The organism is Paraburkholderia sp. UCT70 (genome assembly GCF_050434085.1).
In the GTDB taxonomy this organism is placed as follows: Bacteria; Pseudomonadota; Gammaproteobacteria; order Burkholderiales; family Burkholderiaceae; genus Paraburkholderia; species Paraburkholderia tuberum.
Genome location: NZ_JBNPVZ010000004.1, coordinates 2,010,238 through 2,238,098, shown reverse-complemented (window position 1 = coordinate 2,238,098; position 227,861 = coordinate 2,010,238). Strand labels below are relative to the sequence as shown.

The 227,861-nt window shown below is 64.6% G+C and carries 206 protein-coding genes, 8 tRNA genes, 1 other RNA gene and 4 pseudogenes (2 of these 219 only partly in view); 128 read left to right on the top strand and 91 right to left on the bottom strand.

Translation table 11 applies throughout. From position 1 onward, the window contains the following. From OKW41_RS35910 to ompA, 9 genes and pseudogenes are all read right to left on the bottom strand, one after another. A protein-coding gene (locus tag OKW41_RS35910) for a COG4315 family predicted lipoprotein (RefSeq protein WP_429451173.1) crosses the window boundary here: on the bottom strand, positions 1–275 show its 5' portion. It extends 94 nt beyond the left edge of the window; 275 of the gene's 369 nt are visible here — the first part of the coding sequence; it begins with the start codon at positions 273–275; the stop codon falls past the left edge of the window. A gap of 674 nt (positions 276–949) precedes the next feature. Next, positions 950–2,731: a hypothetical protein gene (locus tag OKW41_RS35905; RefSeq protein ID WP_429576533.1), complete on the bottom strand. Its 1,782-nt coding sequence runs from the start codon at positions 2,729–2,731 to the stop codon at positions 950–952. Positions 2,732–2,820: 89 nt separating this feature from the next. Further along, positions 2,821–3,180 (bottom strand): GtrA family protein, encoded by a 360-nt coding sequence (locus OKW41_RS35900; protein ID WP_429454508.1) that lies wholly within the window; start codon positions 3,178–3,180, stop codon positions 2,821–2,823. A 37-nt stretch (positions 3,181–3,217) separates the two neighbouring features. Next, on the bottom strand, positions 3,218–4,225 hold the full coding sequence (locus tag OKW41_RS35895; protein ID WP_429575513.1) for a glycosyltransferase: 1,008 nt from the start codon (positions 4,223–4,225) through the stop codon (positions 3,218–3,220). A gap of 224 nt (positions 4,226–4,449) precedes the next feature. Next, positions 4,450–4,596, bottom strand: a pseudogene (locus OKW41_RS35890) (Arm DNA-binding domain-containing protein); the annotation flags it as partial. Positions 4,597–4,763: 167 nt separating this feature from the next. Continuing rightward, positions 4,764–5,133: a transfer-messenger RNA gene (gene ssrA, locus OKW41_RS35885) on the bottom strand. A 144-nt stretch (positions 5,134–5,277) separates the two neighbouring features. Then, positions 5,278–5,991: an HAD family hydrolase gene (locus OKW41_RS35880; RefSeq protein ID WP_429451171.1), complete on the bottom strand. Its 714-nt coding sequence runs from the start codon at positions 5,989–5,991 to the stop codon at positions 5,278–5,280. Positions 5,992–6,032: 41 nt separating this feature from the next. Then, positions 6,033–6,731 carry a bifunctional 2-polyprenyl-6-hydroxyphenol methylase/3-demethylubiquinol 3-O-methyltransferase UbiG gene (gene ubiG, locus OKW41_RS35875; RefSeq protein WP_429575512.1) on the bottom strand — a complete coding sequence of 233 codons (699 nt, stop codon included), beginning with the start codon at positions 6,729–6,731 and terminating at the stop codon, positions 6,033–6,035. Positions 6,732–6,963: 232 nt separating this feature from the next. Further along, positions 6,964–7,611 (bottom strand): outer membrane protein OmpA, encoded by a 648-nt coding sequence (gene ompA, locus OKW41_RS35870; protein WP_026225971.1) that lies wholly within the window; start codon positions 7,609–7,611, stop codon positions 6,964–6,966. A gap of 475 nt (positions 7,612–8,086) precedes the next feature. Here ompA and gyrA point away from each other — a divergent pair, with 475 nt between their 5' ends. The 17 genes from gyrA to cysM all read left to right on the top strand — a co-directional run bounded on the left by gyrA (position 8,087) and on the right by cysM (position 27,397). Next, positions 8,087–10,717 (top strand): DNA gyrase subunit A, encoded by a 2,631-nt coding sequence (gene gyrA / locus OKW41_RS35865; protein ID WP_429451167.1) that lies wholly within the window; start codon positions 8,087–8,089, stop codon positions 10,715–10,717. 124 nt (positions 10,718–10,841) lie between these two features. Continuing rightward, the gene (locus OKW41_RS35860) at positions 10,842–11,447 is read left to right on the top strand and encodes a DUF2059 domain-containing protein (protein ID WP_184027684.1); all 606 of its coding nucleotides are present in this window, start codon (positions 10,842–10,844) and stop codon (positions 11,445–11,447) included. Between the two features lie 206 nt (positions 11,448–11,653). Further along, on the top strand, positions 11,654–12,736 hold the full coding sequence (serC, locus tag OKW41_RS35855) for a 3-phosphoserine/phosphohydroxythreonine transaminase (protein WP_429451165.1): 1,083 nt from the start codon (positions 11,654–11,656) through the stop codon (positions 12,734–12,736). A gap of 63 nt (positions 12,737–12,799) precedes the next feature. Next, positions 12,800–13,879 carry a prephenate dehydratase gene (gene pheA / locus OKW41_RS35850; RefSeq protein WP_018421374.1) on the top strand — a complete coding sequence of 360 codons (1,080 nt, stop codon included), beginning with the start codon at positions 12,800–12,802 and terminating at the stop codon, positions 13,877–13,879. Between the two features lie 81 nt (positions 13,880–13,960). Beyond that, on the top strand, positions 13,961–15,082 hold the full coding sequence (gene hisC / locus OKW41_RS35845; RefSeq protein WP_429575511.1) for a histidinol-phosphate transaminase: 1,122 nt from the start codon (positions 13,961–13,963) through the stop codon (positions 15,080–15,082). A 61-nt stretch (positions 15,083–15,143) separates the two neighbouring features. After that, a complete protein-coding gene (locus OKW41_RS35840; RefSeq protein WP_429454506.1) occupies positions 15,144–16,085 on the top strand; it encodes a prephenate dehydrogenase in 942 nt (313 codons plus the stop codon). A gap of 18 nt (positions 16,086–16,103) precedes the next feature. Continuing rightward, complete coding sequence (gene aroA / locus OKW41_RS35835) at positions 16,104–17,408, top strand: 3-phosphoshikimate 1-carboxyvinyltransferase (protein ID WP_429575510.1); 1,305 nt, start codon at positions 16,104–16,106, stop codon at positions 17,406–17,408. A 47-nt stretch (positions 17,409–17,455) separates the two neighbouring features. Then, positions 17,456–18,142 carry a (d)CMP kinase gene (cmk, locus tag OKW41_RS35830; RefSeq protein WP_429451157.1) on the top strand — a complete coding sequence of 229 codons (687 nt, stop codon included), beginning with the start codon at positions 17,456–17,458 and terminating at the stop codon, positions 18,140–18,142. A gap of 164 nt (positions 18,143–18,306) precedes the next feature. After that, a complete protein-coding gene (gene rpsA, locus OKW41_RS35825; RefSeq protein WP_008921410.1) occupies positions 18,307–20,040 on the top strand; it encodes a 30S ribosomal protein S1 in 1,734 nt (577 codons plus the stop codon). Between the two features lie 21 nt (positions 20,041–20,061). Then, the gene (locus OKW41_RS35820; RefSeq protein ID WP_073427169.1) at positions 20,062–20,385 is read left to right on the top strand and encodes an integration host factor subunit beta; all 324 of its coding nucleotides are present in this window, start codon (positions 20,062–20,064) and stop codon (positions 20,383–20,385) included. A gap of 298 nt (positions 20,386–20,683) precedes the next feature. Further along, positions 20,684–20,977 carry a LapA family protein gene (locus tag OKW41_RS35815; RefSeq protein WP_013090140.1) on the top strand — a complete coding sequence of 98 codons (294 nt, stop codon included), beginning with the start codon at positions 20,684–20,686 and terminating at the stop codon, positions 20,975–20,977. Positions 20,978–21,046: 69 nt separating this feature from the next. Further along, positions 21,047–22,222, top strand: a complete 1,176-nt coding sequence (lapB, locus tag OKW41_RS35810; protein WP_429575509.1) for a lipopolysaccharide assembly protein LapB — start codon at positions 21,047–21,049, stop codon at positions 22,220–22,222. A gap of 126 nt (positions 22,223–22,348) precedes the next feature. Beyond that, positions 22,349–23,752 (top strand): UDP-glucose dehydrogenase family protein, encoded by a 1,404-nt coding sequence (locus OKW41_RS35805; protein ID WP_429575508.1) that lies wholly within the window; start codon positions 22,349–22,351, stop codon positions 23,750–23,752. Continuing rightward, positions 23,718–24,725 carry a D-glycero-beta-D-manno-heptose-7-phosphate kinase gene (gene rfaE1 / locus OKW41_RS35800; protein ID WP_429451152.1) on the top strand — a complete coding sequence of 336 codons (1,008 nt, stop codon included), beginning with the start codon at positions 23,718–23,720 and terminating at the stop codon, positions 24,723–24,725. Before OKW41_RS35805 ends, rfaE1 begins: the two co-directional genes overlap by 35 nt. A gap of 85 nt (positions 24,726–24,810) precedes the next feature. Next, complete coding sequence (rfaD, locus tag OKW41_RS35795) at positions 24,811–25,803, top strand: ADP-glyceromanno-heptose 6-epimerase (protein WP_184011054.1); 993 nt, start codon at positions 24,811–24,813, stop codon at positions 25,801–25,803. Between the two features lie 78 nt (positions 25,804–25,881). Further along, complete coding sequence (locus tag OKW41_RS35790; RefSeq protein WP_026225969.1) at positions 25,882–26,256, top strand: ComEA family DNA-binding protein; 375 nt, start codon at positions 25,882–25,884, stop codon at positions 26,254–26,256. A gap of 238 nt (positions 26,257–26,494) precedes the next feature. Continuing rightward, positions 26,495–27,397, top strand: coding sequence for a cysteine synthase CysM (cysM, locus tag OKW41_RS35785; protein WP_368586771.1), 903 nt, complete (start codon positions 26,495–26,497; stop codon positions 27,395–27,397). Positions 27,398–27,508: 111 nt separating this feature from the next. Here the strand turns inward: cysM and mltB are convergent, their stop codons facing one another. Then, on the bottom strand, positions 27,509–28,687 hold the full coding sequence (gene mltB, locus OKW41_RS35780; RefSeq protein ID WP_429575507.1) for a lytic murein transglycosylase B: 1,179 nt from the start codon (positions 28,685–28,687) through the stop codon (positions 27,509–27,511). Positions 28,688–29,021: 334 nt separating this feature from the next. Between mltB and OKW41_RS35775 the strand changes: the two genes are divergently transcribed. Both OKW41_RS35775 and OKW41_RS35770 read left to right on the top strand, forming a co-directional pair. Next, a complete protein-coding gene (locus tag OKW41_RS35775) occupies positions 29,022–29,945 on the top strand; it encodes a histone deacetylase family protein (protein ID WP_090801305.1) in 924 nt (307 codons plus the stop codon). A gap of 79 nt (positions 29,946–30,024) precedes the next feature. Then, on the top strand, positions 30,025–30,834 hold the full coding sequence (locus OKW41_RS35770) for an enoyl-CoA hydratase (protein ID WP_429575506.1): 810 nt from the start codon (positions 30,025–30,027) through the stop codon (positions 30,832–30,834). A 27-nt stretch (positions 30,835–30,861) separates the two neighbouring features. Here OKW41_RS35770 and OKW41_RS35765 read toward each other — a convergent pair whose 3' ends face one another. Next, positions 30,862–31,767 carry a lysophospholipase gene (locus OKW41_RS35765; RefSeq protein WP_429575505.1) on the bottom strand — a complete coding sequence of 302 codons (906 nt, stop codon included), beginning with the start codon at positions 31,765–31,767 and terminating at the stop codon, positions 30,862–30,864. A 239-nt stretch (positions 31,768–32,006) separates the two neighbouring features. Here OKW41_RS35765 and OKW41_RS35760 point away from each other — a divergent pair, with 239 nt between their 5' ends. The 6 genes from OKW41_RS35760 to OKW41_RS35735 all read left to right on the top strand — a co-directional run bounded on the left by OKW41_RS35760 (position 32,007) and on the right by OKW41_RS35735 (position 38,365). Then, positions 32,007–33,041, top strand: a complete 1,035-nt coding sequence (locus OKW41_RS35760; protein WP_429575504.1) for a methionine ABC transporter ATP-binding protein — start codon at positions 32,007–32,009, stop codon at positions 33,039–33,041. Then, positions 33,031–33,684, top strand: coding sequence for a methionine ABC transporter permease (locus tag OKW41_RS35755; RefSeq protein ID WP_429575503.1), 654 nt, complete (start codon positions 33,031–33,033; stop codon positions 33,682–33,684). Before OKW41_RS35760 ends, OKW41_RS35755 begins: the two co-directional genes overlap by 11 nt. Positions 33,685–33,732: 48 nt before the next feature. Then, entirely contained in the window at positions 33,733–34,530 is a 798-nt protein-coding gene (locus OKW41_RS35750) for a MetQ/NlpA family ABC transporter substrate-binding protein (protein WP_429451140.1), read from the top strand. A gap of 235 nt (positions 34,531–34,765) precedes the next feature. Beyond that, positions 34,766–35,515: an electron transfer flavoprotein subunit beta/FixA family protein gene (locus OKW41_RS35745; protein WP_429575502.1), complete on the top strand. Its 750-nt coding sequence runs from the start codon at positions 34,766–34,768 to the stop codon at positions 35,513–35,515. A 13-nt stretch (positions 35,516–35,528) separates the two neighbouring features. Then, positions 35,529–36,476: an electron transfer flavoprotein subunit alpha/FixB family protein gene (locus OKW41_RS35740; protein ID WP_429573935.1), complete on the top strand. Its 948-nt coding sequence runs from the start codon at positions 35,529–35,531 to the stop codon at positions 36,474–36,476. 98 nt (positions 36,477–36,574) lie between these two features. Then, the gene (locus tag OKW41_RS35735) at positions 36,575–38,365 is read left to right on the top strand and encodes an acyl-CoA dehydrogenase (RefSeq protein ID WP_429575501.1); all 1,791 of its coding nucleotides are present in this window, start codon (positions 36,575–36,577) and stop codon (positions 38,363–38,365) included. A 139-nt stretch (positions 38,366–38,504) separates the two neighbouring features. Here OKW41_RS35735 and OKW41_RS35730 read toward each other — a convergent pair whose 3' ends face one another. Continuing rightward, positions 38,505–39,791: a D-amino acid dehydrogenase gene (locus OKW41_RS35730; protein WP_429575500.1), complete on the bottom strand. Its 1,287-nt coding sequence runs from the start codon at positions 39,789–39,791 to the stop codon at positions 38,505–38,507. 179 nt (positions 39,792–39,970) lie between these two features. Here OKW41_RS35730 and OKW41_RS35725 point away from each other — a divergent pair, with 179 nt between their 5' ends. Both OKW41_RS35725 and OKW41_RS35720 read left to right on the top strand, forming a co-directional pair. Next, positions 39,971–40,459, top strand: a complete 489-nt coding sequence (locus OKW41_RS35725; protein WP_429451132.1) for an Lrp/AsnC ligand binding domain-containing protein — start codon at positions 39,971–39,973, stop codon at positions 40,457–40,459. Positions 40,460–40,603: 144 nt separating this feature from the next. Next, positions 40,604–41,755 (top strand): PA0069 family radical SAM protein, encoded by a 1,152-nt coding sequence (locus tag OKW41_RS35720; RefSeq protein WP_429575499.1) that lies wholly within the window; start codon positions 40,604–40,606, stop codon positions 41,753–41,755. Between the two features lie 36 nt (positions 41,756–41,791). On the opposite strand, the gene OKW41_RS35715 is transcribed toward OKW41_RS35720, so the two are convergent. Continuing rightward, positions 41,792–42,259 (bottom strand): NINE protein, encoded by a 468-nt coding sequence (locus OKW41_RS35715; protein ID WP_090801282.1) that lies wholly within the window; start codon positions 42,257–42,259, stop codon positions 41,792–41,794. 198 nt (positions 42,260–42,457) lie between these two features. Then, a complete protein-coding gene (locus tag OKW41_RS35710) occupies positions 42,458–43,552 on the bottom strand; it encodes a PQQ-dependent sugar dehydrogenase (protein WP_429454505.1) in 1,095 nt (364 codons plus the stop codon). Positions 43,553–43,813: 261 nt separating this feature from the next. Here OKW41_RS35710 and rpsP point away from each other — a divergent pair, with 261 nt between their 5' ends. From rpsP to OKW41_RS35680, 6 genes are all read left to right on the top strand, one after another. Next, the gene (rpsP, locus tag OKW41_RS35705; RefSeq protein ID WP_013090118.1) at positions 43,814–44,068 is read left to right on the top strand and encodes a 30S ribosomal protein S16; all 255 of its coding nucleotides are present in this window, start codon (positions 43,814–43,816) and stop codon (positions 44,066–44,068) included. 134 nt (positions 44,069–44,202) lie between these two features. Continuing rightward, positions 44,203–44,937: a ribosome maturation factor RimM gene (gene rimM, locus OKW41_RS35700; RefSeq protein ID WP_429451126.1), complete on the top strand. Its 735-nt coding sequence runs from the start codon at positions 44,203–44,205 to the stop codon at positions 44,935–44,937. Positions 44,938–44,962: 25 nt separating this feature from the next. Further along, a complete protein-coding gene (gene trmD, locus OKW41_RS35695; protein ID WP_429575498.1) occupies positions 44,963–45,730 on the top strand; it encodes a tRNA (guanosine(37)-N1)-methyltransferase TrmD in 768 nt (255 codons plus the stop codon). A gap of 149 nt (positions 45,731–45,879) precedes the next feature. Beyond that, positions 45,880–46,266 carry a 50S ribosomal protein L19 gene (rplS, locus tag OKW41_RS35690; RefSeq protein WP_429451122.1) on the top strand — a complete coding sequence of 129 codons (387 nt, stop codon included), beginning with the start codon at positions 45,880–45,882 and terminating at the stop codon, positions 46,264–46,266. Between the two features lie 86 nt (positions 46,267–46,352). Further along, complete coding sequence (locus tag OKW41_RS35685; RefSeq protein WP_429575497.1) at positions 46,353–47,111, top strand: NUDIX hydrolase; 759 nt, start codon at positions 46,353–46,355, stop codon at positions 47,109–47,111. Positions 47,112–47,261: 150 nt separating this feature from the next. Next, the gene (locus tag OKW41_RS35680; protein ID WP_090801273.1) at positions 47,262–48,200 is read left to right on the top strand and encodes a CobD/CbiB family protein; all 939 of its coding nucleotides are present in this window, start codon (positions 47,262–47,264) and stop codon (positions 48,198–48,200) included. 72 nt (positions 48,201–48,272) lie between these two features. Here the strand turns inward: OKW41_RS35680 and OKW41_RS35675 are convergent, their stop codons facing one another. Genes OKW41_RS35675 through OKW41_RS35665 form a run of 3 tightly spaced genes read right to left on the bottom strand, consistent with a single transcriptional unit; the run spans position 48,273 to position 50,849 of the window. After that, positions 48,273–48,593 (bottom strand): DUF2007 domain-containing protein, encoded by a 321-nt coding sequence (locus tag OKW41_RS35675; RefSeq protein ID WP_184006321.1) that lies wholly within the window; start codon positions 48,591–48,593, stop codon positions 48,273–48,275. Position 48,594: 1 nt separating this feature from the next. Next, positions 48,595–49,593 (bottom strand): ribosome small subunit-dependent GTPase A, encoded by a 999-nt coding sequence (rsgA, locus tag OKW41_RS35670; protein WP_429575496.1) that lies wholly within the window; start codon positions 49,591–49,593, stop codon positions 48,595–48,597. Then, on the bottom strand, positions 49,590–50,849 hold the full coding sequence (locus OKW41_RS35665) for a M48 family metallopeptidase (protein WP_429451116.1): 1,260 nt from the start codon (positions 50,847–50,849) through the stop codon (positions 49,590–49,592). Before OKW41_RS35665 ends, rsgA begins: the two co-directional genes overlap by 4 nt. 228 nt (positions 50,850–51,077) lie before the next feature. Between OKW41_RS35665 and orn the strand changes: the two genes are divergently transcribed. After that, positions 51,078–51,689 (top strand): oligoribonuclease, encoded by a 612-nt coding sequence (orn, locus tag OKW41_RS35660; RefSeq protein WP_184073818.1) that lies wholly within the window; start codon positions 51,078–51,080, stop codon positions 51,687–51,689. 38 nt (positions 51,690–51,727) lie between these two features. On the opposite strand, the gene mog is transcribed toward orn, so the two are convergent. Both mog and yjgA read right to left on the bottom strand, forming a co-directional pair. Next, positions 51,728–52,369: a molybdopterin adenylyltransferase gene (gene mog / locus OKW41_RS35655; protein WP_090801264.1), complete on the bottom strand. Its 642-nt coding sequence runs from the start codon at positions 52,367–52,369 to the stop codon at positions 51,728–51,730. After that, entirely contained in the window at positions 52,350–52,967 is a 618-nt protein-coding gene (gene yjgA / locus OKW41_RS35650) for a ribosome biogenesis factor YjgA (RefSeq protein WP_429451111.1), read from the bottom strand. The genes mog and yjgA overlap by 20 nt, the downstream gene beginning before the upstream one ends. Before the next feature lie 150 nt (positions 52,968–53,117). Here yjgA and pmbA point away from each other — a divergent pair, with 150 nt between their 5' ends. After that, positions 53,118–54,488, top strand: a complete 1,371-nt coding sequence (pmbA, locus tag OKW41_RS35645) for a metalloprotease PmbA (protein ID WP_429451109.1) — start codon at positions 53,118–53,120, stop codon at positions 54,486–54,488. 100 nt (positions 54,489–54,588) lie between these two features. On the opposite strand, the gene OKW41_RS35640 is transcribed toward pmbA, so the two are convergent. The 9 genes from OKW41_RS35640 to OKW41_RS35600 all read right to left on the bottom strand — a co-directional run bounded on the left by OKW41_RS35640 (position 54,589) and on the right by OKW41_RS35600 (position 63,155). Further along, the gene (locus OKW41_RS35640) at positions 54,589–55,089 is read right to left on the bottom strand and encodes a dihydrofolate reductase (RefSeq protein WP_429575495.1); all 501 of its coding nucleotides are present in this window, start codon (positions 55,087–55,089) and stop codon (positions 54,589–54,591) included. A gap of 71 nt (positions 55,090–55,160) precedes the next feature. Next, a complete protein-coding gene (locus OKW41_RS35635) occupies positions 55,161–56,720 on the bottom strand; it encodes a sigma 54-interacting transcriptional regulator (protein ID WP_429575494.1) in 1,560 nt (519 codons plus the stop codon). Positions 56,721–56,744: 24 nt separating this feature from the next. Next, complete coding sequence (locus OKW41_RS35630; RefSeq protein ID WP_429575493.1) at positions 56,745–58,196, bottom strand: hypothetical protein; 1,452 nt, start codon at positions 58,194–58,196, stop codon at positions 56,745–56,747. Positions 58,197–58,289: 93 nt separating this feature from the next. Then, positions 58,290–59,099 carry a peptidase C39 gene (locus tag OKW41_RS35625; RefSeq protein WP_429575492.1) on the bottom strand — a complete coding sequence of 270 codons (810 nt, stop codon included), beginning with the start codon at positions 59,097–59,099 and terminating at the stop codon, positions 58,290–58,292. Between the two features lie 7 nt (positions 59,100–59,106). Continuing rightward, entirely contained in the window at positions 59,107–59,820 is a 714-nt protein-coding gene (locus OKW41_RS35620; protein ID WP_429575491.1) for a C39 family peptidase, read from the bottom strand. Positions 59,821–59,925: 105 nt separating this feature from the next. Further along, a complete protein-coding gene (locus tag OKW41_RS35615) occupies positions 59,926–61,317 on the bottom strand; it encodes a hypothetical protein (protein ID WP_429575490.1) in 1,392 nt (463 codons plus the stop codon). A 25-nt stretch (positions 61,318–61,342) separates the two neighbouring features. Beyond that, entirely contained in the window at positions 61,343–62,011 is a 669-nt protein-coding gene (locus OKW41_RS35610; RefSeq protein ID WP_429575489.1) for a hypothetical protein, read from the bottom strand. Further along, a complete protein-coding gene (locus tag OKW41_RS35605; RefSeq protein ID WP_429575488.1) occupies positions 62,008–62,559 on the bottom strand; it encodes a hypothetical protein in 552 nt (183 codons plus the stop codon). The genes OKW41_RS35610 and OKW41_RS35605 overlap by 4 nt, the downstream gene beginning before the upstream one ends. Positions 62,560–62,678: 119 nt before the next feature. Next, a complete protein-coding gene (locus tag OKW41_RS35600; protein ID WP_429575487.1) occupies positions 62,679–63,155 on the bottom strand; it encodes a hypothetical protein in 477 nt (158 codons plus the stop codon). A 532-nt stretch (positions 63,156–63,687) separates the two neighbouring features. Between OKW41_RS35600 and OKW41_RS35595 the strand changes: the two genes are divergently transcribed. From OKW41_RS35595 to ltrA, 3 genes are all read left to right on the top strand, one after another. Then, positions 63,688–65,082, top strand: a complete 1,395-nt coding sequence (locus tag OKW41_RS35595; protein WP_429451095.1) for a sigma 54-interacting transcriptional regulator — start codon at positions 63,688–63,690, stop codon at positions 65,080–65,082. Between the two features lie 333 nt (positions 65,083–65,415). Next, positions 65,416–66,387, top strand: a complete 972-nt coding sequence (locus OKW41_RS35590) for a thymidylate synthase (RefSeq protein WP_429575486.1) — start codon at positions 65,416–65,418, stop codon at positions 66,385–66,387. A 488-nt stretch (positions 66,388–66,875) separates the two neighbouring features. Continuing rightward, positions 66,876–68,243: a group II intron reverse transcriptase/maturase gene (gene ltrA / locus OKW41_RS35585; protein WP_187620135.1), complete on the top strand. Its 1,368-nt coding sequence runs from the start codon at positions 66,876–66,878 to the stop codon at positions 68,241–68,243. Positions 68,244–68,351: 108 nt separating this feature from the next. On the opposite strand, the gene OKW41_RS35580 is transcribed toward ltrA, so the two are convergent. Continuing rightward, positions 68,352–70,958: a DUF6600 domain-containing protein gene (locus OKW41_RS35580; protein WP_429575485.1), complete on the bottom strand. Its 2,607-nt coding sequence runs from the start codon at positions 70,956–70,958 to the stop codon at positions 68,352–68,354. Between the two features lie 148 nt (positions 70,959–71,106). Continuing rightward, positions 71,107–71,820, bottom strand: coding sequence for an ArsR/SmtB family transcription factor (locus OKW41_RS35575; protein ID WP_429575484.1), 714 nt, complete (start codon positions 71,818–71,820; stop codon positions 71,107–71,109). Between the two features lie 209 nt (positions 71,821–72,029). Here OKW41_RS35575 and OKW41_RS35570 point away from each other — a divergent pair, with 209 nt between their 5' ends. Then, complete coding sequence (locus OKW41_RS35570) at positions 72,030–72,170, top strand: hypothetical protein (protein ID WP_167368602.1); 141 nt, start codon at positions 72,030–72,032, stop codon at positions 72,168–72,170. A gap of 118 nt (positions 72,171–72,288) precedes the next feature. After that, positions 72,289–72,795 carry an acyl-CoA thioesterase gene (locus OKW41_RS35565; protein ID WP_429451087.1) on the top strand — a complete coding sequence of 169 codons (507 nt, stop codon included), beginning with the start codon at positions 72,289–72,291 and terminating at the stop codon, positions 72,793–72,795. Between the two features lie 13 nt (positions 72,796–72,808). Here the strand turns inward: OKW41_RS35565 and fumC are convergent, their stop codons facing one another. The 5 genes from fumC to OKW41_RS35540 all read right to left on the bottom strand — a co-directional run bounded on the left by fumC (position 72,809) and on the right by OKW41_RS35540 (position 79,306). Further along, complete coding sequence (gene fumC / locus OKW41_RS35560; protein ID WP_429575483.1) at positions 72,809–74,206, bottom strand: class II fumarate hydratase; 1,398 nt, start codon at positions 74,204–74,206, stop codon at positions 72,809–72,811. Between the two features lie 15 nt (positions 74,207–74,221). Further along, positions 74,222–75,823: a phospholipase D family protein gene (locus tag OKW41_RS35555; RefSeq protein ID WP_429576532.1), complete on the bottom strand. Its 1,602-nt coding sequence runs from the start codon at positions 75,821–75,823 to the stop codon at positions 74,222–74,224. Between the two features lie 250 nt (positions 75,824–76,073). After that, a complete protein-coding gene (gene panS, locus OKW41_RS35550) occupies positions 76,074–77,033 on the bottom strand; it encodes a ketopantoate/pantoate/pantothenate transporter PanS (protein WP_429575482.1) in 960 nt (319 codons plus the stop codon). Between the two features lie 341 nt (positions 77,034–77,374). Continuing rightward, positions 77,375–78,790, bottom strand: coding sequence for an MATE family efflux transporter (locus OKW41_RS35545; protein WP_429575481.1), 1,416 nt, complete (start codon positions 78,788–78,790; stop codon positions 77,375–77,377). 297 nt (positions 78,791–79,087) lie between these two features. Continuing rightward, entirely contained in the window at positions 79,088–79,306 is a 219-nt protein-coding gene (locus OKW41_RS35540) for an RNA-binding S4 domain-containing protein (protein WP_013090085.1), read from the bottom strand. Positions 79,307–79,639: 333 nt separating this feature from the next. Between OKW41_RS35540 and OKW41_RS35535 the strand changes: the two genes are divergently transcribed. From OKW41_RS35535 to OKW41_RS35525, 3 genes are all read left to right on the top strand, one after another. Then, entirely contained in the window at positions 79,640–80,158 is a 519-nt protein-coding gene (locus OKW41_RS35535; RefSeq protein ID WP_429575480.1) for a hypothetical protein, read from the top strand. 91 nt (positions 80,159–80,249) lie between these two features. Continuing rightward, a complete protein-coding gene (locus tag OKW41_RS35530) occupies positions 80,250–80,513 on the top strand; it encodes a hypothetical protein (RefSeq protein WP_429575479.1) in 264 nt (87 codons plus the stop codon). A gap of 61 nt (positions 80,514–80,574) precedes the next feature. Beyond that, on the top strand, positions 80,575–82,770 hold the full coding sequence (locus OKW41_RS35525) for an ATP-dependent helicase (RefSeq protein WP_429575478.1): 2,196 nt from the start codon (positions 80,575–80,577) through the stop codon (positions 82,768–82,770). Positions 82,771–82,859: 89 nt separating this feature from the next. On the opposite strand, the gene OKW41_RS35520 is transcribed toward OKW41_RS35525, so the two are convergent. The 8 genes from OKW41_RS35520 to fdxA form a co-directional block, all read right to left on the bottom strand. After that, positions 82,860–83,627: a DUF4088 family protein gene (locus OKW41_RS35520; RefSeq protein WP_429451078.1), complete on the bottom strand. Its 768-nt coding sequence runs from the start codon at positions 83,625–83,627 to the stop codon at positions 82,860–82,862. 335 nt (positions 83,628–83,962) lie between these two features. After that, positions 83,963–84,286 carry an AzlD domain-containing protein gene (locus OKW41_RS35515; RefSeq protein ID WP_429575477.1) on the bottom strand — a complete coding sequence of 108 codons (324 nt, stop codon included), beginning with the start codon at positions 84,284–84,286 and terminating at the stop codon, positions 83,963–83,965. Further along, entirely contained in the window at positions 84,283–85,044 is a 762-nt protein-coding gene (locus tag OKW41_RS35510; protein WP_187612388.1) for an AzlC family ABC transporter permease, read from the bottom strand. Before OKW41_RS35510 ends, OKW41_RS35515 begins: the two co-directional genes overlap by 4 nt. A 177-nt stretch (positions 85,045–85,221) precedes the next feature. Then, on the bottom strand, positions 85,222–86,064 hold the full coding sequence (locus tag OKW41_RS35505; RefSeq protein ID WP_429575476.1) for an AraC family transcriptional regulator: 843 nt from the start codon (positions 86,062–86,064) through the stop codon (positions 85,222–85,224). A 121-nt stretch (positions 86,065–86,185) separates the two neighbouring features. Beyond that, positions 86,186–86,662 (bottom strand): CreA family protein, encoded by a 477-nt coding sequence (locus OKW41_RS35500; RefSeq protein WP_429575475.1) that lies wholly within the window; start codon positions 86,660–86,662, stop codon positions 86,186–86,188. 159 nt (positions 86,663–86,821) lie between these two features. Continuing rightward, positions 86,822–86,897 (bottom strand) — tRNA-Asn (locus OKW41_RS35495). Between the two features lie 62 nt (positions 86,898–86,959). Then, positions 86,960–87,035, bottom strand: a tRNA-Asn gene (locus tag OKW41_RS35490). Between the two features lie 118 nt (positions 87,036–87,153). Then, positions 87,154–87,477 carry a ferredoxin FdxA gene (gene fdxA / locus OKW41_RS35485; protein WP_429575474.1) on the bottom strand — a complete coding sequence of 108 codons (324 nt, stop codon included), beginning with the start codon at positions 87,475–87,477 and terminating at the stop codon, positions 87,154–87,156. Between the two features lie 293 nt (positions 87,478–87,770). Here fdxA and pncB point away from each other — a divergent pair, with 293 nt between their 5' ends. From pncB to OKW41_RS35460, 5 genes are all read left to right on the top strand, one after another. Further along, positions 87,771–88,967: a nicotinate phosphoribosyltransferase gene (pncB, locus tag OKW41_RS35480; protein ID WP_429451070.1), complete on the top strand. Its 1,197-nt coding sequence runs from the start codon at positions 87,771–87,773 to the stop codon at positions 88,965–88,967. A gap of 188 nt (positions 88,968–89,155) precedes the next feature. Then, the gene (locus OKW41_RS35475; protein ID WP_184073768.1) at positions 89,156–89,818 is read left to right on the top strand and encodes a LutC/YkgG family protein; all 663 of its coding nucleotides are present in this window, start codon (positions 89,156–89,158) and stop codon (positions 89,816–89,818) included. Between the two features lie 139 nt (positions 89,819–89,957). Beyond that, on the top strand, positions 89,958–91,346 hold the full coding sequence (locus tag OKW41_RS35470; RefSeq protein ID WP_429454501.1) for a sodium:proton antiporter: 1,389 nt from the start codon (positions 89,958–89,960) through the stop codon (positions 91,344–91,346). A 48-nt stretch (positions 91,347–91,394) separates the two neighbouring features. Then, positions 91,395–92,384, top strand: a complete 990-nt coding sequence (locus tag OKW41_RS35465) for a 2-hydroxyacid dehydrogenase (protein ID WP_429451068.1) — start codon at positions 91,395–91,397, stop codon at positions 92,382–92,384. Further along, entirely contained in the window at positions 92,381–93,829 is a 1,449-nt protein-coding gene (locus OKW41_RS35460; protein WP_429451066.1) for a DNA recombination protein RmuC, read from the top strand. Before OKW41_RS35465 ends, OKW41_RS35460 begins: the two co-directional genes overlap by 4 nt. Before the next feature lie 18 nt (positions 93,830–93,847). Here the strand turns inward: OKW41_RS35460 and OKW41_RS35455 are convergent, their stop codons facing one another. From OKW41_RS35455 to OKW41_RS35430, 6 genes and pseudogenes are all read right to left on the bottom strand, one after another. After that, positions 93,848–94,330: an N-acetyltransferase family protein gene (locus OKW41_RS35455; RefSeq protein ID WP_429451065.1), complete on the bottom strand. Its 483-nt coding sequence runs from the start codon at positions 94,328–94,330 to the stop codon at positions 93,848–93,850. Beyond that, entirely contained in the window at positions 94,330–94,605 is a 276-nt protein-coding gene (locus OKW41_RS35450) for a hypothetical protein (RefSeq protein ID WP_008923126.1), read from the bottom strand. Before OKW41_RS35450 ends, OKW41_RS35455 begins: the two co-directional genes overlap by 1 nt. 100 nt (positions 94,606–94,705) lie before the next feature. Further along, positions 94,706–96,022: a molybdopterin molybdotransferase MoeA gene (moeA, locus tag OKW41_RS35445; protein ID WP_429575473.1), complete on the bottom strand. Its 1,317-nt coding sequence runs from the start codon at positions 96,020–96,022 to the stop codon at positions 94,706–94,708. Positions 96,023–96,083: 61 nt separating this feature from the next. Continuing rightward, a pseudogene (gene mobA / locus OKW41_RS35440) lies at positions 96,084–96,711 on the bottom strand (molybdenum cofactor guanylyltransferase MobA). Between the two features lie 11 nt (positions 96,712–96,722). After that, entirely contained in the window at positions 96,723–97,832 is a 1,110-nt protein-coding gene (moaA, locus tag OKW41_RS35435; protein ID WP_429451060.1) for a GTP 3',8-cyclase MoaA, read from the bottom strand. Positions 97,833–98,022: 190 nt separating this feature from the next. Then, positions 98,023–101,259 carry an Rne/Rng family ribonuclease gene (locus OKW41_RS35430; protein WP_429575472.1) on the bottom strand — a complete coding sequence of 1,079 codons (3,237 nt, stop codon included), beginning with the start codon at positions 101,257–101,259 and terminating at the stop codon, positions 98,023–98,025. 725 nt (positions 101,260–101,984) lie between these two features. On the opposite strand from OKW41_RS35430, the gene OKW41_RS35425 reads away from it, so the two are divergent. The 4 genes from OKW41_RS35425 to OKW41_RS35410 are packed head-to-tail and all read left to right on the top strand — an operon-like array spanning position 101,985 to position 105,129. Then, a complete protein-coding gene (locus OKW41_RS35425; RefSeq protein ID WP_429575471.1) occupies positions 101,985–103,034 on the top strand; it encodes an RluA family pseudouridine synthase in 1,050 nt (349 codons plus the stop codon). Then, a complete protein-coding gene (locus tag OKW41_RS35420; RefSeq protein ID WP_429451056.1) occupies positions 103,027–103,686 on the top strand; it encodes an HAD-IA family hydrolase in 660 nt (219 codons plus the stop codon). Before OKW41_RS35425 ends, OKW41_RS35420 begins: the two co-directional genes overlap by 8 nt. After that, a complete protein-coding gene (locus OKW41_RS35415) occupies positions 103,683–104,099 on the top strand; it encodes a Rieske (2Fe-2S) protein (protein ID WP_429451054.1) in 417 nt (138 codons plus the stop codon). Before OKW41_RS35420 ends, OKW41_RS35415 begins: the two co-directional genes overlap by 4 nt. 28 nt (positions 104,100–104,127) lie before the next feature. Next, positions 104,128–105,129 (top strand): S49 family peptidase, encoded by a 1,002-nt coding sequence (locus OKW41_RS35410; RefSeq protein ID WP_429451052.1) that lies wholly within the window; start codon positions 104,128–104,130, stop codon positions 105,127–105,129. A 112-nt stretch (positions 105,130–105,241) separates the two neighbouring features. Here OKW41_RS35410 and OKW41_RS35405 read toward each other — a convergent pair whose 3' ends face one another. Then, entirely contained in the window at positions 105,242–105,961 is a 720-nt protein-coding gene (locus tag OKW41_RS35405; RefSeq protein ID WP_429451050.1) for an SAM-dependent methyltransferase, read from the bottom strand. Further along, on the bottom strand, positions 105,958–106,575 hold the full coding sequence (locus OKW41_RS35400) for a Maf-like protein (protein ID WP_429575470.1): 618 nt from the start codon (positions 106,573–106,575) through the stop codon (positions 105,958–105,960). Before OKW41_RS35400 ends, OKW41_RS35405 begins: the two co-directional genes overlap by 4 nt. 309 nt (positions 106,576–106,884) lie before the next feature. Here OKW41_RS35400 and OKW41_RS35395 point away from each other — a divergent pair, with 309 nt between their 5' ends. From OKW41_RS35395 to nagZ, 22 genes are all read left to right on the top strand, one after another. Then, positions 106,885–107,547, top strand: a complete 663-nt coding sequence (locus OKW41_RS35395; protein WP_429575469.1) for a YceD family protein — start codon at positions 106,885–106,887, stop codon at positions 107,545–107,547. A 102-nt stretch (positions 107,548–107,649) separates the two neighbouring features. Beyond that, the gene (gene rpmF / locus OKW41_RS35390) at positions 107,650–107,829 is read left to right on the top strand and encodes a 50S ribosomal protein L32 (RefSeq protein WP_027198353.1); all 180 of its coding nucleotides are present in this window, start codon (positions 107,650–107,652) and stop codon (positions 107,827–107,829) included. A 123-nt stretch (positions 107,830–107,952) separates the two neighbouring features. Then, positions 107,953–109,059, top strand: coding sequence for a phosphate acyltransferase PlsX (plsX, locus tag OKW41_RS35385; protein ID WP_429451044.1), 1,107 nt, complete (start codon positions 107,953–107,955; stop codon positions 109,057–109,059). Then, positions 109,059–110,048, top strand: coding sequence for a beta-ketoacyl-ACP synthase III (locus tag OKW41_RS35380; protein WP_429575468.1), 990 nt, complete (start codon positions 109,059–109,061; stop codon positions 110,046–110,048). The genes plsX and OKW41_RS35380 overlap by 1 nt, the downstream gene beginning before the upstream one ends. Positions 110,049–110,166: 118 nt before the next feature. Further along, positions 110,167–111,102, top strand: a complete 936-nt coding sequence (fabD, locus tag OKW41_RS35375) for an ACP S-malonyltransferase (protein ID WP_429575467.1) — start codon at positions 110,167–110,169, stop codon at positions 111,100–111,102. Positions 111,103–111,216: 114 nt separating this feature from the next. After that, positions 111,217–111,966, top strand: a complete 750-nt coding sequence (gene fabG, locus OKW41_RS35370; RefSeq protein WP_090801174.1) for a 3-oxoacyl-ACP reductase FabG — start codon at positions 111,217–111,219, stop codon at positions 111,964–111,966. A 152-nt stretch (positions 111,967–112,118) separates the two neighbouring features. Next, positions 112,119–112,358 carry an acyl carrier protein gene (gene acpP / locus OKW41_RS35365; protein WP_004197638.1) on the top strand — a complete coding sequence of 80 codons (240 nt, stop codon included), beginning with the start codon at positions 112,119–112,121 and terminating at the stop codon, positions 112,356–112,358. 256 nt (positions 112,359–112,614) lie between these two features. Next, a complete protein-coding gene (gene fabF, locus OKW41_RS35360; protein ID WP_429575466.1) occupies positions 112,615–113,853 on the top strand; it encodes a beta-ketoacyl-ACP synthase II in 1,239 nt (412 codons plus the stop codon). A 116-nt stretch (positions 113,854–113,969) separates the two neighbouring features. Continuing rightward, the gene (locus OKW41_RS35355; RefSeq protein ID WP_429451036.1) at positions 113,970–114,386 is read left to right on the top strand and encodes a hypothetical protein; all 417 of its coding nucleotides are present in this window, start codon (positions 113,970–113,972) and stop codon (positions 114,384–114,386) included. 106 nt (positions 114,387–114,492) lie between these two features. Beyond that, positions 114,493–115,092 carry an RNA polymerase sigma factor RpoE gene (gene rpoE / locus OKW41_RS35350; RefSeq protein WP_006051939.1) on the top strand — a complete coding sequence of 200 codons (600 nt, stop codon included), beginning with the start codon at positions 114,493–114,495 and terminating at the stop codon, positions 115,090–115,092. A gap of 93 nt (positions 115,093–115,185) precedes the next feature. Beyond that, positions 115,186–115,800 (top strand): sigma-E factor negative regulatory protein, encoded by a 615-nt coding sequence (locus OKW41_RS35345; RefSeq protein WP_429451035.1) that lies wholly within the window; start codon positions 115,186–115,188, stop codon positions 115,798–115,800. 4 nt (positions 115,801–115,804) lie between these two features. After that, complete coding sequence (locus OKW41_RS35340) at positions 115,805–116,845, top strand: MucB/RseB C-terminal domain-containing protein (protein WP_429575465.1); 1,041 nt, start codon at positions 115,805–115,807, stop codon at positions 116,843–116,845. A 37-nt stretch (positions 116,846–116,882) separates the two neighbouring features. Next, complete coding sequence (locus tag OKW41_RS35335; RefSeq protein ID WP_429451033.1) at positions 116,883–118,391, top strand: DegQ family serine endoprotease; 1,509 nt, start codon at positions 116,883–116,885, stop codon at positions 118,389–118,391. Then, positions 118,388–118,660 (top strand): glutaredoxin family protein, encoded by a 273-nt coding sequence (locus tag OKW41_RS35330; protein ID WP_429575464.1) that lies wholly within the window; start codon positions 118,388–118,390, stop codon positions 118,658–118,660. Before OKW41_RS35335 ends, OKW41_RS35330 begins: the two co-directional genes overlap by 4 nt. Positions 118,661–118,888: 228 nt before the next feature. Continuing rightward, positions 118,889–120,682, top strand: a complete 1,794-nt coding sequence (gene lepA / locus OKW41_RS35325) for a translation elongation factor 4 (protein WP_429575463.1) — start codon at positions 118,889–118,891, stop codon at positions 120,680–120,682. 18 nt (positions 120,683–120,700) lie between these two features. Then, positions 120,701–121,594, top strand: a complete 894-nt coding sequence (gene lepB, locus OKW41_RS35320; RefSeq protein ID WP_429451027.1) for a signal peptidase I — start codon at positions 120,701–120,703, stop codon at positions 121,592–121,594. Positions 121,595–121,779: 185 nt separating this feature from the next. Next, the gene (gene rnc / locus OKW41_RS35315; RefSeq protein WP_429575462.1) at positions 121,780–123,060 is read left to right on the top strand and encodes a ribonuclease III; all 1,281 of its coding nucleotides are present in this window, start codon (positions 121,780–121,782) and stop codon (positions 123,058–123,060) included. 54 nt (positions 123,061–123,114) lie between these two features. Continuing rightward, entirely contained in the window at positions 123,115–124,014 is a 900-nt protein-coding gene (gene era, locus OKW41_RS35310) for a GTPase Era (RefSeq protein WP_026225953.1), read from the top strand. Beyond that, on the top strand, positions 124,001–124,915 hold the full coding sequence (recO, locus tag OKW41_RS35305) for a DNA repair protein RecO (RefSeq protein WP_184061416.1): 915 nt from the start codon (positions 124,001–124,003) through the stop codon (positions 124,913–124,915). Before era ends, recO begins: the two co-directional genes overlap by 14 nt. After that, the gene (gene pdxJ, locus OKW41_RS35300; protein ID WP_429451022.1) at positions 124,912–125,676 is read left to right on the top strand and encodes a pyridoxine 5'-phosphate synthase; all 765 of its coding nucleotides are present in this window, start codon (positions 124,912–124,914) and stop codon (positions 125,674–125,676) included. The genes recO and pdxJ overlap by 4 nt, the downstream gene beginning before the upstream one ends. A 24-nt stretch (positions 125,677–125,700) precedes the next feature. After that, complete coding sequence (gene acpS, locus OKW41_RS35295) at positions 125,701–126,174, top strand: holo-ACP synthase (protein WP_429575461.1); 474 nt, start codon at positions 125,701–125,703, stop codon at positions 126,172–126,174. Between the two features lie 66 nt (positions 126,175–126,240). Beyond that, on the top strand, positions 126,241–127,269 hold the full coding sequence (nagZ, locus tag OKW41_RS35290) for a beta-N-acetylhexosaminidase (RefSeq protein ID WP_429575460.1): 1,029 nt from the start codon (positions 126,241–126,243) through the stop codon (positions 127,267–127,269). A 110-nt stretch (positions 127,270–127,379) separates the two neighbouring features. On the opposite strand, the gene OKW41_RS35285 is transcribed toward nagZ, so the two are convergent. The 4 genes from OKW41_RS35285 to earP all read right to left on the bottom strand — a co-directional run bounded on the left by OKW41_RS35285 (position 127,380) and on the right by earP (position 131,577). Then, positions 127,380–128,762, bottom strand: coding sequence for a sigma-54-dependent transcriptional regulator (locus OKW41_RS35285; protein WP_429451016.1), 1,383 nt, complete (start codon positions 128,760–128,762; stop codon positions 127,380–127,382). Positions 128,763–128,949: 187 nt separating this feature from the next. Beyond that, on the bottom strand, positions 128,950–129,156 hold the full coding sequence (locus tag OKW41_RS35280; protein ID WP_090801149.1) for a CsbD family protein: 207 nt from the start codon (positions 129,154–129,156) through the stop codon (positions 128,950–128,952). A 274-nt stretch (positions 129,157–129,430) separates the two neighbouring features. Further along, positions 129,431–129,988 (bottom strand): elongation factor P, encoded by a 558-nt coding sequence (efp, locus tag OKW41_RS35275; RefSeq protein ID WP_008919334.1) that lies wholly within the window; start codon positions 129,986–129,988, stop codon positions 129,431–129,433. A 395-nt stretch (positions 129,989–130,383) separates the two neighbouring features. Further along, positions 130,384–131,577, bottom strand: coding sequence for an elongation factor P maturation arginine rhamnosyltransferase EarP (earP, locus tag OKW41_RS35270; protein ID WP_429451014.1), 1,194 nt, complete (start codon positions 131,575–131,577; stop codon positions 130,384–130,386). Between the two features lie 253 nt (positions 131,578–131,830). Between earP and uvrC the strand changes: the two genes are divergently transcribed. From uvrC to OKW41_RS35245, 5 genes are all read left to right on the top strand, one after another. Next, entirely contained in the window at positions 131,831–134,062 is a 2,232-nt protein-coding gene (gene uvrC / locus OKW41_RS35265) for an excinuclease ABC subunit UvrC (protein ID WP_429575459.1), read from the top strand. A 197-nt stretch (positions 134,063–134,259) separates the two neighbouring features. Then, complete coding sequence (pgsA, locus tag OKW41_RS35260) at positions 134,260–134,853, top strand: CDP-diacylglycerol--glycerol-3-phosphate 3-phosphatidyltransferase (protein ID WP_062127799.1); 594 nt, start codon at positions 134,260–134,262, stop codon at positions 134,851–134,853. Between the two features lie 198 nt (positions 134,854–135,051). Next, positions 135,052–135,127 (top strand) — tRNA-Gly (locus OKW41_RS35255). 62 nt (positions 135,128–135,189) lie between these two features. Then, positions 135,190–135,265, top strand: a tRNA-Gly gene (locus OKW41_RS35250). Between the two features lie 128 nt (positions 135,266–135,393). Next, positions 135,394–135,467: transfer RNA gene (locus OKW41_RS35245), tRNA-Cys, on the top strand. 143 nt (positions 135,468–135,610) lie between these two features. Here the strand turns inward: OKW41_RS35245 and OKW41_RS35240 are convergent. Then, a complete protein-coding gene (locus OKW41_RS35240) occupies positions 135,611–136,234 on the bottom strand; it encodes a hypothetical protein (RefSeq protein WP_429575458.1) in 624 nt (207 codons plus the stop codon). Positions 136,235–137,175: 941 nt separating this feature from the next. Between OKW41_RS35240 and OKW41_RS35235 the strand changes: the two genes are divergently transcribed. The 3 genes and pseudogenes from OKW41_RS35235 to OKW41_RS35225 all read left to right on the top strand — a co-directional run bounded on the left by OKW41_RS35235 (position 137,176) and on the right by OKW41_RS35225 (position 139,184). Further along, a complete protein-coding gene (locus OKW41_RS35235; protein WP_429575457.1) occupies positions 137,176–137,589 on the top strand; it encodes a hypothetical protein in 414 nt (137 codons plus the stop codon). A 205-nt stretch (positions 137,590–137,794) separates the two neighbouring features. Further along, positions 137,795–138,544, top strand: a pseudogene (locus tag OKW41_RS35230) (TraB/GumN family protein). A gap of 139 nt (positions 138,545–138,683) precedes the next feature. Beyond that, complete coding sequence (locus OKW41_RS35225; protein ID WP_429451004.1) at positions 138,684–139,184, top strand: GNAT family N-acetyltransferase; 501 nt, start codon at positions 138,684–138,686, stop codon at positions 139,182–139,184. A gap of 11 nt (positions 139,185–139,195) precedes the next feature. On the opposite strand, the gene OKW41_RS35220 is transcribed toward OKW41_RS35225, so the two are convergent. Genes OKW41_RS35220 through OKW41_RS35210 form a run of 3 tightly spaced genes read right to left on the bottom strand, consistent with a single transcriptional unit; the run spans position 139,196 to position 141,224 of the window. Continuing rightward, positions 139,196–140,080 carry a cytochrome c oxidase assembly protein gene (locus OKW41_RS35220; protein WP_429451002.1) on the bottom strand — a complete coding sequence of 295 codons (885 nt, stop codon included), beginning with the start codon at positions 140,078–140,080 and terminating at the stop codon, positions 139,196–139,198. A gap of 39 nt (positions 140,081–140,119) precedes the next feature. Beyond that, positions 140,120–140,581: a copper chaperone PCu(A)C gene (locus OKW41_RS35215; RefSeq protein ID WP_429575456.1), complete on the bottom strand. Its 462-nt coding sequence runs from the start codon at positions 140,579–140,581 to the stop codon at positions 140,120–140,122. Positions 140,582–140,609: 28 nt separating this feature from the next. Next, the gene (locus tag OKW41_RS35210) at positions 140,610–141,224 is read right to left on the bottom strand and encodes an SCO family protein (protein WP_429575455.1); all 615 of its coding nucleotides are present in this window, start codon (positions 141,222–141,224) and stop codon (positions 140,610–140,612) included. Between the two features lie 485 nt (positions 141,225–141,709). On the opposite strand from OKW41_RS35210, the gene otsB reads away from it, so the two are divergent. Together otsB and otsA are read left to right on the top strand one after the other, a co-directional pair. Then, entirely contained in the window at positions 141,710–142,459 is a 750-nt protein-coding gene (gene otsB, locus OKW41_RS35205) for a trehalose-phosphatase (protein ID WP_429450998.1), read from the top strand. A 53-nt stretch (positions 142,460–142,512) separates the two neighbouring features. Further along, positions 142,513–143,991, top strand: a complete 1,479-nt coding sequence (gene otsA, locus OKW41_RS35200) for an alpha,alpha-trehalose-phosphate synthase (UDP-forming) (protein ID WP_187627993.1) — start codon at positions 142,513–142,515, stop codon at positions 143,989–143,991. An 88-nt stretch (positions 143,992–144,079) separates the two neighbouring features. Here the strand turns inward: otsA and OKW41_RS35195 are convergent, their stop codons facing one another. Both OKW41_RS35195 and OKW41_RS35190 read right to left on the bottom strand, forming a co-directional pair. Further along, positions 144,080–145,915, bottom strand: a complete 1,836-nt coding sequence (locus OKW41_RS35195; protein ID WP_429450995.1) for an ABC transporter ATP-binding protein — start codon at positions 145,913–145,915, stop codon at positions 144,080–144,082. 459 nt (positions 145,916–146,374) lie between these two features. Beyond that, positions 146,375–146,608 (bottom strand): hypothetical protein, encoded by a 234-nt coding sequence (locus OKW41_RS35190; RefSeq protein ID WP_429450993.1) that lies wholly within the window; start codon positions 146,606–146,608, stop codon positions 146,375–146,377. 1 nt (position 146,609) lies between these two features. On the opposite strand from OKW41_RS35190, the gene OKW41_RS35185 reads away from it, so the two are divergent. From OKW41_RS35185 to OKW41_RS35175, 3 genes are all read left to right on the top strand, one after another. Then, positions 146,610–147,674, top strand: coding sequence for a glycosyltransferase family 4 protein (locus OKW41_RS35185; protein ID WP_090801132.1), 1,065 nt, complete (start codon positions 146,610–146,612; stop codon positions 147,672–147,674). Between the two features lie 288 nt (positions 147,675–147,962). After that, positions 147,963–148,811, top strand: a complete 849-nt coding sequence (locus OKW41_RS35180) for a hypothetical protein (protein WP_429450991.1) — start codon at positions 147,963–147,965, stop codon at positions 148,809–148,811. 150 nt (positions 148,812–148,961) lie between these two features. Further along, positions 148,962–149,426 (top strand): DUF2214 family protein, encoded by a 465-nt coding sequence (locus tag OKW41_RS35175; protein WP_429450990.1) that lies wholly within the window; start codon positions 148,962–148,964, stop codon positions 149,424–149,426. Between the two features lie 84 nt (positions 149,427–149,510). Here OKW41_RS35175 and OKW41_RS35170 read toward each other — a convergent pair whose 3' ends face one another. The 5 genes from OKW41_RS35170 to OKW41_RS35150 all read right to left on the bottom strand — a co-directional run bounded on the left by OKW41_RS35170 (position 149,511) and on the right by OKW41_RS35150 (position 154,176). Continuing rightward, a complete protein-coding gene (locus OKW41_RS35170; RefSeq protein WP_429575454.1) occupies positions 149,511–151,385 on the bottom strand; it encodes an ABC transporter ATP-binding protein in 1,875 nt (624 codons plus the stop codon). A 518-nt stretch (positions 151,386–151,903) separates the two neighbouring features. Then, a tRNA-Val gene (locus OKW41_RS35165) sits at positions 151,904–151,978 on the bottom strand. Between the two features lie 48 nt (positions 151,979–152,026). After that, positions 152,027–152,761, bottom strand: coding sequence for a DNA polymerase III subunit epsilon (dnaQ, locus tag OKW41_RS35160; RefSeq protein ID WP_429450988.1), 735 nt, complete (start codon positions 152,759–152,761; stop codon positions 152,027–152,029). Between the two features lie 81 nt (positions 152,762–152,842). Next, positions 152,843–153,289 carry a ribonuclease HI gene (gene rnhA / locus OKW41_RS35155; RefSeq protein ID WP_184028269.1) on the bottom strand — a complete coding sequence of 149 codons (447 nt, stop codon included), beginning with the start codon at positions 153,287–153,289 and terminating at the stop codon, positions 152,843–152,845. After that, positions 153,286–154,176 (bottom strand): class I SAM-dependent methyltransferase, encoded by an 891-nt coding sequence (locus OKW41_RS35150; protein WP_429575453.1) that lies wholly within the window; start codon positions 154,174–154,176, stop codon positions 153,286–153,288. Before OKW41_RS35150 ends, rnhA begins: the two co-directional genes overlap by 4 nt. 18 nt (positions 154,177–154,194) lie before the next feature. On the opposite strand from OKW41_RS35150, the gene gloB reads away from it, so the two are divergent. From gloB to OKW41_RS35115, 7 genes and pseudogenes are all read left to right on the top strand, one after another. After that, positions 154,195–154,986, top strand: coding sequence for a hydroxyacylglutathione hydrolase (gene gloB / locus OKW41_RS35145; protein WP_429450985.1), 792 nt, complete (start codon positions 154,195–154,197; stop codon positions 154,984–154,986). A 157-nt stretch (positions 154,987–155,143) separates the two neighbouring features. Further along, positions 155,144–156,832 carry a transglycosylase SLT domain-containing protein gene (locus tag OKW41_RS35140; protein WP_429450984.1) on the top strand — a complete coding sequence of 563 codons (1,689 nt, stop codon included), beginning with the start codon at positions 155,144–155,146 and terminating at the stop codon, positions 156,830–156,832. A 263-nt stretch (positions 156,833–157,095) separates the two neighbouring features. Beyond that, entirely contained in the window at positions 157,096–158,337 is a 1,242-nt protein-coding gene (locus tag OKW41_RS35135) for an MFS transporter (protein WP_429575452.1), read from the top strand. Positions 158,338–158,798: 461 nt separating this feature from the next. Continuing rightward, positions 158,799–159,953, top strand: coding sequence for a glutamine-hydrolyzing carbamoyl-phosphate synthase small subunit (gene carA / locus OKW41_RS35130; RefSeq protein ID WP_429450980.1), 1,155 nt, complete (start codon positions 158,799–158,801; stop codon positions 159,951–159,953). A gap of 158 nt (positions 159,954–160,111) precedes the next feature. Then, positions 160,112–163,367, top strand: a pseudogene (gene carB, locus OKW41_RS35125) (carbamoyl-phosphate synthase large subunit). 153 nt (positions 163,368–163,520) lie between these two features. Next, positions 163,521–163,997: a transcription elongation factor GreA gene (gene greA, locus OKW41_RS35120; RefSeq protein ID WP_026225947.1), complete on the top strand. Its 477-nt coding sequence runs from the start codon at positions 163,521–163,523 to the stop codon at positions 163,995–163,997. Positions 163,998–164,017: 20 nt separating this feature from the next. Then, the gene (locus tag OKW41_RS35115; protein ID WP_429450976.1) at positions 164,018–164,527 is read left to right on the top strand and encodes a DUF4149 domain-containing protein; all 510 of its coding nucleotides are present in this window, start codon (positions 164,018–164,020) and stop codon (positions 164,525–164,527) included. A gap of 204 nt (positions 164,528–164,731) precedes the next feature. Here OKW41_RS35115 and OKW41_RS35110 read toward each other — a convergent pair whose 3' ends face one another. Beyond that, positions 164,732–165,259, bottom strand: coding sequence for a YhbY family RNA-binding protein (locus tag OKW41_RS35110; RefSeq protein ID WP_429575451.1), 528 nt, complete (start codon positions 165,257–165,259; stop codon positions 164,732–164,734). Between the two features lie 197 nt (positions 165,260–165,456). Between OKW41_RS35110 and OKW41_RS35105 the strand changes: the two genes are divergently transcribed. The 11 genes from OKW41_RS35105 to phoR all read left to right on the top strand — a co-directional run bounded on the left by OKW41_RS35105 (position 165,457) and on the right by phoR (position 177,801). Continuing rightward, the gene (locus tag OKW41_RS35105; protein ID WP_429575450.1) at positions 165,457–166,119 is read left to right on the top strand and encodes an RlmE family RNA methyltransferase; all 663 of its coding nucleotides are present in this window, start codon (positions 165,457–165,459) and stop codon (positions 166,117–166,119) included. Positions 166,120–166,308: 189 nt separating this feature from the next. Further along, positions 166,309–168,198, top strand: coding sequence for an ATP-dependent zinc metalloprotease FtsH (gene ftsH, locus OKW41_RS35100; protein WP_018421239.1), 1,890 nt, complete (start codon positions 166,309–166,311; stop codon positions 168,196–168,198). Positions 168,199–168,281: 83 nt separating this feature from the next. Next, positions 168,282–169,181, top strand: coding sequence for a dihydropteroate synthase (folP, locus tag OKW41_RS35095; RefSeq protein ID WP_429575449.1), 900 nt, complete (start codon positions 168,282–168,284; stop codon positions 169,179–169,181). A gap of 29 nt (positions 169,182–169,210) precedes the next feature. Next, positions 169,211–170,569: a phosphoglucosamine mutase gene (glmM, locus tag OKW41_RS35090; protein WP_429450971.1), complete on the top strand. Its 1,359-nt coding sequence runs from the start codon at positions 169,211–169,213 to the stop codon at positions 170,567–170,569. A gap of 420 nt (positions 170,570–170,989) precedes the next feature. Then, a complete protein-coding gene (gene pstS, locus OKW41_RS35085; RefSeq protein WP_429575448.1) occupies positions 170,990–172,021 on the top strand; it encodes a phosphate ABC transporter substrate-binding protein PstS in 1,032 nt (343 codons plus the stop codon). A gap of 160 nt (positions 172,022–172,181) precedes the next feature. Further along, positions 172,182–173,183 carry a phosphate ABC transporter permease PstC gene (gene pstC, locus OKW41_RS35080; RefSeq protein ID WP_429575447.1) on the top strand — a complete coding sequence of 334 codons (1,002 nt, stop codon included), beginning with the start codon at positions 172,182–172,184 and terminating at the stop codon, positions 173,181–173,183. After that, positions 173,180–174,076, top strand: coding sequence for a phosphate ABC transporter permease PstA (gene pstA / locus OKW41_RS35075; protein WP_429575446.1), 897 nt, complete (start codon positions 173,180–173,182; stop codon positions 174,074–174,076). Before pstC ends, pstA begins: the two co-directional genes overlap by 4 nt. A 16-nt stretch (positions 174,077–174,092) precedes the next feature. Continuing rightward, on the top strand, positions 174,093–174,941 hold the full coding sequence (gene pstB, locus OKW41_RS35070) for a phosphate ABC transporter ATP-binding protein PstB (RefSeq protein WP_429450966.1): 849 nt from the start codon (positions 174,093–174,095) through the stop codon (positions 174,939–174,941). Positions 174,942–174,969: 28 nt separating this feature from the next. After that, positions 174,970–175,674, top strand: a complete 705-nt coding sequence (gene phoU, locus OKW41_RS35065) for a phosphate signaling complex protein PhoU (RefSeq protein ID WP_018421232.1) — start codon at positions 174,970–174,972, stop codon at positions 175,672–175,674. Positions 175,675–175,700: 26 nt separating this feature from the next. Beyond that, positions 175,701–176,402 (top strand): phosphate regulon transcriptional regulator PhoB, encoded by a 702-nt coding sequence (gene phoB / locus OKW41_RS35060; protein ID WP_008922879.1) that lies wholly within the window; start codon positions 175,701–175,703, stop codon positions 176,400–176,402. 85 nt (positions 176,403–176,487) lie between these two features. Beyond that, entirely contained in the window at positions 176,488–177,801 is a 1,314-nt protein-coding gene (phoR, locus tag OKW41_RS35055) for a phosphate regulon sensor histidine kinase PhoR (protein WP_429293601.1), read from the top strand. 70 nt (positions 177,802–177,871) lie between these two features. On the opposite strand, the gene ppk1 is transcribed toward phoR, so the two are convergent. Continuing rightward, positions 177,872–179,935, bottom strand: a complete 2,064-nt coding sequence (gene ppk1, locus OKW41_RS35050) for a polyphosphate kinase 1 (RefSeq protein ID WP_429454499.1) — start codon at positions 179,933–179,935, stop codon at positions 177,872–177,874. A 204-nt stretch (positions 179,936–180,139) separates the two neighbouring features. Here ppk1 and ppx point away from each other — a divergent pair, with 204 nt between their 5' ends. Continuing rightward, positions 180,140–181,792, top strand: coding sequence for an exopolyphosphatase (gene ppx / locus OKW41_RS35045; protein ID WP_429575445.1), 1,653 nt, complete (start codon positions 180,140–180,142; stop codon positions 181,790–181,792). A 93-nt stretch (positions 181,793–181,885) separates the two neighbouring features. On the opposite strand, the gene OKW41_RS35040 is transcribed toward ppx, so the two are convergent. The 5 genes from OKW41_RS35040 to OKW41_RS35020 form a co-directional block, all read right to left on the bottom strand. After that, a complete protein-coding gene (locus OKW41_RS35040) occupies positions 181,886–182,698 on the bottom strand; it encodes a GNAT family N-acetyltransferase (RefSeq protein WP_184047719.1) in 813 nt (270 codons plus the stop codon). Positions 182,699–182,853: 155 nt separating this feature from the next. After that, positions 182,854–183,312 (bottom strand): SixA phosphatase family protein, encoded by a 459-nt coding sequence (locus OKW41_RS35035; protein ID WP_018421227.1) that lies wholly within the window; start codon positions 183,310–183,312, stop codon positions 182,854–182,856. Between the two features lie 211 nt (positions 183,313–183,523). Next, positions 183,524–183,600 (bottom strand) — tRNA-Pro (locus OKW41_RS35030). A gap of 110 nt (positions 183,601–183,710) precedes the next feature. Next, a complete protein-coding gene (locus OKW41_RS35025; RefSeq protein ID WP_090801093.1) occupies positions 183,711–183,869 on the bottom strand; it encodes a DUF3309 family protein in 159 nt (52 codons plus the stop codon). Between the two features lie 380 nt (positions 183,870–184,249). Continuing rightward, a complete protein-coding gene (locus OKW41_RS35020; RefSeq protein ID WP_018421224.1) occupies positions 184,250–184,426 on the bottom strand; it encodes a hypothetical protein in 177 nt (58 codons plus the stop codon). A 178-nt stretch (positions 184,427–184,604) separates the two neighbouring features. On the opposite strand from OKW41_RS35020, the gene OKW41_RS35015 reads away from it, so the two are divergent. Next, positions 184,605–184,772, top strand: a complete 168-nt coding sequence (locus tag OKW41_RS35015; RefSeq protein ID WP_167368601.1) for a hypothetical protein — start codon at positions 184,605–184,607, stop codon at positions 184,770–184,772. 213 nt (positions 184,773–184,985) lie between these two features. Here the strand turns inward: OKW41_RS35015 and OKW41_RS35010 are convergent, their stop codons facing one another. The 5 genes from OKW41_RS35010 to OKW41_RS34990 form a co-directional block, all read right to left on the bottom strand. After that, entirely contained in the window at positions 184,986–186,368 is a 1,383-nt protein-coding gene (locus tag OKW41_RS35010; RefSeq protein WP_429576531.1) for an MATE family efflux transporter, read from the bottom strand. A 41-nt stretch (positions 186,369–186,409) separates the two neighbouring features. Further along, a complete protein-coding gene (locus tag OKW41_RS35005) occupies positions 186,410–186,718 on the bottom strand; it encodes a DUF2288 domain-containing protein (RefSeq protein ID WP_429575444.1) in 309 nt (102 codons plus the stop codon). 1,002 nt (positions 186,719–187,720) lie between these two features. Further along, complete coding sequence (locus OKW41_RS35000; RefSeq protein ID WP_429450956.1) at positions 187,721–188,047, bottom strand: hypothetical protein; 327 nt, start codon at positions 188,045–188,047, stop codon at positions 187,721–187,723. Positions 188,048–188,141: 94 nt separating this feature from the next. Continuing rightward, positions 188,142–188,864: a peptidoglycan DD-metalloendopeptidase family protein gene (locus tag OKW41_RS34995; RefSeq protein WP_429575443.1), complete on the bottom strand. Its 723-nt coding sequence runs from the start codon at positions 188,862–188,864 to the stop codon at positions 188,142–188,144. Positions 188,865–189,016: 152 nt separating this feature from the next. Continuing rightward, complete coding sequence (locus OKW41_RS34990; RefSeq protein WP_429575442.1) at positions 189,017–189,925, bottom strand: aldose epimerase; 909 nt, start codon at positions 189,923–189,925, stop codon at positions 189,017–189,019. A gap of 586 nt (positions 189,926–190,511) precedes the next feature. On the opposite strand from OKW41_RS34990, the gene OKW41_RS34985 reads away from it, so the two are divergent. The 5 genes from OKW41_RS34985 to OKW41_RS34965 all read left to right on the top strand — a co-directional run bounded on the left by OKW41_RS34985 (position 190,512) and on the right by OKW41_RS34965 (position 194,287). Next, positions 190,512–191,342, top strand: coding sequence for an undecaprenyl-diphosphate phosphatase (locus tag OKW41_RS34985; protein ID WP_429575441.1), 831 nt, complete (start codon positions 190,512–190,514; stop codon positions 191,340–191,342). A 119-nt stretch (positions 191,343–191,461) separates the two neighbouring features. After that, positions 191,462–191,538 (top strand) — tRNA-Arg (locus tag OKW41_RS34980). 189 nt (positions 191,539–191,727) lie between these two features. Continuing rightward, the gene (locus OKW41_RS34975; RefSeq protein WP_429575440.1) at positions 191,728–193,293 is read left to right on the top strand and encodes a methyl-accepting chemotaxis protein; all 1,566 of its coding nucleotides are present in this window, start codon (positions 191,728–191,730) and stop codon (positions 193,291–193,293) included. A 114-nt stretch (positions 193,294–193,407) separates the two neighbouring features. Further along, positions 193,408–193,791 carry a hypothetical protein gene (locus tag OKW41_RS34970; protein ID WP_429575439.1) on the top strand — a complete coding sequence of 128 codons (384 nt, stop codon included), beginning with the start codon at positions 193,408–193,410 and terminating at the stop codon, positions 193,789–193,791. A gap of 46 nt (positions 193,792–193,837) precedes the next feature. After that, a complete protein-coding gene (locus tag OKW41_RS34965) occupies positions 193,838–194,287 on the top strand; it encodes an NUDIX hydrolase (protein WP_429575438.1) in 450 nt (149 codons plus the stop codon). A gap of 16 nt (positions 194,288–194,303) precedes the next feature. Here OKW41_RS34965 and OKW41_RS34960 read toward each other — a convergent pair whose 3' ends face one another. Then, positions 194,304–195,293 (bottom strand): transporter substrate-binding domain-containing protein, encoded by a 990-nt coding sequence (locus tag OKW41_RS34960; RefSeq protein WP_429575437.1) that lies wholly within the window; start codon positions 195,291–195,293, stop codon positions 194,304–194,306. 105 nt (positions 195,294–195,398) lie between these two features. Further along, positions 195,399–197,108, bottom strand: coding sequence for a glutamine--tRNA ligase/YqeY domain fusion protein (locus tag OKW41_RS34955; RefSeq protein WP_429450920.1), 1,710 nt, complete (start codon positions 197,106–197,108; stop codon positions 195,399–195,401). 350 nt (positions 197,109–197,458) lie between these two features. Between OKW41_RS34955 and ggt the strand changes: the two genes are divergently transcribed. Together ggt and OKW41_RS34945 are read left to right on the top strand one after the other, a co-directional pair. Continuing rightward, the gene (ggt, locus tag OKW41_RS34950) at positions 197,459–199,255 is read left to right on the top strand and encodes a gamma-glutamyltransferase (RefSeq protein ID WP_429575436.1); all 1,797 of its coding nucleotides are present in this window, start codon (positions 197,459–197,461) and stop codon (positions 199,253–199,255) included. A gap of 55 nt (positions 199,256–199,310) precedes the next feature. Then, positions 199,311–199,871 carry an RBBP9/YdeN family alpha/beta hydrolase gene (locus OKW41_RS34945; protein ID WP_429575435.1) on the top strand — a complete coding sequence of 187 codons (561 nt, stop codon included), beginning with the start codon at positions 199,311–199,313 and terminating at the stop codon, positions 199,869–199,871. Positions 199,872–199,889: 18 nt separating this feature from the next. On the opposite strand, the gene OKW41_RS34940 is transcribed toward OKW41_RS34945, so the two are convergent. Beyond that, complete coding sequence (locus OKW41_RS34940; protein ID WP_429575434.1) at positions 199,890–201,110, bottom strand: CaiB/BaiF CoA transferase family protein; 1,221 nt, start codon at positions 201,108–201,110, stop codon at positions 199,890–199,892. 265 nt (positions 201,111–201,375) lie between these two features. On the opposite strand from OKW41_RS34940, the gene alaS reads away from it, so the two are divergent. Then, complete coding sequence (alaS, locus tag OKW41_RS34935; protein WP_429575433.1) at positions 201,376–204,000, top strand: alanine--tRNA ligase; 2,625 nt, start codon at positions 201,376–201,378, stop codon at positions 203,998–204,000. Between the two features lie 160 nt (positions 204,001–204,160). Here alaS and OKW41_RS34930 read toward each other — a convergent pair whose 3' ends face one another. Continuing rightward, entirely contained in the window at positions 204,161–205,081 is a 921-nt protein-coding gene (locus OKW41_RS34930) for a LysR family transcriptional regulator (protein WP_187610861.1), read from the bottom strand. Between the two features lie 101 nt (positions 205,082–205,182). On the opposite strand from OKW41_RS34930, the gene OKW41_RS34925 reads away from it, so the two are divergent. The 9 genes from OKW41_RS34925 (at position 205,183) to OKW41_RS34885 (ending at position 213,899) form a co-directional block, all read left to right on the top strand. Beyond that, positions 205,183–206,496 (top strand): YbfB/YjiJ family MFS transporter, encoded by a 1,314-nt coding sequence (locus OKW41_RS34925; RefSeq protein WP_429575432.1) that lies wholly within the window; start codon positions 205,183–205,185, stop codon positions 206,494–206,496. 87 nt (positions 206,497–206,583) lie between these two features. Further along, a complete protein-coding gene (locus tag OKW41_RS34920) occupies positions 206,584–207,615 on the top strand; it encodes a threonine aldolase family protein (protein ID WP_429450912.1) in 1,032 nt (343 codons plus the stop codon). Positions 207,616–207,741: 126 nt separating this feature from the next. After that, the gene (locus OKW41_RS34915) at positions 207,742–208,272 is read left to right on the top strand and encodes an NUDIX domain-containing protein (RefSeq protein ID WP_429450911.1); all 531 of its coding nucleotides are present in this window, start codon (positions 207,742–207,744) and stop codon (positions 208,270–208,272) included. 184 nt (positions 208,273–208,456) lie between these two features. Beyond that, a complete protein-coding gene (locus tag OKW41_RS34910; RefSeq protein ID WP_429575431.1) occupies positions 208,457–209,605 on the top strand; it encodes an iron-containing alcohol dehydrogenase in 1,149 nt (382 codons plus the stop codon). Between the two features lie 28 nt (positions 209,606–209,633). Next, the gene (locus tag OKW41_RS34905; RefSeq protein ID WP_184028416.1) at positions 209,634–210,083 is read left to right on the top strand and encodes an acyl-CoA thioesterase; all 450 of its coding nucleotides are present in this window, start codon (positions 209,634–209,636) and stop codon (positions 210,081–210,083) included. A 4-nt stretch (positions 210,084–210,087) separates the two neighbouring features. Next, positions 210,088–211,026, top strand: a complete 939-nt coding sequence (locus OKW41_RS34900; protein WP_429575430.1) for a branched-chain amino acid ABC transporter permease — start codon at positions 210,088–210,090, stop codon at positions 211,024–211,026. Then, the gene (locus OKW41_RS34895) at positions 211,019–212,380 is read left to right on the top strand and encodes a branched-chain amino acid ABC transporter permease (protein WP_429575429.1); all 1,362 of its coding nucleotides are present in this window, start codon (positions 211,019–211,021) and stop codon (positions 212,378–212,380) included. The genes OKW41_RS34900 and OKW41_RS34895 overlap by 8 nt, the downstream gene beginning before the upstream one ends. Then, the gene (locus tag OKW41_RS34890) at positions 212,377–213,177 is read left to right on the top strand and encodes an ABC transporter ATP-binding protein (RefSeq protein WP_429575428.1); all 801 of its coding nucleotides are present in this window, start codon (positions 212,377–212,379) and stop codon (positions 213,175–213,177) included. The genes OKW41_RS34895 and OKW41_RS34890 overlap by 4 nt, the downstream gene beginning before the upstream one ends. After that, positions 213,174–213,899 (top strand): ABC transporter ATP-binding protein, encoded by a 726-nt coding sequence (locus tag OKW41_RS34885; RefSeq protein WP_429575427.1) that lies wholly within the window; start codon positions 213,174–213,176, stop codon positions 213,897–213,899. Before OKW41_RS34890 ends, OKW41_RS34885 begins: the two co-directional genes overlap by 4 nt. A 22-nt stretch (positions 213,900–213,921) precedes the next feature. Here the strand turns inward: OKW41_RS34885 and iolB are convergent, their stop codons facing one another. From iolB to OKW41_RS34850, 7 genes are all read right to left on the bottom strand, one after another. Beyond that, the gene (gene iolB / locus OKW41_RS34880; protein ID WP_429575426.1) at positions 213,922–214,722 is read right to left on the bottom strand and encodes a 5-deoxy-glucuronate isomerase; all 801 of its coding nucleotides are present in this window, start codon (positions 214,720–214,722) and stop codon (positions 213,922–213,924) included. Continuing rightward, on the bottom strand, positions 214,719–215,627 hold the full coding sequence (iolE, locus tag OKW41_RS34875) for a myo-inosose-2 dehydratase (RefSeq protein WP_429575425.1): 909 nt from the start codon (positions 215,625–215,627) through the stop codon (positions 214,719–214,721). The genes iolB and iolE overlap by 4 nt, the downstream gene beginning before the upstream one ends. Before the next feature lie 19 nt (positions 215,628–215,646). Then, the gene (iolD, locus tag OKW41_RS34870; protein ID WP_429575424.1) at positions 215,647–217,626 is read right to left on the bottom strand and encodes a 3D-(3,5/4)-trihydroxycyclohexane-1,2-dione acylhydrolase (decyclizing); all 1,980 of its coding nucleotides are present in this window, start codon (positions 217,624–217,626) and stop codon (positions 215,647–215,649) included. Beyond that, on the bottom strand, positions 217,623–219,647 hold the full coding sequence (locus tag OKW41_RS34865) for a bifunctional 5-dehydro-2-deoxygluconokinase/5-dehydro-2-deoxyphosphogluconate aldolase (protein ID WP_429575423.1): 2,025 nt from the start codon (positions 219,645–219,647) through the stop codon (positions 217,623–217,625). Before OKW41_RS34865 ends, iolD begins: the two co-directional genes overlap by 4 nt. Before the next feature lie 86 nt (positions 219,648–219,733). Then, the gene (locus tag OKW41_RS34860) at positions 219,734–220,540 is read right to left on the bottom strand and encodes an ATP-binding cassette domain-containing protein (protein ID WP_429575422.1); all 807 of its coding nucleotides are present in this window, start codon (positions 220,538–220,540) and stop codon (positions 219,734–219,736) included. A gap of 13 nt (positions 220,541–220,553) precedes the next feature. Further along, positions 220,554–221,744 carry an ABC transporter permease gene (locus tag OKW41_RS34855; RefSeq protein ID WP_429575421.1) on the bottom strand — a complete coding sequence of 397 codons (1,191 nt, stop codon included), beginning with the start codon at positions 221,742–221,744 and terminating at the stop codon, positions 220,554–220,556. Positions 221,745–221,919: 175 nt separating this feature from the next. Next, a complete protein-coding gene (locus OKW41_RS34850) occupies positions 221,920–222,966 on the bottom strand; it encodes a sugar ABC transporter substrate-binding protein (protein ID WP_429450894.1) in 1,047 nt (348 codons plus the stop codon). 276 nt (positions 222,967–223,242) lie between these two features. Between OKW41_RS34850 and OKW41_RS34845 the strand changes: the two genes are divergently transcribed. The 4 genes from OKW41_RS34845 to OKW41_RS34830 all read left to right on the top strand — a co-directional run bounded on the left by OKW41_RS34845 (position 223,243) and on the right by OKW41_RS34830 (position 226,546). After that, positions 223,243–224,127: a MurR/RpiR family transcriptional regulator gene (locus OKW41_RS34845; protein ID WP_429293576.1), complete on the top strand. Its 885-nt coding sequence runs from the start codon at positions 223,243–223,245 to the stop codon at positions 224,125–224,127. Next, positions 224,120–225,136: an inositol 2-dehydrogenase gene (gene iolG, locus OKW41_RS34840; RefSeq protein WP_429575420.1), complete on the top strand. Its 1,017-nt coding sequence runs from the start codon at positions 224,120–224,122 to the stop codon at positions 225,134–225,136. The genes OKW41_RS34845 and iolG overlap by 8 nt, the downstream gene beginning before the upstream one ends. After that, on the top strand, positions 225,136–226,182 hold the full coding sequence (locus OKW41_RS34835) for a Gfo/Idh/MocA family oxidoreductase (RefSeq protein ID WP_429575419.1): 1,047 nt from the start codon (positions 225,136–225,138) through the stop codon (positions 226,180–226,182). Before iolG ends, OKW41_RS34835 begins: the two co-directional genes overlap by 1 nt. A 136-nt stretch (positions 226,183–226,318) precedes the next feature. After that, complete coding sequence (locus OKW41_RS34830; protein WP_026225937.1) at positions 226,319–226,546, top strand: sulfurtransferase TusA family protein; 228 nt, start codon at positions 226,319–226,321, stop codon at positions 226,544–226,546. A gap of 100 nt (positions 226,547–226,646) precedes the next feature. Here OKW41_RS34830 and galU read toward each other — a convergent pair whose 3' ends face one another. Both galU and OKW41_RS34820 read right to left on the bottom strand, forming a co-directional pair. Next, the gene (galU, locus tag OKW41_RS34825; protein WP_429450887.1) at positions 226,647–227,528 is read right to left on the bottom strand and encodes a UTP--glucose-1-phosphate uridylyltransferase GalU; all 882 of its coding nucleotides are present in this window, start codon (positions 227,526–227,528) and stop codon (positions 226,647–226,649) included. 61 nt (positions 227,529–227,589) lie between these two features. Next, a protein-coding gene (locus tag OKW41_RS34820) for a valine--tRNA ligase (RefSeq protein WP_429575418.1) crosses the window boundary here: on the bottom strand, positions 227,590–227,861 show its 3' portion. It continues 2,608 nt past the right edge of the window; the window shows 272 of its 2,880 coding nt (coding positions 2,609–2,880); its start codon lies beyond the right edge, outside the window; the stop codon is at positions 227,590–227,592.

The window sequence follows — 227,861 nt, the reverse complement described above, 5'->3', positions numbered from 1 at the left end:
TTGTACGTCCATTGTTGCTTACCGTCTGCGCTCGGGATCGGCGTCCGGTCGCCCGACGGCTTGTCGGTCGGCGCCGCCGTGGCCGCCGGCCAGTTGCTCATGCAGCCGCCGGTGCAGGCGCTGACGCCGGGCGTGGTGTCCTTGTCGAACGTGTAGAGCGTCATGCCGTCAGCGGTGACGAAGCGGCCGTCGGACAGTTTGGGCGGATCGGCGAAGGCGCCGGCGTGTAGCACGGCGAGTGCGAGCGGGGCCAGCAGAGCGATGGTCTTGCGCATGACGCAGGCTCCTGTTTTGGCGACGTGGTTGACGAGTGACGACTCGCTTCGAGCTACGGGTATAGGCAGCGGCCGCGGATTTACCGGGGCGTGTTGTGCGTCCCCGCTGAGTGAAGGGGAGACGTGTGGCCGGCCCGTAAAGCGTCGCGGACGGTGCCGAAAATAAAAAACCCCGGCAGCGTTACGCTACCGGGGTTTTTCGGGCCTGTTCATCGCGAACGTTCCAGGTATTTGGTGGCCGGTGGGTCTGCGGATTGACGACGTGCGCCAGGCAGCGGCCGATCGGCACGCCGCAGATGAGCAGCGCCCGGACCGCAGCGCGGCCCTCAGAGGTTGGCCCGAATCTCGGTCGTGCCATGATGCACTCCGCAAAAGGTGTTCCGGCGCGGGTCGTATTTCCAGTGAAACCCGACCCCCATGGAAGGTTGGAAAAACCTCGTCTGCGCTCACAGGGGCCGTCAAGATTGGGGGGTTTTTACGTACGTTAAGCTGCGGAGCGCGATTCGATCGGCGCTCCAGCCTGGCTCGGTAGTGTAGTTGCGAATGCCTGCTAGCGGCCCCGATCCGGCCACTGCATACAGCGCCACTTCAATGGCAGCTTCCAAGGGTGCAACGGTCACCCGAGCCTTCGTGTCAGCCGACGTGCTGCCATGCGGCGGGCGATATGCCGGCGTTCAATGTCCGTCACGAAGCGATACGCGGCACCACTGATAGACGAGCACCCCCTTGCCGATCCCTGCCGGATACGGAACACAAGAGGCGGGATCCAGCGCGAAACCGTTGCGCTCAAACATCGGAATCGCCGACTCACGATCCGCGCGGTTCTCCGCGGCAGTATCCCTCATGTCGTCGGCACGCAGGCCCAGTTTGCACTGTCTGGTACCGCTCGCAGCAGGCACCACCGAGGCGTGCAGATGTAGCCGCGTGATCGTCCAGCGCATGGCATCGCAACCCCGTTGAGTGCGCGTCAGCCCGGCGCCATCCACGAGTCCGTTCATGGCCGTGATGTTGTCGATCCGCCAGTTGTATTCGCCGTCGATAATCGCAAAGGCTGGTCCGCTACGTTCCCGGACGATTTCCCGCAGGCGGTCGTCGAACGCCGGCGTCCGGGGAAAACTGCTCTCCAGCTGCATGAATGCGACCTTTTCAGGAAACAGCGTCGCCAGCCATGGCCATGCCCGGTATCGGGTCGTTGCAATAATGACGCTCGTGCGTTCCGGCTGAGCAATGGCCGGAACCTCTGCATGATAGAGCGGGTCGGCCCACCCTTCGTGACCCCATGTGCGGGCGCCGCCGGTCACCACGACCGCAGTCGCGATCACAATCAGCGAGCCAGCGGCACGCCGCGCTGGACGGTACGGCAACAACTGATGCAGCAACATCCAGATGACAAACGGCGTAAGCACCTCGACCGCGACGATATAGCGGTAGATGCTGAACATCTTCATCCACATGACATAGCCGATTGCCACGAACAGCACGACGAAGCGCGCGCGCGGATCGAGCGCCCCGGTCTTGCGGCGCATCGTCATCCGGATAGCGCTGGTCGCGAGCCACAGCCAGAAGAGAACATAGGCGATCGGCCAGATGATCTGACGGATCGGCGTCTCGCCGACGCGCTGCGAATTCGCCGTAAAGATGAACGGCCAGAACGCGGTGTCGAACCAGCCGTGCGGCCGCCATCGTGCATCCCCAGCTGCGTCGGTCCGGGCAAGCGGATTCGGAAAGTACATGCCGAACTGTGGATACAACGGATTACCGAATGTCTTCCACATGTGGAACAGCCAGTAGCCACCTGTCGTGGCAAGGCCCAGCAGCACGCCGATGCCGAACAACACGCTCAGGCGCAACCTGACAACGGCGCGGTCGGGATAACTCAGCAGCGCTGCGCACAGCGCGACCGCGTAGACGGAATTGGTCAGCTTCAGACCGGCGCCGAGGCCCATGACAAAGCCACTGGCGATGGTAACGATCACTGCGCGGCCTGCCCAAAGGCCCAGCCGTTCCCAACCGGAAAGAAGCATGAGCAGACTCGCCAGAGTGAACAACGCGGTCGTGTCGTCACCCATCGAATTCCCAAGCCCGGACAGAAAGTTTCCGGTCAGGCAACCGGCCAGCGCGAGAAGCAGCGGAACGCGATAACGATCACCTTCAGGCAGCACCGGGAGCGCCTTTTGCACGATGGCCAGAATGAAAACGAAACTCAGACCATGCAGCGCGCCCATCGCGAAACCGACCACCCGCGACGGCAGATGCGTGTTAGCCAGGTAGAAGAGCAGATCGAGCAGCGGGTTGAAGTAGGACTGGATACCCGGCGGCGCGAGATCGGTCTGCAGCTTGCCGTGCAGCCACGCGAACGGGTTGTACATGTGGTAGTTGTACAGGTCGAAGTTCGAGTCGGCCCCGAGCCAGAGCGAGTACAGACCGAAGCATAGCGGCACGAGTATGCGAGCCATGGCCAGCGCGCGCGGCGTGTTCAGGTTGATCCCGCGCGCTCGCGAATGCGGCGACGTCGAAGGAGAAACAGGTTCAGTGCTCGACATGATTATCGTTGTGATCGGTGACGAAACACCCACCATCTCGCGGACGCGAAATTCACGACCAGGCCCGCTAGCGAACCCAGCGCGACGCCGCAAAAAGGCAGGAAAATACTGCGGGGCAGTGTCAGCACCGCCGCGCTGTAAACCGCGTAGTTGACGCCTCCGCCGGCGGACATGGCGGCGAGATACCGCCACCATTCATGCCACGCTGAGCCCGCGCGGCGGTCAGGAAACGTGAAACGCCGGTTGACCTGCCAGGTAACCCAGACGGCCATCAGGAACGACACCGCGCGCCCCGCGAAGTACCCTAGCCCCAGCCGCAGCGCGATCCACAATACGCCGGCGTCGACGACAAAGCCGGCCACGCCGGCGACAGCGAAACGCAAGACCTGGGCGCGCACGTCAGCGTTGCTCCGCTGAAGGGCGCGGCGCAGCCAGTGACAGGTAAGCGAAGCGTTTCATTTCGGCACGTCCACGCGTCACGGTGTCCAGCACGATCCCGCATGTGAGCAGGATTGCACCAAACAACATAATCGCAGCGCATAACAACGCCGTAGGCAGCCGCGGCACAAGCCCGGTGCGCAGGTAATCATCGAACACCGGGATGGCCAGCAACAGGGACAGGAGCGTGCAGGCAAAAAAACCGGCTGAAAAAAACAGCAATGGCCTCTCCGCCTTGAAGAGCCTCACGATCATCAGCAGGATCCGCAGGCCATCGGCCCACGTATTCAGCTTGCTTGCCGAGCCTTCCGGCCGGGCGCCGTATGCGGTGGCCAGCTCGGCCACGGGCATACGCAACTCCAGCGCATGCACGGTAAGCTCCGTTTCGGTTTCAAAGCCCGCCGCATGGGCAGGGAACGACTTCACGAAGCGGCGCGAAAACGCCCGGTAGCCGGACAGCATGTCAGTGAACGTCCGGCCAAACAGCGTTGCCACGCATCGCGTGAGCATCCGGTTGCCGAACCGGTGGCCGCGCCGGTATGCCTCACGCTCGTCTGAAACGCGCGTGCCGACAACCATGTCCAGCCCGCCGGCGAGGAGCGTCTGTACAAGTTGCGGCGCCGCCTTTGCGTCGTACGTGCCGTCGCCGTCGACCAGCACGTAGACGTCCGCCTCAATGTCGGCGAACATGCGGCGGATCACGTTGCCTTTGCCCTGGTCAGATACCGTGCGAACGAGCGCGCCAGCTTCGCGGGCAACAGCAGCGGTGCCGTCGGACGAGTTGTTGTCGAACACGTATATCGCTGATTCCGGCAACGCCCGCTGGAAATCGCGCACGACGGCAGTGATCGTCGCAGCCTCGTTATGGCAGGGCACCAGCACTGCAATGCGTTGATCGGCAGACGCCTGCCCGACTGAGCGCAAAACCCCTTCCGATTGTTTCGACGGTGCGCTGGATGACCGGCCCATGTTTTTCCCTGTTCATTGTTGGCGCGATTATAGGGCAGTCGCATGGGCCTGCAGCTCCTGCACAACGAAGGCAGCGCCAGTCCGGTTGTAAACGTACGGCGTGCCCGCAAACAGAGCGAGCGCTGTCGCCCATTTGCGCCCGCGTAGGTCGCCGGATTCGTGGGCGCGCGGCGACGGCGGGCCTCGGCCAGGGTTATCGTTGGATACTTGCCCAGCGCGAGCCGTTTCTTGCGGCCCTCAAACCGGTGCTTCATGCGCCAGAGGCGGCTACCGGTCGGCGACACCTCGATGTACAGGCCGCCGCCGTCGAACAGACGGTACGGTTTGACGCGGGGCGTCGTGTTGCGAATGACGATATCGGTCAGGGGCATGATGCGAGGGGCACGGGCGGCTGGCGCAGTGGCGGTGCTCCGTAAAATGCCCCTCGATGCTACTGGGTGTCAATGGGGGGCGTTGGAGGTTGCTGGCAAGAAAAAACCCGCCAAGCCTAGGCTCTAGCGGGTTTTTTGGCGGCGTTGGGCACCGCTGGAACAAATAATGGTGGAGGCGGCGGGAATCGAACCCGCGTCCAGAAGTCCTCTACGACCAGTTCTACATGTTTAGTTCTGTCTTTTGATTTAACCGCAGCGACGCGGACGAACACGCTGCGCTACGGCGATTCACTAAATTTTCGACCCGGACGTCGTGACGCCGCCAAGGCTTAACTGACGTATATGACCTCTGTCGGTATTGCTACCGGTCTTGCGACACTAGCCCGTCAGTGAACTAGGCAGAGGACGGCGGCCCTTAGGCTGCCAGTGCGAACGTATCGTCGTTTGCAGTTACGTTTTTCCCATTGATTAACGAGGTGACGGGTCCTCGACATGCCCTAGCCGCTTCGCAACCCCTGTCGAAACCAGGTCGCCCCCGCGGTTCGTTGCTCACATATGTGAGCCAAAGGAGATTTTACAATAGATCGAGAGCCGCGTCGTGCGTCTTTGGTGGCTGCTGAATGGTGCAACATGGTTAACAAGAGTGCGGGACGGGCCCTTCAGGCGATCTGCCTGACTTTGTCAGCCGATGTCGCGCAGCAGGGTTTGCAACTCGGCCGTCGATTCTACGACGTGTTGCGCGTGCCACCGTGTCGGCGGAATGTCGTTGCCGCAATAGCCGTACGCCGCGGCGACGGTCTTCATGCCGGCGGCAAAACCGGCCTGCACGTCGCGCAGATCGTCGCCGATATAGACAACGCGCTCCGGCGCGATGTCCAGCTCACGCGCCGCGTGCAGCAACGGCGCGGGGTGCGGCTTCGAATGCGGGGTCGTGTCGCCGCTCACCACGCAGCCGGCGCGCTCCTCTAGCCCGAGTTGCGCGACGAGCGGCTCGGTAAGCCGCGCGACCTTATTCGTGACAATGCCCCAGCGCACGTCGCGCGCGTCGAGTTCGTCGAGCACTTCCGCGATACCCGGAAAGAGCGTCGTCTCGATGCACAGATCTGCTTCGTAGTTCGCGAGAAACTCCTCGCGCATCGATGCGAATTCGTGATGATCGGGCCCGATGCCGAACGCCCCGCAGATCAGTCCGCGCGCTCCGGCTGAAGCCAGCGGGCGCAGCTTCTCGAGCGGCACCATCTCGAGCCCCCGGTCGTGGCGCATCTTGTTGACGGCGGCCGCGAGGTCGGGCGCCGTGTCGGCAAGCGTGCCGTCGAGGTCGAAAAGCACGGCGAGGCAAAAGCCGAGCGTGTCGTCGTTGTCTTCGCGTTGCGGCAGGGGAGTCGGGTCGCTCATTGTTCGTTTCGGATACGGCGGATCGGGGCGGTTCGGGTAATTCAGGCGTCGCGGCGACAGGCGAGCATATAGTTGACGCTCGTGTCGGACGACAGCGCGAAATGTTTGCTGAGCGGGTTGTACACGATGCCCTTGATGTCCGCCGTGCGCAACTGGGCGGCGCGCACGAAGCCGGCGAGCTCCGACGGGCGGATGAAGCGCGCGTAGTCGTGCGTGCCCATCGGCAGCATTCGCGCGATGTATTCGGCGCCGATCACCGCGAACAGATACGACTTGACATTGCGGTTCAGCGTGGAGAAAAACACCCAGCCGCCCGGCTTCACGAGATTCTTGCAGGCCTCGACGATCGCGTCCGGCCTGGGCACGTGCTCGAGCATTTCCATGCAGGTGACCACGTCATAGGTGCCCGGTTCGCGTGCGGCCAGCGCCTCAGCCGCGATTTCTTCGTAATCGACGGTTACACCGCTTTCGAGACCGTGAAGATCGGCGACACCGAGTGCCTGCGTCGACAGATCGATGCCCTTCACATGAGCGCCCAAACCTGCCATCGATTCCGACAGGATGCCGCCGCCGCAGCCGATATCGAGCACCATTTTGCCGGCGAGATGGGCGTGGGCGTCGATCCAGCTTAGACGAATCGGATTCAGTTCGTGCAGCGGCTTGAATTCCGCGTTCGGGTCCCACCAACGATGCGCGAGGTCGCTGAATTTCTGTAGTTCGTGGGGATCGGCGTTGGTCATGAAGGCTGCCTCGATGAAAGCGGTGAGCGGACGCTCGAGGATAAACCGTCAGTATATAGGGCGAGAGAAAGAGCGGCAAAAGCGCGTCGGGCAGCGGGCGCTGATGCAAGCTGCGAGCCGCTGGTGGCGGAACGGGACGCTCCTGCGTCGCGCATCACGTCAGGTCGCGGCACCCGCACATAAAAAAAGCCCCGCCGAAGCGGGGCTTTCGATACTGCGGTAATTTTCCAGCTTACTGCTTCGGCGTACCGACAACTTCGACTTCCACGCGGCGGTCCGGTGCGAGGCAGGCGATGAGTTGCTTGCGGTTCTTCTGGTTGCAACCGGTGGTAACCGGGTTGCGCGGACCCTTGCCTTCCGTGTAGATACGGTTGGCTTCGACGCCCTTGCTGACCAGGAAGGCCTTCACAGCTTGAGCACGACGCAGCGACAGACGGTCGTTGTAGGCGACGGAACCGATACGGTCGGTGTGGCCCGTAGCAACGACGACTTCGAGGTTGATGCCCTGGATCTTCGATGCCAGTTCGCTCAGACGTTCCTTGCCGGCCGGCTTCAGGATTGCCTTGTCGAAGTCGAACAGCGCATCAGCTTGATACGTAATCTTTTCGCTGGAGATAGCCGGAGCCGGAGCGACCGGTGCCGGCGGGGTCGGAGCCTGAGCAACCAGAGCGCCGTCGCACTTGGCGTTAGCCGTTGCGGGCGTCCAGAATGCATCGCGCCAGCAAAGCTCGTTCGTGCCGTTCATCCACACGTATTCGCCAGTACCATTCACCCAGTTGTCGTTGGTAGCTTGTCGCGATGCCGGCACCGACTGCGCCATGGCGGATGCAGCCATAACTGCGGTAGCTGCAATGAACGCGAGCTTTGAAAGTTTATTCATATTTCTCCTCTCGAAATTGAGATTACCGCAGGTTTACTGCGAGCCTGTTGACGAAGACCAGTCATACATTGCTCGAAGTATAACATTGGTGAGGAACAAAAACCGTCTGTGTAGACTTCGAGCAGCGTCTCGACTCTTTGTGCGTTGGCATTTTGCCATATCGTTCCCTTCCGACGAAAAAAAAATCCGTCCCCGATCAAATCCCCCTCCAATTGTGGTGCATGCGCAACAGGTGTTTTCGTCTGAGCGGTCCGCCGGCTCTGGCTGAGCGGCGAATCGGTCCCCTGCAGGAATCGAGCCTGAGGAGACCGAAATTGTGCGATCGGCGAAGTGTTGGCGGGTGCCCCTCTATATGTATACGTACCTTCGTCGGGCGTGGATTCGTGGCATGTTAGAATCGTGTGATGCGTTGCGCCTGCAATGCTTACGCGAAGAAGCGGCGAAACCCCGCCTTCGCACGTAAAAGATACGGATAATGGATCAATTCGCCAAAGAGACTCTGCCAATCTCCCTTGAGGAGGAAATGCGCCGTTCGTATCTCGATTACGCGATGAGCGTGATCGTAGGGCGAGCGCTTCCCGATGTCCGCGATGGCCTGAAGCCGGTGCACCGGCGCGTGCTGTACGCGATGCACGAGCTGAACAACGACTGGAACCGCGCCTACAAGAAGTCGGCGCGTATCGTCGGCGACGTCATCGGTAAATACCATCCGCACGGCGACACCGCTGTCTACGACACGATCGTACGGATGGCGCAGGACTTCTCGCTGCGCTACATGCTCGTCGACGGCCAGGGGAACTTCGGTTCCGTCGACGGCGACAACGCCGCGGCGATGCGTTACACCGAAATCCGCATGGCGAAGATCGGCCACGAACTGCTGGCCGACATCGACAAGGAAACGGTCGACTTCGTGCCGAACTACGACGGCAGCGAGAACGAGCCGGCCATCCTGCCCGCGCGCATCCCTAATCTGCTGATCAATGGCTCGTCCGGCATCGCGGTCGGCATGGCGACCAATATCCCGCCGCACAACCTCAATGAAGTCGTCGACGCGTGTCAGCATCTGCTGAAAAATCCGGAAGCGACGATCGACGAGCTGATCGAGATCATCCCCGCGCCCGACTTCCCGACCGCCGGCATCATCTACGGCGTGGCCGGCGTGCGCGACGGCTATCGCACCGGTCGCGGCCGCGTCGTGATGCGCGCGCTGACGCACTTCGAGGAAATCGACCGTGGCCAGCGCATGGCGATCATTGTCGACGAACTGCCATATCAGGTGAACAAGCGCTCGCTGCTCGAGCGCATCGCCGAGCTCGTCAACGAGAAGAAGCTCGAAGGCATTTCCGACATCCGCGACGAATCCGACAAGAGCGGCATGCGTGTCGTGATCGAGCTGAAGCGCGGCGAAGTGCCCGAGGTCGTGCTGAACAATCTGTACAAGGCGACCCAGCTTCAGGACACGTTCGGTATGAACATGGTCGCGCTCGTCGACGGCCAGCCGAAGCTCCTGAATCTGAAGGAAATGCTGAGGTGCTTCCTGTCGCATCGCCGGGAAGTGCTGACGCGGCGCACCGTCTATGAACTGCGCAAGGCGCGCGAACGTGGTCACGTGCTCGAAGGTCTCGCGGTTGCGCTCGCGAACATCGACGAATTCATCGCGCTCATCAAGGCCGCGCCGACACCGCCTATCGCCAAGCAGGAGCTGATGTCGCGCGCGTGGGATTCGTCGCTCGTGCGCGAAATGCTGTCGCGCGCCGAGTCGGAAAACGCGTCGGCGGGCGGTCGCGAAGCTTATCGTCCGGAGGGACTGAACCCGTCGTTCGGCATGCAGACCGACGGCCTCTACCGTCTGTCCGATACGCAGGCGCAGGAAATCCTGCAGATGCGCCTGCAGCGACTGACCGGTCTCGAGCAAGACAAGATCATCGGCGAGTACCGTGACGTGATGGCGCAGATCGCTGACCTGCTGGACATTCTGGCTCGCCCGGAACGCATTTCGGCGATCATCGTCGACGAACTCACGTCCATCAAGGCCGAATTCGGCGATGCGCGTCGCTCGAAGATCGAGTTGAACGCGACCGAGCTGAACACCGAAGACCTGATCACGCCGCAGGAAATGGTTGTGACGATGTCGCACGCGGGCTACGTGAAATCGCAACCGTTGTCCGAATATCGAGCCCAGAAGCGCGGTGGTCGTGGCAAGCAGGCCACTTCCATGAAGGAAGACGACTGGATCGACACGCTGTTCATTGCCAATACGCACGACCACATCCTGTGCTTCTCGAACCGCGGCCGTGTGTACTGGGTCAAGGTCTACGAAGTGCCGCAGGGTTCGCGCAATTCGCGCGGCCGGCCGATTGTCAATATGTTCCCGCTGCAAGAAGGCGAAAAGATCACGGTCGTGCTGCCGGTCAAGGAGTTCTCGGCCGACAAGTTCGTGTTCATGGCGACCGCGTTGGGAACGGTAAAAAAGACGCCGCTGGAAGCATTTAGCCGGCCGCTGCGCAAGGGTATTATTGCGGTCGGTCTCGATGAGGGCGATTACCTGATCGGCGCCGCGATCACCGACGGCCAGCACGACGTGATGCTGTTCTCGGATTCGGGCAAGGCAGTGCGCTTCGACGAAAACGACGTGCGTCCGATGGGCCGCGAGGCGCGCGGCGTGCGCGGCATGCAACTCGAGGACGGCCAGAACGTGATCGCGTTGCTGGTGGCCGGCGACGAGCAGCAGTCGGTGCTCACTGCAACCGAGAATGGCTACGGCAAGCGCACCCCAATCACCGAGTACACGCGTCACGGCCGCGGCACGAAGGGCATGATCGCAATCCAGACGTCGGAGCGTAACGGCAAGGTCGTTGCCGCGACGCTAGTGGACCCGGAAGCGCAGATCATGCTGATTACCACGACGGGCGTGCTGATTCGCACGCGCGTGTCGGAAATTCGCGAAATGGGACGCGCAACGCAAGGTGTTACACTCATCAGCCTTGACGAAGGGACCAAGCTGTCCGGTCTGCAACAGGTAGCTGAGGCCGAGGGCGAGTCGGAAAGCGATTCCGACGGCTCCGCTGAAGGTGATAACGGCGGTGAGGGCGGCGGCGCGTCTTGATCCGTGCCAGCGGCTTTCAGTCTCAGTTAATACGTTGAAGCTACGCTGCGGGTCACCGCGTATCGGGCCGGTACGCCTTCCCGTGTGGCGTGCAGTTCAAGTTAATTTCTCTTAGGGAGTAATGATGCAAAAACGATTCAAACAACTGATGTTGCTGGCTGCCATCGTGCCGACCTTCGCCATGGCTCAAGCGCTGCAGAACCAGGCGCCTGCGGCTCCGGCTGCCGCAGCAGCACCGGTTGATCCGGCCAAGCAAGCTGCCATCAAGGAGCTGCTCGACGCCATCGATGCGCAGAAGCTGGTTGGCGCAATCGGCAACAGCGCGCAGATGCAGGCCAAGCAGCTCGTTCCGGCAATCCTGTCGGACGCGCTGACCGAGAACAAGACGATGACGGACAAGCAGAAGCAGGCCGCCGTGCCGACGCTGCAAAAGAACGCGGTGCCGAAGCTGGTGGACAGCGCGGGCCAGGTGTTCGCGACCGACTCTTTCCGTCAGGACGCGATGCAATCTCAGTACGACGCGTACGCGAAGTACTACAGCACGTCGGAAATCAAGGATCTGACCACGTTCTACAAGAGCCCGACCGGTCGCAAGTTCATCCAGGTGCAAGACCAGGTTGGCCGCGACGTCGTGAACGGTCTGATGCAGAAGTACATGCCGGAATCGATCAAGGCAACGCGTGACCAGGCCGACAAGGAAGTCGCATCGGTCAAGCCGGCTGCCAAGTAAATTCCGCTCGCAGGCTGCGCTGATCAGCCGGCCTGTCGTCGCGCCCGCTGGGCCACCCGGCGTGGCGGGTTGGCGGCGACAATGCGATAATGGTCGTTTGCGCACTGGCGCAGACGGCCATTTTCTTTTTCGGCGAGCCATTTCGCAGTTCTTTTCGCCGATTCCCGCGCGACTTCGTTATTTCGCGCCCGCTTCCAGGACCTCACATGCGCGTCTTTAATTTCTCCGCCGGCCCGGCGGCCATGCCTGAAGAAGTGCTGCGCCAGGCAGCCGACGAGATGCTGAATTGGCAAGGCAGTGGTATGAGCGTGATGGAAATGAGCCATCGCGGCAAGGAATTCATGTTGATCCACGAGGAAGCGCTGACCGATCTGCGCGAGTTGCTGCAGGTGCCGGCAAGCCACCGCATCCTGTTTCTGCAGGGCGGCGGACTCGGCGAAAACGCGATCGTGCCGATGAACCTGCTCGGCTCGAAACCGCGCGCGGATTTCGTCATCACCGGCTCGTGGTCGGAGAAATCGTTCAAGGAAGCGCAGAAATACGGCAGCGTGCATCTCGCCGCGACCGGCAAGACAGCCGAGGGCTTCACCCGCGCGCCGGCGCGCTCGGAATGGCAGCTGTCGGACGATCCGGCTTACGTGCACCTGTGCACCAACGAGACCATTCACGGCGTCGAAACCTTCGAGATTCCCGACCTAGGCGATATTCCGCTCGTCGCGGACGCATCGTCGCATATCCTGTCGCGCCCGATGGACATCGCCAAATACGGCGTGCTATTCGGCGGTGCGCAGAAGAACATCGGCATGGCCGGCGTGACGGTCGTGATCGTGCGTGAGGACATGCTCGATCGCGCGATGCCGATCTGCCCGTCGGCGTTCGAATGGAAGACCGTCGCCGAGAACAATTCGATGTACAACACTCCGCCCACCTACGCGATCTATATCGCCGGGCTCGTGTTCAAGTGGTTGAAGAAGCAGGGCGGCCTCCTGGCGATGGAGGCACGCAACCTCGAAAAATCGAAGCTGCTGTACGACACGATCGACTCGAGCAGCTTCTATCTGAACAAGGTCGAGCGTGGCTCGCGCTCCCGGATGAACGTACCGTTCTTTCTCGTCGACGAGTCGCGCAACGAAGATTTCCTGTCCGGCGCGAAAACGCGGGGATTGGTGCAGCTAAAGGGCCACAAGTCCGTCGGCGGCATGCGGGCGTCGATTTATAACGCCGTCCCGCTCGAAGGCGTCAAAGCGCTTGTCGAATACATGAAGGAATTCGAACAGCGCAGTGCCTGAGTCACACTGACCGGCAGGCGTGCGCATCTTTTCCAGCAGTTACCCGGCAAAGCCGTTTTACGCATGGACGACGAACTCAATACACGACTCAAACCTCTGCGCGATCGCATCGACGCGCTCGACGCGCAGCTGATCGCGCTCCTGAACCAGCGCGCGTCGGTCGCGCTCGAAGTCGGGGAGGTCAAGAAGCATTTCAACGCACCGGTGTTCCGACCCGAGCGCGAGATGCAGGTGATCGCGCGCCTGCAGGAGATGAGCGCGGGGCCGCTTGCGGACGAACACATCAGCGCGATCTGGCGCGAGATCATGGCTGCAAGCCGCGCGCTCGAAAAGACCATCAAGGCCGCGTACCTCGGGCCCGTCGGCACCTATAGCGAACAGGCGATGCATGAGTACTTCGGTCAGTCGATCGAAGGGCTGCCGTGCCCGTCGATCGATGAAGTGTTCCGCTCGGTCGAGGCGGGCGCCGCCGACTACGGCGTCGTGCCGGTCGAGAATTCGACCGAAGGCGCGGTGTCGCGCACGCTGGATCTGCTGCTGCAAACGCAGCTGACCATCGGCGGCGAACTCGCATTGCCGATTCATCACAACCTGCTCACGCAAAACGGGCTCGCCGGCGTCACGCGCGTGTGCGCGCACGCCCAGGCGCTCGCGCAGTGCCAGCGCTGGCTGTCGACCAACGCGCCGCATCTCGAGCGCCAGGCGGTGTCGAGCAACGCGGAAGCTGCACGGATGGCAGCCGAAGATCCGACGGTTGCGGCCATCGCCGGCGACCGCGCCGCGATCCACTACGGCCTGCAGGTCACCAACGCGCTGATCCAGGACGATCCGCACAACCGCACACGCTTCGTGATGATCGGCAAGCAGCCGACCGGTCCGAGCGGCTACGACCAGACCTCGCTGATTGTGTCGGTCGTGAACGAACCGGGTGCGATGGTCAAGCTGCTCGAGCCGCTGGCGCGCCACGGCGTGTCGATGACGCGTTTCGAATCGCGCCCGGCGCGCGTCGGCACTTGGGAGTACTACTTCTATATCGACGTCGAAGGCCATCGCGACGACCCGGCCGTGGCCGCCGCGCTCGCCGGGCTCGGCGAGAAGGCCGCGTTCCTGAAGATACTCGGCTCGTATCCGCGCGCCCGGTAAGGGCTGGCAGCGCAGTCCGGGCGGCGCCAAGTGCGCTGCCCGAACGCATATTTCACTATCCATCGTCGTTCGGAGATTTTCATGACAGCGTCTTTCGGCCCTTCCTATGTGCGTGCGATCGCGCCGTACATCGCCGGCAAGCCGATTTCGGAAGTGGCCCGCGAGTTTGGTCTCGACGAGGCGAGCATCGTGAAGCTGGCATCGAACGAGAATCCGCTCGGCATGCCGGAATCCGCGCAGCGCGCGATGGCGCAGGCGATCGCCGACCTCGGCCGCTATCCGGACTCGAACGGTTTCGAACTGAAGGCGGCACTCGCCGCGCGCTACGGCGTGCCGGCCGAGTGGATCACGCTCGGCAACGGCAGCAATGACATCCTCGAACTCGCCGCGCACGCGTTCGTCGAGAAGGGCCAGGCGGTAGTGTTCTCGGAGTATTCGTTCGCGGTCTATGCGCTCGCAACGCAAGGCGTCGGCGCGCGCGCGATCGTCGTGCCGGCCGTGCACTATGGTCACGACCTCGACGCGATGCTTGCCGCGATCGACGACGACACGCGTCTCGTGTTCGTCGCCAATCCCAACAATCCGACCGGTACGTTCGTCGACGGTCCGACGCTCAAGGCGTTTCTCGGCAAAGTGCCGCGCCATGTGGTCGTCGTGCTCGACGAGGCATACACCGAGTATCTGTCGGCGGACAAGCGCTATGACTCGATCGACTGGGTGCGCCGCTATCCGAACCTGCTGGTGTCGCGCACTTTCTCGAAGGCGTTCGGCCTGGCGGGCCTGCGTATCGGCTTCGCGATCGCGCAGCCCGGATTGACCGATCTGCTGAATCGACTGCGTCAGCCGTTTAACGTCAATACGCTCGCGCAGGCCGCGGCGATTGCGGCACTGAACGATAGCGCGTTTCTGGAAAAGAGCGCGGCGCTGAACGCGCAGGGCTATAAGCTTCTGACCGAGGCGTTCGACAGGCTCGGTCTCGAATACGTGCCGTCCGAAGGTAACTTCGTGCTCGTGCGCGTCGGCGGTGACGACGAAGCCGGCGCCCGGGTGAATGTCGCGCTGCTGAAACAGGCTGTGATCGTGCGACCGGTCGGCAACTACGGTTTGCCGCAGTGGCTACGCATCACGATCGGCCTGCCGGAGGAAAACGGAGCGTTCCTCGCGGCGCTCGAAAAGACGCTTGCCGAGCCTGCCGCTGCGTAAGCATTGCTCCTTGATCCCGCGCGTCGGCCGGCAGGAGCGGCGCGCTTATTGTCCGTATTGTGTGAGCGAAGTGGCCGCGTTTTCTTTTAACAAGCTGGTGATTTTCGGTGTCGGCCTGATCGGCGGATCGCTCGCGCGCGCGTTGCGTGAACGCGGCGAGGCCGGCGGGGCACGCACGGTGGTTGGGGTGGGACGGACGTCCGCGTCGAGCGAGCGCGCGTTGGCGCTCGGGGTGATCGACGGCGCTGCGGCGCTCACCGACGACGCCGCGCTGCGCGACGCGCTAGCGGGCGCGGACTTCGTGCTGCTCGCGGCGCCGGTCGCGCAGACACAGCCGCTGCTCGAACGCATCGCGCTGCATCTCGACGCCAACACGATCGTCACCGATGCGGGCAGCACCAAGTCCGACGTGGTCGCCGCCGCGCGCGCGGCGCTCGGTGCACGGATCGGTCAGTTCGTGCCGGGCCATCCGATCGCCGGCCGCGAGTCGAGCGGCGTCGACGCCGCGTTGCCCGATCTGTACGTGAACCGCAACGTCGTGCTGTGCCCGCTGCCGGAGAACGCGCCGGAAGCGGTCGAGCGCGTCGCGGCGATGTGGCGCGCCACCGGCGCCTTGGTGCGGGACATGACGCCGCAGCAGCACGACCGCGTGTTCGCGTCGGTCAGTCATCTACCGCACGTGCTGTCGTTCGCGCTCGTCGAACAGATCCTCAGTTCGTCCGACGCCGCTTTGAAGTTCTCGTTCGCGGCGGGCGGATTCCGCGACTTCACGCGCATCGCCGCGTCGAGTCCGGAGATGTGGCGCGACGTCTGCGTTGCCAATCGCGCGGCGCTGCTCGACGAACTCGACGCGTATACCGCGGTGCTCGCGCGCCTGCGCACGGCGATCGAGGCCGGCGACGGCGCCGCGCTCGAAGCGGTGTTCGCGCGCTCGCGCGTCGCGCGCAGTCAGTGGCAGGAGCAGCGCGCGGCTGGCGTGGCCGCCAGCGACGCGTCCAAATAACCGGAAACTGGACACATCATGGAATTCCTCGATCTCGGACCTTTTTCCCGTGCGTCCGGCACGATTCGTCTGCCCGGCTCGAAGAGCATCTCGAACCGCGTGCTGCTGCTCGCCGCGCTCGCCGAAGGCGAGACGACGATCACGAACCTGCTCGATTCCGATGACACCCGCGTGATGCTCGCCGCGCTCGAAAAGCTTGGCGTACGTCTGAAGCGCGACGGTGACACCTGCGTCGTGACCGGCACGCGCGGCGCGTTCACCGCGCGAACGGCCGACCTGTTCCTCGGCAACGCGGGTACGGCGGTGCGTCCGCTGACCGCGGCCCTCTCCGTGAACGGCGGCGACTACCGGATCCACGGCGTGCCGCGCATGCACGAGCGGCCGATCGGCGATCTCGTCGACGGCCTGCGCCAGATCGGCGCGAAGATCGACTACGAACAGAACGAAGGCTATCCGCCGCTACGCATCCGTCCCGCCCAGATCACGGCCGACGCGCTGATCCGCGTGCGCGGCGACGTGTCGAGCCAGTTTCTGACCTCGCTGCTGATGACGCTGCCGCTCTTGCGCACCGCGAGCGCCGTCACCACCGTGCAGGTCGACGGCGAGCTGATCTCGAAGCCCTACATCGAGATCACGATCAAGCTGATGGCGCGCTTCGGCATCGACGTCGAGCGTCACGGCTGGCACCAGTTCGTGGTGCCGGCCGGGCAGCGTTATCAGTCGCCAGGCACGATCATGGTGGAAGGGGATGCGTCGTCGGCGTCGTATTTCCTCGCCGCGGGAGCGCTCGGCGGCGGCCCGCTGAGAGTGGAAGGGGTGGGCCGCGCGAGCATCCAGGGCGACGTCGGCTTTGCCGATGCGCTGATCAAGATGGGCGCGAACCTGCAGATGGGCGAGGACTGGATCGAAGTGCGCGGCGTCGGCAACGACCATGGCAAGCTCGATCCGATCGACATGGACTTCAACCTGATCCCCGACGCGGCGATGACGATCGCGGTCGCCGCGCTGTTCGCGGACGGCACGACCACGCTGCGCAACATCGCAAGCTGGCGCGTCAAGGAAACCGACCGCATCGCCGCGATGGCGACCGAGTTGCGCAAGGTCGGCGCGAAGGTGCAGGAGGGCGAGGATTTCCTCGTCGTCACGCCGCCCGAAAAGCTCATCCCGAATGCCGCGATCGACACCTACGACGACCACCGTATGGCGATGTGCTTCTCGCTCGTGAGCTTGGGCGGTGTGCCGATCCGCATCAACGACCCGAGGTGCGTCGGCAAGACGTTCCCCGATTATTTCGAGCGCTTCACGGCGCTCGCGCAACCCTGATGCAATCCAGATTCGCGTGCGAATCGCCCGATGTGCGACATTTTTAGATGAAACCGATCCGTCCCTTTCACCAGACGCCCGTCATTACGATCGACGGCCCCAGCGCCTCCGGCAAAGGCACCGTGGCCGCGATGGTGGCCGCCAATCTCGGCTTTCACCTGCTCGACAGCGGCGCGCTCTACCGGCTCGCGGCACTCGCGAGCCTGCGCTACGGCATCGCGGCGGACGACGTCGACGCACTTGTCAAACTGATCGACGACCTCCATATCACGTTTCGCGAGGGGCTCGCGCAGCTCGACGGCGTCGATGTATCGACCGAAATTCGTGCCGAGGAAGTGGGCAGCCGCGCCTCGGCGATTGCCGTTCACGCGCCGGTGCGAACCGCGCTGGTGGCGCGTCAGCGGGCGTTTCGCAAGGAGCCGGGGCTCGTCGCCGACGGGCGCGACATGGGCACCGTGATCTTTCAGGATGCCGTGCTGAAGGTGTTCATGACGGCGAGCGTCGAAGCCCGCGCGACGCGCCGGCATAAGCAATTGATCCAAAAAGGATTTTCTGCTAATATAGATGACTTGCTCCGGGATTTGCGTGAGCGCGACGAGCGTGACAGTCAGCGCGCGGCCGCGCCGCTCAAGCCCGCGGCGGATGCAAAGCTGCTTGATACCTCCGCATTGTCGGTCGACCAGGCGGTCGAGCAGGTGGTGCAATGGTATGAAGTGCTGGTCCGGCGTGCGTAACTGAAACGGTCATGCGGTCGTGGCCAGACAGCGGCAGTCCTGTTGTTGGTAGGTGCTTCGCGATGGTCGCGAAGCGTTGTTTTTTTAACCCTTTAACCCCGCGTGGCGTTCGCGTATTTGCCGCAGTTGCTGACCAGTCCGGTGAGCCAGGCGTTGCGAAGACCATGCAAACTCTGATTTTTATGTCCGACCTGCAAACCTCTACCCCGAATACCGAATCTTTTGCGGCTCTGTTCGAAGAGTCGCTGACCAAGCAGGACATGCGCGCTGGCGAAGTGATCTCCGCGGAAGTCGTGCGTGTCGACCACAACTTCGTGGTCGTGAACGCTGGTCTGAAGTCCGAAGCCTACATCCCGCTCGAAGAGTTCCTGAACGACGCGGGCGAGGTAGAAGTGCAGGCGGGCGACTTCGTTTCCGTCGCGATCGACGCGCTGGAAAACGGCTATGGCGACACCATCCTGTCGCGTGACAAGGCGAAGCGTCTGGCTTCGTGGCTGTCGCTGGAAAAGGCGCTGGACAACAACGAACTCGTAACCGGCACGATCACGGGCAAGGTCAAGGGCGGTATGACCGTGATGGTCAACGGCATCCGCGCGTTCCTGCCGGGTTCGCTGGTTGATACGCGTCCGGTCAAGGACACCACCCCGTACGAAGGCAAGACGCTCGAATTCCGCGTCATCAAGCTCGACCGCAAGCGTAACAACGTCGTGCTGTCGCGCCGCGCTGTCATCGAGGCAACGCAAGGCGAAGAGCGCGCGAAGCTGCTCGAAACGCTAAAGGAAGGCGCGATCGTCGAAGGCGTGGTCAAGAACATCACCGACTACGGCGCGTTCGTGGACCTCGGCGGTATCGACGGCCTGCTGCACATCACGGACATCGCATGGCGTCGTGTGCGTCACCCGAGCGAAGTTCTGTCGGTTGGCCAGGAAGTCACCGCGAAGATCCTCAAGTTCGACCAGGAAAAGAACCGCGTTTCGCTCGGTATCAAGCAACTGGGCGACGATCCGTGGGAAGGCATCTCGCGTCGTTACCCGTCGGGCACGCGTCTGTTCGGTAAGGTCACCAACATCACCGACTATGGCGCATTCGTCGAAGTGGAATCGGGCATCGAAGGCCTCGTCCACGTGTCGGAAATGGACTGGACCAACAAGAACGTTGCTCCGTCGAAGGTTGTCCAATTGGGCGACGAAGTCGAAGTCATGGTTCTCGAAATCGACGAAGACCGCCGTCGTATCAGCCTCGGCATGAAGCAGTGCAAGCCGAACCCGTGGGACGACTTCAGCCGCAACTTCAAGAAGGGCGACAAGATCAGCGGCGCCATCAAGTCGATCACCGACTTCGGCGTGTTCATCGGTCTGCCGGGCGGCATCGACGGTCTGGTTCACCTGTCGGATCTGTCGTGGAGCGAAACCGGCGAGGAAGCCGTTCGCAAGTACAAGAAGGGCGACGAAGTGGAAGCGATCGTTCTCGGCATCGACGTCGAGAAGGAACGTATTTCGCTGGGTATCAAGCAGCTCGAAGGCGACCCGTTCAGCAACTACGTTGCAATGAACGACAAGGGTTCGGTCGTCGACGGTACGGTCAAGTCGGTGGACGCGAAGGGTGCTGTGGTCCAGCTGTCGGGTGAAGTCGAAGGCTACCTGCGTGCTTCGGAAATCGCCCAGGACCGCGTGGAAGACGCTCGCAACGTGCTGAAGGAAGGCGACAAGGTCAACGCGATGATCATCAACATCGATCGCAAGTCGCGTGGCATCAACCTGTCGATCAAGGCGAAGGATTCGGCTGAGCAGCAGGAAGCCATCCGCGGTCTCGCTGCTTCGGATTCGAGCGCAGCCGCTACCGGCACGACGAACCTCGGCGCGCTGCTGAAGGCCAAGCTCGACGGCCAGAACCAGTAAGCCTGAGAGGTCTGCTGCAGTATGACCAAATCGGAATTGGTCGCCCAGCTGGCTACGCGGTTTCCGCAACTTGTTCTCAAGGATGCGGATTTCGCGGTGAAGACGATGCTCGATGCGATGTCGGAGGCGCTTGCCAAAGGTCATCGCATTGAAATTCGTGGCTTCGGCAGCTTCGGCCTCAACCGCCGTCCCTCCCGCGTCGGACGCAATCCGAAGTCGGGCGAGAAGGTGCTGGTACCTGAGAAGCACGTACCGCACTTCAAGCCGGGCAAGGAATTGCGCGAGCGGGTGGATCGACGCGCGGGCGAGCCGCTGAAGGCCGAAGAGCCGGATGACGACCTTTAATGACTCCGCTGTGCGTCTTGCAGCGTGGCATAGCTAGCGTCAGCGGCCAAAGCCAGTCGGCAAAAGACCAGGAAAAGCGCCTTCGGGCGCTTTTTTTTCGTCCATCGTTTGAGAAGAGGGCGCCTCCCGGTGCGGCCTTTGCATTTCGCGAATCACCCGTAAGTGCGTCATCCCGCCACTTGCTGCCCAGCCCCGAGGTCATCCATTACAATACGGGTCACTTCGGCGCGGGCAACACCGTGGCGCGACGCGTCATCGAGCCGGCGTCACCCCGCAACTGCCGTCAAGAGATCTATTCATGAAATTTATCGTCTGGCTGATCCGTGTGTTGGTGTTCGTGCTGCTGCTGGTGCTGGCGCTCTCCAACACGCAACCCGCTACGCTGAATTTCCTCGCCGGCTACGTCTGGTCGGCGCCTCTGATTCTGATCGGTCTCGCGTTTTTCGTGATCGGCTTGCTCGCGGGGCTCGTGTCGGCGATGCCGGCCGTCGTACGTCTGCGCATGGAGAATGGCCGGCTCAGGCGCGAGTTGCGCGTGGCGCGCGAAACTCCAGCCGTCGTTGAGCAGCCGCCGATGCCGCCGCTGATCTGAACTCCGTTGCGCCGCGCGCTCTGAGCGCGGCTTTTCGTTTTCGCTTTCCCACACATTTGCATTAATCGCATGGATCTCGACTTCTGGTGGCTGCTGGTCATACCCGTCGCATTCGCGTTTGGCTGGATGGCGGCGCGCTACGACCTCAAGACGCTGCTGTCCGAAAGCGCGAACCTGCCGCGGTCCTATTTTCGCGGCCTGAACTTCCTGCTCAACGAGCAGCCCGACCAGGCGATCGACGCATTCATCGAGGTCGTCAAGCTCGACCCTGAAACGGTCGAATTGCATTTCGCGCTCGGCAATCTGTTCCGCCGGCGCGGCGAAACGGATCGAGCGATCCGCGTGCATCAAAATCTGCTGAGCCGCGCGGACCTGCCTGTCAGTGAGCGCGATCACGCGCTGTACGAACTCGGCCAGGACTTCCTGAAAGCGGGTCTGCTCGACCGTGCCGAGGAAACCTTCCGCTCGCTGCAGGCGGGCGATTACGCACTGGGCGCTCAACGCGCGCTGTTGACGATCTACGAGATCGAGAAGGACTGGGTCAAGTCGATCGATACCGCGCGACATCTCGAAACGATGGGCGCACCGTCGCTCGACAAGGAAATCGCGCAGTTCCATTGCGAACTTGCTCAGGAAGCGCTGCAGCAGAAGAAACCGGACGAAGCGCGTCATCAGCTCGGTCTCGCTCTGAAGGCGAACCCGACCAACGTGCGCGCGACGATCCTGTTCGGCGACGTCGACGCGGCCGGCGGCGCGTCCGAAGCGGCGATCGGTCAATGGCGCGGCGTCGAGGAGCAGAACCCCGCGTATCTGCCGCTCGTCGCCGAGAAAATCATGAAGGCGTATGAAGCGCTCGGCCGCGCGCAGGAGGGCGCCGATCTGCTGACCACGTGGGTCGACCGTCATCCGAGCAACGATCTGCTCGACGTCGCGTATCAGCACGTCGCGTCGCTGCGCGGCGCCGATGCCGCGCATGCGCTCGCGCGCACGCAGATGCAGAAGTCGCCGAATCTGGCCGGCATGACGCGTCTGCTCGAAGCGCAGCAGGCCATCGCCGAAGAGCCGCGGCGCAGCGAGCTCGAACTGATGCACACACTGATCCGCCAGCGCACCAAGAATCTGCCACGCTATACGTGCCAGAATTGTGGTTTCCGGGCCCGGCTTTTCTACTGGCAGTGCCCGGGATGCAGCGGTTGGGAAACCTATGCACCGCGCCGCGTCGAGCCGATTGCCGCGTCGAGTTGACGCCGCACGGGCGGCTTTGGCCGCGTCGGCGTTCATTGCGACGCAACCGCTCCGCGAATTTCGCAACGAGTTTATCGCCGGCCTCATGAGCGGCATTCATTACCGGAACCTTCCACCGGAAAGCGTATGAAAATCACCATTATCGGCACCGGCTATGTGGGCCTTGTCACCGGCGCGTGTCTCGCCGAAATCGGCAATGACGTCTTCTGTCTCGACGTCGATCAGCGCAAGATCGACATCCTCAACAAAGGCGGCGTGCCGATTCACGAACCGGGCTTGCAGGAGATGATCGCCCGCACGCGCGCGGCTGGCCGCATCACGTTCTCGACCGATGTCGCCGCGAGCGTCGCGCACGGCGACGTGCAGTTCATCGCGGTCGGCACGCCGCCCGACGAAGACGGCTCCGCCGATCTGCAATATGTGCTTGAGGCCGCGCGCAACATCGGCCGCACGATGAATGGTTTCAAGGTGATCGTCGACAAATCGACGGTGCCGGTCGGCACCGCGCAGCGCGTGCGCGCGGTGATCAATGAAGAGCTCGCGAAACGCGGGCTCGCCGGCAGCGCGCAGCATCGCTTCTCGGTCGTGTCGAATCCCGAGTTCCTGAAGGAAGGTGCGGCCGTCGACGACTTCATGCGCCCCGACCGTATCGTGATCGGTATCGACGAAGACGAACCGGGCGTGCGGGCGCGCGAAATGATGAAGCGTCTGTACGCGCCGTTCAACCGCAATCACGAACGCACGCTGTACATGGACGTTCGCTCGGCCGAGTTCACCAAGTACGCGGCCAACGCGATGCTCGCGACGCGCATCTCGTTCATGAACGAGATGTCGAATCTCGCGGACAAGGTCGGCGCCGACATCGAAGCGGTGCGCCGCGGCATCGGTTCCGATCCGCGCATCGGCTATCACTTCCTGTATGCGGGCTGCGGCTATGGCGGCTCGTGCTTCCCGAAGGACGTGCAGGCGTTGATTCGCACCGCGAGCGAGAGCGGCCATAACCTGCGGATTCTCGAGGCGGTCGAGGAAGTGAACTACCAGCAGAAGGACGTGCTCGTGAACAAGATCACCGCGAAGCTCGGCGAGGACTTGAGCGGCCGCGCGTTCGCGGTGTGGGGTCTCGCGTTCAAGCCGAATACCGACGACATGCGCGAGGCGCCGAGCCGTCGCGTGATCGGCGAGTTGCTTGCGCGCGGCGGGAACGTGCGTGCGTACGATCCGGTCGCCGTGACCGAGGCGCGTCGCGTATTCGCGATGGATCTGCACGCTGCGCCGGAGCAGCTGGCGCGTCTCACGTTCACGAGCACTCAGGACGAAACGCTGATCGGCGCCGACGCGCTCGTGATCGTGACCGAATGGAAGGAATTCAAGAGTCCTGATTTCGTGCATCTGAAATCGGTGCTGAAGACACCGCTGATTTTCGACGGCCGCAATCTGTACGAACCGGACGCGATGACCGAGCTCGGTATCGACTACCACGCCATTGGACGCCCCTATGCCCAACCCTCTGAACTTCCGGTCGATGCCTGAGGCCATGCCCGCGGCGCCCGCGTCCACGACGGCGCAGAAGCTCACGGTCGTGCCGCGCGCGCAGCTCAACGCGGCGCGCGTGCTGGTGGTCGGCGACGTGATGCTCGACCGATACTGGTTCGGCGACGTCAACCGCATTTCTCCGGAGGCGCCCGTGCCGGTCGTGCACGTGCAGCGCCAGGAAGATCGGCTGGGCGGCGCGGCGAACGTCGCGCGCAACGCGGTCGCGCTCAGCGCGCAGGCGGGTCTTTTGTGCGTGGTCGGTCATGACGAGCCCGGCGAGCGCATCGTGCAGTTGCTCGGCGAAAGCGGCGTCACGCCGCATCTGGAACGCGATCCGGCCTTGCTGACGACGATCAAGCTGCGCGTGCTGTCGCGTCAGCAACAGTTGCTGCGCGTCGATTTCGAAAACTCGCCGGCACACGAGGTGCTGCTCGCGGGCCTCGCGCGTTTCGACGAGCTGCTGCCGTCGTACGACGTGATCCTGATGTCCGACTACGCGAAGGGCGGCCTCACGCACGTCACGCAAATGATCGCAAAGGCGCACGCGGCTGGCAAACCGGTGTTGGTCGATCCGAAGGGCGACGACTGGGAGCGCTATCGCGGCGCGACGCTGATCACGCCGAATCGCGCGGAATTGCGCGAGGTCGTCGGACAGTGGAAGTCCGAGGAAGATCTGATCGCGCGCGTCACGAAGCTGCGCGCCGAGCTCCAGTTCAAGGCGCTGCTGCTGACGCGCTCGGAGGCGGGCATGACGCTGTTCTCCGACGATGGCATCCTGCACGCGTCGGCCGTTGCGCGCGAAGTGTATGATGTGTCGGGCGCGGGCGACACCGTGATCGCGACACTTGCCGCGATGCTCGGCGCGGGTCTTTCGCTCGTCGACGCGGTCGGACTCGCGAATCGCGCGGCCGGCATCGTGGTCGGCAAACTGGGCACCGCCACCGTCGACTACGACGAACTCTTTTCCTGATGCAGCCCGCGGGGCGCCGTCGTCCGACGGACCAGCGGGCCCCGCGCGGCGTTGACTGAACGAAGCTCACTACCGCAGGATCACCATGACCGTCATCGTCACCGGCGCGGCCGGTTTTATCGGCAGCAATCTCGTGAAGGCGCTCAACGAGCGCGGCGAACAGCGCATCATCGCCGTCGATAACCTCACGCGCGCGGACAAGTTCAGGAATCTGGTCGACTGCGAAATCGACGACTATCTCGACAAAACCGAATTCGTCGAGCGCTTCAGGCGCGGCGACTTCGGCAAGGTGCGCGCGATATTCCACGAAGGCGCCTGCTCGGACACGATGGAAACCGACGGCCGCTACATGATGGACAACAACTACCGCTATAGCCGCGACGTGCTGGACATCTGCCTCGCGCAGAACGTCCAGTTCCTGTACGCGTCGTCGGCGGCGACGTATGGAGGCTCGAGCCGCTTCGTCGAGGAGCGCGAGGTCGAGCAGCCGCTGAACGTGTACGGCTATTCGAAGTTCCTGTTCGATCAGGTGATTCGCCGCGTGCTGCCCACGGCGAAGAGCCAGATCGTGGGCTTCCGTTATTTCAACGTCTACGGTCCGCGCGAAACGCACAAGGCGCGCATGGCGTCGGTCGCGTTTCACAACTTCAACCAGTTCCGCGCCGAGGGCAAGGTCAAGCTGTTCGGCGAGTACAACGGCTATGCGGCCGGCGAGCAGACGCGCGATTTCATCTCGGTCGAAGACGTCGTCAAGGTCAACCTGTTTTTCTTCGATCATCCGGAGAAGTCAGGCATTTTCAATCTCGGCACCGGCCGCGCGCAGCCGTTCAACGATATCGCGAGCACTGTGGTCAACACGCTGCGCGCGCTGAACAACGAGCCGGCGCTGTCGCTTGCGGATCAGGTGCAACGCGGGCTGATCGAATACATTCCGTTCCCCGACGCGCTGCGCGGCAAGTATCAGTGCTTCACGCAGGCCGATCAGTCGAAACTGCGCACGGCCGGCTACGATGCGCCGTTTCTGAGCGTGCAGGAAGGTGTCGATCGTTACGTGCGTTGGCTGTTCGGCCAGGTGTGATTCGTACGTCATCCTCTTTAAACTGGAATCTCCTGGCCGGTGATGGTCGCCGGCCAGTGGCAACAGGGAGATTCCAATATGTTTCGAAAAGTACTGGTTACCGCGGCGATGCTCGCCGCTTTCGGCCACGCGTATGCGGCGGTCGACGTCAACACGGCTAACGAAGACGCGCTGCGCGGCATCAAGGGCATCGGTCCGGCAAAAGCCAAAGCGATTGTCGAGGAACGTAATGCGCACGGCCCGTTCAAGGACGCGGCGGATCTCGGCAAGCGCGTCAAGGGCATGGGCGCGCACACCATCGAGCGCCTGCAGGCGGAGGGTCTCGCTGTCGGACCGGCTGGCGCGGCTGCTAGCACGCAGGTTGCGGCAGCTGCGGCGGGCAAGGAGCCGGCCGCTACGGCCGCGTCCGCCGCCACGCAGAAGGGCGCCGCCGCAGTGGCGGTGAAGAAGTAAACGGCCGCGAGCCTTGCGCGTGCCATGCTGACGAGCGGCTTGCGGCGCGCAGGGTTCGCGAACATTCCATTGCATCGATTGGTACACACGTATTCCCGCGGCTCGCAGCCGCGGGCTTTTTGCGTCGCAACCGCCATGCATCCATGCGGACAGAAGGGCTGCAGGGCAGCGCCGGAGATCGTGGTTTAGAATCGATGGATTGAAGACACTATTTCGCGCATCGATTGCTAGACCCCATATGGCATACAAAACGATTGAAGACACGGTCGGCAATACGCCGCTCGTACAACTCGTCCGGCTTCCCGACGACGAGATCCGTAGCCGCAACAATGTGATCCTCGCGAAGCTCGAGGGCAACAATCCTGCGGGGTCGGTGAAAGACCGGCCGGCGTTGTCGATGATCAAGAAGGCCGAAGCGCGCGGACGCATCAAGCCGGGCGACAAGCTGATCGAATCGACGAGCGGCAACACCGGCATCGCGCTCGCGATGGCCGCCGCGGTCCGCGGCTACAAGATGGTGCTGATCATGCCGGAAGATCTGTCGGTCGAGCGCCGTCAGAGCATGGCCGCCTACGGCGCGGAAATCATTCTGACGCCGGTCAAAGGCGGCATGGAATACGCCCGCGATCTCGCAGAGCAGATGCAGCGCGAGGGGAAGGGCATCATCCTCGATCAGTTCGCGAACCCGGACAATCCGGCCTCGCACATCGAAGGCACGGGCCCGGAAATCTGGCGCGACACGGAAGGGCGCATCACGCACTTCGTGTCGTCGATGGGCACGACCGGCACGATCATGGGCGTGTCGACGTATCTGAAAACGCAGAACCAGCAGATCGAAATCATCGGCGCGCAGCCGGAAGAGGGCTCGCGTATTCCGGGTATTCGCAAGTGGCCGGAAGCGTATCTGCCGAAAATCTTCGACCGCAGCCGCGTCGACCGCGTGGAGAACGTCAGTCAATCCGCGGCCGAGGCGATGGCGCGCCGCCTTGCGTCGGTCGAAGGCATCTTCGCGGGCATTTCGTCGGGTGGCGCGTGCGAAGTCGCGCTGCGCATCGCGCGTCAGGTCGAGAACGCGACGATCGTGTTCATCGTCTGCGATCGCGGCGACCGTTATCTGTCCACGGGGGTATTTCCCGCGTAAGCGGGTCGCCGGCGCCTTCGCGGGTGCACGAACCAATAAAAATGCGCCGGTCGAGCCGGCGCTTTTTTACGTGCTTCAACGCGAGGCGCGCACGGCGACTCGCGGCGCGACTCACTGCGAATCTGAGTTCGACTGATCCGCCTGGCCTTGCGACGCGCCGCCGTTGTTGGCCGCTTTCGCGGCATTCGCCGCATCGATCGCCTCCATCTGCGCCTTGACCTTCTGACCGAGCTGGTACACCGCGAGCGCATAGAAGAAGCTGCGGTTGTAGCGCGTGAGCACGTAGAAATTCTTCAGGCCGAGCACGAACTCGGTGCCGCGTCCCGGCGTCGGCAGATCGACCACCGTGACCGGCGTGCCCGCTTCGGAAGCAATGTCGACGTTCGGCTCGTTCAGCACGAGGCCGGCACGCAGCAACTGGTCGAGCGGCCAGTGCGGCTCCGGCTGCCCATTGGCCGCGGCCTGCGCGACACCGAGGCTGCCCGCGTCCGAGCCGATTCGCCATACCACCGGCCGCCCGCTTTCCCAGCCGTTCTGGCGCAGATAATTCGCGACGCTGCCGATCGCATCCGCATCGCTCGTGCGCAGATCGATGCGCTTGTTGCCTTCGTAGTCGACCGCGTATTGGACGATGCTGCTCGGCAGGAACTGCGGAATGCCGATCGCGCCGGTGTACGAGCCGAGCACCGTGTTCGGGTCGATCTGCGCGTCGCGCGTCCACACCAGGTAGTCTTCGAGATTCTTGCGGAAGGTCGCCTGGCGGTCCGCGCGATTCGCGGTGTTCGGATAATCGAAGCTCAGCGTGGTCAGCGCATCGAGCACGCGGAAATTACCCATGTAGCGACCGTAGATCGTCTCGACGCCGATGATGCCGACGATCATCTCCGGCGGCACGCCGAACTCCTGATACGCGCGCTGCAGCGTGGCCCGGTTCTCGCGCCAGAACTGCACGCCGGCATTGACGCGCACCGGGTCGAGGAAGCGCGCCTGATACGAGCGCCAGTTCTTGACCGACGGCGTCGGTGACGGGGTGACCAGCTTCACTGCGGTCGCCGAGTAGCTGACGCCGGTGAACAGCGCGTGCAGCGACGCTTCGTCGAAATCGTAGCGCGCGACCATCTCGTTGATGAACGCATCGACGTTCGCGTTGTTCGCATAGCGCTGCGGAATGATCTCTTCCTCGAACGTCTGTCCTTGCGGTACGGGCTGCTGCGGCTGGCTCTGCGCGAGTTGCACCGGTGCTTTCCTCGTGGCGCTTTGCGCGCTCGCGGGACTTGCTGCGATGAACATGCACGATGCGATGATCAGTGAGGCGGCGTGGGTGCCGAGGCGAAGCCGGTTGCGTGGGGATCCTGCGGACAGAGCAAGCTTGACGGTCATGGTGAGCAGTGAGCGCGATGCGTGAAAGGCTGGAAGCAGTCGGAAAGCGGCAGGAACGAAACGGCGAATAACGGGTCGGGGAAGTATACCCGACGGCTCCCGCAAAACCGTGCTGAATCGGCGACAGCGGCGTCGTGTGGTAATTTGACGAATGGAGGCGCGCGGGGGCGCGCGCCGCTCGACGGAGACACGCCGCGCGCGCAGCTCATGCGCCGCGCCGCAGAAGAGACGCACAACACGAACTATGGCAACAGGCTTCTATTCCCACCCCGACTGTCTGCTGCACGACATGGGGCAGTGGCACCCGGAGTGTCCCGCGCGCCTGCAGGCGATCGAGGATCAACTGATCGCAAGCCGCATCGACGCGCTGATCGAGCGCGAATCGCCGCCGCTCGTCGACGAGGCCGCGCTGCTGCGAGTGCACACGCAGGCGCACGTCGACTACATCCGCGGTCGCTCGCCCGTCGAGGGCGTGGCCGAGATCGATCCCGACACGACGATGAATCCGCACACGTGGCAGGCCGCGTTGCGCGCCGCGGGCGCGGCGGTCGCCGCCACCGACGCGGTGATCGAAGGCCGCTACGACAACGCGTTCTGCAGCGTGCGGCCGCCGGGCCATCACGCGGAGCCGGCGCGTGCGATGGGCTTCTGCTTTTTCAACAACATCGCGATCGCCGCGCGCCACGCGCTCGACGTGCATGGTCTCGCGCGCGTCGCCATCATCGACTTCGACGTGCATCACGGCAACGGCACCGAGGCCGCGTTCTCGGGCGACCCGCGCGTGCTGATGTGCAGCATCTTCCAGCACCCGTTCTATCCGTTCACGGGCGCCGACAACCAGGCGTCCAACATGTGCAACGTGCCGATGCCGGCGCGTTCGAACGGCATGGCCGTGCGCGAAGCGGTCGATATGCTGTGGTTGCCGCGCCTGCACGAATTCAGGCCGGAGATGCTGTTCATCTCGGCCGGCTTCGACGCGCATCGCGAGGACGACCTCGGCAACATGGGCCTCGTCGAAGACGATTACGCGTGGATCACCGACCAGATGCGCGAGATCGCGCGGCGTTATGCGCGTGGGCGCATCGTCAGTTGTCTCGAGGGCGGCTACAACCTGTCGGCGCTCGGACGCAGCGTGGTCGCGCACGTGCGGTCGCTGGCGGAGATCTGAGGTTGCCCGCCTGCACGCGGCGACAGCGGCTCGAAAGCCAGCGAGCGAAAATCGACATTCACGCACCGAGGAGCGAGCCATGAACGCCAGTCCCGCCAGCACCGGCGACGCGTCGCTGGTCACGATCGAACACGACGCATATCGCGTAGCGGGCGTCGTGCGCGTGACGATGAACCGGCCCGATGCGTTCAACGCGCTGTCCGAAGCGTTGCTCGACGGACTGCAGCAGACGCTGACCGGGATCGCGAAGACCGATGCCCGCGTGGTCGTGATCGCCGGCGCTGGCCGCGCGTTCTGCGCGGGGCACGACCTCAAGGAAATGCGCGCGGCGCCATCGCTTGCTTACTACCAGCAGCTGTTCGCGCGCTGCACGAAGCTGATGCTGACGATCCAGCGCATGCCGCAGCCGGTGATCGCGCGCGTGCATGGCATCGCGACCGCCGCCGGCTGCCAGCTGGTCGCAATGTGCGATCTCGCGGTCGCCGCCGATACCGCGCGCTTCGCCGTATCGGGCGTGAACCTCGGATTATTCTGCGCGACACCGTCGGTGCCGCTGTCGCGCAACCTGTCGCGCAAGGCCGCGCTCGAAATGCTGCTGACCGGCGATTTCATCGATGCCGCCGAAGCGCGCAAGCAGGGGCTCGTGAACCGCGTCGCCCCAGCCGATGCGCTCGACGACGAAGTCGCGCGGCTCGCCGCGAGCATCTGCGCGAAGCCGGTCGAAGCTGTCAGCGCGGGCAAGGGCCTGTTCTACCGGCAGCTCGAAATGGGTATCGAAACCGCGTACCAGCTCGCGGGGCAGACGATGGCCTGCAACATGATGGACGACTCGGCGCTCGAAGGCGTGCAGGCTTTCATCGACAAACGCGCGCCGGAGTGGAAGCGGTAGTCGACGGCCAGCAAGCGCCGCGTCTCGTCAACTCGGTCCCACCGCCCGCCTTTCGATCCACTCGACCAACGCCTCGATCACCCGATCGCGATCGAGGTCGTTCATCGTCTCGTGGTAGCTACCCTCGTGCAGCGTGAGCGTCTTGTCCGGCGAGCCCGCGTGCTCGCCGAACGCGCGGCTGCCGTCGGGCTCGGTCAGTTTGTCGTCGGTGCCATGAAACACGAGCAGCGGCATGCGCAGCCTCGCGCGTCCGCGTTCGATGCGCGCCATCGCGAGCAGCAGCTCGGCGCCCGTGCGCGTCGGAATCGCGTCGTGATGCACGAGCGGATCGTTGAGGTTGGCTTTGACCACCGGCTGAAGGCGCGAGAGCAGCGCAGGGTCGATCTTCATCGCCGGGAAGCTTGGGTAGACGCGGCTGATCACCTGGCTTAGCGCGAGCATCCACTTCGGCACGTCGCGGCCCGGCGCGAGCGCGGGGCTCGACAGGATCAGGCCGGCAAGGCGCCGCCCGCTCGCGTCGAGGCGCTCTATCGCATACAGCGCCGCCACCGCGCCACCCATGCTGTGACCCATCAGGAATAACGGCGCACAGCTTTGCGCGGCGGCGTCGAGCAGCGCCTGCGCATCGAGCAGGTAGTCGTCGAAGCGTCTCACATAGGCGCGCTTGCCGGGCGCGTGGCCGTGGCCGCGCAGATCGATCGCGACGAGTTCGATGCCCGCCGCGTTGAGCCGGCCCGCTACGGCGGCGTAACGGCCGGCGTGCTCCGCGAGGCCGTGCAGCAGCGCGACCGTCGCGCGTATGGGCCCGTTCGGCCGCCAGCGATACAGCGGCAACTCGATGCCATCGCCGGTCGTCACCGACCCGCGCTGCGGCGCATCTTTATTGAGACTGCCGGCGCTCGCGCGCACGGTGTGGCTCGGAGAAGTCTGCATGGCGGCGGCCTGTGCTGAAGGAGGGTGGCCCGATCATAGTCGTAGCGGCGCGAAGCGCGTGAGCTTCGTGCATAAGGCGCGGCTCTAATGCCCTCAGGTTATGAAAAGATCGAAATTGATTATTAAAGGGTATGTCGCCGCTGCGGTAGAATGACGACCTCAAATCCCAATAAAAGAAACGGCGGCCGCTTGTCGGGAGCACGATGCTCGCCGGCAGCCTCCGCCGTTTTCGTTTGTCCATGATCGAAATACGCAATGTTTCCCAGCGGTTTGCCGGGCCCCGGGGGTGGGTCGAGGCGCTGCACAACGTCAATCTGACGATTCCGGCGGGCGAGGTGTTCGGCATCATCGGCCGCAGCGGCGCGGGCAAGAGCACGCTCGTGCGCACGATCAACCTGCTGACGCACCCATCCGAGGGCAACATCCTCGTCAACGGCCGCGATCTGACGACGCTGCCCGCCGCGCAACTGCGCGACGCGCGTCGCGAGATCGGCATGATCTTCCAGCACTTCAATCTGTTGTCGTCGCGCACCGTGTACGAGAACGTCGCGCTGCCGCTCGAACTGGCCGGCATGAAGCGCGACGAGATCGAGGCGAACGTGCTGCCGCTGCTCGAGCTCGTCGGTCTGTCGGCGCAGAAGGATCGCTATCCGGCGCAGATCAGCGGCGGGCAGAAGCAGCGCGTGGGCATCGCGCGGGCGCTCGCGAGCAAGCCGAAGGTGCTGCTGTCGGACGAGGCGACCTCCGCGCTCGACCCCGAAACCACCCGCGCGATCCTCGATCTGCTCAAGCGCATCAACCGCGAACTGAACCTGACGATCGTGCTGATCACTCACCAGATGGACGTGATCAAGCAGGTCTGCGATCGCGTCGCGGTGCTCGACGCGGGCCGCGTCGTCGAAGAGGGCAAGGTGATCGAGGTGTTCCTGCAGCCGCACCACGAAGTCACGCGCGCGCTGATCGGCGACGTGATCGCGCAGGAGCTGCCGCCCGCCATGAAGGCGCGCGTCGCGCAGCGGTTGAAGACCGGCAGCGGCCATCTGCTGCGCCTCGCGTTCACCGGTTCGGGCGTCGATCAGCCGATCCTGTCGGAGACGATTCGCCGCTACGAGCTCGACTTCAACATCCTGCACGGCCAGATCGACGAGATCCAGGGGCAGGCGTTCGGCTCGCTTGCGGTGCTCGCGGGCGGCGAGCCGGCCAAGGTCGCGCAGGCGATCACGTTTCTGCGCGAGCAGGGTGTCGTCGTGGAGGAGCTCTCGCATGTTGAGTGAAATGTTCGATATGTTCGTCCAGTCGTTCTGGGAGACGCTCATCATGGTGGGCATCTCCGGAGTGATTGGCGCCGTGGTCGGCGTGCCGCTCGGCGTGCTGCTGTATCTGACCGACCGTCAGGGCGTGCTCGAAAACGTCGCGTTGAATCGCGTGATGGGCGTTATCGTCAACGCGGTGCGCTCGACGCCGTTCATCATCCTGCTGGTCGCCGTCATTCCGTTCACGCGACTTGTCGTCGGTTCGTCGATCGGCACCGCGGCCGCGATCGTGCCGCTGACGATCGCCGCGGCGCCGTTCATCGCGCGCCTGGTCGAAACGGCGCTGCGCGAGGTCGATCGCGGGCTCATCGAGGCGGCCCAGGCGATGGGCGCGACCACCAGCCAGATCGTCCTCAAGGTGCTGTTGCCGGAATCGCTGCCGGGGGTGGTCGCCGGGTTGACGATCACGTTCGTGTCGCTGGTCGGCTATTCGGCGATGGCCGGCGCGATCGGCGGCGGCGGTCTTGGCGACCTCGGCATCCGCTACGGCTATCAGCGCTTCCTGCCGGAAGTGATGCTTGCGGTCGTGCTGATACTGATCGTGTTCGTGCAACTGGTGCAGTCGTTTGGGGATTGGCTCGTGCGTCGTCTGAGCCACAAATAAACAAGGGCGTTCGGAAGCCCGCTAAGAAAGATTCGGAAAAGGTCCATCATGCAACGTCGCTTCATTCTCAAGCTGGCCGCCGCATTCGGCGCGGCTTCGCTGTTCGCCACCACTGCGGCGCATGCCGAAGACACGATCAAGGTTGGTGTCACCGGCGGCCCGCACGCGCAGATCATGGACGTCGTGAAGACGGTCGCCGCGAAGAACGGCCTGAACATCAAGATCGTCGAATTCTCCGACTACGTGCAGCCGAACGCGGCGCTCGCGGGCGGCGATCTGGACGCGAACAGCTACCAGCACGACCCGTACTTGCAGGCGCAGGTGAAGGATCGCGGCTACAAGCTGATCCGTATCGCCGATACGGTCACGTACCCGATGGGTATCTACTCGAAGAAGGTGAAGTCGCTCGCCGAACTGCAGCCGGGCGCGAAGATCGCCGTGCCGAACGACCCGACCAACGGCGGCCGCGCGCTGCTGTTGCTGCAGAAGCAGGGCTTGCTGAAGCTGCGCGCCGAGGCGGGTCTGAAGGCGACGCCGCTCGACATCGTCGACAATCCGAAGAAACTAAAGATCGTCGAGCTTGACGCGGCGCAGATTCCGCGTTCGCTGGGCGATGTCGATGCCGCCGCGATCAACACCAACTTCGCGATGGAAGCGGGCCTCAAGCCAACGCAGGACGCTATCGCGATCGAGGACCGGAAAGGTCCGTACGTGAACGTGATCGCGATTCGCGAAGCGGACAAGAACAAGCCGTGGGTCGCGAAGCTAGTCGCGGCGTACCACTCGCCGGAAGTGAAGCAGTTCGTCGACAGCAAATTCGGCGGCTCGGTGATCACCTCCTGGTGATGCAACGCCCGCGGACCTCGCAGAACACGACGGCAATGCGAAATTAGAGGTCTGAGTCGGAACCCGGGGTTGTCTCCCGGGTTTTTTGGAGATTAAAATAGAACGATCGTTCGATATTGCCGTCACTCCGCTGAGGAGCGATATCCTCCCGCAAAGCGCCCGCGACACGGCTGTCATGAGGGCAGTCGCTATAATGTTCATCGGGTTGACGTATTCGTAACTTTGGAGCGTGTGCATGAAAATTCTGGTGCCAGTGAAAAGAGTGGTCGACTACAACGTGAAGGTCCGCGTGAAATCGGACGGTACGGGCGTCGATATCGCGAACGTGAAAATGTCGATGAATCCGTTCGATGAAATCGCGGTTGAAGAAGCCGTGCGTCTGAAGGAAGCGGGCGTCGCGACCGAAGTGATCGCCGTGTCGGCCGGTGTTGCGCAGGCGCAGGAAACGCTGCGCACCGCGCTCGCCATCGGCGCGGATCGCGCGATCCTGATCGAATCGAACGAAGACCTGCAGCCGCTCGCAGTCGCGAAGCTGCTCAAGGCGCTCGTCGACAAGGAGCAGCCGCAACTGGTGATCCTCGGCAAACAGGCCATCGACGACGACTCCAATCAGACCGGCCAGATGCTCGCCGCGCTCGCGAATCTGCCGCAGGCGACGTTCGCGTCGAAGCTTGTCGTGGCGGACGGCAAGGCGACGGTGTCGCGTGAAGTGGACGGCGGCGCGGAAACGCTGTCGCTGACGCTGCCGGCCGTGGTCACGACCGATCTGCGCCTGAACGAGCCGCGTTACGTAACGCTGCCGAACATCATGAAGGCGAAGAAAAAGCCGCTGGAAACGGTCAAGCCCGAAGACCTCGGCGTCGATGTCACGCCGCGTCTGAAGACGCTGAAAGTCGCCGAACCGCCGAAGCGCTCGGCCGGTGTGAAGGTGCCGGACGTGAAGACGCTGGTCGAGAAGCTGAAGACCGAAGCGAAGGTGCTGTGAGGAGACCCAAGAAATGACGAACCTGGTAATTGCAGAACACGACAATGCGTCGATCAAGGCCGCGACGCTGAACACGATCGCAGCGGCACGGAAGATCGGCGGTGATATTCACGTGCTGGTCGCGGGGCATAACGCGCAGGGCGCGGCCGATGCCGCCGCGAAGATCGCTGGTGTCAGCACGGTGCTGCTCGCCGATGCGCCGCAACTGGCCGCAGGCCTCGCGGAAAACGTCGAAGCGACGGTCCTGACGCTTGTGCAAGATGCGGCGAAGCACTACACGCATATCCTCGCGCCGGCTACCGCCTACGGCAAGAACATCGCGCCGCGTATCGCCGCGAAGCTCGACGTCGCGCAGATCAGCGACATCACCGCAGTGGATAGCGCCGACACGTTCGAGCGTCCGATCTACGCGGGCAACGCAATCGCGATCGTGCAATCGGCTGACCCGATCAAGGTCATCACCGTGCGCTCGACCGGTTTTGATGCCGTCGCGGCCGAAGGCGGCAGCGCAGCGGTCGAGAAGATCGAAGCGGCAGCCGACGCCGGCATCTCGCAGTTCGTGAGCCGCGAAGTGACGAAGCTCGATCGTCCGGAACTGACGAGCGCGAAGATCATCGTGTCGGGTGGCCGTGGTCTGGGCAACGGCGAGAACTACACGAAGGTGCTCGAGCCGCTGGCCGACAAGCTCGGCGCGGCACTGGGCGCATCGCGTGCGGCGGTCGACGCGGGCTTCGTACCGAACGACTATCAGGTCGGCCAGACCGGCAAGATCGTCGCGCCGCAACTGTACGTCGCGGTCGGCATCTCGGGTGCGATCCAGCATCTGGCCGGCATGAAGGACTCGAAGGTCATCGTCGCGATCAACAAGGACGAAGAAGCGCCGATTTTCAGCGTGGCCGATTACGGCCTGGTTGGCGATCTGTTCACCCTCGTGCCGGAACTCGTGAGCGAACTCGGCTAAGCGCCGCGGCGCCTGAAAGAGGCCGCCGAAAGCAAGCGAAGGGCGCAGGACCGACCAAGTCCCGCGCCCTTTTTTCATATCAAGGGAGGAGAACCGAAATGAGCTATACGGCGCCCATCAAGGACATGCTGTTCGTGATGAAAGAACTGGCCGGACTCGAAGACATCGCGAAGCTGCCCGGCTTCGAGGACGCGAACCTCGACACCGCGCGGGCCGTGCTCGACGAGTCGGCGAAACTATGCGGCGAAGTGCTCGCGCCGCTGAACGTCGACGGCGATCGCAATCCGAGCAGTTGGAAGAATGGCGTGGTCACTGCGACGCCGGGTTTCAGGGAAGCCTTCCGCCAGTTTGCCGAAGGCGGTTGGCAGGGCGTGCAACATCCGCTCGCCTACGAAGGCCAGGGCCTGCCGAAGCTGATCGCGACGCCTTGCATCGAAATGCTCAACGCGTCGAACCTCTCTTTTGCGCTGTGTCCGTTGCTGACCGACGGCGCCATCGAAGCGCTGCTAACCGCTGGCAGCGAAGCGCAAAAACAGACGTATGTGCCCAAGCTGATTTCCGGCGAATGGACCGGTACGATGAACCTGACCGAGCCGCAGGCCGGCTCCGATCTCGCGCTCGTACGCACGCGCGCCGAGCCGCAGGCCGACGGTTCATTCAAGCTGTTCGGCACGAAGATTTTCATCACGTGGGGCGAGCACGACATGGCGAAGAACATCGTGCATCTGGTGCTCGCACGCACGCCGAACGCGCCCGATGGCGTGAAAGGCATTTCGCTGTTCCTTGTGCCGAAGTTTCTCGTCAACGAAGACGGCTCGCTCGGTGAGCGCAACGACGTGCATTGCGTGTCGATCGAGCACAAGCTCGGCATCAAGGCGAGCCCGACCGCGGTGCTGCAGTTCGGCGATCACGGCGGCGCGCTCGGTCAGCTGATCGGCGAAGAGAATCGTGGCCTCGAATACATGTTCATCATGATGAACGCCGCCCGTTTCGCGGTCGGCATGCAAGGTGTCGCGATCTCGGATCGCGCATATCAGAAGGCGGTCGCGTATGCGAAAGAGCGCGTGCAGAGCCGTCCCGTGGACGGCTCCGCGAAGCAGTCGGTCGCGATCATCCAGCACCCGGACGTGCGCCGCATGCTGTCGACGATGCGCAGCCTCACCGAGGCGTCGCGCGCGCTCGCCTACGTCGCGGCCTCACACTGCGATATCGCGCATCGTCATCCGGACGATGCGACGCGCGCGAAGCATCAGGCGATCTACGAATACCTCGTGCCGATCGTGAAGGGCTGGAGCACGGAGCTGTCGATCGACGTGACGAGCCTCGGCGTGCAGGTGCATGGCGGCATGGGCTTCATCGAGGAAACCGGCGCTGCCCAGTACTACCGCGACGCGCGCATTCTACCGATTTACGAAGGCACGACCGCGATCCAGGCCAACGACCTGATCGGTCGCAAGACGCTACGCGACGGCGGCAAGGTCGCGAAGGAACTGCTCGCTGGCCTCGCCGAAACGGTTGAAGCGCTTGGCGAGCAGCGGGGTGCGGCGTTCGCGTCGATGCGCACGCAGCTCGCGCAGGGCCAGCGCGCGCTTGGCGCGGTCGTCGATTTCGTCGTCGCCAATGCGAAGGGCGATCCGAATGCGGTGTTCGCGGGCAGCGTGCCGTATCTGAAGCTCGCGGGCATCGTGCTGGGCGGCTGGCAGATGGCGCGTGCGCAGCTTGCCGCGGCGACGAAGCGAGACGAGGACCCAGCGTTTCATGACGCGAAGATCGCGACCGCGCGGTTCTACGCCGAGCACGTGTTGCCACAGGCGGCGGCGCTCGAAGTGGCGATCGTCAGCGCGAAGGGGGGCGAGGGCGTGCTGGCTTTGTCGGAAGACCAGTTCTGAGCATGCCTCGATGCCGGCCGCGATCGCGGCAGCACATTGAAATGCAAACGGCGCCCCGCGAGGCGCCGTTTGTTGGTACGGCTGCAGTTTGTTGCGGCCTGCGCCGCAGCCAGGGCCGCGTCAGCGCACGCACTCAAACTCACGCATACGCCGGCCGATGCTCGCCCGCGGTCTCGCCGAGATAGCGATGCACCGAGAGATCGTCCGCGCGAATCGCGGGCTGCTTGCCCGACATCAAGTCGGCGAGCAGTTGGCCCGAGCCGCACGACATCGTCCAGCCAAGCGTGCCGTGGCCGGTGTTCAGGAACAGGTTCGGAACCGGCGTGCGGCCGACGATCGGCGTGCCGTCCGGCGTCATCGGCCGCAGACCGGTCCAGAACGTCGCCTTCGACGTGTCGCCGCCGCCCGGGAACAGGTCATTCACAGAAAGCTCGAGCGTCTCGCGGCGCGCCTGGCGCAGCGATTTGTCGAAGCCGACGATCTCGGCCATCCCGCCGACGCGAATTCGGTCATCGAAGCGCGTGATCGCGATCTTGTAGGTCTCATCGAGCACGGTCGACACCGGCGCGGCAGCCGCGTCGACGATCGGTGCGGTGATCGAATAGCCCTTCAGCGGATAGACCGGAATCTTCACTATGCCATCGAGGAAGCGCGTCGAATACGAGCCGAGCGCGACCACGAACGAATCCGCGCGCACGAGTTCGCCGGCGCACTGGACGCCGGCGATGCGGCCGCCCGCCATCGCGAGCGCGTCGATCGACGTGTTGTAGCGGAACTTGACGCCCAGTGCCTCGGCGAGCGCCGCGAGGCGCGTCGTGAACATCTGGCAGTCGCCGGTTTCGTCGCCGGGCAGGCGCAGGCCGCCGGTGAGCTTGTGCGACACCGCGGCGAGTGCTGGTTCGGCCTTGGCGAGTTCGTCGGCCGTCAGCAGTTCGTATGCCACGTTGGCTTCCTGCAGCACAGCGATGTCTTTCGCGGCGCCGTCGAACTGCTGTTGCGTGCGAAATACCTGCAGCGTGCCGCCGGTGCGGCCTTCGTACTGGATGCGGGTGTCGGCGCGCAACGCCTGCAGGCAGTCGCGGCTGTATTCGGCCAGCCGCACCATACGGCCCTTGTTCACCGCATAGCGCGGCGCCGTGCAGTTCTGCAGCATCTGCCTCATCCATTGCAGTTGGAACGCGGTGCCGTCGAGGCGAATCGCTAGCGGCGCGTGCTTCTGGAACATCCACTTGACGGCCTTCAGCGGGACGCCCGGGGCGGCCCACGGCGAAGCGTAGCCCGGCGAGATCTGGCCCGCGTTGGCGAAACTGGTTTCGAGCGCCGGGCCGGCCTCGCGATCGATGACGGTCACTTCATGACCGGCGCGCCCGAGGTAATACGCACTCGTCACGCCGACGACGCCACTGCCCAAAACGACGACTCGCATAGATGCTCCAGATATCCAAAAATTGAGTGAGGGCAAGGCGCTCGCCGGAGCTTCGATCTGATTCGATTCGGCGAGCTGCAACGTGAGGTGAAATACCGTTTGCCCAGTGTTAACCGCTATACTATTGGCAGTGAGACAGGTTTTGTTATCGTATTTTCATCATTTTTAGAAAAAACACCATGCGTACCCAGCGCCAGCCCGTGCGGGCTCTCGACAAGCTCGATCACAAGATCCTGCGGCTCCTGCAGCAGGACGGCCGTATGGCGATGAAGGACCTGGCGGAGCAGGTCGGTCTGTCGGTGACGCCGTGCATCGAGCGCGTCAAGCGGATGGAGCGCGACAGCGTGATCACCGGCTACTACGCGCGCGTGAACCCGGCCGAGCTGGGCGCGGCGCTGCTCGTGTTCGTCGAGATCACGCTCGATCACAAGAGTGGCAACATGTTCGACCTGTTCCGGCGCGAGGTGCAGAAGATCCCCGAGGTGCTCGAGTGCCACCTCGTGTCGGGCGATTTCGACTATCTGATCAAGGCGCGCATCGGCGAAATGGCCGATTACCGCAAGTTGCTCGGCGATATCCTGCTGCAGCTGCCGGGCGCGGTGCAGTCGAAGAGCTATGTGGTGATGGAGGAAATCAAGGAGACGCTGACGATCGCGGTGGGCGAGTAGGTGCCGGTTCACTGAGGGGTTCGACGCGCATCAAGCGACCAACGAAGTGCTCGACAAACGGCGTAAATACTGTATATTTATACAGGTGTTTTGCGCCGCTTTCCTTTGGCGCTTCCTGTTTGCGTTCGCTTTGCGTGGCCCGCCGTGGATGACCCCGACACCCCTGACATTCCCGAATTTCCGATCGCGCCGCCGGCGCCTCGCAAGGGGCGCGGCGCCGTCACGAACCTGCAAGGTCGCTACGAAGTCGACCAGCGCGAAACCGTCCACGACGGCTGGCAGACGGCCGACGAAGACGGGGAGCCGAAGGTCCTGCGCACGCAGGTGTTCGAGGAGCGCGCAAAAACAATCCTCACACGCAATGCGTCGCCGGACATTCCGTTCAATGTGTCGCTCAATCCTTACCGGGGCTGCGAACACGGCTGCATCTATTGCTTCGCGCGGCCCACGCACAGCTACCTGGGCTTGTCGCCCGGGCTCGATTTCGAAAGCCGCATCTACGCGAAGATCAACGCGCCCGAACTGCTCGAGCGGGAACTGTCGAAGAAATCCTATGTACCCGAGCCGATCGCGCTCGGCGTCGCCACCGATGCATGGCAGCCGGCCGAACGTGACTTGCGTCTTACGCGTCGTGTGATCGAGGTGCTCAGCGAGCGCAACCACCCGTTCGCGGCGATCACCAAATCATCGCTGATCGAGCGCGACATCGACCTGCTTGCGCCGATGGCCGGGCGCGGGCAATTCATGGCGGCGATCACCATCACCACGCTGGACGCCGACATCGCGCGCACGCTCGAACCGCGCGCTGCGACGCCGTCGCGCCGGCTGCGCACGATCCGTACGCTCAGCGAGGCGGGCATTCCAGTCGGCGTCAGCATCGCGCCGGTGATCCCGTTCGTCACCGAACCGGATATGGAGCGCGTGCTCGAAGCATGCGCCGAAGCGGGCGCCAGCAATGCGAGCTATATCGTGCTGCGGCTGCCGTGGGAGGTCGCGCCGCTGTTCAAGGATTGGCTGGGCGCACATTTCCCGGATCGGGCCGAGCGCGTGATGAGCCGTGTGCGCGACATGCGAGGCGGCAAGGATTACGATTCTTCGTTCTCGACCCGCATGAAGGGTGAGGGCTTATGGGCGGATCTGCTCAGGCAGCGCTTTCACAAGGCCGTGCGCCGGTTAGGGTTGAACGGGCGCGACCGCGGCATTCTCGACATGTCGCATTTCCGCCGGATCGAGCCGCCGCGCGCCGAGCAGGTGAGCGCACCGGCGTGCGACAATCCGCAACTGAGGCTTTTCTAACGCGCAGGAACGTCTGCGGGTCCCGCCACGGGGGCATTACTGCGAAATCGCTTTGGCCGCTTCGACCTGACTTTCGAAGTAGGTCTGGAACGCGAGCGCGAGACCGGTCATCAGCAGAAACGCACCGATCAGCAGCGAAAAGATCACGACGAAAATGACCGTCCAGCCGGAGCGGCTTTTGCGTTGCGTGTGGGTGTTGAATTGCGCATCCCATTTCTGATCAGGACGCAGCCCGTAGACGAGCGCCGCCAGAAACGCGGCAAAAAGCGAAACCGCGCCGATCGGCGCGAGCACCCAGCCCAGGATCGACGCGCGCTCGGTCGCGACCAGCAGCATCACGCCGGGAATGCCGATCAGCGTGCCGAGTAGATGCGCCCAGCCGTAGATGTCCCGGGTGCCGTACAGATAGAAGCGGTGGGCGCCGAGGCTGCCGAACAGGAACGCCAACGCGGCGGTGAGCGTCTTGGATCTGAAGCGCGGGGAAGTCGAGGCAGCGGTGGGCATGAACGCGTGGGCAGAGTGACGGGCGGCCGAAAGGAGCGGCGCGCCGTGGGGGCGCGGACCGACGCGCATTCTACGCCTGCAGCGCGTGGGTGGTCACGTGGAGGTCGATCGCCCAGGCTGAAAGCGGGGCGGCGAGATGCGCCGGACCTGGCTCAAGGTGAGTGCAGCCGTTCAGCCGGACATGCGTGGATCCGCGCGTTACGGCGCTGAATACGTGACGCGATAGATCGCGCCGGCGGTATCGTCGCTGATCAGTAGCGAACCGTCTGGCAGCGGCAACACGTCGGCGGGGCGGCCCCAGACCGATTCGCCGGGTTGCAGCCAGCCTTCGGCAAAGACCTGCTGGCGTGCGTGGCTGCCGTCAGGGTCGGTAATCACGCGCACGACGCGGTAGCCGACCTTCTTGCTGCGGTTCCACGAGCCGTGCTCGGCGATGAAAATATTGTTGCGGTAGTCGGCTGGAAACATCGGGCCGTCGTAGAAGCGCATGCCAAGCGCCGCCACGTGCGCGCCAAGCTTGACCACTGGCGGCGTGAATTCGCTGCACGGATGATCCTTGCCGAACTCGGGGTCGGGCGTGTCGCCGCCGTGACAGTACGGAAAGCCAAAGTTCATGCCGACTAGCGGCGCGCGGTTGAGCTTGTCGCTCGGAATATCGTCGCCGAGCAGGTCGCGACCGTTGTCGGTGAACCAAAGTTCGTGGGTGACCGGATGCCACGCGAAGCCGACCGAATTGCGGATGCCGCGCGCGACGACCTCGTAGTGGCTGCCGTCCGGGTTCATGCGGCCAATCATCGCAAAGCGGTCCGGATCTCTCTGGCAAATGTTGCACGGCGCGCCTTGCGGCACGTACAGCTTGCCATCCGGGCCGAACGCGATGAATTTCCAGCCGTGATGCGTGTCCGTTGGCAGCTTGTCGGTGACAACGACCGGTTTCGGCGGATCGTTCAGGTGCGAGTCGATCGCATCGAAGCGCACGATTTTCGACACGGCCGACACATAGAGTGCGCCGCCGCGCCACGCGACGCCGGCGGGCATCTGCAGCCCGGACGCGATCACGTGGTGACCCGTCACGCGGCCGTTCCGCAGCTCGAGCGCATACACATGGCCATCGTCGCTGCCCACGTAGAGAATGCCCTTGGGCGACAACGTCATCGCGCGCGCGCTCGGCACCTCGTCCGACAACACTTCGATGTGAAAGCCCGGCGGCAGCTTGATTTTCTCGATGGGCAGCGCGGCGATTGCCGTCAACGCCTGCGCGGCGATAACCGCGGCCGCTAACGCACGTAGAATCCGGCTGCACGAGGTGCGCGAAAGTCCAGCAAAGCGTACGAAAAAGGCAAAAAAGGCGACCGGAAACGGGAGTTTCGGCTGGCGTTGCACAGGCGCTCCTTCAGGTAATTCGGGCGTTTGAGCGGGTTCTCGCACCTCTTGTAGAAGGTGGGTGCAGCCCGGTTCCGCAGTTTATCCCGGTAAGTGTTTGTTATGGCGTCGGTTTCCCGCTATAATCGCGTGTTTCAGTCGTTCCGAACCCCGGTTTTCAAGGATTCTAGTATGGTCATCATCCGCTTGGCTCGTGGCGGCTCCAAGAAGCGCCCGTTCTACAATATCGTCGCCACCGACTCGCGCAGCCGTCGTGACGGCCGCTTCATCGAGCGCGTCGGTTTCTACAATCCGGTCGCTACGAAGGGCGAGTCCCTGCGTATCGCTCAGGATCGCCTGACGTACTGGCAAGGTGTTGGCGCGCAACTGTCGCCGACCGTCGAACGTCTCGTGAAGGAAGCGCAAAAGGCGCAGCCGGCTGCTTGATATGGCGGCCCGCAGGCGTATCGTCGTCGGTTCGGCCGGCGGCTCGCGCAACTCGCGTGAGCAGTCCGACGCGCAATTTGTTTTACTGAAGCAGACGCCAAAGCAGGCTGCGAAGTTGTTGTCGAGGTTATTCGATGTCTGAGCGTGATTCCGGCAGTTCTGGTAGCGTCAAGGCAGGTTCGCGCGCAAAGGCGTCTGGTCAGGCGTCGTTCGGTGCATTCGTCCGCAAGCCGGTCGAACGAACCGACGGCAAGGCGAAAGAGGCGCATGCCAATGCCGCGAACGCCAATTTCGAAGCTGCAGAAATGCGCATCGAAACGGCGGCGAGCTGGCCGGCCGATGCGGTCGAAGTCGGCGCAATCGTCGACGCCTATGGTCTCAAAGGCTGGGTCAAGGTAGCCGCGCATGCGGATGCCGGGCAAGGCGGCGACGTCTTGCTGAGCGCGAAGCACTGGTGGCTGCTGAAAGGCCAGGAGCGCAAATCGGCGCCGTCCTTGCAGGCCAAAACACATAGCGACAGCGTGGTCGCCCGTCTGGGTGGCGTCGCTGACCGCGATACGGCGTTGGCTTTGCGCGGTTCTCGCGTATACATCAGCCGTAGCGAATTTCCGGCGCTCGAAGCCGACGAATTCTACTGGGTCGATCTGATCGGCCTGGACGTGGTGAATCTCGCCGGGCTCAACCTCGGCAAAGTCGCCAGCATGATCGACAACGGCGCGCAGTCGGTGCTGCGCATCGAATATCCGGCTACCGACAAAAACGGCAAACCGGTCGCAGGCGAGCGTTTGATCCCGTTCGTCGGCGTCTTTGTCAAAACGGTGGACCAGGCGGCAAAGCATATCGTCGTCGACTGGGAAGCTGACTATTGAAATTTATCGTTGAGCGGGGAGAGCGATGCAGTTCGATGTCGTGACGCTCTTTCCAGAAATGTTCCGCGCGCTGACTGACTGGGGTATCACCAGCCGGGCCGCGAAGCAGCAGCGCTATGGGTTGCGTACATGGAATCCGCGCGATTTCACGACCGACAACTACCGCACGATCGACGATCGCCCATACGGCGGCGGCCCCGGCATGGTTATGCTGGCCCGGCCGCTCGAAGACGCGATCAGTGCCGCGAAAGCGGCGCAGTCGGAGCAGGGCATCGGTGCGTCGCGCGTCGTGATGATGTCGCCGCAAGGCGACGCGCTGAATCACGAGCGCGTGATGAAGTTCACGGCCGAACCCGGTCTGATCCTGTTGTGCGGGCGCTACGAAGCGATCGACCAGCGTCTGCTGGACCGTGTCGTCGACGAAGAAGTAAGCCTTGGCGACTTCGTGCTGTCGGGCGGCGAGTTGCCCGCGATGGCGTTGATGGATGCGGTCGTGCGTCAATTGCCTGGCGTGCTGAACGACTCACAGTCGGCGGTGCAGGATAGCTTCGTCGATGTGCTGCTCGATTGTCCGCACTACACGCGTCCCGAGGAATACCAGGGCGTGCGGGTGCCTGATGTGCTGCTCGGCGGCCATCATGCGGAAATCGAAGCGTGGCGGCGGCGCGAAGCATTGCGCAACACGTTGAACAAGCGGCCCGATCTGATCGTGAAGGCCAGAAAGAACAGGATGCTGAGCCGTGCCGACGAGGCGTGGCTCGCGAGTCTCGCGAAGGAAGAGCCGAAGGCCTGAGGCCCCGGTCTTTCGAGCGGACACAAGGCGGTGCCGCACATGCGTGTGCGGTGCCAGATGTGAACCCATCCTCTATCGGGGCCGTAGCCCAACGCAGTAAGCGCGTGAGGCAGGTACGAACGCCGACAAGATGGATCTAGGAGTCAGTGATGAATCTGATTGCAAAACTCGAGCAGGAAGAAATCGCGCGCGCTCTCGGCGAAAAGACCATTCCGGATTTTGGTCCGGGCGATACGGTCATCGTCAGCGTGAACGTGGTTGAAGGTACGCGCAAGCGTGTGCAGGCTTACGAAGGCGTCGTGATCGCCAAGCGTAACCGTGGTCTGAATTCGTCGTTCATCGTCCGTAAGATTTCGTCGGGCGAAGGCGTCGAGCGTACGTTCCAGACGTATTCGCCGCTGCTGGCTAGCATCGTCGTCAAGCGTCGCGGCGATGTGCGTCGTGCGAAGTTGTACTATCTGCGCGAGCGTTCGGGCAAATCGGCTCGAATCAAGGAAAAGCTGGTCTCGAAAGACCGCGCTGCTTCCCAAGCGTAAATGCTGTAAGAAAAAGCACCCCTCGCGGGTGCTTTTTTGTTGGCCAGGTCAAAATAGCGGCATGTCCCGCTCATCAGAGAGACCCGTTGATCCGCCCCGTCTTTGAGCCCGAAACTCTGCCTGTCATCGCGACAGGCGCCGATCTGCCACCGGTCGCGCGCGAGCGTCTGACGCCCGATGCACTGCGGGCGCGCTTTGATCGGCAGCTTGCCTGGACACCCGAGAAAATTGCCGATGCGCCGTGGCGCAATACCGACCTCGATCCGCGCGTGGCCGCGGTGCTGGTGCCGCTCGTCGTGCGCGCGCGTGGTCTTACCGTGTTGCTCACGCAGCGCGCGGACCATCTGAACGATCACGCCGGTCAGGTGAGTTTTCCCGGCGGTCGCCAGGAACCGTTCGACGCTGATGCGACCGCAACGGCTCTGCGCGAAGCGCACGAAGAGGTGGGCCTCGACGCGTCGCGCGTCGAAGTTCTCGGCGCGTTGCCCGACTATCTGACTGGCACCGGCTTTCGCGTGTCGCCGGTCATCGCTCTTGTGCACCCGCCGTTCTCGCTGGAGATCGATACGCTCGAAGTGGCCGAGGTCTTTGAAGTGCCGCTCGCGTTCCTGATGGACCCGTCCAACCACGAAGAACGCCTGTTCCGCTACGAGGGCGGAGAGCGCCGCTTCTTCGCGATGCCATATCCGCGCGGCGAATTGACGGTGGCTCCGGAGGCCGCCGAGCAGCGCGGCGCGCACCACGCGCAGACGGTCACGTCAGCAGCCGTGCAAGGCGGCCATCATTTCATCTGGGGCGCGACGGCGGCGATGCTGCGCAACCTGTATCGGTTCCTCGCTGCATAAATTACGTGACTCGCATCGCCGCGTCGACGATGCACAGTTGCGCGAACGACGCACTTGTCGGCGCTTTGTCAGCATCCGCGTTCAGACTCATCCGACCCTGTGCTATCGTTATAAAACAATCGTAAAAACTTAAAAAGCACGGCGCATCGCATGACTTTTTTCTCCGTATTGCTGGCTCTGATCATTGAACAGGTACGCGCGCTGTCGCCGAACAATCCGTTGTCCGCGTTGCTTCAATACCATGCGGAGTCGGCGGCGCACGGATTCGATGCTGGCAAGCAACGTCACGGTCTGCTCGCGTGGCTCGTCGTGGTGGTGCCCTGGACGCTCGCGGTCGCGCTCGTCTACTACGTGCTGTATCACATTCACTTCATGCTCGCGTTTCTGTGGAACGTCGTGGTGCTGTACTTCACGCTCGGCTTCCGGCAGTTCAGCCATTACTTCACCGACATCCATCTCGCGTTGAACAACGACGACGTGCCACGCGCGCGCGAAATTCTCAACGAATGGACCGGGCTCGAGACCGTCGACATGCCGGTCAGCGAGATCGTGCGTCACACGCTCATCCACGCGGTGGTCGCGTCGCATCGCCATGTGTTCGGCGTGTTCTTCTGGTTTCTGATTCCGGTCGGTCCCGCTGGCGCGGTGCTGTACCGTTGCGCGGAATATCTCGCGCGCGCATGGGCGCGGCCGGCCGACGACCGCACCGTCGCGTTTTCGAGCTTCGCGCAGCGCGCGTTCTTCGTGATCGACTGGGTGCCGGCGCGGCTGACGTCGCTGGGCTTTGCGATCGTCGGCAATTTCGAGGATGCGATTTACGCGTGGCGCAACCATGCGCGGCAGTGGCCCGATACGAACGACGGCGTGTTGCTCGCCGCGGGCAGCGGGGCGCTCGGCGCGCGCCTGGCCGGGCCACTCGCGGAGCCGTCGAGCCTCGACGCGCTCGCCACCGGCGACGGCGGTCCGATGCAGGTCGGCGACGACTGCACGCCGCGCACGCTGCAATCGGCAGTGGGGCTGGTGTGGCGTGCAGTCGTACTGTGGATGATCCTGCTGTTGATGCTGACCATCGCGGTGTGGCTCGCCTGAAGCGGCCAAGCCACGCGCGCCGCACAAGAAGAAGTCGGGCAATGCCCGGCTTCTTCAATTTCCGACTCCGCTTCACCCCTTCAACGGATCGCGCACAGTCCCGCATTGCCAGCACACGGTGAACTGCGCCTCGAGCACCTCGCCGCACTGCTGACATTGCCATGGAGGCGCGCCCGGAGCCGGTCCTCGCGAGGCCGCTTCGATCAGCCGCCGCGCGATCGCCTCATCGCGTTCATCGACGAGCCACAGCTCCGGCGCGCACTGGTCGGCCGGAATCTCGCCGAGCGCACCGTTCAGATAGCGGTTGTGCAGCTCGCAAGCGATGCCCGCGGTCTCCAGCACGTTGACCCAATGCTGTCCGATGATCAGGTTCGGCGCGCGCATCAGTTTCATGTCAGCGGACAATCTGGCTCGCCTCGTGCACGAGCTGCGCATAAAGCGCATGCCGTTCGCGGCGGATGCGCCCGTCGGCGACGGCTTCGAGGATCGCGCAGCCAGGCTCGTGCAAATGATGGCAGTTATAGAAACGGCAGTTTGGCAGCAGCGGCCGGAACTCGGGGAACGCGCGTTCGAGCCGGCCTTCGGTCAGGTGATGCAGGCCGAATTCCTGAAAGCCCGGCGAGTCGATCAGCGCGCCGGCCGCGCCGTTGACGCCATTCACGCCGGTCGTGCCCTCCGACCGCGGCAGCGGATAAAGACGCGTGAACGTCGTGGTATGGCGCCCGCTGTTCAACGCGGTCGAGATCTCGCGCGTCACGACTTCGGCATCGGGAATCAGCAGGTTCACGAGTGTCGATTTGCCCATGCCGGACTGGCCGAGCAGCAGCGTCGCGTGACCATGCAGATGTTCGGTCAGCGTTGCGCGTGCCGCCTCGGGCTGCATCCGGATCGACGCTTCGAGCACCGGATAGCCGAGCGCGCGATACGGCTCGAGCCGCTTGCGCGCGCCGTCCAGAGCATCGGTGACGTCGATCTTGTTCAGCACGATCAGCGGCTTCAATTCGTTCGCCTCGGCGGCGACGAGCGCGCGGCCGAGCAGATCCTCGCTGAAATGAGGCTCGGTGGCGAGCACGATCAGCAACTGGTCGAGGTTCGCGGCGAACAGCTTCGACTTGTACTGATCCGAGCGATACAGCAGATTGCGCCGCTCGCCGATCTCGACGATCACGCCTTGATCCGCCGAGGTCGGCTCATAGATCACGCGATCGCCGACCGCGACCTCGCTGCGCTTGCCGCGTGGGAAACATTGCAGCAACGCGCCGCCGTCCTCAGGAGCGACCAGATAGTGGCGGCCGTGCGCGGCCACCACGAGGCCGCCCGTGCGCGCGCCGTGCATGCCGGATGCGGTGGCCGACGCGCCGCGCGCCGCCTTCTTCGGAGCGCGGCCGCTCATGCGTGCTGCAGCAGTCGGTCGATCCGCTGCGAGGCCGGCGGATGCGAATAGTAGAACGCGGTGTAGATCGGATCGGGCGTCAGCGTCGACGCGTTGTCCTCATACAGCTTGACGAGCGCGTTGACGAGATCGTGCGCGTCGGTTTGCGTCGCCGCGAACGCGTCGGCTTCGAACTCGTGCTTGCGCGAACTGAGACTGCCGAGCGGCGTGACGAAGAACATGAACACCGGCAGCGCGAGGAAGAACAGCACGAGCGCGAGTCCGCTATTGCCGCCGACGAGCGACGGCCGCACGCCGAGCCCTTCGTAGAACCACACGCATTGCGTCAGCCAGCCGAGCAGCGCGAGCATCGCGAGGCTGATCGCGAACGTGACCAGCATGCGCTTCGTCACGTGACGACGCTTGAAGTGGCCGAGCTCGTGCGCGAGCACCGCTTCGATCTCGCGGCCCGACAGGCGCGCGAGCAGCGTGTCGAAAAACACGATGCGCTTGCTCGCGCCGAAGCCGGTGAAGTACGCGTTGCCGTGCGCCGAACGGCGGCTGCCGTCCATCACGAACAGGCCCTTCGCGGCGAAGCCGCAGCGCTTCATCAGCGCCTCGATGCGGGTCACGAGCGCTTCATCCTTCAGCGGCTCGAACTTGTTGAAGAGCGGCGCGATGAAGGTCGGGAAAATCAGCAGGCCGAACATCTGGAACGCGACCCACACGACCCATGCCCACAGCCACCACAGGTTGCCCGCGCGGTTCATCAGCCACAGCACGACGAACAACAACGGCAGGCCGAACGCGATGCCGAGCAGCGCGCCCTTCAGACGGTCGAAAAAGAACAGGCTTTTGCTCATGCGATTGAAGCCGAAGCGTTGCTCGACGACGAACTGCCGGTAGTAATCGAACGGCAGGTCGATCGCGCTCGTGATCGCGATCACAGCGGCAACCAGCGCGATCTGACCGACGTAGCCGCGGCCGAGCCAGTCGGAGATCGCGAGATCGAGCATCTGCACGCCGCCGAGCAGCGTGAGCCAGATCAGCACGGCCGCGCCGACGACGATCTCGACCATCGCGAGCCGCGTGCGCTCGACCGTGTAGTCGGCCGCGCGCTGATGCGCGGTGAGCGCGATGGTGTTCGCGAACTGGCTCGGCACCTGTTCGCGATGCGCGACGACGAAGCGGATCTGCCGCGACGCGAGCCAGAGTTTGGTGCCGACCATCGCGACGACGGCGATGACGAACAGGGCGGTGAAGTACAGGGTAGGCATCCGGGGATTCCGTGGTATCTATGCGAGAATTATATGTTTCTTCCCGCCTTGCGGCGGAGATACGGTTTAACGCGACGGTTCAACGCAATAGCTCCGGGTAGCAGTTCAGGGCGGCGCTTTGGCGCGGCCGGCCCGGCTCGAACCGCGCGAATCGATTTCAAACGAACACATGCCGCGCCGCGCGGGTTTCCAGCTAAGCCGCGCCGCGCGGCCCTCAGGGTTGCCTTCATGACTGACATCCTCGCATCCACCGAACAGCCGCCGCTCGTGCGCAGCGACATGAATCTCGTCTGGCTGGACATGGAAATGACCGGGCTCGAGCCCGACACCGACCGCATCATCGAGATCGCGGTGGTGGTGACGAATTCGACGCTCGACAGGATGGTCGAAGGTCCGGTGCTCGCGATTCATCAGAGCGATGAATCGCTCGCGAAGATGGACGAGTGGAACCAGAACACGCATGGCCGCTCGGGGCTGATCGATCGCGTGAAGGCGTCGACGGTCAGCGAGGCCGACGCGACCGCACAGATCCGCGAGTTCCTCGGCCAGTACGTGCCGCCCGGCAAGTCGCCGATGTGCGGCAACTCGATCTGCCAGGACCGCCGCTTCATGGCGCGCTGGATGCCGGATCTGGAGAGCTTCTTCCACTACCGCAACCTCGACGTGAGCACGCTGAAGGAGTTGTGCCGGCGCTGGCAGCCGGTCATCTACAAGGGCTTCCAGAAGCGCGCGATGCACACGGCGCTGGCCGATATCCACGAGTCGATCGACGAGCTGAAGTACTACCGCGAGCATTTCCTCGTGCCGTCGGCGCCGGACGCCGCCGCGAGCGCTCAGTAAAGCGCGGGCCTGCACGGGCAGGCCACGAACCTCGAACCTCAGTCTTGCCGCGGCGCGCGTTGCGCGCTTTTCGGCCGGAACGCCTTGACCACGTCGACGTTCGTTTCTACGTAAGGGCCGCCGATCAGGTCGATGCAGTACGGCACCGCCGCGAAAATCCCTGGCACCTTGACCATGCCGTCATCGCGCAGGCCTTCCAGCGTTTCCCGGATCGATTTCGGCTGGCCGGGCAGGTTGATGATCAGCGCGGCGTGTCGTTCGGTTTCGCGGATCACCGCGACCTGGCGCGACAGGATCGCGGTCGGCACGAAATTCAGGCTGATCTGCCGCATCTGCTCGCCGAAGCCGGGCATCTCCCTGGTCGCGACAGCGAGTGTCGCCTCGGGCGTCACGTCGCGGCGCGACGGTCCGGTGCCCCCGGTCGTCAGCACCAGATCGCAGCCCACTTCGTCGACCAGCTCGATCAGCGTCGCCGAGATGGTCGGCGCGTCGTCGGCGATCAGCCGCGTCACCACCTGCCATGGCGAGCTCAAGGCCGCGCCGAGCCACTCCTGCAGCGCCGGAATGCCCTTGTCCTCGTACACGCCCGTCGACGCGCGGTCGCTGATCGACACGAGGCCGATCACAATTTCGTCGGGGTGCTGACGTTGCTTACGTCGATCAGGCGTCGCGGTCGTCATCGTCGTCTTCCGCGGCGAGGTTGGGGGCGTGCGCGTCGTCCGCTTCGTCGTCTGTGCCTGCTGCGCTCTTGACCCACTGGAACAACTCGCGGAAGTAGCGCGGCGGCTTGCTCTGCTCCGCTTCCTTGCGCGCGTTGCGGATCAGCGTGCGGCCCTGCTGCGGATCGGCGCTCGGGTGCTGGCGGATGAATTCGGTCAGCGCGGCGTCGTCGGCAAGCAGCTTTTCGCGGGTGCGCTCGATCCAGTGGAGCTTCGCCGTCTCCGACTTGTTGATGCCCTTGTAGGTGTCGAGCGCGGTGCGCAGCGCGGCGGTTTCGGTGTCGAGCAGCGAGCGCATCACGCGGCCGACGTACTGGATCTGGCGGCGCTTGCCTTCGTGGTCGGTGATGCGGCGCGCTTCGCGCACGGCTTCGTCGAGCTTTTCGGGCATCGGCATGCGCTTGAGCGCGTCTTTCGGCAGCGCGACGAGTTCCAAGCCCAGATCCTGCAGCGCTTGCATTTCGCGCTTGACCTGAGACTTGCTCGGACGATCGTAGCCGTTTTCGTCGACTTCCGTGACGACGGATTCGATCGGTTGAATGCGGGTTTTGCGTGTCATGCCGGTATTGTAACTTGCCGCGCCGGCCCGACCCGCGGCGGCGCGTACCTTGCTATGATCGCGGGATGCATTTATCCCGCACCCGCGCGCCTGCCCCGAATACGGTGTGCATACCCAGGGCCGCGCGGCCCCAACAGGACGGCAACCACAATGGCAGCAGACATGGACGTCAAGCAGCGCTTTTTTCCGCATACCCAGGATGAGCTGAAGGAAATCGCCTCGGACATCCTCCGTCACGCGACGGCGCTCGGCGGTACCGACGCCGCGACCGAAATCTCCGAAGGCGACGGCCTGTCCGTCTCGGTACGGCGCGGCGAAGTCGAGACGATCGAGCACAACCGCGACAAGATGGTCGGCGTGACGGTGTTCATCGGCAACAAGCGCGGCAACGCGAGCACCTCGGACTTCTCGCCGCAGGCATTGAAGGACACGGTCGCGGCCGCCTACAACATCGCGCGCTTCACCGCCGAAGACGATTGCGCGGGCCTCGCCGAAGCCGAGCTGCTCGAAACCGCGCCGCGCGACCTCGATCTGTACCACCCGTGGAATCTGTCCGCCGACGAAGCGGTCGAAATCGCGCGCCGTGCCGAAGACGCCGCGTTCGCGACCGATCCGCAGATCAAGAACTCGGAAGGCGCGAGCGTGTCGGCACAGCACTCGCAGTTCGTGCTGGCGACCTCGCGCGGCTTCCTCGCCGGCTATCCGTATTCGCGCCACTACGTCGCGTGCGCGCCGATCGCCGGCAGCGGCCGCAACATGCAGCGCGACGACTGGTACACGTCGACGCGCAGCGCCGACGAACTCGCCGATCCCGAAGCGGTCGGTCGTTACGCGGCGCAGCGCGCGCTCGCGCGCATCGGCGCGCGGGGCCTCGACACGCGCAAGGTGCCGGTGCTGTTCGAGGCGCCGCTCGCGGCGGGCCTGCTCGGCGCGTTCGTGCAGGCGACGAGCGGCGGCGCGCTGTATCGCAAGACTTCGTTTCTGGTCGACAGCCTCGGCAAGCCGGTGTTCGCGCCGCACGTGCAGGTGGTCGAAGACCCGCACGTCGCGCGCGCGATGGGCAGCGCGCCGTTCGACGAGGAAGGCGTGCGCACGCGCCAGCGCTCGGTCGTGAAGGACGGCGTCGTCGAGGGCTACTTCCTGTCCACCTACTCGGCGCGCAAGCTCGGCATGAAGACCACCGGCAACGCGGGCGGCTCGCACAACCTGTCGCTGCTCAGTTCGAACACGCGCCCCGAGGACGACTTCGAGGCGATGCTGAAGAAGCTCGGCACGGGTTTGCTGCTGACCGAGCTGATGGGGCAGGGCGTCAATTACGTGACCGGCGACTACTCGCGCGGCGCGTCGGGTTTCTGGGTCGAGAACGGCAAGATCCAGTATCCGGTCGAGGAAATCACGGTCGCGAGCACGCTGCAGGAGATGTTCCGCCATATCGTCGCGATCGGCGCGGATACGATCACGCGCGGCACCAAGCAGACCGGCTCGGTGCTGATCGAGCGGATGACGATCGCGGGGCAGTAAGCCGCACGGCTCGTTCCGGCGCAGCCCCGTATCAAACGAAAACGCCACGCAACTGAAGGTTGCGTGGCGTTTTTTATCGCTTGCGTGGCGCCGCCTGCCGTCAGACGTCCTTGCGCTGATACGTGACGAATGCGTAATCGAAGTCGTTGGGCGCATTCGAGTGATGCGCTTCGCGCGCGATTTCTTCCCACACCTGCGAGTCGATCGCGGGGAAGGTCGCGTCGCCGTCGAAGTCGGCGGCGATTTCGGTGACGATCAGCTTGTCCGCATGGCGCAGCCCTTCGTCGTAGAGCTCTGCGCCGCCGATCAGAAACGCCTGCGGCGCCTGGTCCTGCGCGGCGAGCGCGAGCGCTTCGTCGAGATTGGTCGCGGTGTCGCAGCCCTGAAAGCGTCGCGAGGCATCGCGCGTGACGACGATGTTGCGGCGTCCCGGCAGTGGCCGGCCGATCGATTCATGCGTTTTGCGGCCCATGATGATGGGCGCGCCCATCGTCGTGCGCTTGAAGAATTTGAGGTCTTCGGGCAGTCGCCAGGGCAACTGGTTGTCGCGGCCGATCACGCCGTTGCTGGCGCGAGCGACGATCAGGGTGAGCGTCGTCATCGAATGGAAAGAGGAGGGTAACCGGGCGATTCTACCCGAGCCGTCGATGCACACCGACGCGTACCCGCCTCTCACTCCCGCGCCGGCCCGTCCGCGGGGAGCGCTCCCTTGTCGTCGGCGCTGCCCGGTTCGCGCAAGCCGTGCACGCCCATCAGCCGATACAGCGTCACGCGGGAAATGTTCAGATCCACCGCCGCCTCGTTCAACCGGTGCCGATGGCGCAGCAGCGCGGCCTCGATCGCGCGCTTCTCGGCAGCCTCGCGCGCCTGCGTGAGCGTCATGCTTTCCTGCTCGGTGTAGCCCGCGAGGTCGAGGTCGTCGGCCGAGATCAGCTTGTTCTCGGCCATCACGATCGCGCGGCGCACGCGGTTGATCAGCTCGCGCACGTTGCCGGGCCAGTTGTAGTTGTAGAGCGCCTCGATCGCCGACGGCGTGAAGCCGCGAATCTTGCGCGCGTTGTCGGTCTTGAACTTGTGCAGCATGTGGTACGCGAGAATCTCGATGTCCCGCCCCCGCGCGCGCAGCGGCAGCTCATCGACGCGTAGCACGCACAGGCGATGAAACAGATCCGCACGGAACTGGCCCTCGCGCATCGCGCCGTCGAGATCGACGTGGGTCGCCGAGATGATGCGCACGTCGACCGGAATCGATTCGCGTCCGCCGAGCCGCTCGATCTTGCCTTCCTGCAGAAAGCGCAGCAGGCTCGCCTGGCTTTCGAGCGGCAGATCGCCGATCTCGTCGAGAAACAGCGTGCCGCCGTCTGCCGCCTCGACGCGGCCGATCTTGCGCTGATTCGCGCCGGTAAAGGCGCCGCGCTCGTAGCCGAACAGTTCGGATTGAAGAAGATGATGCGGGATCGCGCCGCAGTTGATCGGCGTGAAAGGCGCCTTGCGGCGCGGCGAGCGCTCGTGGATCGCGAGCGCGGTCAGCTCCTTGCCAGTGCCCGATTCGCCCGCGATGAACACGCTCGCGTCGGTGTTCGCGACCTTGCGGATCGTGCGAAAAAGCTGTTGCATCGCCTCGCAGGTGCCGACCATTTCCTCGTCGCCCGCTTCGCTGACGGGCGGCGGAAGTTCCGGGTCGCACAGCGCGACCATGCCGAACGCGTGGCCGGCCAGATAGTCGATCGTCGCGTGCGCGACGGGCAGCTTCACGAAGTCGAAGCAGTAGTGGCGCACGAGGCGTCGCACGAGCGGATCGTCGAGCCGCTCGTTGGTCGCAAGCGCGATCCAGCCGATCTGCTGCTGACGCAGGCTCGCCTCGAGCCCGCCGATGTCGCGCGGCGCGAAGCTCGCCAGATCGACGATTCCCGCGCATGCGATGTCAGGTTTCACGAGCCGCCCGAGTTCGTGCGCCGAGCGCGCCGCCGCGACCTGCCAGCCGCGGCTTTTCAGATGCGCGATCAGCGTTTCGTCGGGCGTGCGCGCGACGTACAGCAGCTGTCGCGCGACGCCGCGCACCGCGGCGCTCGCCGGGGCGCCGGCCTGGTTGCTTGCCGGGGGGGCGACGCCCGGCGCCGCCGCGGACCCAGCGGACGACACGGCGGCGCGCTGCTTCGGCACCGCGAGCGACAGATGCGATCCCGCTGCCGCGACGGAAGCCACGCTGTTCAGATGAGGTGATTCACGCACGTTCGACCTCGTATCGTTGGCACGTCAGAAGGTGTACGGAAAGCGCATGCCGACCACAAAGTTCGGCGCGTCGGGTGTGAGTCCGATCGATACCGAGCCGTTGATGGTCAGATGCTTGTTCACGACGTGGTTCAGGCCAAAATTCATCGCCGCGGCCGTGGTTTCGCTGCCCGGCACCTGCTGATAGCTGCCGCCCGGCGACTTGGTCTGCGACTCGGGTTCGAGCGCCATCGTGAACGACACGCTGGCCGAATCCTTGTCGGAGAACGCGAGCGCGACGCCTCCGCCGAACTGCACGATGTCGCCGAGCTTGACCGTCGCCGGTTCGGTTTGTCCCTGCACCGACGAGATGTCCGCGAACGAACGCGCAAGGTTGTAGGTATAGGAAACGCTGCCGAACAGCACGACCGGGTCGTAGGTCTTCAGCACCGACAGACCCGCCGTGATGTTCCAGAAGCCGGTGCCGGTCGGCAGTCTGGTCGGCGCGACGAGGTTGGTGTTGTCCGCGTCGACCTGCACGACTTTTTCGCCGAACGGCGAGCTGCCGGTCGGCGCCTTCACGCGCAGACTGCCGACCACGTCCGGCAAGGCATTGGTTTCCCTGACGAACTGGTAGTAGATGCCGAAGTTCACGTCGCCGATGTCGTGACTCGACACCGTCGCGTCCGACAGCGTGCTCGCCGCGCCGCCCGCGCCGCCGACGATGAAGGTGCTGCGCCGATACACGTACGGCACGTCGACGTCGACATTGATGCGGTCGGACACGCCGTAGCGCGTGTCGAGGTCCGCCATTACCTGGTGCGACTTGGTCTGGCCGAGGTTGATGTTGCCGAGGAAAATCGCGTCGAGCGCGAGGAAGCCCGACAACTGCAACTGGCGACGGTCGTAATAGGTGTCGCTGATGCCGAAGTCCATCGTCAGCTTGTGGTCGAAGAGCGGCGCATGCTCGCGTTGCACGACCGCCTGCTCGGCCTGCGTGCGCACCGGTTCGTTCGCGCGCTGGGTCCGGCCGACCGCGCCGCTGCCGTCGGTGGCGGCGGGCAGGCCGCCGGCGCTGGCGTTGCCTGCATTGCTGCCGTCCGGCGTCGGCGGATTGACCGGCACGCCGGTCGCGGTGCCGGTGGTGCCCGCCGGCGCGGGCGCGCCGGGCGCGATCTGCGCGAGCGGCGGCAGCGGCACCGGCAGGCCGTCGGCGCCGGGCTGCTCGGCCACCGTGTCGCTGCCCGCGGGGGCGCCGGCGCCCGGCACGCCGCGTCCGCGCTGCGCCATCTCGAGTTCGGTGACCTGCCGTTCGAGCGAATGGATCTGCCGCTGCTGCTCGTCGATGACGCGCATCAGCGTGTTCAGACGGTCCTCCACGGATTGACCGGCGAGCGCCTGCGCGCTCGCCGACTGAGAAAGAGCCCACAGCATGACGGCGGCCGGAATGGCCGCGAGAGCCATGCGCGGCGCCCTGGTCGATGTCACTTTTTTCATTTTTTGCTCCCCCGGTGATCCGGCCGCGCGGTGCTGACTGCGCGGCCGTTTCTTTACTGCTTGTGCTGCAACTGGCGGTGGCGGCCCGCCTCGTTATCTCCTGTTTTGCAGTGCCTGTAGCACGCCCAACTGACGAAGCATCGAAGCCGACATCTGCTGGGTTTGCAGATGCAGTTGCAGGGCGTTGGCGACTTGCTGGTTATTGCCTGCAATCTGCAGCAACTGGGCGATCTGCCCGTTGCTCGGCGCGATGGTCTGGGTGGCGAGCCCAGCGGGTGTCTGCAGCGCCACGTTCACGCCGTTGCTGCCGAACGAAATGCCGGCTTTCACGGAGCCGGTCGAATTGCTGGCCGATGCCGACGGCGCGTTGGCGGAGCCCGTCAGCGTTAAGGCGCTGTTGTTGAAGTCGATTAGCGCGGAGTTCGTGCCGCTGTTGCGATCGCCCGCGACCTGGGTGACCTGCGACACGCCATTGACGCCGACGCTCTGGCCGCCGCGCGCCTGGGCATTCGGGTTGGCACCCGAATCGCCTGGATGGCCGTGCGCGCCGCCGCTCACGCTGGCGAACGTGCTGACGGAGCTCGTGAGCTGGCCGCCGCCGTTCTGCACCGCACTCAGCGATCCCTGGGCGAGCGCGCTCGCGCCGTTGGGCAACTGCCATTGCGAAATGACGTTCAGCACGAAGCCGGAGATCATCGTCGCGCCGGCGTATTTGCCGGTCTGGGTCGCGAGCACGTCGTCGCCGACGAGTTGCACCCGCAGGGGCGCGGCGCCTGGCTCCGGCGGTATCGAAAGTTCGGGAGCCGGTGGCGAGGCGGCGCCCTCCGAAGCGTGGGCAAGGCCGCCTGCGCCGCAGGCGATGGTGCAGAGCACGAACCCAAGCTGTGTGAAGTGTGACTTCATGGCGGGATCAGAACATGTCTGCCTTGTTCAAGCCGTACTCGAAAAAGGGAGTCGCGGCGGTGCCGGCTGCCAGCGCAGCGGCGCGCAGCTTCAGCGCGAGCGACTCGTTGTCCACCAACAATGGTGAATCCTCCCTGAAGGGTTTGCCGAGGACCGCGAACACGAGACCGTTCCAGGTCTTCGCGAAGTCCTCTTCGAGCACGATGCGATTGCCGAGCGCCGGGTCCGCGATGAACACGCGGCCGTCCTGCGCATGTTTGACGATCACGAAATGCTCATAGCCGTCGATGTTCATCAGGACCATCACGGGGATCTGAAGATGGTGGAGCGCTTCGACGTTGACGCGAAAGCCGCGGCCGCGCAGTCCGATGGTCTCGACGAAGTGCTTCATGTCGAGCATCGAGAAGCCGTTCTTGACGACAACTTCGGGCGTTGAAAAGACCATCATCCGGCGAATCAGTTCGGTTTCAGGAATGTCGATGCCGTAGCCGTACTTGAGGAGGGTGGCGAGCGCCGCCGCGCCGCAGCTGTAATCGAATTGCTGATTGACGATGTGGTTGTAGCGCAGGTCCTTCATCGAACGGACCGTCTTCGTCAACGGCACGCCGACGAACGTGGACGTGTCGATGCTCGACTGTGCGGCGGCGTAATCCGCGCACAGCACGCACCCTGCCAGCGCTACGGCGAACGGTAGCGCCGGGAACCCCTTGAACCCGGTCATGCTGGTCTCCTGCCCGATCCGCGCCGGCAGCTTCTATGGCTGCCGGCGCGCCCTTCCGACTGCTTTGTGCTTCTTCTGCCTGCCCGCGCTCGCCGCGTCGTCGGCTTACTTGCCGCTGTTCAGCGCCGCGATGGCGAGGCCGTTGTGCTGCAAGTTACCCGCGCCGCCGGCGATGTTCACGCCGATGTTTCCGGAGGCGCCTTTCAGCGTATCGGCACCCAGAGTCGCGGTGCCCTGGAATTGCCCGTGGACGGTCATCGTCGCGGATTGCGAGTTGTCGTCCGTCGCATCCATCGCGGTGGTCAGCGCCTTGCCCGGCGAGGTCGTCGTCACGGCGCCGGCAAGCGCGTTGTCCTGCGCGTTGCCGATACCGGAAGCGATGTTCACACCGACGTTGCCCGTCACACCCGACAGCGACCCGTTGCCGATCGACGCGTTCAGATTGAAGTTGTGGATCGTTGCGCTGCCGCCCGAGGACTGCACGTTGAAGTCCTGCGCGTTGCCGAACACGTTGCCGACGTCGACCGAGGCGAGCGACACGTCGTTGCTCTGCGCGTTGTCGATGCCTTCCGCGATGTTGATGCCAAGGTTGCCCGACACGTTGCTGGCTGCGTTGGCGCCGGTGGTTGCATTCAGCGTGGCAGCCGCTTCGTTGTTGATGTGCTGCGTGATCGAGCCGCGCGTCGTCACGTCGGTCGTCGACATGCCTGCGTCGATGCCCCATGCGGCGCGATACGAGTCGCTCGACGACGAGCGGCTGCGCGAGTGGCCCGACGATTGCTCGCCGACCATCGCATAGCCGGAGCCTTCGCTCGCCCTGAAGCCCCATGAACGGCTTTGCCCGGACGCTTCGCTCGCTTCGAAGCCGCCGGCGACGCCCGACGAGTTCGCGTAGCTCGATTCGCGATAACCGGCCTGCAGGCCGCCGCGGGCGCTGAACGAGCCGCTGCCGTGCGAGAACGTGTTGTGGTCCTGATAGCTGTAGCTGCCGCCGATCGAGCCGCCGGCAGACAGATGGCCGCCCGAGTTCTGACTTGTGTGCGAGAAGCTGCCCGCGATGCCGGCTGCCTGCTGGCTGGTTTCATAGCCGCCGCTAGTCACACTCGCGCTCTGGCTGCCGTACGCATAGGCGCCGGAGGCTTCGAAGCCCTGCGAGCCCGAGCTCGACGACGTATGGTTTTGCGTCGTGAACGCGAATGCCGAGCCGCCGCCTCTGACCGACGTTCTGCCGTTGTTCAGGGTCGTGATCACGTTGCCGCTGGTGTAGGTCTGAGCCTGCGGATCGAGCGTCGCATTCACGTTGACGGTCTGATTGTTGTTGATCACCGCGTTAGCCGTGCTGGAGACATGCACGCAGCCAAACAGTCCGACCAGACCTTCGACGCCGACCATCTCGCCGACGACCGTCGTATTGAACAGGTAGGCCTTCTGCGGCGCGGCAAGCACGCTGCCGGACGCGGCAACGAGAACGGCCGTGGCAATAAGAGTGCGCTTCATGATTCGCTCCGATACTTAAGTGTGGTCAGTTAAAAAAAGTGCCCGCCGGGGGACGGAGCACAAAACTGTTTGCCGTGGCATTACCGGCGCCGGCTGCCTGGTTGATCTGCACGATTCCGTTCGCGTTGCGCAAGGCATCGCTGGAAATGCTTGCCTCGCGCACGCCGTGAATCGCGTTCGACTGCCCCGGACTGCCGTTTTTCGGGGCCGTCGCGGATAGCTCCCCATCCGGGACGGTCTCGACTCCGAGCGCCGCAGTCCCGATCTGGGTGCTGTTGCGCTGCAGATTCCCTGCTCCGGCCGACTGGTTCACCAGCACCGCGCCGGATGTGTTCGAAAACGCATTGGCTTCGATCGAAGCCTGTGCGCGCGGCACGTTCGCGGCCACCGACGCGCTTTGCACGCTCGCGTTCGCATTGCCGAGCGCGGCGCCGTTCGTCACCGTGATCTGGTTGGCCTGCGCGTTGTCGAGGCCAGCCGTTTCGTTGACCGTGAGCGCGCCCGTCGCGTCCATGCCCGCGCCGGGGCCGATCGTCGCGATGGCGCCGACGATGGGCACCGCTTGCGCCTGCGCATGAGCCGCGCCGGCGACGAACGCAGCGACGCCCATGCACAGGCACGCGCAGACGCGCAGGGCCGGGCGTGCCGCAGCGATTTGCAGCGAGCGCGGCGAGGGTCGCTGGCGTGTGCTCATTTCAGACCTCCGAGCGCGCCGCCGAGCACGTTCGATAGCGGCGCGAGCGCGCCAGTCACCGACGAGCCGATCGTGCCACCGACACCCGTCGCCGGTCCGCCGATGCCGCCCGGGTTCAGCGGGATCGTGTTGCCGGTCGCCTTGCCGGAGAGGATCTGCGTGACGGCCTGCATGCCGGTGCCGCCGAGTACGCCGCCGGCGGCGACGCCGTTCGAGCCGTGCGCGTTCGTCAGATCGGTGTCGCCGACGAGCGTCGCGATCGTCGGATCGAACGAGTTGGCCGGGAACGTGGTGGCGCGCACGGCGACCGGGTCCTGGTCGCGCGGCACGGGGACGAACGCGTCACGCGACGTGACGCTGCGCTCGACGACGAGGTCGCCCGGATTGGCGACCTGCTCGGCATAGGCATGGCTTGCGAAGCAGGCGGTGACGAAGACGCTGGCGAGAAGGGCGGTGCCGGCCGAAGCGGCGCGCGGCAAGACGGGAGCGTTGCTGAACGACGCCGCCGGCACCCCGAGGGCGTGCGGCGTCTGTTGGTTCGTACTCATGTCCCGGTCCCTTCTCTCTTGTTGCCTGTGTCCCGCCGTCGTGGGGCGCGTCACCGCTCGCGCGGCCACCGGTCCTGCATTGCCTGGTTATTTGCCGTCTGTTCGTTGCTTCGTCCTGCTTACTTGCGCTGGTATGTCGCGACGTTGCCCTGGGCCGCGCGCGCGGCATCGACGGGCACCGGCAGCGGCGAGGGTGGCGCGATCTCGTCCCACAACGTCACCTGGTTGCCGCCGCTTTGCATCAACCGGGGCGTCGCGGCGACCATCAACATGCCGACCGCGCCGCCGCGTTGCCGTGACAGCATCTGGTCATCGAGCGAAATATCGTTCATGGATGCAGCATCGGCAGCCGGGGTCGACGGATTGGCGGCAACCTGGCTGTCGTCCTCCGCGGCAACCGGCGTGGTGGCTTGCAGGCTGGCGGAGGCGGGGTCGGCGGCATCGCTGGAATCCGTCGGCGTGGCGAATCGCGCCGGGCCGGCTTGCGCTGTCGGAGTGCCGGCACTCGCCGGCAGGGCGCTGAACGCGAGAGCTGCGCAGATCGCGAAGTATGGTGCGCGGCGCCTTATCAGATCGATGCGCAATGCGAGTCGCATGATGTGTCTCCCTGGTGCACGCCAATTAGCGAAACGTGTGCCATCGCTCGCAATCCATTGATACGTCTGGCGCCAACCAGCACAAACAGACTAATGCGTTCCAAATCGGGAAAAAAGTTGCAGCCCTGAAACGGATCAGCAGAAAATACCTATAATTCGTTAATCCGCGAGGTACGAAATACTGTCGCGAGAACGAAAAGCGCTTCCACTAATGTTTTATTTGTCGGCTGAATAAATCGCGATCGGCCGCCAAGCCTTGATGGGCAACGGGTCCATCGATTAAATTCGCATAATTGTTTTCGAAGCGGCGCGCGTATAGTAAGCTCTCGAAAACAGCTGCACATTTAAAAAAAGGCCCATATCGGGCCGTCTCGAACACACACGCCGCTTTCTTGGGGATCAGCTGTCCGCACGGAATGGAATGGCCGTTCGGGTTTTGCGATTCGCGAATCCTGGACGAGTCAGCGTGTCTGAACCGCAGTTTCAGGTGCATGCGTCGTCCTTAACGTTCGTTGACGAGAGGATCTGAATAATGGAACCCGCAACGCGGCAACTGATTTACGTTTCGCGTGACCCGAGCGCGGAACTGAATACGCGTTTTATGCAGCGTGGCTGGCATGTCGAAGTCGTGGGATCGGCGCGCGATGCGCGCCGGGCAGTGCGCACCGGCTCGGCTGCTGGCGGCCTGCTCGATCTGTCCAGTGATTTCCAGCCGCACGAAATCGCCGCTTTTGAATCCTGTTTGACCATGCCGAACGTCGGCTGGGTCGCTGCCACTACGCCTGGCCAACTCCAGGACGCCGCGTTGCGCCGGCTCGTGCGCGACTACTGTTTCGATTACGTGACGGTGCCGTCTTCGGGCGACCGTATCGTCGACTCGGTCGGTCATGCGTACGGCATGATCTCGCTGAGCGAAACGGCGTCGCACGACGGCTCGCAAGGCGCCGAGGGCGAGATGGTGGGCTCGTGCGACGCGATGCTCGCGCTGTTCCGCTCGATCCGCAAGGTCGCGATGACCGACGCGCCCGTGTTCATCTCCGGCGAATCGGGTACCGGCAAGGAGCTGACGGCAGTCGCCATTCATGAACGCTCGGCGCGGCGCAACGCGCCGTTCGTGCCGATCAATTGCGGTGCGATCCCGCCGCATCTTCTGCAATCGGAGCTGTTCGGCTATGAGCGCGGTGCGTTCACCGGCGCGAACCAGCGCAAGATCGGCCGGGTCGAGGCGGCCAACGGCGGCACGCTGTTTCTCGACGAAATCGGTGATCTGCCGCTCGAAAGCCAGGCGAGCCTGTTGCGCTTCCTGCAGGAGCGCAAGGTCGAGCGGCTCGGCGGCCATGGCGCGATCGACGTCGACGTGCGCATCATTTCGGCCACGCACGTGGACATGACCGCGGCGATGATCGAAGGGCGCTTCCGTTCCGACCTCTATCACCGCCTCTGCGTGCTGCAGATCGACGAGCCGCCGCTGCGCGCGCGCGGCAAGGACATCGAACTGCTCGCGCGGCACATGCTCGAACGTTTCAAGAAGGATGCGAGCCGCCGCCTGCGTGGCTTCGCGCCCGACGCGATCGCCGCGCTGCATAACTACGGCTGGCCCGGCAACGTTCGCGAACTGATCAATCGGGTGCGGCGCGCGATCGTGATGTCGGAGGGACGCGCGATCACCGCGCGCGACCTCGAACTTGCCGAATACGTCGAGATCGTGCCGGTGTCGCTCGCGCAGGCGCGCGAAGCGGCCGAGCGTCAGGCGATCGAGCTTGCGTTGCTGCGGCATCGCGGGCGGCTCGGAGACGCGGCGCAGGAACTTGGCATCTCGCGAGTAACGCTGTACCGGCTGCTGTGCTCGCACGGCATGCGTCATATGGAAGGTGAGCCGATGGCGCCGCCGCACGGCGATTTGCCGGCGTCGGTGCAGCATCTGTAGGCGGCGGGCGAGCGGCGAGACTGGCGACGTGGCATGTGAAGGTCTGGCGCGTCGCCGTGGGTCTCGGGCTGTGCCGGTTCGGACGGATTGACTGTGCCTTCCGGGCGCAGCGACGCCAGCCGGCAAGCGTCGCGTCGAAGCACTTTTGCATGCACGGTTTTGCCGCCCGTATATCGCGTACCGCGGTGTTTCCTTTCCGTCTGATATTTCCCTCGATATTCCCCATGCGGCGCGCCATGCCACGGCGGCGTGCGGTCGCGCTTGTTAGAATCGGGTTTTGCTCAATTCCGTGTGCGCGCCTGATCGGGTTCGCGCCGCGCCGAAGGAAACTGCATGAAACAATACCTGGACCTCGTCCGTACGATTCTCGACACCGGCACGTGGCAGGAAAACCGCACCGGCATCCGCACCATCAGCATGCCCGGCGCGATGCTGCGCTTCGATCTGCAACAAGGCTTTCCAGCGGTCACGACGAAGAAGCTCGCGTTCAAGTCGGCGATCGGCGAGTTGGTCGGGTTTCTGCGTGCTTCGCGCAGCGCCGCGGATTTCCGCGAGCTCGGCTGCAAGGTGTGGGACGGGAACGCGAATCAGAACGCGCAGTGGCTCGCCAATCCGTATCGCGAGGGCCCGGATGATCTCGGTGATGTCTACGGCGTGCAATGGCGCAAGTGGCCGGCCTACAAGGTGCTCGACGCCAGCGCGAGTGCGCAACTCGCTGACGCGCAGGCGCGCGGTTTTCGCGTGATCACTCAGTTCGACGAAGAAGGCCGCTCGAAAGTGCTGCTTTACAAGGCGATCGACCAGCTGCGCCAGTGTCTCGACACGATCATGCAGAACCCCGCCGATCGACGCATTCTGTTCCATGCTTGGAACCCAGCCGTGCTCGACCAGATCGCTCTACCGGCTTGCCATCTGCTGTACCAGTTTCTGCCGAACGTTACGCGCCGCGAAATTTCGCTGTGCCTGTATATCCGCAGCAACGACGTCGGGCTTGGCACGCCCTTCAATCTGACCGAGGGCGCGGCGCTGCTGCATCTGGTCGGACGGCTGACGGGCTATACGCCGCGCTGGTTCAGCTATTTCATCGGCGATGCGCATGTCTACGAGAATCAGCTCGATATGCTGCACCAGCAGCTCGAGCGCGAGCCGTACGAGAGTCCGCGGCTCGCGATTTCCGATCGCGTGCCCGACTACGCGAAGACCGGCGTGTACGAGCCGGAATGGCTCGAGACGATCGAGCCTGCGGATTTCTCTCTGGTCGGCTATCGGCATCACGAGCCGCTGACGGCGCCGATGGCGATCTGATGCCGGTGGGAGCGGGGCGGTAGCGCTCGCCCTCGTCGTCGTCGAATAACAAAAGCCCCGCGATGGTTTGCATCGCGGGGCTTTTTTGTGTGCGCCCAGCATGGGCGCACTCCTGGAGGTGCAAGTCCTCCCATAAGCTGACCACAGCGAATGAAGTGAAGCGCAACTGCGTAAGGGTGACCGAGCCTGGGGAGGAAGCGTGGAGCAAAGCCGTGAGCCGATGGACAAGAACCGGATATGAGGCGGCACCGATCAGGGCGAGCGGGCACGAATCTGCGAAGCTCTTGTGGTCAAGGATTGGTGCCGTAAATCCGGCGGTTGTGCGGTGAAGGAGTGCGTTCTTACCTGGGGAGATCTCGCCTCATGCCTGAAAGGGCAACGGTGTCGAACCGGAGCGAGAAGTCAGCCGAGGTCGTAGTAGTCACAGGACAGGTCGGCAAGGCTGAAGCTGGTGACGAAGGACCGAACGGGAAGGAGTGTTCAGGGATATGCCGATGCGGCAGGCAATGCGTCAGATGCCCGTGCAAACGGGGCGAGCGGGAGCAGCGCGTGGTGAAGCTGCGCATGTACCTGTGAGCGACGAAGCCGGCTGCCCGCGGCATGAACCCGGGAGCACAGGGTCAGCGTTGCTGGAAGCGGCGTTGACGAGAGAGAACCTGAAGCGGGCGTTCAAACGGGTGCGGGCCAACAAAGGAGCCGCTGGGGTGGATGGTCTGGGCGTTGACCAGACTGCGCGCCATCTGGTGACGGCGTGGCCAGCGATTCGTGAACAACTGCTGAAGGGGACGTACCGGCCCAGCCCGGTACGGCGGGTGACGATTCCGAAGCCGGACGGAGGCGAGCGCGAGCTTGGTATCCCGACGGTAACGGACCGGTTGATCCAGCAGGCTCTGCTGCAGGTGCTGCAGCCGGTTCTGGATCCCACCTTCAGCGAGCATAGCTACGGCTTCCGGCCCGGACGGCGTGCACACGATGCGGTGCTTGCCGCGCAGTCGTACGTGCAGTCAGGCCGGCGAATCGTGGTGGACGTTGACCTGGAGAAGTTCTTCGACCGGGTCAACCACGACATCCTGATCGACCGCCTACAGAAACGCATTGGAGACGCTGGTGTAATCCGGCTGATCAGGGCGTATCTGAACAGCGGCATCATGGATGATGGAGTGGTTCAGCAGCGAGCCCAGGGCACGCCGCAAGGCGGGCCGCTATCGCCGCTGCTGGCCAACGTGTTGCTGGATGAGGTGGACAAGGAACTGGAGCGGCGGGGCCACTGCTTTGCGCGCTACGCCGACGATGCGAACGTGTATGTTCGTAGCCGCCGCGCGGGCGAACGGGTAATGGTGCTGCTGCGACGTCTGTATGGGCGATTGCGCCTGAAGGTCAACGAGACCAAAAGTGCGGTCGCGAGTGTGTTCGGTCGCAAGTTCCTGGGTTACAGCTTATGGGTGGCTCCAGGCGGTGTGGTCAAGCGCAAGGTGGCGGCCAAACCGCTGCTGGCGTTCAGGCACCGCATTCGTGAACTGACCCGCCGATCTGGCGGGCGCAGCATGAAGGACGTGGTGGCACGGTTGCGGACTTATGTGCAGGGCTGGAGGGCATACTTCCGGTTGGCGCAAACCCCCAGAGTCTGGCGTGAGCTGGATGAGTGGCTGCGCCACCGACTACGCGCCATCCAGCTTAAGCATTGGCGCCGTGGCTCAACCATCTACCGGGAACTGCGCGCGCTGGGCGCGTCATGCTCTGTGGCACAACAGGTGGCGGCGAACAGTCGCCGCTGGTGGTGCAACAGCGGCAAGCTCCTCAACAGCGTGCTGACCATCACTTACTTCGATCAGCTGGGTGTGCCCCGACTCTCCTAACCTCAACTTCCCGAACCGCCCGGTGCGGACCCGCATGCCGGGTGGTGTGGCAGGGGCGCAGCCTCAGGCTGCCCCCTATGCCGATTGCTGGGACGGCAGGCGTCCTGCTCAGCTCTTGTGATGCTCGTCGCGATTGCCGCCGCCCTGGTGCTGCTCGGCATGTTGCGGTTGCGGCTGGGGTTGCGGACGTGGCTGCTGCACCTGCTGGGGCCGCGGTTCGGGGCGTGGCTGCTGCATCTGCGGACGCGGCTCGGGCCGGGCTTGCGGCATCGGCTGTGGACGCGGTTCGAAATGCGGCTGCTGCGCCTGCTGGAACTGCGGTTCGGGCCGAGGGGCTTGCGGCATCGGCTGCGGACGCGGTTCGACACGCGGCTGTTGCGCCTGCTGGAACTGCGGTTCGGGCCGAGGGGCTTGCGGCATCGGCTGCGGACGCGCTTCGACACGCGGCTGTTGCGCCTGCTGCATTTGTGGTTCGGGACGCGATTGCTGCGGCGGGACGGCGTGCGGCGCCTGTTGCGTCACAGGCGGATGCCAGTTTGGCACACGCGCCTGTTGCTGCGCGGCCGGGTTGTCCGGCGGATGGGGCGCACCGGCCTGTTGCGCGAAGCTCGGCTGTTGCGGGCCGCCCGGTTGCGCCATGCGCGTTGCCTGCTGCGCCATCGGGGTATGCGGCTGCGTCCATGCCGGCTGAGATCTGCCGACCGCGCCCCATTCCTGCGGCGCGCCGCGCTGCCGTGTGTACGCCGCCGTGTTGGCTGAATTCCCACCGGCTGCTTGCGGCGGCCGCGGCACACCATTCGACGGATGGCCCATATTGCCCGCGAGCCCGCTCTCGCCAGACTGCGGCGGACGCGGGTTGCCGACCATCTGCGGCGGCATGCCCGGACGCGCTTGCGGCGCTTCGCCATGCGGCCCCACGACGCCACGTTCGCCTGGCCGCTGGCCAGCCTGCTCGACGCCATGCGGCCCGTTACTGCCCATTGCGCTGGGGGCGCCAGGCGCGCCAGGCGCACCCGCCGCCATCCCCGGCGGACGTCCCGGCACATGCGATTGCACGACCCGCACGTTCGCCATCGGCAGCGCGCTCGGTGCGCCGGTCATATGCGCCGGCACCGCGGTGCGCACGACCGGCTGGCCGCCGCCGGGCACCCGACCGCCGCTTTGCGCGAAGCGCTGCGCGAGTTCGTCGTGATAAGCGGCCGGCATGACGGGATTGCGAGTCGCGACGACCGGCCGGCCGACGACGCTCGCCGGTGGCCGGTAGTTCGCGCGCCGGAGATCCGACCCGAAGCTTTCGCGCACCGGCGCGATCCCCGGTGCGCCCGGGTTGATCCGCGCGTTGCGCCACTGCGCCGGATCGACCTTCTGCGAAAAGCGTCGGACTGGCTGGCCGTGCACGAACGCTGTCGCCGGCACGGCTGTCACACCGCCCGGCACGCGATAGTTCACGTATGTGTTGTGGATGTTCACGTTGCGGCGGTAGTCGTTGACCATCGTCGTGCGGTTCACGCGGTTGTAGTACCCAGCGCTCCAGCGGTCGTGATCGCCCCAATGCGGATGCCACCGCTCGCCCGGCCCGAGCGGAAACCACGCGACGCCCGCCGCGACGACGCCGCCGACCGCCAGGTTCACACCCCAGTCGACGCCGCCGTCGTCGTCGCCGACGAATGCGACCAGCGCCGGCGCATAGACCGGCGCCGCGTCCGCTTCGAGCGGACCTGGCACCCAGGCCCACGTGCCGTCGACCTCGGCCCAGCGGCCGTAGTGGTACGGCGCGAAGCCCCAAGGTTGGTCGTCGACCCAGGTCCAGCCCCACGGCGCCTGCCAGACCCAGTGGCCGTCGTGATACGGCGCCCAGCCGGCCGGCGTCGCGTTCGGCACCCACACTTCGCCGTACTGCGGCGTCTCGCGCCATGTGCCGTTTGCATCGAGGTCCTCGTAGCCGGGGATGTCGCGCGACACATAGCGCGCCGACAGCGAGCGGTCTTCGCTGGCGTCGCGGCTGGCGGCCCACTGGTCGAGCTCGTCGACAGCGGGCGCGCGGTTGTCGGCGACTTGCTGCAGGCTGGTGCCGGCAAAGCGGATCTGCTGACCCGCCGCGACCGGCACCTGGCTGCCGTCGCCGTACGCGATCGCGCTGCCGCTGCGCACGGTGACGGTCGTACTGCTGCCGTCCGGCGCGACGTCGACGCGGTAGTCGCCGGGACCATTTACGCCGAGCGCAAGGTTCGGCGTGTCGATTTCATACGACGAGCCCGGCGCGAGCTCGCGCACGCGCGTCGATAGCGTGCCTTGCGCGACTTTCAGTTGCGCGGTCGTGTCGTCGAGATTGAGCACGTCGAGGCTCGTGTTCTGGCCGAGGCGCACCGCGGTCGAGCCGATGTGCAGCTCGGAGCGTGCGTTCTGGTCGTTCCATAGCTGGTCGCCGGTCGTCAGCGGCCGGTTGATCTGCGCGTACGACCAGTCGGTCGCGCCGGCGGGCTCGGTGGTCACGGCGCCGGCCGTGTAGTTCAGGCGCGCGATGCGCCCCGGCGGATCGACGCCCGACGGATCGCCGCCCGGCCCGACGGCCGTCGCGGCTTGTGGCGTGGGTGTTGCTTGCTGCGCCAGGGCGCTCTGCGCCGCGAGCGCGACGACGGCGGCCGCGATCAGCGTATAGCCGCTCATCCGGCGTTGGATCCCGGCATGCTGCACGGGCTGCTTGGCGTGTGTCATGACTGATCTCCGACGGACGTGGCAATGGGCCGGGTCCTTTCAGTCACTGTACCTGCCGCCTATGTTTCAAGACCGCTCATTTGTAAGGTGGATTCGCTGGCGTGTAACAAAAGGTCTCGCCACGTCGGGCCGCCGGCAGGTGAACGGTCTATCCGGCCAGAAACGCATCGAATTGTTGATGGCCGGCCGGCGTGACGCGCAGCACGCGCGGCCGCTCGGTCCGCTCGACCCAGCCATGCGCCGACCACGCATCGAGCAACGCCGCGCCGAGCGCGCCGCCCAGATGCGGTCGGCGCATGCTCCAGTCGAGGCAGGTGCAAGCGAAGCGCCGCCGTCGGGTCTTCTGCGCGGCCGTATCGATGCCCCAGTCGGCGAAGCGGGCGACGCCCTGCGCGGTCGCTTCGAGCGATGCGCCGTCTTGCGTCAGCAGTCCGCGCTCGAGCATGCGCTCGAACATGCGCACCGACAGCTCGCCTGCCATGTGGTCGTAACAGGTGCGCGCGTAGCGCATTTCTAGCGGCACGGTGCGTGCCGGACGCGGTACGGAGCGCAGTGGCGCGCTGACCTGCGCGACGTTGGCGAGTGCTTCGATCGATGCGGCGATGTCCGCCGACGCGATACGGAAATAGCGATGCCGGCCGCGCACTTCGAGCGCGAGCAGCCCGCCGTCGGTGAGCCGTCCGAGATGGGCGCTCGCCGCCGATGGCGACAGCCCCGCGATCATCGTCAGTTCGCCGGCTGGGCGGGCGCTGCCGTCCATTAACGCCCACAGCATCGCAGCGCGGCCGGGATCGGCGAGTAGCGCGCCGATGCGGCTCAGGCCGGGGAAGTGGTTCTGGTCGTCTAAGAGGGGGGCGGTCATGGCACGTCTCCTGAATGGGCGGCACAGGGCAACGCGGTCCAATCGCAAAGCCCGCCGCCACGATTCCTACTCTACGCGCATCGGGTATTCGATGTTTCAGCTTCGCGTGAACAATCAATGCGACGGACGTGTCCGGCTCGCCCGCGTTTGCGCGTCGTCGCGGGCCACCAGGCTAGAATCGAAGCCTGTCCTTGCAGGAAATCGATGTGATGAAAACTCTTCTCGCCGTCGCCGCGGCGGTTCTGCTGTCCAGCGCCTGCGCGGGGGGCGGAGCCGGCTCGGGGTCGGCCGGTAGCGGCAGCATCAACATGTACGGCACCGTCGACACAGGGATCAGCGTCCACAACTAGGCCCACAGTCGGCCCATCGGCGCGCTTCGCGCCGCGTCCCCAATCGACGCCGCGCCGCTCGCAATATTGCGCTCGTATAATCGCCTCCTTTCAATGCATCCGATTGACCGGAGTCAAGATGAGCACTGTTCCCACCGCACCGCTGGACCGTTCGGAAACCACCTTCCGCTTTCTCGCCGAGCCGACCTCGGTCAACTTCGGCGGCAAGGTGCATGGCGGCGCGCTGATGAAGTGGATCGACGAAACCGCCTACGCATGCGCGGCGGTATGGTCTGGGCGCTATTGCGTGACGGTCAGCGTCGGCAATATCCGTTTCCGTCGGCCGATCCTCGTCGGCAATCTGGTCGAGCTGCGCGCGCGCGTCGTCGCGACAGGCCGCACCAGCATGCACATCCACGTGTCGGTGCACGCGGGCGACCCGAAGGGCGGCGAACTGCTGCAGACCACCGACTGTCTCGTCGTAATGGTCGCCGTCAACGAGAACGGCCATCCGGTGCCGGTGGCCGCCTTCCTGCCAGAGACCGAGGAGCAGAAACGCCTCGCCAGGTACGCGATGGACGTGAAGGAAGCGCTCGACGCGATCGTCGAGCTGAAGCCGGAAGAAGTCGCGCAGGGAAAGATCTAAGCGCAGCGCATCATCATGCGGTGCGTCCGACCATATCCTTCGGTCGCACCCACTCGTCGAACTGCTGCTCGGTGACATAGCCGAGCGCCAGCGCCGACGCCTTCAGCGTCGTGCCTTCCTTGTGCGCCTTCTTCGCGATCTGCGCGGCCTTGTCGTAGCCGATGTGCGGATTGAGCGCCGTCACCAGCATCAGCGATTCGTTAAGCAAGGTATCGATGCGCTCATGATTCGGCTCGATGCCGGCCGCGCAGTTGTCGTTGAAGCTGTGCGCGCCGTCGGCGAGCAGGCGCACCGACTGCAGCACGTTGTGCGCGATCATCGGACGGAACACGTTGAGCTCGAAGTTGCCGCTCGCGCCGCCGATGTTCACGGCGACGTCGTTGCCGAACACCTGCGCACACAGCATCGTCAACGCTTCGGACTGGGTCGGATTGACCTTGCCCGGCATGATCGAGCTGCCCGGCTCGTTTTCGGGGATCGACAGCTCGCCGAGACCGCAGCGTGGGCCGCTCGCGAGCCAGCGGATGTCGTTGGCGATCTTGTTCAGGCTCGCGGCCACCGTTTTGAGCGCGCCGTGCGCGAATACCAGCGCGTCGGCGGCTGCCATCACCTCGAACTTGTTCGGCGCCGACACGAACGGCAGACCGGTCAGCTTGCCGATCGCGGCGGCGACGCCGTCGGCGAACTTTGGATGCGCGTTCAGTCCCGTGCCGACCGCGGTGCCGCCCTGCGCAAGCTCGTACAGATGCGGCAACGCCGACTCGACGTGCCGGATGCCGTGCTCGAGCTGCGCGACATAGCCCGAGAATTCCTGGCCGAGCGTGAGCGGCGTCGCGTCCTGCAGGTGCGTGCGGCCGATCTTGACGACGTCGGTGAACGCTTTCGCCTTGCCGTCGAGCGTGTCGCGCAACGTCTTCAGCGCGGGCAGCAGATGCTTGACGATGGCATCCGCGGCAGCCACGTGCATCGCGGTCGGAAACACGTCGTTTGACGACTGCCCGCGATTCACGTCATCGTTCGGATGCACCTTGCGCGCTTCGCCGCGCTCGCCGCCGAGCAGCTCGCTCGCGCGGTTGGCGATCACCTCGTTCAGGTTCATGTTGGTCTGCGTGCCCGAGCCGGTCTGCCAGACCGCCAGCGGAAATTCGTCCGGATGCTTGCCGTCGATGATCTCGTCGGCCGCCTGCATGATCGCGCGGGCCTTCTGCTCGTCGAGCACACCGAGGCCGAGGTTGACCTCGGCGGCCGCGCGCTTGATCACCGCGAGCGCGGTGATCAGCTCGGGCGACTGCTTTTCCGTCGAAATCTTGAAGTTCCGCAGCGAGCGCTGCGTCTGCGCGCCCCACAGGCGGGCGTTCGGCACCGCGATTTCGCCGAACGTGTCGCGCTCCATCCGTACGTCCTCAGTCATGGTTGACTCCGCTTCTCAAAGTTCCGAGTTGACAGGCAATAACGAGAATAGACCCGTTAGCGCATTCCGGTAAAAACCGGCCTGCGGATCGAAAATGTAGGTGCGTGTCTGGCCGTTCTCGACGTCGGTCCAGACGAGCGGCGACAGGGGCGCGCCGATCGAGCGCAGATAGGCGAGCTGGGCCGCGTCGGCGAGCGTCACGTGGTAGCTGTGATCGGACTGGATGGCACGCTCGAAGATGCTGGCGACCTGATTCGCGAGTTCGGGGCTGTGGATCACGAGTGCGAGCTCGGTGTTCAGATTGGCCGAGCGCGGGTCGAGGTTCATCGAGCCGATGACGAGAATCTGGTGGTCAATCACATAAGTCTTCGCATGCAAACTCGCGCGCGAACGCGAGCCGACCAGCCCCACGTTCGGCGCGTCCTGGTATGACCTGAATTCGTACAGTTCGACGCCTGCCTTTAGCAGCGGCACCCGGAACGGGCTGTAGCCGGCCTGCACGGCGACCGCGTCGGTAGCCGCGAGCGAGTTGGTCAGCACTGCGATGCGGATGCCGCGGCGCGTGAGCTCGCCGGCCGCCTGCACGCCCGACGCGTGCGGCACGAAGTAGGGCGACACGATCAGGAAGTCGTGCTGCGCGTCGCGCATCAGTTCGCGCAGCCGCGCGAGCGGCGGGCTCACGTAGTCCGGCGACGGATGCGCGATCTTCTCCGGCAGGTCCGCCCTGAATTCCGCACCCGCCCACGTGAGGCCGAGCTGCTCGCTCGTAATCTGCGCGGCGAGCGGCGTCGCGTTCAGCGGTTTCGCGTTGTACGGATCGGCATTGGTGCGCCAGTGGTGGCGCAGGTCGTCGCGCGTCTGGTCGAGTTCTTTCTGGTCGAATTTCTGCTTGTTCAGCGCGGGCAGCGGATGGGCGAGGTCGCTGTTCCAGTAGTCGTCGAAACTCGCTGAGACGTCGGCGACGATCGGGCCCGCCACGAGCACGTCCATGTCGCGGAACTGCAGCGTTTCGCTGGCGCTGAAGTACTCGTCGCCAAGATTGCGCCCGCCGACGATCGCGAGCTGGTTGTCCGCGATCATCGCCTTGTTGTGCATGCGGCGCGTGAAGTGGCCGATCTGCGTGAACACGTTCGTGGTGCGCTCGAACATGCCTTGCTGGGCGCTGCCGAACGGATTGAAGACGCGAATCTCGATGTTGTCGTGCGAGTTCAGCCCCGCCATGATGCGGTCGATGTCCTTGAAGTTCAGATCATCGACCAGCATGCGCACGCGCACGCCGTGATCGGCCGCATACAGCGCGGCGCCGAGCAGCAGCTTGCCGGTGGTGTCCTCGTTGGCAATGTAGTACTGCATGTCGAGGGTTTTGGTCGCCGCGCGCGCGAGCGCGATGCGCATCTGCAACGCGTCGGTGCCGTTCGCCAGCACGCGAAAGCCCGACTGCTCCGGATGCTTCGCCTCGAACGGCGCGAGCGCTTCGCGCAGCGGCGTATCCGCGGTGGCGGGGAGTGCGTGCGTGAGCTGGCGGTCGAACGCGGTGGCGGGCGGCTTCGTCGCGCAGGCGGCCACAAATGCCGCCGCGCAACAGAGCAGGAAAAATTGCCTCGTCGTGCTGACTATCGCGTGGCGGCGCGCGGCCCGCCGATATTGTTCGAATTGGCCCTGCACGCTGTTTTCCCCTTGTTTTGCAAGCTTTTCGCGCGGCGACAGCGAAGGCCTGCGCACGCTGTCGAGAAAACCATTCTAAGGGAATTGGGGCGCGTGTTCGTCGTTCGTCTGCAAACGCAGCAGAGTGCCGCGCGTCGGTCGGGAGGGCGCCGCGATTCGGTGATCCATCACCCGATGCGAACCGCGGCGCGCCGACGCTCTATCAGACGCGCCCGGCGTGCAGCGCGCGCTCGCCGTCGGGATGGGTCGAGCCTTTCGCCGGGCGACCCGCCCACACTCCCGCGAGCAGCGAGCCCGACAGGTTGTGCCAGACCGAGAACAGCGCACCCGGCAGCGCGGCCAGCGGCGTGAAGTAGAGCTTGCCGAGCGTCGCGGCGAGACCGGAGTTCTGCATGCCCACTTCGATCGCGAGCGTACGGCAGACGGCTTCGTCGAAACCGAGCAGACGGCCGCCCCAGTAGCCGCCGAGCAGGCCGATGCCGTTGTGCAGGATGACGCCGACCATCACGACGAGGCCCACCGACGCGATGCTCTTCTGCGTGCCGCCCACCACCGCGCCGATGATCAGCACGATCGCGACCATCGACACGAGCGGCAGGATCGGTTCGATCTTGCGCACGAGCTTGCCGAACAGATGATTGACGACGAGACCGACGACGATCGGCAGCGCGACTATCTGCAGGATGCTCATCAGCATGCCGTGCACGTCGACGACGATCGACGCGTCGACGTAAAGGCGCGTGAGCAGCGGGGTCGCGAACACGCCGACGAGCGTCGACAGCGCGCTGATCGTCACCGACAGCGCGACGTCGCCGCGCGCGAGATAAATCATCACGTTCGATGCGGTGCCGCTGGCGACGCTGCCGACAAGCACCATGCCGGCGGTCAGGTCGGGCGGCATGCGCAGCGCCTTGGCGATGACCCACGCGGCGAGTGGCATCACGAGGTAGTGCAGCACGATGCCGGCGATCACCGGCGCGGGCCGCGAAAACACGCGCAGGAAATCGCCGGCCGACAGCGTGACGCCCATCGCCAGCATGATGATCGTGAGGAGCGTGGTGACGTGCGGCGCAACGCCGGAAAACGAGGTCGGCGACAAGTACGCGGCGACCGAGACGAGCACGGCCCAGAGCGGGAACAGGCGGGTGACGCGGGCAAGCATGGCGGGTGGTCCTTGGTTATGTTGTATCGCGGGAAAGCGGGGCTGCGGCGCGGCCGGGTGTCGGCGGGCGTTGCGGCGTTTGCCGCGCCAAAGCGGGTGAAGCGGCTACGGCGAGCGCCGTGTCGAAAGCGCGGCAAAAACGGGCGGCCAATTGAAGCCGCACGCGAAGCGGGCAATGGTGAGTGCGCGAGCGGCGCCAATCCGGCGCCTGCCTTCGTAAGGCGCGCCGTCGTGCGGTTCGTGGCGCGTGAGCGCGGGTTAGCGCTCGCGTGCCGCGGCGGCCATTTTACCTTTTGCAGGGAGTGCTTCAGGAGTGGGGCTTGCCGCTACTTCGCTTTCGCTCAAACCGAGCGCGCGGGCGGCGTGGCCGATGCGGCCGTCGGCGCCTGCCGCCGGCTTAGCCTGTGAAAACGCAGCGTCATCAGCAGCGCGACGCTCGCGAGACCTGCGGCGAGCCCCCACCACAAGCCGCGCGCGCCGAGGCCGGCGTGAAACGCGAGCAGATAGCCGGTCGGAAAACCGATCACCCAGTAGCCGAACGCAGCCGCGATCATCGGCACGCGCGTGTCCTTCAGGCCGCGCAGACAACCGGAGCCCACCGCCTGCATCCCATCGACGATCTGGAAAATCGCCGCCACGCCGAGCAGCGAACTGGCGAGCGCGATGGTCGGCGCGTTGGCCGGGTCGTCCAGATGCAGATACAGACCGACGATCCAGTGCGGCGCGGTGATCAGCACGAGGCCCGACATCGACATGAAGCCGACGCCGAGTGCGAGCGCGACGAAGCCCGCGTGGCGCGCGGCGAGCGGCTGACCGGCGCCGGCCCAGTAGCCGACCCGCACGTTGGCCGCCTGGCCGATCGACAGCGGCACCATGAACGCGACCGACGCGACGTTCAGCGCGATCTGATGCGCGGCCAGTTGCGATTCGCCGAGCAGGCCGACCATCAGGCCAGTGGCGAGGAACAGCGTCGACTCGACGCCGTAGGTGATCGCGACCGGCCAGCCGATGCCGAACAATTCGCCCATCAACGGCAGCTTCGGCCGCGTCGCGACGACGAAATGGCGGAAGCGCGGCCGCAGATGCAGCAGCGCCATCAGCACGAGCGCGGTCAGCCACACGGTGATCGTGGTCGCGGCCGCCGAGCCGAGAAAACCCAGCCGCGGCAGCCCGTACGCGCCGTGGATGAGCCCGTAGTTCAGGAAGCCGTTCACACCGACGCTCGTGATCGACACCCACAACAGGCGCCGTGCCGCGCCGATCGCCGGCAGAAACGAGCGCATCAGGCCGACGCCGATCAGGCTCGCGGGTGCGCCCCAGCGCAACACCGCCGCGTATCGGCCGACGTTGTGCGCGAGCAGGCCCGGCTCGCCGACCGCGAGCAGGATCCTCGACGCGAACGACAGCAGGATGACCGCCGGCACCGACAGCAGCACCGACAGCACGAAACCGGTCCAGTAAATATGCGGCACCCGGCCGTCGTCCTGCGCGCCGCGCGCGTGCGCGACGCTGACGCTGACCGAGGTCAGCACGCCCTGCAGCAGCGTGACGACGACGAAAAAGAGGTTCGCGCCGAGGCCGCCGGCGGCGAGCGCATCCGGGCCGAGCGAGCCGAGCAGGATCGTGTCGGTGACGCTCATCGCCATTTGCGACAGTTGCGCGATCGCGAGCGGCGCGGCGAGCCGCGCGGTGTCGGCCGCGTGGCGGGATAGGGTCGGCGGCCGGCTGGCCGCGCGGGCGAAGCTGGGTTGAGTCATCGAATGCCTGACGGCGAAAAGTGGCAACAGCGGTGGCAACAGCGATGGCGTCAGCGAAAGGCGGGCGCAAGCGGCGCCGCATTGCATCTCGCCGCGCGCTCCGACGGGCGTTGGAGCGGCCGGGCAGCGGGCGGGAAAAAACGCGACGCGGCGGCGAGCCGGTCAGCCGACTCCACGCCCGTGGCGCGGTTCGTCGTTTACCTGTCGAAACCGACAGCTTATTGCCTTCCCCCGGCCGCTGTCGATGGACGACGCACAATTCTGGTGCGTGCCGTCCTGCGATTTTCCGGACTGCCGTCAGCCTTCGTGGACCGCGATCCGCGTATCGCCGAGCAGCACGACCTGGCCCGCGCGGATCTTGCAGGTCTTACGCGTCTCGACCCGGCCATCGACCATCACGGCGCCGTCGGCAACCATCATTTTCGCGGAGCCGCCACTATCCGCGAGGCCCGTGATCTTCAGCAGATTGTGGAGTTCGACGTATTCGCCGGTCAGCGTGAAATTGAGGTTGGGCATGGCGTTTGCACCTTGGGCACGGGGTCGCGTTGGGGTTCGCATCATAAAGCAAGCGCACGCGGAGCGGCGGCGCGGCCATCCAGCGAGCTCTTCGCGCAAGCAAATGAAAGTAGATGTTATTCAAATGTCGGAAAGTGAAACGTTCCGTAACGCTGGTCGCACCGGACGGATTTCACTCCTAGAGTGCAGTTCAGTAGCAAAGCCCGCTGGCTTGCGGGATCACTCCCCGGCCACCCGTCCAGCGACGCACAGACCGGACGAGGCGCGCGCGACGTTCCGTCATCACGACGCCAGAGAGTCCGCCCGTGTCACAACAACCCAGAGAGGATAGCCATGACCCAGATTCGTTCGCTCCTGATCGGTACCGCCCTCACTGCTTTTGCCGCGACGGCCGCCGTTGCGCAGACCGCGCAGCCGGCAGCAGGCATCGGCGCTCAGGCGCAGATCCAGAGCCAGGGCGCCGCCGACATGGCGCCGCCATCCGCGGCTGGCGCCCAGCGCATGCAGGTGCCGCCTTCGACGCAAGGCATGCAGCAAGTCCCTGGCGCACCCGCCGCGCAAGGCGTCGAGGCGCCGCCGCCCGCCCGTTTGACGGCTTCGGGCTCCACCGACCCGCTCGTGCAGAAGCGCGACGCCGACGCGAAGGCCAACGCCGAGTATCGCGCGGCCAGGAAGTCCTCGAAAGCGGAATTGAGGGTGGAGCAGAAGGCCGCGAAGGACCAGTACAAGGAGCAGGTGCGCGGCGCGAAGCTGAACCAGAAGGCGGACAAACAGACCGCCAATAACGAAATGAAGATGAACATGGAAGGGCAGGCTGCCGCGCAGGGCGATGGCGCGGACGTCAAGCACTAAGCCCTGCTGCATGCCGCGGCGCGTGGGTCTGCGAGGCTCGCGCGCCGCGGGCGTCTGTCGCTTGGCAAGATGTGCTTCAGGGAGATTTCAGATGAACATCAACCGTTCCACCCGAAACCGCATTTACGCCGCCCTGATGGCGGGTTGTCTGTCGTCGGCGGTGTTCGCGCAGACGACCGACCCTGCCGCGGCGCCCCCCACGCATGCGGACAAAAAGGCCGCGAAAGCACAGGCGAAGACCGACAGGAAAGCCGCGCTTGCCCAGGCGAAAGCGGACAAGACCACAGCCGACGCGCAGGCCGACGCCGACAAGGCCAGCGCTGCTGCCAATCTGAAGGACGTGAAGAAACAGTAGTGCGCGGCGTAGACCGGCGGATAGGCGCCCGAAAAAAGGGGCGCTTGTCGCATGAGGTTGTATGGATATACAGTATGCGTCGCATCCTGAAAATCCATCCAACCCGCGAAACCGATTAGTGTCCACCGTCGCCGAATCCGCTCCGTCGTTCGATACCGCCGCCTGGCTAGCGAAGCTCAACGACGCCCAACGCGAAGCCGTCGAATACGGGACCGACACGCCAGACGCGCTGCCCGGCGCACTGCTCGTGATCGCGGGCGCCGGCTCCGGCAAGACCAACACGCTCGCGCACCGCGTCGCCAATCTGGTGGTGAAGGGCGCCGATCCGCAGCGCATCCTGCTGTTGACCTTCTCGCGCCGCGCGGCGCTCGAAATGATCCGCCGCGTGACCCGCATCGCGGGCGCCGCGGCCACTACCGTCGGCCCACGCGCCGCGCTCGCGCAAGGGCTCACGTGGGCGGGTACCTTCCATAGTGTCGGCGCGCGGCTGTTGCGCGAATACGCGGATCTGATCGGCCTCGCGCCCGCGTTCACGATCAATGACCGCGAAGACTCCGCGGACTTGATGAACCTCGTGCGCCACGAGCTTGGACTGTCCGCGAAGGAGCGGCGCTTTCCGGCGAAGGGCACCTGCTTCGCGATCTACTCGCGTGTCGTCAACACCGGCTCATCGCTCGGCCAGGTATTGGACCGCGCGTTTCCGTGGTGTCGCGAGTGGGAGGACGATCTGCGCCGGCTGTTCGCCGCATACGTCGACGCCAAACAGAAGCAGAGCGTGCTCGACTACGACGATCTGCTGCTCTACTGGTCGCACATGGCCGCCGAGCCCAGCATCGCGGCCGATCTGTCGGCGCGTTTCGATCATGTTCTGGTCGACGAATACCAGGACACCAACCGCCTGCAGGCGTCGATCCTGCTCGCAATGAAGCCAGACGGCCGTGGCCTGACCGTGGTCGGCGACGACGCGCAGTCCATCTATTCGTTTCGCGGCGCGACGGTGCGCAATATCCTCGACTTTCCCACGCAGTTCGAGCCGCCCGCCAGGCAGGTCACGCTCGAGCGCAACTATCGCTCGACCGAGCCGATTCTCGCCGCGTCGAACGCGGTGATCGAACTCGCGAGCGAGCGCTACACCAAGAATCTGTGGACCGACAAGGCGTCGGCGCAGCGCCCGCGCCTCGTCACGGTCGCCGACGATGCCGCGCAAGCTCGCTACGTCGTCGAGCAGGTGCTCGAGGCGCGCGAGCAGGGCGTGACGCTGAAGTCGCAGGCGGTATTGTTTCGCGCTGCGCATCACAGCGCCGCGCTCGAGATCGAGCTCACGCGCCGCAACATTCCATTCGTCAAGTTCGGCGGGCTCAAATTTCTCGACTCGGTGCATGTGAAGGACGTGCTCGCGGTGCTGCGCTGGGCCGAGAATCCGCGCGATCGCGTCGCCGGCTTTCGCGTCGTGCAGCTGCTGCCGGGCGTCGGCCCGGCCACCGCGGCGAAGGTGCTCGACGACATCGTCGCTCGCGCGGACGGAGGGGATCCGGTCGCGACCGCGGGCGGTGTGCTGGCCGCGTTTGCGGCGCCCGCGCGCACACAGGAAGACTGGCATCCGTTCGTCAAGCTGATGTCGGGCGTGTACGGCCGGCAAACGCCGTGGCCCGCCGAGTTCGAGATGGTGCGGCGCTGGTACGAGCCGCATCTGGAGCGCAACCACGAGGACGCCGCGATCCGTCACGCGGACCTGCTGCAGATGGAAAGCATCGCGGGTACGTATCCGTCGCGAGAACGCTTCCTGACCGAGTTGACGCTCGATCCGCCCGACGCGACCAGCGACGAATCCGGCGTGCCGCTGATCGACGAGGACTACCTGATCCTGTCGACGATCCATTCGGCGAAGGGTCAGGAGTGGCGCCACGTGTTCGTGCTGAACGGCGTCGACGGCTGCATTCCTTCCGATCTCGGCACCGGCAGCGACGAGGAAATCGACGAGGAGCGGCGCCTGCTTTACGTGGCGATGACGCGCGCGAAGGAAGACCTGCACATCGTCGTGCCGCAGCGCTTTTACGTGCACAACCAGACGCATCTGGGCGACCGCCATGTGTGGGCGTCGCGCACGCGCTTCATCGCCACGCCGATGCTGCCGCTGTTCGACGCCTATGCATGGCCGCGCATTGCGGTGGCGAGCGCGCCGAGCGCGGCTGGGCTCGCCGCGGCCGCCCAGGCGAAGATCGAGATCGCGGCGAAGCTCAGGAAGATGTGGGATTGAGCGGTTAGCACCGCGCGTTGGGATCGACGCGCGGGCAGGGGGCGCGTTTATCCGACGAAGGGACGCGCGCCGCGCGGGTCAGTGGAAGCTCAGCGCGACTGCCGCTGCCGTTGCTGCGCGACCGGAGGCGGCGGCACGAAGAAATTGCGCAGCCATGCCGCCAGCCGCGAGAACACGTCGTACGGCTCCTCGACGAAAATCTCCGGCTTCAAGAGCCGCAGATACTCCATGATCTGCTGCGCTTCCTGCTTCTGGAACGTGCCGTGCGAAATGCCTAGCCGCAACAGCCCACGCAGTTCGCCGAGCTTCTCGCGCGCGGTGCTGCCCACGCTCGTCTCGCACGCGACCTTCGCCTCGTAGACGCGCTGGCGCAGCGATTCGACGAGCCGCCATGCCGGCGTCTGCATCACTTCCTCGAGTGCCTGAATGTCCTGCACGGTGCTCTTGATCTGCGAGGCGAGGGGGTCGACCAGCGTCGCGTCGCCTTCCGCTTCCTTGACGATTGCGGCGGCCCACTCGCGGCATTGCCTGGTGAGCTCCTCGGGCGTCCATTCCGAGCGCGCCGCGAAACCGAAGCCGAACTCGCCCGCCTGCCGCATCAGGATCGACACGACGTCCGGGAATTCCTTGTCGAGCGTGCGTTTGGCCCACGCGTACTGGCCGCCTTGCAGCATCCGCTGTACCGCGTGCTCGGTGAGCGGCACCATGTTGTCGAGCAGCTTGGCGCGTAAGAAATCCTCGAACGACGGCGTCGCGAACTGCGGATCGAGCTTCAGCGAGACCCGTAAAAAGGCCTCGAAGTCCTTGCGCAGCGACGCGACGGTCTCGTCCTTGAGCTTCAGGGTGATTTGACCCATGTGTTATCCCGTTTAATGCGGCCGCGCGCGGCGCGCCGTCGCAAGATCGCCCGGCCGCTCGCGGACCGAGGCGACGCGACGCCGGATGCCGACGCGCTTGATTCCAGCCTGTTGCCGCGTAACCAGCGGGACGACTCCCGATGAGCGGACCTCGACTGCATATCGGCGGGGTAGCGGGAAACTTGAGGGCGGCCCGGCGACGCGCGGGCGCTTTGGAGGGAAGCTTCGGGCAATGGCCCGCTTGGGAGTCGCTTGAACGGGAGTGCGCGGCCCGCGACGCGGCGAGGTGTCGACGGGACCGCTGATGAGTCGATGAGCGTAGAGACAGGGCGCGCTTACTTCAGCACCACGCCCTGCCAGACGAAGAACACGCCTAGACCGACTGCGATCGTCAGCAGCGGCCGGCGCGTCAGCGCGCTAACGACGATCGCGGCGAGCGCGCCGACCAGCTGCGGATTGCGCCAACTCAGCTCGGCGTTGTTGCCGTGCGGCGACACGGCCATCGGGACGATGATCGCGGTCAGCACGGTGACCGGAACGAAGCTAAGCGCGGCGCGCAGAAGCGGCGGGAACACGAGCCGGTCGCCGAGCACGAACACGGTCGCGCGGATCAACCACGTAATCGCGGCCATGCCGACGATCAGAACGACGTAGTTCATCGCGTGGCCTCCACGGGACGGCGCGCGCCACGCAGGTTCAGACGCGACATCGACAGCAGCACGCCGACCGCGACTCCCGCGAACACTGCGCCGAGCAGGCCGAGCTTGTACGGCCACGCCTGCCAGAAAAACGCCAGCGTGCCGGCGGTGACGGCCGCCGCGATATAGCGCAGCGCGACCAGTTGCGGCACGACGATCGCAATGAACGTCGCAACCATCGCAAAGTCGAGACCGAGCGACTGCAGGCCGGGGAAGGCCGCGCCGAACAGCAGGCCGGCGACGGTCCATAGCTGCCAGTTCAGATACATCGCGACGCCGGCGCCGAAGAAGTAGTACGGGCCGACCGTGCCGGGCTCGCGATGCCGGTAGTGCTCCCACGCGACCGCGAAGACTTCGTCGGTGAGCAGCGCGCCGAGCGCCCAACGCCAGCGCTTCGGCAGATGCGCGACGTGCGGCGCGAGCGTCGCGCTATACAGCACGTGACGCAGATTGACGACGAGCGTGGTCGCCCAGATCACGGCGAAGCTCGCATGCCCGGCGATCAGCCCGAGCGCGATGAACTGCGCGGAGCCCGCGAAAACGACGAGCGACATCAACTGGCCGTGCCACAGATGCAGCGGGCTGGAGGTCACGAGCGTGCCGAAAATGACGCCAAACGGCGCGGCGCCGACCATCATCGGGATGATGTCGCGCGCGCCGGCGGCGAATTCTTTGAGATGGCCGCCCCGGGTGGGCTGGCCTTGGGTGGAATCGGTCAATCTAAGCCTCCTTGATGTCGGAAGCATAGCGGCTGACCGGCGTTCGGACTTGTACGTTCTTGCGGCGGGTTGCTGATGGGGTGCTACGGTGTAGCGGGGAATGGCTGATGACGAACCGACGGATTGCGGCGGCACGCTCACGGCGCGCGGTACAGGCGCCGGCGGTGCCGCATCGCGTTACGAACCGCGCTGCGTTCCTTGCCATTGGCCCGGCGGCACGCCGAACATGCGCCGGAAATGCCGCGTGAAATGGCTCTGATCGGTGAAGCCGCTCGCGGCGGCGACGTCGGTCACCGGGACGCCGGCGCGCAACGGCGCGAGCGCGCGCTGCAGGCGCACCTGATTGCGCCACGCGTGGGGCGGCAGGCCGGTCGATTGGGTGAATAGCCGCGCCGCGTGGAACGGCGACAGACCCGCTGCCTTCGCGACCTCGGCGAGCGTCACCGGTTCGACGAGGTCGCCGGTCAGACGCTCCTGCATCAGTGCGACGCGATTGTCGTCGGTGGCGACGCAAGCGGTGGCGGGGCGCGTCCGCGCATAGCGGACCAGCAACGTGGACAGCGCGTCGAGCATCGCGGTTTCGGCGGCGAGCGCGTCGTTGCCGGCTTCGAGCAGACGGTGGGCGTGCGCGAGCCGCGTCGCGAGATCGGAATCGCGGATCACGCCGGGCGCGAACCACGGTAAGGCCTGCGGCTTGCCGGCGACTTCGTCGGCCAGCGCGCAGAGGAACTCGACCGGCGCATACATCACGCGATACCGCCAGCCCGCTTCGACCGCCTTCGACCCCGTATGCAACTCGCCCGGGTTGATGACCGGCACGCTGCCCGCTTCGGCGACATGGTGCTCGCCGCTATACCGATAGCATTCCGCACCCGCGACAATCACCGGGATCGTGTAGGCGTCGTGCCAATGCGGCGCGAACTCGTGATCGTGATATTCGGCGGTGAGCAGATCCGCGCCGGGCAGTAGCGGCGTGCGCCAGTAGCGGGCGGAATCGCGGAAACGAGGGGTGGCGGTCATGACGAAAGTCTAGCTGGACCGGTCAGTTTAACGCGTCGTTGTCGGGGACGGCGGCGGGTGTGCAGCGCCGCGCCGCGTGCCGCTGGTGCCGTCAATTGCCGGTACTTGTCCTGACTTGCCCTTACTTGACCGGAATCGTCGTGCCATTGGGCATGGGCACGGCGCTCACGCTGTTTTTCGCGCTGCCGCTGACGACGCGGTCGCTGTAGGTCAGATAGACCAGGGCGTTGCGCTTCGTGTCGACCACGCGCACCACGTGCAGCGACTTGAAGATCAGCGACATGCTGACCGAGAACACGTCGTCCTTCTGCTTGACGGGGCCGGTGAAATGCAACTCCCCGACCTGGCGGCACGCGATCGACGCCTCGGTCGGATCTTCGGCGATGCCGAGCGTGCCTTTGACGCCGCCCGTCCGCGCCCGCGACACGTAGCAGGTGACGCCTTGCACGATGGGATCGTCATAGGCCTCCACGACCACGCGGTCGGAGCCGGTAACGTGAAAATTCGTATTGACGCTGGCGATTTCTTCGCCGCGCGCCGAAGAAAGCAGCAGGGCGCCGACGGCCGCGAGCGCGATGCGTAGCGAGGTGGATTTCATGAGCGTGCCGGTTGAGTGTCTGGAGTGTGCCGGCGCCAGAGCGGGGCGAAACGTGCGCCGTGAAGTCGCCATCGTATAACGGCGCGCGGCGCGCGTGAGGCTGTCCATCGTGGCACAAAAACGAAAAGGCCCGCATGGATGCGGGCCTTTCAAAATTTTTGGCTCCTCGACCTGGGCTCGAACCAGGGACCTACGGATTAACAGTCCGGCGCTCTACCGACTGAGCTATCGAGGAACAGCAGTACAACTTGATCTACATAAAAAAACCCGTCTTGATTAACGGGCTTTTGCAATTCTTGGCTCCTCGACCTGGGCTCGAACCAGGGACCTACGGATTAACAGTCCGGCGCTCTACCGACTGAGCTATCGAGGAACAGAACAACAACAGCAGAGAAGCAAAATTGTAGAGGCAGCTAAAACGTCTGTCAATACCTCGGCGTTCATCCTGATACTGAATCTGAACGGCCAAGGCAGGTGACAGGCGGCCGCGCTCAGCGCGCGAGCAGCGCGAGCTTTTCCTTCACATCCTTGAATTCCTCGGCATCCGGTAGCGGCGCCTTGGTCTTCGTGATGCTCGGCCACGCTTTCGCCAAGTCGGCGTTCAGCGCGATGAAGTCCTGCTGGTCGCCCGGCACGTCTTCTTCGGCATAGATGGCGTTCACCGGGCACTCGGCCACGCACACGGCGCAGTCGATGCATTCATCGGGGTCGATCGCGAGGAAGTTGGGACCTTCGCGAAAGCAGTCCACCGGGCACACATCGACGCAGTCGGTATAGCGGCACTTGATGCAGCTTTCGGTCACAACGTGAGTCATTCAGGCAGCTCCTGCATGCGGAATCGGGGAAGGCGCGGACGCCAAAAGACATATTGTAACGTAACGTCAACAGGCGCATAAAGCATCGGGCCGTGCGTCTTATATATGTTTTTGTGATTAGTTTATGGGGTGCCGCGAGCGGTCGCGGAATGGCCGCGAAGGCCCGGTGGCACGCTGGATGCGGACGCATTCGGGTAACATGCATCAGGTTGGCGCGCCGCTCGGCTCAGCGCGTCCGTTGCAAGGGTGCAGTGAGCCCTTTTCGTTTTTTCAGCGGTCCAGTTCGTACCATCATGATTATTACTTCGCTGCTCGATACCGATCTGTACAAGTTCACGATGATGCAGGTGGTGTTGCATCACTTCCCCGCCGCCAACGTGGAGTACCGCTTCCGCTGCCGCACGCCGAACGTCGATCTGGTGCCGTACATCGACGAGATTCGCGACGAAGTGCGCAAGCTCTGCGAACTGCGTTTCACCGACGACGAACTCGACTACCTGCGCCGCATGCGCTTCATCAAGGGCGACTTCATCGAGTTCCTCGCGTTGTTCCATCTGAACGAGAAGTACATTTCGATCACGCCGTCGCCGAAGGGCAATGGCGAAATCGACATCGACATCAGGGGGCCGTGGCTGCATACGATCCTCTTCGAAATTCCGGTGCTCGCGATCGTCAATGAAGTCTATTTCCGCAACACCCAGCAAACGCCCGACTATCACGTAGGCCGTGGCCGTCTGCTCGACAAGATCCAACTGCTCGGCGCTCGTCCGGAGTTCGCCGACTGCAAGATCGCCGATTACGGCACGCGCCGCCGCTTCTCGAAGCAATGGCACGAGGAAGTGATCCTCACGCTGAAGGACGGTCTCGGCGAGCAGTTCGCCGGCACGAGCAACGTCTTCTACGCGATGAAGCACAGCCTGACACCGCTCGGCACGATGGCGCACGAGTACCTGCAGGCTTGCCAGGCGCTCGGTCCGCGGCTGCGCGACTCGCAGATCTTCGGCTTCGAGATGTGGGCGAAGGAATATCGCGGCGACCTCGGGATCGCGCTCTCCGACGTGTACGGCATGCAGGCGTTCCTGCGCGACTTCGACATGTACTTCTGCAAGCTGTTCGACGGCGCTCGCCACGATTCCGGCGACCCATTCGACTGGGGCGAGCGCCTGCTCAAACACTACGAGGCGAATCGTTGCGACCCGCGCACGAAGGTGCTCGTGTTCTCCGACGCGCTCGACATCCCGAAGGTGCTGCAGCTATACGAGCGCTTCCGCGGCCGCTGCAAGCTCGCGTTCGGCGTGGGCACCAATCTGACCAACGACCTCGGCTACAACCCGCTGCAGATCGTGATCAAGATGGTTCGTTGCAACGGTCAGCCGGTCGCGAAATTGTCGGACTCGCCGGGCAAGAACATGTGCGAGGACAAGGCGTATCTCGCGTATCTGCGCCAGGTGTTCGGCATCGCGCAGCCGGAAGAAGAGGCGGCCAGGTAGCGCGCTTTGCGGACTGCTTTTCGGGTCATCGCCTGACCATGATCTGCTCGCGCTCGGGGGGGCACGGCGAACAGTGTCGCCGCGCGATCGACTGGCGGCAATATGCCGTTCGGCCAGGGTGTTCGCGCGGAGCGCGGCCGGTATAATCCTCGCCATATCGCACGGCCGTCGACACGAGGATTTCTCCCATGGACACATCGATTGCCCGCCGCAACATCCTGGCGCGCATCCGCGCCGCGCAAGGGCGCGAGCCCGAACCGAGCGCCGCCGAGCGCGAAGCCGCGGCGGACTATCTCGCGCGTCATCCGGCCGGCCCGCGTCCGGACATGCCCACCGATCTGCGCGCGCGCTTCATCGAGGAAGCGCAGAAAATGGCGAGTACTGTCGACACCGTTCAGACCTTCGCCGATGTACCCGCCGCCGCGCATCGCTATCTGACGCAACACGGTTTGCCGTTGCAGGCCATCGCGTGGCAAACGCTGCGCGATCTGCCGTGGGCCGCAGCCGGCCTCGCCGTCGAATATCGCAAACCGCAAGACAATGACGTGGTCGGTCTCACCGGCTGTTTCTGCGCGACCGCGGAGACCGGCACGCTCGTGTTGCTGTCCGGTCCCGAGACGTATGCGTCGGCCGGGCTGCTGCCGGAGACGCACATCGCGATCGTGCCGGGCTCGCGCATCGTCGCGGGTCATGAAGAGGCGTTCGACCTGATCCGCAAGGAACGCGGCGAGCTGCCGCGCGCGGTCAATTTCGTGTCGGGACCATCGCGCACCGGCGACATCGAGCAGACCATCGTGCTGGGCGCGCACGGCCCCTACCGGGTGCATGCGATCGTCGTGCAGGATGCTTGAACGCGTCGCGCGGCGGCGTGCCAGCGCATACGCGACACACGCGATATCTGTCGTGCGTGCGGTTGCAAGCCGTCGCGCGGCCTGTCTCGGCATGAATTCGCAGGCCGGCCGCGCGGGCCGGTGGCTCGCCGTTGCGTCGATGCTTGCGCTGTGCTCGCCGTCCGTGCAGGCTGAGACGCTCGACGGCGCGCGCTTGTCGGCGTTGTGGGGCTTGCCCTTCGCGGGTGTGCTGCTGTCGATCGCGATCTTTCCGCTGATCGCGCCAGCCCTCTGGCATCACCACTTCGGCAAGATCGCCGCGGCGTGGGCGCTCGCGTTCATCGTGCCGTTTGCCGTGAGCTTCGGCGCGAGCGCGGCGCTCGGCGCGCTCGCGCATGCCATGCTCGACGAGTACATCCCGTTCATCATCCTGCTGACCGCGCTCTATACCGTCGCGGGCGGCATCTGCGTGGGCGGCAACCTGCATGGCACACCGCGTCTGAACACCGCGATTCTCGCGCTCGGCACCTTGCTCGCGAGCGTGATGGGTACGACCGGCGCGGCGATGCTGCTGATCCGCCCGTTGCTGCGCGCAAACGACAATCGCCGCCACGTGACCCACGTGGTCGTGTTCTTCATCTTCCTCGTCGCGAACGTCGGTGGCGCGCTGTCGCCGCTCGGCGACCCGCCGCTGTTCCTCGGTTTTCTCGAAGGCGTGAGCTTTTTCTGGACCACTACGCATCTCGCGCCCCCGATGCTGTTCGTGAGCGGCCTGCTGCTTGCCGTTTTCTATGCACTCGACTCGTACTACTTTCACCAGCGCGAGGAAGTGCGTTCGGCTTTCCTCGATCCGACGCCCGACGGCGCGCCGCTCGGCATCGACGGCAAGATCAATTTCGTGCTGCTCGCCGCGGTGATCGCGCTCGTGCTGATGAGCGGACTCTGGCGCCCGCAAATCACATTCGACGTGCTCGGCACGCACGTCGCGTTGCAAAACATCGTGCGCGACGCCGCGCTGATCGCCGTCACGCTGCTATCGCTCGCGTGGACACCGCGCGCGGCCCGCGCGGGCAACGACTTCAAGTGGGCGCCGATCGAGGAAGTCGCCAAACTGTTCGCCGGCATCTTCGTGACGATCGTGCCGGTCATCATGATCCTGCGCGCGGGAGAAGCCGGCGCGTTCGCGGGCATCGTCCATCTGGTCAATGATCCGTCAGGCGAGCCGCGCGACATCATGTACTTCTGGGCGACCGGCCTGCTATCTTCGTTTCTCGACAACGCGCCGACCTACCTCGTGTTCTTCAACCTGGCCGGCGGCGATGCGCAGACCTTGATGACCACCGGCGCGACCACGCTCGCGGCGATTTCGGCCGGCGCCGTGTTCATGGGCGCGAACACCTACATCGGCAACGCGCCGAACTTCATGGTGAAGGCGATCGCGCAATCGCGCGGCGTGCGCATGCCGAGCTTTTTTGCGTATCTGGGCTGGTCCGGCGCGGTGCTGCTGCCGTTGTTCGCGCTGACTGGCTGGCTCTTTTTTGAACGCTGACTCTGCAACGCCGAGACAATCCCTCGACGTGCGATACGGAGACTTGCATTGCAGAAAATCCTCGTTGCCCGTTCGATCTTTCCCGACGTGATCGACCAGCTCAAGCAGTACTTCGACGTCGACTGGAACGAGGGCGACGTGTTGCCCGCCGACGAACTGAAGCGCCGTCTCGCGGACAAGGACGGCGCGCTGACGGCCGGCGAGATGATCGACGCGGGCGTGCTCGCCGCGGCGCCGCGTCTGCGCGTCGTGTCGAACATGGCGGTCGGCTACAACAACTTCGACATGGCCGCGTTCAACGCGGCGAACGTACTCGGCACCAACACGCCGGACGTGCTGAACGAATCGACCGCCGATTTCGGCTGGGCGCTGATGATGGCCGCCGCGCGCCGCATCGCCGAATCGGAGCACTGGCTGCGCGCCGGACATTGGCAGAAGTGGAGCTACGATGGCTTCCTCGGCAACGACCTATACGGTTCGACGCTCGGCGTGATCGGCATGGGCCGCATCGGCCAGGCGCTCGCGCGGCGCGCGCAGGGCTTCAACATGCGGGTCCTCTATCACAATCGCTCGCGCGTCGCGCCGCAAATAGAGGCCGAGCTGAACGCGGAGTACGTGTCGAAAGAGGATCTGCTGCGGCGCGCCGACCACGTCGTGCTGGTGCTGCCGTACAACAAAGGCAACCACCACACGATCGGCGCGGCCGAACTGGCGCTGATGAAGCCGAGCGCGACGCTCACCAACATCGCGCGCGGCGGCATCGTCGACGATGCGGCGTTGGCCGACGCGCTGCGTGACAGGCGCATCGCGGCGGCCGGTCTGGACGTGTTCGAAGGCGAGCCGCAGCTGCACCCGGCGCTGCTGAACGTGCCGAACGTCGTGCTGACGCCGCACATCGCGAGCGCGACCGAAACCACGCGCCGCGCCATGGCGAATCTCGCCGCGGACAACCTGATCGCCGGCCTCGGCGCAGGACCGCGCGCCGGTCAGCCGCCGAATCCGATCAACCCCGACGTGATCGGCAAGGCGCGTTCATGACAATGATTCTGGTGGCGGCCGTCGCGGTGCTGGCGGTTGCCCTCGTGATCGCACTGGCCTTGCTGCTACGCGGTCACGACCGCACGGAGCAGCGCGAACAGTTCGAGATGCTGAACGAACGCGTCGATGCCGTTGTCGACGCGCAGGCGCATACCGCCGAGCGGCTCGAGCGGCAACTGCGCAACGACATCGCCGAGACCGCGCGCGTGTCGCGCACCGAGCAAAGCAGCGGCTTCGCGCATTTTCAGCAGACGCTCGCCGCGCAGTTCAGCAGCATGACGACGGTGCAGGGCGGCAAGATCGACGGCTTCGCGCAACAGCTCGACGCCGTGCGTCACAGCCTGCAGGCACAGGCGCAGCAGGCGCGCGACGAGCAGGGCCGCTCGCTGAAGCAGTTCGGCGACACGCTGAGCCTGCAACTCGGGCAACTAACCGAGGCGAACGACCGGCGCTTCGCCGAAGTGCGCGCGACGATCGAGCAGCGTCTGAAGGACATCGAGGCGAACAACGCGACGCGGCTCGAGGAAATGCGCCGTACCGTGGACGAAAAACTGCACGCAACGCTTGAGCAGCGTCTCGGCGAGTCGTTCAAGCTCGTGTCCGACCGGCTCGAACAGGTGCATCGCGGCCTCGGTGAAATGCAGACGCTGGCGGCCGGCGTCGGCGATCTGAAGCGCGTGCTGACCAACGTGAAGACGCGCGGCACGTGGGGCGAAGTGCAACTCGAAGCCTTGCTCGAACAACTGCTGACCGTCGATCAATACGCGAAGAACGTCGCGACGGTGCCGAAGAGCGCCGATCGCGTGGAGTTCGCGATTCGTCTGCCGGGGCGGCCGGAGCCCGGCGGCGCGAATACGCCGGTATGGCTGCCGATCGACGCCAAATTCCCGCGCGAGGACTACGAGCGGCTGATCGAAGCGCAGGAGCGCGCCGATCCGGTCGCGGTCGAGGAAGCATCGCGCGCGCTCGAAGTGCGAATTCGCGCGGAGGCGCGCACGATCGCGGAGAAGTACGTGGCGCCGCCGCATACGACCGACTTCGCGCTGCTGTTCCTGCCGACCGAAGGCCTGTACGCGGAAGTGCTGCGCCGACCGGGACTCACGGATCAGCTGCAGCGGGACTATCGCGTGACGATTGCGGGGCCGACCACGCTGACCGCGTTGCTCAATAGTCTGCAGATGGGTTTCCGCACGCTCGCGATCGAAAAGCGTTCGAGCGAGGTGTGGCAGGTACTCGGCGCGGTGAAGACGGAGTTCGGCAAATTCGGCGACGTGCTCGCGAAGACCAAGGCGCAGCTCGAAACCGTCACGCGTTCGATCGAGGCCGCGGAAACGCGCACGCGCATGATGAACCGCAAGCTGCGCGACGTCGAGGCGTTACCGGGCGACGAGGCGAGCGGGTTGATCGGCGATGCGCTGTCGAATGTGGAGCCTGATGAGCAATGAGGGGCGAGGCGCTGGAATTCACGCCCTTGCAGCCAGCCGCGCCAGCGCATCGCCCGTCACGCGCACGACGCGCCAGTCCGGCAACACCGTCGCCCCCATCTTCTGATAGAAGCTGATCGCCGGCTGATTCCAGTCGAGCACGGTCCACTCGAAGCGCGCGCATTGCCGCTCCACGGCCAGTGCCGCGACGTGTCGCAGAAGCGCGGTGCCGAGCCCGCTGCCCCGCTGCGCGGGCGGCACGTAGACGTCTTCGAGATAGAGCCCGCGGCGGCCCGCGAAGCTCGAAAAATTGTGGAAGAACAGTGCATAGCCCACGATGCTCCCCGCGTCTTCGGCAACCAGCGCTTCGATCGACGGCCGCGCGCCGAACAGCGCGTCGCGCAGGCTATCTTCCGTCGCGACGAAGATGTGCGTGAGGTTCTCGAACTGCGCGAGTTCGTAGGTGAGCGCGAAGATCGCGCCGGTATCCGTGGGCTTGGCGGCGCGGATCGTCGCGGGCATTACGCTTCTTCCGGTGCGTCAGCCAGATGGATTTCGATACCACCGAAGCGCGACGCGACCCAGTTGTAGGCGTGGCACGCGATCCACAACAGCACGAAGCCGAGGATCGCGTTCAGCAGCAGCGCGCTGAACACCGTGCTCAGCTCGACCGAGCCATAGCGCACGAACGCGACCACCACGCCGAGCAGCACGATCGGCACCGAGAACGTCAGATACACGAGGATCAGCGCTTTGGCCGTCTGTCCTGGTGCGATGAACGAGATCTGTTTTTTCATGTAAGTCAAACCCGTGTGTCGTAGTAGTGATAGTGGGTGGAGTGTCGATGAAGTGCTGCTGTGGTGCCGATGTCGTGCGATCGATGCGCCGCCTGGAACGTCAGATGAGCCCGTCGAACAGCATGATCGACACGCGATCGCCGACGTCGATGTCGCCCTCGTCGTGGCCGAGCACGATGAAGCAGTTCGCTTCGCTCATCGAGCTCAGCACGCCTGAGCTTTGCGACCCGGTCGGGCTCACGTGCCAGTGTCCGTGCGCGTCCTGCACGGCGATGCCGCGCTGGAATTCGGTGCGGCCCGCGCGCTTGCCCACCGCCACGCGGCTCGTCGCGTGAATCACCGGCAGCGGCCGCGGCGTCGCGCCGGCCATCAGCAGCAGCGCTTCGCGCACGATCTGATAGAACGTCACCATCACGGCGACCGGATTGCCGGGCAGGCCGAAGAATAGCGCAGGTTTGCCGAGCCCGGGCTGTGCGCCGGACCACAGGCGGCCGAACGCGAGCGGCCGGCCGGGGCGCATCGCGAGACTCCAGAAGGCGACGTCGCCGAAGGTCTGTAGCAGCTGCTTCGTGAAGTCCGCTTCGCCGACCGACACGCCGCCCGAAGTCAGCACCACGTCGGCGTTGGCCGCGGCACTGCGCAGCGCGGCTTCGAGCGCGGCCGGCTCGTCACGCACGACGCCGAGATCGAGCGCGTCGATGTTCAGGTGCCGCAGCATCGCAAACAGCGTGTAGCGGTTGCTGTCGTAGACCGAGCCCGCGTCGAGCGGCTCGCCGAGCGAGCGCAGTTCGTCGCCGGTCGAAAAGAACGCGACGCGCAAACGCCGCCGCACGCTGACTTCGCCAATGCCGAGCGACGCGAGCAGGCCGAGGTCCGACGCGCGCACGATGCGGCCGGCATGCAGCGCGACGTGGCCGCGCGCGAGATCTTCGCCGGCGCGGCGGCGGTTCGCGCCCGCCGCCACCGCGCTGGCGGCGAAGCGGATCGACGTGGAATCCGCACCGTCGCGCTCCACCTGTTCCTGCGGCACGACAGTGTCGCAACCGGCAGGCATGCAGGCGCCCGTCATCACGCGCACGCACTGGTTCGCCGCGACGCGGCCCGCGAACGGATGACCGGCGAGCGCCTTGCCGGCGACCGTCAGCTCGACGCTGTCCGCGCCGGCTCGCATACCGGCCGCGAGCGCCGCGTGATTGAACGCGTAGCCGTCCATCGCGGAGTTGTCGTGCGCGGGCACGTCGATCGGCGACACGATGTCGGCGGCTAGCACGCGGTCGAGTGCATCGCGCAACGCCAAGCGCTCGACGGCCGCGACCGGCGTCGCCCACTGCCGGACGATCGCCTGAGCGGCCGGGACGGGTAGCGCATGAGGATCGTACTGCGCGACGCAGCGGGAAAAGTCGTTGAGCGTGGTCATGAATGGCTGGGCGTCGCGACCGGTGACGGGCGCGGCTGTTGCCGTGCGGCCGGAGCGGATGTCAGCCGGGGCCCCGATTGCGTTCGAGGTCGGCGAGTTCTTGTAACGAGTTGGCATTGTAGAACGCGCGCTCGTCGGCATAAGACGACTTCGACCGTCTTGTGGCGCGCGTACCACGCGCGGACCTTGCGCTCGCCGGAGGCCAGAAACGCGGCCAGGTCGTCCGCGACGGCGGTGCGCATCAGCGCGAATACCGGGTGCAGGGAGATTTCTCCACCGGTGTCGACGGTGGTGGCCGTTGCGATGTCGGCGTGGTTCGCGTCGAGCGCATCCGCGAGGCGCGCGGCGAGGTCGGCCGGTAGCCACGGCGAATCGCAGGGCGCGCTCAGCAGGTACGCCGTGCCGGCGGCGCGCAGTCCGGCGAGCATGCCGGCGAGCGGGCCGGGAAAGTCGGGGAGGGTGTCGGCGACGAGCGTTGCGCGATATGGCGCGCCGAGCGCCGCATAGGTGTCGGGATGGCGGTTCGCGCTGATCATCAGCGGGCCGGTCTGCGGCGCGAGGCGCCGCAGCACGTGAGCGGCGAGCGGTTCGCCGTGCAGCGGCCGCAACCCCTTGTCGACGCCGCCCATGCGCGTGCCGCGCCCGCCCGCGAGCACGAGGCCAGTGATCTGTTCGCGGGGGATGGACATGCGTCGGCCGCTCAGCCGCCGATGTAGGACATTTCCACGCGACGCTTGGCCGGCTCGCCCTGATCGGCCGGCTGGCTGCCGCGCAGCTGCGAGTAGCGGTCGCCGCGGCCATGCCAGATTTCGGCGATGGCGGTGGCGATCCCGGCATCGCTCGCACCGCCGCGCAACAGCGCGCGCAGGTCATGTCCGGTCGATGCGAACAGGCACAGGTATAGCTTGCCCTCGGTCGACAAACGCGCGCGCGTGCAATTGCCGCAGAACGCGCGGGTGACGCTCGAAATGACGCCGATCTCGCCGCCGCCGTCGACATAACCCCAGCGTTGCGCAGTTTCGGCGGCGCTGTGCGCTTCGAGCGGCACCAGCGGGAGATGCTCGGCGATGCGCGTGACGACGTCGGCGGAAGGCAGCACTTCGGTCATGTTCCAGCCGTTCGAGGTGCCGACGTCCATGTACTCGATGAAGCGCAGCACCGCGCCCGTGCCTTTGAAATGACGCGCCATGGGGACGATTTCGCCGTCGTTGGTACCGCGTTTGACGACCATGTTTACTTTGACCGGCGCGAGCCCGACCGCGTGCGCGGCGGCGATGCCATCGAGCACGTCGGCGACCGCGAAGTCGGCGTCGTTCATGCGGCGGAACAGCGCATCGTCGAGCGCATCGAGGCTGACGGTCACGCGCGTGAGGCCGGCGTCCTTCAGGCTGCGCGCCTTGCGCGCGAGCAGCGAGCCGTTGGTGGTCAGCGTGAGATCGAGCGGACGGCCCGCAGGCGTGGTCAACCGGGCGAGCCGTTCGATCAGGAATTCGAGGTTCTTGCGCAGTAGCGGCTCGCCGCCGGTCAGGCGAATTTTCTCGACGCCATGCGCGACGAACAACTGCGCGAGCCGCTCGATTTCCTCGAAACTCAATAACGCGCTGTGCGGCAGGAAAGCATAGTCCTTGTCGAACACTGCGCGCGGCATGCAATACACGCAGCGGAAGTTGCAGCGGTCCGTCACCGAGATGCGCAGATCGTGCAGCGGACGCGCGAGCGCATCGTGCAGCACGCCGCTAGGTGTCTGCACTGGGCCGGTGATGACCGGCGCTGCGCTGAGATCGGCAACAGGAATGATGCGTCGTGACATGAAATGCTTCGTCAGGTGCTTTAACGGACCGGGATGATTGATTCTATCGGAAATGCCGGTGGCGGCAGGTGCGCGACGGACGTTGTCGGGGTATACGGGGAGCGGAGCGGCGCGGCTCGCGGCGACAAATGACCGCCTAAAGAAAAAGCCCGCCGGAAAGGGCGGGCTTTTTCACGAACAACGACGCGGCTTACTGCGGATGCTTGATCGTTTCGACCTGTTGCATCGGCGCGTGGTCGACTGGCGGCAGCGCCTTGCGCTCACGGATCACGCGCGGCGGCTTGACCGTCTGCGCCGCCGCTTCCTGCGCGGCACGCAGCTTGTCGGCGTCGGTGTTCACCCAGGTCAGGCCAGCCTGCTCGAGGATCGGCTGCAAGGCGTCGGCCGATGCGGCGGCGGGGGCTGCGCTGCGGACGGGGGCCGGCTGCGGGGCCGCGGCGACGGGCGCCGGTTCGACCACGGCCGGTTCCGTTGCGACGACCGGTTGCGGCTCGACGATTTCGGCCTGCGGTGCCGGCATGGCTGCCGGCGCTTCGACGATCGTGGCCGGAGCCGCGGTGTCGAGCGCAGCCGGGACGGCTCGCGGTTCGGTCGGGACGGTCGGCTGCACTTCCAGGGCCGGCTCGACTGCCGGGGATTCGGCATGCGCGGCGGGTTCGACCGAAGCGGCCGGCGTAAGCGGTTCGCTCGCGGCCGACGCGGCTTGCTCTGCCTGCGCTGGCGCTTCGATAGCCGGCTCCGCCGCCACGGGTTCGATCGACGCCGCCGGGGCCTCTTCCACCGGCACGACCTTTTCGGTCTTCGCGGCATTCTCCGCGGCGAGAGCCGGCGTTTCGGCTGCCGCATGCAGTTCGGCCACGACGGCGCTTTCCGTTGCGACAGCGGCGACCACCACTTCGACCGGGGTCACTTCCTTCGCTTCGCTGACTGCAGGCGTGTGCTCGACCGGCTGCTGGGTGCGCACCGGCGCTTCGTCGCTGGCGGCAACGTTGTCGCCTTCTGCTTCCGCGACATCCGCCGCGAGATTGCCATTCACGTCCTCTTCACGCTCGCGACGACCACCACGACGGCCGCGGCGGCGACGACGACGCTCTTCGCCGTCACGTGCGACTGTTTCCTGATCGACCGGCACGCCATTTTCACCCGCTGCGGCGCGGTTGTGCGCCAGTTCGTCGGCAGCTTGCGTGTCGGTTTGCGTCAGCGCCGAGACGGCTTCCGCCTGCGGCTTGCGACGCTCGCCACGCTCGACGCGTTCAGCGCGCTCGCCACGCTCGCGACGCTCACCGCGTGCCGTGCCTTCGACGGCTTCCGCGCGCTCGGCGCCGCGGGTGTCGCGTTCGCGAGCCTCGCGCGGTTCACGCGCTTCACGCGGCTCGCGAGCCTCACGCAGTTCACGGCCTTCACGCGCCTCACGCGGTTCGCGTTGCTCACGCGGCGCGCGCGGTTCGCGGCCCTCGCGTGCCTCGCGGCCTTCGCGTTCCTCGCGACGCGGCGACGGCTGCTGACCTTGCGCCTGACGGCCGCCGGTCACGCCTTCGCCACGCGCTGCCGCGTCGCGACCGCCTGCGCCGCCACGGCGATTGCGGTTGCGATCGCCGCCGCGCTCGCCCGTGCGCTCACCGCGCTCGGCGCGCTCGCCGCGTTGCGGACGGGCCTGCTTGTCGGTGGTGGCCGGCGCCGCGGGTGCCGGAGCAGCCGGCTGCATGCCGAACAGATTCTTCAGCCAGCCGATGAAGCCGCCGCTGGCCGGCGTCACCGCGACCGGAGCGGGGGTAGCCGCCGGGCGGACCGGCGCGCTCGGCGCGGGCTTCTCGGGCGTGATGCCCTTGACCGCCGCTTCCTGCTTCGGCTTCACTTCCTCAGCGCGCTTGCTGTAGCCGGTTTCCGATTCGAGTTCGCGGGCCGCTTCTTCGGCCATCTTCCACGATGCGCGCGGCTCGTCGAGGCGCGCGTCGTCGTGACGCAGACGCTCGAGCTTGTAGTGCGGCGTGTCGAGGTGCTTGTTCGGGATCAGCACGACGTTGACCTTGAAACGCGACTCGATCTTGTTGATTTCGGCGCGCTTCTCGTTCAACAGGAAGGCGGTCACTTCGACCGGCACCTGGCAGTGGATCGCCGCGGTGTTTTCCTTCATCGCTTCTTCCTGAATGATCCGCAGCACTTGCAGCGCGGACGATTCGGTATCGCGGATGTGGCCCGTGCCGTTACAGCGCGGACACGTCACATGGCTGCCTTCCGACAGCGCCGGACGCAGACGCTGACGCGACAGCTCCATGAGGCCGAAGCGCGAGATCTTGCCCATCTGGACGCGGGCGCGGTCGTGCTTGAGCGCGTCTTTCAGGCGCTGTTCGACTTCGCGCTGGCTCTTGGCCGATTCCATGTCGATGAAGTCGATCACGATCAGGCCGCCCAGGTCGCGCAGACGCAGCTGGCGGGCGACTTCGTCGGCGGCTTCGAGGTTCGTGCGCGCGGCCGTTTCCTCGATGTCCGCGCCCTTGGTGGCGCGCGCCGAGTTCACGTCGATCGCGACGAGCGCTTCGGTGTGGTCGATGACGATCGCGCCGCCCGACGGCAGCGGCACGGTGCGCGAGTACGCGGTTTCGATCTGGTGCTCGATCTGGAAGCGCGAGAAGAGCGGCACGTCGTCGTGATAGCGCTTTACCTTGCCGACGTTGTCCGGCATCACGATGTCCATGAAGGCGCGGGCCTGGTCATGGATTTCGGTCGTGTCGATCAGGATTTCGCCGATATCGGGCTGGAAGTAGTCGCGAATCGCGCGGATCACGAGGCTCGATTCGAGATAGATCAGCATCGGCTGGCCGGCCGTGCCACTTTGCGACGCGGCTTCGATTGCGCGCCACAGCTGCATCAGGTAGTTCAGATCCCACTGCAGCTCTTCGGCGCTGCGGCCGATGCCGGCCGTGCGCGCGATGATGCTCATGCCTTCCGGCAGTTGCAGCTGCGCCATGGTTTCGCGCAGTTCCTGACGGTCGTCGCCTTCGATCCGGCGCGACACGCCGCCGCCGCGCGGGTTGTTCGGCATCAGCACCAGATAGCGGCCGGCGAGCGAGATGAACGTGGTCAGGGCTGCGCCCTTGTTGCCGCGTTCTTCCTTTTCGACCTGGACGATCAGTTCCTGACCTTCCTTCAGTGCGTCCTGGATGCGTGCGGAACGCATGTCGACGCCATCGCGGAAGTACTGGCGGGCGACTTCCTTGAACGGCAGGAAGCCGTGACGGTCTTCGCCGTAGTTGACGAAGCAGGCCTCGAGCGACGGCTCGATGCGCGTGATGATGCCCTTGTAAATATTGCCTTTGCGCTGTTCGCGGCCGGCGGTTTCGATATCGATGTCGATGAGTTTTTGCCCATCGACGATGGCGACGCGCAGTTCTTCCTGCTGCGTCGCGTTGAACAACATTCGTTTCATTGAACGGCTCCAGAGCGGCCTCGCCGGCCCAGCTGCGCGGTTGTCAGTCGCGAGAGCGGGGAGAGTAGGCGTGCCGCGTCTTATTGTGTTTTCACAAACACGCTGGAGCGGGAAAGATGGCGGGAGAATTGCCTGAGAGGGCCCAGCCCGGTAAAAAAGGGCACGGTGCCGCAGGGCACATGCGAACACGGCTTCAAATCATGGCCTGACACGCCGCGTTTAGCCAGCAGACCTTCATAAGTCTTCGCCCTCTGAAGCCGGCGCGCCAAATGGGCGCGCGAGCGAAGGGCCGAAGTCCGCGGTCATGCCGCAACGGGAAGTTCGCGCAGGCGGCGCGTCTTTTCCTGCTGGGGGTGTCTCGCCTTCTTTTGACGTCGCCATGTCTTGTACTTTCTACAAGACGCCTTGGGCGCACGCCGTATTTTCGCGACTTGCAGGTTCGTCCAGCTGGGCGTCATACCACCCGGATCACGAAGCTGAAAGCTAAATTCTTTTTTACCAAAATTCCGTTACCGTCGAAGCCGACCTTGACCGAACGCGCCTGCGGGCGCCGTCCCTGCCGGGAGCTGACTTCGTGCGTGCAACTTGTTGCATCTCATTTTCAGGGCGAGCAACCAGACCCCGGCGCAAGTAAAATAACGGTTTATCGCTTGCGCTCGCGCAATCCGCCCGCATTCCGGACACTGCGCCGGCCGTCGCGGACTGCTGGGCAAATTATATTCAGAATGAAAGAGTTAGGCAAAACATCCCAGAGATCGGTTGCAGGCGCGGTCGAAGACTCGGTTTCAAGCGACCAGGTTTCGCTGATCGAAATCGACGACCGGTCGGCTGGTCAGCGCATCGACAATTTCCTGCTGCGCGTCTGCAAGGGCGTGCCGAAAAGTCATATTTATCGCATCCTGCGCAGCGGTGAAGTGCGTGTGAACAAGGGCCGGATCGACGCGCAGTACCGGCTCGAACTGGGCGATCTGGTGCGTGTGCCGCCGATCCGCGTCGCGCAGCCGAATCAGGCCGCAGCCCGCGTGCCCGTGCCCGCGCCGGGCTTTCACATCCTGTTCGAAGACGAGCATCTGCTCGTGATCGACAAGCCGGCCGGCGTTGCAGTCCACGGGGGCAGCGGTGTCGCGTTCGGTGTAATCGAGCAGATGCGCGAGGCGCGGCCGCAGGCGAAATTCCTGGAACTCGTGCATCGACTGGATCGAGAGACCTCGGGCATCCTGATGCTCGCGAAGAAGCGCGCGGCGCTCGTCAATCTGCACGAGCAGATTCGCGATAACCGGATGGACAAGCGCTACTACGCTTGCGTGCACGGCGAATGGGCGAGCGACTGGGGTCGCCGCCGCGTGGTAAAGGAGCCACTTCACAAGTACCTGACCGCCGACGGCGAGCGCCGCGTGCGCGTGCAGGCCGATGGCCTCGCTTCGCACACGATCTTCAATCTGGTCGAGCGCTGGCCGGAATATGCGCTGCTGGAGGCGGAACTGAAGACGGGGCGTACGCACCAGATTCGCGTGCATCTGCAGCATCTGGCACTACCGATCGTCGGTGACGCCAAATATGGTGATTTCGCGCTGAACAAGGCGCTTGCGCGCGCCAACGCGAAGCCCGGCATCAAGCGGATGTTTCTGCACGCTTACCGGCTCAAGCTCACGCATCCTGCGACGGGCGCGCCGCTGCAGCTGGAGGCACCGCTGCCTGCCGACTGCCGCGGCTTTATAGAACAACTCAACGAACTGCGCACTGGGTTCAACCCGGAGACGACCTTGCATGGCTAGAGAGCAATTCGATCTGATCGTGTTTGACTGGGATGGCACGCTGATGGATTCCACCGCGCATATCACGCGCAGCATCCAGGCGGCGTGCCGCGATCTCGGCCTGCCGGTTCCCGCGGACGAAGCCGCGAGCTACGTCATCGGCCTCGGCCTGCGCGACGCGCTGCAGATTGCCGCGCCGACGCTCGATCCGGCCGACTACCCGCGGCTTTCTGAGCGTTACCGCTTCCATTTTCTTGTAAAAGACCAGACTACCGAGCTGTTCCCCGGCGTGCGCGAGATGCTCCAGGAGTTGCGCGACGTCGGCTATCTGCTCGCGGTCGCGACCGGCAAGAGCCGCGTCGGGCTCAATCGCGCGCTTGACCAGGCGCGCCTGACGAGCCTGTTCGACGGCACGCGCTGCGCTGACGAAACCTTCTCGAAACCGCATCCGGCCATGCTGCACGAGCTCACTCGCGAATTGGGGCAGGATACGGCGCGCACGGTCATGATCGGCGATACGACACACGATCTGCAGATGGCGCTCAACGCCGGCGTGGCGGGCATTGGCGTGACTTATGGCGCGCATCCGGCGAATTCGCTGAATGCGATGTCACCGAAGTTCGTGGCGTCGAGCATCAGCGATCTGTCCGGTTGGTTGCGGGAGAACGCATGAGCGCCGACGGCGTGGGTACTGCTACTGCCGCGGCTGCGCAGGCAGTGCGCATTTGCGCGGCCGACGAGCTGGTCGACGGTGGCGACGGCATCCGGCGCGACGCGCGGCTCGGCGGGCAGGATGCCGTGGTGTTTTTTGTCCGCTATGATGGCTGCGCCTACGGCTATTTGAACCGTTGCGCTCATGTGCCGATGGAGCTCGACTGGCAGGAAGGGCAGTTCTTCGAATCGTCCGGCTTATACTTGATGTGCGCGACACATGGCGCGATTTACGCGCCGGATACTGGCAAATGCGTCGGTGGTCCGTGTCGCGGGGGCAGATTGCGTCCCGTGCAGGTCGAGGAACGCGATACGCTCGAGGGCCGTGCGGTATTCTGGCTGCCTGACGGCGATTTGCTGCCGGTTACGCGCTGATTTCCTCTTCCAATTTTCCACTGTCCGCATGTCCGACAATTTGACCCCCGAAAAGGATCCTGCCTCGGGAGGCGGCTCCCGTGCATCCGCCGACCAGCCCGGCTGGGAAAGGGCCGCGCTCGAGCGCATCGCGCTCGCCGCGATCAACGAGCAACGCGCCGCGCGACGTTGGCGGATTTTCTTCCGCTTCCTGTTCCTCGCAGTGCTCGCGCTGGCGGTATGGGGTGCGCTGAACTTCTCGGGCGAGCGGGTCGCCACGACTGGCCGTCATACGGCAATGGTTTCGCTTGATGGCGAGATCGCAACGGATGCGCGCGCGAACGCCGAAGATATCAACACTGCACTCGATTCCGCGTTTGAAGATTCCGATACAGCCGGCGTGATTCTTTATTGCAACAGCCCGGGCGGCAGTCCAGTGCAAGCGGGCATTATCAACAGCGAAGTTCGGCGATTGCGCGGCAAATATCCGTCTATTCCGCTATATGTCGTGGTCGGCGACATGTGCGCGTCCGGCGGCTACTACGCGGCCGCGGCGGCGGAGAAGATCTATGTCGACAAGGCGAGTATCGTCGGTTCGATCGGCGTGCTGATGGACAGCTTTGGTTTCACCGGCCTGATGGACAAGTTGGGGATTCAGCGCCGACTGCACACATCGGGTGAGAACAAAGGCTTTTTTGATCCGTTTTCGCCCGAAACGCCGAAGATGGACGAACATGCGCAGGTTATGCTCGATCAGATCCACGCGCAGTTCATCGACGCGGTGCGTCAAGGGCGCGGCAAGCGTCTGCGTGAGACACCGGACATGTTCTCGGGTCTATTCTGGACGGGGCAGAAGAGCGTCGAACTTGGACTCGCGGACGGTTTTGGCGATGCAGATTACGTCGCGCGGGAGATCTTCAAGGCGCCGGATATCATCGATTACACGGTGAAAGAGAGCATTACGGATCGCGTTGCCCGCAAATTCGGCGCGGCCGTCGGCGCCGGCGCGGTTCGGGCGATGGCGCTCGGCGCGAAAATGAATCTGCGTTGAATCCCCAGTTAAAAAAAGGACACCCGCGCGGTCGGTTTTGGCCGATCGCGCGGACTTTGCGTTGTGAGTTTCGGGCCCAGGTCGCCCTCAGCTGCCTGGCCGGTGCCTACGTTCAGGCCGCCAGAATCAGAAAAATCGCCGGCCGCTTATGCAGGTCGATCTCCGCCTTCTTGTTCCAGTCGGCGACGCTCCGGCTTGCGATCACTTCGCTCGGCAGCGTCAGATCGACCGCCACGCAGACCAGCGTCGACGGCGCGCAGGTCGCGAGCAAGGTATCGAGCAGCGCGCGATTCCGGTACGGCGTTTCGATGAAGATCTGCGTTTGCTTGCTCTTGCGCGACTGCTGCTCGAGTTCGCGCAGACGTTTAGCGCGCTCGGTGACGTCGACGGGCAGGTAGCCGTGAAACGCGAAGCTTTGGCCGTTCAGCCCCGATGCCATCAGCGCGAGCAGAATCGAACTCGGCCCGACCAGCGGCACAACCTTTACGCCGCGCTCGTGCGCGCGTCGCACCAGCAGCGCGCCCGGGTCCGCGACTGCAGGGCAGCCAGCCTCGGAGACGAGGCCCGCATCGGTGCCCGACAGCAGCGGCGCGAGCAGCTTGTCGATTTCGCCGGCCGGCGTATTGACGTTCAGTTCGCGAATCTCGATTTCTTGAATCGGCCGATCGGGGCCGACTTTCTTCAGGAACGCGCGCGTGGTTTTGGCGTTTTCGCCAATGTAATAGTGCAGCGACGCGGCGCGGGCGCGTACGGGCGCGGGCAGCACCAGATCGAGCGCGCTTGCGTCGCCTTCGCCGAGCGTGTTGGGAATGAGATAGAGCGTACCGGTCATCGGGCCCCCAAAAGCGGGTAGTTGGCCGCGAGCAGCATGTGCGACAGCGCGATAAGCGGCAGGCCGACGAGCGCGGTCGGGTCGTCGGAATGGATGGCCTCCAGCAGCGCGATGCCAAGCCCTTCGGATTTGGCGCTACCGGCCACGTCGTACGGTGTTTCAGCGTGCAGGTAGGCGTCGAGGGCCGCGTCCGGCAGATCGCGAAAGCGCACGCGGGTGATCACGTCGATCGTTTGCGCGCTGTCCGTCGCGCTGTCGAACAGACACAGCGCGCTGTGAAACAAAACGTCGCGGCCGCGCATCGCCTGCAATTGCGCGAGTGCCCTGTCGTGCGTGCCGGGTTTGCCGATCTGCAGGCCGTCGTAGGTGGCGACCTGGTCGGAGCCGATCACGAGCGCGTGTTGGTCGGCGGGGAGGCCTTGGGCGGCCGCACGCGCTTTGGCTTCGGCGAGGCGCAGCGCAGTGGCTTCGGGCGTTTCGGCGGCGAGCGGGGTTTCGTCGATCGCAGGCACGACGACGTCGAACGGCACGCGCAGGCGTTCGAGCAACTCGCGGCGATACCGCGAACTCGACGCCAGAATCAGGCGTGGCGGGCGTTTGGAGGATTCAGGCATAGTTTGCGGGCAACGGGAGCGGCGGGTCGTACGGGGTCGCGCGAGGCTCCCGTACGTACGGGCTTAAGTGTTTGACTCGAAAAGACAAAACGGATATCATTTCGGGCTTTTCACGGTATGCTTGCACTTGAAGGGTCTCGGCGCGTTCAGCGGCTTTCGGCAGTCGGAAGGTTGAAGAAAAGCCCGGCAGGGTGAACGCAACGGCCGCGGGCCCCACTGGCTGCCCCGCACACCGGATTATCTTCGCGGCGGATCTGATCATCCTTCGCGAATCACCCCGGCAACATGCTTGCCGACGCAGGAGCGCACATGACTCAACATCCTGGCAAACCTGCAGGTCCGTCCGACCCGCATGAACTCGATCTGTTCGAATTTGCGCGGAGCGGGCGTCAGGCCGCGGGTGTCGTGCGCGTCTCGCAACTGCCGCGCATGTTAAACGAAGTCCCGGCGGAAGCGCCAGATCGCGACACCGTGTTCACATGGCAGGCCGAAGGGACGACGCAGCCGGAATTGCAGGACGATGGCACCGAAGGTTCCCAGCCTTATCTGCGGCTGGCGATTCACGGTGCCGCGTGGCTCGAATGCCAGCGGTGCTTGACGCCGTATTCGCAGGCGTTCAACGTCGATGCAACTTACCGGATCGTCAATACGGAGGCGGAAGCCGAAGAGTTTCCGCTGGACGAGGATCAAGTCGAGGTGATCGTCGGCTCGCGCCAGTTCGATCTCATCGACTTGATCGAAGAAGAGTTGCTGCTTTCCTTGCCGCTCGTGCCCAAACACGAGGTCTGTCCCGAAGTGCACGAGAGCCTTGTCTCGGGCACGGACGGTAGCGAAGGCGAAGGCGAGGGCGACGAAGCCGCGCAGGAAGAAGCTGGCGATGCCAGCAAGCCGGACCAGTCCAGCGAGCGGCGCAATCCGTTCGCGGCGCTCGAAAGTCTGAAACGCGACGAACCGGGCGGCAAGAAGCGCTAAACAGTTGCAGGGGGCGCGATGCGGGCGCATTGGCCATTCGGCCAGTGGTTAAGTCCGCGTCGGGCTGTGTTAGAATTCGGAAAATTTTTTGGAGTTTTAGTCATGGCAGTTCAACAAAACAAGAAGTCGCCGTCGAAGCGCGGCATGCACCGTTCGCACGATTTCCTGACGGCAGCGCCGATGGCCGTCGAGCCGAGCACGGGCGAAGTGCATCTGCGTCACCACATTAGCCCGAACGGCTACTATCGCGGCAAGAAAGTCGTCAAGACGAAAAACGACTAATCGTTGACTGCGATGCGCCCTGTGGCGTTTCGCGTAGCGATCGGCTCGCTTGACATTTTCCCGGTTCGGCAAAAAGGCGGCATTCAACTGCCGCTTTTTTGTGTCTGAAATTCGTCGCACTCCATGACAGTAAAGCTCACGATAGATTGCATGGGAGGCGACCACGGCCCGTCCGTGACCGTTCCCGCTGCCGTCAACTTCGTTCGTTCGCATCCCGACGCGCAGTTGCTGCTCGTCGGCATTGAAAGTGCGATTCGTGCGCAGCTGAAGAAGCTCAAGGCTCAGGATCTGCCGGCGCTGACCGTCGTACCTGCTACCGAGGTCGTCGCGATGGACGACCCGGTCGAGGTCGCGTTGCGCAAGAAAAAAGATTCGTCGATGCGCGTGGCGCTGAACCGCGTCAAGGAAGACGAGGCGCAAGCCTGCATCTCCGCCGGCAATACCGGCGCGTTGATGGCGGTCTCGCGCTATGTGCTGAAAACGCTGTCGGGCATCGAACGCCCGGCCATCGCGTTTGCCCTGCCTAATCCCACCGGCTATACGATGATGCTCGACCTGGGCGCCAACGTCGACTGCGAGCCGCAGCATCTGCTGCAGTTCGCCGAGATGGGGCACGCGCTCGTGTCCGCGCTCGAAGGAAAAGAGCGGCCCACCATCGGCCTGCTCAACATCGGCGAAGAAGTCATCAAGGGCAACGACATCATCAAGCGCGCCGGCGAACTGCTGCGTGCGAGTACACTCAACTTTCATGGCAATGTCGAAGGCGACGACATCTACAAGGGCACCGTAGACGTGATCGTCTGCGATGGCTTTGTCGGCAATGTCGCGCTGAAGACCTCGGAAGGTCTCGCGCAGATGCTGTCCAACATCATCAAGGAAGAGTTCGGCCGTTCGTGGCTGACCAAGGTGATGGCGGTGCTCGCGCTGCCGGTATTGATGCGCTTCAAGAAACGCGTCGATCATCGGCAATATAACGGCGCCGCGCTGCTCGGCTTGCGCGGTCTCGTGATCAAAAGCCACGGTGCAGCCGATGCCTACGCGTTTGAGTGGGCTATCAAACGCGGGTATGATGCCGTCAAAAACGGCGTGCTGGAGCGCCTTGCGCGGGCGATGGAAGAGAACGCGGGTTCTCTCGAACAGGCGGCGCGCGACGCAAGCGGTGCGGGTCACGCAAGCCCGATCGCAGGCCAGCCGGCCGAGCCCTACGCTGCGCAATCCTCGAAGGCATAATGGCTCAATCCACAATCTACTCCCGCGTGCTGGGCACCGGCAGCTGTCTGCCGCCCAACCGCGTCACCAATCAGGATCTGGCTGAGCGTCTCGCCAGGCAAGGCGTTGAAACGAGCGACGAATGGATCGTCGCGCGCACGGGCATCCATGCGCGTCACTTCGCCGAGCCGGACGTCACGACCGGCGACCTCGCGTTGATCGCCTCGCAGCGAGCGATCGAAGCGGCGGACATCGATCCGCAGTCCATCGACCTGATCGTCGTCGCCACCTCCACGCCGGACTTCGTGTTCCCGAGCACCGCCTGCCTGCTGCAGAACAAGCTCAGGATCAAGAATCACGGTGCCGCGTTCGACGTACAGGCGGTCTGCTCCGGCTTCGCCTATGCGGTGGCGACGGTGGACGCCCTGATTCGCAGCGGCCAGCATCGCACGGCGCTCGTGGTCGGCGCGGAAACTTTCTCGCGCATTCTCGATTTCAACGACCGCACCACCTGCGTGCTGTTCGGCGACGGCGCCGGCGCAGTGATCCTGCAAGCGTCCGACGCACCGGGCGTGCTTTCGAGCGCGCTGCACGCGGACGGCAGCCATTCGAACATTCTGTGCACGCCGGGCAACGTGAATGGCGGCGTGGTCGCCGGCAGCGCCTTCCTGCACATGGACGGTCAGGCGGTGTTCAAGCTTGCCGTCAACGTGCTCGAGAAGGTCGCGATCGAAGCATTGGAAAAAGCCGATCTGAAGCCCGAGCAGATCGACTGGCTGATTCCGCATCAGGCCAACATCCGCATCATGCAAAGCACCTGCCGCAAGCTCGGCCTGCCGCAGGAGCGCATGGTCGTCACGGTGGGCGAGCATGGCAATACGTCGGCGGCGTCCATTCCGCTTGCACTCGACGTCGCGGTGCGCGACGGCCGCATCAAGCGCGGCCATAACGTGCTGATCGAAGGCGTCGGCGGCGGCTTCACGTGGGGCGCGTCGGTCATCCGCTACTGAGCGGGACGACGCATTCCGGGGCGTCGCTGGCGGCGCCCGTGCGGCCGGAATAACACCGCGCGCCATCTGGCAGCCGCGGCCGGCCGCCACATCCGATCAAACAGATTTTGGGGACGATATGAAATTCGCGTTCGTTTTTCCTGGGCAGGGTTCGCAGGCGGTCGGCATGCTCAACGCATTCGCCGATTACGCGATCGTGCGTGAGACGGTTCAGGAAGCCTCCGACGCACTCAACCAGGACCTCGGCAAGCTGATCGCCGAAGGCCCCGCCGAAGATCTCAATCTCACCACCAATACCCAGCCGGTCATGCTGACCGCGGCCTACGCTATCTATCGCGCGTGGCAGCAGGCGGGCGGCCCGGCGCCGGCGCTCGTCGCCGGCCATAGCCTTGGCGAATACACGGCGCTCGTCGCGGCCGGCGCGCTTGCGTTCCGCGACGCGGTGCCGCTCGTGCGTTTCCGTGCGCAGGCGATGCAAACCGCGGTACCGGTGGGCGAAGGCGGCATGGCCGCGATTCTCGGCCTCGACGACGACACGGTGCGCGCGGTCTGCGCGGAAGCGTCGGCGGCGGGCGTCGTCGAAGCGGTCAATTTCAATGCGCCGGCGCAAGTCGTGATCGCGGGCCACAAAGCCGCGGTCGAGAAAGCCTGCGAAGTCGCGAAGGCGAAGGGCGCGAAGCGCGCGCTACCGCTGTCGGTGTCGGCGCCGTTCCACTCGTCGCTGCTCAAGCCGGCGTCGGATCAATTGCGCGAATACCTCGCGAGCATCGACGTGCAGGTGCCGTCGATTCCCGTCATCAACAACGTCGACGTCGCCGTGGTCAACGAGCCGGCCAAAATCAAGGACGCGCTCGTGCGCCAGGCGGCTGGTGCGGTGCGCTGGGTCGAATGCGTACAGGCAATGGCAGCGCAGGGCGTCACGCACGTGATCGAATGCGGTCCGGGCAAGGTCCTTGCGGGTTTGACCAGGCGCATCGACGGCAATCTCGTCGGCGCGTCGGTGTTCGATCCGGCATCGCTCGAAGAAACGCTGAAGCTCGTGACGGCAGACTGAGCGCGCATTCGCGAACGGGTATCGACCGAGCAATGCCGCGCTGGCGCGGCATCCCTCGACAGACGAATCGACAAGAATCAATGAGCCCTATTTGAAGGGCATCCGGACTGACAGATGGAAAAGACTCTCGACAAGCAGATCGCAATCGTGACGGGCGCATCGCGCGGCATCGGCCGTGCGATCGCGATGGAACTCGCGCGTCAGGGCGCGACGGTGATCGGCACCGCGACGAGCGAAAGCGGCGCGACGGCGATCACCGAAGCGTTCAAGGCGGCGGGCGTGAACGGCCGCGGCGCGGTGCTCGACGTCAACGACGCGGCCGCGGCCGAAGCGCTGATCGACGGCACCGTCAAGGAATTCGGCGCGCTGAACGTGCTGGTGAACAACGCCGGCATCACGCAGGATCAACTGGCGATGCGCATGAAGGACGACGACTGGGACGCCGTGGTCGACACCAACCTGAAGTCGGTGTTCCGTCTGTCGCGTGCGGTTCTGCGCCCGATGATGAAAGCGAAGGGCGGTCGGATCATCAATATCACGTCGGTGGTCGGCTCGGCCGGCAACCCGGGGCAGATCAACTACGCGGCCGCGAAGGCCGGCGTCGCGGGCATGACGCGCGCACTCGCGCGCGAGATCGGCAGCCGCGGCATCACGGTCAATTGCGTGGCACCTGGTTTCATCGATACCGACATGACGAAGGCGCTGCCCGAAGAGCAGCAGACCGCGCTGAAAACGCAGATTCCGCTCGGCCGTCTCGGCAGCCCGGAAGACATCGCGCACGCGGTCGCGTTCCTCGCGTCGCCGCAAGCGGGCTACATCACCGGCACGACGCTGCACGTGAACGGCGGCATGTATATGCAGTAACCAATTTCGGTTACTATCCGCGCCTTGATGCGTTTGCGGAAAGCACGAGGCGCATGCGTTGACAGGAACCCGATGCGCCGCTTTTTTGCCGGGTCAAACCTGATAAAATGCGCGCACCTGTATTTTTGAACTTCTTTTCCCTTGGAGGGGTAATGGACAATATCGAACAGCGCGTCAAGAAGATCGTCGCGGAACAACTGGGCGTTGCGGAAGCGGAAATCAAGAACGAAGCGTCGTTCGTGAACGATCTTGGCGCCGACTCGCTCGACACCGTTGAACTCGTGATGGCCCTCGAAGACGAATTCGGCATGGAAATTCCAGATGAAGAAGCCGAGAAGATCACCACCGTTCAGCAAGCGATCGACTACGCTCGCGCAAACGTCAAGGCCTAAGGTCATTCGCGCCTGCGTTTCTGCACGGGCCGCGCATGACGCCCTGCCGTGCGGCTTGCCGGCGCCAGCAGGGTCGACGCTATCGGGCGTGTCCACTGGCACACCGTACGTCGCGCCGCTTGCCACGCGGGAGCCAGCGATGTTGACAGCGCAGCTTTCCGCGCGATTGCCGACTTAAACAGCCACAGGGCACACAGGGCGATTCCTGTGGCCGCTGTGGCTTTTGCTTTTTGTGATCTATGAAAAAGGGGTTACCGTGAGCCGCCGTCGTGTTGTTGTTACAGGCCTGGGGCTGATTTCGCCTGTTGGCAATAATGTTGCCGATGGCTGGGCCAATCTGGTCGCCGGCAAGTCTGGGATTGCCAATATCACGAAGTTCGATGCGTCGAACTTCTCGACTCGTTTCGCCGGCGAGGTGAAGGGCTTCAATATCGAGGACTACATCCCCGGTAAGGAAGCGCGCCACATGGATACGTTCATCCATTACGGCGTGGCTGCGGGCATCCAGGCGATGCGGGACAGCGGCCTCGAAGTCACCGACGAGAATTCGGAGCGCATTGGCGTGGTGGTCGGTTCGGGCATCGGCGGTCTGCCGATGATCGAAATCACCCAAACCGAATTGCTCAATCGCGGCCCGCGTCGCATTTCGCCATTCTTCGTGCCGGCTTCGATCATCAACATGATCTCCGGCCACCTGTCGATCAAGTTCGGCATCAAGGGTCCGAATCTGTCGATCGTTACCGCGTGTACGACCGGTCTGCACTGCATCGGCGAGGCTTCGCGCCTGATCGAATATGGCGACGCCGACGTGATGATCGCGGGCGGCGCGGAATCGACCGTGTCGCCGCTCGGTATCGGCGGCTTTGCGGCGGCGCGCGCGCTGTCGCAACGCAATGACGATCCGGCTACCGCGAGCCGTCCGTGGGACAAGGACCGCGACGGCTTCGTGCTGGGCGAAGGCGCCGGCGTAATGGTGCTCGAAGAATACGAGCACGCGAAGGCGCGTGGCGCGAAGATCTACGCGGAAATCGGCGGCTACGGCATGAGCGGCGATGCGTATCACATGACCGCGCCGCTCGAAGACGGTGACGGCGCACGCCGCTGCATGCTCGCAGCGCTGAAGAACGCGGGCATCAACGGCGATCAGGTGAGCTACCTGAACGCGCACGGCACGTCCACGCCACTCGGCGATCTGGCGGAAACGACCGGCATCAAGCGGGCGTTCGGCGACCACGCGAAGAACATGGTCGTCAACTCGACCAAGTCGATGACGGGTCACCTGCTGGGCGGCGCTGGCGGTCTGGAGTCGGTGTTCACGGTGCTCGCCGTGCATCACCAGGTGTCGCCTCCGACCATCAATATTTTCAACCAGGACCCGGCCTGTGATCTCGATTACTGCGCGAACACCGCGCGGGAAATGAAGATCGACGTCGCGCTGAAGAACTCGTTCGGGTTCGGCGGCACGAACGGCACGCTGGTGTTCAAGCGCGCCTGATCGCCTGATCCCGGGTGACGCGTCGGTTCACGACGCCGGCTTCGCCGGCGCTTTCCCCCGCACCGGCAACGTTGGGTAGGGCAGCGCAGCGGATCACGCTGCGTCGCTCTATCGCAATGCGTGCCGCGGTGGGAGCGTTCGTGCTGATTGCGACGTTAGCCGTTTATACCTGTCTCGCGCCGCGAGTGGGCGCTTGGCAGGCCGCTCCGTTGACGCTCGCCGTCGCAGCACTGCTCATGCTCTGCGCGGCGAGGCATGACGCGGCGCAGGCCATCGCGCTGCATGTCGCGATGGGCGAGATTTCCGCCTGGAACCACGCGGGTGAGTTGCTCGCGCGGGGCCGCATGGTCGGTTGCGCGCAGTGGAGCGGCCGTTTGCTCGTGCTTGAGCTCGATCCCGAGGGTGGTCGAAGGCGCGGCCTCATGCGCGCACCGACGGGTCGCAGGCGCTCCCTGCTGCTCGCCGCGGACGCGCTGCCGTCCGCTATTTTCCGCGAACTTTCCGTGCTGGGCCGGCGTGCGGCCGGCGCCTGACTGTAACGACTGTAACCGCTGTTACCGTAGTAACGTGCCCTCACGAGGGGGACGCTACAATGGTCCCCCGCCATGCGCCCTATAGTTAAGTTAACGGATTTATCAGGTGAGCGAAAAAGAAATTGATCAGGTGCTGGTCGAGCGCGTCCAGAAGGGCGACAAGGCCGCGTTCGAGCTTCTGGTCTCCAAATACCACCGCAAGATTCTCCGGCTGATCTCGCGTCTCGTGCGGGACCCCGCCGAAGTCGAAGACGTCGCGCAAGACGCTTTTATCAAGGCGTATCGCGCGTTGCCGCAGTTTCGCGGCGAGTCGGCGTTTTATACGTGGTTGTACCGGATTGCGGTCAATACCGCGAAGAACTACCTTGCCACCCAGGGCCGGCGCGCGCCGACCTCGACCGAAGCGGATGCTGAAGAAGCTGAAACTTTCTCCGATGCCGACCAACTAAGGGATATCAACACACCTGAGTCGATGTTGATGAGCAAGCAGATCGCTGAGACGGTCAATGCTGCGATGGCGGTTTTACCGGAAGAATTGCGCACCGCCATTACTCTCCGAGAAATTGAGGGTTTGAGTTACGAGGAAATCGCCGAAATGATGGGTTGCCCGATTGGCACAGTCAGATCACGAATTTTCCGCGCTCGCGAAGCCATTGCGGCAAAATTGCGACCGTTGCTTGACACACCCGAAGGCAAGCGCTGGTAGACGTTTCCGAGCGTCCAGCCGGCTTGGCGGGGCAGCGGTGCAATATCTGGATTAGTGGTGTCACTACGGGGTATTTGGAAGATGGGGAGCATCATGGGGTCGGTCTCGATGCAATCGCAAGCGGGCTCGCACAGCGAGCGTCTGTCAGCTTTCGTCGACGGTGAGTTGTTCGGCGAAGAGCATGTGAATCTGGACAAGTTTCTTGCGGAACTGGGCGGCGATGATCGCGCTGCCTGGTCGAGCTACCACCTGATCGGCGACGCGTTACGTTCCGACGATCTGGCAGTCAGCCCCGCACGGAGCAGTGCCTTTCTGAGCGGGTTTGCCGCGCGTCTGGAAAGCGAGCCGCATGTGCTGGCGCCCGCCGCCGCGTCTGCATCGGTCGCGCGCCGTCTGCTCGGGCTGCGCCGGCGAGTCGTGCCGGCTTTTGCCGTCGCTGCCGCGGCCGCTACGTTGACCTGGATCGTCGTGCCGCAGCTGCAGGGCGTGCCGGGTGGTCCGGGTGCGCAGATCGCTTCGCTTCAATCGCACGGCGACGCGGTGCAGCGTGTCGCCATGGCCTCGGTGCCCGAGCAAGACTCCAACATCATTCGCGACGCGAGCCTCGATCAGTACCTCGAAGCTCATCAGCAATTCGCGCAACAACCGGCGATGGCAGGCTCGATGCCGGTGATTCGCGCTGCCTCAGTCTCCACGCAGGGCCAATAGTTTGATGCAGACTCCGCGGTTCAATAAAACGACTATCTGGGGGCGGTTGCCAGCATTTCTGTTCTGCGCAGCCGTGTTGTTGTCCGCTACACCGCGGGTCTTCGCACAAGACGATCCTGCCGTCGCCCGTCGCACGGCGGCGGAACTGCTCGACCGCATCCATCAGGCCGCCCAGCAGCAGAACTACGAGGGCGCGTTCGTCTATCAGCGCGGCAGTTTCGTGCAGACGTCACGCATCGCACATTACTCCACGCGTACGGACGGCGAGTTCGAGCAGCTCGAAAGCCTCGACGGCAAGCCGCGCAAAATGCTGCGTCACAACGACGACATGTACACGTTCTTGCCGGAGCGGCGTATCGTGGTCTTCGAAAAACGGCAGAACAAGGACTCATTCCCTGCGCTGCTGTCGGTGAACGGCGAGCAGGTGCTGTCCGTCTACGAGCCGAAGATGCTTGACGACGACCGCGTCGCGGGCGTCGACAGCCTCGTGATGGAACTCGATCCGAAAGACGCGTACCGCTTCACGTACAAGCTGTGGGCAGACAAAAAGTCCGGTCTGCTGTTGCGCGCGCAGACGCTCGACCCGAGCGGTCAGGTGCTCGAGCAGTTGTCGTTTTCGCAGGTCCGTATCGGCGTGCCGGTCGACAAGACGGGCATCGTCAACGGCATCCGCAATCTCACGGGCTGGACGGTAGTGCGTCCGCCAGTCGAGCCGGTCGACATGGCCGCGCAGGGTTGGCAAATCATGCCGTCGGTACCGGGCTTCCATATGATCCGCCAGTTGCGTCGTCCGATGGCCTCGCGCGAGGCGGGGCAGCCTCCGATCCCGGTCGACCAGGCCGTGTTTTCCGACGGCCTCGCAGCGATTTCGGTGTTCGTCGAGCCCGTCGAGAAAAATACGCGTAAGGAAGGCACGGGCGATAGCGGCGCGACGCACGTACTGGTCAAGCGTCAGGGCGACTTCTGGATTACCCTGCTCGGTGAAGTGCCCCAAACCACATTGCAGCAGTTCGCGTCTGCCATAGAATACAAAGCTCCGAAGTAACCCTTCCGAATCCTGAAATCCCTCGGCTTGCTACGATATGACGACTTTCTCGGTGCGCAAATTCCTCGCGGCCGTAGTGGTGGCGGCGTGTTTGCCGCTTGTGCCGCATATGGCATCGGCGGCTCCCGCTGCCAACCTGCCCGACTTCACCGACCTCGTCGACAAGGTCGGCCCGGCGGTCGTCAACATTCGCACGACAACGCGCGTGTCGAACGGTAGTTCCCGCGGCGGCCTGCCGCCGGGTATGGACGACGGCGACATGTCGGAGTTCTTCCGGCGCTTCTTCGGGATTCCGTTGCCGCAGTCACCGCAATCGCCGCACGGGGGTGATAACGGGGGCGGCGGCGGTAGTGGCGGCAGCCCGGATTCACCGGACAACTCGGACGCCGAGCAGAACAGCGGGGTAGGCTCGGGCTTCATCCTGTCGGCGGACGGCTACGTGATGACCAACGCGCATGTCATCGACGACGCGGACACGATCTACGTGACGCTGACCGACAAGCGCGAATTCAAGGCGAAGCTGATCGGCGTCGACGACCGTACCGACGTCGCGGTCGTGAAGATCAACGCGTCGAACCTGCCGACCATCACGATCGGCGATTCGAACAAGGTGCGCGTCGGCGAATGGGTCGTCGCGATCGGTTCGCCGTTCGGTCTCGAAAACACGGTGACTGCCGGTATCGTCAGCGCGAAGGGACGCGACACCGGCGACTACCTGCCGTTCATCCAGACTGATGTGGCCGTCAATCCGGGCAATTCGGGCGGTCCGCTGATCAACATGCAGGGCGAGGTGATCGGCATCAATTCGCAGATCTATAGCCGCACCGGCGGGTTCATGGGCATTTCGTTCGCGATTCCGATCGACGAGGCGATGCGCGTGGCCGATCAGCTGAAGAGTTCGGGCAAGGTGGTGCGCGGCCGCATCGCGGTGGCGATTGGTGAAGTGACGAAGGACGTCGCCGATTCGCTCGGTTTGCCGAAGGCGCAGGGCGCACTTGTGAGCAGCGTGGAGCCGGGCGGACCCGCCGATAAGGCCGGCGTGCAGCCGGGCGACATCATCCTGAAGTTCAACGCTCATTCGGTCGACACGGCGACGGACCTGCCGCGCATGGTCGGCGATACGAAGCCGGGCACGAAGACGTCGATCACGATCTGGCGCAAGGGTCAAACGCGCGAACTGCCGGTCACGATCGCAGAAATGCAGCCGGACAAGGTCGCGAAGGCGGATCAGAAGAAGCCGCAAGCGCCAAAGCAGCGCGCGACCAACGCGCTCGGCATCGCGGTCAGCGACATTCCCGCCGATCAGCAGAAAGCGCTGAAGATTCAGAACGGCGTGCAGGTCGACGCGGTCGACGGTCCGGCCGCGCGTGTCGGGCTCCAAAAGGGCGACATCATCCTGCGGGTTGGCGATACGGATGTGACGAGCGCGAAACAGTTCGACGAGCTGACCTCACACCTCGATTCGCAGAAGATGGTCGCGTTGCTGGTTCGTCGCGGCGACAACACGCAGTTCGTGCCGATTCGTCCGCGCAGCGCGCAGAAATGACGAAGACGGTATCGCTCACGCTCTATGGGCGCGCGTGGTGCCATCTGTGCGAGGAGATGCGCGCTGCGCTCGAGCCGTTGCTGGCCGAGTTCGGAGCGCAGCTGGCGGTGATCGACGTCGACAGCGATCCGTTGCTCGAAGCGCGTTACAACGAGTTGGTGCCGGTGCTGGTTTGCGATGGCGTCGAACTGTGTCACTACCATCTCGACGAAGCACCCGTGCGGGCAGCATTGGCTGCACATGCGTCGCGTGTCGCGGCGGCATCCTGATACGCACCCGCGCGGCATCTGGTTTCGCGCGATCCATGCGCATTTTTGCCGCGGCTCACTGCGATGCGCACGGTAATTTTCTCGCATCCTCTACGCCGTCTTGAGGCCCGCGCTTCGCAAGATGCGCCGGCCGATGGGCTTTTCGGCTAAAATAGATAAGATTTTCACCTACTTACAAGGCGTGCTCCGCTATTGTCCGGGCGCGCCTTTTCGCTTGATCGGCACTGAATGGATCATATTCGTAACTTCTCGATCATTGCGCACATCGACCATGGCAAGTCGACGCTCGCCGATCGCATCATCCAGATTTGTGGCGGTCTGTCCGACCGCGAGATGGAAGCTCAGGTGCTCGACTCGATGGATCTCGAGCGCGAGCGCGGCATTACCATCAAGGCGCAAACCGCCGCGTTGTCGTACCGCGCGCGCGATGGGCAGCTCTACAACCTGAACATGATCGACACCCCGGGGCACGTCGACTTCTCGTACGAAGTCAGCCGCTCGCTGTCCGCGTGCGAAGGCGCGCTGCTCGTCGTCGACGCGAGCCAGGGCGTGGAGGCGCAAACCGTCGCCAATTGCTACACGGCCATCGAACTCGGCGTCGAAGTGGTGCCGGTGTTGAACAAGATCGATCTCCCGGCGGCGAACCCCGAAAACGCGATCGCCGAGATCGAGGACGTGATCGGCATCGACGCGACCGACGCGACGCATTGCAGCGCGAAAACGGGCCTCGGCGTCGAAGACGTGCTCGAAGCGCTGATCGTGAAAGTGCCGCCGCCGAAGGGCGATCCGCAAGCGCCGCTGCAGGCTCTCATCATCGACTCGTGGTTCGACAACTACGTCGGCGTCGTGATGCTGGTGCGCATCGTCAACGGCACGCTGCGTCCGAAGGACAAGATCCGGCTGATGGCAACCGGCGCGCAGTATCCGGTTGAACATATCGGCGTGTTCACGCCGAAGTCGAAGGATCTCGAATCACTGTCGGCGGGGCAGGTGGGCTTCATCATCGCTGGCATCAAGGAACTCGCGGCGGCGAAGGTCGGCGACACGGTTACGCTCGTGAACCAGCCGGCGGCCGTGCCGCTGCCGGGTTTCAAGGAAGTGAAGCCGCAGGTGTTCGCGGGTCTGTATCCGGTCGAAGCGAATCAGTACGACGCGCTGCGCGATTCGCTCGAAAAGCTGAAGCTGAACGACGCATCGCTGCAGTACGAACCGGAAGTGTCGCAGGCGCTCGGTTTCGGTTTCCGCTGCGGCTTCCTCGGTTTGTTGCACATGGAAATCGTGCAGGAACGTCTCGAACGTGAGTTCGACATGGACCTGATCACGACGGCGCCGACCGTGGTCTACGAAGTCCTGCAGCGCGACGGCACGACCCTGATGGTCGAGAATCCGGCCAAGATGCCGGAGCCGTCGAAGATCGAGGAAGTGCGCGAGCCGATCGTCACCGTGAACCTGTACATGCCGCAAGACTACGTCGGCGCGGTGATCACGTTGTGTACGCAGAAGCGCGGCAACCAGATCAACATGCAGTATCACGGTCGTCAGGTTCAGCTTACGTACGAAATTCCGATGGGTGAAGTCGTGCTCGATTTCTTCGACCGTCTGAAGTCGATTTCGCGCGGTTATGCGTCGATGGATTACGAGTTCAAGGAATACCGCGCGTCGGACGTCGTGAAGGTCGACATGCTGATCAACGGCGACAAGGTCGATGCGCTGTCGGTTATCGTGCACCGTTCGCAAAGCCAGTACCGCGGCCGCGAAGTGGCGGCGAAAATGCGCGAGCTGATTCCGCGTCAGATGTACGACGTAGCGGTTCAAGCCACGATCGGTTCGAACATTATTGCGCGCGAAAACATTAAAGCGTTGCGTAAGAACGTGCTGGCAAAATGCTACGGCGGTGATATCACGCGCAAGAAGAAGCTGCTTGAAAAGCAGAAGGCGGGCAAGAAGCGAATGAAGCAGGTGGGCTCGGTTGAAATCCCGCAAGAGGCTTTCCTCGCTATTCTGCGTGTCGAAGACAAATAAGTTGAATAACGGAACCCTATGAATTTTGCGCTGATTCTTTTTGTGCTCGTCGTTTTGACGGGTGTCGCATGGGTCGCGGACAAACTGGTTTTCCTGCCGAAACGGCGCCGCGAGGCGGAAGCCGCAGTCGCCGAATTCGATCGTCAGCAGGCACGCATCGGCGAGCGTTTCGCCGATGAAAACGCCGCGCAAACGCGCGCGCGTCTGCGCGACGACAAGCTGCGTCAGCCGTGGTGGCTCGAATATACGGCGAGCTTTTTTCCGGTGATTCTGGTGGTGTTCGTCGTGCGCTCGTTCGTGATCGAGCCGTTCAAGATCCCATCGGGCTCCATGGTGCCGACGCTGCTGGTGGGCGACTTCATCCTCGTCAATAAATTCGAATATGGTCTACGTTTGCCGATTACCAACACGAGGATCACGCAGGGCAGTCCGGTCCATCGCGGCGACGTGGTGGTGTTCCGTTATCCGAAAGACGAATCGGTCGACTACATCAAGCGCGTCATTGGTCTGCCCGGCGACGTGATCGAGTATCAGGACAAGAAACTCACGATCAACGGCAAGCCGGTGCCTGAAACGCCGTTGCCCGATTATCTCGACGAAGAGCGTCTCGGTTATGCGAAGCAGTTCCAGGAAGATATCGACGGCCGCAAGAACGCGATTCTGAATAATCCGGCGGTGCCGCCGTTCATCGTCGGTGCGGAAGATTATCCGTATCGCGACAACTGCCAGTACAACGCGCGTGGCGTGATCTGCAAAGTGCCGCCGGGCAATTTCTTCATGATGGGCGATAACCGCGACAACAGCGCGGATAGCCGGTACTGGGGTTTTGCGCCTGAACGCAATATCGTCGGCCGCGCATTTTTCATCTGGATGAACTTCAGCGATCTGCGGCGCATCGGCTCTTTCCAGTGAGTCGCGTGCATTGATCGCTTCATGAGCGCTTCTCACACGCCGCGCGAATAACCGGCACCCGGTTATCTCGGTCGCGGCGTGTTGTCATGCTACTTTAAGAACTCGCGGTATCGTCGTTTCACCACGCTTTTTCCGCTGGCGCCCCGTGTTTCCGCCGGGTCAGGCGCCCGCGTTATACTCTGCCCATGCCCCTATCTCCGTTGGAAAGCCGTTTGCGCTACGAATTTCGCAATGCGGAATTGCTGCGCCAGGCTCTAACACACCGCAGTCATAGCTCCACGCATAACGAACGGCTCGAATTTCTCGGCGACTCCGTTCTGAATTGCGCGGTGGCTGCGCTTTTGTTCCAACGTTTCGGCAAACTCGACGAAGGCGACCTGTCTCGCGTGCGCGCCAATCTGGTCAAACAGCAGTCCCTCTACGAGATTGCTCAGGCACTCAATATTTCGGAGGGCCTGCGCCTCGGCGAGGGCGAGTTGCGCAGCGGCGGCTTCCGCCGCCCGTCGATCCTCGCGGATACGCTCGAGGCGGTGCTCGGTGCGATATTTCTGGACGGCGGATTCGAGGCTGCGCAGACGGTCATCAAGCGCCTTTACGTACCGATTCTCGATCATATCGACCCGCGTACGCTCGGCAAGGACGCGAAGACGCTGCTGCAGGAGTATCTGCAAGGCCACAAGATTGCGTTGCCTACTTATACGGTCGTCGCCACGCATGGTGCGGCGCACAATCAGCAGTTCGAAGTGGAATGTACGGTGCCGAAGCTGGACGTCAAGGTGTCTGGCTCCGGCGCGAGCCGTCGCGCAGCGGAGCAGGCGGCCGCAAAGAAGGCGCTCGACGAAGTGATGGCCGCGGCGCCTGCCGTGGTCGCGAAGCCGAAGCGCTCGAAGGGCGCGCGTGCCGCGAAAAATGCCGAGCAGGAAATCGTGCCGGGCGTGACCGGCGTACAGGCCGCACTGGATTTGCGCACACCGGATCGCAAGAGCGCGCGCGGTGAAGGGCGCGCGGCTGTCGGGCTGGAAGCGCACGCCGACAAACCTTCCGTGGAAAAATCAGCCGCTGAAAGACCGGCGACCGAGCGTGCCGCACCGGGTGCCGCCGGTGCGCCGTTGGCTGTAATTCGTGCCGCGCATGTGGAGTACAGCGGACAGGACAAGCCGGAGCGCGCCGAAAGGTCCGAAAAGACGGAGAGGGCCGACAAGGTTTCGATCCACGCGGGCGAGAAACCTGTCGACAAGCCGGCCGAAAAACCCGCAGCGGACAAAACCCCCGACCTCAAAGCCGACACGCCGTCACACGCTCGCGGCACAGACCGTCAGCGCAGCCGCGAAGCCGCGCCGGGTACTGCTGCATCGAGCGTGACCGCCGCGCCCGCGTCGGTTGTCTCGGTGCCCCCGGCACCTGCCGAACACGAACCCGGCGTCGCCGACGCGGTGCAAACGCGCGTCGCCGATGCGGGCCATTGATTGCCATCGGCGTGCGCGTCGCGCGCGCCGAACTGAACCTGCCGTAGTCCGAATATGAACGCTCCCACTCCCACTGGTTTTCGCTGCGGCATGGTCGCGATCGTCGGCCGCCCGAATGTCGGCAAGTCCACGCTGATGAACGCGCTGGTCGGCCAGAAAGTCAGCATCACGTCGCGCAAGGCGCAGACCACGCGCCATCGCATTACCGGCATCAATACGCTCGAAGACGCCCAGTACATCTTCGTCGACACGCCCGGTTTTCAGACCAAACACAGCGGCGCCCTGAACCGCTCGCTGAATCGCGCCGTTACGTCGACGCTGACCTCGGTCGACGCGATCCTGTTCGTCATCGAAGCAGGCCGCTTCGGCCCTGATGACCAGAAGGTACTCGATCTGATCCCGGCGAAGGTCCCGACGCTGCTGATCGCGAACAAGCTCGATCGCGTGTCGGATAAAGACTCGCTGTTCCCGTTCATGCAGCAGATGAGCACGCTGCGCGAGTTCAACGAGATCGTGCCGCTGTCGGCGAAAAATTCCGACGACATCAAACGTCTGATGGCCACCGTCAAGCCGTTCCTGCCGGAAGGCGAGCCGATCTACGGCGAGGACGACCTGACCGATCGCAGCGAGCGCTTCCTTGCCGCCGAAATCCTGCGCGAGAAAGTCTTCCGCTGGACCGGCGACGAGCTGCCGTACACGAGCACCGTGCTGATCGAGAAGTTCGAAACCGAAGGGCGGCTGCGCCGTATCTTCGCGACGATCCTCGTCGATCGCGACATGCACAAGGCGATGATCATCGGCCAGAAGGGCGCGAAGCTGAAGCAGATCAGCACCGAGGCTCGCCTCGACATGGCAAAGCTGTTCGACGGGCCGGTGTACCTCGAAACCTTCGTCAAGGTGAAGAGCGGCTGGGCCGACAACGAAGCCGGGCTTCGTGCGTATGGGTACGAATGACGCGTGGATGACGCTCAATTCAGACGAGGCTTCGGATCAGCCGGAGCACGAACCGTCTCGGCCCGCGCGTAGCGCGAGGAAATCGTCGGCCGACGCAAAAAGCCCAAAAAGCGCGAAAAGCGCACCCGCCGACGATGGCGAGCCACGCAAAACGCCGGCGCGCCGCGCGCCGCGCACCTCCACATCCGAATATCGGATCACCGAGCAGCCCGCGTTCGTGCTGCATAGCTATCCGTATCGCGAGACCAGCCTGATCATCGACGTGCTGTCGCGCGATCACGGCCGTCTCGCGCTGGTCGCAAAGGGCGCGAAGCGCCCGCACTCCGCGCTGCGCGGCGTGCTGCAAACGTTCCAGCCGCTGTCGCTCGCGTGGTCGGGCAAGTCCGAAATGCGCACGCTGACCGGCGCCGAATGGGTCGGCGGCATGCTGCCGCTGACCGGCGACGCGCTGCTGTGCGGTTTCTACGTCAACGAACTGCTGGTGCGCTTCTGCGCGCGCGAAGACCCGCATCCTCAGTTGTTCCATCACTACGTCGTCACGCTGACGCGGCTCGCGCACGATGAGCCGCCGGTGCAGGTGCTGCGCTCGTTCGAACGCGTGCTGCTACGCGAGACCGGATACGCGATGGCGCTCGACCGCACGGTCGCACGCAAAGCGGTGCTCGCCGACGGCCGCTACGTGTTCGATCCCGAGCGCGGGGTACGCGAGGCATCGGACGAATGGCCCGCGCAGTGGCCGGTAGTGACGGGACAAACCTTGCTCGATATGGAAAAGGACGATTACCATCGAGCGCAGACCGTCGCGCAAAGCAAAACGCTGATGCGCTTCCTGCTCAACACCTATCTCGGCGGCGCGCCGCTTGCTACCCGCCAGATCCTGATCGACCTGCAGAACCTATGAGCTTCTTCCTGACTTCGCCGACCGCGATCGATCTCGGCGTGAACATCGACCACGTCGCCACGCTGCGCAACGCGCGTGGCACGTCCTATCCCGATCCGATCCGCGCCGCGCTGATGGCCGAAGAAGCCGGCGCCGACGCGATCACGCTGCATCTACGCGAAGACCGCCGGCATATCGTCGACGCCGACGTACACAAGCTGCGTCCGCTGCTGAAAACGCGCATGAATCTCGAATGCGCGGTCACACCGGAAATGCTCGACATCGCGTGCGCAGTGCAACCGCACGACGTGTGCCTCGTGCCGGAAAAGCGCGAGGAGCTGACGACCGAAGGCGGTCTCGACGTCGCCGGACAGTTCGAGGCGGTGCGCGCCGCATGCAAGCAACTGGCGGACGCGAGCTCGCGCGTGTCGCTCTTCATCGACCCCGAGGAGACGCAGATTCGCGCCGCGCACGAAGCCGGCGCGCCGGTGATCGAGCTGCACACAGGCCGTTACGCGGAAGCTCATGATCCCGCGGAACAGCAGCGCGAATACGAGCGCATCGTGCGAGCAGTCGAATTCGGCGCGACGCTCGGCCTCAAAGTGAACGCGGGCCACGGCCTGCACTACACGAACGTGCAGCAGATCGCGGCGATCGACGGCATCGTCGAACTCAACATCGGCCATGCGGTCGTCGCGCACGCGATCTTCGCGGGCTGGGACAACGCGGTGCGCGAGATGAAGGCGATCATGGTCGCCGCGCGTCTCGGCGCGCGCGCGTAACGCAACCTGGCGACGGACGCACGCATGGCAATCTACGGAATCGGCACGGACATCGTTCAGGTCAGCCGCGTAGCAGCGGTGATGACTCGCACCAATGGCCGTTTCGCGGAGAAGGTGCTCGGTCCCGACGAACTACGCGTGTACCACGCGCGCCACGCCCGTTCGGCGGCGCGCGGTCTCGCGTTTCTCGCGACGCGCTTCTCGGCGAAAGAGGCGTTCTCGAAGGCAATCGGCCTCGGCATGCACTGGCCGATGAGCTGGCGCGCGCTGCAAACGCTGAACCGGCCGAGCGGCGAGCCGATGGTGGTCGCCTCTGGCGAGCTGGCCGACTGGCTCGACGCGCGCGGCATCACGGCGCGCGTGACGATCAGCGACGAGCGCGACTACGCGGTGTCGTTCGTGATCGCGGAGACGCAGCGGCCGGGCGATACGGAAGGTTCGTTGGCGGCGTCGGCGTCGGCGTCGCGGGCTTCGTCCGCCCGTCCCGCCACAGAATGAAAAGGTTGAGCGCGGCCGCTGGCGGTCGCGTTTGTGTTGTCTCACAGTCCTTTCCAGCGGAATTCGATGAAAACCACACCCGGACCGGTGATGCTCGACGTGGCCGGCAAAACGCTGAACCGCGATGACAAAAGGCGTCTCGCTCACCCGATGACCGGCGGCGTGATCCTGTTCGCGCGCCACTACGAGAGCCGCGCGCAACTGGTCGGGCTGACCGATGCCATCCGCGCGATTCGCCCGGATCTGCTGATCGCCGTCGATCACGAAGGCGGCCGCGTGCAGCGCTTTCGCACCGACGGCTTCACGGTGCTGCCGTCGATGGGTAAGCTCGGCGCGCTGTGGGACCAGGACGTGCTGCACGCGACCAAGGTGACGACCGCGGTCGGCTATATCCTCGCCGCGGAACTGCGCGCGTGCGGTATCGACATGAGCTTCACGCCGGTGCTCGACCTCGAGTATGGGCACTCGCGGGTGATCGGCGATCGCGCGTTCCATCGCGATGCGCGCGTGGTCGCGCTGCTCGCGAAGAGTTTGAACCACGGCCTCGCGCTCGCCGGCATGAGCAATTGCGGCAAGCATTTTCCAGGGCACGGATTCGCGCAGGCAGATTCGCACGTCGCGATGCCCGTCGACGAACGCCCGATCGACGAAATCCTCGGCAACGACGTCGCGCCGTACGACTGGCTCGGTCTGTCGCTTGGCGCGGTGCTGCCCGCGCACGTCGTCTATCCGCGGGTCGATGCGAAGCCGGCCGGCTTCTCGCACATCTGGTTGCAGGACATCCTGCGCGGCAAGCTTGGCTTCGAAGGCGCGATCTTCAGCGACGATCTGTCGATGGAAGCCGCGCGCCAGGGCGGAACGCTGACCGAAGGCGCGCAAGCGGCCCTGGAGGCCGGCTGCGACATGGTGCTGATCTGCAACCAGCCGGACGAAGCGGAGAAGGTGCTCGACGCGCTGCGCGTCACGCCGTCGAGGGAATCGCAGCGGCGGCTGAAGCGCATGCGGCCGCGCGGTAAAGCGCTCACGTGGAGCAAGCTGATGGCCGAGCCACGGTACGCCGAAGCGCAGAGGCTGCTGCGCAGTACGTTTGCATAAACGGAAATGGCGCCTTGAAGCAATTCAAGGCGCCATTTTTTATCAGCTTCGAACGGTGCGAGCCGCCGTCAAGCTTTGCTTGACAACCGCAGCACGCGCGATCCGATCGCTCAGTTCAAGCGCATGCGCTGCAACTTGTTGTACAGCGTCTTCGGGCTGATTCCCAGCAACGACGCCGCTCGATGCCGCGTGCCGCCGACCGCGTCGAGCGTAGCGCGAATCAGCATTTCTTCGACGTCCGCGAGGGGCGTACCGACGGTCACCTGCACGCGACTGCCGTTCAGATCGCGGCCGTTCGCCGTGCTGGCTTCGTCGGCGCGCAACGACTCGATCACGTCGCCCGATGCCTGATAAGCGCGCCGCACGCGCTCCTGCAGTTCGCGCACGTTGCCCGGCCAGTCGTACGCGAGGCATTCGCGCAGGAAATTCGGCCCCGCCTGCTTCGCGACCTCGGCCGTACCGCGCGCGGTCGCTTCCACATTCAGTTCGTCGACGGCTGCCTGCGCAATCAGCACCGGATCTTCACCACGCTCGCGCAGCGGCGGCAGCATGACCGCGGCGGCTTCGAGGCGCAGCGCGAGGTCCTGATGCAGCGAGCCGTCCGCGACCGCCGCGCGCGGCGACTTGCGCGTCGACGCGATGAGCCGGAAGTCGGTCACGATCTGGCTGGTACCGCCCACGCGCATGAAGGTCTGCGAATCGAGCGCGCGCAACAGCGCTTCCTGCTGCGTACGCGGCAGCTCGGTGATTTCGTTGATGAACAACGTGCCGCCGCTCGCCTGTTCGAAGAGGCCCGGCTCGCGCTGCTCGGCGCCGCCGAACGCTCCGCGTTCGTGACCGAACAGCATGCTGTCGAGCGAGCGATTGAGCCCGCCCGCGGTCGCGCCGCGGCAATCGAACGTGACGAACGGGCCTTTGCGGCGGCGGCTCATGTCGTGCAGCGTGCGCGCGGCGATCTGCTTGCCGGTGCCAGCCTCGCCGGAGATCAGCACCGCGGCTTCTGTCGGCGCAAGACGCTCGATCGTGTCATACACGTGCTGAATGGCGCCGCTGCGACCGAGCATCGAGCCGAAGCGCCCAAGCTGACGCAGCGCCGCGCGCAGCGCCTGGACCTCCTCGGTCAGCTCGTAAGGCCGCGGAATGCGCGCGAGCAGGCTGCGCAGGCGCGGAATGTTGACCGGCTTCAGCAGATAGTCCCAGATTCCGTGCCGCAAGCCCTCGATCGCACTCTCGACGGTCGCATTGCCGGTCATCACGATCACCGGAAGCGCGCCGCCCGGCGGATGCGCGGGCAGATGCTGCAACAGATCGAGGCCGCTGCCGTCCGGCAGATTCAGGTCGACGAGCACGACGTCGGGGATGAAGCGCGTCAATGCGCCGCGGGCCTCGGCGAGCGTGGTCGCGGTGTCGACTGAAAAGCCGTCGGCGGCGAGGATTGCCGACAGACCGGACAGGCTATTGGGATCGTCTTCAACAATCAGGGCGTGTGGCATGGCGAGCGCAATTTTATGAATGGGTTGAATGCCCGGTGCGCCGCCAACGCTGATGGCGCGCACCGCGGACTCTGGGGGCTCGATGACAGGCTAAACGAACGGTCCTTGGGCGATGAAAAAACGACAGCCGCCGGCACTGCGCCTTGAGTCACGCGGGCCGGCGCCTGTAGTTCCTTCACTGGTCCTGTCAGAAATCCCGGTTGCTATCGAAAAACCGGCGCACTTCGAGTTCCGCCTGTTCACGGGTTTTGCCATAGCGTTCCTGAATCAGACCAGCGAGCTTGTCGGCCCGGCCTTCGGCCTTGGTCAACTCGTCGTCCGTCAGTTCGCCCCATGCGGTCTTCGCCTTGCCGATCATCTGTCTCCATTTACCTTCAGCGATGTCGTTGTTCATGGTGCCTCTCCCAGGAGTGGAAAATGAGCGATACTCGCGTAACTCTCCCCACCTAGCAGAGATCGTGCCAAAGAGCGTGGATGAAATCGATCAAGGGCTTGCCGCGCGCCCAACGCGAAAACCGGATGTCGCGATGGTAATTTTGAGAAATTTGCCGGTAAAGTTTTCCTAAACCATACACGGCGCGACAGAAAAGAAAAAGCGCCCAAAAATTGAGCGCTTTTTGTGCAGGCCGGCAGGGCGCCGGCGCTGGCGGGGTGACGCAGACGGGCGCTTAGGCGCGGCTGCGGTACTCGTGCGTACGCGTGTCGATTTCGATCTTGTCGCCGATGTTGCAGAAGAGCGGCACTTGCAGTTCGAAGCCGGTGTTCAGCTTGGCGTTCTTCAGCACCTTGCCCGACGACGTATCGCCCTTGACGGCCGGTTCCGTGTAGATGATTTCGCGAACCAGCGTGGTCGGCAGTTCGACCGAGATCGCCTTCTCGTTGTAGAACACGACTTCGCAAGCCATGCCGTCTTCGAGGTAGTGCATCGCGTCGCCCATCATTTCGGCTTCGACTTCGTACTGGTTGTAGTCGGCGTCCATGAACACGTACATCGGGTCGGCGAAGTACGAGTACGTCACTTCCTTGCGCTCGAGCACGACGACGTCGAACTTGTCGTCCGCCTTGTACACGGTTTCCATGCCTGCGCCGGTCAGCAGGTTCTTGAACTTCATCTTGACGACGGCGGAGTTACGGCCCGATTTGTTGTATTCGGCCTTTTGCACGACCATTGCGTCTGCGCCGATCATCACGACGTTGCCGGTGCGGAGTTCCTGTGCGGTCTTCATAAAACTGTCCTGTACGAGATAAATAGCTTAACTGTTGCTCAACGGCATACGGCGCAAGCGGCTTCGGCGTTTCGCCCACCGCCTGCCGCGCGCCGCGTGAAGCGGCCGCGCAGCCCGTATGCGTGAAACGGGACCGGCTCGCGGCGAAAACCCGGGGGCGTAATGCCTCGGCGTTCCACCTGTCCGTTACCTGATTTTTACCCTGTTCGGGCGTGTACACGAGTGGCGCCGATCTGCAACACGCCCAAACATACGTCCCTTTTTTGACATTCGCGTGCCCGACCGGAAGACTGGGACGCGTGCTGTGTTTTTCGAGGGGACCGGTCAGACGGGCTGACCATGGGGTAGTTGGTCTAATCGGACCGCGCTTGCGTCGTCGGCCGTTGGATAACCGCTTATTTTAACTGAGTTTTTGCGAACGAGGTCAGATTTCCGGCGAGATCGCCGACTTGCGCGAGTTCGACCGCCCAGCCAGCGGCGCGCCGTTTCAGGGCCGGATAGTGGCGCTGGAATTCCGCCCAGTCCGGCTGACCAGCGCCGTTCCACGCGTGCCAGAAGCGCTCGAGCGCGGCGCGCGCGTCAGCTGGGAGCGTGCGGGTGTAGTGCGCAAGTGCGGCGTCGAGCTTTGGCAGATGGGCGTCGTCGGCCTGCGGATAGATGTGCCAGACGAACGGCTTGGCGGCCCACTGCGCGCGCACGAACGAGTCCTCGCCGCGTACGAAATTGACGTCGCTCGCCCAGAGCAGTGCGTCGTAGCCAGGCTGTTCGGTGAACGCGAGCGCGTGCGCGCTGAGGTTGCCGAGTGTCGCATGGGTGCCCGCTGCAAACGACGGTAGGCCGAAAAAGCGCGCCAGAGCGCCGGAAATGCGTCCTTCGGGCACCAGCAGCACGATCGGGCTTGCGTTGTCGCGCCATTGTTCGAGCAGACTGTCGATGGCCGGGTTTTCGTAGGCGAACAGCGACACGACCGTCGCGTCGGCGGGCGGCGGCGCGTGGCCCGTGACGTTGCGCCACCAGTCGGTGCGCGCGGCGGGCGATCCTTCGAACGCGGCGCGTGCCGCGTCGAGATCGCGCTCCTTCAGGACGCCGCCGGTGCCGGGGCCGAGTCCGGGGAAAAAGAAGGTCTTGCTGAGTGCGTAGCGCGGATGCGGCGATGGCCGCAGATGAAAATCGGCGATCCAGTCCTCGGCGCTCAGATATTCGAGGTTGAACCAGAGCGGCGCGCTCGCTCGCTCTGCCATCGCCGCGATATAGACGGGCGGCAGTTCGCAGGCGAACGCCTCGATCACGACGTCGGCGACTTCGAGCCTATCGCCAGCATGGGACGGCTCGTGCCAATGCTCGACGACGATGCCGTCGAGCGTCTGCCGCGCACGCTCCAGCTCGAGCGACGGGCACAGCCTCCTGAACGCATGCAGATCGTCGACGAACACGCGCACCTGCCAGCCGTGCTCGCGCGCGAGTTGGCGCGCAAGGCGCCAGCACACGCCGATGTCGCCGAAGTTGTCGATCACCGCGCAGAAGATATCGCAGGCGATCGGGTTGGCAGGGGCGGCGGGTGATCCGGAATCGGGCGCGACGGAGGACATGGCGGCTCGGCTGGCTCGGTGATTCCGGCGAACGGAGCGGGTTCGAACGAACGCGGAATGTTCTAAACTGGCGATTCTAAAGCCTCGCTCGCGATCGCGCGCGCCCTTTGTCCGCCATGCGGGCCGCATCGGCGACACGCGACATGACCCCCGGCGCACGATGCCGGGCACCCGGCGGCGCAATCGGTGCAATCAGTGCAATCGGTGCAAGCGGCGAGGCAGCGCGAGACAGTCCCACCCCAATCGATCCCGCATGACCGAACCCGAAGCCAGCGACGCCCCCGACACCTTCGAGCCGAAAACAGTGCTCGCCCAACTGCCGCATCTGCCCGGCGTCTACCGCTATTACGACACGAGTGGCGCGGTGCTCTACGTCGGCAAGGCGCGCGATCTGAAGAAGCGCGTATCGAGCTACTTCACGAAGACGCAGCTGTCGCCGCGTATCGCGATGATGGTCACGCGCATCGCGCGCATCGAGACCACGGTCACGCGTTCCGAGGCCGAGGCGCTGCTGCTCGAAAACAACCTGATCAAGGCGCTCACGCCGCGTTACAACATCCTGTTTCGCGACGACAAGTCGTATCCCTATCTGAAGCTGACCGGGCACAAGTTTCCGCGCATGGCCTATTACCGCGGCTCGGTCGATCGCAAGAACCAGTACTTCGGCCCGTTCCCGAGCGCGTGGGCGGTGCGCGAGAGCATCCAGATCCTGCAGCGCGTGTTCCAGCTGCGCACCTGCGAAGACTCGGTGTTCAGCAACCGCACGCGGCCGTGTCTGCTGCATCAGATCGGCCGTTGCACGGCGCCGTGCGTCGCGAACATCAGCGAGGAGGATTACGCGCGCGACGTCGCCAACGCGTCGCGCTTTCTGCTCGGCCGCCAGGGCGAGGTGATGAAGGAGCTCGGGCAGAAGATGCATGCGTTCGCGAGCGAGCTGAAGTTCGAGCAGGCCGCGGCGGTGCGCAACCAGATGAGTTCGCTGTCGACGGTGCTGCATCAGCAGGCAATCGAAGTCGGCAGCGACAGCGACGTCGACATTCTCGCGGTAGTCGCGCTGGGCGGCCGCGTGTGCGTGAATCTCGCGATGGTGCGCGGCGGACGACATCTCGGCGACAAGGCGTACTTTCCCACGCACGTGGAGAGCGCGTTGACGGCGGAGGAAGGCGGGCTCGAAGAAGACGGCGATCAGGACGATGCATCGGCGGATGTGCGAGCGGTCGCGCCATCGGCCGCGGCGGCGAGCGCCTCGGCCGACGCGCTCGCGATCGCTCAGGACATGCCGTCGGAAGACGAGGACGCCGATGGTAGCGAAGAAGACGCGATCGACGAGGCTGCCGAAGCGACCCCGGACGCCGTCAGCGACGAAGTCGCGGACGAAGGCACAGACGGAAACGCAGAGTCCGGCCCCGCGGCGAAGCGCCGCAACGGCCGCGCACTGGGCGGCATCGAATCCGAAGTGCTCGAAGCATTCATCGCGCAGCATTACCTCGGCAATCGCGTGCCGCCGGTGCTGGTGGTCAGCCACGCGCCGGCGCGCGAACTCGTCGACGTGCTGATCGAGCAGGCGGGCCACAAGGTGACCGTACTGCGTCAACCGCAAGGACAGCGGCGCGCGTGGCTCGCGATGGCCGAGCAGAACGCGCGGCTCGCGCTCGCGCGCCTGCTCTCCGAGCAGGGCTCGCAGCAGGCGCGCACGCGCGCGTTGACCGACACGCTCGGCATGGAGTGCGACGACCTCGCGCATCTGCGCATCGAATGCTTCGACATCAGTCACACGATGGGCGAGGCGACGCAGGCGTCCTGCGTCGTCTATCACCACCACAAGATGCAGTCGTCCGAGTATCGCCGCTACAACATCGCCGGCATCACGCCCGGTGACGATTACGCGGCGATGCGCCAGGTGCTCACGCGCCGCTACGAAAAGATGGTCGCGCAGGCCGCCGCGAATGCGAGCGACGAAGCCGCCGAATCGCAAAGTGACGCGGCCGCCGATCCCGCGCTCGCCGCCGATGCCGCCGAGCCGGCCGCGGCCGGCGGCGTGCTGCCGACCATCGTGCTGATCGACGGCGGCAAGGGGCAGGTGGAGATCGCGCGGCAGGTGTTCACGGAGTTGGGGCTCGATACTGGCATGCTCGTCGGCGTCGCGAAAGGCGAGGGGCGCAAGGTCGGTCTCGAGACGCTGATTTTCGCAGACGGCCGCACGCCGCTCGAACTCGGCAAGGAAAGCGCCGCGCTGATGCTGGTCGCGCAGATCCGCGACGAAGCGCATCGTTTCGCGATCACCGGCATGCGCGCCAAACGCGGCAAGACGCGCCAGACCTCGCGGCTCGAAGAACTAGAAGGCGTAGGGGCGAAGCGGCGTCAGCGCCTGCTGGCGCGCTTTGGCGGCTTGCGCGGCGTGGTGGCCGCGAGCGTAGAGGATCTCGCGAGCGTCGAAGGCATTTCGCAGGCGCTCGCCGAGCAGATCTACCGGCAACTGCATTGAATTGGCGGGCCACGCCGCGCTGTGATTGGAATGACGGTTCGTCGGACCCGAGGCGTCGCGCTGCGGCTGGCTGCGAACCACGCGCGGGGGCGGCTCGCTTGCCGCCCCCGCGCGGCCATGCCTGGGCGCGCTTGCTTGTGGCAGGCCCTGTGACACGGCACAATTGCAACTCACTCGTCAGACGCTGCGCCTGCCCCATGCCGTTTAATTTCCCGATATTCCTGACCTGGCTGCGGATCGTGCTGATTCCGCTCGTCGTCGGTGTGTTCTATTTGCCCGACATGATGATGAGCCCCGCGCACCGCAATCTCGCGGCCGCGACGATCTTCATCCTGGCGGCGCTCACCGACTGGTTCGACGGCTTTCTGGCCCGCAAATGGAATCAGACCTCGGCGTTCGGCGCGTTTCTCGATCCGGTCGCCGACAAACTGATGGTGACCGCGGCGCTGCTCGTGCTCGTGCAACTCACGCGGATCGATTCCGCGATCGCGCTCGTGATCGTCGGACGTGAAATCGCGATCTCGGCGCTACGCGAATGGATGGCGCAGATCGGTGCGTCGAAGAGCGTCGCGGTGAACTCGCTCGGCAAGTTCAAGACCGCTTGCCAGATGGTCGCGATTCCGATGCTGCTGTTCTATGGCCCGCTGCCGCTCGGTGGCGGCGTGACGGTCGACACGCGCGTGTGGGGCCTGTGGCTGATCTATCTGGCTGCGTTCCTGACGATCTGGTCGATGCTGTACTACATGAAGCTCGCGTGGCCGCAGATTCGCGAGCGCGGCGGCATTGCGTGACGGTGTGAAGAGAAGAGCTCGGGGGGCGCAAAAGTGTGTTCGAACCCCGCACTACTGCGAGAGAAATATTTTCTTTAAAACAGATGGGCAAAAGGGGTTGACACGTTTCAGTCGATTCTCCATAATTTCGCTTCTTCGATGCACGCAACGCGAAACACCGGAGACGCAGTAAAGCAGTAGCGGTAAATGCAGCACAACGCGGGAATAGCTCAGTTGGTAGAGCGCAACCTTGCCAAGGTTGAGGTCGCGAGTTCGAGCCTCGTTTCCCGCTCCAGTATTTGAAGCATCGCGTTGTTTGGCGAAGTAAAAAAAGGCAGCGCGGTGAAGCAGTTCAATGCGGGAGTAGCTCAGTTGGTAGAGCGCAACCTTGCCAAGGTTGAGGTCGCGAGTTCGAGCCTCGTCTCCCGCTCCATACATCAGGGGAAGCAGCGCTTCCCTTTTTGTTTGGAAGGCCGCTCGTTCTGAACTTTCCAGAGCTTCGGTTCTTCTGGTAATCACCGATAAATCTGCGAACCCGTGTCCAGGTTCCAGTCCGCTTGCGGCGCGATAGCAAAGCGGTTATGCAGCGGCCTGCAAAGCCGTTTAGGCCGGTTCGACTCCGGCTCGCGCCTCCAGTCTTTGATGTAAAGCGAAAGCCCCGACTTGTCGGGGCTTTTCTTTTTCTGTTCCTCTCTTCGCCAGCCTTGTCGATCGTCGTCATCAATGTGAGCGGAGCGGTCGATCCGACCGCGTGCCGCAGACGATTCCTCCGAATCGATCAGAAATTGAGCGCGGATTTAATCGACTGCACGGCAGCGGTGTTCAGGAAGTAGTAGTTCTCTTGCAGCGTACCGCCTCCGAGCGGCGCTATCTCCATCGTTGTGCCGCTCCTGATCATGTAACCCGCGTAGATGCCGCCGTTGTACTGGTAATACACGCGATAGTCGGTCGTGCTGCCCCCGAGCACGCTGTTGGCCACCCATGCGCGAACGCCCTGCAACGTGACGATCTGGCCATCGGAAAGCTGATAGGTCTTGTCGTCCGTCGTGCTGGCGTAGGGAAAGAAACTTTCCAGCGTCGATACCGTTGCCGAGCAGGGCGTCGGACTACTGCCTGTCGTAGCCGGTGAGATGCAGTCGTAGGTGTACAACTCGTCTCCGACCGTTTGCCGCACCACCTTGATGTAGGCAGCGCCTGCTTGCCAGTTTGCCTGCGGGCTATACAGCGATTGCCCGTTGATCGTATTCGTGATCAGGCCCAACGCGCTATTCGTGAAGAGTTCGGACGGCGTCGCGGATATCAGACCGCTCAGCGAAACGACGGTGTAACTGGTGCCGAGCAAGGTGCGGATCACGGTACTACCGTCCGCCGCCAGATAGTCTTCCTGCACGTTGGGTCCCACGTAGCTGACCCGCGCCTGCGCGCGGGAACTGCGCCGACATACACAGCGCCATTGACGATCTGGCGTCCATTGGTCAACGTGGGGAGCTTGAGCGCCGACGAGAGCGAAGCCGTCCCGGCGATCAGCGACTGAGTGCCCGTGGAGGGGCTTTGAGCGATGCTGGAGTCGATGGTGAAAAACGTGCTACTCCAGCCGACCGATAGCCTGCCCGCCGAATTCGCGCTGAGCGAAAGGCTGCCATCAACATAATGCAGTCCACCGTTAGACGTGAGTGCAGAGCTCTCATAGTTCTTCTGCGCGTCGCTCAAACTCGAGGTGCTGGCCGTCGATCCCGAATTGCTGGACGAACCTCCGCCGCAGGCGGACAACATCAACGCGCTCGTTGCAGCCAGAATGGCGGGTCTGATTACTGGTCGTTTTTGGTGGTCTTTCATTTGTATTTTGTTTTCTTTCTAATTTATATCGTGACTATTAATGTCGTCAATTCAGCGTGGGCTGGCAGCATTCTAGCGACATTCATGTAAAGTGCTCACCGGCTTTTTGCTTTTTAAAGTCCGTCGTCGAGTATTCGCCCGGATATTCGCGGCTGCTTATTCGTTGCACATAAAACTATATTCGACCTATGAAAAAATAAGAACCGCCGCGCTGCTATTGAGCCTCGCTTTGCCGTTGTCGGCGATTGCGCAATCGGCGCCGGCGCCCGACGTCAGACCCGGGGACACCTGGACATATACGTCGACGAGCGAGAGAGGGCCGTCGGGCTGGAACCAGACGCACGAGCAGGTGACGGTGCTGCGGGCGACGCCATCGCACATCTATTTCGAATCGAAGATCTCGGGTTCGACGCAGGCGCCACGCGAAGTGATCGCCGGAGCGGACTGGAGCCGCGAGCGCAGCGTGAACGGCACCGATACAGTCGTGAACCGCCGTTCGCGTTTCCGTTGTCGCGGGGCAAGAGCTGGACGGTCGAATGCGCCGAGCAGCATCCGAACCGGGTATTCGCTTCGCAGAAGTGGAACCCGCAGTATCGGGTGGTCGGAACGGAAACCGTCGAAGTGCCCGCCGGCAAATTCCAGGTGATCAAGATCGAAGCCGAAGGCGACTGGGTCGCGCAACTCGAGCCGCGGCGGACGGTCACGCAAGCCACCCCGGTCGAGCAGGGCGACACCGCGATGATCACGCATGCGCAGAGAATCGGTCCTGTTCAGGCGACGGGACGCAGGTATAAAGCGTTTTGGTATGTGCCGGAAGTCGGCCGTTGGGTGAAATCGGTGGAAGAGTATTACGGCAGCAATGGCGTGAGAAATGAGCGATATACGACCGAACTCGAGTCGTTTAAAAAAGGCGGGCAATAATCGGGTTCAGGCGTTTGATGCGTTCCCGCATTCATTGGGGGATCGTAGATATCGCGTCTGATTTTTTGGCTCACGCGCGAGCAGCGCATTCCGATTAACGGCGTGTCCGGCACGCGCAGGGGAAGGGCAACGCACGCCGGCGCGCCTCATCCAGGCCGGGCGATAGAATCGCACCATCGTCATCGCCCGTTTTCATTGAAGCCGCATGTATTTCCAACTCGCCGGCACTCAGGTCCGCCTGCTCGGCTCGATGCATCTGTTTCCCGCGACGAGCCGTCGAACGCCGCCATGGGTCGCCGAAGCCTATGACTGGGCCGACGCGCTCGTATTCGAGTCCGACCCAGCAACGATCCCGCCGTTTCTCAAAGCCGACGCGCACCCCGACGCCGCGCAACTGCGGCCCCGGATGCGCGACGAAGCCTGGACGCAACTGCAGGCGCTGTGGCCGACCGATGGCCTGCTCGCGCCGCTTGAAACACTGCGTCCGTGGGCCGCGCTGATCGTCGCGCCGACGCTGCTGCAGCAGGTCGTCGAGGGCGTCGAGCCGCGCATGTTGCGCTCGGCGCTCGCGCAGGCGAAGCCGTATCGATATCTCGAGTCCGCGCGGGACGTCGCAGTCGCGCTCGAATCGATTCCGCTCGAAGCCATTGCCGCGGCGCTCGACATGCTGATGGCCGACCGCGGCGAACCGCAGCACACGCTCGAACGGATGCACGCGGCGTGGCTGGGGGGCGATCTGCACGCGATACAGCAAATCGCCGTCGGATCGCCGATGTTCAATCTGCCCGGCATCCGTCAGGCGATTCTCGACGTGCGCAATCGCGCGTAGGCCGCGCGGCTGAGCGAGTTGCTGGAGGTTCGCGAGCGCACGCTGGTGGTCGTCGGCGCGCTGCATCTATGCGGCCCTGGCAATCTCCCCGACTGTCTCGCGCGACCCGTGCAAGCGGTGTTCTGAACGCGTGCGCGGCTTTCGCGACTGAATACAGCCGTGTCGACCGCCCGGATGCCAGGCCTGCGCATGCTCGATGACGAGGCGCGCGGCATAATTGCGGATCGTTGCCTGCGCTGTCGCGCATTGACCCTGAAAGCTACCGATGACTGAACCGCAACACACCGCCGCCGCGCGGCTCGCCCAGCTCGAATGGCGCTGGAAGCCGTTCGGGAACCTCACGAGCGTCGAAGTCTATGAGATGCTGGCCGCCCGCAGCGCGGTGTTCGTCGTCGAACAGAACTGCGTGTATGGCGATATCGATGGGCTCGACGTCGACGCCTGGCATCTGCTTGCGTATGGCACCGGCGACGGTGCGGCGCTGCCGCCGTTGGCCGGCTATCTGCGCGTGTTGTTGCCCGATGCGGCGGATGCCGATGTGCGCATCGGCCGGGTGTTGACGACCGCGCCGTTTCGCGGCATCGGTCTCGGCAATGCGATGCTCGAACGCTCGCTCGCGCAAATCCGTGCGCAGTGGCCCGATACGCCGATCCGTCTCCACGCGCAGGCGCATCTGCAAGGTTTTTACGGTGCGTTCGGCTTCATGCCGGTCTCGGAGATTCACGACGAAGACGGCATCCCGCATGTGTGGATGCGCGCGCTGTGAACGCGAACGGGTCAGCGGGGCACGTTCGTAGTCGTCGACGCCGCATGCGTGAGCCCGCGCGCTGCTTTTGCACGCCGCTCGGCGCGCAGGCGTCCGCGAGACGACAGCCGCATCCAGTGACGCAGCGCGATCAGCGCGCCGACCACGCTCATCATCGAACCCGGAATCCATAGCAGGAGCCCGCCGATCTGCTGATCGCGCATCGGGCTCAGCCACGTGAACGCGCGGCCGCAGATCGAGTAGATCGGATACAGCTCGTGCGTCGTAAAAAAGATGAACGCGCCGAGAACGATCTGCGGCGGAATCGCCGCGATCACGACGAGCACGCGCTTGCCCGGAGACAGACGCGCGGGCGGCGCCGGACGCGGATCGAGTACGAGCCACCAGAACAGCAGGCCGTCGATTGCCATGCTCCAGTTCATTACGCGATAGAGCCGCCAGTCGAGCATCGCGACGAAATGGATCGGCGACAGCAGCCAGAAATAGATCAGCCCGACGAATAGCGTGACCGCGACGACCGGGTGCATGACGACGTCGAGCGCCGTGCGCACGAGCGGTGTTTGCAGCGCGGGCCGCACGAAGCGCTGTCGCCAGCGCAACGGAATTCCCGCGCGCAACGCCGCGCCCGGATACGACAGCGCAATGAAGAACGGCCCGAGATGATGCAGCACCAGATGCTGCAAGCGATGCATGAAGAATTCATGCTCGAAGAAATAATCGAGCCGCGTATGCAGCACGACATACAGCGCGACCAGCCCGAACCAGAATGACAGACGCCGCGCGAACGACAGCCGCGCCTTGCGCGCGCCGCGCACGAACAGGATCGCGGGGATCAGCAACGCGATCACGACGGTCGGCGAAAACTCCCAGGGATCGAGCCAGTAGAGCAGGTTCATGGCGATGGCGCGTGCGGTGGCGGCGCCCAGTAGTGCCGCTTACTTGGTCTGGCCCGGCGACTTGACCGCGAACGGCGCGCTCACTGTTTCGCCGTCGGAGAACTTCAGCGTCAGACGCACGGTGTCGCCCGGCGCGACCTTGTGCTTCGCGTCCTCGAGCATCACGTGATAGCCGCCCGGCGCGATCGCGACCTGGCCATGCGCGGGCACCGTCAGCTTGTCGACCATCACCATCTTCTGCGTCGAACCGTTCGATACGGTTTGATGCAGCATCGCATCGCCGTAGTCGTCGCTCGACACATCGACTAGGTCGATCGGCTTGTCGCTCGCGTTGACGAGCGTCGCATAGCCGGCCGCGGGCAGGTTGTTCGGCAGCCAGCGCACCCACGCGTCCTTGATGCTGATCGCGTGAGCATCGGCCGCTTGCGCGGCCGACGCGGCGCCGAGTGACAGCGCGAGCGCGCAGGCGAGGGAAGCGATTGATTTGAGCTTGATCGTCATGATGGAATGGAGTGGGATCCAAGAAGAATCAGGATTGGTCATCGATGATGCGGCGCAGGTCCTGCGCGATCGCATCGGGCGTGTCGTGATCGGTGGCGAGCAGGCGCGCGCGGCCCCGGCTGTCGAACACATAGACGGCGGAGCTGTGCGTGACCTCGTAGTTGCCGTTCGGGTCGCGCTTTTCCATCTGATAAGCGACACGATAGCGCTTGGCCAGCGACTCGATCTGCCAGTCGGTGCCGGTCAGCCCTTCGGCGTGCTGTGCGTCGAACGCGCCGACATAGTCGTGCAAGGCCCGCGGCGTGTCGCGCGCGGGATCGACGGTGATGAACAGAATGCGCACTTTCTCCGCATCGGGACCGAGCTTGCCGAGCACCTGCATCAGACGGCCCATCGTTTCGGGACAGACGTCCGGGCAATGCGTGTAGCCGAAGTAAACCAGCGACGTGCGGCCCCTGAACGACGCGGCGTTGACGGGACGGCCGGTGTCGTCGGTCAAGGTGAAGTCCAGATCCGGCAGGTGGCCGGTCACGTTGGTCAACTGCCACGGCTCGGCGCGCTGTGTGCAACCGGTCAGCGCGGCGAGCGCGACCAGCGTGCCCAGCGCAGTTGCCGCCGCAAACCGGCGTGCCAACCCGTGCATCAAGCGGTGCGTGAGTCGCTTGGGTCGTGAGCGGGACAGGTTCGGCCGCGGGCTCTGGGGTGGCAGGATCGGGAACAAAGCAGGGTTCAATGACTCGATTGAAGCGCAGGCAACACGAATCGATGGAGCAGGGGCCGCACCGTCGCCCGACCATGCCGCGCAAGATTCGCGCGCGACACGCGATTGATTGAGAGCGTGCAACGATGTCCATCACACCGACGGTCCGCGTGGCAGCGACTGTAGCGCAAAATTGGCGCCGGCGTCGCGCGGTGCGCCGGGTGCACGAATTGCGAGTCAATTTGCCGCAGCCGGCTGAAAGCTCGGCGAAACCGAATCGTTGCGCATTTGAACGCAATCGACGCAAGCAGACGGACAGACCGTCCATCGGGCTTGAGTCCCAGCTTACTTTCTCGAAAAATTGACGGATGCGCGGTAAGATGCGCACACTTTTCCGGCCATAGATGGCTGAAAGGCGAACCCAGGCGATGCAAGCACTTCCGGCTGTTCTGTCTCCGAGCGAGACGGCATTTTTCTTCGACTTCGATGGCACGCTCGTCGAACTCGCCCCCACACCGGACGGCGTGCTGGTGCAGCCGCGCATGATCGACCTGCTGCGTGAACTGCGCAGTCTGACGAATGGCGCGGTCGCGGTGGTGTCGGGGCGCGGCATCGACAGCATCGACAGTTTTCTCGGCATGCCCGATCTGCCGGTCGCGGGTCTGCACGGCGCCGAGCGGCGCGATGCGAATGGCGACACGCAGCGCATCGGCTTTCACGACGAGCGCCTGTTGCGCATGGAGCGGGTGCTCGCGCAGGTCGTCAACGAACATCCGGGCATGCTGCTCGAGATCAAGGGCGCGGCGCTCGCGCTGCACTACCGCAACGCGCCGGACCGCGAGCCGGTCGCGCGCGAGGCGACCGAGCGGCTCGTCGCCGATTACCCCGCTTCTTACGTGCTGCAGCCCGGCAAGATGGTCTACGAGATCAAGCCGAAGGACGTCGACAAGGGCCGCGCGACGCGCGCGTTCCTCGACGAGCTGCCGTTCACCGGCCGCACGCCGATCTTCGCCGGCGACGATCTGACCGACGAGAAGGGCTTCGCGGTCGTCAACGAGCGTGGTGGTCTGTCGATCAAGGTTGGCGCGGGCGAAACGATGGCGCGCACGCGCGTCGAGTCGGTGTCGTCACTGCTCGACTGGCTCGAAACGATTGTCGCGGCGGCGCGCGGCGCATGAAGCCGGCGGCCCCGTTCAACGAAAACAACATACTGCATCGGGAATCGCGCTGCATGAGCCGACTGATCATTGTTTCGAACCGGGTGGCGCCTATTTCGGAGGGCGGTCCGGCGGCGGGCGGTCTGGCGGTCGGCGTGTACGACGCGCTGAAGGAGACCGGCGGCATGTGGTTCGGCTGGAGCGGCGACGTGCTGACCTCCGGCCAGCCGCAGATCAAGCTCGAGGAGCGCGGTCCGGTGACCTTCGCGACCGTCCCGCTGATGCGGCGCGATTACGACCAGTACTACCGTGGTTTCTCGAACGCGACGCTGTGGCCCGCGTTCCACTATCGATCCGACCTGCTGCATTACGACCGGCACGACTTCGAAGGCTACTGCCGCGTCAACGCGTGGCTCGCGCAGCAACTCGTGCCGCTCCTGCGCGAGGACGACGTGATCTGGGTGCACGACTATCACCTGATTCCGTTCGCTCAGGCGCTGCGCTCGGCAGGCGTGAAGAACCGCATCGGTTTTTTTCTGCACATTCCGTTTCCGGCCGCGCAGGTGCTGCTGACGGTGCCGCCGCATCGCGAGCTCGTCGAGGCGCTGTGTTCGTTCGACCTGCTCGGCTTCCAGACCGGTCCCGATCTGCGCGCGTTCTGCGACTACGTGATCAACGAGGCGGGCGGCTCGATCGACGCGTCGGCGAAAGGACCGCTGAGCGTGCATGCGTTCGGCCGCACGTTGCGCGCCTCTGCGTATCCGATCGGCGTCTATCCGGACGAGATCGCGGAGCTCGCGAAGGCGGGCGAACGCGGCAAGCCGGTGCGCACGATGAAGGCGACGCTGCATTCGCGCAAGCTGATCATGAGTGTCGACCGGCTCGATTATTCGAAGGGGCTGGTCGAGCGATTCCGCGCGTTCGAGCGCCTGCTCGAGCATACGGCCGCGCAGCGCAACAAGGTGTCGTTCCTGCAGATCGCCCCGCCGACGCGCGCCGACCTGCACGCGTATCAAGACATCCGGCTACAGCTCGAAGGCGAGTCGGGACGGATCAACGGACGTTTCGCCGAGCTGGACTGGACGCCGATCCTGTACATCCACAAGCAGTACGAGCGCTCGGTGCTGGCGGCGCTGTTCCGTACCGCGCACGTCGGCTATGTGACGCCGTTGCGCGACGGCATGAACCTCGTTGCGAAGGAATACGTGTCGGCGCAGGATCCGGAGAATCCCGGCGTGCTGGTGCTGTCGCGCTTCGCGGGCGCGGCGCAGGAGCTCGACGGCGCGCTGATCGTCAATCCGGTCGATATCGACGGCATGGCCGAAGCGCTCGCGCGGGCGCTCGACATGCCGCTCGCCGAGCGCCAGGGGCGCTATCGCGACATGATGGCGCAGCTGCGCGAGAACAACGTGTCGGTGTGGCGCGATAACTTCATGCGCGATCTGCAGAGCGTCGAGGGCGCGAAGCGCGCCAGAAGCGGGAAAGCGCGCGCGGCCACGGGTGCTGCGGGCGCCGCGCGGAAGAGGGCGGCGCGCGAGAGCGTGACCGGCTAAGCCAAGCCGGGCCGCGAGACAGACAGCAAAAAGCCGCTCCAGGGAGCGGCTTTTTTCAAGCGATGCGCACTCGTGGACCCAGCGTGCGTCAGGCTACGTGCTGTTCGTCGACCTTCTTGCCGCCGATATGCAGCGTCTGGCCCTTGCCATACTGCTTCGAGAGCAGGTCGCGATAGAGGCCCGGACGCTGGCGCAGTTCTTCCGGCGTGCCGTCGTCGATGACCTTGCCGGCGCTCATCACGATGATCCGGTCGAAGTTGTTCAGCGTCGACAGACGGTGCGCGATCGCGATCACGGTGCGGCCGACCATCAGGCGGTCGAGCGCCTTCTGGATCGCTTCCTCGGACGCGCTGTCGAGCGCGGACGTGGCTTCGTCGAGCAGCAGGATCGGCGCGTTTTTCAGAATCGCGCGCGCGATCGCGATGCGCTGGCGCTGACCGCCCGACAGCTTCACGCCGCGGTCGCCCACGATCGTGTCGTAGCCTTCCGGCATCGCTTCGATAAAGTCCGCGCAACGCGCCTCGCGCGCGGCGGCGAGCACTTCCTCGCGGCTCGCGTCCGGGCGGCCGTACGCGATGTTCTCGTACACCGTGCGATGGAACAGCGAGATGTCCTGGGGCACCAGCGCGATCGCGTGGCGCAGGCTGTCCTGGGTAATCGACGCGATGTCCTGGCCGTCGATCTTGATCGCGCCACCCTGGGTCTCGTAGAAGCGCTGCAACAGCGCGAGCACGGTCGATTTGCCGGCGCCCGACTTGCCGATCAGCCCGACGCGCTGACCCGGTTCGATATCGAGGTCGAAGTGATCGAGAATCGGCCGGCGGCGCGGATAGGCGAACGTGACGCCGTCGAACGTGACGCGGCCGCCCTGCGGCACGAGTTCGGTCGCGTCGTCGCGATCGGGCATGCCGTGCGGTTCGAGCAGCGTGCGCACGGCCTCTGCGAGTCGCGCGACGTGCTGCGTGACGTCGACGAGCGCGACGGCGAGATCGCGCGTGCCGTGCAGGATCGTGAAGCCGAGCGAGCTGACGAGCACGATGTCGCCCGAGGTCGCGCGGCCCTGGTCCCACAGCCATAGCGCCCAGCCGAGCAGGCCGGCCGACAGCAGCGCGGTGATCACGGCGTGCAGCAGACGCAGCTTTTCCAGGTACAGCAGGCTTTGCTGGCGCGCGTCCATTTCCGACTTGACGGTCGAAGCAAAGCGGTGCTGTTCGCGGAACGTCATGCCGAACGCGCGCACGAGCCCCATATTGCTGATCACGTCGACAAGCTCGCCGTCGACCGATGCCGCCTTGGTCGCGAAATTATGGTGACGCGCGGAACCGCGGCCCGCGAGCTTGTACAGCACGACCGACAGGATCGCCGAGCACAGCATCAGGCCGGCGGCCATCAGCGGGTTCACCGCGATGATCATCACGATCGCGCCGAGCACCGCGATGCACGGCGGCAGCACGTTCCACGCGGTGGTGTTTTCGGCGGTGTAGACGGCGTTCGAGGTCGCGGTGATCCGGCTTGCCAGCATGCCGGGCTGCTTTTCGGCGTAGTAGGTCGGCGAGTGGCCGCTGAGGTACTGAAACAGGTCGCGCCGCAAATCGCCCGTCACGGCGACGAACGTGTGCGCGGCGAACCAGCCGCCGATCCGCCACAACAGGTTGTCGGCAGCGATCAGGCCGACGAGGATCGCGAACGCGCCCCACAGCGGTCCCGGATGATGCCTGCCGCCGCCGAGCACGTCGATCAGATGTTTGATCGCGTACTGCGAAGCGAGTGCACAGCCCACGGCCGCAAACACGCTGCACAACACGATCGCATGCGCGAGCGGATGGCGGCGGATAAAGCGGAAGAGAAACGCAAGCGGCCGGTGCGCATAGCTCGCGAGCTTGGCGTTCTGGGCGTTACGCTGGGCGATGGTCAAGTGTTCCAATTGAGCTGAGATCGATGTGTTGCGGGTTGTGCATGCAATGCGCGGACCACACGGACAAGCATGGCTCTCCGTGAAGCCGATGCTTCGCATTGTAAACATGCAAAGGCGATTGCGCCCTGTGTATCCGGGCTTTGACGCGATTGATTTCGCGATGGACCTCCGCGATCTGCGTCGTCCCGACATACCAGCCGACGGGCCATTCAGGCAGATTGCGGAAAATTTCGAGATATAATTACAGACTACATTCAACCGCGCTGCGGCAATTTTGCAATTCCTACCGGCAACGTTGATGGGCGAGAGCTCACAGACACGGTACCGCCGCGCCTCCCGAAACCTCGTGGATACTGTAGAACTGTCTTAGAAAACAAGGGTTTGCAAAGTGTTTCGCGTTTGTAACAACGTAAAGACTTTGAAATGCTGCGGTGCTGCAACAATCCGGGCATCGATAATGCGTGCTCGTTAGCCCGGCAATTTTTCTGACAGTTTGTCAACGTCGGTGCAACGGGCGCGTTTACTCGCACATGCCCAGTCGCTGATCCACTTGTCCGGGCTCGTTACCAAGCGATCCATCGCAGGATTTCTCAAAAGAATCAGGCCCGCGCCGGCATTTCCGGCCAGACTGCCCTGGCGAGCAAGCGAGTCGCTTTTTCCAAATGCAGTACTTTTGCCTGATTTTTTATAGGAGTTCGTCAATATGCGAATCGCTCAAATCGCTCCGCTGCACGAGGCGGTTCCTCCCAAGCTGTACGGTGGTACGGAACGCGTGGTGTCCTATCTGACCGAGGCGCTGGTCGAGCAGGGCCACGACGTCACGCTGTTTGCAAGCGGTGATTCGCAAACCTCGGCGAAGCTCGAAGCTTTCTGGCCGCAGGCGCTGCGCCTCGACCCGACGATCCGCGACGTGATGGCGCCGCACATGCTGTTGCTCGAAGAAGTGCGCCGCCGCGCGGACGAATTCGACGTGCTGCATTTCCACATCGACTACTACCCGTTCTCGCTGTTCGCGCGTCAGCCTGTGCCGTTCGTCACGACGCTGCACGGCCGTCTCGATCTGCCTGAACTGCAGCCGATCTTCAACACGTTCAATGACGTGCCGGTCGTGTCGATCTCGGACAACCAGCGCATTCCGCTGCCGCAGGCGCACTGGCTGCAAACCGTCTATCACGGTTTGCCGGAAGACGTGCTCAAGCCGATTCCCAACGTCGAGCCCGGCTACCTCGCATTCCTGGGCCGCGTCTCGCCGGAGAAGGGGCTTGACAGGGCGATTCGCATCGCCGGGCAGGCAGGCATGAAACTCAAGGTCGCCGCCAAGATCGACAAGGCCGACCGTGCCTACTACGAAGAAGTCATCAAGCCGCTGATGTCGTTGTCGCACGTCGAGTACATCGGCGAAATCGGCGAAGCTGAAAAGCGCGAGTTTCTCGGCAATGCGCACGCACTGGTGTTCCCGATCGACTGGCCGGAGCCCTTCGGTCTCGTGATGATCGAGGCGATGGCTTGCGGCACGCCGGTGATCGCGTTCAATCGCGGTTCGGTGCCGGAAGTGATCGAAAACGGCGTGTCGGGTTTCGTCGTCGAGGACGAAATCAGCGCGGTCGCCGCCGTCAAACGTCTGCACACGCTGCCCCGCGCTGGCGTGCGCAAGGCGTTCGAGGCACGCTTCTCGTCGAAGGTAATGGCGCAGAACTACGTCGCCACCTATGAAGAGCTGCTGCGCCGCAAACATCGCACGGTGCTGCGCGAAGTCAACGCGGGCTGATTGGCGATTGATTCGCCGCAGTTGTTTCGCCGCAGTTGTTTCGCCGCGGTTGTTTCGCGGTAGATAAAACGCTGTCGGCAGCAACTCGTTGCACGCTTCCTTCGTTGCTCTGAACGCCCCGCCGGCACGTCGCCGGCGGGGCGTTGTTGCATGCGCGCTGCGTTTTTCGTCGGTGCACAACTGAAAATACGGGTTTCCGCGCGGCGCGAACGAGCCAGTCTCGGTAATATCCCTATAATTGCCGTGCCGCAAATTGGGCTGCGGTGCCGCCGACGACAGGAGGATGCCTTGGCGAGAACGAAAGAGACGCGCGCGAACGCCGCGCCCGGCGCCGGAACGATTTTCACGTTGCGCGCCATCGGTCTCGTGCTCGCCGCCCGCTGGTTTTTCTCGATGTCCGAGATGAAGCTGACCACCGCGCTGACCGCGATGGCGTCTTCACCGTGGGCATGTATCAACCTCGTTTTTCTGTTCCTGCTGATCTTCCTGCCGGGCGCGCACGCCGTCGCGGAGCGTCCGTTCCATCCGTTGCCGCAATGGCTGCGTCAGGCGCTGCGCCTGTTCGCGTTCCTCGGGTTTTTGTTTGCGCTGTGGTCGGTCGGCGCGTTCGTCGCGAGCGCAGGCTGGCGTCGCGCGATGCAGGCGGTCGCGGCCAGCAACGGTTGGCTCGTCGCGGCGCCGGTGCTGTATGCGATCGTCTTGTGGATCTGCCGGCCGCTGCCGTTGTGGCGCACCAATGTGGCGGCGCGGCGCTTTGCGATCGGCCGCTATGCGGTGTCGCTCGATCCGCTGACCCGCACCGTCGTCGTGTGGGCCGAGCGGCGCAAGGTGGGGCAATACGATGCGCGCGAATTGTCGGTGCGCTGGGCGAGCGGTTCCAATGCGCGCGCGACGCCGGCGCCCGCGGTCGCGTTCGGCGCGGCGGGCGAGGCAGGCGCGTCAGCGGCGCCGAGAGGGTCGGTCGCGGCGCCCTCGCTTGCGCGCAGCGCGTTCGGCGTACGTCCGAAGGTCGAGTTGCTGTGGGATTCGCCGGCCGCCGCGGGTCATAACCGGCAGACCGTTTTCCGCGCCGCGCTGACGACCGAAGGCGATCGCGTCGCCGCCCGCGCGCTCGACACGACGCTGCGCCAGGTCTGACGCTGCATGTTTTGTGCTATCGGTCACATCGCGTGGCCGATGCACGCATCCCGAAGCGAAGCTTCGTCGATAATGCAATCAAGGCGCCCGGCCTGCAGGCGGGCGAGTGGGACACTCATCGATCGTATTGCGTCTTTCGCAGGAGTCGCCATGCTGGTTCGCTGGTTGCTTGCCGCCCTTCATCTGCTCGCTTATGGTTTTGCGCTCGCGTCGATTCTCAGACGCACGTGGTCGCTGCGTCGCGCGTCGGTGCCCGCCGCGTTGCGTTCGGTGTTCCGCGCCGATTCAGGCTGGGGCATCGCCGCGCTGGTGCTGATCGTGACCGGCCTGATGCGCGTGTTCGGTAGCTATGAGAAGGGCGCCGACTACTACCTGCACCAGCCGCTCTTTCACGTGAAGATGACGTTGCTGGTGCTGATCCTGATCCTCGAAGTGCCCACGATGCTCGGCCTGATGCGCTGGCGCGCGTCGATCCGCAGCGGCGCGGCGCCGAATCTGAAGAAGGCGCGATCCTACGCGCATTTCAGCGTGATCCAGACCGTACTGCTGGTTCTGATGGTGTTTGCCGCGACCGGAATGGCGCGCGGCATCGGGTTGCCCGCCGGCGCGGTGTAGCGCGGCGGGCCTTCTATTGCCAGTGGCTAGTGGTGCCAGGCGTGGCGTCGTTTGCCGTGAAGCCTGGTGCATGCCTGCGTCGCGCTAGCCGACCAACAAGCCAGAATCGTCGACCCGGTCGGCTTTGACCTTTGCCGACTCGCGCACGAGCTCCGGCTCGCCGAGACCCTTGATCAGCTCCAGCGCCTGACGCTCGAACAAGCGACGGTACAAGCCGCTGTCGCGTTTGATCAGCGTGTCGTGGCTGCCTTCCTCGATCACCTTGCCCTTGTCGAGCACGAGGAGCCGGTCGAGCGCGCGCACCGTCGACAGCCGATGCGCGACCACCAGCGTCGTGCGCCCCTGCATCAGCCGCTCCATCGCGCGCTGGATCAGCACTTCGCTTTCGCTGTCGAGGCTCGACGTGGCTTCGTCGAGAATCAGGATCGGCGCATCGGCGAGAAAAGCCCGCGCGATCGCGACGCGTTGACGCTCGCCGCCCGATAGCTTGATGCCGCGTTCGCCGACCAGCGTGTCGTAGCCGTTCGGCAGCGCGGCGATGAAGTCGTGCGCGCTCGCGAGCCGCGCGGCCCGCTCGATGTCGGCGCGGCTCGCGCCGGGCCGTCCATACGCGATGTTCTCGGCAAGCGAGCGGTGAAACAGTACCGGCTCCTGCTGGACGATCGCGATCTGGCTGCGCAGCGACGCTTGCTGGACCTGCGCGATGTCCTGGCCGTCAATCGTGATCCGCCCGCCCGAAATGTCGTGAAGGCGCTGGATCAGCTTGATGAAGGTCGTCTTGCCCGAGCCGGAATGACCGACCAGCCCGACGCGCTCGCCCGGCGCGATGCGGATGGAAAAGTCGTCGTAGAGCGGCCGGCTGTGCGCGCCATAGTGAAACGACACGTGCTCGAAGCGGATCTCGCCGTCGCGGATTGCGATGGCGCCGGCGCCGGGACGATCCTCGACGCCGAGCGGCTGACTCTCGAGTGACACCAGTTCCTCCATGTCGTTGACCGAGCGCTGCAGGTTACGGATGTGCATGCCGATGTCACGCAGATAGCCTTGCAGCATGAAGAACATCGTCAGCGCGAACGTGATGTCGCCGACGCTCGCTTCGCCGCGTGCCCACAGCAGTAGCGCCACGCCGAGAATCGCCGCCTGGATCGCGGCCAGCATGCCGCCCTGGAGGCCGCCGTTGAGCGTGCCGCGCACCCACGTGCGGCGTGTGCGTTGCCGCCATTTGCCGATCACGTGCGCGAGGCGCGCTTCCTCGCGCGCTTCCGCGCCGAATGCCTTGACGATGCCGTTGCAGCTGACCGCATCGGCGAGCGCGCCGCCCATGCGTGTGTCCCACGCGTTCGCGAGACGCGCGGACGGCGCGACGAAGCCCAGCGACACCGTCACGGTCACGCCGATGTACAGCAGCGAGCCGATGCCGACGACGATGCCCATCATGAGCCAGCGCGAGCCGAGCAGCAGGGTCGCGCCGATCAGCATCACCAGCGATGGCAGCAGCGCGATCAGCAGCGTGTCATTCAGCAGATCGAGCGCCCACATGCCGCGCGTGATCTTGCGCACGGTCGAACCGGCGAAGCTGTTCGCGTGCCAGTCGGTCGAAAAGCGCTGAACGCGATGAAACGCGCGCGCGGCGATCTCGCTCATCATCTTCAGCGTGAAGCGGATGATGTTGAAGTACACGCCCTGGCGCAGCAGCGTCGCGGTGAGGCCGAGCGCGGCGAGCGCGCCGAAGGCCGTGAGCGCGTGATGCCAGACGGGCGCCGACGACGCCGGACCGGCCGCGATCGCGTCGACGAGACGTCCGGCGAAGACCGGCGTCAGGATGTCCGCGCCCGCCGTGAACAGCGCGAGCGCCGCGATCACGACGATGCGCCCCGGTTGTTGCGCCCAGTGACGGAAGGTGAAGCCGAGGACATCCTTGAAGGCTTGTCCGCGAAAGTCGAGTTTTCTGTTGGCCATTTGCTTTGGGTCCGGCGAAGCACGAGCGCGCCGATTTTCCAGTCAGAAGCGAAAAAGGGGTAGACAGCCAGCGGATGCCGGAATCCGCGCGGGAACGCGCGAAAAAATACGACGGCAAACAACGGCAACGGAACAACGGACTGTCTGGAATGAACGCGGTGCGTCTGCCGAGGCGGCGGCGCATCAGCGACAACGCTGCGGCTTCAAGGTCGCATCGGTCGTGGCGGACGGGCCGGCGGTCGTGGAACAATGCGGGGGAGCGCGCGATGCACTGCAAACATGTGGCGCCTCCCTGAGATGGTTCAAGATGGAGAAACCGGACGGAGCCGGATCGGGCGAATGTCCGTTTGCCGAATATAGCAATAGTGCGGGGCGCTCGCCAACCTACGGAACGACGTGGTTCTATAGCCAACGATATCTCGTATGGCGCACGCGACGTATTTGCCGGCAAATAGAAAAAGGGCTTACGCATTGCTGCGTAAGCCCTTTTGTCTTCGGTGATCGACACACCAAGAATCTGGTGGGTAGTACTGGGATCGAACCAGTGACCCCTGCCGTGTGAAGGCAGTGCTCTACCGCTGAGCTAACCACCCGAAGAGATTAAAATTATGTCAGGGAATTTAGGGTTCGTCTAGTCTTTTTTAAGCAGTTTGCTCATCAGTTGCTGGCGCGGGTTCAAGACGCCATACGCTCGCGCCTTTGAGTGCCTTGTCGAGATCGTCGAGTACGGCTTCGTGCGCGGTGCTTTCGTCGTCGCTCGCAGCGATCACGACCAGCTCCAGCGAGTCGAGTGCAACACGCGGCGCATGCGTATCGCCGCCGACCTGCGCTTCGCCGAGCATGTCGATGACGAGGCTTTCCTGACCGCGCGTCATCGCCAGATAGACCTCGGCGAGCAGTTCCGAGTCGAGCAGCGCGCCATGCAGCGTACGGTGCGCATTGCTGATGCCGAAGCGGTCGCACAGCGCATCGAGCGAATTGCGCTTGCCGGGGAACATCTGCTTGGCTTGCGCGAGCGTGTCGATGATCTCGCCGCAGTGCATGCTCACTGGCGGCAGACCGAGCAGCGCGAACTCGGCGTCGAGAAAGCCGATGTCGAATGGCGCGTTGTGGATGATCAGGTCCGCGTCCTGGATGAAATCGCGGAACTGGTCGATGATCTCCGCGAACTTCGGCTTGTCGCTCAAAAATTCCGTGGTGAGGCCGTGCACCGCGAGCGCGCCCGGATCGCTGTCGCGCTCGGGGTTGATATAGAAGTGCAGGTTGTTGCCGGTCAGCCGGCGGTTCACGAGCTCGACGCAACCGAGTTCGAGAATCCGGTCGCCGCCGCGGGCGTTCAGGCCGGTAGTTTCGGTATCGAGGATCAGTTGACGCATGTCGGATTAGCCTGCTTCGAAAAAATTGCGGAAAAAAAGCGGGGAGGGCGGCGCGCGGTGTTGGCGATGCGCGCACGCTCTTTACATCTCGGCGAGCGATGCCACGCCGCGATTGGCCAACTGATCGGCGCGCTCGTTTTCCGGGTGGCCATTGTGGCCGCGCACCCAGCGCCATTCAATCTCGTGTTGCGCGACGAGCGCATCGAGCCGCTTCCACAGATCGGCGTTCTTGACCGGCTGTTTCGCCGCGGTGACCCAGCCTTTCTTCTTCCAGCCGTGAATCCACTCGCTGATGCCTTTCTGTACGTACTGCGAGTCGGTGTGCACGATCGCCTTGCACGGGCGCTTCAACGCCTCGAGCGCGGAAATCACGCCCATCAGCTCCATGCGATTGTTGGTCGTGTTGGCCTCGCCGCCGAACAGTTCTTTTTCCTGGCTGCCGAAGCGCAGCAACGCGCCCCAGCCGCCAGGGCCGGGATTGCCCTTGCAGGCGCCGTCGGTATAGATGTCGATGTGATCTGGAGTCATTCGGTGTGGTTTCGTGTGTTCGGGGTGGCGGCTGGCGCGAGGCCTGCCGCGAGCACGGGCTTTTTCACTTTGAGCGGCCCGACGAGACGCATGCCGGGCACGCGCTTGATCGCCTTGATCATGTAGGTGGCGCCGAAAATCGGCCACCAGCGGTCGCCGGCGGCTTCCATGAAGCCGTAACGCGCGAGCCATTGATCGCTCGCGAGCGGCGGACGATAGCAGCCGAAGCGCCCGCGTTCAAGGTCGAAGCCGAGCAGCTTGATCCAGTCCTTCAGGCGCGTGAACGCGATCAGATCGACGGCGGAGGGCACGAACGGGCGGCCTGTCATCTTGCCGATCGACTGCCGTACGCCCCACAGCGACAACGAGTTGAAGCCGAGGATGATCAGTTGGCCTTCGGGCACCAGCACGCGTTCGGCTTCGCGCAACAGCCGGTGCGGGTCGCTGGTGAATTCGAGCGTATGCGGCATCACGAGCAGGTCGACGCTTTGCGCTTCAAACGGCAGATCGAGCAGGTCGCACCAGACCGCGCTGCGCCCGGCCGGCGCGTGCAGACCAGGGGCGCCTGGCGCGGCGTTCGCGGGGTTGTCGTCGCCAGCGTCGCCAGCCTTGCCCGCGCTGCTGATGCCGCTCACGCTGCCACGACGTGCCCAGCGCGGATACGTGTACGGCGCGCTCGCGCCGCTCGCCGCGTCGAGCACGAGGCCGCGGCACGGCATGCGGTTCTCGCGCAGCGCGTCGAGCTGCGGCAGGCCGAGTTGCAGCGCATGATAGCCGAACACGTCCGACACCACGCGATCGAGCTGAGTTTGCTCCCAGTCGAGCACGTAGCGGCCTGGCGGCGAATCGGTCCAGGCGGGCCAGTCTATAATCGCTCGGTCAGTCATATTAAAAATGCGTCGCCTATGAATGCGCTCGAGTACGTACCGGTCCCGGCGTTTGAAGACAATTACATCTGGGTCATTGCTGACGGACACCGCGCGGTCGTCGTCGATCCGGGCGAAGCCGCCCCTGTGCGCGCCTGTCTGGCCCAACGAGGCTGGCGGCTGAGCGCTATTTTACTCACGCACCATCATCAAGACCACGTCGGCGGGGTGGCCGATCTGCTGAACGGCCAGGACGTGCCGGTCTACGGCCCCGCCGGCGAAGCGATCGCGCACCTGACACATCGTCTGAAAAGTGGCGATCACGTGACGATCGCTGCACCCGCACTTGAATTCAGCGTGCTCGACGTGCCCGGTCACACGAGCGGACACATCGCCTATTTCCAGGCGGCCGATACGCGCGGCACGCCGCACGTGTTTTGCGGCGACACACTGTTCGCGTGCGGTTGCGGGCGCCTTTTCGAAGGCACGCCGCAGCAGATGCTGAATTCGCTCGATGCGCTCGCCGCGCTGCCCGGCGCAACCGAAGTGCATTGCGCACACGAATACACGCTGTCGAACATTCGCTTCGCGCTCGCTTGCGAGCCGCAGAATGCCGAACTGCAGGCGTGGCGCGACAAGGCGAACGAGTTGCGCGCCCGCCACCAGCCGACGCTGCCGACCACGATCGCGCACGAACTCGCGGTCAATCCGTTTCTGCGCGCAGGCGAGCCGGCGATCCAGTCGAACCTCGAAGCACGTTTGCACGAAACGGTGTCTGACCGGCTGAAGGCCTTCACATTGATGCGCGAATGGAAGAACCGCTTCCGTTGATCCGGAGCGCATTCGGCGGTTCTTCACGCGATGAATCGGAAAAATTCGCCAAGCCCCAGATTTGGTTGATTTTTTTCTTGATTTTCCAATTGACGGAAACGTTGACGTTTCGTACTATCGGCTGCAAATTCCAGCCCTTGTGGAAACCGAGACGTTCATGCGATTTATCTTAAGTGCGTTATTGGTCCTGACACTCGCCGCGTGCGCGAGTCAGGGACCGACGACGAATACCGCCACTAACCCCGCCAGCCAGCAGGCCGTAGCCGACGCCCTTCGCAAGAACGCCACCGCTAAAGAAACCATCAACGTCGACCAGAGCTCCGTCAATCAGTTGACGAGCCAGGACGCCGATCTGTGGGGCCGCATTCGCCGTGGCTTCCAGATGCCGGACCTGCAGAGCGACCTCGTCGACATGCAGCTTAACTGGTATCTGCAGCGTCCCGATTACGTGCAGCGCATGACCGAGCGCTCGCAGAAATACCTGTATCACATCGTCGAGGAACTTGAGTCGCGCCATATGCCGACCGAGCTCGCGCTCTTGCCGTTCATCGAATCTGCATATAGCCCGCAGGCTTTGTCGGTCGCCAAGGCTGCGGGTATGTGGCAGTTCATGCCGGGCACGGGCCGGACCTACAACCTGAAGCAGAACATGTGGCAGGACGAGCGCCGCGACGTGCTTGCATCGACCAGTGCCGCGCTCGACTACCTGTCGAACCTGCACGACATGTTCGGCGACTGGCAACTCGCGCTCGCTGCGTATAACTGGGGCGAGGGCAACGTGCAGCGCGCGATCGCGCGCAACGAGGCGGCGGGTCTGCCGACCGACTACATGAGCCTGCGTCTGCCGAACGAAACGCGCAACTACGTGCCGAAGCTGCAAGCGGTCAAGAACCTCGTGATGAACCCGCAGATGTACGGGCTCACGCTGCCGTCTATTCCGAACCACCCGTACTTCGTGACGGTCACGACCTCGCACGACATCGACGTCGACGTCGCCGCGCGGCTCGCCAATATGTCGACGGACGAGTTCCGTTCGCTGAACCCGTCGTTCAGGAAGCCGGTGATTCTCGGCGCGACGCAGCCGCAGATTCTGTTGCCTTTCGACAACGCGTCCGCGTTCGAGCGCAATCTGAAAACGTACTCGGGCTCGCTGTCGTCCTGGACCACCTACACGGTCGACGCACGCGCGACGCCCGCGGCGATCGCACAGAAGATCGGCGTCGACCCCGACACGCTGATGGAAGTGAACAAGATTCCGGTCGGTATGCGGCTGAAGCCGGGCTCGACGATCGTCGTGCCGCGCGGCTCGGACGACGACGAGGACATCAGCGCCGACGTCGCCGAAAGCGCGGTGCTCGCGATGGAACCCGACGTACCCGACACGCGCAAGATGCTGATCCGCGTGCGTCGCAATCAGTCGATGGCGGCCATCGCGGTGCGCTACGGCGTGTCGGTCGGTCAGCTGAAGGCGTGGAACAGGACGCATCGCGATCAGATTTCGCGCGGCCAGGTGATCGTGCTGCACGTGCCGGTCGGCAAGCCGGTACCCAGCGAGCCGGGTCCGGAAAAGATCGCCGCCGACGTGCAAGGCGGCAGTGTGCAGAAGATTGGCGTCCACGTCGCAGACACACACGGTGATTCGCGCTACGATAAAAAGAAAGGGCGCGGCCACTCCGCCATCGTCAAGGTCTCCGAGCCGGGCGGCAAGGGTAACAACCCGGCGGCGCCCGTTACCAGCAAGGGCAAGGTCGAGAAGGTCTCGGCCTCGGAGCCCGGCAAGGCATCGAAGGCCGCGGCTGAGAGCCGCCCGAAGACCGTGGCCAACGCGAAGAAGAAGGGTAAATAGACCAATAGCGGCTCTCACGGTAGTGACCACATGCGTTGCGGGGGCAGCGCATGGATTGCGCTCCGATCACGTACCGTGTTCATCCAACGCCGTCACCTCAGGGTGACGGCGTTTTTCATTGCGCGGACGCTTCCTGCGCGTTTGTGGTATTTACTTTATTGTTCGTGCTTCGGCCGCGTTGGCCGCGGGGTGCCGGTCCGTCCTGATCCGTCCGAACCTCGGGAGAGGTTCTTGAGGTCATTTCCAGGTTTACTTCCTGATTCATGTCGTCGACCCAACTGCGCGTCTTTCTGCTTTTTTCCGCCGGCTACTTCGTCTCTTATGTGTTTCGCGGCGTCAATCTTGGTTTCGCGCCGTTCATCACGCGCGATCTCGGTCTGTCAGCCGCCGATCTGGGTGTGCTGACGAGTCTGTATTTCCTCGGTTTCGCGGGCGCGCAGATCCCCGCTGGCGTGCTGCTCGATCACTTCGGGGCGCGTCGCGTGACGTCCGTCATGCTGCTTTTTGCCGCGCTCGGCATCTGGGTATTCGGCGCCGCGCACAGTCTCGGCATGATGATGGTCGGGCGGCTGCTGATCGGCGTTGGCGTGTCGGTGTGCCTCGGCGCCGCGTTCAAGGCGCTCGCGCAGCATTTTCCGGTGGCGCGTATGCCATTGATGAACGGGCTTGTGATGGCGATCGGCGGTTTCGGCGGCGTGATGGTCGGTTCGCCGCTCACGTGGGTGCTCGGTTTTTCCAGCTGGCGCCCGGTTTGCGTCGGACTCGGTGTGCTGACGGTAGCGGTTGCGCTCGCGCAATGGACGCTCGCTCCGGACGCGCGCGAAACGCATCGCCAGGCGAGCATCGTCGCGCAGTTCAAGGGTACGTGGCACATCCTGCGCAGCGCGGCATTCTGGAAAATCGCGTCGTTCTCGGTCGTTACGCAAGGCGTCTTCTACGCGATGCAGTCGTTGTGGGTCGGAGCTTGGCTGCGCGACGTACAAGGCTTCGAGCCGCACCAGGCGGCGGCGCTCGTGTCGATTCTCGGCTTCGCGATGATGGCCGGCTGCGTCGGTTTCGGCGCGGCGGCGCGTAGTCTCGAGCGGCGCGGCCTCTCGCTGTACGCGTTCTGCGGCATCGGCATGGCGCTATATGTGCTGACGCAGATGCTCATCATGTTTAACGCGCCGTTGCCGGCGAGCCTGTTGTGGGCCGCCTACGGCATCTTCGGCGGCACCGGGATTCTGAGCTACGCGGTGATGGCGCGGCATTTCCCGCCGCAGATGATCGGCCGGGTCAACACGACGCTGACGCTAATTATTTTTCTGCTGATCTTCGGTTTCCAGATCGGCGTTGGCGCGGTGCTGTCGCACTGGCCGGCGAGCGGCGGGCATTACCCGGCGCTCGCGCATCTGAGCGCGTGGGAAATCCTCGTCGCGCTGCAGGTGCTGAGTGCGATCTGGTACGTGTTGCCAGGTCGGCAGCTTGTCCGTTCGGGCGAAATGCGCGCGGAGCAGGAGGCCTGAACGGCCGCGCCAGGCCTTGCGTCGGAGCCGGAGGGGCCGCCACGGCGGTTCGGTCCTGTCAATATTGGTGTCTCGACAGAACCGCATAGACAGGTGTGGCAAGCATCTTGCGGCGCGGCCCGGCAAGGCCTTGAAGGTCCGCGCAGGCCCGTCGCCTCAACGCCTAGACCTATCTCAGATTTGGAGGGAACAATGGATTCAGGCTATAATTTGAAGGTTTGAGCTTATCCACCCGCACCCTAGCGCCTACCTCCCCCATACCGTTCATCCGCCGCGCGCCATTGGCGTAGCAAGAAGGGCTCCACACCCAGCCGAGTCGTCCACACAATGGACCCATCGCGCCCCTTGCAGCGTCACCGGCAGCTCGCGAGCGAGTCTGCGCGCGCATCCACGATGTGTTTCGCTGCGGCTTGCAATCGGATAGACAGGTGGCAACAGGGTGTTCCCCCAAGGAGTCTCCCGTGTTGCCGTCATTTTCTCCCGCTCTACTCGCGCTCGCCGACGGCACGGTCTTTCGTGGTTATTCGATCGGCGCCCCCGGGCATGCCATCGGTGAAGTCGTGTTCAACACTGCCATCACCGGCTATCAGGAAATCCTGACTGACCCGAGCTACGCGCGCCAGATCGTGACCCTCACGTACCCGCATATCGGCAACGTCGGCGTGAACGCCGAAGACGTCGAAGCGACGAAAGTCCATGCCGCCGGCCTGATCATCCGTGATCTGCCGGTTCTCGCGTCGAACTTCCGCATGGAGGGCACGCTCCCGCAATATCTGCAGGACGAAGGCGTGGTCGCCATCGCCGGCATCGACACCCGCAAGCTGACCCGCCTCCTGCGCGACAAGGGCGCGCAAAACGGCGCGATCCTCGCTGGTTCCGACGACGAAGCGAAGGCCATCGAACTCGCGCGCTCGTTCCCGGGCCTCGCCGGCATGGACCTCGCGAAGGTCGTGTCGACCCAGGAAACCTACGAGTGGACCAAAACCGAATGGCGTCTGGGCACGGGCTACGGCGAGCAGAAAGCGCCGACGTACCGCGTGGTCGCATTCGACTACGGCGTCAAGCAGAACATCCTGCGCATGCTGGCCGAGCGCGGCTGCCATGTCACCGTGCTGCCGGCGCAAGCGAGCGCCGCTGACGCGCTCGAGCTCAACCCCGACGGCGTGTTCCTGTCGAACGGCCCGGGCGACCCTGAGCCGTGCGACTACGCGATCGCGGCGACCAGGGAGTTCATCGAGCGCGGCATTCCGACCTTCGGCATCTGCCTGGGCCACCAGATCATGGGCCTCGCGGTCGGCGCGAAGACGATGAAGATGAAGACCGGCCATCACGGCGCGAACCATCCGGTCAAGGATCTCGAAGACGGCCGCGTGGTGATCACGTCGCAGAACCATGGTTTCGCGGTCGATGCCGACACGCTGCCCGCCAACGCGCGCGTGACCCACGTGTCGCTGTTCGACGGCACGCTGCAGGGCTTCGCGCTGACCGACAAGCCAGCGTTCTGCTTCCAGGGCCACCCGGAAGCATCGCCCGGTCCGAACGACATCGCGTACCTGTTCGACCGCTTCACCGCGTTGATGGACGCGCACAAGAACGGCAAGAGCGCAGCGGCTTGAAGTAGTACAGGCCGGCCGCAGAGGCCAGCCGGAAACGGCTCGCGGCGGCCGCCGCAGCCCGCGGCGCTACGCGGCGGGCATGCCGCGAAACAGCGCGCGCAACGTGAATACGCCGCGCGCCGACGGAAAGAATTCAGGAATACATTAGCGAGAGCGTTATGCCCAAGCGGACAGACATCAAGAGCATCCTCATCATCGGCGCGGGTCCGATCATCATCGGTCAGGCGTGCGAGTTCGATTATTCGGGCGCGCAGGCATGCAAGGCGCTGCGTGAGGAAGGCTACAAGGTCATTCTCGTCAACAGCAATCCGGCGACGATCATGACCGACCCGAACACGGCCGACGTGACCTATATCGAGCCGATCACGTGGGAAGTGGTCGAGCGCATCATCGCGAAGGAGCGCCCGGACGCGATCCTGCCGACGATGGGCGGCCAGACCGCGCTGAACTGCGCGCTCGACCTGCACGCGCACGGCGTGCTGGCGAAGTACGAGGTCGAGCTGATCGGCGCATCGCCGGAAGCGATCGAGAAGGCGGAAGACCGTCAGAAGTTCAAGGACGCGATGACGAAGATCGGCCTCGGTTCGGCCAAGTCGGGCACCGCGCATTCGATGGAAGAAGCGCTGCAGGTACAGGCGAAGATCGCCGTGGAAACTGGCAGCGGCGGCTATCCGGTCGTGATCCGTCCGTCGTTCACGCTGGGCGGCTCGGGCGGCGGCATCGCGTACAACCGCGACGAGTTCGAAGAGATCTGCAAGCGCGGTCTCGACCTGTCGCCGACGCGCGAGTTGCTGATCGAAGAGTCGCTGCTCGGCTGGAAAGAGTACGAAATGGAAGTGGTCCGCGACAAGTCGGATAACTGCATCATCGTCTGCTCGATCGAAAACCTCGACCCGATGGGCATCCACACCGGCGACTCGATCACCGTCGCGCCGGCGCAGACCCTGACCGACAAGGAATACCAGATTCTGCGTAACGCGTCGCTCGCGGTGCTGCGCGAGATCGGCGTCGACACCGGCGGATCGAACGTGCAGTTCTCGATCAATCCAAAAGACGGCCGCATGATCGTGATCGAAATGAACCCGCGCGTGTCGCGCTCGTCGGCGCTGGCGTCGAAGGCAACCGGCTTCCCGATCGCGAAGGTCGCGGCGAAGCTGGCGGTCGGCTACACGCTGGATGAACTCAAGAACGAAATCACCGGCGGCCAGACCCCCGGCGTCGTTCGAACCGACGATCGACTACGTCGTCACGAAGATCCCCCGTTTCGCGTTCGAGAAATTCCGTGAAGCCGATTCGCGCCTGACCACGCAGATGAAGTCGGTAGGCGAAGTGATGGCGATTGGCCGCACGTTCCAGGAGTCATTCCAGAAGGCGCTGCGCGGCCTCGAAGTCGGCGTCGACGGTCTCGATGAAAAGACCGCCAATCGCGATGAGATCATCCGCGAGATCGGCGAAGCTGGTCCGGATCGCATCTGGTATGTTGGCGACGCGTTCCGTGTGGGCATGGGCGCGCAAGAGATCTTCGAGGAGACCGCAATCGACCCGTGGTTCCTCGCGCAGATCGAGCAGATCGTGCTGAAGGAAAAGGCGCTGGCAGGCCGCGCGCTGGCGAGCCTGACGAAGGAGGAGCTGAAGTATCTGAAACAGAGCGGCTTCTCGGATCGTCGTCTGGCCAAGTTGCTCGGCGCGAAGCCGGCGGACGTGCGCGCGCGTCGTATCGAGTTGAACGTGCGTCCGGTGTATAAGCGCGTCGACACCTGCGCGGCCGAGTTCGCAACCAGGACCGCGTACATGTATTCGACCTACGAGGAAGAGTGCGAAGCGAATCCGACCAGCAACAAGAAGATCATGGTGCTGGGCGGCGGCCCGAACCGGATCGGCCAGGGTATCGAGTTCGACTACTGCTGCGTGCATGCCGCGCTCGCGATGCGCGAGGACGGCTATGAAACGATCATGGTCAACTGCAACCCCGAAACCGTGTCGACCGACTACGACACCTCCGACCGTCTGTACTTCGAATCGCTGACGCTCGAAGACGTGCTCGAAATCGTCGACAAGGAAAAGCCGGTCGGCGTGATCGTGCAGTACGGCGGCCAGACGCCGCTGAAGCTCGCGCTCGACCTCGAGGCGAACGGTGTGCCGATCATCGGTACGTCGCCGGACATGATCGACGCGGCCGAAGACCGCGAGCGCTTCCAGAAGCTGCTGCAGGACCTCGGTCTGCGCCAGCCGCCGAACCGCACCGCGCGCGCCGAAGACGAAGCACTGAAGCTCGCCGACGAAATCGGCTATCCGCTCGTCGTGCGTCCGTCGTACGTGCTGGGCGGCCGCGCGATGGAAATCGTCCACGAGCCGCGAGATCTCGAGCGCTATATGCGCGAGGCGGTGAAGGTGTCGAACGACTCGCCGGTGCTGCTCGACCGTTTCCTGAACGACGCGATCGAATGCGACGTGGATTGCATTTCCGATGGCGATGCCGTGTTCATCGGCGGCGTGATGGAGCACATCGAACAGGCGGGCGTGCACTCGGGCGACTCGGCCTGCTCGCTGCCGCCGTATTCGCTATCGAAGTCGACCGTGGCCGAACTGAAGCGCCAGACCGCCGCGATGGCGAAGGCGCTGAACGTGGTCGGCCTGATGAACGTGCAGTTCGCGATTCAGCAGGTACCGCAGGCTGACGGCTCGAAGGACGACATCATCTACGTGCTCGAAGTGAACCCGCGCGCGTCGCGCACGGTGCCGTACGTGTCGAAGGCGACCAGCCTGCCGCTCGCGAAGATCGCAGCGCGCGCGATGGTCGGCCAGAAGCTCGCCGCGCAAGGCGTGACGAAGGAAGTCGAGCCGCCGTACTTCAGCGTGAAGGAAGCGGTGTTCCCGTTCGTCAAGTTCCCGGCGGTCGACCCGGTGCTCGGACCTGAAATGCGTTCGACCGGCGAAGTAATGGGCGTCGGCCAGACGTTCGGCGAGGCTCTGTTCAAGTCGCAGCTCGCGGCGGGTTCGCGGCTGCCCGAATCGGGCACGGTGCTGCTGACCGTGATGGACGCCGACAAACCGAAGGCAGTCGAAGTCGCGCGCATGCTGCACGAGCTCGGCTACCCGATCGTCGCGACCAAGGGCACGGCTGCCGCGATCGAAGCGGCCGGCGTGCCAGTCAAGGTCGTCAACAAGGTGAAGGACGGCCGTCCGCACATCGTCGACATGATCAAGAACGGCGAGATCGCGCTCGTCTTCACGACCGTCGACGAAACGCGCGCGGCGATCGCCGATTCGCGTTCGATCCGCATGAGCGCGCAGGCGAACAAGGTCACCTACTACACGACGATGTCGGGCGCACGCGCGGCGGTGGAGGGTCTTCGTTATCTGAAGAACCTCGAAGTCTATGATTTACAAGGACTCCATGCTCGCCTAAACTAAGGCTTCGACTAGCTGTCCAAGATGTAAGTGCCGCGGTTAAGCGGCGTTCCGCAGGTGCTGCGGCCCGGGTTTGTCCACGGGCGGCGGCTTTCGCGGAATGCACTTAACCGCGGTGATTTTTTTTATGGCCGTTTTTTGCCTCCAGAGTTGTTTATGAGCACTATTCCATTGACGAAGCGCGGCGCAGACATGCTGCGCGATGAATTGCAGCGCCTGAAATCGGTTGAACGTCCGGCCGTGATCAACTCGATCGCGGAAGCGCGCGCCCAGGGCGATCTGTCGGAAAATGCGGAATACGACGCTGCGAAGGAAAAGCAGGGCTTCATCGAAGGCCGTATCGCCGAAATCGAGTCGAAGCTCGCGGGCGCGCAGGTGATCGATCCGTCGCAAGTGGAAGCGGACGGCCGCGTGGTGTTCGGCGCGACGCTCGAGCTCGAAGACCTCGAGTCGGGTGCGTCGGTCAAATACCAGATCGTCGGCGACGACGAAGCGGACATCGACCACGGCCTGATCTCGATCAGCTCGCCGATCGCGCGTGCGCTGATCGGCAAGTCGGAAGGCGACGTCGCGTCGGTGCAAGCGCCGGGCGGCGTGCGCGAATACGAAATCATCGCGGTCAGCTACATCTGAGGGTGGCGCCGGTGCCTTTGATGCCGCATCGTTTTTTCCGCCTGTTGACGGTGGTGTGGGTCGGTAGTCTGTTGACTATCGGCTATGCGGTTGCGCCCGTGCTGTTCACGACGCTCGACCGGATGACGGCGGGCGCCGTCGCCGCGCAGTTGTTTCGTATTCAGGGTGTGATTGGCGTCGTGTGCGGCATTTTGCTGCTCGGTCTCGCCAATTTGCTCGTGCGGCGCGGGAGTGGCGCATATCGCCGCTTGCGCTGGCTGCTCGCCGGTATGCTCGTATGCGTGCTGGTTGGCTATTTCGCGTTGCAGCCGTTCATGAACGCGATGCGCGTGGCGGCGCTCGAGGCGGGCAGCGATATCGGGCATTCCGTTTATGCGACGCGCTTCGGCATCCTGCATGGCGTGTCCAGTCTGTTCTACCTGATCGAGAGCCTGCTAGGGGTTGCGCTCGTTTGGCTGCTGCCGGCGCCTGTTGGTGCCGCGGCCGAGGAAGAGGGCGCGCGCGACGTCACGGGCAAGGTGGCGGGCTGAAGCTCGCGGGTGGCTGATGGTGTGACGGTGCGCGTGCCATGGCCGCCGGGCCGATGCCGATGCCCGCGATGAACCTCATCACATTGCGACGAATCGTCGCGATTCCGGTGGCCAACTACGGTTCATTCGCGCTGCTTCGGGCCTCGCGCTCAAGGCCGCCAATGCGCAGTGCGGAGTCGGTCCGCACCTTGGGCGCGTGTTCTCTTACTTCGACTGATGCGAACGCTTCGCGCTGGTTTGACGCTTCTTCGCGCGCTTGATGTTGCCGCCCTGCGTCACGCGTTCATTGCCGCGCACCAGCACCGCTTTCGCTCGCGGCTTGCGCATCGGCACGTCTGTCGGCTTGGCGACCTTGACGATGCGGGGTGGGCGTCCCTTGGCCGGCCGGGTTTCTTCGGCCGCCGCTTCGCGGGCGCTCGGCAACGCGCCGCGCTTCGCTTTTGCCGCCGGCGGTGCCGATTCTGGCTTCCAGATCACGAGCAGCTTGCCGATATGCTGGATCGGTGCAGCGTTCAACGCGTCGCAGATTTCTTCGTAGATAGCGATGCGCTCCTCGCGCTCATCGCCGAACACACGAATTTTGATCAGTTGATGCGCGGCGAGGTGCACCTTGATTTCGGCGAGCACAGCGTCGGTCAAGCCTTCGGCGCCGACGAGCACGACCGGTTTGAGCGCATGTGCCTGGGAGCGCAACTCGGCGCGTTGGTCGGAAGAGACTTTGAGGGCTGGCATGAAAAGTGGAAGACTCGACTAAAATGGCGGCTCCTGCGTTTTCGTCCGATCGCCGAGCGATTCGGGCGACTCGATTCAGCAGGGCGCGCGTCAGAACAACAGAATCGCGGATCGCCGCCAGTCTGGCGGGGGCCGCGCGAATTAACCGCGTATTATCCCCTAAAGCGCGACCCGACGCAGCAATAGTTCAATCTTTAATGGCAAAAAACAAGTTCAATACCGCGTGGCTGCACGACCACATCAACGATCCGTACGTCAAAATGGCGCAGCGGGAAGGTTATCGCGCCCGCGCGGCCTACAAGCTCAAGGAAATCGACGAGCAGGACAAGCTGATCCGTCCCGGGCAGGTAATCGTCGATCTCGGTTCCTCGCCGGGCAGCTGGAGCCAGTACGTGCGCAACAAGCTCGCGGGCGGCTCGCAGCGCAACGCGGAGCGCGAAGGTGGCATCGACGGCACGATCATCGCTTTGGACATTCTGCCGATGGAGCCGGTGGCCGACGTGCACTTCATCCAGGGCGATTTCCGCGAAGACTCGGTGCTGGTCCAGCTCGAAGAATTGGTCGGTGCGCGCCAGGTAGACCTTGTAATTTCGGATATGGCGCCCAACCTGTCGGGCGTGGCGATCGCGGATGCGGCTCGGATCGAGCATTTATGCGATCTCGCGCTCGAATTCGCGCAAAATCACCTGAAGCTGGATGGTGCCCTTTTAGTCAAATGCTTTCACGGCAGCGGATATAGTCAGATTGTCGAAAAGTTCAAACGCCAATTCAAGGTGGTGGCGGCCCGCAAGCCGAAGGCGTCGCGGGATAAATCATCAGAAACATTTATTTTGGGTAAGCATCTGAAGCGTCCCGCGTAGGGATGCGGCGAGCCGGTTGCATCTCTGCCAATAATGAGCCCAAGCGTCCGGAGACGGGCGTCAAGCCGGCCCGCTACCCTATTTCCGTGGTAGTGAAACGTTATGGCAGGGGTCTGCGGACTGGATTAGAATGCTTTCGTGGTGCCGCAAGGCAAATGTAGGCGCCCGTCTAAGTGAAGGAGTGGTGCTTTGAACAACAATATGTTTTCGAAAGCAGCAGTGTGGCTGGTGATCGCACTGGTGCTGTTTACGGTGTTCAAGCAGTTCGACAAGCCCCGTGTCCAGGAAGGCGTTTCCTATTCGCAGTTCATGGACGACGCGAAGAACGGCAAAGTCAAGAACGTCATTGTCCAGGGGCGGAACCTCACGGTCACTCCAGCAGACGGCCAGAAGTACCAGATCGTGTCGCCAGGCGACATCTGGATGGTCGGCGATCTGATGAAGTATGGCGTACAGGTGAGCGGCAAGGCTGACGACGAACCCAATGCACTAATGTCCGTGCTGTATTACCTCGGACCGACGATCTTGATCATTGGTTTCTGGTTTTACATGATGCGACAGATGCAGGGGGGCGGCAAAGGCGGGGCCTTCTCGTTTGGCAAGTCGCGCGCGCGACTGATCGACGAGAACAACAACGCAATCAATTTCACCGACGTCGCCGGTTGCGACGAAGCCAAGGAAGAAGTGTCGGAACTCGTCGACTTCCTGCGCGATCCGCAGAAATTCCAGAAGCTCGGTGGTCGTATTCCGCGCGGCGTGCTGCTCGTTGGCCCGCCGGGAACCGGTAAGACGCTGCTCGCGCGCGCCATCGCCGGCGAGGCGAAGGTGCCGTTCTTCAGCATTTCAGGTTCAGATTTCGTGGAAATGTTCGTCGGCGTTGGCGCGGCTCGCGTGCGCGACATGTTCGAGCAGGCCAAGAAGCACGCGCCGTGTATCGTGTTCATCGACGAAATCGACGCGGTCGGCCGTCATCGAGGCGCCGGCATGGGCGGCGGCAACGACGAGCGCGAACAGACGCTGAACCAGATGCTCGTCGAAATGGACGGCTTCGAGGCGAACTCGGGCGTCATCGTGATCGCCGCGACGAACCGTTCGGATGTGCTCGACAAGGCGCTGTTGCGTCCGGGCCGTTTCGACCGTCAGGTGTACGTGGGTCTGCCCGATATTCGCGGCCGCGAGCACATCATGAAGGTGCACCTGCGCAAGGTGCCGATCTCGAACGACGTCGATGCGGCAGTGATCGCGCGCGGCACGCCGGGTTTCTCGGGCGCAGATCTCGCAAACCTCGTCAACGAAGCAGCACTGTTCGCGGCGCGGCGCGGCAAGCGCATCGTCGAAATGACGGACTTCGAGGACGCGAAGGACAAGATCTTCATGGGTCCAGAGCGCAAGTCGGCTGTGATCCGCGAAGAATCGAAGCGTGCTACCGCGTATCACGAATCGGGTCACGCGGTGATCGCGAAGCTGTTGCCGAAGGCCGATCCGGTGCACAAGGTCACGATCATTCCGCGCGGCCGTGCGCTGGGCGTCACATGGCAATTGCCGGAGCATGACAACGAAACGTACTCGAAGGAATATCTGCTCGACCGTCTTGCCATCCTGTTCGGTGGCCGCGTCGCGGAAGAGCTGTTCCTGAACCTGATCAGCACCGGCGCGTCGGACGACTTCAACAAGGCGACGCAGACGGCTCGCGCAATGGTCGCCCGCTTCGGCATGACGGATGCGCTCGGACCGATGGTCTATGTCGACGACGAGAACGACGCTTCGCCGTTCGGCCGAGGCTTCACGCGGACCATTTCGGAAGCGACGCAACAGAAGGTCGACGCGGAAATCCGTCATGTGCTGGACGAGCAGTACAATCTCGCACGGCGCCTGCTCGAAGAGAACCGCGACAAGGTCGAAGCGATGACCGCCGCCCTGATGGAGTGGGAGACGATCGACGCCGATCAGATCAACGACATCATGGCAGGCCGTCCGCCGCGTTCACCGAAGAGCTCGCCGCCGTCGGCAAGCGACGCCTCGTCGGGCGGCAGCCCGGGCACCGAAGTCAAGCCGGGCAGCGCAACCGCGCCGGCCTGATCGGCAGCCAGTAGAAAGTGCGGGCCGGTGTGCTACACACCGGCCCGTTTTGCATTTATCCGTTCCAAGTGAAGCATTGCTACGTGTCGAAAGTCGATTCTTCTTCCGTACCCCTTCCAGAGCCGCTGCAGTGTGGCCGTTTCAAGCTGACGTTCGAACGCCCGTTGGTCATGGGCATCCTGAACGTCACTCCCGATTCCTTTTCCGATGGCGGCAAGTTCGCGATGCGCGGCGATGCGCTGCGCCAGGCCGAGCGCATGATGCTCGAGGGCGCGGACATCATCGATATCGGCGGGGAATCGACGCGTCCTGGCGCGCCGCCGGTGCCGCTCGACGAAGAGCTGGAGCGCGTGTTGCCGCTCGTCGAGCAACTGCGTGGCGCGAACGTGCCATTGTCGGTTGATACGTACAAGCCGGAAGTGATGCGTCATGCGTTGAACGCGGGGGCCGACCTGATCAACGACATCTGGGGCTTCCGCATGCCCGGCGCGATCGACGCGGTGCGCGACAGCGACTGCGGCCTTTGTGTCATGCATATGCTAGGTGAGCCGCAGACCATGCAGCTGGGCGAGCCGCACTATGACGACGTCGTCGGCGAAGTGCGCCACTTCCTCGAGGAGCGTGTCGCGACGTTGCAGCAGGCGGGGATTGCGCGCGAGCGTATCAGCGTCGATCCGGGTTTCGGCTTCGGCAAGGTCGTCGTCGAGCATAACTACGCGCTGCTCGCGCATCTGCGCGACACGGCTCCGCGCGCCGCTTCGCCGTATCCGATTCTTGCGGGCATGTCGCGCAAGTCGATGGTTGGCGCGGTGACGGGGCGGCCGGCGCCGGAGCGCGTGGCCGGCAGCATCGCCGCGGCGGTGTGCGCGGCCGAACGGGGCGCCGCGATTCTGCGCGTACACGACGTCGCGCAAACAGTCGATGCATTGAAAGTATGGGCAACCCTGCGCGACGCGGACAAGCAGAGCCGCGCGCACGGTTGAACCCGCAGCCACGGACAGGGAGAACAAACATGGCACGTCGTTACTTCGGAACGGACGGCATTCGAGGCAAGGTCGGCGAAGGCCCGATCACGCCGGAATTCGTGTTGCGGCTCGGCTATGCGGCCGGCAAAGTGCTCGCGGGCGCCGATCAATGGGCGAAAACAGGCACCCGTCCGACCGTGCTGATCGGCAAGGACACGCGGGTGTCGGGCTACATGCTCGAAGCCGCGCTCGAATCGGGCTTCTCGGCCGCCGGCGTCGACGTGATGCTGGCCGGCCCGATGCCGACACCCGGCATCGCCTATCTGACGCGCGCACTGCGGCTTGCCGCGGGTGTCGTGATCAGCGCGTCGCACAACCCGTACTACGACAACGGCATCAAGTTCTTCTCGGCCGACGGCAACAAGCTGCCGGACGACGTCGAGGCGCAGATCGAGGAGCAACTCGAGCTGCCGCTCGCGTGCGCGGCCTCCGAGCAACTGGGCAAAGCGCGCCGTCTCGATGACGCAGCTGGCCGCTACATCGAGTTCTGCAAGAGCACATTCCCGGCCGCGTACGACCTGCGCGGCATGAAGCTCGTCGTCGATTGCGCGCATGGCGCCGCGTACGACGTCGCGCCGCACGTGTTCCATGAGCTCGGCGCGGAAGTGATCCCGATCGGCGTCTCGCCGAACGGCTTCAATATCAACGACGGCGTCGGCGCGACCGCGCCGGATGCGCTGGTTCGCGCGGTGCGCGCAAACCACGCGGACCTCGGTATCGCGCTCGATGGCGACGCCGACCGTCTGCAGGTCGTCGACGAGTCCGGCCGCCTTTTCAACGGCGACGAGCTGTTGTACGTGCTGGTCAAGGACCGTATCGCGACCGCCGGCCACGTGGAAGGAGCGGTCGGCACGCTGATGACCAACATGGCCGTGGAGGTCGCGCTGCAGAATGTCGGCGTCAAGTTCGTGCGCGCCGCGGTCGGCGACCGCTATGTGCTCGAACAGCTTCGCGAGCACGGCTGGCAGCTCGGCGCCGAAGGTTCGGGCCACATTCTGTCACTCGATCGCCATTCGACCGGCGACGGCATCGTGTCCGCTCTGCTCGTGCTGGCGGCGATGCAGCGCAGCGGCAAATCGCTCGCGGATCTGCTCGACGGTGTCACCCTGTTTCCGCAGAAGCTGATCAACGTGCGCATGAAGCCCGGCTCGGACTGGAAGGGCAGCGAGACGATCCGCAGTGCGATCAAGGTGGCCGAAGGCGCGCTCGACGGCCGCGGCCGCGTGCTGATCCGCGCGTCGGGCACCGAGCCGGTACTGCGCGTGATGGTGGAGGCGCAGAACGTCGCGGACGCGCTCGAGCATTCTGAAGCGATTGCCGAAGCCGTGCGGGTAGCGACGGCCTGATCGATTCCCGAGTCGACGGCGGGCGGTGGCGGCCGCTTGCCGCCTGCCTGAGCGTCGCAGGCAGAAGATTCAGCGGGCTCCATAAACTGGGCGGCCGGGCTTTCGCACCCAACGAAGGCTCATTCCTCACCCCATCGAGTCCCCACTCCGCAGCCGCCAAAAGGACGGCACATCCCGCACAAAAACGACCTCCGAGCGCAGCGCAAACGTTCGCGCCCCATCTTTTTCGTCTACCTTGAAAAATGCGATGCAACGGGCATCGGCAAAGCGGCAATTCGGCGGCTTCGGCACCTTTCACGGGGTAATATTACTGTCACATTTGATTCATTATCAGTCACGTTTTTGTCATAAAGAGACCCTAAGCTTCGCGGTGTTCAGTTTCACGCTCACACCACACGCTCACACCCCCTTGGAGGTCTCATGAAATTGATGCAAACCGTGTTCGCTGGCGTCGCTGGCGCGCTCTTCGCAATCGCAGCGCAAGCCGCAGACATCACCGGCGCGGGCAGCACGTTCGCGGCACCGATTTACACGAAGTGGGCCGACGCTTATCAGAAGACCGGCGGCGGCAAGGTTAACTACCAAGGCATCGGTTCGTCGGGCGGCATCAAGCAGATCGAGGCGAAGACCGTCGATTTCGCAGGGTCGGACGCTCCGCTGAAGGACGACGAACTCGCGAAGGCAGGCCTGTTCCAGTTCCCGACGGTGGTCGGCGGCGTGGTGCCGGCAGTCAACGTGCCGGGCGTCAAGCCGGGCGAACTGGTGCTGTCGGGTGAAGTGCTCGGCGACATCTACCTGGGCAAGATCAAGAAGTGGAACGACCCGGCAATCGTCGCGCTGAACCCGAAGGTCAAGCTGCCGGATCTGGACATCGCCGTGGTGCGCCGCGCCGACGGTTCGGGCACCAGCTTCATCTGGACGAACTACCTGTCGAAGGTCAACCCGGAATGGAAGACGAAGGTCGGTGAAGGTGCGACGGTCAACTGGCCGACCGGCACGGGTGGCAAGGGCAACGACGGCGTCGCGGCTTTCGTGCAGCGTCTGCCGGGCGCGATCGGTTACGTCGAATGGGCGTACGCCAAGCAGAACCACATGAACTACGTCGCGATGAAGAACGAATCCGGCGCGGTGGTTCAACCGGAGACCGACACGTTCAAGGCAGCGGCGGCTGGCGCCGACTGGTCGAAGTCGTTCTATCAGATCCTGACGAACGAGCCGGGCAAGAACGCATGGCCGATCGTCGGCGCGACGTTCGTGCTGCTGCACACGACGCAGGACAAGGCACCGCAAGGCGCGGAAACGCTGAAGTTCTTCGACTGGGCGTTCAAGAACGGCGGCCAGGCTGCGAACGATCTGGACTACATCTCGCTGCCGCAGTCGGTCGTCTCGGAAATCCGCACGCAGTGGAAGCAGAAGATCAAGGATTCGGCAGGCAAGACGCTCGCCGAGTAACAGGCGTAAGCTGGCGCGGTCGATCTGGGCCGCGCCCTGTAGCACCCCGGCCGTCCTCGTGCGAGGACGGCCTGTGACTTTCACGCGGCATGCGCCGCATGCATCACCGACCGCCCGACATGTGTCGTCCGGCAACTGGAAACAGGTCCCTCAGGCTCTCATGTCCGATATTCATTTAGCGTCCGGCACGAGCCGGGCCACTCCGCCTGGCCGCGCGTCGCAGCAAAAGGCGCCTGGCCGCTTGGGCGATGTGATTTTCGGCGGCCTCGCACGCCTTTCCGCCATCGTCACGCTGCTGCTGCTCGGCGGCATCATCGTGTCGCTGATCATCGCCTCGATGCCGTCGATTCGCGAGTTCGGTCTCGCGTTCCTGTGGACGGCGGTGTGGGATCCACCCAGCAAGCAATTTGGCGCGCTCGTGCCGATCTACGGCACTCTCGCGACGTCGATCATCGCTCTGCTCATCGCGGTGCCCGTCAGCTTTGGTATCGCGCTGTTTCTGACCGAACTGTCGCCCGCGTGGCTGCGCCGGCCGCTCGGCATCGCGATCGAGCTGCTTGCCGCGATTCCGTCGATCGTGTACGGCATGTGGGGTCTGCTCGTGTTCGCGCCGATCTTCGCGGTGTGGTTCCAGAAGCCGCTAGGCGCGGTGCTCGGCAGCATTCCGATCGTCGGCGCGCTGTTCGCCGGTCCGCCGATCGGCATCGGCATTCTGTGCGCGGGCGTGATCCTTGCGATCATGATCATCCCGTACATCGCAGCGGTGATGCGCGACGTGTTCGAAGTCACGCCGGTCCTGCTGAAGGAATCGGCGTACGGTATCGGCTGCACGACGTGGGAAGTGATGTGGAAGATCGTGCTGCCGTTCACGAAGAGCGGTGTGATAGGCGGCGTCATGCTCGGTCTCGGCCGCGCGCTGGGTGAGACGATGGCGGTCACGTTCGTGATCGGCAACACCAATCTGCTCGACAATATTTCGCTGTTTTCGCCGGGCAACAGCATCACCTCGGCGCTCGCCAATGAGTTCGCGGAAGCGGACCCGGGCCTGCATACGTCGGCCCTGATGGAACTCGGCCTGATCCTGTTCGTGATTACATTCATCGTGCTGGCGATTTCGAAAATCATGCTGCTGCGTCTCGAGAAAGGGGAGGGCGCGAAATGAGCGGGCCGTCCCTGAACATGCCGGGTCTGAAGGACGCCGCGACGCTCGAAAGGATGCGCGTGCGTCTGCAAGGACGCCGTCGCATGACCAACGCGCTTGCGCTGACGCTGTCGCTCGCGGCGATGGCGTTCGGCCTGCTGTGGCTCGTGTGGATTCTCTATACGACGCTGCGTCTTGGTATCGGCGGTCTGTCGGTCGAGCTGTTCACGCAGTCGACGCCGCCGCCGAACACCGATGGCGGCGGTCTCGCCAACGCGATCGTCGGCAGCGTGATGCTGGTGGGGCTCGCAACGTTCGTCGGCACGCCGATCGGCATCATGGCGGGCGTCTATCTCGCCGAATACGGCCAGAAGGGCTGGCTCGCGAACCTCACGCGCTTCATCAACGACATCCTGTTGTCGGCGCCGTCGATCGTGATTGGTCTGTTCGTCTACGCGCTCGTCGTCGCGAAGATGGGCCACTTCAGCGGCTGGGCCGGCGTGCTCTCGCTGGCGCTGCTGCAGATTCCGATCGTGATCCGCACGACCGAAAACATGCTGAAACTCGTGCCGAGCGCGATGCGTGAAGCCGCGTTCGCGCTCGGCACGCCGAAGTGGAAGATGGTGCTGTCGATCACGCTGAAGGCGTCGATCGCGGGCATCGTCACCGGTGTGCTGCTCGGTGTCGCGCGGATTGCCGGCGAAACCGCGCCGCTCCTCTTCACCGCGTTGTCGAACCAGTTCTTCTCGGTCGATATGGGCCAGCCGGTCGCGAACCTGCCGGTCACGATCTACAAGTTTGCGATGAGCCCGTTCGCGCAGTGGCAATCTCTCGCGTGGGCCGGCGTCTTCCTGATCACGCTCGCGGTGCTGGGACTGAACGTCCTCGCGCGCACGATCTTCTCGAACAAGTAAGGGCGGAGTGAACCCGATGAACATGGCAGAAACCCAACTCAATCCGATCGGGCACGCAGCCGCGCCCGCGGGCTCCGACCCCGAACACAGCGCTCACGCGCAAACGCCGTCGCGTCCGAAGATCGAGGTCAAGGACCTCAACTTCTTCTACGGCAAGTATCACGCGCTGAAGAACATCAATCTGCAGATTCCCGAAGGCAAGGTGACCGCGTTCATCGGCCCGTCGGGCTGCGGCAAGTCCACGCTGCTGCGTACCTTCAACAAGATGTACGCGCTCTACCCGGAGCAGCGCGCGGAAGGCGAGATCGTGATGGACGGCGAAAACCTGCTGACCTTGCGCCAGGACATTTCGCTGCTGCGCGCGCGCATCGGCATGGTGTTCCAGAAGCCGACGCCGTTCCCGATGTCGATCTACGACAACATCGCGTTCGGCGTGAAGATGTTCGAGAAGCTGTCGCGCTCGGAAATGGACGACCGCGTCGAATGGGCGCTGACCAAGGCGGCGCTGTGGAACGAAGTGAAGGACAAGCTCGGCCAGAGCGGCTACGGTTTGTCGGGCGGCCAGCAGCAGCGTCTGTGCATCGCGCGCGGTATTGCAATTCGCCCCGAAGTGCTGCTGCTCGACGAGCCCTGCTCGGCGCTCGACCCGATCTCGACGGGTCGCATCGAAGAGCTGATTGCTGAACTCAAGAGCGACTACACGGTGGTGATCGTCACGCACAACATGCAACAGGCGGCCCGCTGTTCGGACTACACTGCCTATATGTATCTCGGTGAACTGATCGAATTCGGCGACACCGAAAAGATCTTCATCAAGCCGGTCCGCAAGGAAACCGAGGACTACATCACCGGCCGCTTCGGCTGATCCGCCGGGCAATACAACGGAGTACGACATGTCCGATAAACATCTGTCCAGCCAGTTCGACGCAGACCTCAACCTCGTTTCGTCGAAGGTGCTAGAAATGGGCGGCCTCGTCGAATCGCAGATCGTCAACGCGATGCAGGCGCTCAACGAATTCGACCTCAACATCGCGGAGCAGGTGATCGCCGCCGAAGACCGTCTGAACAAGATGGAAGTCGATATCGACGAGGAGTGCAGCAACATCATCGCGCGCCGTCAGCCGGCCGCGCGCGATCTGCGCCTGCTGATCGCGATCTCGAAGACCATCACGAACCTCGAGCGCGCCGGCGACGAAGCCGAAAAGATCGCGAAGCGCACCAAGCGTCTGATGGAAGACGGCGCATCGCGCACCATCAACATCGCCGAGATCAAGCTGTCGGGCGAAATGGCCGTGTCGATCTTGCGCCGTGCGCTGGACGCGTTCGCGCGTCTGGACACGGTCGCCGCCGCGCAGATCGTGCGCGACGACAAGGCGATCGACGAGGAATTCCGCGCGTTCGTGCGCAAGCTGATTTCGTATATGACCGAAGATCCGCGTTCGATCTCGGTGGGCCTCGACTTCCTGTTCATCGCCAAGGCAATCGAGCGGATCGGCGACCACGCGAAGAACATCGCGGAATTCATCATCTACATCGTCAAGGGTACCGACGTGCGGCACCAGTCGCGCGACGCGCTCGAACGCGAAGCGCTCAGCTAATCCAGAGATAAGGAACAGAGGTGCCGATGCCCAGCAGCATTCTCGTCATTGAAGATGAGCCCGCCATTTCCGAACTGATTTCGGTCAATCTTCAACACGCCGGGCACTGCCCGATTCGCGCGTACAACGCGGAGCAAGCGCACAACCTGATCAGCGACGTGCTGCCCGATCTCGTGCTGCTCGACTGGATGTTGCCGGGTAAATCGGGTATTTCGTTCGCGCGCGATCTGCGCAACAACGAGCGTACGAAGCATATCCCGATCATCATGCTGACCGCGCGAGGCGACGAGCAGGACAAGGTGCTCGGCCTCGAGATCGGCGCCGACGACTACGTGACGAAGCCGTTCTCGCCGAAGGAACTGATGGCGCGCATCAAGGCGGTGCTGCGCCGCCGCGCGCCGCAGCTGACCGAAGACGTGGTCGCAATCAACGGTCTGAAGCTCGATCCGGCCACGCACCGCGTCGCCGCGCATGCGGAAGGCAGCGAGATCAAGCTCGATCTCGGCCCGACCGAATTCCGTCTGCTGCACTTCTTCATGACTCATCCGGAGCGCGTGCACAGCCGCACGCAACTGCTCGATCAGGTGTGGGGCGATCACGTGTTCGTCGAAGAGCGGACCGTCGACGTGCATATCAAGCGTCTGCGCGCGGCACTCAAGCCGGCCGGGTGCGATGCTATGATTGAAACGGTACGCGGCAGCGGTTACCGGCTGGCGAAGAGCGCCTGATAGCCGTCGGCGGCGCGCTGCATCGCATGGCGCAGTGCCGCCGTACCTCCCTCCTGCGCTGTATTTTCTCTTCGATCGCTAGACCATGAACATCATCTGGGCGCGCTCCATCGTGTCGGTCGTGCTGCTTGCTGTTCTGTGCGCGGTGGTCGGCGCACTGCTGAACGTCAAGGCAGGGCTCGCTCTCGCCATCGTCCTGCTGCTCGCACAGAGCGTCTTCAGTACCTTCCACAAGCAGCGTCTGTGGCGTCTGCTCGACGCGCCGGTGTACGGCGAAGTGCCGAGCGCCCCCGGCATCTGGGGCGAAATCTACTACCGTCTGCACAAGCTCGCGAAGCGCTGGCATGCCCAGGTGCGCCAGGTCGAGCAGCAGCACTCGCGTTTCATCCAGGCGATCCAGGCGTCGCCTAACGGTGTCGCGATGCTCGACGATCATGATCAGATCGAGTGGTGCAACGCGATTTCCGAAAGCCACTTTGGGCTCGATGCGAAGCGCGATCTGCGTCAGCACATCACGCATCTGGTGCGTCATCCGGATTTCGTGCGCTATCTGAATTCGCATCGGTACGAGGAAATGCTGATCATGCGCGGCATGGGCGACAAGCGCCAGAACGTGCTGTCGGTGCAGGTGTTTCCTTACGGCGACAATCGCAAGCTCGTGCTGTCGCAGGACATCACCGAGCTCGAGCGCACCGATGCGATGCGGCGTGACTTCGTCGCCAACGTGTCGCACGAATTGAAAACGCCGCTCACCGTGTTGTCCGGCTTTCTCGAGACGATGCGCGAGCTGCCGTTGGGCGAAGCCGAGCGCGCGCGTTATCTCGAGCTGATGGAGCAGCAGGCGTCGCGCATGCGTCATATCGTCAGCGATCTGCTCGTGCTCGCGACGCTCGAAGGCGACAACAAGCCGCCGAGCGATCAGATGATCGACATGCGCGCGGTGTTGCGGCATCTGCATGACGACGCGCAGAGCCTGTCCAGCGATCATCACAAGATCGTCTTCGATGCCGACGAAGCGCTGACCGTCACCGGCGTCGAAACCGAGATTTTCAGCGCATTCGGCAATCTGGTGACGAACGCGATCCGCTACACGCCGGACGGCGGCTCGATCAAGGTTAACTGGCGTGCGCAGGGTGGCCATGCGGTGTTCTCGGTCACCGATAGCGGCCTCGGCATTCCGGCCGCCGATATCCCACGGCTCACCGAGCGCTTCTATCGCGTCGATCGCAGCCGTTCGCGCGACACGGGCGGCACCGGGCTCGGTCTCGCGATCGTCAAGCACGTACTGCAACGGCACGATGCGCAACTCGACGTGAAGAGCGAAGAAGGGCGCGGCAGCACGTTCACGGTGCGCTTTCCGGTGTATCGGACGGCGCGCTGTCAAACCGCACAGGTTTGAACGCGGCAGTCATACGACTGGTCGACGCATAAAAAAACCGCCTGAAAAAGGCGGTTTTTTTATGCGCGCACTACGAACAGAACTTGCCGAGCAGACTCATCTGAGCATTGCGCGACGCCTTGCCCGGCCGGCGCCGGCGATAGTGACCGTCGCTTTGCATCAACCAGGCCGACTGGTTGTCGCCGAGAAACGCCGACAGCCCTTCCGCGATCACGCGCCGCTTCAGCCGCCGGTTGTTGAGCGGGAATGCGACTTCGACGCGCCGGAACAGATTGCGATCCATCCAGTCGGCGCTCGACAGATAGACCTGTTCCTTGCCGCCGTCGTAGAAGTAGTAGATGCGATGGTGTTCGAGAAAGCGCCCGACGATCGAGCGCACCGTGATGTTCTCGGAGAGCCCTTGCACGCCCGGCTGCAGCGAGCACACGCCTCGCACGATCAGATCGATCTTCACGCCGGCCTGCGATGCTTCGTACAGCTCGGCGATCACCGTCGGCTCGAGCAGCGCGTTCATCTTCGCGACGATGCGCGCCTTCTTGCCCGCGCGCGCATGCTCCGCTTCCTTGCGGATCGCGTCGACGAGCTTCGGATGCAGCGTGAACGGCGACTGCCACAGCTCGTGCAGCTTCAGCTCGCCGCCGATGCCGGTGAGCTGCTGGAACACATGGTGCACGTCTTCGCAGATCTTCTGATCGGCGGTCATCAGACCGAAATCGGTATAGAGGCGCGCGGTGCGCGGGTGATAGTTGCCCGTGCCGAGGTGCACGTAGCGCTTCAGGCTCGCCTTGCCGCCCGCCAACACGCGTCGCACGATCAGCATCATCTTCGCGTGGCACTTATGGCCGACTACGCCGTAGACCACGTGCGCGCCGACCGCTTCGAGCTGCGAGGCCCAGTTGATGTTGGTTTCCTCGTCGAAGCGCGCGAGCAGCTCGACGACCACCGTGACTTCCTTGCCGTTGCGCGCGGCCTGCATCAGCGCATCCATCAGCGGCGAGTCGGTGCCGGTCCGATAGATGGTCTGCTTGATCGCGACCACGTTCGGGTCCTTGGCCGCCTGCAACAGCAGCTCGAGCACCGGCTGGAAGCTCTCGTACGGATGATGCATCAGCACGTCGCCCTGGTCGATCACGTCGAACATGCTCGTACTGTTGGCGATCTGCGTCGGCGTCGACGGAATATGTGGCACGAACTTCAGATCGGGCCGGTCGACCATCTCGGGCAGCTGCATCAGCCGCACCAGATTGACGGGGCCGTTCACGTAGTAGCAGTCCTTGTTCGACAGACCGCTTTCGTCGAGCAGGCGCCGCACCACATGCGTGGGCGTTTCCGCCGACACTTCGAGCCGCACCGCATTGCCCAGATGCCGCGCCGGCAGTTCGCCCTGCAACGCGACGCGCAGATTGGTGATTTCGTCTTCGTCGACGAACAGCTCGCTGTTGCGCGTGATGCGAAACTGATTGCAGCTGCGCACGAAGAGATTCGGAAACAGCTCGCCGACGAAGCGTTGCAGCAGCGAGCTCAGCAGCACGAAGCCATGCGGATAACCCGACAAATCCTGCGGCATGCGCACGAGGCGCGGCAGCGCGCGCGGCGCCTGCACGATGCCCATCATCGCCTGGCGGCCGAACGCATCCTTGCCTTCGAGCTCGACGACGAAGTTCAGGCTCTTGTTCAGCACACGTGGAAATGGATGCGCGGGATCGAGACCGATCGGCGTCAACACCGGCAGCAGTTCGTCGAAGAAGTAGTTGCGCGCCCAGTCGGTCTGCGCGTCGCTCCATGCTTCGGTGCCGTGGAAATAGATGCCTTCCTGCTCGAGCGCGCTGAGCACCGTATCGTGCAGCATCGTGTACTGGCGATGCACGAGCTTCTGCGCGCGTTCGACCACGAGGTCGTACACGTGCTGCAGCGACATGCCGTCCGGCGACAGTGCGCCGGGGTTGTCGCGCATCTGTTCCTGAAGCCCGGCCATGCGGACTTCGAAGAATTCGTCGAGGTTGCTACTGGTGATGCAGATAAAGCGGAGACGTTCGAGCAAGGGGACGGCGGGATCGGCGGCTTGCGCCAACACACGCTCGTTGAAACCCAGAATGCCCAGCTCGCGATTCAATAAGGGATAGCGGATGGACATCGGCGGCGAGATTGGAATGTCTGAAATGGAGACAGAAAGACGCTCGGAAATTCTCACGGTTTGATGACGTCCTGATGACGTCGGCGATGTTTTTTAGATTTTATGCCGCAATCGTCGTCTGTCGTCAATATGACGCGCTACCTATGCGACGATACCGAACTCCCTGCGCCGCGAGGTGACACCGTGAAGGCTGCTACGCTTAGAATGGCGTCTTTGAACAGTGCGGCTGGCCGCGACGCGCACCATGCGCCGAAGGCGCCGGGCAGGCGCCTGGCGCTGCCGGAGTCCGCCGCCACGCCCTCGACCGCAGCCGCCGCGCTCGCGCGCATGGAGTACGCTTACCCGATGGTCAATATTCCTCATCTCCTCGCCGCCGTCGACCTCGGTTCGAACAGCTTCCGGCTCATCGTGGGCCGGGTCGAGGAAACCGACGCGGGCAGCCAGATCTATCAGGTCGACGCCTTGCGCGAGCCGGTGCGGCTCGCGGCCGGGCTATCGAGCGACAAGATGCTCGATCGCGCATCGCAGGTGCGTGGCTGGGATGCGCTGAAGCGCTTCGGCGAGCGGTTGCGCGATTTTCATCCGGACCACGTGCGCGCGGTCGCGACCAATACGCTGCGCATCGCGAAGAATGCGGGCGAATTTCTCGGCGAAGCGCAGGCCGCGCTCGGTTTTCCGATCGAAGTGATCGCCGGGCGCGAGGAAGCGCGCCTGATTTATGCGGGCGCCGCGCACTCGGTGCCGGCGAGCGCGGGCAAGCGGCTCGTCGTCGATATCGGCGGTGGCTCGACGGAATTCATCATCGGCTCGCACTACACGCCGATCATGATGGAGAGCTTGTATATCGGCTGCGTGAGCCATAGCCGCGCGTTTTTCCCTGCCGGCAACGTCGACGAGTACACGATGCGCCAGGCCGAGCTCGCCGCGCGCCGCGAAATCCAGATCATTTCCGCCGAATACAAGAAGACCGGCTGGGAGCAGGCGATCGGCTCGTCGGGCACCGCGCGCGCGCTTGCCGAACTGGTGGAGGCGAACAATTTCAACGATGCGGGCGTCACCCACGGCATTTCGCGCGGCGGCCTCGAGCGGCTCAAGCGCGCGCTGATCAAAGCCGAAAACGTCAACCGGCTGAAACTGATTGCGCTGAAGAGCGACCGCGTGCCGGTGCTCGCGGGCGGCCTGTCGATCATGATCGCGGTGTTCGACGAACTGGGCGTCGACTATGTCGACACCACCGACGGCGCGCTGCGCCTCGGCGTCATGTACGACCTGCTCGGCCGTTCGCAGCACGAGGACATGCGTACGGTGACGGTCGAGGGCTTCACGCGCCGCTATGGCGTCGATCGCCCGCAGGCGGGGCGCATCGGCAATCTGTCGACGAGCTTCTACGACCAGTTCGTCGAACCGGACGAGGAACGCCGCGCGGAAAACCGCATGTTCATCGGCTGGGCGGCGTCGCTGCACGAAATCGGGTTGTCGATCTCGCATAGCGCGTATCACAAACACTCGGCTTATATCGCAAGCAATGCCGACATGCCGGGCTTTTCGCGTACCGACCAGGCGCGCCTCGCCGCGCTCGTGCTCGGCCACGCGGGCAAGCTCGGCAAGCTGTCGCAGACGCGCGACGTCGAATGGCCGTTGCTGTTCTGTCTGCGGCTCGCGGCGTTGCTGTGCCGTCGACGCGCGGACGTCGGCCTGCCGGGCATCACGGTTGCTCAGGCGAACGGCGGTTACGAGGTGCGTTTGCCGAACGAGTGGGTGGCCAACAATCCGTTGACGGATTACAGCCTGATCCAGGAGGCGGCGGAGTGGGAGAAAGTCGGGATTCCGTACCGTGTCGTTTATACGGACGATTGACGCGATGCGGATCGACGCACGCGTCGATTCGCGGCGTGTGCATGAACAAAAAAAGCCCTGCACATGCAGGGCTTTTTCGTATCTCGGCGCAGCTTATCGCGGCAACGCATCGCCGAGGAAGTGCCGCGCATAGCGCGCGTTGATATCGGACAGACGGAACAGCGTCAGGAAATCCGCGGTATTGAAGTCGGGGTCCCACGCCGGTGCGCCGCAAATCTTCGCGCCGAGACGCAAGTAGCCCTTCACGAGCGGGGGCGGCGCGACGGCGGCACCCGTCTGCAGTTCGTCGACCGGCAGCGGCGTATGCGGGAACGCGCGATATTCGGGCGCGGTCAGCGCGTTGTCGCGCAGCGAGCAATACAGGTTCGCCGCATAGTGGCCGCCGTCGGCCATCGCGACGCTCGCGCAGCCGAGCATCGTCTCGTAGCCGTTGTGCTTCATGTACGCGGCGAGCCCAGCCCATAGCGACATGATCACCGAGCCGCTGCGATAGTCGGGATGCACGCACGAGCGGCCGACCTCGACCATCTTCGCGCGCAGATGCGTGAGACGCGACACGTCGAACTCGCTTTCCGCATATAGACGGCCGATGCGCGCGGCCTGATGCGGCGGCAGAGCGCGATACGTGCCGACTACTTTCAACGTGTCGAGATCGCGTACCAGCAAATGGTCGCAGTACGAATCGAAGGTATCGACGTCGAGGCCCGCGGGGCCGCTGAGGCGTGCGCCCATTTCGTCGGCGAAGACGCGATAGCGTAGACGCTGCGCTTCACGCAGCTCTTCGTCGGTACGCGCCCACGACACTTGCAGGCGATGCTGCGCGGTGACCGTTTCCTCGGCGCGCGGCAGACGGCGCGGTTCGAAAAGCGAGGCGAAGGGCAGGGTGGGCGTCGGCAGTTCTCGCATTGGCTGTCCTGGTCGAAAAGAGTGAGGATTTCTTTTTTCGCCAATGTAGTAACGCGCGGTGACGCTCGCATGGCAAAGCCGTGACGATTGGATGACTGCCCGTAAGCCCTCGCGTGGGTGCCTGTAATGTCGGAGGCGTCGCGCGACACGCGCGCTCAGATCAGATCGGGGCTGATGGCGGCGCGCAACACCGCCTCATCTTCGCCGTTGCGCTCGCGGCTCTCGATCCACCAGATGCCGGCTTTTTTCAGTGGCCAGCTCGCGCGGCTGTCGCCGAGCAGTTGCGCGGCGACGTGGCCGAGCGTCGGTTGATGGCCGACGATCACCACGGTTTGCGCGATGCCGCCGGGCCAGCCGGCCGCTTCCAGGACGTCGTTCGCGCTCGCGTTCGGCGCGAGTTCGCGCACGACGCGGTACTGGTCGCTCAACGTCTCGGCGGTCTGGATGGTGCGCACGGCGGGGCTCGCGAGTATGACCGCGTCGTCGGGCAAACGGGCGCGCAGCCATTTCGCGGCGTTCTGCGCCTGCTTGCGGCCGCGCGTGGTGAGCGCGCGGGAGAGATCGCTCGCGGCGACATCTTCTGCTTCGGCGTGACGCCAGAGGATCAGGTCCATGGGAGTCTCCTTTTTGAGCGGCTTGGGATGGCGTTGCGGTGGGCTTGCGCGTCTTCGCAGCGAGGTACCTGCCCAAGCACTGTCGCATGCGCAGGTGATGATTTGCAAGGCGAGTGCCTGACGGGTCGGCTGTCGGCGTCCACGTGAACGCGAGCCAAAAAAGCAAAAACCCGCGAAGCCGGAGGCTTCGCGGGTTTCGACCTGCTTTTCGTGGTCGGAGCGATAGGATTCGAACCTACGACCCTCTGATCCCAAATCAGATGCGCTACCAGGCTGCGCTACGCTCCGACGAATCCGGGAGTATAGGGGGTGCGGGCAGGAGCGTCAATCCCTTGGCGGCCCCAACCGCACGGGCAACGACGTTCACCGTAGCGGGCTCGCGCGGGCCTCGCGGTGGGCTATATACGCCCCATCAACAGCAGAACGATCACGATGATCAGCACGACGCCGACGAGTCCAGTCGGCCGATAGCCCCAGCCGCTGCTATACGGCCAGCTTGGCAACGCGCCGATCAGCAGCAGGATGAGCACGATTAGCAGGATGGTTCCGACGGTCATGGCGTTCTCCTTTTGAGGGGGCCGCGAAATCGCTGGCCGCATCTTCACGCTGGTTTGGCGCACGCGCGCCGCGACAATTGATGCGGCGCGCGTCTGTTGCTGGATCGGAACCAGCAAGGCATGTGCCCATCACCCGTTAAGCTCGATGCAGTGAGGCCTTGGACGAAGGCGCAGAAGGAGAGAGCGACGCAGGAAGCGTCGTCGTTCGATGTATGTATGCCAAAGAACCGGAAAGGCGTTGCGCACGTCCAGTGGACCTCGATGCGCGCAGGCGCCGCAACGCCGGTCATCGCGTCATCGAGCGGACGCGCGACTGAGGCACCGTGACATGCCGGTGCCGCGGCCAGAGGCCATTCGGTCCGAGTCGAAGATCACCCGCATCAATGCCTTGGACGCCTCCAATGCGGCATATGTAGATGCTGATGCGTCCAGTGATGCAGCATGCCCTCGCCATCGTGTTCACGCCGGTAGGCCCGCGATTCGAAGATCGACAACGCCACCAGCACGATCAGGCCTATTGCGAGCCCGATCAGGCCCGCGATCGATTCACCGTCCATGGCAGTCTCCCGGTAGGTTCAGCCATGAAGCCATAGTAGCGCAGGTCCGGCGAAATCTCACGAAATGGAACGGGCGACGCACAAGGTGTGTGATGGCGTCGCGGAACGCGCTTTGCGGTTAGACTCTCGGCGCGCCGGCGGACGTCCGCCATCGCTTTGTCCCGGAGACGATTGCAAAATGACCCGCGTTCTGACTCTTGCCTTGCTGTTGTGTGCCGGCGTCGCCGGCTGTGCGGACAATCCGTCCGCGCATCGCGGCAGCCCACCACATGATCCCGCCGACTACCACGGCGTGCCCACCGACGATCGGCCGCCCGCGATGGTGCCCGCGCCCGTCGCACAGTGAGCGCTCGCTGAAGTGAAAACGATCGGGAAAGGGCGGGGAAAGCGAAGCACCGGCGCGGGCACGCCGGCACTTCTGACCCGTGCCGACTGTTCGCGCGGAGAGCACGGGCTGAGAGCATTCTAGGACGCGCTCGTTATGCGATATGTATGCGCTTGTTTCAAGCCGTAACGGTCTGTCGTCCGCCGAATAGCCAACGGTGCCCAGCGCACCGCGCTAGGCGGCCGCAATCCCCCGCGACACGCCCGGCAGGTAACGCGCGAGCGTTGCGCCGCGCGTGGCCATGAAGATCAGCAGCGCGATCCACAGCCCGTGATTGCCGTGCCACGCGAGCAATGCCGACGACGCCGCCACGAACACCGCAAGCGACACCACCATCGACATCATCAGCTCGCGCGTTCGCGTCGCGCCGATGAACACGCCGTCGAGCAGGAAGCCCCACACCGAAATGACCGGCGACAGCGCCGCCCACGGCAGATAGGTTTCGGCCGCGGCACGCACGGCGGCCTGATCGGTCAGCCGCTCGATGATCCACGCGCCCGCGCCCCAGTACACGCACGAGAAGCCGATCGCGCCGAGCGCCGACCACAGCGCGGTGACCTTGACCGCCTGCGCGAACGTGTGACGATCGCGCGCACCGATCGCCGCGCCGACCAGCGCCTCGGCCGCGTGCGCGAAGCCGTCGAGCCCGTACGCCATGAAGGTCTGGAAATTGAGTAGCAATGCGTTCGCGGCGAGCGTGGCGTCGCCTTGCCGCGCGCCGAGATGCGCGAACCAGCCGAACGACGACAGCAGGCACAGCGTGCGCACGAAGATGTCGCGATTGAGCACGACGAGCCGCTTCAGCGCGGCGGCGTCGAACAAGGCGGCGCGAGTCAGCGCGGGCAGGCCGCGCGGCCTGCCGTGCCATAGCAGCGTGAGACCGAGGGCGAAGCCGAGCGCGTCGGCGGTCGCGGTAGCCGCGCCGATGCCGGCCACGCCCCAATGAAACGCGTACACATACAGCAGCACCGCGGCGATGTTCACGCTGTTGATGAAGACCTGCGACAGCAACGCGAGCCGCACCTGCTGCGTGCCGAGCAGCCAGCCGAGTATCACGTAGTTGGCGAGCGCGAGCGGCGCGGCCCAGATGCGCGCGTGGCAATAAATCTGCGCGTGCCGCTGCACGGCGTCACTGCCGCCGATCGCCCGCAGCGCATAGTCGATCAGCGGTTGCTGCACGAGCAGCACCAGCGCGCCGATCGCGGCCGCCATCAGCAGTGCGCGCACGACGGTGTTGCGCAACTCGTCGCTGCGGCCCGCGCCGTGCGCCTGCGCGACGAGGCCGGTCGTGCCCATGCGCAGGAAGCCGAAGCCCCAGAACACGAAGTTGAAGAAGAGCCCGCCGAGCGCGACGCCGCCGAGGTAAGAGGCACTGTCCAGATGACCGGCGACGGCGGTGTCGACCGCGCCGAGGATCGGTTGCGTCAGATTCGCGAGGACGATCGGGAACGCGAGCGCGAGCACCCGGCGATGCCAGCGCACCGGCAGCGTCGGCGCGCTGGCTGGGTGTGCGGCGGTTTCGGAGGGCGCGGCGGGGGGCATACCGGCATCGGGCATACCGGCATCGGGCGTACCGGCATCGGGCGTCCTCGCGTCGTTCAAGAGCGCTCCTGCACGCACACCCAAGGCGAGACGACGACCGCCCACAGCTCGGGGTCGCGCGCCGCGAAATCGGCGGCCGTCTCCGACTGCACGCGCACGACGAGGCCGGAGGACAACCATTGGGCGACCCGGGTGGTGTCGTCGTTGGCGATTGCTTCGGCGACGCTCACGAGATCGAGGTCGCGCGCGACGTGCAGCAGTATGCCGCGCGCAAAGAAACGTTCGAGTTCGCTCCAGCCGATCTTGGCGGTTTCGCCGAGCAGCTTCGCATAAAGGGGGCTTTGGGAGGCGTCGTTGGAAATCATCGTGGGCAGGGGCGGACGGGGCCGTCACTATAAACTATTGGCAAGGACCGGCGGGCCGCGTGGCGGCCTTGCGCAACGCGCCGGACGGCCTTTTATGCAGCGCGGACTGAATCGGATTCTGAACCTGGATGCCGGCGGATTCAACGACGGCGGCACACGAGGCGTGCCGCCCATCAGCACCGGCCATTAATCGTCCGAATATTCAAAACTGAAACGAGTTTGAATGCGGTTTCACTATTGTCGGGGGAATTATCAATGTTAAAGATTTCACTATTCGCGAATTTGTTGTGAAGACGTATCGGCGCTTATTCGGAAGAGTTGCCGCGACTAATCGATGCGTTACGTGCGTTTCCGCACCAAGTTAATATTCGCAAGCCAAAGCGGCGTTATTGCCGAATGAGTTAGTGTTATTCGGCCAGACGTCTTTCCTCTGCCGGTTTGGCGGGGTTTTCCGCCGATAGCCCAGGAACATTAGCCGGTGCGATACTCCGACATTCCTGGTTTGAATGATTTGGCGTGTGGAGTATCCCAGCTGCGGCGCATTAAGCCGGTCTGATTCCGACATTTCCGATTCACGATTGCGGAATCCGTACGCCGTGTAACATTGGCCGCAAAATTAATGCATTGCGCTTGGAAATACAGATTGTTAGATTTCGTTCTGGCGCATGGTGAACCGGTCCTTTGCCGATATGCGCCGAACCCCCGTTAGCCCGGCCTCGTGCCGGGCTTTTTTTTGAATGGATTTACGCGGATGTTTAACCTGCCGCCGCAGCGATCTTTACCGCGAATTCAATTCACATATGCGACCGATGATGGCGGATTATTTTTTCGGCGCGAGACTCATGACCGGGGTGATCATTTTTGTCGGCGTGTGGCTAATCGCGCTCGCGTTGCTGGTGCGCTTCGCCGCGCGCATCGATCCGCGCTCCGGGCGCTGGCGACGCCGCTAACCGGTGACGCTCTGCCGCTCGGCGGCCACGCGTGCCGCACGGCGCGCTGCCTTTACTGCTTACAGCGGATGACCATCGAACGGTTTTTCACATTCGCGCCGAAAATCCCACCAATCGTGCCGCCCGACGTCGCGCCGTTGTCGACGTCTTTCGAAACCACGTCGTACCCGTAGTTGCCACAGGTTTCGCCTGCGCGCTTGTAGCACTCGGCCCAGCTCGTGCTGGCGTCGCTGCCGCTGCAGTTGATCGCGAAGCCGGTGTCGCCGCTCGGCAGATAGGTCATCGTGGTCGTGGTCGAGCAGCCGCCGAGGCCGCCGAGCGTCAGGAGGACAAGACTGATCGTTGCAGCCGTCGCGACGCGCGCCAATGGGCTTTTCATTTCAGATTCCTTGCAAATAACGGAAGGGCGTGGCGCGCACCCACGCCGCTTCGAATTGAGCGTTTATAGCACGGCGGGTTCCCGCGCCCGCCGTCTAGCGTGGTGGCAGTTCTTTCGACGGATCGATCGAGCGGCCCTGGTATCGCAGTTCGAAATGCAGCATCACGCGATCGGTATCGGTGTCGCCCATTTCGGCGATTTTCTGGCCGCGCTTGACCGATTCGCCCTCCTTCACCAACAGCGCGCGGTTATGCGCGTAAGCGGTCAGATAGTCGGCGTTGTGCTTGAGGATCAGCAGATTGCCGTAGCCGCGCAGACCGTTGCCCGCATAGACGACGGTGCCAGGCGCCGCCGCGACGATGGGCGTGCCGGCCGCCGCGGAAATATCGATACCCTTCGAGTTGCCGCCGTCGAAACTGCGGAACACCGTGCCGTCGGCCGGCCATACCAGCGAGATCGGCGCGGGCGCGGTCGCCGGCGCAGTGTCCGCGGGCGCAGGACGCGGCGCGGCCGCCGCGCTCGCGCTGCCACTGCTGCTACCGCCACCGCCGCTGCGGATCGCGCCGCTCGTCGACGCCGCGCCGCCTGGCGGCGCGACGCGCAGCACCTGGCCGACCTCGATGCTGTCGGGATTGGTCAGATTGTTCCAGCGCGCGATGTTCTGCACCGATTGCCGGTTGCCGCGCGCGATTTTCGACAGCGTGTCGCCCCGTTCGACCCGGTAGTAGCCCGGCCCCACCGGCGCCGACCCACACGCGGCGAGCAGCGCGAGCAATGCCGCGCAGCCGAGTCGTTTGATTCTTGTCGTTTCCAGCATTGGACCTCGCAAAGCACTGCCGCGCGCGGATCCCGATCACGCGGCACAGACAGACAAAGCGTTCGATTCTAACGGTTTTGTGTTGCGCCCCCCGGCGAGGGGGGCGAAGTGGCGGGCGGCCGCTTCGAGCGGCTCGCCGCGGCGTCGGCGTATCAGCTGGTCTTCTCGACGGTAATGCGCAGTGCCGCCGTTTCGGTTTGTCCCGACTCGAGCCAGCGCAAACCTCGGCCGTTGTGGATCGCATCGGGCAACCCGAGCCACGGCTCCACGCAGTAAAAGTCCGACTGCGGCGTTTCAGTCCACGTCGTCACCGCGTACCAGGGCACCGAGCCGGGCCGCTGCAGATCGATCGTGATCACGCGATCGATGCCCGGCGCCTCGACCCTCACCGGTCGATCGGGCGTGCCGGTCAGGCAATGGAAGCGGTCGTAGATCCGGTCTTCGTCGAGCGTGTAGCTCGCTTCGCCCGGCTCGGCGGGGCTGATCGAGCCGTCCTCGAGCTGACGGCACCGCTCGGTGCGCGGCAGTTCGATCGTCGTCTGCGCGCGCTGCGTGTGCGGCAGCGTGAAGTAGAAGTGATGGCCGGCGTAGTAGGGCAGGCGCGCGTCGCCGGTATTGGTGGTGGTCAGCGTCACGTCGAGCGTGCGCGGATCGATGAGCTCGTAGGCGGCCTCGAAGCGGAAGCCGAACGGATAGGAGCCGCGGGTCGCTTCACTGTCGGTCAGAACCATCCGCAGGCCGGCGCCATGCACGTCGGCGTGAGGCTCGAACGGCAGGTCGCGCGCGAAGCCGTGCATCGGCAGCTCGCGCACGGTGCCCCGCGCGTCCCGCCAATAGCCGATCTTGCCGTCGACGCGATGACGGCCGAGAAATGGAAACAGCAGCGGATTGCCGCCGCGAATCCGCGCGGGCACGCTCCAGTCGGCGTGCTCGGGCCAGTGAATCACCTCTTCGCCGTCGATCGTCCACGACAGCAGACGGCCGCCGGCTTGCGGCGAAAAACGGAGCACCGAGGCGTCCTGGGCGATCTCGAGAATGTCCTGTTCCGGGGAGAGGGGCATGGTCAATAGCTAGCCAGATAGAGGTTGAGGGTCGCGCAAAGCGGCCGCGTGCGTCGGCCGTCGCATCTGCATCGAAGCGGCGTTTTGCGCCATTCGCTGCGACTGCGTCTCGCGCGGCGAAACCGCGATTTTGCGCTGCTTTGCGCTACGGGGAAACCCTTCCCGGGAAATTGCGGGTGTCGGGAAAGGGCGAATCCTATTGATAATCCGTCTGAGCGTCCGGTCCATCCGACTCCCGGGCGAATCGGCTCAGGAGGCATCATGGATCTCGCAATGGCAATGGCGGTGGCCTTATTCGGTATATTCACCGCCAGCACGTACTACTTCTTCCACTCTCTCAAGCGCTGATCCGCTGGTTTCATTCCCTGCTTTCGCAGCACGCGCGCGACGAATCCGCCGCCCGCTTTCTTGCTCTCGCGTAACAACGGTGTCGAGTTGTGACGCGGCGCGTCAATATCTCTCCGAATGTCGCCTAACCGCTTGGCGCTGGGTGTGTAGCCAGGCATAATCGGTGCGCCTTTGACGCGCCGGCTCCCCTTTTGTGCGGCGCGCAGTTCCCGACAACTTTGCTTACAAGGACCGCCGCGTGAACCTGTCGTTTCTCATTTTTCTGAGCGTGCTGCAAGGCGTTACCGAACTGTTTCCGGTGAGCAGCCTTGGCCACACGCTGCTCGTGCCAGCCCTGTTCGACATGCATATCGACAAGCATGCACCGCAACTGCTGCCATTCCTCGTCGCCCTGCATCTCGGCACCGCGTTCGCGCTGCTGTGGTACTTCCGCGCGCGCTGGTACGCGCTGGTGCGCGGTTTCTTCGCGTCGCTCGGCGGCCGCCGCAACGACGACGGTCACATGATGTGGGCGCTGATCATCGGTACGATTCCGGCGGGCCTCGTCGGCCTCGTGCTGGAAAAGCGCCTCGAGGCGCTTTTTCATGATCTGCGGATCGTCGCGATTGCGCTGATCGTGAATGGCGTGCTCCTGTGGCTCGGCGATCGTCTGCAACGCGCGCGCGCGCATCAACCGCCGGAAAAGCTGACGTTCCGCCAGGCGTTCTTCGTCGGTCTCGCGCAGATCGGCGCGCTGATTCCGGGCTTCTCGCGCAGTGGCCTGACGATGATCGCCGGCAATGCGGCCGGCCTCACCACCGAGAAAGCCGCCGAGTTTTCGTTCTTGCTCGGCACGCCGATCATTTTCGCGGCTGGCGTACTCGAACTGCCGAAGCTGCTTCACGCGCCGAGCCAGCTTGCCGACGCGGTGCTCGGCGGCGTGCTGACCGCGATCGCAGCGTACCTGAGCGTGCGTTTCCTGATGCGCTATTTCGAAGGCCGCGGACGTCTCGCGTCGTTCGGCGCGTACTGCGCGATCGCGGGGATCCTGTTCCTCGGCTGGTTCATGCTGCATCCGCAGCCGGTCTGAGCGCGCCGGGCGATCGGTTATAATCCGCGCCCGGTTGGTTGCAGGTCAGTTAGAATTTCAGCTTGTGGGAAATCGGGCGGCTCGCCGCGAGTGCCGGTTTCATGCAGATATCGATCCATACGGCAGTAGCTCAGCTGGATAGAGCATCGGCCTTCTAAGCCGAGGGTGGGGGGTTCGAGTCCCTCCTGCCGTACCAGAATCATCGAAGGGTTACAGGCGTCACGCCTGTAACCCTTTTTGTTTTTGTGCAATGTTGCGCGCCCGGTGGCTGCCAGGTTGTCGCGTGTTCGTACGGCTCGCTTCGGGTGTTTCCCGACTCAGGAAATCGCGCGCGGCGCCGTTAATTCAACAGAACTGTGTGACGCGCCGCGATGGAGGAATCAGCGTGAACCGACTTAGCCTCAACACCAAACTCTGGCTCGCGCTGCTGATTACGTGGCTCGGCCTGCTCGGCCTCGGCGGCTGGGCCGCATGGCAGTCGCGCGCGACGATGCTGGCCGAGCGCAAGTCGGCGGTCCAGAACGTCGTGGAAAGCGCGTACGGCATCGTCGCCGACTACGCGCAGCGCGCCGACCAGCACGAGCTGACGCCCGAACAGGCGCGGCAGCAGGCGCTGGCGCGGCTGTCCGCGATCCGCTACCCCGGCAGCGGCTACATGATCGTGTCGACTGCCAGGCCGGTCGTGATCATGCATCCGATGCTCGCCGATCTGCGCAACAAGGACGTGTCGCACTACGCGGACAGCGACGGCAAGCTGCTGTTCGTCGAAATGGTCAAGGTCGCGCAGGCGCACGGGCAGGGCTTCGTCGATTACATGGGCCGCCTCGCCGGCAACAACGAGCGCGTGCCGAAGATCAGCTTCGTCAAGCGCTTTGCCGCGTGGGACTGGTTTCTGATTTCGGGTGTCTACGTCAACGACATCGACGCGGCGTTCCGCGCCGACCTGCTGCGCTATCTGCTGACGATCCTCGTGATCGGCAGCTTCAGCACCCTCGCGCTCGTGCTGATCATCCGCAACGTGAAGCGCAGTCTCGGCGGCGAGCCCGCCTATGCGGCGAGCGTCGCGGAGACGATCGCCGACGGCGATCTGTCGTGCCCGGTCACACTGGCCGGCGACGATCAGGAAAGCATGCTGTTCGCGATGCAGCGCATGCAAAGCCGCCTCGCCGACGCGATCCGGCGCATTCGCGGCGGCACCGAAACGATCACGGTCGCGGCCGAAGAGATCGCCGCGGGCAATCTTGATCTGTCGGCGCGGACGGAACAGCAGGCGTCGTCGCTCGGCGAAACGGCCGCGAGCATGGAGCAGCTGACGGCGACCGTCAAGCAGAACGCCGACAACGCGCTGCAGGCCAACCGCATGGCGCGCTCGGCGTCGCAGCTCGCGGGCGAGGGCGGCGAGGCCGTGCAGCACGTCGTCGCGAACATGCAGAGCATCGCGGCGAGCTCGGCGCGGGTGGTCGATATCATCGGCGTGATCGAAAGCATCGCGTTTCAGACCAACATCCTCGCGCTGAACGCGGCCGTCGAAGCCGCGCGCGCCGGCGAGGAGGGCCGCGGCTTCGCGGTCGTCGCGGGCGAGGTGCGCAACCTCGCGCGCCGCAGCGCCGACGCGGCCAAGGAGATCAAGACGTTGATCGAGGATTCGGTCGCGCGCGTCGGCAGCGGCAAGACGCTCGTCGAGAAGGCGGGCGGCACGATGGAGTCGCTCGTCGATGCGGTGAAGGGCGTGACCGACATCATCAGCGAGATTTCCGCCGCGTCCGACGAGCAGAGCCGCGGCATCGAGCAGGTCAATCTCGCGATCGCGCAGATGGACGAGACCACGCAGCAGAACGCGGCGATGGTCGAACAGGCGGCGGCCGCCGCGCAGTCGATGCAGGAGCAGGCGCAGATGCTGCGCGACGTCGTCAACACGTTCCGCCTGCAGGGGACGGCCGCCGCGCGTTGATGGCCGCGGCGATGGCGCGCTGCCTGCCGAAGTGTGCATGCTATGCTTTTGAGGTCAGGATCAAAAGCCGCCGTGCGCCCGTGCGCGCCGTGCACACTTCGAGGAGAGTCCTACATGTCGACGCGAACCCGTGTGCTGTTCCACCTCAGTGCCGCGAGCCTCCTGCTCGGCGCGGCGATCGGTGCGCAAGCTGCGAACCTCGGCTTTCTGAGCGACACGCCGATCACCTATATGAGACAGCGTGACAACGACTCGATCAAGCATGCGGTCATGAGCGCGCTCAATGACAGGAAGGACGGCGAGAGCTTCACGTGGGTCAACGACGGCACCGGCAATAGCGTGAAGATCGACGCGACCATTTCGATGGACAGCACCTCGACCGAAGGCGGACGCACCTGCCGCATCCTCGGGGTCGTACTCAATGCGAAAGGGCAATCGATGAACCTGCGTCCGAACTTCTGCAAGGAAGGTGGCGCCTGGCAGCTGCAGAAGCGTTGAGCATGCGTGAGCGCGGCGCGAGAGGTGCATGCAGTGAGGCTGCGCGATGAGCCCGCGAATCGTCTCGTGCGGGATCGTGCTGCTCGATCTCGACGGACGCGTGCTGCTCGCGCACGCCACCGAAACGACGCACTGGGACATCCCGAAAGGCCAGTGCGAGGACGGCGAGGCGCCGCAGGTGACGGCGCTGCGCGAGATGGTCGAGGAAACCGGCATCGCGCTCGAGGCCGATCGGCTGAAGGATCTCGGCCTGTTCGTCTACCGGCGCGACAAGGACCTGCATCTGTTCGCGGCGCGCGCGGGTGTCGGCGAGCTCGATCTGAGCACGTGCACCTGCACGTCGCTGTTTCCGCGCCGCTCGGACGGCACGCTGATCCCCGAAATGGACGACTACCGCTGGGCGTCGATCGAAGAGGTGCCGCGCTATGCGAGCCGTAGTCTGACGCGGCTCTTCGAGACGACGCTGTCGCTCACGGAGTTGCACCGGTCGCTATAGACGGCGCACGCCGCCTTCAATCGAGCGCGTGGTCGTTCGGATGCGCGAACAACGCGCGGTTCTGCTCGGACAGCGGGAAATTGACGTTGATGCCATGCGGCGGAATCGGCTGCGTGAACCACTGCCGATACAGACGCTCGGCGTCGCCGGACGTCTGCGAGCGCACGATCACGCGATTCACGAGCGCGCGGAACGGCTCGTCGCCCTTGCGGAACATGCACGCATAAACCTCGTAGCCAAGCGGCGTGCCCGTCACGATGAAATCGTCGGGATGCGGGTCGGTCGCCTTGAAACCGTAGACGATCGGCTCGTCCATCACGAACGCCACCGCGTGACCGTCCTTCATCGCGTTGAAGGCGTCCTGATGGTCGCGCACGCTCATGATGCGCATGTTCAGCTGCTTGTCGGTGTTGAGGCTGCGCAGCAGGCGCTCGTCGGACGTGCCCGCGGTCGTCACGACCGGCTTGCCGGCCAGATCGGGGAAATCGGTGATGCCGCTGTTCCTGCGCGTGATCATGCGCACCGCGTACTGGAAAATGCTGTCTGAAAACGCGGCGACGTTCTCGCGCTCGACCGTGTGCGTGGTCGAGCCGCATTCGAGATCGATCTGGTTGTTCAGCAGCATCGGCGTGCGGTTCGACGACGTCACCGTGATTTCGTGAACCCGCAGCTGCGCCATGCCGAGCGTTTTCCTGATTTCATCGACGATCTGCATCGCGATCGCCTGCGAATAGCCGACCGTGCGCTTGCCGTCGAAGTACGAGAACGGGATCGACGCCTCTCGCACGCCGAGCACGACGACGCCGTCGTCGTGAATCTTTCTCAGCGTGCCGGTCAGTTCATCCGCGCGGGCGGAGCCGGCGAACGCGAGCGCGCCACAGGCGGCCAGCGTAAGCAGCACGCTGTGCATGCCGCGTAGCAGACGCGGGAAGCGTGAGCCGCACGCGTTCCGTGCGACGCGATACCTACCTTCAGACCCTTCCCCGTGGCGGTCTGCAACCTTCATCGGACCTCCCGGACCGGCGCGCTCAGGCGAGCGCGCAGTGAGTGTCGATCGAAACATCCGGCAACCCGGATGGGCCCGCAACGCCGGGCCCTCGCTGGCGCGGTCTCAGGCCGGCTTGCCCCAACTGTCGCGCAGACTGACGATGCGGTTGAATACGGGCTTACCCGGCTTCGAATCGACGCGGTCGGCGACGAAGTAGCCGTGGCGCTCGAACTGATAGCGCTGCTCCGGCAGCGCATGGCGCGCGCCGGTTTCGAGGTAGGCCTGGACCACGCGCTTCGAGTCCGGATTCAGCGCTTCGAGGAAGTCGCGGCCGCCGGCGTCCGGTTGCGGTTCCTTGAACAGCCGGTCGTAGATGCGCACTTCGGCCGGGCACGCGGCCGCCGCGCTGACCCAGTGGATATTGCCCTTGACCTTGTAATTGTTCGCGCCTTCGGTGCCCGATTTGCTGTCCGGGAAGTAGTTGCAGTGGACCGCGACGATATTGCCGTTCTCGTCCTTGTCCGCGTGCGTGCATTCGATCACGTAGCCGTAGCGCAGCCGCACCTTGTTGCCCGGGAACAGGCGGAAGTAGCCCTTCGGCGGCGTCTCCGTGAAGTCCTCGCGCTCGATCCACAACTCGCGCGAAATCGGAAACTCGCGCAGGCCCTGTTCCGGATGATGCGGATGCACCGGTGCGTGGCACGGCTCGGTGAGGCGTTCGGGGAAGTTGTCGATGATCAGCTTGACCGGATCGAGCACGGCGGCAATGCGCGGCGCCTTCTCGTCGAGATCGTCGCGCAGCGCGCCTTCGAACACGCTCATGTCGATCCACGAGTCGACCTTGGTCACGCCGATGCGCTCGCAGAACAGCTGGATCGACTCGGGCGTGAAGCCACGCCGGCGCAAGCCGACGATGGTCGGCATGCGTGGGTCGTCCCAGCCTTCCACATGGCCTTCGTTGACGAGTTGCAGCAGCTTGCGCTTGCTGGTGATCGCATAGGTCAGGTTCAGGCGCGAAAACTCGATTTGCTGCGGCAGCGGACGCCCGAAGACACCGGCCTCGGCGAGTTCGTTCAGGATCCAGTCGTACAGTGGGCGGTGATCTTCGAACTCGAGCGTGCACAGCGAATGCGTGATGTTTTCGAGCGCGTCCGAGATGCAGTGCGTGTAGTCGTACATCGGGTACACGCACCAGGCGTCGCCGGTACGGTAGTGATGCGCGAAGCGGATGCGGTAGATGACCGGGTCGCGCATGTTGAAGTTCGGCGACGACATGTCGATCTTCGCGCGCAGCACGTGCTCGCCTTCCTTGAACTCGCCCGCCTTCATGCGGCGGAACAGGTCGAGGTTTTCCGCGACCGAACGCTCGCGGAAGCGCGACGGCGTGCCGACTTCGGTGGCCGAGCCGCGGTTCGCGCGGATTTCCTCGGCCGACTGGCTATCCACGTACGCGCGGCCGCGCTGGATCAGCAGCTCGGCGAACTCGTACAGCTTGTCGTAGTAGTCGCTCGCGAAGTACAGATGCTCGGTGCGGTCCTTTTCCCATTCGAAGCCGAGCCAACGCACCGAGTCGATGATCGACTCGACGTACTCGACGCTTTCCTTTTCCGGATTGGTGTCGTCGAAGCGCAGATGGCACACGCCGCCGTAGCTGCGCGCGATGCCGAAGTTCAGGCAGATGCTCTTTGCGTGACCGATGTGCAGATAGCCGTTCGGCTCCGGCGGGAAGCGCGTTTCGACACGCTGGTTCCATTTGCCGGTGCGGTTGTCGTCGTCGATGATGTTGCGGATGAAATTGGATGCCGCGGGCGCGTCGTTGCGTTCGGTATTCATGCGAGAAGATGAGAGTCCGTGGGGGCGCGCAATGCGCCCGTGTAGCCGTCAATTCTACCTGACGAGCCCGTTCGCGGCAGGTGGTTGCGGCGCGCAGCCAACGGCGGAGTGGGTTTGGCGCGGCTGCCGGAGTCAGGGAAGCCGGCGCGCGGGGCTGTAACAGGAGGTAAAACGGGTTGGCGACGCGCGACGCGCCGACTTAGGATGCGCTGCTGCGCGCGGCCCGCGCGCCTGTGCTGGGCCTTCGCGCGGGGCGGGCTTGCCCGAGCCGTCCACGCTGTCCTTCATCTTCCTGCACGAGGCTGCGCTGCTCGTGCGCCATGCTCGCCTCGTTGCCGGAGTTTTCTCGGATGTTTGTCCCGACGCACGGCGCGTTTCGCGCGCCCTTTGCCCGCGCTTTGGCTAGCGCCCGATTTTCTTGCCGTAACCGTCGTGCGCTCGCTTCGGCCTGGCTTGCCGCGCTTGCCGTGAACGTGGCCGCGCCGCTGTCCGCCGCCGCGAAAACACCGGCGCCGAAGCCGGCGCTCGATGCGTCGGCAGTCGCCGCGCCGGATAGCTACAGCGCTGACACCGCGCAGCAGATCTTCGCCGCAGGCGGCAACGCGGTCGATGCCGCGGTTGCGATGGCCTTCACGCTCGCCGTCACGCGGCCCGATGCGGGCAACCTCGGCGGCGGCGGTTTCATGACGCTGCTGGTCGACGGCAAGCCGTATTTTCTCGACTATCGCGAGCGCGCGCCGCAGCAGGCGACCCGCGACATGTACCTCGACGACAAGGGCAACGTGGCGCCGGGCATTAGCATGGTCGGGCATCGCGCGGCGGCCGTGCCGGGCACTGTCGATGGCATGTGGGAAGCGCAGCGGCGCTTCGGCAAGCTCAAATGGAAGCAGGTGCTCGCGCCCGCGATCCATTACGCGACCGACGGCTTCCAGGTCGACCCGCGGCTGCAGCAGCGACGCGACGCGGCCGTGAAGAGTTTCGCCGGCAAGACCAATTTCGACGCCTACTTCGCGAACCTGAAGGCGGGCGCGATGCTGCGCCAACCGGAACTCGCGCAGACGCTGGGGCGGATCGCGAGCGACGGCGGCCGCGAGTTTTACGAGGGCCGCACCGCTCAAATGATCGCCGCGCAGATGTACGGCCACGGCCTGATCACGAGCCAGGATCTGAGCCAGTACAAGGCTCTGTGGCGCGAGCCGCTCGCGGCCGACTGGCACGGCTACCGCGTGATCACCGCGCCGCCGCCGAGCTCGGGCGGCCTCGGGCTGATCCAGATGCTGAAGATGCGGGCCGATCTGCAGCCAGCGTTCGACGGCCTTGCGTTGAATTCAGCGCCGTACATCCATCTGATCGCGCAGATCGAGGATCGCGTGTTCGCGGACCGGCAGCGCCATATCGGCGACCCGGACGCATCGCCGGTGCCGGTCGCGAAGCTGATCGACGACGCCTACCTCGCGCAGCGCGCGGCCGAAGTCAAAGCCGACGAAGCGCCGGCCGCCGCGACGGTGAAACCCGGTGTCGACGGCGGCGCGGCGACGGAGAAGACGCAAACCACGCATTTCTCGGTGGTCGACAAATGGGGCAACGCGGTGTCGAACACCTACACGCTGAACGGCGATTTCGGCTCGGGCGTCGTGGTGGACGGCGGCGGGTTCCTGCTGAACGATGCGATGGACGATTTCGTGATCAAGCCAGCCGTCGCTGGCGCGACGGGCGCGGCGTCGACACCCGGCGCCGCCGATGCCGAGCCGGATGCGATCGCGCCAGGCCGCCGCCCGATTTCGTCGATGACGCCCACGCTGCTGCTGAAGGACGGCAAGATCGCGCTAGCGATCGGCACGCCCGGCGGCTCTCGCATCCTGACGACGATCTTCCAGGTGATGACGAATCTGTACGACTTCGACATGTCACCGACGGACGCGCTCGCCGCGATGCGTTTCCATCATCAGCTGCTGCCGCAAAAGACGATCTACTTCGAGCCGTACCGTCCCGCGCCGGATGAGCTCGCCACGCAATTGAAGGCGCTCGGCTTTACGGTCGAGCAGCAGTCGTTCAACGGCGACGTGCAGATGATCCGCGTGGACGGCACGACACCCGAGCCCGCGAGCGATCCCCGTGGTGGTGGCGTGGCACGCGTGATACGGTAGACGGCCCGCCGCGCTATCCCGCGAGTGGGCGATAAGCCGAAAACGGGGAAGCACGATGACCGAACACCAACCAACCACACTCGTTCTGCCGGGCTATCTGGACTCCGGCCCAGGCCACTGGCAAACGCGCTGGGAAGCGCTCGATCCCGCGTTCGTCCGCGTGCAGATGCCGGACTGGGACCACCCTTCGCGCGACGCCTGGTGCCGCACGCTGGCCGCCGCGCTTGACGCCGTGGACGCGCCGATCGTGTTCGCCGCTCACAGCCTCGCCTGTCTGACCACGGCGTTCTGGGCCTCGCAGTACGCAAGCGCGGCGCAGCTTGCGAAGGTGGCCGGCGCGCTGCTGGTCGCCGTGCCCGATCCGGACGAAGCGCACTTCCCGAGGGACGCGGGCGGCTTTGCGCCGGTGCCGCTCACCCGCCTGCCGTTTGCGACGATCGTGGTGGCGAGCAGCGACGATCCTTATGGCGGCGTGGCGTTTTCACAAACCTGCGCGAACGCGTGGGGCAGCCGCTGGATCGGGATCGGCGCGCGCGGCCACATCAACGCCGACAGCGGTCTCGACGATTGGGACGAGGGGCGGGGCTGGCTGGCTTCGCTAACGGCGATGCGCTGAGTCTCGCCGCCTCCTCGATCAGATCACCGCTTTGCGCTTCAACTCGGCAATCGTCTGCGCGTCGTATCCGAGCACGTCGCTCAGCACCCGCTCGGTATGCTCGCCAAGCAGCGGCGGATGGCTCAGCGCCTGCGGCGGCGTGCCGGTCATGGTGATCGGATTGCGCACGAGCTTGACCGTGCCGCCCGACGGATGCGGCAGATCGACCTGCAGACCGCGCGCGACCACCTGCTCGTTGTCGAACACTTCGTCGAGGTTGTTGATCGGCCCGCACGGCACGCCGGCCGCTTCGAGCGCCGCGATCCATTGCTGCTTGCCCTGCCGGCGGACCATGTCCGCGAGCATCGGCACGAGCAGTTCGCGGTTGCGCACGCGCGCGGGGTTGGTTGCGAAACGCTCGTCGTCGGCGAGTTCCGGGCGGCCGCCCACTTCGACGAACTTGCGGAACTGTCCGTCGTTGCCGACCGCGACGATGATCCAGCCATCGCTGGTCTGGAAGGTCTGGTAGGGCACGATGTTCGGATGCGCATTGCCCCAGCGCGCCGGCGGCTGGCCGCTCGCGAGGTAGTTCGAGTTCATGTTGGCGAGCATCGCGACCTGCACGTCGAGCAGCGCCATGTCGATGTATTGGCCAACGCCCGTGCGGTCGCGGTGCGTGAGCGCGGTCAGCACCGCGATCGTCGAGTACATGCCGGTCATCAGGTCGGCGATCGCGACGCCGGCCTTCTGCGGGCCGCCGCCCGGCTGACCGTCGCGCTCGCCGGTGATGCTCATGAAGCCGCCGATCCCCTGCACGATGAAGTCGTAACCGGCGCGTTGCGCATACGGGCCGGTCTGCCCGAAGCCCGTCACCGAGCAGTAGATCAGGTCGGGCTTGACCTCTTTGAGCGAGTCATAGTCGAGGCCGTACTTCTTCAACTGGCCGACCTTGTAGTTCTCGAGCACGACGTCGCTTTGCGCGGCCAGTTCGCGCACGATCCGCTGACCCTCGGGGGACGCGATGTCGAGCGTGACCGAGCGCTTGTTGCGGTTCGCCGCGAGATAGTAGGCGGCCTCGCGCGTGTCCGCGCCGTCCGGCGTTTTCAGATAGGGAGGCCCCCAGTGGCGCGTGTCGTCGCCGACCTCGGGGCGTTCGATCTTGATGACGTCGGCGCCGAAATCGGCGAGCGTCTGCGCGCACCACGGACCGGCGAGCACGCGGGTGAGGTCCAGCACGCGGATGTGACTGAGAGCGCCCATGTTTTTGAATGTCTCCTGATGGTTGCAGGCCGCGCGGCGAGCTGCCATGCGTTATTTCGCGCGAAGTTTCGTGGAAGTCATCTTAAGCGATTCGCGCTCGCGGGCGCAGTCAGCCGAACGTCATGGCGCGGATCGGACGATCGGACACGCGAGCGCCAACCAGGCCGCGCGCTTGCCGATCCCGTATAATCAGTCGCTTAAAGAAACAGACAGTTGGCGCATCCCACCGACCGTCAGGAACCGTCAGGACCGTCCCCCGCCCGCTATGAAAGCCGCTGAAATCCGCGAGAAATTCCTCAAGTTCTTCGAATCGAAGGGCCATACGATCGTCCGTTCGTCGAGCCTCGTGCCTGGCAACGACCCGACACTGCTCTTCACCAATTCGGGGATGGTGCAGTTCAAAGATGTGTTCCTCGGCGCGGAATCGCGTCCGTATTCGCGAGCCACGACCGCGCAGCGCAGCGTGCGCGCCGGCGGCAAGCACAACGACCTCGAGAACGTCGGCTACACCGCGCGTCACCACACGTTCTTCGAGATGCTCGGCAACTTCTCGTTCGGCGACTACTTCAAGCGCGACGCGATCCACTACGCGTGGGAACTGCTGACCGGCGTCTACCAGCTGCCAAAAGACAAGCTCTGGGTCACCGTCTACCAGGAAGACGACGAAGCGCACGACATCTGGGCGAAGGAAGTGGGCGTGCCGGTCGAGCGCATCATCCGCATCGGCGACAACAAGGGCGCGCGCTACGCATCGGACAACTTCTGGCAGATGGCCGACACCGGCCCGTGCGGCCCGTGCTCGGAAATCTTCTACGACCACGGCCCGGACGTGTGGGGCGGCCCGCCGGGATCGCCCGAGGAAGACGGCGACCGCTACATCGAAATCTGGAACCTCGTGTTCATGCAGTTCAACCGCGACGCGCAGGGCAACATGACGCCGCTGCCCAAGCAATGCGTGGACACCGGCATGGGCCTCGAGCGTATCGCGGCCGTGCTGCAGCACGTGCACAGCAACTACGAGATCGACCTGTTCCAGGCGCTCATTCAAGCCGCTGGCCGCGAAACCGGCGTGACCGATCTGGGCAACAATTCGCTGAAGGTGATCGCGGATCACATCCGCGCGTGCTCATTCCTGATCGTCGACGGCGTGATTCCGGGCAACGAAGGCCGCGGCTACGTGCTGCGCCGTATCGTGCGCCGCGCGATCCGCCACGGCTACAAACTCGGCAAGAAGGGTTCGTTCTTCCATCGCCTCGTGGCCGACCTGGTCGCGCAGATGGGCGAAGCCTATCCGGAACTGGCGCAGGCCGAGCAGCGCGTTACCGACGTGCTGCGTCAGGAAGAAGAGCGCTTCTTCGAGACGATCGAGCACGGCATGTCGATTCTCGAGGCCGCATTGGCCGATCTCGACGCCAGGGGTGGCAAGACGCTCGACGGCGAACTCGCGTTCAAGCTGCACGACACCTACGGCTTCCCGCTCGACCTGACCGCGGACGTCTGCCGCGAGCGCGAAGTGACGGTCGACGAACCCGCGTTCGACGACGCGATGTCGCGTCAGCGCGAGCAGGCTCGCGCGGCGGGCAAGTTCAAGATGGCGCAGGGTCTCGAATACTCGGGCGCGAAGACCACCTTCCACGGCTACGAAGAAATCGTCTTCGACGACGCCAAGGTCGTCGCGCTGTATGTCGATGGCGCGTCGGTGCAGGAGGCGCAGGCCGGCCAGCAGGCGGTCGTCGTGCTCGATCACACGCCGTTCTACGCGGAGTCGGGCGGGCAGGTCGGCGACCAGGGGGTGCTCGCGAACGCCAGCACGCGCTTTGCGGTCGTCGATACGCTGAAGGTTCAGGCCGACGTGGTCGGCCACCACGGCACGCTCGAGCAGGGCACGCTGAAGCTCGGCGACATCGTCAAGGCCGAAATCGACGCGGTGCGCCGCGCCCGCACGGCGCGCAACCACTCGGCCACGCACCTGATGCACAAGGCGTTGCGCGAAGTGCTCGGTTCGCACGTGCAGCAGAAGGGCTCGCTCGTCGACGCCGACAAGACCCGCTTCGACTTCGCCCACAACGGGCCGATGACGGACGAGCAGATCCGCCGCGTCGAGGAAATCGTCAACGCCGAAGTGCTGGCGAACGCGCCCGGCATCGTGCGTGTGATGTCGTACGACGAGGCGGTGAAGGGCGGCGCAATGGCGCTGTTCGGCGAAAAGTACGGCGACGAAGTGCGCGTGCTCGACCTCGGCTTCTCGCGTGAGCTGTGCGGCGGTACGCACGTGAATCGCTCGGGCGACATCGGTTTCTTCAAGATCGTGATGGAAGGCGGCGTCGCGGCCGGTATCCGTCGCGTCGAAGCGATCACAGGCGACAACGCGGTGCGCTACGTGCAGGAGCTCGAAGCGCGCGTCAACGCGGCCGCGGCCGTGCTGAAGGCACAACCGGCGGAACTCACGCAGCGCATCGGCCAGGTGCAAGACCAGGTGAAGGCGCTCGAGAAGGAACTGGGCGCGCTGAAGTCGAAGATGGCGTCGAGCCAGGGCGACGAACTCGCGGGCCAGGCGATCGAAATCGGCGGCGTGCATGTGCTCGCGGCGACGCTCGAAGGCGCGGACGTGAAGACGCTGCGCGAAACGGTCGACAAGCTCAAGGACAAGCTGAAGAGCGCGGCGATCGTGCTCGCGTCGGTCGAAGGCGGCAAGGTCAGCTTGATCGCGGGTGTGACCGCCGACGCCAGCAAGAAGGTCAAGGCGGGCGAACTGGTCAACTTCGTGGCCCAGCAGGTGGGCGGCAAGGGCGGCGGCCGTCCGGACATGGCGCAGGCCGGCGGTACCGAGCCGGCCAACCTGCCGGCGGCGCTCGCGGGCGTCAAGGGCTGGGTCGAAGGGCAGCTTTGATTCTGATGGTCGGCTGAGTCCGGCTCGACGCGAAGTCGAGCCGGGTTCGACGAAGGGGCCACGCGGTGCGCCAGCAGGATCGGCGCGTTGCGTGGCCCCTTCGCTTTTGCTGAAGCCGACCGGGTTGCGTCGAACCTGGTCGGCGGGGCGGATTCAACGATCAGACCACATTCGCATCCGCGGAAGCCACCGCATCCACCTCGGCCGTCCCTTCCTGCGACGCCACCAGCGTGCGTCGCAGCGCATTGAGCGCCGACGAAAAATGCCCGCGTCGCCACACCAGCAGCGTGTCGATCATGCCGATATCGGGCAATTCGTGCACCGCGATATTGCTCGTGTCGGTCTGCAGATCGAGCACTGAGCGCGGCGCGACCGCGACGCCCGCGCCGGCCGCCACGCACGCGACGATCGCGTGATACGAGCCGAGCTCCAGCACCCGTTGCGGCCGCGTGCCGTGCTCCAGATACCACTTCTCGATATACGCGCGATAAGCGCAGCCTCGCTCGAACGCGATCAGCGTCGATAGCGCGATGTCGCGCACTTCGCGGATCGGCCGATGACCGCGCGGCGTCAGCATCACGAGTTCCTCGCGGAAGATCGGCACGGTCTCGAACAGATCGCCGAGCGTGGCCGGATCTAGCGGCGTCGCGACCAGCGCCGCATCGACCTCGAACTCGCGCACCCGCTCGATCAGCCTGCCGGTCGTGCCGGTCTCCAATTCCAGTTCGACGGCCGGCCATTGCTGGTGATATTGCGCGAGCAGGCCCGGCAGACGCGTCGCCGCGACGCTTTCCATCGTGCCGAGACGCAGACGCCCGCTCGGACGATCCTCGCGCACCGCGTGCCGCGCCTCGTCGGCGAGCGCGAGCAGCCGTTCCGCGTAGGGCAGCAGCGTCTCGCCGGCCGGCGTCAGCACGAGGCGGCGGCCGTCGCGGATGAACAGCTCGGTGCCGAGCTGCTCCTCGAGCTGCTTGATGCGCGTGGTCACGTTCGATTGCACGCGATTGAGCTTCGCCGCGGCGCGCGTCACGCCGTTTTCGCGCACGACCGCGCGAAAAATGGTCAGAGCGGCCAGATCCATGATTCTCTCCTAGCGATGAATAACATCCTAATTATTCACTTTTCGTGATCAAAAGGTCAAGCTAACATGGATTCACACCATCGCCGATTGACCGTCCGACCATGAACGATCTCGCTTCCCACGCGTACCCGCGCTTCCACGAGCCGCACGCCGCCCGGCGCGCGGCGCTCGCCTGCATGGTCACGCTGGCCGTCGCGCTCGGTATCGGGCGCTTCGCATTCACGCCGCTGCTGCCGCTGATGCTGCACGGCGCCGCGCTCGGCCAGCCGCAGATCGATATCCAGCATGGCGGCTGGCTCGCGTCGTTCAATTACGCCGGCTATTTCGCCGGCGCGATGACGTGCGCGGCGCTGCGGGTCGAGCCCGCGCGCATGGTGCGCGTCGGACTCGCCGCGACCGTGCTGCTGACGCTCGCGATGGGCGTCACCGGCCAGTTCTGGGCGTGGGCGCTGGTGCGCTTCGTCGCCGGCGCGGTCAGCGCATGGACCTTCGTGTTCGCGTCGCAGTGGGGCTTGCGGCGGCTCGCCGAACTCGGCGCGCAGGCGTGGAGCGGCGTCATCTATACGGGGCCGGGCGTGGGCATCGTCGGCACCGGCTTGCTGGTCAGCGTCGCGGGTGGCTATGGCGCGGTGGTCGGGTGGATCGGCTTTGCGGTGATCGGCGCGGTGCTGTCGGTGCTGGTGTGGCCGGTGTTTGGCGAAGCGCGGCGTGCGGGAACAGCGAAGCCTGCCGCTGCAAGCTCCGCAACCGCAAAGCCCGCCACCGGATCGCGCGCCAGCGCAAACCAGCCGCCTCGTACGGCCGGCATTCAGACGAGCCATGCCGTCCACCGCGCCGACGCGTTCTGGCTGGTCCTGCTCTACGGCATACCGGGCTTCGGCTACATCATCACCGCGACCTTTTTGCCGGTCATCGCGCGCCACGCGTTGCCGGGCTCGGCGTGGCCGGACCTGTTCTGGCCGATGTTCGGTGCGGCGCTGATCGTCGGCGCGTTGCTCGCCGCGCGTTTGCCCGTGCATTGGGACAACCGCGCGCTGCTCGCGGGCGCGTATGTGCTGCAGGCGCTCGGCATCGCGCTGGGCATCGTGTGGCCGACGGCGGCCGGGTTCTCGCTCGGCAGCATCCTGATCGGCCTGCCGTTCACCGCGATCACGCTATTCGCGATGCGCGAGGCGCGGCGTCTGCGCGGCGACGACGCGGCCGGGCTGATGGGTTATGCGACGGCGGCCTATGGCATCGGTCAGATCGCAGGTCCGTTGGTGGCCGCGCCGATTGCCGAGCACACGGGGTCGTTTTCGCTGGCGCTGTGGCTCGCCGCAGGCGCGCTGCTGGCGGGGGCGGCGGGCCTGATCGCAGTGACGCGCGTGCCGGGAGGCCCGCGCCGTGGCCGCATGCCGGATTGCGGTTGCAGCTAAGACGCGAAAACAAATCTCGCACGAGCGCACTAAAATGACCGCTTTCCGTCATTCCCTCGCGCCTGTCGCCGGGCGCGTCGCTCGACCATGCAACATTTCGCGTCCGACAACTACGCCGGCATCTGTCCCGAAGCGCTCGACGCGCTGATCGCCGCCAACAACAGCGGCCACGAGCCGGCCTACGGCGACGACTCCTGGACCAACCAGGTCTGCGACCGTCTGCGCGACCTGTTTCAGACCGATTGCGAGGTGTTCTTCGTGTTCAACGGCACGGCGGCCAATTCGCTCGCGCTCGCGTCGCTGTGCCAGTCGTACCACTCGGTGATTTGCCACGAACTCGCGCACATCGAGACCGACGAGTGCGGCGGTCCCGAGTTCTTTTCGGGCGGCTCGAAACTGCTGACGGCGCCGGGCATCGCCGGCAAGCTGACGCCCGATGCGATCGAGTCCATCGTCACGCGGCGCGCCGATATCCACTATCCGAAGCCCAAGGTCGTCACGCTGACGCAGTCGACCGAGGTCGGCACCGTCTACAGCGTCGAGGAAGTGCGCGCCATCGCGGCGATCGCGAAGCGTCGTCATCTGAAGGTGCACATGGACGGCGCGCGCTTCGCGAACGCGGCCGCCGCGCTCGACGTGCATCCGTCGGAGATTACGTGGCGCGCGGGCGTCGACGTGCTGTGTTTCGGCGGCACCAAGAACGGCTTGCCGGTCGGCGAGGCGGTGGTGTTCTTCGACCGCGCGCTCGCCGACGATTTCGCCTATCGGTTGAAGCAGGCGGGACAGCTCGCATCGAAGATGCGCTTCATCTCCGCGCCGTGGCTCGGCCTGCTCGACAACGACGTATGGCTGCGCAATGCGCGTCACGCGAACGCGATGGCGCGTCTGCTGGAGACGCGGTTGCAGGAAATCCCCGGCGTGAGCATCATGTTTGCGAGCGAATCGAACGCGGTGTTCGCGCAGTTGCCGCCGCGTGCCGCGAAGGCGATGCGCGCGCGCGGCTGGAAGTTCTACGAGTTCATCGGCGCGGGCGGTTGCCGGCTGATGTGCGCATGGGACACGCAGCCCGACACGGTCGAGCGTTTCGCCGCCGACGTGCGTGAGCTGTGCGTCGCGTGATGGAAGACGCGTGAGGTTGCTGGAACCCGAGTTACCACCGGCGCCTGGATGCACCACTCGGCACACTCGCGAAGCCACCCAACTACGCCCCGCTAAAAAACACGAAACAAAGAGACGTCCCCCGCCATGACCGAGTACCGATTCTGTCCCCGCTGCGCGAAGCCCCTGACCGAACGCGCCGACCCCGACCACGAGGGCGGCCGCGTCCGTCAGAGCTGTCCCGATACCGAGTGCGGCTACGTCCATTGGAATAACCCGCTGCCGGTCGTCGCGGCGATCGTCGAGTACGAGGGCAAGATCCTGCTTGCGCGCAATGCCGCGTGGCCCGAGGGCATGTTCGCGCTGATCACCGGCTTCCTCGAAAACGGCGAGACGCCGGAGCAGGGCATCGCGCGCGAAGTGATGGAGGAGACGTCGCTGCACGCCGAGTCGGTCGAGCTGATCGGCGTGTACGAATTCATCCGCAAGAACGAGCTGATCATCGCGTATCACGTGAAGGCGCATGGGACGATCGCGCTGTCGCCCGAGCTGCTCGAATACCGGCTCGTCGAGCCCGCGAAGCTGCGGCCGTGGCGCGCGGGCACCGGCCAGGCGCTCGGCGAATGGATGCGGCGACGCGGGTTGCCGTTCGAATTCGTCGAGCGGCCGGGGCAGTGAGGCGTTCGGCCCATCGAGCCGCAACATTAGCCAGCACACAGACGACGCAGAAATCACAGCCAACATGGAGACAGCCCACAACGCACGCGACACCACACGACTCGACACATCCATCGACGCATCACCGAACCGATCATCCACGTCAATCGGCGGTCAATGAGCGCACGCTCAGGGAGAAAACGGCATGGCCTACATCTACTACCTGACCCATATTCATCTGGGCTACGACGCACTGTCGCAACTGTCGTCCGAGTGCGCGCGCATCGGCATCGAGCGGCCTCTGGTGATAAGCGACAAGGGCGTCGTCGCGGCCGGCATCGCGCGGCAGGCACTCGACGCGCTGAAGCTCGGCGACGTGCCGCTGTTCGACGACACGCCGTCGAACCCGACCGAGGAAATGGTGCTCGCGGCCGCCCAGGTGTATCGCGACGAGCGCTGTGACGGGCTGATCGCGGTGGGCGGCGGTTCGTCGATCGATCTCGCGAAGGGCGTCGCGATCGCGGCCACGCATCCGGGGCCGCTCACGCAGTACGCGACGATCGAAGGCGGCAGCGCGAAGATCACCGACGCCGTCGCGCCGCTGATCGCGATTCCGACCACGGCCGGCACTGGCAGCGAAGTCGCGCGCGGCGCGATCGTGATTCTGAACGACGGCCGCAAGCTCGGCTTTCACTCGTGGAATCTGCTGCCGAAATCGGCGCTGTGCGATCCCGGTCTCACGCTCGGCCTGCCGCCGGGGCTGACCGCCGCGACCGGCATGGACGCGATCGCGCATTGCGTCGAGACCTTCCTCGCGCCGGCCTTCAATCCGCCCGCCGACGGTATCGCGCTCGACGGCCTCGAACGCGCGTGGCACAACATCGAGCGCGCGTGCGCGGACGGCCGCGATCGCGAGGCGCGCCTGAACATGATGAGCGCGTCGATGCAGGGCGGGATGGCGTTCCAGAAGGGCCTCGGCTGTGTGCACTCGCTGTCGCATCCGCTGGGCGGCCTGAAGGTGAACGGCCGCACGTCGCTGCATCACGGCACGCTGAACGCGGTCGTGCTGCCCGCGGTGCTGCGCTTCAACGAGCGCGCGCCGAGCGTGGTGGCCGAGCGTCGCTATGCGCGCATGCGTCGCGTGATGGGGGTGCCCGAGCATGCGGATCTCGCGCAGGCGCTGTTCGACATGACGGCGCGGCTTGGACTGCCGACCGGCCTCAGGCAGATGGGCGTCGACGAAAGCATGTTCGACAAGGTCGTGCAGGGCGCGCTGGTCGACCATTGTCATCGCACGAATCCGCGCGAGGCGAGCGCCGAGGACTATCGCCGCATGCTGACCGAGTCGCTGTGATCCTCGCATCCACCAACCGCCACGTCCGATGAACAAACCCGCCCCCGCCGGCCGCGCCGCGTATCCGCACTTCCTGCCGATCACCACGCGCTGGATGGACAACGACGTCTACGGCCACGTGAACAACGTGGTCTACTACAGCTATTTCGACACCGTCGTGAACGAGTATCTGATCCGCGCGCGCGTACTCGATTTCGAACACGGCACGACGATCGGGCTGGTCGTCGAGACGCAGTGCAACTACTTCGCGCCGCTCGTGTTTCCCGATCGCATCGACGCGGGCTTGCGCGTCGCGCGGCTCGGCACGTCGAGCGTGCGCTACGAGGTGGGGCTATTTCGCGACGGCGACGCCGAGCCCGCCGCGCAAGGACACTTCGTGCACGTCTACGTGGATCGCGCGACGCGTCGTCCCGTGAACCTGCCCGCCGAGCTGCGCGCGGCGCTCGAACCGTTGTGCGTCGTCGGGCCGGCGGACTAGACGCGTGCAGTCGTTCATCATCACTCTGCTCAACGGCCTGAGCTACGGGCTGTTGCTGTTCATGCTGTCGGCCGGGCTGACGCTGATCTTCAGCATGCTCGGCGTGCTCAACTTTGCGCATGCGAGCTTCTATATGCTCGGCGCGTACGTCGGCTTTTCGGTGGCGGCGCGCGCCGGCTTCTGGAGCGCGCTGGTGGTTGCGCCGCTCCTCGTCGGTCTGCTCGGCGCGGCGCTCGAACGCTGGCTGCTGCGGCGCGTGCGCGGGCACGGGCATCTGCCCGAACTGCTGCTGACGTTCGGCGCCGCCTATCTGCTCGGCGAACTCGTCAAGCTCGGCTGGGGGCTCGGTCCGCTGTCGGCGAGGATTCCGGCGGTGCTCGACGGTCCGCTGTTCTCGCTGTACGGCGCGGTCTTCACGCGCTACCGCGCGTTCATGATGGCGGTGTCGCTCGCGATGCTCGCGGCGCTCGTCGCGATGCTGCGCGTGTCGAAGACGGGCTTGATCGTGCGCGCCGCGCTCACGCATGCGCAGGCCGTCGAAGCGCTCGGGCACGACGTGCCGCGCGTGTTCACCGGCGTGTTCGCGGCCGGCACCGCGCTCGCCGCGCTGGCCGGCGTGATCGGCGCGCCGCTGTTCGTCATCGAGCCGGCGATGGCGGAGTCGCTCGGCTCGATCGTGTTCGTCGTGGTCGTGATCGGCGGGCTCGGGTCGCTGAGCGGGGCGCTCGTCGCGTCGCTGCTGGTGGGGTGCCTGCAAACGCTGGCGGTCGCGAGCGATCTGTCGTTGGGCGATGTGGTGTCGCTCGCCGGCGCCGTGCTGCCGCCCGAATGGGACGCGCTGACGCTCGCGCAACTGGCGCCGCTGCTGCCGTACCTGCTGCTCGTCGCGTTGCTGGCGACGAGGCCGCGCGGGCTGTTCGGACGGCGTGACGATCATGCGTAAGCGGAGCGGGTCGTCAAACGCGCTGGAAAGCGAGGTGCCGCCTCGCGGGGGCGGCCGTGCGCTCGCGCCGTGGCTCGCGCTCGTCGCCTTTCTGGCCGTACCGCCTTTCATCTGGCCGCACAGCTGGCTGCTCGGCTATCTCGCGCAAAGCGCGACGATGATCGTGTTCGCGCTGTCGTACAACCTGCTGCTCGGCGGGACCGGGCTGCTGTCGTTCGGGCACGCCGCTTATGCGGGGCTCGGCGCGTTGATCGCCGCGCGGGTGTTCAACGCGGGCGGCATGCCGCTCGTGCTGCTGCCGTTGGTCGGCGGCATCGGCGGCGCGCTGTGCGGCGTGCTGTTCGGCTTCATCGCGACGCGCCGTGCCGGCACCGCATTCGCGATGATCACGCTCGGTCTCGGCGAGCTCGTCGTCGCGGCCGCGTGGACGCTGCCGGGCTGGTTCGGCGGCGAGGCGGGCGTCGCGATCGATCGCGCGAGCGGGCCACTCTTCGTCGGCTGGAGCTTCGGTCCGGCGCGCGAGGCCTATGCGCTGATCGCGCTGTGGAGCGTCGTCGCCAGTGTCGCGCTGTTCGCGCTGTCGCGCACACCGTTCATGCGGCTCGCGAACGCTGTGCGCGACAACCCGGCGCGCGCGGCGGCGATCGGCTGCTATCCGCGGCGGGTTCGCTATGGCGTGATCGTGCTGTCGGCGTTTTTCGCGGGCATCTCGGGCACGCTCGGGCTGATCAATATCGAGCTCGTATCGACTGAGAGCGTCGGCATGATGCGCTCGGGCGCGGTGCTGATCGCGACCGTGATCGGCGGCACGGCGGCGTTCTTCGGGCCGGTCGCGGGGGCGATCGTGCTGACGTTTTTCAGCGTGGTGGTCGCCAGTGTCACGCGGGCGTGGCTGTTCTATCTCGGGCTGTTCTTCGTCGTCGTCGTGCTGGCCGCGCCGGATGGGCTCGCCGGCTTTGCCTCGCGGCAGACGGCGCGGATTGCCGCCAACGGCTGGCGACGTTGCCGCGCCGCGTATTTGTGGAGCGCGGCGGCGGGGTTGCTGTGGCTCGCGGCCATCGTGTTCGCGGTGCAGTGGGCCTATGCGGCGCAGTTCGGCGCGGACGAAGGTGCGGTTTCAGGTGTGTTGTTCGGCGCATTGTTCGGCGCCGGTGCAGGTGCGGGCGCTGGCGCGGGTACCGATGTCACCCTCGCGCCGCCGCTGTCGCCGCTTGCCGCCTCGCCGCTTCCTCTTGCGCTGGCGCTCGTTGCGCTCGCCGCTCTGGCTGCGCTGACCACGCGCCATGCGCTGCGCGCGCATGCGCGCGTCACGGCCCATGCACGCGCGGCACGATTCCCCGGAGCCGCACGATGATCCCCGCACTCGCGCTCCACGGCATCGAAAAGCGTTTCGGCTCGACGCAAATTCTGCGCGGCGTCGATCTCGCGATCGAGCCAGGCGAGCGGCACGCGCTGATCGGCCCGAACGGCGCGGGCAAGTCCACGCTGTTCAACCTGATCGGGGGCGGCGCGCGGCCGAGCGCGGGGCGTATCCACCTGTTCGGCGCGGACATCACGCGGCTCGCGCCGGCCGCGATCGCGCGCCGTGGCCTCGCGCGCAGCTTTCAGAGCACCAGCGTGTTCGCACGGCTGTCCGTGTTTGACAACCTGCGCTGCGCGGCGCAGCTTGCCGAGCGCGATCGCACGCGCTGGTGGCAGCGTCTGACCGGCACGGCCGCGGTCGATGCGCGCGCCGCCGACGTGCTCGACGCGGTCGGCCTCGGCGCGCGCCGCGACGTCGCGGCCGGCACGCTCAGCTACGCGGAGCAGCGCGCGCTCGACCTCGGCATCGCGCTCGCGGGCGGCGCGCACACGCTGATGCTCGACGAACCGACGGCGGGCATGAACCGCGCGGAAGCGGCACGCGCGATCGAGCTGATCCGCGACACCACCGCCGGCCGCACGCTGCTGATGGTCGAGCACGATATGGATGTGGTGTTCGCGATCGCCGATCGCATTTCGGTGCTGGTGCAAGGGCGCATCATCGCAAGTGGATCGCCGGCCGCGATTCGCGCGGACGCGGCGGTCCGGGCCGCGTATCTGGGCGAACGCTTCGACGTCGGCTCAGGCGCGCGGGCGGGTGATGAACCGGACCACGGAGCAGGCCGATGAGCGCGCTGCTCGACATTTGCGACCTGAATGCGTGGTACGGCGCGAGCCAGGCGCTGCACGGCGTCACGCTGAGCATCGAGCCCGGCGAAGTGGTCGCGCTGGTCGGCCGCAACGGCTCGGGCCGCTCGACGCTCGCACGCGCGATCATGGGCCTCGTGCGCTGCGAGGGCGAACTGCGTTTCGCGGGGCGTTCGCTCGCCGGTCGGCGCACGTTCGAGATCGCGCGGCTCGGGCTCGGCTATGTGGCCGAGCATCGCGACGTGTTCGCCGCGCTGAGCGTGCATGAAAACCTGCTGCTCGGCATTGCGCCGGCTGCCGCATCGCGTGCGCGCGGCCGCGCGGCGCGCTTCACGCTCGACGACGCGTACGCGCTGTTCCCGGTGCTCGCCGGGCGCAAGCGCACGCGCGCCGGCGCGCTGTCGGGCGGCGAGCAACAGATGCTCGCACTCGCGCGGGCGCTGCTCGGAGATCCCGATCTGCTGTTGATCGACGAGCCCGGCGAAGGGCTCGCGAGTCTCGTGATGCAGCAGGTCGCCGCCTGTCTGCACGCGCTGCGCGAGCGTGGCGTCGCGATGTTGCTGATCGAGCAGCGGCTCGTGATCGCGCGGGACATCGCGTGCCGCGTCGCGGTGATGGGGCACGGCGAGATCGTGTTCGACGGCGCGCTGGCGTCGTTTATGTCGCGCGACGACGTGACGCGCGAATGGCTCGGGGTTGGCTGACGCGCGACTACGGACTAGTTAGTCAAGCATCCTTGTTGATGATCCATTCGTGCGCCGGATCGTTATGGAAATGCCAGACCCGCTGGCTGCCCGCCATCACGTTCAGATAATACGAGTCGTAGCCGTACGGCACGATGACCGGGTGATAGCCGCGCGGCACCATCACGACGTCGTGATCCTCGACGGCCATCGATTCGTCGATATCGCGTGAGTCGGTGTACACGCGTTGGAATGCGAAGCCTTGCGGCGGATCGAGCCGGTGGTAATAGGTTTCTTCGAGCGAGCTTTCGAGCGGGATATTGTCGGTGTCGTGCTTGTGCGGCGGGTAGCTCGACGCGTGACCGCCCGGCGTTCTCACTTCGACCACCAGCAGAGATTCCGCCGGCTCGGTGTGCGGAAGGATGTCGCACACGTAACGCGTATTCAGCGACTTACCACGCGTCGAGCGCTTCATCGACGCTGGCTCGATCAGCCGCGCCGGATACTCGCCCTTGGCCGGCGCGCTCGCGACACCGATCTCCGCGTCGCGGCATGCGCGCACCGTCGCGCGCACCTTCGGCGGCACATACACCGCGTACGGCGCCGCGTCTTCGAACACGCTGTCGCGTGAACCGAGCGAGCTCCACGTCGTATCCCGCGTTTCGATATCGACCGCGCCGCTCAGCACGACGATGCAAGCTTCACGCGCCGGCTCGAACACGTAGACGAGTTCGTTCGCGCCGAGCCGGTACGCGGCGAATCCCACATAGCGCCAGCAGGCCGACTGCGGCGTCACGCGCGCGATCGTCTGGCCTTCGCGCTCTGCCTTCACTAATAAGCTCATGCTGCCTCCTTGCCGAGCGGCGCATCGACGAGCGCCCGCAAAGTTCCATATCCCTTCTGCGCATAGTCGAACGGCGGCGCGACCACCGGGTCCTGCTCCGCCTCGACGACGAGCCAGCCGCAATAACCGTGCCGCTTCAACCGGTCGATCAGCGCCGGAAAATCGACCGCGCCGTCGCCGGGCACCGTGAACGCACCGGCGATCACCGCATCGAGAAAACTCCAGTTGCGATTGCGTGCGAGCTTCATCACGGCGGGGCGCACGTCCTTGCAGTGCACGTGGCAAACGCGCGCGATGTGTTGGTCGAGCACGGCCAACGGATCGCCGCCCGCCAACGTGATGTGTCCGGCGTCGAACAGCAGGCCGACCGCGTCGCTTGTGCGCGCCATCAACTGATCGACGTCGGCAGGCGTTTCGACGTACGCGCCCATATGATGATGATAGGCGAGCCGCACGCCGCGACTCAGCGTATAACGCGCGAATTCATCGACGCGTGCCGCGTAGCCGGCCCATTGCCTGTCGCTGAAAAAGCGCGGCCGTTGATACAGCGGGCGCGGCGCGCCCTGGATCGAATCGGCGACTTCACCATACACCATCACGGTCGCGCCGTTCTGCGCGAGCAACTCCAGATGCGGGCCGACCGCGTCGATTTCTTCGGCTACGCTGCGCCTGGCCAATTGTCCCGAGTACCAGCCGGACACGAGCGCGAGGCCGTATTGCGCGAGCAGCGTTTTCAGCGCTTGCGGCTCGCGAGGAAACTTGTTGCCGAGTTCGAAGCCCTGATAGCCGATCTGGCGACCCTCGGTCAGCGCGACTTCGAGCGGCGTCTCGCCGCCGAGCGACGGCAGGTCGTCGTTCATCCACGACAGCGGGTTGATGCCGATGCGTACGTCGAAAGCAGTCATGCCGGAGTCCTCATGGTTCTCAGTCGTGATCGGCGCCCTGTGACGGCGCAGGCGTCGCGGGCGGCGCCGCGCGCGCGGCGAGCTGCGCGTCGTACTTCGCGCGGGCGTCGCGCACCTCGGTGCGCGTCGACACTTCGGGCACCGCGACTTCCCACCACCAGCCACCGTCTTCGGTGGTGCGAGCCGGGTCGGTGTCGATGCTGATCACGTACGTGCCTCGCGCCGCGCGCGCGCGTTGCAGTGCCGCTTCGAGCCCGGCGAGATTGCGCGCATGCTCGGCTTGCGCGCCGAGCGCGCGCGCATGCGCGGCGAAGTCGATGCGCGGCGCGCCTTCCGGTGCGTGCACGCAATCGTCGAGCAGATTGTTGAACGGTGCGCCACCGCAAGCCTGTTGCAGTCGATTGATGCAGCCGAAGCCGCGATTGTCGAGCACGACGACGATCAGCTTCGCGCCGAGCATCACCGAGCTCGCGATCTCGCTGTTCATCATCAGATAGCTGCCGTCGCCGAGAATCACGATCACCTCGCGCTCGGGCCGCGCGAGCTTGACGCCGAGGCCGCCCGCGATCTCGTAGCCCATGCACGAATAGCCGTATTCGACGTGATACGCGCCGGGCCGGCCCGCGCGCCATAGCTTATGCAGATCGGCGGGCAGCGTGCCGGCCGCGCAGACGACGATGTCGTCGGTCGGCGAGTGCGCGCTCGAACGCTGCACCGCGCCGATCACGTCGCCCTCGTAGGGCAGTACCGCGTCGCGTTGCGGCGCATGGGTGAGCGTTTGCACGGTGTCGCGCCAGCTCGCCGCGAGCTTGTGTGCGCGCGCGGTCCAGCTGCGCTCGGCGTGCCAGCCTTGCAGCGGCCCCGTTAACGCATCGAGCGCGAGTTTCACATCGGCTTCGACGACGAAGCCGCGATGCTTGAGCGCGTCGAATCCGTTCGCGTTGATCGCGATCACGTCGGCTTGCGTGAACAGCGTGTTCGAGCCGGTCGTGAAGTCCTGCAGCCGCGTGCCGAGCGCGAGCACGCAGTCGGCGTCATGCGCAAGCGCGTTGGCAGCCGCTGAGCCGGTCACCCCGAGCGCGCCTGCATTCAGCGGATCGTTCCACGCGAGCGAGCTTTTGCCGGCCTGCGTTTCCGCGACCGGCACGCCATGCGCGCTCGCGAAGCGGTGCAGCGCATCGGCCGCGCGGCTGTACAGCACGCCGCCGCCCGCGACGATCAGCGGACGCTTCGCGTGCCGCAAGCGCGCGCACGCGGCGTCGATATCGTCGCTACGCGGCGCGGGTGCATGAAAGCGCACGACACGCGGCGTGAAAAAGTCCTCCGGGAAGTCCCACGCCTGCGCCTGCACGTCCTGCGGCAGCGCCAGCGTGACGGGGCCGCACAACGCGGCATCGGTGAGCACGCGGATCGCGCGCGGCAGCGCGCTCAGCAATTGCGCAGGATGCACGATGCGGTCGAAGTAGCGCGACAGCGGCTTGAACGCGTCATTCGCGGACACGCCGCCATCGTTGAAATCCTCGACCTGCTGCAAGACCGGATCGGGCGCGCGCGACACGAAGATGTCGCCGGGCAACAGCAGCACCGGCAAACGGTTCACGTGCGCGAGCGCGGCCGCGGTCAGCAGATTGGTGGCACCTGGGCCGATCGACGTCGTCACGGCCATCATGCGGCGGCGAAAGTGCGCCTTCGCGTAGGCGATCGCACTGTGCGCCATCGCCTGCTCGTTGTGCGCGCGCAAGGTCGGCAGCGCGTCGCGATGCTGATACAGCGCCTCGCCGATGCCCGCGACGTTGCCGTGACCGAAAATCGCGAACACGCCGCCGAACAGCGGTTCGACGTTGGTGCCGTCTTCGCTGGCGACGCGTTGCGCGGCCAGATAGCGCACGAGCGACTGCGCCATCGTCAGGCGAATCGTGCCGCCGGTGCGCGCAGACGCGTGCGCCTGCGTCGCGCCGTTGGCGGATGGGGTGTCGTCATCCATGATGCGCTCGTTCATGCGGCCTGCTCCTGATGAGCGTGATGAGGTGTGCCATGCGCCGCCGGTTCGCCGCGCGCACCGCGCCACGCGGCGATCAGCGTTTCGAACGTGAGGCGCACGCGCGCGATCAGTTCGTCGTCGCCAATTTCACCGGCGAGCCACGCATGGCTCGGTTCGTGAAAGATCGTGCGGCCGACCGTGAAGCCGCGGCACGTCGCCGCTTGCGCGGCCGCGCGAAAGCCCTCGCTCAACTGCTCGACCGCCGCCGATAAACCGAGCAGCACGACGCCACGGCAATACGGATCGCGCTCGGCGATCAACGCGTCGATGGCCTGCCATTGCGCGGCGTCCATCGGTTCGAGCTTCCACCACTCGGGGTAGATGCCGAGGTTGTACAGGCGCTTCAACGCGCGAAACACGATGTCCGGTCCCTGCGGCAGCGACGCATGCTTCGGAGGAATCACTTCGAGCAGCAGTTCGTGGCCGCTTGCCTGGGTCGCGTCATACAGCGCGCGCAGTTGCGCCTCCTGTTCGAGCCGCTGCTCGATCGGCTCGTCGGGATGAAACTGCACGAGGCATTTCACGACGTGTTCCTGCGGCCACGCGATCAACGTGGTGCCGATCGAACGACCATGATCGAACACGAGCGGCACGGAGCCGGGCAGTTCGACCGGGCGGCCGATCCACCAGCCGCGACCGGTCGCGGCATTCAGCGCGTCCTGACCATAGCGGTCGTCGATCAGTACGCCGATGCGTCCCTGCAAGTTCAATGCACGTTCGGTTTGCGCGACCGCTTCGACGAACAGGCCCTTCAACCGGGCAATGCGCGCTTCGTCGGCACCGCTCTGCTGCGCGAGTTCGAAGAACGGGTTGCGATGATCGAAAGCGAAGCCGAGCACCTCTTGCCACGCTTTGCGCGCCGGCGACACGCGATGCAGTCTTGCGAGCTTCGCATCGCGATCGGGGCGGCGCATGCGTTGCGGATCGGCCTGCGCTTCGCGCAGGAAGTAGTCGAGTTCGGCCGGTGTCGGCATCGCCGGGGCGCAGCCGTGCCGAGACACGACCAGCGCGCCGCTCGCATTCGCGGCGCGCGCGCAGGCGTCGAGCGGCTGATCGCGCAGCCAGCCGGACAGGAAGCCGGAAGCGAACGCGTCGCCCGCGCCGAGCACGTTCAGCACTTCGACTTCGACGCCGCCATGAATCGGCGCATCGTCGAGCGATGCAGGCACCTCGCCGTCGATGATCTGACAGCCGAGCGGCCCGCGTTTCAGCACGAGCGTGGCCGGCGTCACCGCGCGCACCATCGCGAGCGCGTCGGCGAGGTCGGTCTTGCCGCTGGCGATGCGAAACTCTTCCTCGGTGCCGATCACCAGATCGAACAGCGGCAGAATCCGCTGCAAATGCGCGCTGACGCCTTCGCTCGCCACGAAACGCGTCTCGCCGTCGGCCTTGCCCGTGAGTCCCCACAGCACCGGGCGGTAGTCGATGTCGAGCACGGTGCGCACGTCGTTGCGGCGCGCGTAGTCGAGCGCGCGACGGCTCGTGCGATTGACCTGCTCGGTCGAGAAATGCGTGCCGGTGATCAGCAGCGCTTTCGACGACGCGATGAACGCCTCGTCGAAGTCGGCCTCGTCGACCGCCATGTCCGCGCAGTTCTCGCGGTAGAAGATCAGCGGAAAGGTGTCACGGTCCTTCAGGCCGAGCAGCACGAGCGCGGTCAGCCGATCGTGATCGATGCGCACGTGACTCACGTCGCAGCCTTCCTTCGTGAGCGTCTCCGTCAGGAAGCGCCCCATGTGATCGTTGCCGACGCGCGCCAGCATGGCTGCGGCAAGCCCGAGCCGCGCGCAGCCGAACGCGATGTTCGCTGACGAGCCGCCGAGATACTTCGCGAAGCTCGACACGTCTTCGAGCCGTGCGCCGACCTGCTGCGCGTACAGATCGACGGCCAGCCGGCCGAGGCACACGATGTCGCGGGCGCGCCCCGGCGCGAACCGGCTGTCCGCTGCGTTACCGCTGGAGGTGCTGGAGTGAGCCATGAATAGTCCTGAGTAACAGTGCGCGGTAGGTGCGCGTCGGCCAGCCGGGCGAAACGCGCCGAGGCTGGACGTGCCGCGCGAATCGGTCAGATCGTCGCGCCTTCGAGTTCGCCGATCATCTTCTGCATCTCGGCGCCGCCGGCCATCATGTCGAGCACTTCGTCCTTGCTGATCGTCTGTTTGGTGAACGTGCCGAGCGAGCGGCCGCGGTTGAGCAGCGTGAACGAATCGCCGATCGGATACGCGTGGTGCACGTTGTGCGTGATGAAGATCACCGAGATGCCTTTGGCGCGCGCCTTGTGGATCAGCTTCAGCACGTTGAAGCTCTGCTTGACGCCGAGCGCGGCGGTCGGTTCGTCGAGAATCAGCACGCGCGCGCCGAAGTGGATCGCACGCGCAATCGCCAGACATTGACGCTCGCCGCCCGACATCGTGCCGATCGGCTGATGCGGGTCGCGCACGTTGATGCCCATTTCGGCGAGCTTGTCGCGCGCGGTGGTTGCGCAGGTTTCGAGGTCCATCACGTTCAGAAGGCCGAACAGCTTTTTCTGCGGCTCGCGGCCCATGAAGAAATTGCGTGCGACCGATAGCAGCGGCACCAGCGCCAGATCCTGGTAGACGGTGGCGATGCCGAGATCGAGCGCGTCTTTCGGCGACGTGAAGTGCACCGGTTTGTCGTCCACCCGGTAGGTGCCTTTGCTCGGCTGATACACGCCCGCGAGCGTCTTGATCAGCGTCGACTTGCCGGCGCCGTTGTCGCCGAGCAGGCAATGCACTTCGCCGCGTTTGAGCCGCAGCGTGATGTCGTTCAGCGCGATGATGTTGCCGAAATAACGGCTGACACCTTCGAGCGACAAGATGATGTCGTCGGCGTTCGGTTCGGGGGTGCTCATCGTGAACCTCCTTCTAGCGCGATGCCGCGACGCGGCCGCGCACGTAGTGGTTGAACAGCACGGCGAACAGCAGCATCACGCCGAGGAACACGCGGAACCAGTCGGAATCGACATTGGTGTACGTGATGCCGATCTGCACGACGCCGAAGATCAGCGCGCCGAAGCATGCGCCGATCACCGAGCCGTAGCCGCCCGTCAGCAGCGTGCCGCCGATCACCGCGGCGATGATCGCCTCGAACTCCGCCTGCAAACCGCGGTCGGCCGCGGCTGAACCGATGTCGCACACCTGAAGTACTGCATACAGGGCCGAGCAGAACGCGGTCAGCACGAACAGCGAAATCTTCACGCGACGCACCGGCACGCCGACGTTCTTGGCCGCGGTGGCGTCGCCGCCGACCGCGAAAATCCAGTTGCCGAAGCGCGTCTTGGCGAGCGTGAACGCGCAGACCACGGCGAGCACGAGCCACCACAGCAGCACCTTGGGAATGCCCGGCACGAGCGGCGTGCCGTTGTCGAGCATCTTCACGAGGTCGAGGTGGCCGAGCCATACGAACAGGCCTCTGAACGCGACGCCCTGGAAGAACGTGTGCGCGAACCAGTCCTGACGCGCGACGTCGCCGACGCCGGAGATGATGGTGCGATCGGCGAACATCACCGATAGCGCGAGCGTGAGACCGCGCAGAATGAACAGGAACGCGAGCGTGACGATGAACGACGGCAGGCGCGTGCGCATCACCAGATAGCCGTTGAGCGCGCCGAGCAGCATCGAGCCGGCGAACGCGAACGCGATCGCCAGCCAGATCGGCCAGTGGAAGTACATGGTCGGCAGCGCGACCATCATGCCGGCAAAGCCGATCATCGAACCGATCGACAGATCGAACTCGCCGGCGATCATCAGCAGGCACGCGCCGACCGAGATCAGACCGAGATACGCGGCGACCTGCGACCAGTTCATCACGCCGTCGAGATTGAACATCCCCGAGTTGCCGGCCGCCACGCCGAACACGATGAACACCATCACGGTGCCGGCAAGCGCCGCGAATTCCGGTCGGCCGAGCAGATGGCGGAACCAGGATTCCTCGCGCACGCGTTCGTCGACGGCAGCGGATTGCGAGACGGTCGTCGCAGCGGACTTTGCCGGATCCTGCGGATCAGGTGGCGGTTGCTTGCGGTGATGGGGATGAAACAGGTCGGCGACACCCATTGAAGCTCTCCTTGATACGCCCGCGACCGGCGGGTCGGCGCAATGCCGTGGGCCTTTGCGAATCCGCTGAGCGGGCGAGCGCCGGCAAGACGCCATGCGTCCCGCCGGTCACTGTTTTTTAACCTTGCCGCCAGCGCGGCGGCTTAGGCGCGCGACGCGATGCGTTGCCGTGCGTCTAGCGGTATTGGCCGGCGTACTTCAGCACCTTGTCGACGTTGGCCTTCGTGATGAAGCCGGGGCCCGAGCCGATATTGCGCGGCCCGTACGACGGCGCGAGCCCATAAGTGGCAAGACGCTCCTTGAACTTCGGATTCGCCTGCAGGATTTCGCGGATCCTGGCCGGATCGGTGGTGTTGTTCTTCTTCACGATCGCGAGTACGGCAACCGGGATATAGCCCTGCAAGTACGGTTGCTGGTCGATCGCGAACTGGATCGTGCCGTCCTGGATGCCCTTCGCGATGTCGCTGTCGAAGTCGAACGTCGCGAACCAGATCTTGCCGGCGAGGCCCATCTGCTGCAGCGCCTTCAGCGTCGGATCGGCCGACAGCGGACCGAGCGTCAGCACCGCCTGGGTATCCGGATGGTTGCGCAGGAACGCGCTGACCTTCGACTGCACGCCGGTCGGGTCCTGGCCCGTGTCGAGCGTCGAGGTTTTGAAGTTGGCGCCGATCGCTTCGGCGAAACCGCGGCAGCGTTCGAACGAAGCCGGGTTCGTCGCGTAGTGGTTCACGCACAGGAACGACTTGATGCCGGCGGCCTTGGCCTTTTCTCCGGCGGCTTTGCCGGCCGCGAACTCGGGCTGGCCGACGTGCATGATCGCGCCGAGCTTCGCGCTTTGCTCCTCGGTGCCCGAATTGATCGTGACGAGCGGAATGTGCTTCTCGGTGACCTTCGCGATCGAGCTCTTCAGCACGTCGAAGTCGGCGATCGACACGATCACGCCGTCGTAGTTGCGCGCGGCCGCCTGCTCGACGAGACGCGCCATGTCGGCGATGTCGCCGTTCGGCGGGTTGCGATAGTCGGTCTGAACGTTGAAGTCCTCGTCGGCCTGCTTGATCGCGTTCTTGATCGTGTTCCACCACGAGTCCGAATCCGGCGCGTGGCTGATCAGCACGAAGTGGGCGTCCGCCGCGCGGGCGGCCGAGGCCGCGCCGAATCCCGTCGCCAACGTCAACGCCGTCACCAGAATCCTGAGCGTTGCCTTGCCTCTGCAAAGTCTCATTGTCTCCACCTTTCTCGGTCTGTCGTTCGTTATTGAGGGAGCGACTGGCGGGCGGCTTTCCATTCCGATGACCCACACAACGAGGCCGAAGCGCCATCGCTCACGACCAAGAGTAGGTCATCTTCCGAAGCCTTGCAAAGAAAATTTCATGAGAAATAAAAATGGAAAATACGTTCCATTTGACGGGGCGGCCGCCTATACTCGGCAACGTCGGATGCACGTTGCGGCGCGCCGCGGGCGCGTCTGCCGCATTGCAGGAAACCCCGAGAGGCTGTCATGGCGGAACAGATCACCGAAGAGGCGGTGCCGAGCGTCGACGAATTGATGCAGCGCATCGCGGATACCTACGAGTCGCTGCCGCGGCAGTTGAAAAGCGTCGCGACGTACATCGAGCAGCATCGCTCGAGCGTGATGATGGATCGCACGAGCGATATCGCCGCGAGCTGCGGCGTGCATCCGTCGGCGGTCGTGCGCTTTGCGCAGCGCTTCGGCTTTTCCGGGTTTTCGGATCTGCAGGCGGTGTTTCGTCAGGCGTATACGGGGCAGGGCGTGTCGTCGTCGAGCTATCAGCAGCGCATCCGCAAGCTGATCGACGAGAAGCCCGGCACCTTGTCGGGCGGCGCGGTCGCGCGCGAGTTCATCGCCGCGTCGCGCGGCGGCCTCGAAGAACTCGAAGCGGGCCTCGACGACAAGCAGTTCGACGCTGCCGTGAAGATGCTGCAGCAGGCCGACAACATCTACGTGATCGGGGTGCGGCGCTCGTTTCCGGTCGCGAGCTACATCGTCTATGCGTTGCAGCACACGCACAAGCGCGTGCATCTGGTGTCTGGCTTCGGCGGCATGTATCGCGAGCAGATCCGCAGTGTCAGGAAGGGCGACGTGGTGATTGCGATCAGCTTCGCGCCGTACGGCAAGGAGACACAGTACTGTCTGCGCGTCGCGCATCATCATCAGGCGAAGACGCTCGTCATTACGGATAGCCAACTATCGCCGCTCGCACGCTACGCCAGCACGCAGCTATACGTGAAAGAGGGCAGCGCGTTCGCGTTCCGCTCGCTGACTAGCACGATCTGCCTGTGCCAGGCGCTCTTCATCGCGCTCGCGTACAAGCTCGAACTGAACGTTGAAGAATCCAACGACACTGGAGGCTACGATGACTGACGCGGTAAACACGATCGACGTCGCCGTATTCGGCGCGGGGCGCATCGGCAAGATCCATGCGGCGAATCTCGCGCGGCAGCCCGGCGTGCGGCTCAAATACGTGGTCGACGTGAATCGCGAGGCGGCCGCCGCGCTCGCCGCGCAGCATGGCGCGCAGGTTGCGGATAGCGACGGCGCGATCGGCGATGCATCGATCGGCGCGACCGTGATCTGTTCGAGCACCGACACGCATGCGGACCTGATCGTCAAATCGGCCGCGCAGAACAAGCACGTGTTCTGTGAGAAGCCGGTCGATCTCACGTTGGAGCGCGCGCGGATGTGCGCAGAAGCGGTGGAGCGCGCCGGTGTCGTGTGCATGATCGGTTTTCAGCGGCGCTTCGATCCGACGTTTTCCGCGTTGAAAGCGCGTCTCGACGCGGGCGAGATCGGCACGCCGGAAATGCTCGTCGTCACGAGCCGCGATCCGGGGGCGCCGCCGGTCGAGTACATCCGGCACTCGGGCGGCATCTTCAAGGACATGCTGATTCACGACTTCGACATCTGTCGCTGGATTCTCGACGACGAAGCCGACACGCTGCACGCCACCGGCAGTTGCCTCACCGACCCCGCGATCGCCGACGCGGGCGACATCGATTCGACCGCGGTGACGATCCGCACGAAGCGCGGGCGGCTGTGCCAGATCAACACCGCGCGGCGCGCTGCCTACGGCTACGACCAGCGCTTCGAAGTGCTCGGCAGCACCGGGATGCTGCAAGCAGGCAACGTTCGGCCCACCGAAGTTATCGCGTACTCGAAGACGGAGGTATCGACCGACGTGCCCGAGGCGTTTTTTCTCGAACGCTATCGCGCGGCATACGCGCTCGAAATCGCGCATTTCTTCGACGCGGTCACGCATGGCAAGCCGGTGCGCACGACCGTCGCGGATGGCCTGAAAGCGCTCGAACTCGCGGAAGCCGCGGCGCGGTCGTGGCGCGAGGGCCGTGCGATCAAACTCGGCGAGGCAGCGTGATGAAGCCCGCCACGGAGCGCTTGCGGATCGGCGTGGTCGGCCTTGGGCGGCTTGGCAAGCGGCATGCGGAGAATCTCGCGTATCGCGTGCCGGGCGCGACGCTCACGGCCGCGTGCAGTCCGCTCGAAGATGAACTCGCATGGGCGCGCGATGCACTACCCGAACCGCGTCTCTACGCCGATTACGCGGACCTGCTCGTTGATCCGCACGTCGACGCGGTATGGCTCGTCACGCCGTCGTCGCTGCACGCGCAGCAGATCGTCGACGCATTGCGCGCCGGCAAGCATGTGTTCTGCGAAAAGCCGCTGTCGCTCGATGTCGCCGAATGCGAGCGCGTGCTGGCCGAAGCGTCGCGCTATCCGCACCTGCAGGCGACGATCGGCTTCATGCGCCGCTTCGATCCGAGCTACCGCGACGCGTTCGATAAAATCGCCGCCGGCCAGATCGGCCGGCCGTTCCTCGTGCGCTCGCAAACCACCGATAAAAACGACGACGACGGTTTCTTCGTGCGCTTCGCGGCGACCTCGGGCGGCATCTTTCTCGACTGCACGGTGCACGACATCGAAGTCGCCCGCTGGCTGCTCGGCAAGCCGCGCGCGACGCGCGTGTTCGCGGCGGGCACGGTCGCGCTGCACGAGGGTCTGCGCGAATTCGGCGACGTCGACAACGGTGTCGCGATCTGCGAATTCGAGGGCGGCAAGCTCGCGATGTTCTACGCGTCGCGCACGCAGGCGCACGGCAACGATACGCACAGCGAAGTGATCGGCACGGCGGGCGCGCTGACGATCGGCCGCAATCCGCGCGCGAACCGCGTCGAGATCTACGACGCGACCGGCATTCGCAACGAGTGCACGCCGAACTTTTTCGACCGGTTCGAGGACGCGTTTCTGCACGAGGCACGCGCGTTCGTCGCATCGGTGCAAAAAGGGCCAGGGAAGGGCGATGCGGCACAGAGTGGCGCGACGCTCGCCGATGCGCTCGAAGCGACGCGTATCGGCGTGGCGCTGCGCGAGTCGCTGCAAAGCGGTGAGGCGGTGACGCTGTAACGGCGCGCGGCACGGCTCGCGCGTGGAAATGGGCGTCGTGGCGATGCCCGGCGCCGCTGCTCCGCCTGCTGTAGAATTTGACCCTCTGTCCGGCGTCGTCAGCGACGCCCCGTCCCGAAGGTCATCGTCGATGCAAATTCAGATTCACAAGGAAGTCGATGCGCGCGGGCTCATGTGCCCGCTGCCCATCCTGCGCGCCAAAAAGGCGCTCGCCGACATGGAAAGCGGCCAGATTCTCAAGGTGCTCGCCACCGATCCCGGCTCGCAGCGCGATTTCGCCGCGTTCGCGAAGCAGACCGGCAACGAGATCGTCGAAAGCTCGGCGCATGACAAGGTGTTTACGTTTCTGATGCGGCGTCGTTGAGCTGCATTCGGTAAAACTGTCCGTCCGATGTAAAAAAGAAGGCGCTGTCCCCATTATTCGGGGGGACAGCGCCTTCTTCGTTTCAGCCGGACTTTCGACGTCAGCCTTCGAGAACCGGCGAGCGGGTACGCAGATATTCTTCGAAATCGGCGGCTACTTCCGGGTGACGCAGGGCGAACTCGACGGTCGCCTTCAGGTAACCCAGCTTGCTGCCGCAGTCGAAACGTGTGCCGTGATACTTGTACGCGAGCACCTGTTCGTCGGCGAGCAGCGACTGGATCGCGTCCGTCAGTTGCAATTCACCGCCCGCGCCCGGCTTGATGGAGCGCAGGTGTTCGAAGATGCGCGGCTTCAGCACATAACGGCCCACCACGCCGAGGTTCGACGGCGCCACGCCCGGCTCCGGCTTTTCGACGATGCCCGACATCTTGATGATCGAGTCTTCCCATTCCTTGCCGTCGACGATGCCGTACGATTTTGTATCTTGCGGCGGGATCTCTTCGACGCCGATCACCGAGCTGTGATAGTGATCGAACACCTCGATCATCTGCGTCATCACGGGCGGCGTGCCGTACAACAGGTCGTCCGCGAGAATCACGGCGAAAGGGTTGTCGCCGACCAGCTTCTCGGCGCACAGCACGGCGTGGCCGAGGCCCAGCGCCTCGGCCTGGCGCACGTAGAAGCAGTCGACGTGGCTCGGCTTGATGCTGCGCACGAGTTCGAGCAGCTTGTCCTTGCCGCGCGCCTCGAGTTCGGCCTCGATCTCATAGGACTTGTCGAAATGATCTTCGATCGCGCGCTTGCTGCGGCCCGTGACGAAGATCATTTCGGTGATGCCGGCCGCCATCGCCTCTTCGACCGCGTACTGAATCAGCGGCTTGTCGACGATCGGCAGCATCTCCTTCGGGCTAGCCTTCGTGGCGGGGAGGAAGCGGGTGCCAAGACCTGCTACCGGAAAGACCGCCTTCGTAACTTTTAGCATGTGAGTACCCTAAGTCCTCTGGTTAAATCCTTGCCCGCCGTTGAGGGGGCGGGCGCCTCGGTCAGGCCGGCAAGCGGGAAAGTTGGGCTTTCAGCTTGCCGACGGTGGCTTCGAACTCGGCCAGCCGCTTCTGCTCCTGTTCCACGACCGCCGCCGGCGCCTTCGCAACGAAGGCCTGATTCTGCAGCTTACCGTTGCACTTGACGATTTCGGCGCTCAACCGCGTGATCTCTTTCGACAGGCGTTCGCGTTCGACCGCTGCGTCGATTTCGACCTTCAACACCAGCTTGTCCGTTCCTACGATAGCAATAGGCGCGCCATCCGCCTGGGCGT

Excerpts from the sequence above, each read along its gene's own strand:
- OKW41_RS35905 (WP_429576533.1), bottom strand. The coding sequence starts at position 2,731 with ATGGCTCGCATACTCGTGCCGCTATGCTTCGGTCTGTACTCGCTCTGG.
- OKW41_RS35895 (WP_429575513.1), bottom strand. The coding sequence starts at position 4,225 with ATGGGCCGGTCATCCAGCGCACCGTCGAAACAATCGGAAGGGGTTTTG.
- OKW41_RS35880 (WP_429451171.1), bottom strand. The coding sequence starts at position 5,991 with ATGAGCGACCCGACTCCCCTGCCGCAACGCGAAGACAACGACGACACG.
- ubiG (WP_429575512.1), bottom strand. The coding sequence starts at position 6,731 with ATGACCAACGCCGATCCCCACGAACTACAGAAATTCAGCGACCTCGCG.
- ompA (WP_026225971.1), bottom strand. The coding sequence starts at position 7,611 with ATGAATAAACTTTCAAAGCTCGCGTTCATTGCAGCTACCGCAGTTATG.
- gyrA (WP_429451167.1), top strand. The coding sequence starts at position 8,087 with ATGGATCAATTCGCCAAAGAGACTCTGCCAATCTCCCTTGAGGAGGAA.
- OKW41_RS35860 (WP_184027684.1), top strand. The coding sequence starts at position 10,842 with ATGCAAAAACGATTCAAACAACTGATGTTGCTGGCTGCCATCGTGCCG.
- serC (WP_429451165.1), top strand. The coding sequence starts at position 11,654 with ATGCGCGTCTTTAATTTCTCCGCCGGCCCGGCGGCCATGCCTGAAGAA.
- pheA (WP_018421374.1), top strand. The coding sequence starts at position 12,800 with ATGGACGACGAACTCAATACACGACTCAAACCTCTGCGCGATCGCATC.
- hisC (WP_429575511.1), top strand. The coding sequence starts at position 13,961 with ATGACAGCGTCTTTCGGCCCTTCCTATGTGCGTGCGATCGCGCCGTAC.
- aroA (WP_429575510.1), top strand. The coding sequence starts at position 16,104 with ATGGAATTCCTCGATCTCGGACCTTTTTCCCGTGCGTCCGGCACGATT.
- cmk (WP_429451157.1), top strand. The coding sequence starts at position 17,456 with ATGAAACCGATCCGTCCCTTTCACCAGACGCCCGTCATTACGATCGAC.
- rpsA (WP_008921410.1), top strand. The coding sequence starts at position 18,307 with ATGCAAACTCTGATTTTTATGTCCGACCTGCAAACCTCTACCCCGAAT.
- OKW41_RS35820 (WP_073427169.1), top strand. The coding sequence starts at position 20,062 with ATGACCAAATCGGAATTGGTCGCCCAGCTGGCTACGCGGTTTCCGCAA.
- OKW41_RS35815 (WP_013090140.1), top strand. The coding sequence starts at position 20,684 with ATGAAATTTATCGTCTGGCTGATCCGTGTGTTGGTGTTCGTGCTGCTG.
- lapB (WP_429575509.1), top strand. The coding sequence starts at position 21,047 with ATGGATCTCGACTTCTGGTGGCTGCTGGTCATACCCGTCGCATTCGCG.
- OKW41_RS35805 (WP_429575508.1), top strand. The coding sequence starts at position 22,349 with ATGAAAATCACCATTATCGGCACCGGCTATGTGGGCCTTGTCACCGGC.
- rfaE1 (WP_429451152.1), top strand. The coding sequence starts at position 23,718 with ATGCCCAACCCTCTGAACTTCCGGTCGATGCCTGAGGCCATGCCCGCG.
- rfaD (WP_184011054.1), top strand. The coding sequence starts at position 24,811 with ATGACCGTCATCGTCACCGGCGCGGCCGGTTTTATCGGCAGCAATCTC.
- OKW41_RS35790 (WP_026225969.1), top strand. The coding sequence starts at position 25,882 with ATGTTTCGAAAAGTACTGGTTACCGCGGCGATGCTCGCCGCTTTCGGC.
- cysM (WP_368586771.1), top strand. The coding sequence starts at position 26,495 with ATGGCATACAAAACGATTGAAGACACGGTCGGCAATACGCCGCTCGTA.
- mltB (WP_429575507.1), bottom strand. The coding sequence starts at position 28,687 with ATGTTCATCGCAGCAAGTCCCGCGAGCGCGCAAAGCGCCACGAGGAAA.
- OKW41_RS35775 (WP_090801305.1), top strand. The coding sequence starts at position 29,022 with ATGGCAACAGGCTTCTATTCCCACCCCGACTGTCTGCTGCACGACATG.
- OKW41_RS35770 (WP_429575506.1), top strand. The coding sequence starts at position 30,025 with ATGAACGCCAGTCCCGCCAGCACCGGCGACGCGTCGCTGGTCACGATC.
- OKW41_RS35765 (WP_429575505.1), bottom strand. The coding sequence starts at position 31,767 with ATGCAGACTTCTCCGAGCCACACCGTGCGCGCGAGCGCCGGCAGTCTC.
- OKW41_RS35760 (WP_429575504.1), top strand. The coding sequence starts at position 32,007 with ATGATCGAAATACGCAATGTTTCCCAGCGGTTTGCCGGGCCCCGGGGG.
- OKW41_RS35755 (WP_429575503.1), top strand. The coding sequence starts at position 33,031 with ATGTTGAGTGAAATGTTCGATATGTTCGTCCAGTCGTTCTGGGAGACG.
- OKW41_RS35750 (WP_429451140.1), top strand. The coding sequence starts at position 33,733 with ATGCAACGTCGCTTCATTCTCAAGCTGGCCGCCGCATTCGGCGCGGCT.
- OKW41_RS35745 (WP_429575502.1), top strand. The coding sequence starts at position 34,766 with ATGAAAATTCTGGTGCCAGTGAAAAGAGTGGTCGACTACAACGTGAAG.
- OKW41_RS35740 (WP_429573935.1), top strand. The coding sequence starts at position 35,529 with ATGACGAACCTGGTAATTGCAGAACACGACAATGCGTCGATCAAGGCC.
- OKW41_RS35735 (WP_429575501.1), top strand. The coding sequence starts at position 36,575 with ATGAGCTATACGGCGCCCATCAAGGACATGCTGTTCGTGATGAAAGAA.
- OKW41_RS35730 (WP_429575500.1), bottom strand. The coding sequence starts at position 39,791 with ATGCGAGTCGTCGTTTTGGGCAGTGGCGTCGTCGGCGTGACGAGTGCG.
- OKW41_RS35725 (WP_429451132.1), top strand. The coding sequence starts at position 39,971 with ATGCGTACCCAGCGCCAGCCCGTGCGGGCTCTCGACAAGCTCGATCAC.
- OKW41_RS35715 (WP_090801282.1), bottom strand. The coding sequence starts at position 42,259 with ATGCCCACCGCTGCCTCGACTTCCCCGCGCTTCAGATCCAAGACGCTC.
- rpsP (WP_013090118.1), top strand. The coding sequence starts at position 43,814 with ATGGTCATCATCCGCTTGGCTCGTGGCGGCTCCAAGAAGCGCCCGTTC.
- rimM (WP_429451126.1), top strand. The coding sequence starts at position 44,203 with ATGTCTGAGCGTGATTCCGGCAGTTCTGGTAGCGTCAAGGCAGGTTCG.
- trmD (WP_429575498.1), top strand. The coding sequence starts at position 44,963 with ATGCAGTTCGATGTCGTGACGCTCTTTCCAGAAATGTTCCGCGCGCTG.
- rplS (WP_429451122.1), top strand. The coding sequence starts at position 45,880 with ATGAATCTGATTGCAAAACTCGAGCAGGAAGAAATCGCGCGCGCTCTC.
- OKW41_RS35680 (WP_090801273.1), top strand. The coding sequence starts at position 47,262 with ATGACTTTTTTCTCCGTATTGCTGGCTCTGATCATTGAACAGGTACGC.
- OKW41_RS35675 (WP_184006321.1), bottom strand. The coding sequence starts at position 48,593 with ATGAAACTGATGCGCGCGCCGAACCTGATCATCGGACAGCATTGGGTC.
- rsgA (WP_429575496.1), bottom strand. The coding sequence starts at position 49,593 with ATGAGCGGCCGCGCTCCGAAGAAGGCGGCGCGCGGCGCGTCGGCCACC.
- OKW41_RS35665 (WP_429451116.1), bottom strand. The coding sequence starts at position 50,849 with ATGCCTACCCTGTACTTCACCGCCCTGTTCGTCATCGCCGTCGTCGCG.
- orn (WP_184073818.1), top strand. The coding sequence starts at position 51,078 with ATGACTGACATCCTCGCATCCACCGAACAGCCGCCGCTCGTGCGCAGC.
- mog (WP_090801264.1), bottom strand. The coding sequence starts at position 52,369 with ATGACGACCGCGACGCCTGATCGACGTAAGCAACGTCAGCACCCCGAC.
- yjgA (WP_429451111.1), bottom strand. The coding sequence starts at position 52,967 with ATGACACGCAAAACCCGCATTCAACCGATCGAATCCGTCGTCACGGAA.
- pmbA (WP_429451109.1), top strand. The coding sequence starts at position 53,118 with ATGGCAGCAGACATGGACGTCAAGCAGCGCTTTTTTCCGCATACCCAG.
- OKW41_RS35640 (WP_429575495.1), bottom strand. The coding sequence starts at position 55,089 with ATGACGACGCTCACCCTGATCGTCGCTCGCGCCAGCAACGGCGTGATC.
- OKW41_RS35630 (WP_429575493.1), bottom strand. The coding sequence starts at position 58,196 with ATGAAAAAAGTGACATCGACCAGGGCGCCGCGCATGGCTCTCGCGGCC.
- OKW41_RS35625 (WP_429575492.1), bottom strand. The coding sequence starts at position 59,099 with ATGAAGTCACACTTCACACAGCTTGGGTTCGTGCTCTGCACCATCGCC.
- OKW41_RS35620 (WP_429575491.1), bottom strand. The coding sequence starts at position 59,820 with ATGACCGGGTTCAAGGGGTTCCCGGCGCTACCGTTCGCCGTAGCGCTG.
- OKW41_RS35615 (WP_429575490.1), bottom strand. The coding sequence starts at position 61,317 with ATGAAGCGCACTCTTATTGCCACGGCCGTTCTCGTTGCCGCGTCCGGC.
- OKW41_RS35610 (WP_429575489.1), bottom strand. The coding sequence starts at position 62,011 with ATGAGCACACGCCAGCGACCCTCGCCGCGCTCGCTGCAAATCGCTGCG.
- OKW41_RS35605 (WP_429575488.1), bottom strand. The coding sequence starts at position 62,559 with ATGAGTACGAACCAACAGACGCCGCACGCCCTCGGGGTGCCGGCGGCG.
- OKW41_RS35600 (WP_429575487.1), bottom strand. The coding sequence starts at position 63,155 with ATGCGACTCGCATTGCGCATCGATCTGATAAGGCGCCGCGCACCATAC.
- OKW41_RS35595 (WP_429451095.1), top strand. The coding sequence starts at position 63,688 with ATGGAACCCGCAACGCGGCAACTGATTTACGTTTCGCGTGACCCGAGC.
- OKW41_RS35590 (WP_429575486.1), top strand. The coding sequence starts at position 65,416 with ATGAAACAATACCTGGACCTCGTCCGTACGATTCTCGACACCGGCACG.
- ltrA (WP_187620135.1), top strand. The coding sequence starts at position 66,876 with ATGCCGATGCGGCAGGCAATGCGTCAGATGCCCGTGCAAACGGGGCGA.
- OKW41_RS35580 (WP_429575485.1), bottom strand. The coding sequence starts at position 70,958 with ATGACACACGCCAAGCAGCCCGTGCAGCATGCCGGGATCCAACGCCGG.
- OKW41_RS35575 (WP_429575484.1), bottom strand. The coding sequence starts at position 71,820 with ATGACCGCCCCCCTCTTAGACGACCAGAACCACTTCCCCGGCCTGAGC.
- OKW41_RS35570 (WP_167368602.1), top strand. The coding sequence starts at position 72,030 with ATGAAAACTCTTCTCGCCGTCGCCGCGGCGGTTCTGCTGTCCAGCGCC.
- OKW41_RS35565 (WP_429451087.1), top strand. The coding sequence starts at position 72,289 with ATGAGCACTGTTCCCACCGCACCGCTGGACCGTTCGGAAACCACCTTC.
- fumC (WP_429575483.1), bottom strand. The coding sequence starts at position 74,206 with ATGACTGAGGACGTACGGATGGAGCGCGACACGTTCGGCGAAATCGCG.
- panS (WP_429575482.1), bottom strand. The coding sequence starts at position 77,033 with ATGCTTGCCCGCGTCACCCGCCTGTTCCCGCTCTGGGCCGTGCTCGTC.
- OKW41_RS35545 (WP_429575481.1), bottom strand. The coding sequence starts at position 78,790 with ATGACTCAACCCAGCTTCGCCCGCGCGGCCAGCCGGCCGCCGACCCTA.
- OKW41_RS35540 (WP_013090085.1), bottom strand. The coding sequence starts at position 79,306 with ATGCCCAACCTCAATTTCACGCTGACCGGCGAATACGTCGAACTCCAC.
- OKW41_RS35535 (WP_429575480.1), top strand. The coding sequence starts at position 79,640 with ATGACCCAGATTCGTTCGCTCCTGATCGGTACCGCCCTCACTGCTTTT.
- OKW41_RS35530 (WP_429575479.1), top strand. The coding sequence starts at position 80,250 with ATGAACATCAACCGTTCCACCCGAAACCGCATTTACGCCGCCCTGATG.
- OKW41_RS35525 (WP_429575478.1), top strand. The coding sequence starts at position 80,575 with ATGGATATACAGTATGCGTCGCATCCTGAAAATCCATCCAACCCGCGA.
- OKW41_RS35520 (WP_429451078.1), bottom strand. The coding sequence starts at position 83,627 with ATGGGTCAAATCACCCTGAAGCTCAAGGACGAGACCGTCGCGTCGCTG.
- OKW41_RS35515 (WP_429575477.1), bottom strand. The coding sequence starts at position 84,286 with ATGAACTACGTCGTTCTGATCGTCGGCATGGCCGCGATTACGTGGTTG.
- OKW41_RS35505 (WP_429575476.1), bottom strand. The coding sequence starts at position 86,064 with ATGACCGCCACCCCTCGTTTCCGCGATTCCGCCCGCTACTGGCGCACG.
- OKW41_RS35500 (WP_429575475.1), bottom strand. The coding sequence starts at position 86,662 with ATGAAATCCACCTCGCTACGCATCGCGCTCGCGGCCGTCGGCGCCCTG.
- fdxA (WP_429575474.1), bottom strand. The coding sequence starts at position 87,477 with ATGACTCACGTTGTGACCGAAAGCTGCATCAAGTGCCGCTATACCGAC.
- pncB (WP_429451070.1), top strand. The coding sequence starts at position 87,771 with ATGATTATTACTTCGCTGCTCGATACCGATCTGTACAAGTTCACGATG.
- OKW41_RS35475 (WP_184073768.1), top strand. The coding sequence starts at position 89,156 with ATGGACACATCGATTGCCCGCCGCAACATCCTGGCGCGCATCCGCGCC.
- OKW41_RS35470 (WP_429454501.1), top strand. The coding sequence starts at position 89,958 with ATGCTTGCGCTGTGCTCGCCGTCCGTGCAGGCTGAGACGCTCGACGGC.
- OKW41_RS35460 (WP_429451066.1), top strand. The coding sequence starts at position 92,381 with ATGACAATGATTCTGGTGGCGGCCGTCGCGGTGCTGGCGGTTGCCCTC.
- OKW41_RS35455 (WP_429451065.1), bottom strand. The coding sequence starts at position 94,330 with ATGCCCGCGACGATCCGCGCCGCCAAGCCCACGGATACCGGCGCGATC.
- OKW41_RS35450 (WP_008923126.1), bottom strand. The coding sequence starts at position 94,605 with ATGAAAAAACAGATCTCGTTCATCGCACCAGGACAGACGGCCAAAGCG.
- moeA (WP_429575473.1), bottom strand. The coding sequence starts at position 96,022 with ATGACCACGCTCAACGACTTTTCCCGCTGCGTCGCGCAGTACGATCCT.
- moaA (WP_429451060.1), bottom strand. The coding sequence starts at position 97,832 with ATGTCACGACGCATCATTCCTGTTGCCGATCTCAGCGCAGCGCCGGTC.
- OKW41_RS35430 (WP_429575472.1), bottom strand. The coding sequence starts at position 101,259 with ATGAAACGAATGTTGTTCAACGCGACGCAGCAGGAAGAACTGCGCGTC.
- OKW41_RS35425 (WP_429575471.1), top strand. The coding sequence starts at position 101,985 with ATGAAAGAGTTAGGCAAAACATCCCAGAGATCGGTTGCAGGCGCGGTC.
- OKW41_RS35420 (WP_429451056.1), top strand. The coding sequence starts at position 103,027 with ATGGCTAGAGAGCAATTCGATCTGATCGTGTTTGACTGGGATGGCACG.
- OKW41_RS35415 (WP_429451054.1), top strand. The coding sequence starts at position 103,683 with ATGAGCGCCGACGGCGTGGGTACTGCTACTGCCGCGGCTGCGCAGGCA.
- OKW41_RS35410 (WP_429451052.1), top strand. The coding sequence starts at position 104,128 with ATGTCCGACAATTTGACCCCCGAAAAGGATCCTGCCTCGGGAGGCGGC.
- OKW41_RS35405 (WP_429451050.1), bottom strand. The coding sequence starts at position 105,961 with ATGACCGGTACGCTCTATCTCATTCCCAACACGCTCGGCGAAGGCGAC.
- OKW41_RS35400 (WP_429575470.1), bottom strand. The coding sequence starts at position 106,575 with ATGCCTGAATCCTCCAAACGCCCGCCACGCCTGATTCTGGCGTCGAGT.
- OKW41_RS35395 (WP_429575469.1), top strand. The coding sequence starts at position 106,885 with ATGACTCAACATCCTGGCAAACCTGCAGGTCCGTCCGACCCGCATGAA.
- rpmF (WP_027198353.1), top strand. The coding sequence starts at position 107,650 with ATGGCAGTTCAACAAAACAAGAAGTCGCCGTCGAAGCGCGGCATGCAC.
- plsX (WP_429451044.1), top strand. The coding sequence starts at position 107,953 with ATGACAGTAAAGCTCACGATAGATTGCATGGGAGGCGACCACGGCCCG.
- OKW41_RS35380 (WP_429575468.1), top strand. The coding sequence starts at position 109,059 with ATGGCTCAATCCACAATCTACTCCCGCGTGCTGGGCACCGGCAGCTGT.
- fabD (WP_429575467.1), top strand. The coding sequence starts at position 110,167 with ATGAAATTCGCGTTCGTTTTTCCTGGGCAGGGTTCGCAGGCGGTCGGC.
- fabG (WP_090801174.1), top strand. The coding sequence starts at position 111,217 with ATGGAAAAGACTCTCGACAAGCAGATCGCAATCGTGACGGGCGCATCG.
- acpP (WP_004197638.1), top strand. The coding sequence starts at position 112,119 with ATGGACAATATCGAACAGCGCGTCAAGAAGATCGTCGCGGAACAACTG.
- OKW41_RS35355 (WP_429451036.1), top strand. The coding sequence starts at position 113,970 with ATGCGTGCCGCGGTGGGAGCGTTCGTGCTGATTGCGACGTTAGCCGTT.
- OKW41_RS35345 (WP_429451035.1), top strand. The coding sequence starts at position 115,186 with ATGGGGTCGGTCTCGATGCAATCGCAAGCGGGCTCGCACAGCGAGCGT.
- OKW41_RS35340 (WP_429575465.1), top strand. The coding sequence starts at position 115,805 with ATGCAGACTCCGCGGTTCAATAAAACGACTATCTGGGGGCGGTTGCCA.
- OKW41_RS35335 (WP_429451033.1), top strand. The coding sequence starts at position 116,883 with ATGACGACTTTCTCGGTGCGCAAATTCCTCGCGGCCGTAGTGGTGGCG.
- OKW41_RS35330 (WP_429575464.1), top strand. The coding sequence starts at position 118,388 with ATGACGAAGACGGTATCGCTCACGCTCTATGGGCGCGCGTGGTGCCAT.
- lepA (WP_429575463.1), top strand. The coding sequence starts at position 118,889 with ATGGATCATATTCGTAACTTCTCGATCATTGCGCACATCGACCATGGC.
- lepB (WP_429451027.1), top strand. The coding sequence starts at position 120,701 with ATGAATTTTGCGCTGATTCTTTTTGTGCTCGTCGTTTTGACGGGTGTC.
- rnc (WP_429575462.1), top strand. The coding sequence starts at position 121,780 with ATGCCCCTATCTCCGTTGGAAAGCCGTTTGCGCTACGAATTTCGCAAT.
- era (WP_026225953.1), top strand. The coding sequence starts at position 123,115 with ATGAACGCTCCCACTCCCACTGGTTTTCGCTGCGGCATGGTCGCGATC.
- recO (WP_184061416.1), top strand. The coding sequence starts at position 124,001 with ATGGGTACGAATGACGCGTGGATGACGCTCAATTCAGACGAGGCTTCG.
- pdxJ (WP_429451022.1), top strand. The coding sequence starts at position 124,912 with ATGAGCTTCTTCCTGACTTCGCCGACCGCGATCGATCTCGGCGTGAAC.
- acpS (WP_429575461.1), top strand. The coding sequence starts at position 125,701 with ATGGCAATCTACGGAATCGGCACGGACATCGTTCAGGTCAGCCGCGTA.
- nagZ (WP_429575460.1), top strand. The coding sequence starts at position 126,241 with ATGAAAACCACACCCGGACCGGTGATGCTCGACGTGGCCGGCAAAACG.
- OKW41_RS35285 (WP_429451016.1), bottom strand. The coding sequence starts at position 128,762 with ATGCCACACGCCCTGATTGTTGAAGACGATCCCAATAGCCTGTCCGGT.
- OKW41_RS35280 (WP_090801149.1), bottom strand. The coding sequence starts at position 129,156 with ATGAACAACGACATCGCTGAAGGTAAATGGAGACAGATGATCGGCAAG.
- efp (WP_008919334.1), bottom strand. The coding sequence starts at position 129,988 with ATGAAGACCGCACAGGAACTCCGCACCGGCAACGTCGTGATGATCGGC.
- earP (WP_429451014.1), bottom strand. The coding sequence starts at position 131,577 with ATGTCCTCCGTCGCGCCCGATTCCGGATCACCCGCCGCCCCTGCCAAC.
- uvrC (WP_429575459.1), top strand. The coding sequence starts at position 131,831 with ATGACCGAACCCGAAGCCAGCGACGCCCCCGACACCTTCGAGCCGAAA.
- pgsA (WP_062127799.1), top strand. The coding sequence starts at position 134,260 with ATGCCGTTTAATTTCCCGATATTCCTGACCTGGCTGCGGATCGTGCTG.
- OKW41_RS35225 (WP_429451004.1), top strand. The coding sequence starts at position 138,684 with ATGACTGAACCGCAACACACCGCCGCCGCGCGGCTCGCCCAGCTCGAA.
- OKW41_RS35220 (WP_429451002.1), bottom strand. The coding sequence starts at position 140,080 with ATGAACCTGCTCTACTGGCTCGATCCCTGGGAGTTTTCGCCGACCGTC.
- OKW41_RS35215 (WP_429575456.1), bottom strand. The coding sequence starts at position 140,581 with ATGACGATCAAGCTCAAATCAATCGCTTCCCTCGCCTGCGCGCTCGCG.
- OKW41_RS35210 (WP_429575455.1), bottom strand. The coding sequence starts at position 141,224 with ATGCACGGGTTGGCACGCCGGTTTGCGGCGGCAACTGCGCTGGGCACG.
- otsB (WP_429450998.1), top strand. The coding sequence starts at position 141,710 with ATGCAAGCACTTCCGGCTGTTCTGTCTCCGAGCGAGACGGCATTTTTC.
- otsA (WP_187627993.1), top strand. The coding sequence starts at position 142,513 with ATGAGCCGACTGATCATTGTTTCGAACCGGGTGGCGCCTATTTCGGAG.
- OKW41_RS35185 (WP_090801132.1), top strand. The coding sequence starts at position 146,610 with ATGCGAATCGCTCAAATCGCTCCGCTGCACGAGGCGGTTCCTCCCAAG.
- OKW41_RS35175 (WP_429450990.1), top strand. The coding sequence starts at position 148,962 with ATGCTGGTTCGCTGGTTGCTTGCCGCCCTTCATCTGCTCGCTTATGGT.
- OKW41_RS35170 (WP_429575454.1), bottom strand. The coding sequence starts at position 151,385 with ATGGCCAACAGAAAACTCGACTTTCGCGGACAAGCCTTCAAGGATGTC.
- dnaQ (WP_429450988.1), bottom strand. The coding sequence starts at position 152,761 with ATGCGTCAACTGATCCTCGATACCGAAACTACCGGCCTGAACGCCCGC.
- rnhA (WP_184028269.1), bottom strand. The coding sequence starts at position 153,289 with ATGACTCCAGATCACATCGACATCTATACCGACGGCGCCTGCAAGGGC.
- OKW41_RS35150 (WP_429575453.1), bottom strand. The coding sequence starts at position 154,176 with ATGACTGACCGAGCGATTATAGACTGGCCCGCCTGGACCGATTCGCCG.
- gloB (WP_429450985.1), top strand. The coding sequence starts at position 154,195 with ATGAATGCGCTCGAGTACGTACCGGTCCCGGCGTTTGAAGACAATTAC.
- OKW41_RS35140 (WP_429450984.1), top strand. The coding sequence starts at position 155,144 with ATGCGATTTATCTTAAGTGCGTTATTGGTCCTGACACTCGCCGCGTGC.
- OKW41_RS35135 (WP_429575452.1), top strand. The coding sequence starts at position 157,096 with ATGTCGTCGACCCAACTGCGCGTCTTTCTGCTTTTTTCCGCCGGCTAC.
- greA (WP_026225947.1), top strand. The coding sequence starts at position 163,521 with ATGAGCACTATTCCATTGACGAAGCGCGGCGCAGACATGCTGCGCGAT.
- OKW41_RS35115 (WP_429450976.1), top strand. The coding sequence starts at position 164,018 with ATGCCGCATCGTTTTTTCCGCCTGTTGACGGTGGTGTGGGTCGGTAGT.
- OKW41_RS35110 (WP_429575451.1), bottom strand. The coding sequence starts at position 165,259 with ATGCCAGCCCTCAAAGTCTCTTCCGACCAACGCGCCGAGTTGCGCTCC.
- OKW41_RS35105 (WP_429575450.1), top strand. The coding sequence starts at position 165,457 with ATGGCAAAAAACAAGTTCAATACCGCGTGGCTGCACGACCACATCAAC.
- glmM (WP_429450971.1), top strand. The coding sequence starts at position 169,211 with ATGGCACGTCGTTACTTCGGAACGGACGGCATTCGAGGCAAGGTCGGC.
- pstS (WP_429575448.1), top strand. The coding sequence starts at position 170,990 with ATGAAATTGATGCAAACCGTGTTCGCTGGCGTCGCTGGCGCGCTCTTC.
- pstC (WP_429575447.1), top strand. The coding sequence starts at position 172,182 with ATGTCCGATATTCATTTAGCGTCCGGCACGAGCCGGGCCACTCCGCCT.
- pstA (WP_429575446.1), top strand. The coding sequence starts at position 173,180 with ATGAGCGGGCCGTCCCTGAACATGCCGGGTCTGAAGGACGCCGCGACG.
- pstB (WP_429450966.1), top strand. The coding sequence starts at position 174,093 with ATGAACATGGCAGAAACCCAACTCAATCCGATCGGGCACGCAGCCGCG.
- phoU (WP_018421232.1), top strand. The coding sequence starts at position 174,970 with ATGTCCGATAAACATCTGTCCAGCCAGTTCGACGCAGACCTCAACCTC.
- phoB (WP_008922879.1), top strand. The coding sequence starts at position 175,701 with ATGCCCAGCAGCATTCTCGTCATTGAAGATGAGCCCGCCATTTCCGAA.
- phoR (WP_429293601.1), top strand. The coding sequence starts at position 176,488 with ATGAACATCATCTGGGCGCGCTCCATCGTGTCGGTCGTGCTGCTTGCT.
- ppk1 (WP_429454499.1), bottom strand. The coding sequence starts at position 179,935 with ATGTCCATCCGCTATCCCTTATTGAATCGCGAGCTGGGCATTCTGGGT.
- ppx (WP_429575445.1), top strand. The coding sequence starts at position 180,140 with ATGGCGTCTTTGAACAGTGCGGCTGGCCGCGACGCGCACCATGCGCCG.
- OKW41_RS35040 (WP_184047719.1), bottom strand. The coding sequence starts at position 182,698 with ATGCGAGAACTGCCGACGCCCACCCTGCCCTTCGCCTCGCTTTTCGAA.
- OKW41_RS35035 (WP_018421227.1), bottom strand. The coding sequence starts at position 183,312 with ATGGACCTGATCCTCTGGCGTCACGCCGAAGCAGAAGATGTCGCCGCG.
- OKW41_RS35025 (WP_090801093.1), bottom strand. The coding sequence starts at position 183,869 with ATGACCGTCGGAACCATCCTGCTAATCGTGCTCATCCTGCTGCTGATC.
- OKW41_RS35020 (WP_018421224.1), bottom strand. The coding sequence starts at position 184,426 with ATGGACGGTGAATCGATCGCGGGCCTGATCGGGCTCGCAATAGGCCTG.
- OKW41_RS35015 (WP_167368601.1), top strand. The coding sequence starts at position 184,605 with ATGACCCGCGTTCTGACTCTTGCCTTGCTGTTGTGTGCCGGCGTCGCC.
- OKW41_RS35010 (WP_429576531.1), bottom strand. The coding sequence starts at position 186,368 with ATGCCCGATGCCGGTATGCCCCCCGCCGCGCCCTCCGAAACCGCCGCA.
- OKW41_RS35005 (WP_429575444.1), bottom strand. The coding sequence starts at position 186,718 with ATGATTTCCAACGACGCCTCCCAAAGCCCCCTTTATGCGAAGCTGCTC.
- OKW41_RS35000 (WP_429450956.1), bottom strand. The coding sequence starts at position 188,047 with ATGAAAAGCCCATTGGCGCGCGTCGCGACGGCTGCAACGATCAGTCTT.
- OKW41_RS34995 (WP_429575443.1), bottom strand. The coding sequence starts at position 188,864 with ATGCTGGAAACGACAAGAATCAAACGACTCGGCTGCGCGGCATTGCTC.
- OKW41_RS34990 (WP_429575442.1), bottom strand. The coding sequence starts at position 189,925 with ATGCCCCTCTCCCCGGAACAGGACATTCTCGAGATCGCCCAGGACGCC.
- OKW41_RS34970 (WP_429575439.1), top strand. The coding sequence starts at position 193,408 with ATGTCGACGCGAACCCGTGTGCTGTTCCACCTCAGTGCCGCGAGCCTC.
- OKW41_RS34965 (WP_429575438.1), top strand. The coding sequence starts at position 193,838 with ATGAGCCCGCGAATCGTCTCGTGCGGGATCGTGCTGCTCGATCTCGAC.
- OKW41_RS34960 (WP_429575437.1), bottom strand. The coding sequence starts at position 195,293 with ATGAAGGTTGCAGACCGCCACGGGGAAGGGTCTGAAGGTAGGTATCGC.
- OKW41_RS34955 (WP_429450920.1), bottom strand. The coding sequence starts at position 197,108 with ATGAATACCGAACGCAACGACGCGCCCGCGGCATCCAATTTCATCCGC.
- ggt (WP_429575436.1), top strand. The coding sequence starts at position 197,459 with ATGTTTGTCCCGACGCACGGCGCGTTTCGCGCGCCCTTTGCCCGCGCT.
- OKW41_RS34945 (WP_429575435.1), top strand. The coding sequence starts at position 199,311 with ATGACCGAACACCAACCAACCACACTCGTTCTGCCGGGCTATCTGGAC.
- OKW41_RS34940 (WP_429575434.1), bottom strand. The coding sequence starts at position 201,110 with ATGGGCGCTCTCAGTCACATCCGCGTGCTGGACCTCACCCGCGTGCTC.
- alaS (WP_429575433.1), top strand. The coding sequence starts at position 201,376 with ATGAAAGCCGCTGAAATCCGCGAGAAATTCCTCAAGTTCTTCGAATCG.
- OKW41_RS34930 (WP_187610861.1), bottom strand. The coding sequence starts at position 205,081 with ATGGATCTGGCCGCTCTGACCATTTTTCGCGCGGTCGTGCGCGAAAAC.
- OKW41_RS34925 (WP_429575432.1), top strand. The coding sequence starts at position 205,183 with ATGAACGATCTCGCTTCCCACGCGTACCCGCGCTTCCACGAGCCGCAC.
- OKW41_RS34920 (WP_429450912.1), top strand. The coding sequence starts at position 206,584 with ATGCAACATTTCGCGTCCGACAACTACGCCGGCATCTGTCCCGAAGCG.
- OKW41_RS34915 (WP_429450911.1), top strand. The coding sequence starts at position 207,742 with ATGACCGAGTACCGATTCTGTCCCCGCTGCGCGAAGCCCCTGACCGAA.
- OKW41_RS34910 (WP_429575431.1), top strand. The coding sequence starts at position 208,457 with ATGGCCTACATCTACTACCTGACCCATATTCATCTGGGCTACGACGCA.
- OKW41_RS34905 (WP_184028416.1), top strand. The coding sequence starts at position 209,634 with ATGAACAAACCCGCCCCCGCCGGCCGCGCCGCGTATCCGCACTTCCTG.
- OKW41_RS34895 (WP_429575429.1), top strand. The coding sequence starts at position 211,019 with ATGCGTAAGCGGAGCGGGTCGTCAAACGCGCTGGAAAGCGAGGTGCCG.
- OKW41_RS34890 (WP_429575428.1), top strand. The coding sequence starts at position 212,377 with ATGATCCCCGCACTCGCGCTCCACGGCATCGAAAAGCGTTTCGGCTCG.
- OKW41_RS34885 (WP_429575427.1), top strand. The coding sequence starts at position 213,174 with ATGAGCGCGCTGCTCGACATTTGCGACCTGAATGCGTGGTACGGCGCG.
- iolB (WP_429575426.1), bottom strand. The coding sequence starts at position 214,722 with ATGAGCTTATTAGTGAAGGCAGAGCGCGAAGGCCAGACGATCGCGCGC.
- iolE (WP_429575425.1), bottom strand. The coding sequence starts at position 215,627 with ATGACTGCTTTCGACGTACGCATCGGCATCAACCCGCTGTCGTGGATG.
- iolD (WP_429575424.1), bottom strand. The coding sequence starts at position 217,626 with ATGAACGAGCGCATCATGGATGACGACACCCCATCCGCCAACGGCGCG.
- OKW41_RS34865 (WP_429575423.1), bottom strand. The coding sequence starts at position 219,647 with ATGGCTCACTCCAGCACCTCCAGCGGTAACGCAGCGGACAGCCGGTTC.
- OKW41_RS34860 (WP_429575422.1), bottom strand. The coding sequence starts at position 220,540 with ATGAGCACCCCCGAACCGAACGCCGACGACATCATCTTGTCGCTCGAA.
- OKW41_RS34855 (WP_429575421.1), bottom strand. The coding sequence starts at position 221,744 with ATGGGTGTCGCCGACCTGTTTCATCCCCATCACCGCAAGCAACCGCCA.
- OKW41_RS34850 (WP_429450894.1), bottom strand. The coding sequence starts at position 222,966 with ATGAGACTTTGCAGAGGCAAGGCAACGCTCAGGATTCTGGTGACGGCG.
- OKW41_RS34845 (WP_429293576.1), top strand. The coding sequence starts at position 223,243 with ATGGCGGAACAGATCACCGAAGAGGCGGTGCCGAGCGTCGACGAATTG.
- iolG (WP_429575420.1), top strand. The coding sequence starts at position 224,120 with ATGACTGACGCGGTAAACACGATCGACGTCGCCGTATTCGGCGCGGGG.
- OKW41_RS34835 (WP_429575419.1), top strand. The coding sequence starts at position 225,136 with ATGAAGCCCGCCACGGAGCGCTTGCGGATCGGCGTGGTCGGCCTTGGG.
- galU (WP_429450887.1), bottom strand. The coding sequence starts at position 227,528 with ATGCTAAAAGTTACGAAGGCGGTCTTTCCGGTAGCAGGTCTTGGCACC.